The sequence below is a fragment of the Vibrio mediterranei genome, assembly GCF_013364395.1.
GTDB classification, from domain to species: domain Bacteria; phylum Pseudomonadota; class Gammaproteobacteria; order Enterobacterales; family Vibrionaceae; genus Vibrio; species Vibrio mediterranei.
Genome location: NZ_JABXGK010000008.1, coordinates 230686 through 461371, shown reverse-complemented (window position 1 = coordinate 461371; position 230686 = coordinate 230686). Strand labels below are relative to the sequence as shown.

General features: G+C 44.2%; 209 protein-coding genes and 2 pseudogenes (2 of these 211 running past the window's edge). 114 read left to right on the top strand and 97 right to left on the bottom strand.

Annotation, left to right across the window (positions count from 1 at the left end; genetic code table 11):
- The 7 genes from HOP38_RS19140 to HOP38_RS19110 form a co-directional block, all read left to right on the top strand.
- A protein-coding gene (locus tag HOP38_RS19140; protein ID WP_006069110.1) for a YfcC family protein crosses the window boundary here: on the top strand, positions 1-724 show its 3' portion. The gene continues 668 nt to the left of window position 1, outside the view; the window shows 724 of its 1392 coding nt (coding positions 669-1392); its start codon lies off the left edge, out of view; the stop codon is at positions 722-724.
- A gap of 46 nt (positions 725-770) precedes the next feature.
- Positions 771-1484: a DUF1028 domain-containing protein gene (locus HOP38_RS19135; RefSeq protein WP_198558721.1), complete on the top strand. Its 714-nt coding sequence runs from the start codon at positions 771-773 to the stop codon at positions 1482-1484.
- A 127-nt stretch (positions 1485-1611) separates the two neighbouring features.
- The gene (locus HOP38_RS19130) at positions 1612-2334 is read left to right on the top strand and encodes an amino acid ABC transporter ATP-binding protein (RefSeq protein WP_198558720.1); all 723 of its coding nucleotides are present in this window, start codon (positions 1612-1614) and stop codon (positions 2332-2334) included.
- Positions 2334-3128 carry an amino acid ABC transporter permease gene (locus HOP38_RS19125; protein WP_006069113.1) on the top strand — a complete coding sequence of 265 codons (795 nt, stop codon included), beginning with the start codon at positions 2334-2336 and terminating at the stop codon, positions 3126-3128. The genes HOP38_RS19130 and HOP38_RS19125 overlap by 1 nt, the downstream gene beginning before the upstream one ends.
- 81 nt (positions 3129-3209) lie before the next feature.
- Positions 3210-3980: a transporter substrate-binding domain-containing protein gene (locus tag HOP38_RS19120; protein WP_420883083.1), complete on the top strand. Its 771-nt coding sequence runs from the start codon at positions 3210-3212 to the stop codon at positions 3978-3980.
- Between the two features lie 8 nt (positions 3981-3988).
- Positions 3989-4891 (top strand): amino acid ABC transporter permease, encoded by a 903-nt coding sequence (locus HOP38_RS19115; protein WP_423250103.1) that lies wholly within the window; start codon positions 3989-3991, stop codon positions 4889-4891.
- A 467-nt stretch (positions 4892-5358) separates the two neighbouring features.
- Positions 5359-6381: a porin gene (locus tag HOP38_RS19110; protein ID WP_198558719.1), complete on the top strand. Its 1023-nt coding sequence runs from the start codon at positions 5359-5361 to the stop codon at positions 6379-6381.
- A 127-nt stretch (positions 6382-6508) separates the two neighbouring features.
- On the opposite strand, the gene cyoE is transcribed toward HOP38_RS19110, so the two are convergent.
- From cyoE to HOP38_RS19090, 4 genes are read right to left on the bottom strand one after another with little or no spacing between them, the layout of a single operon-like run.
- Positions 6509-7411 carry a heme o synthase gene (cyoE, locus tag HOP38_RS19105; RefSeq protein ID WP_198559357.1) on the bottom strand — a complete coding sequence of 301 codons (903 nt, stop codon included), beginning with the start codon at positions 7409-7411 and terminating at the stop codon, positions 6509-6511.
- Positions 7412-7422: 11 nt separating this feature from the next.
- A complete protein-coding gene (locus HOP38_RS19100; RefSeq protein WP_198558718.1) occupies positions 7423-8589 on the bottom strand; it encodes a COX15/CtaA family protein in 1167 nt (388 codons plus the stop codon).
- Positions 8590-8635: 46 nt separating this feature from the next.
- On the bottom strand, positions 8636-9208 hold the full coding sequence (locus HOP38_RS19095) for a hypothetical protein (protein ID WP_006069119.1): 573 nt from the start codon (positions 9206-9208) through the stop codon (positions 8636-8638).
- An 8-nt stretch (positions 9209-9216) separates the two neighbouring features.
- A complete protein-coding gene (locus tag HOP38_RS19090) occupies positions 9217-9978 on the bottom strand; it encodes an SURF1 family protein (RefSeq protein WP_164491505.1) in 762 nt (253 codons plus the stop codon).
- Between the two features lie 13 nt (positions 9979-9991).
- Between HOP38_RS19090 and HOP38_RS19085 the strand changes: the two genes are divergently transcribed.
- Positions 9992-10216 carry a DUF2909 family protein gene (locus tag HOP38_RS19085; RefSeq protein ID WP_081411502.1) on the top strand — a complete coding sequence of 75 codons (225 nt, stop codon included), beginning with the start codon at positions 9992-9994 and terminating at the stop codon, positions 10214-10216.
- Between the two features lie 21 nt (positions 10217-10237).
- Here HOP38_RS19085 and HOP38_RS19080 read toward each other — a convergent pair whose 3' ends face one another.
- Genes HOP38_RS19080 through coxB form a run of 4 tightly spaced genes read right to left on the bottom strand, consistent with a single transcriptional unit; the run spans position 10238 to position 14547 of the window.
- A complete protein-coding gene (locus HOP38_RS19080; RefSeq protein WP_006069122.1) occupies positions 10238-11119 on the bottom strand; it encodes a cytochrome c oxidase subunit 3 in 882 nt (293 codons plus the stop codon).
- Positions 11112-11720, bottom strand: coding sequence for a cytochrome c oxidase assembly protein (locus HOP38_RS19075; protein ID WP_198558717.1), 609 nt, complete (start codon positions 11718-11720; stop codon positions 11112-11114). The genes HOP38_RS19080 and HOP38_RS19075 overlap by 8 nt, the downstream gene beginning before the upstream one ends.
- A gap of 11 nt (positions 11721-11731) precedes the next feature.
- A complete protein-coding gene (gene ctaD / locus HOP38_RS19070) occupies positions 11732-13360 on the bottom strand; it encodes a cytochrome c oxidase subunit I (RefSeq protein WP_373455203.1) in 1629 nt (542 codons plus the stop codon).
- 14 nt (positions 13361-13374) lie between these two features.
- Positions 13375-14547: a cytochrome c oxidase subunit II gene (gene coxB / locus HOP38_RS19065; RefSeq protein WP_198558716.1), complete on the bottom strand. Its 1173-nt coding sequence runs from the start codon at positions 14545-14547 to the stop codon at positions 13375-13377.
- Between the two features lie 562 nt (positions 14548-15109).
- Between coxB and HOP38_RS19060 the strand changes: the two genes are divergently transcribed.
- Together HOP38_RS19060 and HOP38_RS19055 are read left to right on the top strand one after the other, a co-directional pair.
- Positions 15110-17191 carry a DUF4962 domain-containing protein gene (locus tag HOP38_RS19060; protein WP_006069127.1) on the top strand — a complete coding sequence of 694 codons (2082 nt, stop codon included), beginning with the start codon at positions 15110-15112 and terminating at the stop codon, positions 17189-17191.
- 225 nt (positions 17192-17416) lie between these two features.
- Entirely contained in the window at positions 17417-18289 is an 873-nt protein-coding gene (locus HOP38_RS19055) for a radical SAM protein (RefSeq protein ID WP_006069128.1), read from the top strand.
- 42 nt (positions 18290-18331) lie between these two features.
- Here the strand turns inward: HOP38_RS19055 and HOP38_RS19050 are convergent, their stop codons facing one another.
- Entirely contained in the window at positions 18332-19234 is a 903-nt protein-coding gene (locus HOP38_RS19050; RefSeq protein ID WP_031494167.1) for a LysR family transcriptional regulator, read from the bottom strand.
- A gap of 281 nt (positions 19235-19515) precedes the next feature.
- Here HOP38_RS19050 and HOP38_RS19045 point away from each other — a divergent pair, with 281 nt between their 5' ends.
- On the top strand, positions 19516-19821 hold the full coding sequence (locus HOP38_RS19045; protein ID WP_006069130.1) for a DUF1330 domain-containing protein: 306 nt from the start codon (positions 19516-19518) through the stop codon (positions 19819-19821).
- 87 nt (positions 19822-19908) lie between these two features.
- Here HOP38_RS19045 and HOP38_RS19040 read toward each other — a convergent pair whose 3' ends face one another.
- Entirely contained in the window at positions 19909-20523 is a 615-nt protein-coding gene (locus tag HOP38_RS19040) for a fumarylacetoacetate hydrolase family protein (protein WP_006069131.1), read from the bottom strand.
- A gap of 242 nt (positions 20524-20765) precedes the next feature.
- On the opposite strand from HOP38_RS19040, the gene hutC reads away from it, so the two are divergent.
- The 8 genes from hutC (at position 20766) to gbpA (ending at position 31181) form a co-directional block, all read left to right on the top strand.
- Positions 20766-21476, top strand: coding sequence for a histidine utilization repressor (hutC, locus tag HOP38_RS19035; protein WP_198558715.1), 711 nt, complete (start codon positions 20766-20768; stop codon positions 21474-21476).
- Positions 21477-21638: 162 nt separating this feature from the next.
- Positions 21639-22181 carry a porin family protein gene (locus HOP38_RS19030; protein WP_198558714.1) on the top strand — a complete coding sequence of 181 codons (543 nt, stop codon included), beginning with the start codon at positions 21639-21641 and terminating at the stop codon, positions 22179-22181.
- Positions 22182-22446: 265 nt separating this feature from the next.
- Entirely contained in the window at positions 22447-23679 is a 1233-nt protein-coding gene (hutI, locus tag HOP38_RS19025; RefSeq protein ID WP_198558713.1) for an imidazolonepropionase, read from the top strand.
- Complete coding sequence (gene hutG / locus HOP38_RS19020; RefSeq protein ID WP_198558712.1) at positions 23669-24664, top strand: formimidoylglutamase; 996 nt, start codon at positions 23669-23671, stop codon at positions 24662-24664. The genes hutI and hutG overlap by 11 nt, the downstream gene beginning before the upstream one ends.
- A gap of 94 nt (positions 24665-24758) precedes the next feature.
- Positions 24759-26450, top strand: a complete 1692-nt coding sequence (gene hutU, locus HOP38_RS19015) for a urocanate hydratase (protein WP_198558711.1) — start codon at positions 24759-24761, stop codon at positions 26448-26450.
- Between the two features lie 10 nt (positions 26451-26460).
- Positions 26461-27993 carry a histidine ammonia-lyase gene (gene hutH / locus HOP38_RS19010; protein ID WP_198558710.1) on the top strand — a complete coding sequence of 511 codons (1533 nt, stop codon included), beginning with the start codon at positions 26461-26463 and terminating at the stop codon, positions 27991-27993.
- Between the two features lie 208 nt (positions 27994-28201).
- On the top strand, positions 28202-29401 hold the full coding sequence (trpB, locus tag HOP38_RS19005; protein ID WP_242456586.1) for a tryptophan synthase subunit beta: 1200 nt from the start codon (positions 28202-28204) through the stop codon (positions 29399-29401).
- Positions 29402-29729: 328 nt separating this feature from the next.
- Positions 29730-31181 carry an N-acetylglucosamine-binding protein GbpA gene (gene gbpA / locus HOP38_RS19000; RefSeq protein WP_198558708.1) on the top strand — a complete coding sequence of 484 codons (1452 nt, stop codon included), beginning with the start codon at positions 29730-29732 and terminating at the stop codon, positions 31179-31181.
- 125 nt (positions 31182-31306) lie between these two features.
- On the opposite strand, the gene HOP38_RS18995 is transcribed toward gbpA, so the two are convergent.
- Positions 31307-32920, bottom strand: coding sequence for an NAD(P)/FAD-dependent oxidoreductase (locus tag HOP38_RS18995; RefSeq protein WP_006069140.1), 1614 nt, complete (start codon positions 32918-32920; stop codon positions 31307-31309).
- Positions 32921-33141: 221 nt separating this feature from the next.
- Between HOP38_RS18995 and fdxA the strand changes: the two genes are divergently transcribed.
- Complete coding sequence (fdxA, locus tag HOP38_RS18990) at positions 33142-33465, top strand: ferredoxin FdxA (protein WP_006069141.1); 324 nt, start codon at positions 33142-33144, stop codon at positions 33463-33465.
- An 80-nt stretch (positions 33466-33545) separates the two neighbouring features.
- Here fdxA and HOP38_RS18985 read toward each other — a convergent pair whose 3' ends face one another.
- Entirely contained in the window at positions 33546-34286 is a 741-nt protein-coding gene (locus tag HOP38_RS18985; RefSeq protein ID WP_198558707.1) for an RNA methyltransferase, read from the bottom strand.
- A 424-nt stretch (positions 34287-34710) separates the two neighbouring features.
- On the opposite strand from HOP38_RS18985, the gene codB reads away from it, so the two are divergent.
- From codB to HOP38_RS18960, 5 genes are all read left to right on the top strand, one after another.
- Positions 34711-35955, top strand: a complete 1245-nt coding sequence (gene codB, locus HOP38_RS18980; protein WP_006069143.1) for a cytosine permease — start codon at positions 34711-34713, stop codon at positions 35953-35955.
- A 19-nt stretch (positions 35956-35974) separates the two neighbouring features.
- Positions 35975-37252: a cytosine deaminase gene (locus HOP38_RS18975; RefSeq protein ID WP_198558706.1), complete on the top strand. Its 1278-nt coding sequence runs from the start codon at positions 35975-35977 to the stop codon at positions 37250-37252.
- A gap of 279 nt (positions 37253-37531) precedes the next feature.
- Positions 37532-37741 (top strand): cold-shock protein, encoded by a 210-nt coding sequence (locus tag HOP38_RS18970; RefSeq protein WP_006069145.1) that lies wholly within the window; start codon positions 37532-37534, stop codon positions 37739-37741.
- Between the two features lie 294 nt (positions 37742-38035).
- Entirely contained in the window at positions 38036-38575 is a 540-nt protein-coding gene (locus HOP38_RS18965; RefSeq protein ID WP_198558705.1) for an autotransporter domain-containing protein, read from the top strand.
- Between the two features lie 51 nt (positions 38576-38626).
- Positions 38627-39064, top strand: coding sequence for a hypothetical protein (locus HOP38_RS18960; protein WP_198558704.1), 438 nt, complete (start codon positions 38627-38629; stop codon positions 39062-39064).
- Positions 39065-39101: 37 nt separating this feature from the next.
- Here HOP38_RS18960 and HOP38_RS18955 read toward each other — a convergent pair whose 3' ends face one another.
- Together HOP38_RS18955 and exaC are read right to left on the bottom strand one after the other, a co-directional pair.
- Positions 39102-39878 (bottom strand): AAC(3) family N-acetyltransferase, encoded by a 777-nt coding sequence (locus HOP38_RS18955; RefSeq protein WP_198558703.1) that lies wholly within the window; start codon positions 39876-39878, stop codon positions 39102-39104.
- A 146-nt stretch (positions 39879-40024) separates the two neighbouring features.
- Positions 40025-41545, bottom strand: a complete 1521-nt coding sequence (exaC, locus tag HOP38_RS18950; RefSeq protein ID WP_006069149.1) for an acetaldehyde dehydrogenase ExaC — start codon at positions 41543-41545, stop codon at positions 40025-40027.
- Positions 41546-41800: 255 nt separating this feature from the next.
- Here exaC and HOP38_RS18945 point away from each other — a divergent pair, with 255 nt between their 5' ends.
- The 3 genes from HOP38_RS18945 (at position 41801) to speB (ending at position 46662) form a co-directional block, all read left to right on the top strand.
- The gene (locus tag HOP38_RS18945) at positions 41801-43585 is read left to right on the top strand and encodes a sigma-54-dependent Fis family transcriptional regulator (protein WP_198558702.1); all 1785 of its coding nucleotides are present in this window, start codon (positions 41801-41803) and stop codon (positions 43583-43585) included.
- A 239-nt stretch (positions 43586-43824) separates the two neighbouring features.
- A complete protein-coding gene (gene speA / locus HOP38_RS18940) occupies positions 43825-45735 on the top strand; it encodes a biosynthetic arginine decarboxylase (RefSeq protein ID WP_006069151.1) in 1911 nt (636 codons plus the stop codon).
- A complete protein-coding gene (gene speB, locus HOP38_RS18935) occupies positions 45736-46662 on the top strand; it encodes an agmatinase (RefSeq protein WP_198558701.1) in 927 nt (308 codons plus the stop codon).
- A gap of 39 nt (positions 46663-46701) precedes the next feature.
- Here speB and HOP38_RS18930 read toward each other — a convergent pair whose 3' ends face one another.
- Both HOP38_RS18930 and HOP38_RS18925 read right to left on the bottom strand, forming a co-directional pair.
- Positions 46702-48354, bottom strand: a complete 1653-nt coding sequence (locus tag HOP38_RS18930; RefSeq protein ID WP_198558700.1) for an SgrR family transcriptional regulator — start codon at positions 48352-48354, stop codon at positions 46702-46704.
- A 304-nt stretch (positions 48355-48658) separates the two neighbouring features.
- Positions 48659-49177, bottom strand: coding sequence for a DUF2058 domain-containing protein (locus tag HOP38_RS18925; protein ID WP_088878111.1), 519 nt, complete (start codon positions 49175-49177; stop codon positions 48659-48661).
- Positions 49178-49375: 198 nt separating this feature from the next.
- Here HOP38_RS18925 and HOP38_RS18920 point away from each other — a divergent pair, with 198 nt between their 5' ends.
- From HOP38_RS18920 to HOP38_RS18910, 3 genes are all read left to right on the top strand, one after another.
- Positions 49376-50152 carry a sulfite exporter TauE/SafE family protein gene (locus HOP38_RS18920; RefSeq protein ID WP_198558699.1) on the top strand — a complete coding sequence of 259 codons (777 nt, stop codon included), beginning with the start codon at positions 49376-49378 and terminating at the stop codon, positions 50150-50152.
- Positions 50153-50300: 148 nt separating this feature from the next.
- Entirely contained in the window at positions 50301-52037 is a 1737-nt protein-coding gene (gene ggt / locus HOP38_RS18915) for a gamma-glutamyltransferase (protein ID WP_198558698.1), read from the top strand.
- Between the two features lie 386 nt (positions 52038-52423).
- Entirely contained in the window at positions 52424-54064 is a 1641-nt protein-coding gene (locus tag HOP38_RS18910) for a diaminopimelate decarboxylase family protein (protein ID WP_124941817.1), read from the top strand.
- 56 nt (positions 54065-54120) lie between these two features.
- Here the strand turns inward: HOP38_RS18910 and HOP38_RS18905 are convergent, their stop codons facing one another.
- Together HOP38_RS18905 and HOP38_RS18900 are read right to left on the bottom strand one after the other, a co-directional pair.
- A complete protein-coding gene (locus tag HOP38_RS18905) occupies positions 54121-54711 on the bottom strand; it encodes an alpha-ketoglutarate-dependent dioxygenase AlkB family protein (RefSeq protein ID WP_198558697.1) in 591 nt (196 codons plus the stop codon).
- A 2-nt stretch (positions 54712-54713) separates the two neighbouring features.
- The gene (locus HOP38_RS18900; RefSeq protein WP_198558696.1) at positions 54714-55505 is read right to left on the bottom strand and encodes an MBL fold metallo-hydrolase; all 792 of its coding nucleotides are present in this window, start codon (positions 55503-55505) and stop codon (positions 54714-54716) included.
- Positions 55506-55608: 103 nt separating this feature from the next.
- On the opposite strand from HOP38_RS18900, the gene HOP38_RS18895 reads away from it, so the two are divergent.
- Complete coding sequence (locus tag HOP38_RS18895; protein ID WP_198558695.1) at positions 55609-56562, top strand: GlxA family transcriptional regulator; 954 nt, start codon at positions 55609-55611, stop codon at positions 56560-56562.
- 11 nt (positions 56563-56573) lie between these two features.
- On the opposite strand, the gene HOP38_RS18890 is transcribed toward HOP38_RS18895, so the two are convergent.
- Complete coding sequence (locus HOP38_RS18890) at positions 56574-57575, bottom strand: LacI family DNA-binding transcriptional regulator (protein ID WP_006069161.1); 1002 nt, start codon at positions 57573-57575, stop codon at positions 56574-56576.
- Between the two features lie 242 nt (positions 57576-57817).
- Between HOP38_RS18890 and HOP38_RS18885 the strand changes: the two genes are divergently transcribed.
- From HOP38_RS18885 to HOP38_RS18855, 7 genes are all read left to right on the top strand, one after another.
- Positions 57818-59578 (top strand): class I mannose-6-phosphate isomerase, encoded by a 1761-nt coding sequence (locus HOP38_RS18885; RefSeq protein WP_198558694.1) that lies wholly within the window; start codon positions 57818-57820, stop codon positions 59576-59578.
- Between the two features lie 2 nt (positions 59579-59580).
- Positions 59581-60009: a PTS sugar transporter subunit IIA gene (locus tag HOP38_RS18880; RefSeq protein ID WP_198558693.1), complete on the top strand. Its 429-nt coding sequence runs from the start codon at positions 59581-59583 to the stop codon at positions 60007-60009.
- Between the two features lie 11 nt (positions 60010-60020).
- On the top strand, positions 60021-60515 hold the full coding sequence (locus HOP38_RS18875; RefSeq protein WP_006069164.1) for a PTS sugar transporter subunit IIB: 495 nt from the start codon (positions 60021-60023) through the stop codon (positions 60513-60515).
- A gap of 80 nt (positions 60516-60595) precedes the next feature.
- Positions 60596-61399: a PTS mannose/fructose/sorbose/N-acetylgalactosamine transporter subunit IIC gene (locus HOP38_RS18870; RefSeq protein ID WP_006069165.1), complete on the top strand. Its 804-nt coding sequence runs from the start codon at positions 60596-60598 to the stop codon at positions 61397-61399.
- Positions 61399-62247, top strand: a complete 849-nt coding sequence (locus tag HOP38_RS18865; protein ID WP_006069166.1) for a PTS system mannose/fructose/sorbose family transporter subunit IID — start codon at positions 61399-61401, stop codon at positions 62245-62247. The genes HOP38_RS18870 and HOP38_RS18865 overlap by 1 nt, the downstream gene beginning before the upstream one ends.
- Before the next feature lie 51 nt (positions 62248-62298).
- Positions 62299-63420 carry an AGE family epimerase/isomerase gene (locus HOP38_RS18860; protein ID WP_198558692.1) on the top strand — a complete coding sequence of 374 codons (1122 nt, stop codon included), beginning with the start codon at positions 62299-62301 and terminating at the stop codon, positions 63418-63420.
- A gap of 1 nt (position 63421) precedes the next feature.
- Complete coding sequence (locus HOP38_RS18855; RefSeq protein WP_124941811.1) at positions 63422-63991, top strand: glucose-6-phosphate isomerase family protein; 570 nt, start codon at positions 63422-63424, stop codon at positions 63989-63991.
- Positions 63992-64028: 37 nt separating this feature from the next.
- Here HOP38_RS18855 and HOP38_RS18850 read toward each other — a convergent pair whose 3' ends face one another.
- Complete coding sequence (locus tag HOP38_RS18850) at positions 64029-64676, bottom strand: hypothetical protein (RefSeq protein ID WP_006069169.1); 648 nt, start codon at positions 64674-64676, stop codon at positions 64029-64031.
- A 151-nt stretch (positions 64677-64827) separates the two neighbouring features.
- Positions 64828-65829: a 2-hydroxyacid dehydrogenase gene (locus HOP38_RS18845; RefSeq protein ID WP_198558691.1), complete on the bottom strand. Its 1002-nt coding sequence runs from the start codon at positions 65827-65829 to the stop codon at positions 64828-64830.
- A 395-nt stretch (positions 65830-66224) separates the two neighbouring features.
- On the opposite strand from HOP38_RS18845, the gene HOP38_RS18840 reads away from it, so the two are divergent.
- Complete coding sequence (locus tag HOP38_RS18840; protein ID WP_240206435.1) at positions 66225-66869, top strand: flagellar brake protein; 645 nt, start codon at positions 66225-66227, stop codon at positions 66867-66869.
- A 46-nt stretch (positions 66870-66915) separates the two neighbouring features.
- Here HOP38_RS18840 and HOP38_RS18835 read toward each other — a convergent pair whose 3' ends face one another.
- From HOP38_RS18835 to HOP38_RS18820, 4 genes are all read right to left on the bottom strand, one after another.
- A complete protein-coding gene (locus HOP38_RS18835; RefSeq protein WP_198558690.1) occupies positions 66916-69276 on the bottom strand; it encodes a Lon protease family protein in 2361 nt (786 codons plus the stop codon).
- Between the two features lie 173 nt (positions 69277-69449).
- Positions 69450-69869, bottom strand: a complete 420-nt coding sequence (locus tag HOP38_RS18830) for a universal stress protein (RefSeq protein ID WP_006069193.1) — start codon at positions 69867-69869, stop codon at positions 69450-69452.
- A gap of 102 nt (positions 69870-69971) precedes the next feature.
- Positions 69972-70481 carry a YgjV family protein gene (locus tag HOP38_RS18825; RefSeq protein ID WP_171393728.1) on the bottom strand — a complete coding sequence of 170 codons (510 nt, stop codon included), beginning with the start codon at positions 70479-70481 and terminating at the stop codon, positions 69972-69974.
- Positions 70482-70577: 96 nt separating this feature from the next.
- Entirely contained in the window at positions 70578-71378 is an 801-nt protein-coding gene (locus HOP38_RS18820; protein ID WP_050798561.1) for a helix-turn-helix domain-containing protein, read from the bottom strand.
- A gap of 280 nt (positions 71379-71658) precedes the next feature.
- Between HOP38_RS18820 and HOP38_RS18815 the strand changes: the two genes are divergently transcribed.
- Together HOP38_RS18815 and HOP38_RS18810 are read left to right on the top strand one after the other, a co-directional pair.
- Positions 71659-72567 (top strand): hypothetical protein, encoded by a 909-nt coding sequence (locus HOP38_RS18815; protein ID WP_242456560.1) that lies wholly within the window; start codon positions 71659-71661, stop codon positions 72565-72567.
- An 8-nt stretch (positions 72568-72575) separates the two neighbouring features.
- Entirely contained in the window at positions 72576-73103 is a 528-nt protein-coding gene (locus HOP38_RS18810) for a GNAT family N-acetyltransferase (RefSeq protein ID WP_050798562.1), read from the top strand.
- Between the two features lie 28 nt (positions 73104-73131).
- Here HOP38_RS18810 and HOP38_RS18805 read toward each other — a convergent pair whose 3' ends face one another.
- Positions 73132-74061: an SRPBCC family protein gene (locus HOP38_RS18805; RefSeq protein ID WP_006069198.1), complete on the bottom strand. Its 930-nt coding sequence runs from the start codon at positions 74059-74061 to the stop codon at positions 73132-73134.
- 167 nt (positions 74062-74228) lie between these two features.
- On the opposite strand from HOP38_RS18805, the gene HOP38_RS18800 reads away from it, so the two are divergent.
- Positions 74229-74717, top strand: a complete 489-nt coding sequence (locus HOP38_RS18800; protein ID WP_198558689.1) for a fasciclin domain-containing protein — start codon at positions 74229-74231, stop codon at positions 74715-74717.
- 73 nt (positions 74718-74790) lie between these two features.
- Here HOP38_RS18800 and HOP38_RS18795 read toward each other — a convergent pair whose 3' ends face one another.
- The 3 genes from HOP38_RS18795 to HOP38_RS18785 form a co-directional block, all read right to left on the bottom strand.
- A complete protein-coding gene (locus HOP38_RS18795) occupies positions 74791-75366 on the bottom strand; it encodes a DUF4136 domain-containing protein (RefSeq protein ID WP_198558688.1) in 576 nt (191 codons plus the stop codon).
- Positions 75367-75455: 89 nt separating this feature from the next.
- On the bottom strand, positions 75456-76175 hold the full coding sequence (locus tag HOP38_RS18790; RefSeq protein WP_198558687.1) for a lipid-binding SYLF domain-containing protein: 720 nt from the start codon (positions 76173-76175) through the stop codon (positions 75456-75458).
- Between the two features lie 98 nt (positions 76176-76273).
- Positions 76274-76855: a class I SAM-dependent DNA methyltransferase gene (locus tag HOP38_RS18785; RefSeq protein WP_006069202.1), complete on the bottom strand. Its 582-nt coding sequence runs from the start codon at positions 76853-76855 to the stop codon at positions 76274-76276.
- A gap of 180 nt (positions 76856-77035) precedes the next feature.
- Here HOP38_RS18785 and HOP38_RS18780 point away from each other — a divergent pair, with 180 nt between their 5' ends.
- The gene (locus HOP38_RS18780; protein ID WP_038221630.1) at positions 77036-77914 is read left to right on the top strand and encodes a LysR family transcriptional regulator; all 879 of its coding nucleotides are present in this window, start codon (positions 77036-77038) and stop codon (positions 77912-77914) included.
- Between the two features lie 177 nt (positions 77915-78091).
- On the top strand, positions 78092-78772 hold the full coding sequence (locus HOP38_RS18775) for a cation efflux transmembrane domain-containing protein (protein ID WP_038226297.1): 681 nt from the start codon (positions 78092-78094) through the stop codon (positions 78770-78772).
- Between the two features lie 22 nt (positions 78773-78794).
- Here the strand turns inward: HOP38_RS18775 and yddG are convergent, their stop codons facing one another.
- Positions 78795-79709 carry an aromatic amino acid DMT transporter YddG gene (yddG, locus tag HOP38_RS18770; RefSeq protein ID WP_198558686.1) on the bottom strand — a complete coding sequence of 305 codons (915 nt, stop codon included), beginning with the start codon at positions 79707-79709 and terminating at the stop codon, positions 78795-78797.
- A 206-nt stretch (positions 79710-79915) separates the two neighbouring features.
- Here yddG and HOP38_RS18765 point away from each other — a divergent pair, with 206 nt between their 5' ends.
- Positions 79916-81448 (top strand): phospholipase D family protein, encoded by a 1533-nt coding sequence (locus HOP38_RS18765; protein ID WP_198558685.1) that lies wholly within the window; start codon positions 79916-79918, stop codon positions 81446-81448.
- Between the two features lie 62 nt (positions 81449-81510).
- Here the strand turns inward: HOP38_RS18765 and HOP38_RS18760 are convergent, their stop codons facing one another.
- From HOP38_RS18760 to HOP38_RS18730, 7 genes are all read right to left on the bottom strand, one after another.
- Positions 81511-81663, bottom strand: a complete 153-nt coding sequence (locus HOP38_RS18760) for a hypothetical protein (RefSeq protein WP_006069207.1) — start codon at positions 81661-81663, stop codon at positions 81511-81513.
- Positions 81664-81837: 174 nt separating this feature from the next.
- Complete coding sequence (locus tag HOP38_RS18755) at positions 81838-82989, bottom strand: arginase family protein (RefSeq protein WP_031494544.1); 1152 nt, start codon at positions 82987-82989, stop codon at positions 81838-81840.
- A gap of 155 nt (positions 82990-83144) precedes the next feature.
- Positions 83145-84308: a MalY/PatB family protein gene (locus tag HOP38_RS18750; RefSeq protein WP_198558684.1), complete on the bottom strand. Its 1164-nt coding sequence runs from the start codon at positions 84306-84308 to the stop codon at positions 83145-83147.
- 67 nt (positions 84309-84375) lie between these two features.
- Positions 84376-84795, bottom strand: a complete 420-nt coding sequence (locus tag HOP38_RS18745) for an N-acetyltransferase (RefSeq protein ID WP_038226292.1) — start codon at positions 84793-84795, stop codon at positions 84376-84378.
- Positions 84796-84799: 4 nt separating this feature from the next.
- Positions 84800-85255 (bottom strand): GNAT family N-acetyltransferase, encoded by a 456-nt coding sequence (locus HOP38_RS18740; RefSeq protein ID WP_198558683.1) that lies wholly within the window; start codon positions 85253-85255, stop codon positions 84800-84802.
- 66 nt (positions 85256-85321) lie between these two features.
- Positions 85322-86548, bottom strand: a complete 1227-nt coding sequence (gene lhgO / locus HOP38_RS18735) for an L-2-hydroxyglutarate oxidase (RefSeq protein WP_198558682.1) — start codon at positions 86546-86548, stop codon at positions 85322-85324.
- Positions 86549-86589: 41 nt separating this feature from the next.
- Entirely contained in the window at positions 86590-87159 is a 570-nt protein-coding gene (locus tag HOP38_RS18730) for a TetR/AcrR family transcriptional regulator (protein ID WP_038226290.1), read from the bottom strand.
- Positions 87160-87246: 87 nt separating this feature from the next.
- Here HOP38_RS18730 and HOP38_RS18725 point away from each other — a divergent pair, with 87 nt between their 5' ends.
- Positions 87247-87777, top strand: coding sequence for a dihydrofolate reductase family protein (locus HOP38_RS18725; protein ID WP_124941797.1), 531 nt, complete (start codon positions 87247-87249; stop codon positions 87775-87777).
- A gap of 49 nt (positions 87778-87826) precedes the next feature.
- Here the strand turns inward: HOP38_RS18725 and HOP38_RS18720 are convergent, their stop codons facing one another.
- Complete coding sequence (locus HOP38_RS18720; protein ID WP_006069215.1) at positions 87827-88711, bottom strand: LysR family transcriptional regulator; 885 nt, start codon at positions 88709-88711, stop codon at positions 87827-87829.
- A gap of 128 nt (positions 88712-88839) precedes the next feature.
- Between HOP38_RS18720 and HOP38_RS18715 the strand changes: the two genes are divergently transcribed.
- Positions 88840-89994, top strand: coding sequence for a dimethylarginine dimethylaminohydrolase family protein (locus tag HOP38_RS18715; protein WP_124941795.1), 1155 nt, complete (start codon positions 88840-88842; stop codon positions 89992-89994).
- 43 nt (positions 89995-90037) lie between these two features.
- Positions 90038-90172, top strand: a pseudogene (tatA, locus tag HOP38_RS18710) (twin-arginine translocase TatA/TatE family subunit); the annotation flags it as partial.
- 85 nt (positions 90173-90257) lie between these two features.
- On the opposite strand, the gene HOP38_RS18705 reads toward tatA, so the two are convergent.
- Positions 90258-90932 carry a fructose-6-phosphate aldolase gene (locus HOP38_RS18705; protein WP_198558681.1) on the bottom strand — a complete coding sequence of 225 codons (675 nt, stop codon included), beginning with the start codon at positions 90930-90932 and terminating at the stop codon, positions 90258-90260.
- Positions 90933-91095: 163 nt separating this feature from the next.
- On the opposite strand from HOP38_RS18705, the gene HOP38_RS18700 reads away from it, so the two are divergent.
- From HOP38_RS18700 to HOP38_RS18675, 6 genes are all read left to right on the top strand, one after another.
- Positions 91096-91995 carry a glycyl-radical enzyme activating protein gene (locus tag HOP38_RS18700; protein WP_198558680.1) on the top strand — a complete coding sequence of 300 codons (900 nt, stop codon included), beginning with the start codon at positions 91096-91098 and terminating at the stop codon, positions 91993-91995.
- A gap of 5 nt (positions 91996-92000) precedes the next feature.
- Positions 92001-94424, top strand: coding sequence for a formate C-acetyltransferase/glycerol dehydratase family glycyl radical enzyme (locus HOP38_RS18695; RefSeq protein ID WP_198559355.1), 2424 nt, complete (start codon positions 92001-92003; stop codon positions 94422-94424).
- Between the two features lie 95 nt (positions 94425-94519).
- Positions 94520-95260 carry a DeoR/GlpR family DNA-binding transcription regulator gene (locus HOP38_RS18690; protein ID WP_038226276.1) on the top strand — a complete coding sequence of 247 codons (741 nt, stop codon included), beginning with the start codon at positions 94520-94522 and terminating at the stop codon, positions 95258-95260.
- Between the two features lie 71 nt (positions 95261-95331).
- Positions 95332-96285 (top strand): LysR family transcriptional regulator, encoded by a 954-nt coding sequence (locus tag HOP38_RS18685; protein WP_198558679.1) that lies wholly within the window; start codon positions 95332-95334, stop codon positions 96283-96285.
- A gap of 152 nt (positions 96286-96437) precedes the next feature.
- On the top strand, positions 96438-97460 hold the full coding sequence (locus tag HOP38_RS18680) for a DUF1254 domain-containing protein (RefSeq protein WP_198558678.1): 1023 nt from the start codon (positions 96438-96440) through the stop codon (positions 97458-97460).
- 109 nt (positions 97461-97569) lie between these two features.
- Complete coding sequence (locus tag HOP38_RS18675; protein ID WP_124941789.1) at positions 97570-98556, top strand: helix-turn-helix domain-containing protein; 987 nt, start codon at positions 97570-97572, stop codon at positions 98554-98556.
- A 22-nt stretch (positions 98557-98578) separates the two neighbouring features.
- Here the strand turns inward: HOP38_RS18675 and HOP38_RS18670 are convergent, their stop codons facing one another.
- The 3 genes from HOP38_RS18670 to HOP38_RS18660 all read right to left on the bottom strand — a co-directional run bounded on the left by HOP38_RS18670 (position 98579) and on the right by HOP38_RS18660 (position 100668).
- A complete protein-coding gene (locus tag HOP38_RS18670; protein WP_124941788.1) occupies positions 98579-99043 on the bottom strand; it encodes an N-acetylmuramoyl-L-alanine amidase in 465 nt (154 codons plus the stop codon).
- Positions 99037-99666 (bottom strand): 3TM-type holin, encoded by a 630-nt coding sequence (locus tag HOP38_RS18665; RefSeq protein WP_198558677.1) that lies wholly within the window; start codon positions 99664-99666, stop codon positions 99037-99039. The genes HOP38_RS18670 and HOP38_RS18665 overlap by 7 nt, the downstream gene beginning before the upstream one ends.
- A 171-nt stretch (positions 99667-99837) precedes the next feature.
- Positions 99838-100668, bottom strand: a complete 831-nt coding sequence (locus tag HOP38_RS18660) for a hypothetical protein (protein ID WP_198558676.1) — start codon at positions 100666-100668, stop codon at positions 99838-99840.
- Positions 100669-100909: 241 nt separating this feature from the next.
- Here HOP38_RS18660 and HOP38_RS18655 point away from each other — a divergent pair, with 241 nt between their 5' ends.
- The 5 genes from HOP38_RS18655 to HOP38_RS18635 all read left to right on the top strand — a co-directional run bounded on the left by HOP38_RS18655 (position 100910) and on the right by HOP38_RS18635 (position 104046).
- Positions 100910-101122: a hypothetical protein gene (locus HOP38_RS18655; RefSeq protein WP_006069228.1), complete on the top strand. Its 213-nt coding sequence runs from the start codon at positions 100910-100912 to the stop codon at positions 101120-101122.
- Positions 101123-101279: 157 nt separating this feature from the next.
- Positions 101280-101765 carry a hypothetical protein gene (locus HOP38_RS18650; RefSeq protein ID WP_038221557.1) on the top strand — a complete coding sequence of 162 codons (486 nt, stop codon included), beginning with the start codon at positions 101280-101282 and terminating at the stop codon, positions 101763-101765.
- Between the two features lie 296 nt (positions 101766-102061).
- Positions 102062-102331, top strand: a complete 270-nt coding sequence (locus HOP38_RS18645; protein ID WP_006069230.1) for a PTS sugar transporter subunit IIB — start codon at positions 102062-102064, stop codon at positions 102329-102331.
- 12 nt (positions 102332-102343) lie between these two features.
- Positions 102344-103600 carry a PTS ascorbate transporter subunit IIC gene (locus HOP38_RS18640; RefSeq protein WP_006069231.1) on the top strand — a complete coding sequence of 419 codons (1257 nt, stop codon included), beginning with the start codon at positions 102344-102346 and terminating at the stop codon, positions 103598-103600.
- A complete protein-coding gene (locus HOP38_RS18635) occupies positions 103597-104046 on the top strand; it encodes a PTS sugar transporter subunit IIA (protein ID WP_164491503.1) in 450 nt (149 codons plus the stop codon). Before HOP38_RS18640 ends, HOP38_RS18635 begins: the two co-directional genes overlap by 4 nt.
- A 148-nt stretch (positions 104047-104194) precedes the next feature.
- Here the strand turns inward: HOP38_RS18635 and HOP38_RS18630 are convergent, their stop codons facing one another.
- The gene (locus tag HOP38_RS18630) at positions 104195-105124 is read right to left on the bottom strand and encodes a LysR family transcriptional regulator (protein WP_124941784.1); all 930 of its coding nucleotides are present in this window, start codon (positions 105122-105124) and stop codon (positions 104195-104197) included.
- A 165-nt stretch (positions 105125-105289) separates the two neighbouring features.
- Here HOP38_RS18630 and HOP38_RS18625 point away from each other — a divergent pair, with 165 nt between their 5' ends.
- Together HOP38_RS18625 and HOP38_RS18620 are read left to right on the top strand one after the other, a co-directional pair.
- Positions 105290-106324 (top strand): DUF1214 domain-containing protein, encoded by a 1035-nt coding sequence (locus HOP38_RS18625; protein ID WP_006069234.1) that lies wholly within the window; start codon positions 105290-105292, stop codon positions 106322-106324.
- Between the two features lie 261 nt (positions 106325-106585).
- Positions 106586-107098, top strand: coding sequence for a GNAT family N-acetyltransferase (locus HOP38_RS18620; RefSeq protein ID WP_006069235.1), 513 nt, complete (start codon positions 106586-106588; stop codon positions 107096-107098).
- Between the two features lie 65 nt (positions 107099-107163).
- Here HOP38_RS18620 and HOP38_RS18615 read toward each other — a convergent pair whose 3' ends face one another.
- Positions 107164-108147, bottom strand: coding sequence for a zinc ABC transporter substrate-binding protein (locus tag HOP38_RS18615; RefSeq protein ID WP_062455865.1), 984 nt, complete (start codon positions 108145-108147; stop codon positions 107164-107166).
- Between the two features lie 148 nt (positions 108148-108295).
- Here HOP38_RS18615 and HOP38_RS18610 point away from each other — a divergent pair, with 148 nt between their 5' ends.
- The 9 genes from HOP38_RS18610 (at position 108296) to HOP38_RS18570 (ending at position 115798) form a co-directional block, all read left to right on the top strand.
- The gene (locus HOP38_RS18610; RefSeq protein WP_198558675.1) at positions 108296-109027 is read left to right on the top strand and encodes an ATP-binding cassette domain-containing protein; all 732 of its coding nucleotides are present in this window, start codon (positions 108296-108298) and stop codon (positions 109025-109027) included.
- Positions 109017-109826: a metal ABC transporter permease gene (locus tag HOP38_RS18605; RefSeq protein ID WP_198558674.1), complete on the top strand. Its 810-nt coding sequence runs from the start codon at positions 109017-109019 to the stop codon at positions 109824-109826. Before HOP38_RS18610 ends, HOP38_RS18605 begins: the two co-directional genes overlap by 11 nt.
- Positions 109827-109832: 6 nt before the next feature.
- On the top strand, positions 109833-110501 hold the full coding sequence (locus HOP38_RS18600; protein ID WP_107305993.1) for a DUF1826 domain-containing protein: 669 nt from the start codon (positions 109833-109835) through the stop codon (positions 110499-110501).
- Positions 110502-110506: 5 nt separating this feature from the next.
- Positions 110507-110965, top strand: coding sequence for a Fur family transcriptional regulator (locus HOP38_RS18595; RefSeq protein WP_031493159.1), 459 nt, complete (start codon positions 110507-110509; stop codon positions 110963-110965).
- Between the two features lie 48 nt (positions 110966-111013).
- Entirely contained in the window at positions 111014-112348 is a 1335-nt protein-coding gene (locus HOP38_RS18590) for a dihydroorotase (RefSeq protein ID WP_198558673.1), read from the top strand.
- Between the two features lie 63 nt (positions 112349-112411).
- The gene (locus HOP38_RS18585; protein ID WP_006069242.1) at positions 112412-112972 is read left to right on the top strand and encodes an LbetaH domain-containing protein; all 561 of its coding nucleotides are present in this window, start codon (positions 112412-112414) and stop codon (positions 112970-112972) included.
- Positions 112962-113966, top strand: coding sequence for a CobW family GTP-binding protein (locus HOP38_RS18580; RefSeq protein ID WP_038226242.1), 1005 nt, complete (start codon positions 112962-112964; stop codon positions 113964-113966). Before HOP38_RS18585 ends, HOP38_RS18580 begins: the two co-directional genes overlap by 11 nt.
- A gap of 12 nt (positions 113967-113978) precedes the next feature.
- A complete protein-coding gene (locus HOP38_RS18575) occupies positions 113979-114653 on the top strand; it encodes a DUF1007 family protein (RefSeq protein WP_373455204.1) in 675 nt (224 codons plus the stop codon).
- Positions 114650-115798 (top strand): nickel/cobalt transporter, encoded by a 1149-nt coding sequence (locus tag HOP38_RS18570; protein WP_242456558.1) that lies wholly within the window; start codon positions 114650-114652, stop codon positions 115796-115798. The genes HOP38_RS18575 and HOP38_RS18570 overlap by 4 nt, the downstream gene beginning before the upstream one ends.
- A gap of 131 nt (positions 115799-115929) precedes the next feature.
- Here the strand turns inward: HOP38_RS18570 and HOP38_RS18565 are convergent, their stop codons facing one another.
- From HOP38_RS18565 to HOP38_RS18550, 4 genes are all read right to left on the bottom strand, one after another.
- Complete coding sequence (locus tag HOP38_RS18565; RefSeq protein WP_198558672.1) at positions 115930-116802, bottom strand: aspartoacylase; 873 nt, start codon at positions 116800-116802, stop codon at positions 115930-115932.
- A gap of 197 nt (positions 116803-116999) precedes the next feature.
- Positions 117000-118694 carry a phospho-sugar mutase gene (locus HOP38_RS18560; protein WP_198558671.1) on the bottom strand — a complete coding sequence of 565 codons (1695 nt, stop codon included), beginning with the start codon at positions 118692-118694 and terminating at the stop codon, positions 117000-117002.
- A gap of 194 nt (positions 118695-118888) precedes the next feature.
- Positions 118889-120505 carry an ABC transporter ATP-binding protein gene (locus HOP38_RS18555; RefSeq protein ID WP_198558670.1) on the bottom strand — a complete coding sequence of 539 codons (1617 nt, stop codon included), beginning with the start codon at positions 120503-120505 and terminating at the stop codon, positions 118889-118891.
- 22 nt (positions 120506-120527) lie between these two features.
- Positions 120528-121016, bottom strand: coding sequence for a hypothetical protein (locus HOP38_RS18550; RefSeq protein ID WP_198558669.1), 489 nt, complete (start codon positions 121014-121016; stop codon positions 120528-120530).
- Positions 121017-121210: 194 nt separating this feature from the next.
- On the opposite strand from HOP38_RS18550, the gene HOP38_RS18545 reads away from it, so the two are divergent.
- The 5 genes from HOP38_RS18545 to HOP38_RS18525 all read left to right on the top strand — a co-directional run bounded on the left by HOP38_RS18545 (position 121211) and on the right by HOP38_RS18525 (position 128938).
- Entirely contained in the window at positions 121211-122302 is a 1092-nt protein-coding gene (locus tag HOP38_RS18545; protein WP_171388848.1) for an alkene reductase, read from the top strand.
- Positions 122303-122487: 185 nt separating this feature from the next.
- The gene (locus HOP38_RS18540) at positions 122488-122769 is read left to right on the top strand and encodes a hypothetical protein (protein ID WP_038226228.1); all 282 of its coding nucleotides are present in this window, start codon (positions 122488-122490) and stop codon (positions 122767-122769) included.
- A gap of 637 nt (positions 122770-123406) precedes the next feature.
- Positions 123407-126427, top strand: a complete 3021-nt coding sequence (locus HOP38_RS18535) for an NADH-dependent flavin oxidoreductase (protein WP_198558668.1) — start codon at positions 123407-123409, stop codon at positions 126425-126427.
- 53 nt (positions 126428-126480) lie between these two features.
- Positions 126481-127425, top strand: coding sequence for an FAD:protein FMN transferase (locus HOP38_RS18530; RefSeq protein WP_198558667.1), 945 nt, complete (start codon positions 126481-126483; stop codon positions 127423-127425).
- Between the two features lie 112 nt (positions 127426-127537).
- Positions 127538-128938, top strand: coding sequence for an amidohydrolase (locus HOP38_RS18525; RefSeq protein WP_198558666.1), 1401 nt, complete (start codon positions 127538-127540; stop codon positions 128936-128938).
- Positions 128939-128996: 58 nt separating this feature from the next.
- Here HOP38_RS18525 and HOP38_RS18520 read toward each other — a convergent pair whose 3' ends face one another.
- The 3 genes from HOP38_RS18520 to melR all read right to left on the bottom strand — a co-directional run bounded on the left by HOP38_RS18520 (position 128997) and on the right by melR (position 130909).
- Positions 128997-129545, bottom strand: a complete 549-nt coding sequence (locus HOP38_RS18520; protein WP_198558665.1) for a disulfide bond formation protein B — start codon at positions 129543-129545, stop codon at positions 128997-128999.
- A 15-nt stretch (positions 129546-129560) separates the two neighbouring features.
- Complete coding sequence (locus HOP38_RS18515) at positions 129561-129716, bottom strand: DUF5993 family protein (protein ID WP_006069256.1); 156 nt, start codon at positions 129714-129716, stop codon at positions 129561-129563.
- A 188-nt stretch (positions 129717-129904) separates the two neighbouring features.
- Positions 129905-130909, bottom strand: a complete 1005-nt coding sequence (gene melR, locus HOP38_RS18510) for a transcriptional regulator MelR (RefSeq protein WP_198558664.1) — start codon at positions 130907-130909, stop codon at positions 129905-129907.
- Positions 130910-131236: 327 nt separating this feature from the next.
- Here melR and melA point away from each other — a divergent pair, with 327 nt between their 5' ends.
- The 3 genes from melA (at position 131237) to HOP38_RS18495 (ending at position 136397) form a co-directional block, all read left to right on the top strand.
- Positions 131237-132589, top strand: coding sequence for an alpha-glucosidase/alpha-galactosidase (gene melA / locus HOP38_RS18505; protein ID WP_198558663.1), 1353 nt, complete (start codon positions 131237-131239; stop codon positions 132587-132589).
- 70 nt (positions 132590-132659) lie between these two features.
- Positions 132660-134087, top strand: coding sequence for a melibiose:sodium transporter MelB (melB, locus tag HOP38_RS18500; RefSeq protein ID WP_198558662.1), 1428 nt, complete (start codon positions 132660-132662; stop codon positions 134085-134087).
- Between the two features lie 99 nt (positions 134088-134186).
- Positions 134187-136397 carry a glucosidase family protein gene (locus HOP38_RS18495; RefSeq protein ID WP_198558661.1) on the top strand — a complete coding sequence of 737 codons (2211 nt, stop codon included), beginning with the start codon at positions 134187-134189 and terminating at the stop codon, positions 136395-136397.
- A gap of 76 nt (positions 136398-136473) precedes the next feature.
- On the opposite strand, the gene HOP38_RS18490 is transcribed toward HOP38_RS18495, so the two are convergent.
- From HOP38_RS18490 to HOP38_RS18480, 3 genes are all read right to left on the bottom strand, one after another.
- Positions 136474-137913, bottom strand: coding sequence for a catalase (locus HOP38_RS18490; RefSeq protein ID WP_198558660.1), 1440 nt, complete (start codon positions 137911-137913; stop codon positions 136474-136476).
- Between the two features lie 397 nt (positions 137914-138310).
- Complete coding sequence (locus HOP38_RS18485) at positions 138311-139090, bottom strand: glycine betaine ABC transporter substrate-binding protein (RefSeq protein WP_198558659.1); 780 nt, start codon at positions 139088-139090, stop codon at positions 138311-138313.
- Between the two features lie 123 nt (positions 139091-139213).
- A complete protein-coding gene (locus HOP38_RS18480) occupies positions 139214-140107 on the bottom strand; it encodes a DMT family transporter (RefSeq protein ID WP_006069263.1) in 894 nt (297 codons plus the stop codon).
- 163 nt (positions 140108-140270) lie between these two features.
- Between HOP38_RS18480 and HOP38_RS18475 the strand changes: the two genes are divergently transcribed.
- On the top strand, positions 140271-140471 hold the full coding sequence (locus tag HOP38_RS18475) for a hypothetical protein (protein WP_006069264.1): 201 nt from the start codon (positions 140271-140273) through the stop codon (positions 140469-140471).
- A 201-nt stretch (positions 140472-140672) separates the two neighbouring features.
- On the opposite strand, the gene HOP38_RS18470 is transcribed toward HOP38_RS18475, so the two are convergent.
- Together HOP38_RS18470 and cfa are read right to left on the bottom strand one after the other, a co-directional pair.
- Complete coding sequence (locus HOP38_RS18470) at positions 140673-141158, bottom strand: MarR family winged helix-turn-helix transcriptional regulator (RefSeq protein WP_242456557.1); 486 nt, start codon at positions 141156-141158, stop codon at positions 140673-140675.
- Positions 141159-141339: 181 nt separating this feature from the next.
- Positions 141340-142488 carry a cyclopropane fatty acyl phospholipid synthase gene (cfa, locus tag HOP38_RS18465; RefSeq protein ID WP_198558658.1) on the bottom strand — a complete coding sequence of 383 codons (1149 nt, stop codon included), beginning with the start codon at positions 142486-142488 and terminating at the stop codon, positions 141340-141342.
- A gap of 374 nt (positions 142489-142862) precedes the next feature.
- Here cfa and HOP38_RS18460 point away from each other — a divergent pair, with 374 nt between their 5' ends.
- Both HOP38_RS18460 and HOP38_RS18455 read left to right on the top strand, forming a co-directional pair.
- Complete coding sequence (locus tag HOP38_RS18460) at positions 142863-144041, top strand: MFS transporter (protein WP_198558657.1); 1179 nt, start codon at positions 142863-142865, stop codon at positions 144039-144041.
- A 161-nt stretch (positions 144042-144202) separates the two neighbouring features.
- Positions 144203-145084 (top strand): DoxX family protein, encoded by an 882-nt coding sequence (locus HOP38_RS18455; protein ID WP_198558656.1) that lies wholly within the window; start codon positions 144203-144205, stop codon positions 145082-145084.
- Positions 145085-145149: 65 nt separating this feature from the next.
- On the opposite strand, the gene HOP38_RS18450 is transcribed toward HOP38_RS18455, so the two are convergent.
- The 7 genes from HOP38_RS18450 to HOP38_RS18420 all read right to left on the bottom strand — a co-directional run bounded on the left by HOP38_RS18450 (position 145150) and on the right by HOP38_RS18420 (position 151949).
- Positions 145150-145458, bottom strand: a complete 309-nt coding sequence (locus HOP38_RS18450; protein ID WP_198558655.1) for a hypothetical protein — start codon at positions 145456-145458, stop codon at positions 145150-145152.
- Between the two features lie 127 nt (positions 145459-145585).
- Positions 145586-146104: a GNAT family N-acetyltransferase gene (locus HOP38_RS18445; RefSeq protein WP_198558654.1), complete on the bottom strand. Its 519-nt coding sequence runs from the start codon at positions 146102-146104 to the stop codon at positions 145586-145588.
- 80 nt (positions 146105-146184) lie between these two features.
- Positions 146185-147084, bottom strand: coding sequence for an EamA family transporter (locus tag HOP38_RS18440; protein WP_198558653.1), 900 nt, complete (start codon positions 147082-147084; stop codon positions 146185-146187).
- A gap of 65 nt (positions 147085-147149) precedes the next feature.
- Entirely contained in the window at positions 147150-147854 is a 705-nt protein-coding gene (phnR, locus tag HOP38_RS18435) for a phosphonate utilization transcriptional regulator PhnR (protein WP_198558652.1), read from the bottom strand.
- Positions 147855-147881: 27 nt separating this feature from the next.
- On the bottom strand, positions 147882-149585 hold the full coding sequence (locus HOP38_RS18430) for a putative 2-aminoethylphosphonate ABC transporter permease subunit (RefSeq protein ID WP_198558651.1): 1704 nt from the start codon (positions 149583-149585) through the stop codon (positions 147882-147884).
- Between the two features lie 45 nt (positions 149586-149630).
- On the bottom strand, positions 149631-150737 hold the full coding sequence (locus HOP38_RS18425; RefSeq protein WP_006069274.1) for a putative 2-aminoethylphosphonate ABC transporter ATP-binding protein: 1107 nt from the start codon (positions 150735-150737) through the stop codon (positions 149631-149633).
- A gap of 201 nt (positions 150738-150938) precedes the next feature.
- Positions 150939-151949: a putative 2-aminoethylphosphonate ABC transporter substrate-binding protein gene (locus HOP38_RS18420; RefSeq protein ID WP_107306009.1), complete on the bottom strand. Its 1011-nt coding sequence runs from the start codon at positions 151947-151949 to the stop codon at positions 150939-150941.
- Positions 151950-152170: 221 nt separating this feature from the next.
- Here HOP38_RS18420 and phnW point away from each other — a divergent pair, with 221 nt between their 5' ends.
- Genes phnW through phnX form a run of 3 tightly spaced genes read left to right on the top strand, consistent with a single transcriptional unit; the run spans position 152171 to position 155458 of the window.
- On the top strand, positions 152171-153274 hold the full coding sequence (gene phnW / locus HOP38_RS18415; RefSeq protein ID WP_006069276.1) for a 2-aminoethylphosphonate--pyruvate transaminase: 1104 nt from the start codon (positions 152171-152173) through the stop codon (positions 153272-153274).
- Positions 153274-154647, top strand: coding sequence for an aspartate aminotransferase family protein (locus HOP38_RS18410; RefSeq protein WP_006069277.1), 1374 nt, complete (start codon positions 153274-153276; stop codon positions 154645-154647). Before phnW ends, HOP38_RS18410 begins: the two co-directional genes overlap by 1 nt.
- Positions 154640-155458 carry a phosphonoacetaldehyde hydrolase gene (gene phnX / locus HOP38_RS18405; protein ID WP_038226168.1) on the top strand — a complete coding sequence of 273 codons (819 nt, stop codon included), beginning with the start codon at positions 154640-154642 and terminating at the stop codon, positions 155456-155458. Before HOP38_RS18410 ends, phnX begins: the two co-directional genes overlap by 8 nt.
- Positions 155459-155553: 95 nt before the next feature.
- On the opposite strand, the gene HOP38_RS18400 is transcribed toward phnX, so the two are convergent.
- Positions 155554-156267, bottom strand: coding sequence for a GntR family transcriptional regulator (locus tag HOP38_RS18400; protein WP_006069279.1), 714 nt, complete (start codon positions 156265-156267; stop codon positions 155554-155556).
- 255 nt (positions 156268-156522) lie between these two features.
- Between HOP38_RS18400 and mngA the strand changes: the two genes are divergently transcribed.
- The 7 genes from mngA to HOP38_RS18365 all read left to right on the top strand — a co-directional run bounded on the left by mngA (position 156523) and on the right by HOP38_RS18365 (position 166180).
- A complete protein-coding gene (mngA, locus tag HOP38_RS18395) occupies positions 156523-158457 on the top strand; it encodes a PTS 2-O-a-mannosyl-D-glycerate transporter subunit IIABC (protein WP_124941760.1) in 1935 nt (644 codons plus the stop codon).
- Between the two features lie 127 nt (positions 158458-158584).
- Positions 158585-161224: a mannosylglycerate hydrolase gene (gene mngB / locus HOP38_RS18390; RefSeq protein WP_198558650.1), complete on the top strand. Its 2640-nt coding sequence runs from the start codon at positions 158585-158587 to the stop codon at positions 161222-161224.
- Positions 161225-161610: 386 nt separating this feature from the next.
- A complete protein-coding gene (locus HOP38_RS18385) occupies positions 161611-162621 on the top strand; it encodes a linear amide C-N hydrolase (RefSeq protein WP_198558649.1) in 1011 nt (336 codons plus the stop codon).
- Between the two features lie 178 nt (positions 162622-162799).
- Positions 162800-163582 (top strand): SDR family NAD(P)-dependent oxidoreductase, encoded by a 783-nt coding sequence (locus HOP38_RS18380; RefSeq protein WP_006069283.1) that lies wholly within the window; start codon positions 162800-162802, stop codon positions 163580-163582.
- Positions 163583-163616: 34 nt separating this feature from the next.
- The gene (locus HOP38_RS18375; protein ID WP_198558648.1) at positions 163617-164612 is read left to right on the top strand and encodes an AraC family transcriptional regulator; all 996 of its coding nucleotides are present in this window, start codon (positions 163617-163619) and stop codon (positions 164610-164612) included.
- Between the two features lie 112 nt (positions 164613-164724).
- The gene (locus HOP38_RS18370; RefSeq protein ID WP_198558647.1) at positions 164725-165102 is read left to right on the top strand and encodes a VOC family protein; all 378 of its coding nucleotides are present in this window, start codon (positions 164725-164727) and stop codon (positions 165100-165102) included.
- A 286-nt stretch (positions 165103-165388) separates the two neighbouring features.
- Positions 165389-166180 carry a nucleotidyltransferase domain-containing protein gene (locus tag HOP38_RS18365; protein ID WP_124941755.1) on the top strand — a complete coding sequence of 264 codons (792 nt, stop codon included), beginning with the start codon at positions 165389-165391 and terminating at the stop codon, positions 166178-166180.
- Between the two features lie 78 nt (positions 166181-166258).
- On the opposite strand, the gene HOP38_RS18360 is transcribed toward HOP38_RS18365, so the two are convergent.
- The 3 genes from HOP38_RS18360 to HOP38_RS18350 all read right to left on the bottom strand — a co-directional run bounded on the left by HOP38_RS18360 (position 166259) and on the right by HOP38_RS18350 (position 168195).
- Complete coding sequence (locus HOP38_RS18360) at positions 166259-166915, bottom strand: HAD family hydrolase (RefSeq protein WP_198558646.1); 657 nt, start codon at positions 166913-166915, stop codon at positions 166259-166261.
- Positions 166916-167025: 110 nt separating this feature from the next.
- The gene (locus HOP38_RS18355; protein WP_198558645.1) at positions 167026-167700 is read right to left on the bottom strand and encodes a hypothetical protein; all 675 of its coding nucleotides are present in this window, start codon (positions 167698-167700) and stop codon (positions 167026-167028) included.
- Between the two features lie 30 nt (positions 167701-167730).
- A complete protein-coding gene (locus HOP38_RS18350) occupies positions 167731-168195 on the bottom strand; it encodes a c-type cytochrome (protein WP_198558644.1) in 465 nt (154 codons plus the stop codon).
- A gap of 119 nt (positions 168196-168314) precedes the next feature.
- Between HOP38_RS18350 and HOP38_RS18345 the strand changes: the two genes are divergently transcribed.
- The 3 genes from HOP38_RS18345 (at position 168315) to HOP38_RS18335 (ending at position 169882) form a co-directional block, all read left to right on the top strand.
- Positions 168315-168953 carry a cytochrome b/b6 domain-containing protein gene (locus HOP38_RS18345; protein WP_198558643.1) on the top strand — a complete coding sequence of 213 codons (639 nt, stop codon included), beginning with the start codon at positions 168315-168317 and terminating at the stop codon, positions 168951-168953.
- 2 nt (positions 168954-168955) lie between these two features.
- Positions 168956-169384 carry a MarR family winged helix-turn-helix transcriptional regulator gene (locus HOP38_RS18340; RefSeq protein WP_006069291.1) on the top strand — a complete coding sequence of 143 codons (429 nt, stop codon included), beginning with the start codon at positions 168956-168958 and terminating at the stop codon, positions 169382-169384.
- A 207-nt stretch (positions 169385-169591) separates the two neighbouring features.
- Complete coding sequence (locus tag HOP38_RS18335; protein WP_198558642.1) at positions 169592-169882, top strand: putative quinol monooxygenase; 291 nt, start codon at positions 169592-169594, stop codon at positions 169880-169882.
- Positions 169883-170152: 270 nt separating this feature from the next.
- Here HOP38_RS18335 and HOP38_RS18330 read toward each other — a convergent pair whose 3' ends face one another.
- Together HOP38_RS18330 and HOP38_RS18325 are read right to left on the bottom strand one after the other, a co-directional pair.
- Positions 170153-170323, bottom strand: a complete 171-nt coding sequence (locus HOP38_RS18330; protein WP_006069293.1) for a hypothetical protein — start codon at positions 170321-170323, stop codon at positions 170153-170155.
- 203 nt (positions 170324-170526) lie between these two features.
- Positions 170527-170955: a VOC family protein gene (locus HOP38_RS18325; RefSeq protein ID WP_006069294.1), complete on the bottom strand. Its 429-nt coding sequence runs from the start codon at positions 170953-170955 to the stop codon at positions 170527-170529.
- Positions 170956-171173: 218 nt separating this feature from the next.
- Here HOP38_RS18325 and HOP38_RS18320 point away from each other — a divergent pair, with 218 nt between their 5' ends.
- Together HOP38_RS18320 and HOP38_RS18315 are read left to right on the top strand one after the other, a co-directional pair.
- Positions 171174-171713, top strand: coding sequence for a porin family protein (locus HOP38_RS18320; RefSeq protein WP_006069295.1), 540 nt, complete (start codon positions 171174-171176; stop codon positions 171711-171713).
- 98 nt (positions 171714-171811) lie between these two features.
- Positions 171812-172816 carry a LysR family transcriptional regulator gene (locus HOP38_RS18315; protein ID WP_081411507.1) on the top strand — a complete coding sequence of 335 codons (1005 nt, stop codon included), beginning with the start codon at positions 171812-171814 and terminating at the stop codon, positions 172814-172816.
- On the opposite strand, the gene HOP38_RS18310 is transcribed toward HOP38_RS18315, so the two are convergent.
- Complete coding sequence (locus HOP38_RS18310; protein ID WP_198558641.1) at positions 172791-173390, bottom strand: TetR/AcrR family transcriptional regulator; 600 nt, start codon at positions 173388-173390, stop codon at positions 172791-172793. The two genes, HOP38_RS18315 and HOP38_RS18310, sit on opposite strands and share 26 nt — an antisense overlap.
- A gap of 109 nt (positions 173391-173499) precedes the next feature.
- Here HOP38_RS18310 and HOP38_RS18305 point away from each other — a divergent pair, with 109 nt between their 5' ends.
- Both HOP38_RS18305 and HOP38_RS18300 read left to right on the top strand, forming a co-directional pair.
- Positions 173500-174588, top strand: coding sequence for an efflux RND transporter periplasmic adaptor subunit (locus tag HOP38_RS18305; RefSeq protein ID WP_423250100.1), 1089 nt, complete (start codon positions 173500-173502; stop codon positions 174586-174588).
- 8 nt (positions 174589-174596) lie between these two features.
- Entirely contained in the window at positions 174597-177692 is a 3096-nt protein-coding gene (locus tag HOP38_RS18300; RefSeq protein WP_198558640.1) for an efflux RND transporter permease subunit, read from the top strand.
- A gap of 79 nt (positions 177693-177771) precedes the next feature.
- Here the strand turns inward: HOP38_RS18300 and norW are convergent, their stop codons facing one another.
- The 4 genes from norW to HOP38_RS18280 form a co-directional block, all read right to left on the bottom strand.
- A complete protein-coding gene (norW, locus tag HOP38_RS18295; RefSeq protein ID WP_124941747.1) occupies positions 177772-178914 on the bottom strand; it encodes an NADH:flavorubredoxin reductase NorW in 1143 nt (380 codons plus the stop codon).
- The gene (gene norV, locus HOP38_RS18290; protein WP_198558639.1) at positions 178911-180368 is read right to left on the bottom strand and encodes an anaerobic nitric oxide reductase flavorubredoxin; all 1458 of its coding nucleotides are present in this window, start codon (positions 180366-180368) and stop codon (positions 178911-178913) included. Before norV ends, norW begins: the two co-directional genes overlap by 4 nt.
- A 283-nt stretch (positions 180369-180651) precedes the next feature.
- Positions 180652-180990: a TehB family protein gene (locus tag HOP38_RS18285; RefSeq protein ID WP_006069303.1), complete on the bottom strand. Its 339-nt coding sequence runs from the start codon at positions 180988-180990 to the stop codon at positions 180652-180654.
- Between the two features lie 29 nt (positions 180991-181019).
- The gene (locus HOP38_RS18280; RefSeq protein WP_164491498.1) at positions 181020-181166 is read right to left on the bottom strand and encodes a hypothetical protein; all 147 of its coding nucleotides are present in this window, start codon (positions 181164-181166) and stop codon (positions 181020-181022) included.
- Positions 181167-181416: 250 nt separating this feature from the next.
- On the opposite strand from HOP38_RS18280, the gene norR reads away from it, so the two are divergent.
- Positions 181417-182970: a nitric oxide reductase transcriptional regulator NorR gene (gene norR / locus HOP38_RS18275; RefSeq protein WP_198558638.1), complete on the top strand. Its 1554-nt coding sequence runs from the start codon at positions 181417-181419 to the stop codon at positions 182968-182970.
- Between the two features lie 211 nt (positions 182971-183181).
- Positions 183182-184666: a peptide MFS transporter gene (locus tag HOP38_RS18270; protein WP_198558637.1), complete on the top strand. Its 1485-nt coding sequence runs from the start codon at positions 183182-183184 to the stop codon at positions 184664-184666.
- Between the two features lies 1 nt (position 184667).
- Here the strand turns inward: HOP38_RS18270 and HOP38_RS18265 are convergent, their stop codons facing one another.
- From HOP38_RS18265 to yjjG, 6 genes are all read right to left on the bottom strand, one after another.
- A complete protein-coding gene (locus HOP38_RS18265; protein WP_240645452.1) occupies positions 184668-186707 on the bottom strand; it encodes a sensor domain-containing protein in 2040 nt (679 codons plus the stop codon).
- A 145-nt stretch (positions 186708-186852) separates the two neighbouring features.
- Positions 186853-189009 (bottom strand): cytochrome c, encoded by a 2157-nt coding sequence (locus HOP38_RS18260; RefSeq protein WP_198558636.1) that lies wholly within the window; start codon positions 189007-189009, stop codon positions 186853-186855.
- On the bottom strand, positions 189006-189617 hold the full coding sequence (locus HOP38_RS18255; RefSeq protein ID WP_006069308.1) for a cbb3-type cytochrome c oxidase subunit II: 612 nt from the start codon (positions 189615-189617) through the stop codon (positions 189006-189008). The genes HOP38_RS18260 and HOP38_RS18255 overlap by 4 nt, the downstream gene beginning before the upstream one ends.
- Before the next feature lies 1 nt (position 189618).
- Positions 189619-191028 (bottom strand): cytochrome-c oxidase, cbb3-type subunit I, encoded by a 1410-nt coding sequence (ccoN, locus tag HOP38_RS18250; protein WP_198558635.1) that lies wholly within the window; start codon positions 191026-191028, stop codon positions 189619-189621.
- 11 nt (positions 191029-191039) lie between these two features.
- A complete protein-coding gene (locus tag HOP38_RS18245) occupies positions 191040-191384 on the bottom strand; it encodes a c-type cytochrome (protein ID WP_006069310.1) in 345 nt (114 codons plus the stop codon).
- 278 nt (positions 191385-191662) lie between these two features.
- Positions 191663-192337 (bottom strand): pyrimidine 5'-nucleotidase, encoded by a 675-nt coding sequence (gene yjjG, locus HOP38_RS18240; RefSeq protein WP_006069311.1) that lies wholly within the window; start codon positions 192335-192337, stop codon positions 191663-191665.
- Positions 192338-192530: 193 nt separating this feature from the next.
- Between yjjG and HOP38_RS18235 the strand changes: the two genes are divergently transcribed.
- Positions 192531-192710, top strand: a complete 180-nt coding sequence (locus HOP38_RS18235) for a hypothetical protein (protein ID WP_081411508.1) — start codon at positions 192531-192533, stop codon at positions 192708-192710.
- A 13-nt stretch (positions 192711-192723) separates the two neighbouring features.
- Complete coding sequence (locus HOP38_RS18230; protein ID WP_006069312.1) at positions 192724-193932, top strand: MFS transporter; 1209 nt, start codon at positions 192724-192726, stop codon at positions 193930-193932.
- Between the two features lie 143 nt (positions 193933-194075).
- Here HOP38_RS18230 and pstB read toward each other — a convergent pair whose 3' ends face one another.
- From pstB to HOP38_RS18205, 5 genes are all read right to left on the bottom strand, one after another.
- A complete protein-coding gene (gene pstB / locus HOP38_RS18225) occupies positions 194076-194825 on the bottom strand; it encodes a phosphate ABC transporter ATP-binding protein PstB (protein ID WP_006069313.1) in 750 nt (249 codons plus the stop codon).
- A 99-nt stretch (positions 194826-194924) separates the two neighbouring features.
- Positions 194925-195788 (bottom strand): phosphate ABC transporter permease PstA, encoded by an 864-nt coding sequence (gene pstA, locus HOP38_RS18220; protein ID WP_006069314.1) that lies wholly within the window; start codon positions 195786-195788, stop codon positions 194925-194927.
- Between the two features lie 5 nt (positions 195789-195793).
- Positions 195794-196732 (bottom strand): phosphate ABC transporter permease subunit PstC, encoded by a 939-nt coding sequence (gene pstC, locus HOP38_RS18215; RefSeq protein WP_198558634.1) that lies wholly within the window; start codon positions 196730-196732, stop codon positions 195794-195796.
- Positions 196733-196829: 97 nt separating this feature from the next.
- The gene (locus HOP38_RS18210; protein ID WP_006069316.1) at positions 196830-197651 is read right to left on the bottom strand and encodes a phosphate ABC transporter substrate-binding protein; all 822 of its coding nucleotides are present in this window, start codon (positions 197649-197651) and stop codon (positions 196830-196832) included.
- A 298-nt stretch (positions 197652-197949) separates the two neighbouring features.
- Complete coding sequence (locus HOP38_RS18205) at positions 197950-199323, bottom strand: DEAD/DEAH box helicase (protein ID WP_198558633.1); 1374 nt, start codon at positions 199321-199323, stop codon at positions 197950-197952.
- Positions 199324-199691: 368 nt separating this feature from the next.
- On the opposite strand from HOP38_RS18205, the gene HOP38_RS18200 reads away from it, so the two are divergent.
- A complete protein-coding gene (locus HOP38_RS18200; RefSeq protein ID WP_006069318.1) occupies positions 199692-199940 on the top strand; it encodes an Lpp/OprI family alanine-zipper lipoprotein in 249 nt (82 codons plus the stop codon).
- A 680-nt stretch (positions 199941-200620) separates the two neighbouring features.
- On the opposite strand, the gene HOP38_RS26250 is transcribed toward HOP38_RS18200, so the two are convergent.
- Entirely contained in the window at positions 200621-200842 is a 222-nt protein-coding gene (locus HOP38_RS26250; protein ID WP_423250099.1) for a Rha family transcriptional regulator, read from the bottom strand.
- Between the two features lie 297 nt (positions 200843-201139).
- On the opposite strand from HOP38_RS26250, the gene HOP38_RS18195 reads away from it, so the two are divergent.
- The gene (locus HOP38_RS18195) at positions 201140-201838 is read left to right on the top strand and encodes an acyltransferase family protein (RefSeq protein ID WP_198558632.1); all 699 of its coding nucleotides are present in this window, start codon (positions 201140-201142) and stop codon (positions 201836-201838) included.
- A gap of 884 nt (positions 201839-202722) precedes the next feature.
- Here HOP38_RS18195 and HOP38_RS18190 read toward each other — a convergent pair.
- The 6 genes from HOP38_RS18190 to HOP38_RS18165 all read right to left on the bottom strand — a co-directional run bounded on the left by HOP38_RS18190 (position 202723) and on the right by HOP38_RS18165 (position 209084).
- Positions 202723-204363 carry a hypothetical protein gene (locus HOP38_RS18190; protein WP_198558631.1) on the bottom strand — a complete coding sequence of 547 codons (1641 nt, stop codon included), beginning with the start codon at positions 204361-204363 and terminating at the stop codon, positions 202723-202725.
- Complete coding sequence (locus HOP38_RS18185; RefSeq protein WP_198558630.1) at positions 204360-204776, bottom strand: baseplate complex protein; 417 nt, start codon at positions 204774-204776, stop codon at positions 204360-204362. The genes HOP38_RS18190 and HOP38_RS18185 overlap by 4 nt, the downstream gene beginning before the upstream one ends.
- Before the next feature lie 250 nt (positions 204777-205026).
- The gene (locus tag HOP38_RS18180) at positions 205027-205938 is read right to left on the bottom strand and encodes a L,D-transpeptidase family protein (RefSeq protein ID WP_198558629.1); all 912 of its coding nucleotides are present in this window, start codon (positions 205936-205938) and stop codon (positions 205027-205029) included.
- On the bottom strand, positions 205938-207341 hold the full coding sequence (phrB, locus tag HOP38_RS18175) for a deoxyribodipyrimidine photo-lyase (protein ID WP_198558628.1): 1404 nt from the start codon (positions 207339-207341) through the stop codon (positions 205938-205940). The genes HOP38_RS18180 and phrB overlap by 1 nt, the downstream gene beginning before the upstream one ends.
- Positions 207338-208144 carry a MerR family transcriptional regulator gene (locus tag HOP38_RS18170; protein ID WP_006069321.1) on the bottom strand — a complete coding sequence of 269 codons (807 nt, stop codon included), beginning with the start codon at positions 208142-208144 and terminating at the stop codon, positions 207338-207340. The genes phrB and HOP38_RS18170 overlap by 4 nt, the downstream gene beginning before the upstream one ends.
- Positions 208134-209084, bottom strand: a complete 951-nt coding sequence (locus HOP38_RS18165; protein ID WP_006069322.1) for a YbgA family protein — start codon at positions 209082-209084, stop codon at positions 208134-208136. Before HOP38_RS18165 ends, HOP38_RS18170 begins: the two co-directional genes overlap by 11 nt.
- A 325-nt stretch (positions 209085-209409) precedes the next feature.
- Between HOP38_RS18165 and deoD the strand changes: the two genes are divergently transcribed.
- Together deoD and HOP38_RS18155 are read left to right on the top strand one after the other, a co-directional pair.
- On the top strand, positions 209410-210120 hold the full coding sequence (gene deoD, locus HOP38_RS18160) for a purine-nucleoside phosphorylase (protein WP_006069323.1): 711 nt from the start codon (positions 209410-209412) through the stop codon (positions 210118-210120).
- A gap of 76 nt (positions 210121-210196) precedes the next feature.
- Positions 210197-211669, top strand: a complete 1473-nt coding sequence (locus tag HOP38_RS18155; RefSeq protein ID WP_038221642.1) for a lactate dehydrogenase — start codon at positions 210197-210199, stop codon at positions 211667-211669.
- Between the two features lie 41 nt (positions 211670-211710).
- Here HOP38_RS18155 and HOP38_RS18150 read toward each other — a convergent pair whose 3' ends face one another.
- Positions 211711-212601 (bottom strand): DMT family transporter, encoded by an 891-nt coding sequence (locus tag HOP38_RS18150; protein WP_198558627.1) that lies wholly within the window; start codon positions 212599-212601, stop codon positions 211711-211713.
- A gap of 112 nt (positions 212602-212713) precedes the next feature.
- Between HOP38_RS18150 and HOP38_RS18145 the strand changes: the two genes are divergently transcribed.
- From HOP38_RS18145 to HOP38_RS18130, 4 genes are all read left to right on the top strand, one after another.
- Entirely contained in the window at positions 212714-213088 is a 375-nt protein-coding gene (locus tag HOP38_RS18145; RefSeq protein WP_006069326.1) for a DUF3302 domain-containing protein, read from the top strand.
- A 3-nt stretch (positions 213089-213091) separates the two neighbouring features.
- Positions 213092-214222 (top strand): HlyD family secretion protein, encoded by a 1131-nt coding sequence (locus HOP38_RS18140; RefSeq protein WP_006069327.1) that lies wholly within the window; start codon positions 213092-213094, stop codon positions 214220-214222.
- Between the two features lie 220 nt (positions 214223-214442).
- Positions 214443-215537, top strand: coding sequence for a NapC/NirT family cytochrome c (locus HOP38_RS18135; RefSeq protein ID WP_198558626.1), 1095 nt, complete (start codon positions 214443-214445; stop codon positions 215535-215537).
- Between the two features lie 16 nt (positions 215538-215553).
- A complete protein-coding gene (locus tag HOP38_RS18130; RefSeq protein WP_124941738.1) occupies positions 215554-218001 on the top strand; it encodes a molybdopterin guanine dinucleotide-containing S/N-oxide reductase in 2448 nt (815 codons plus the stop codon).
- 72 nt (positions 218002-218073) lie between these two features.
- Here the strand turns inward: HOP38_RS18130 and pdxY are convergent, their stop codons facing one another.
- The gene (gene pdxY, locus HOP38_RS18125) at positions 218074-218931 is read right to left on the bottom strand and encodes a pyridoxal kinase PdxY (RefSeq protein WP_198558625.1); all 858 of its coding nucleotides are present in this window, start codon (positions 218929-218931) and stop codon (positions 218074-218076) included.
- Positions 218932-219155: 224 nt separating this feature from the next.
- Here pdxY and HOP38_RS18120 point away from each other — a divergent pair, with 224 nt between their 5' ends.
- Together HOP38_RS18120 and gltS are read left to right on the top strand one after the other, a co-directional pair.
- Complete coding sequence (locus HOP38_RS18120; RefSeq protein WP_006069331.1) at positions 219156-220430, top strand: mechanosensitive ion channel family protein; 1275 nt, start codon at positions 219156-219158, stop codon at positions 220428-220430.
- Positions 220431-220796: 366 nt separating this feature from the next.
- Complete coding sequence (gene gltS / locus HOP38_RS18115) at positions 220797-222023, top strand: sodium/glutamate symporter (protein WP_006069332.1); 1227 nt, start codon at positions 220797-220799, stop codon at positions 222021-222023.
- Between the two features lie 70 nt (positions 222024-222093).
- On the opposite strand, the gene HOP38_RS18110 is transcribed toward gltS, so the two are convergent.
- The 3 genes and pseudogenes from HOP38_RS18110 to HOP38_RS18100 all read right to left on the bottom strand — a co-directional run.
- Complete coding sequence (locus HOP38_RS18110) at positions 222094-222636, bottom strand: glutathione peroxidase (RefSeq protein WP_242456584.1); 543 nt, start codon at positions 222634-222636, stop codon at positions 222094-222096.
- A 198-nt stretch (positions 222637-222834) separates the two neighbouring features.
- Positions 222835-223761 (bottom strand): DnaJ C-terminal domain-containing protein, encoded by a 927-nt coding sequence (locus HOP38_RS18105; RefSeq protein WP_038226117.1) that lies wholly within the window; start codon positions 223759-223761, stop codon positions 222835-222837.
- A 142-nt stretch (positions 223762-223903) separates the two neighbouring features.
- Positions 223904-225079: pseudogene (locus tag HOP38_RS18100) on the bottom strand (Hsp70 family protein); the annotation flags it as partial.
- A gap of 689 nt (positions 225080-225768) precedes the next feature.
- Between HOP38_RS18100 and HOP38_RS18095 the strand changes: the two are divergent.
- Positions 225769-230686, top strand: the 5' portion of a protein-coding gene (locus tag HOP38_RS18095; protein ID WP_198558624.1) for a VCBS domain-containing protein. Its footprint extends 4670 nt past the window's final position; 4918 of the gene's 9588 nt are visible here — the first part of the coding sequence; it begins with the start codon at positions 225769-225771; its stop codon lies off the right edge, out of view.

Genomic DNA, 230686 nt, shown 5'->3' with positions numbered 1-230686 from the left:
TATCTGCAAGAAAGTCACCAAAATGGACTTTGTAGAACAAGATGACTCCGCCGGCCTTAAGAAAGATCTTAGCGAATACTCGATGAATCGGGAGAACAAGCTCACGCTTGCTGCTTTTGTTGCAGGCCTTGGTGTGATGCTTTACGGTGTTTTCGCCAATGGTTGGTACATCAATGAGATTGCAGGTTTATTCCTGCTCATGGCGATTGTTATCGGTATCATCAACAAAATGAATGCTAACCAAATCGTCAAGGAAATGATGGTTGGTGCATCAGGTGTAACCGCAGGTGCCTTGGTAATCGGTGTCGCGGCATCCATTCAGGTGATTCTAGATCAAGCACAGATCATCGACACCATCGTTAATGCACTTAGCTCTCTAATCCAAGATATGCCAATTGCGATCTCTGCGATCGTAGCCAGTGTCGTGCAAGGTATTATCAACTTGTTTGTTCCATCAGGTTCAGGGCAAGCAATGGTAACTATGCCGATTCTAATTCCTGTTGCTGATTTAGTAGGAATGAGTCGTCAGCTGATGATTACTGCATTCCAAGTTGGCGATGGTTTAACCAACCTAATTGTTCCAACATCGGGCGGTACTTTAGCTATGCTGGCATTGGGACGAGTTTCTTACGAGCAATGGCTTAAAGCCATTATGCCATTCATGCTTATGGTATACGGACTAAGCTGGGTCGCACTATTCATTGGCCAATTAATCGGCTACTAACTTCAATTATAAGTGGAGGCACTGCGCCTCCCATTTCCAGAAGACTATGACAATATCTCTATTACATTTTAATCCATTAACCGGAACCTCAGCGTCCATTACTGCGACAGGAGGTCCTTGCGTTGGCGGATATGTCAATCATTCTTGGCGCTCCGTTGGTGCATGTGCTACCCAAGGGTTATTTACCAATCCTTGGTATGCAGACTTTGCCAAAAACAAATTACAGCAAGGTACTTCCGCCAGAGATATTATCAACGAACTGACTGCGTTAGACTCAGGGCATAGTCAACGACAATGTCTTGTTATGGACCAAAACGGAGCATCCGCTGCGTTAGATGGCAGCGACAATATTGCTTACATTGGTCACCTTAGCTATCCAACTATTGCAGTGGCAGGCAATATGTTAGAGGGACATCAAGTCTTAGAGCAGTTCAGTCGAGTGTTTATTGAACAAACGGCCATAAACTCCCAAGCGGTATTGGAGCACATTGAGGCCCCTCAATATAAACCAGACTATGAAGCAACTTTGCCCGATGCGCTTATTAGCGCTTTAGAAGCGGCCTTATCAGCGGGCGGAGACAAACGAGGTACAGTTTCTGCTTCATTGCGTATTGAATTCGCGCATCTCGCACCGATCGACATCCGTGTAGATTGGGCAAAGGCTGACCTTATCGAAGAGCTTCGCTTTGTTCTGGATAAAGTACGAGAAAGCAGCTTTCAAGCGTTTTTATCTGAGCTCCCTCGACAAGTAGACCATTAAATCTTCTGGTGTCAGAAGTGTGACATCACTTCTGACACACTTATTATTCAACTAACTTCTCAAGCGCTTGTTATAGCTTAACGATATTGCTAATGTAGACGCATATAACAAAAACAATGGGTTCCAAGTGAACGCTGTCAGCTTTAACAACGTCGATAAATGGTTTGGAGAATTCCAAGCTCTCTCAGCAATTAACCTCGAAGTCCTCCAAGGTGAAATTGTCGTAATCTGCGGCCCTTCAGGCTCAGGAAAGTCCACATTAATCCGCTGCATTAACGGATTAGAGCAATACAATAATGGTGACATCCAAGTATTGGGGCAAGGTATCAACTCTAGTGGAATAAAGCCCGGACAAGTTGGTATGGTATTCCAGCACTTCAATTTATTTCCACACCTTACTGTGTTAGAAAATCTCACTCTATCGCCTATTCGCACACTCAAGCTATCTAAAAAAGAGGCCACATCTCGTGCACTCGAAATGCTTGAGCGCGTGAAAATCGCCGAGCAAGCGAACAAGTACCCTTCTCAACTGTCTGGTGGTCAGCAGCAAAGGGTAGCAATAGCGCGCTCTCTTTGTATGAAGCCTGACATATTGCTGTTCGATGAACCGACTTCAGCGCTCGATCCTGAGATGATCAGTGAAGTGCTCAATGTGATGGTTGAGTTGGCAGAAGAAGGGATGACCATGCTCTGTGTTACTCATGAAATGGGCTTCGCAAAACGTGTGGCAGACAGAGTAATCTTTATGGATGAAGGACAAATTCTAGAATCCGCTCCGCCGAGCCAGATTTTTGATAATCCGCAACACCCTAGAACAAAAGCCTTCTTAGATAAGATCTTAAATCACTGATGATATTAAAGATTATTAAGCCAGTTCTATCGGCATTGATACAGATCGCATTAGTCACTGTCGCGCTTGTTTGGCTGCTCGATAGCGGAGCCCAAGCGATGGGCTATCGCTGGCAGTGGGAACGCGTACCCGATTACCTCGCCTTTTATGAAGATGGACAGTGGTGGCCCGCTGAGCTGCTTGAAGGACTTGTCGTAACACTCAAAATCAGTGGACTAGCGCTCGTTTTCACCTTGTTGTTTGGACTCATTACTGCCTTACTTAAAACATCAAACTCAGTCGTTGGTCGTGGCATAGCTCATTGTTATGTCGAAGGGATTCGAAATACACCACTACTTGTTCAAATCTACCTGCTTTACTTTGTGTTTGGTCCAATTATAGGTCTTGATCGTTTTTCTACTGCCGTGTTCGCGCTGGCTTTATTTCAAGGTGCTTATACAGCTGAGATATTGCGAGCAGGCTTAAACAGCATCCCTAAAGGGCAATTTGAAGCCTGCCGTTCAGTAGGTTTGTCGCGATTCTACACCTATTACGATGTGATACTGCCTCAAGTCGTGAGACGCACTGTCCCTCCACTCACCAATGAAATCGTATCGCTAATAAAAAACTCATCCATCGTCAGCGTTATGGCTATTTTCGATTTAACCACAGAGGGTCGCAACATCGTTTCAGAAACGGCCATGCCTTTTGAAATTTGGTTTACCGTGGCCGCTATTTATTTAGTACTAACACTTACGTTATCCGCTTTATCCGCTTGGTTGGAGCATCGCTTAAACCAATCGCAATCGATTTAACTTAAATCGCAATCAAGGAGTCAGACTATGCAAGGAAAACTCAAAAACATAATTAGAGCCATCACTACCGCTGCTATCGGTATGGCGGTGTCTCTAGGTGTCGCTGCCAGTGACACTCCAAACCTGGACAAGATCAATGAACGAGGCACGTTACGCGTTGGTATGTCCACCTTTGTTCCATGGGCTATGCGTGACAAACAAGGTGATTTAATTGGTTTTGAAATCGATGTTGCTAAACGCCTCGCAGAGGACTCAGGCTGGAAAGTAGAATTTGTTCCCACTGCCTGGGACGGTATTATTCCGGCTCTATTGGCGCAAAAATTTGATGTGATCATCGGAGGTATGTCGATCACACCAGAGCGTTCTAAGAGTGTTCTCTTCACTACACCTTACTCTCATTCAGGGGTTCAAATTGCCGCGAGTAAGAAACTTGCAGAAGGCTTCTCGACCATTGAAGACTTCGATTCTCGTCGAGTTAAGATCGCAGCAAGACGAGGCGCCTATACGGTTCAAGTTGCTCGTGAAACCTTCCCTAAAGCCAAAGTCTTACAATTTGACGATGACGCCCAAGCGTTTCAAGAAGTACTTAACGGTAACGCGCATGCAGTGATCGCATCTAGCCCTAAGCCAGAGCATGAAGCAATTAAACACGCCAATGCCCTGTTTATTCCGTTTAGTGAGCGTTTATCAAAAGGTAACGAAGCATTTGCAGTGCGCTTGGGTGAAGAGGACAAAAAAGCATTCTTTGATCAGTGGATTCAGGCTCGTACCGATGATGGTTGGCTAAAAGATCGCTATGAATACTGGTTCTCTACTCTTGATTGGCAAGATCAAATCGCTGGCGGACAGTAAATATTATGATGAACACCGACTCAACAGGCCGTAAATATTGCGATAGTGCAATGAAAAAGAAGTGGCGCTTATCCACTTTGGATCTTGTTCTTATTACCGTGCTGGTTGTACTACTAGCGTGGTTCGGCTATCGCTCTTCCATTGGTATTAATTACCATTGGCGATGGTCTCAGGCTTTTGAGTTGGTGTTTACTCCCACTAGCAATGGTGGACTGCCCTACTTCGTTCAAGGCGCTATCTCGACATTACGCCTTAGTATTTGGGGTATGCTGTTGGCGCTTTCCCTAGGCACTCTACTTGGACTAGCGAAGCACTCAAATATGGTGTTTTTGCGGGTTCCGGCAAATATCTTTATTCAGCTAGTAAGGAATATTCCACCACTCGTATTCATATTTATTTTCTATTTCTTCATTTCCAATCAGCTAATTCCATTACTGGGGTTATCTGAATTACTTCGTGGTAGCAGTAGTGAAATCAGTGGCTGGCAATCCTTCTTATTCGGCCCCCAATCACTATGGGAGAACTTACTATCCGGCGTAATATGCATAGGTCTGCTTTCCTCAGCCTATGTCGCTGAAATTGTCAGAGCAGGGCTTAACGCTATACCAAAAGGTCAGTGGGAAGCTGGCCAATCATTAGGTTTGTCTACATGGCATCAATATCGTGATGTTATTGCCCCTCAAGTGCTTACTACTATAAGCCCCGCTTTAGCCGGTCAAACCATATCCTTAGTCAAAGACACCTCGATTGTTTCACTGATCTCGATACAAGAGATGACATTTGTTGGCACTGAAATCGCAAATTCATCTGGATTGATATTTGAGATCTGGTTAATCGTGGGTCTGTGCTACTTTTTGCTCTGCTTTTCATTATCGCTATTGTTCAAAAAGCTAGAAGTAACCCAGCGCTAACACTGCGCAAACCTAAGCACTACTTTCTGACAGAACATTCAAATTATGGCCGTAATAGTATGTTATGGTCATTTCTTATCCACACTCACATTATTAGTAACCGCCAATTATTTTAACCACGTCATACTTTTAGATATAAACATTATTATCTAACCACACAGTTTTATATAAACCTAGCGCCTTTATAATCCGACATAATATTACATTTAATACATAACATTACCCGAACTTACATAACACCCTCACAAGTACCGACATACCGTAACTCATAGTCTATTTTTAAATATAAATTAATTTATCCATAAAGATCATCGTCGGAAATATATTCTATTAGCCATTTACTGAAACTTTAATTCCATTTGTCTGCACTTATAGCTTTGTTAATAATCATTTAGCCTATTTATAGATACGACGAGCCAAGAGCGTATTAATAATAAAACTTATTAGAGACTAAATAGGGATTTAACATGAAGAAAGTTTCTCTTTTAACAGCGGCTATTATTGCAGGTTTATCAGCAACGGCAGCGAATGCAGCTGACGTATATAAAGGTGATAATCTGAACCTAGCAGTGGGCGGTCGAGCTGAAGCGCGTGCTGATTTTGACAACAGTAGCAATGGTAGAGCGGTTACCGACACTAGCCGTGCGCGTGTGAATGTTCTAGCAACAACAGAAATTGCCGACGGCGTTCAAGCTAAAGGTTTCTTTGAAGAAGAGTTCAACCGAGGAAGTATGACCGACGGTAAGGCAAGCGGCGACGGGTATGATAACCGCTACCTATATGTTGGCATTGCTGGCGAGAACAACGAACTCCAATATGGTAAAACGGATGGTTCTTTAGGTATCATTACTGACTACACTGATATTCTTGATGCGTTCGGCGGCGAAGCGGGTAACAAAACAGCTACTGCTGACCGTACGACAAACCAACTGTTGTATATCGGTACATTCGGGGATCTTAAAGTTAAAGCTAACGCTAGTGGCGGCGGCAGCGCTGATTCATTCAAGAAATACGGCAATGAACTATCAGGTACAGTAGACCAAGGTTATGGCGTCGCGGCACAGTACCAGTTAGGAGACTTGAGCTTTGGTGCTGGTTACGCTTACCAAAAAGACGAAAACGTCAGCGTGACGAAGAATACTAGTAATTTACAAATTTCACCAGATGCAACAAGCCAAAACGTTCTAGTTGGTGCGGGTTATCAGCTAAATGACCTATATCTTGGTGGTTTATATACTCAAGGTAAACTGCTAGACCAAGACTATAAAGGTTTTGAAGTAGCATCTAAATACGACCTAACAGACCGTATTCGTCTTGCAGCTGCGTTCCAACAAGTTAAGTTCGATATCGCTGACGAAACAGATCAAAACATCGCGGCAAGCGTACACTACAAATTTACTAATTACTTCACGACTTACGCAGGTATCTCACAAGACCTTAAAGGCGACAAAGATACAGCAGGACGTGTTGGCGCTATCGTCACGTTCTAATTCTAAACTGCACTTTTGTTAGATGGGATGGATTAACATGACCGAAGATCTTTCCTGGCAGCTAGTTTAAATCCAAACGCCCTATCAGCCATCACATTGTGATGGCTGTTTTTTTATTATTGAAGAATTAAATTGGTAGGTAGTGGTCCACCAGCAACACTACAAATAAAATCATCAAATGCATAATGGAGAATTTAAAAGTATCCATTGCTGTCTTTTCTGTTGCCGCATACTTTAATTTCCAAGCGTAATAGATGAAACCCGCACTCAAGAAGGTCGAACCAGCCAAATACACCAATCCAGTCATTCCGACCAAGGCGGGTAATAAGCACACCAATGCCAACAAAATGGTATAAAGCAAAATAGAAGTCTTAGTGTATTCAATCCCGTGAGTCACCGGAAGCATAGGAATATCGGCTTTCGCGTAATCATCTTTTCTATGAATCGCCAATGCCCAAAAATGAGGTGGCGTCCATATGAAGATAATCATTACCAGTAACCAAGCATTAGCGTGCAGCTCCCCTGTGACCGCGGTCCAACCTAACAACGGCGGCATCGCACCAGCAATACCTGCGATAACAATATTCTGTGGCGTCGCTCGCTTTAAATACAAGGTGTACACAACAGCGTAGCCAAGCAAGCTAGCGAATGTAAGCCAAGCTGTTAACCAGTTCACCCCCAAAGCTAATATTGCAAAACCTAATACGCCAATACTCAGTGCAAAAGTAAAGACTTTACCAACACTCAAGTCTCCTGATGGCAACGGACGTTTATGGGTTCTAGTCATGACAGCATCAATTCGACGGTCAATTAGATGGTTGAAAGCTGCTGCAGACCCAGCCATTAAAGCTATACCCCACAATCCCAGCACGGTCGCCTGAACAGGCAAGGCTCCCGGTATCGCCAAACACATCCCAACCAACGCTGTTAAGATCATTAATGCGACCACTTTCGGTTTGGTCAATGTTAAATACACACGCCAGTTGAGTCTTGGTTTAACGACGGAATCCACACGACTTGTCGCCGCCATTGTCAGTTTATTCATAGAGAACTCTCCTTGTCTCCAGATGCTTTCAGTCTCTCAACTTTATTCTCCGACTCAATAACTGTCAGTGTCGGCTTTTCTGATTGAGCGTACCGTATATTCCACATAATATAGTTAGCTTGAATTAGGCTTAATAGAAGTAGCGCAGCGCCCAGATTATGCATAACAGCTATTGGCAAAGGTAAATGGAACACCACATTGCTCACCCCAAGTGCAAGTTGAATCGCTAACAGTCCTAATAACAGTACTGCGACGTTGCGTACCACGCGTTGCTTATGTTTTAGCAAGCTCAGGCCTAATATCCCAACGAGCAAAGTCACCACAATCGCACCAAAACGATGACTCACATGGATGGTCATTCGTGCAGCATAGTCAAGTACGCCAAATTCGTAATTATCAAAGCCAGAATGAACCGGAGTGAAAGCGGTTTTAAAGTCGAGATAGCGCACCCATTCGCCTTCACAAATCGGCAAAGCGGTACACACCACAGCAGCGTAATTTGAAGATACCCAACCGCCGAGTATTATTTGTAAGATGGTTGCGGTAAGAGCCAAGCCAGCCAATATTTTGAGTCGACGACCAATTATCTTTGGCTCACCAGTCACGATATTAGCTTCAACCACTGTTGGCTGAAAGGTCGCACTTACCGCAGATTTAGATTTCGCTTTATTATCCTGCCGCGTCGCTATCACGTTCGGACGTAGTTTTAAATATGTGAAAAATAGTAAAGAAAACATCGTAAAGCCGCCTATCAGGTGACCCATGACTACAATTGGCATCAACTTAAGCGTCACCGTCCACATCCCCAATGCAGCCTGGAAGACAATCACTAAAGATAACGACAACGGCAAAGCCACTCCTAGTCGTGTACGCTCATATCTTAATGCCAGGTAGGTCATCGCGAACACAACCAGACCCAGAGATCCTGCCAAATAACGGTGTATCATTTCTAGCCAAGCTTTATGAGGCTCCACCGCTCGCTCGGGAAAAAGAGTATTAGCAACGGCAACATCAACGTTATTGCTCGGAACCGTAAGATGGCCATAACAACCTGGCCAGTCCGGACAACCTAAACCAGCATCAGCAAGGCGTGTATAGGCCCCCATTGCGATGACAACAACGGTCAGAACTAACGCCCCTTTCACCAAATCTATCAGTCTCATTGCAACTCCTTATGCCTTCAAAACTGGTGTGCTCAACCTTTCGCTTCTACCCTACTCGCGATAACTTGAGTAACTTTCTTAGATCGGATAACAACCCCTTGCTATGGGCGATTTGTTGTTCCTTGGTTGTGGGTTCAAAAAACATCACGACTTGACCTAACGTGTCGGTAATGACATACCCTTGTGATGGCACTAAAGCCGAGAAAGCATCGTTAACGGTCAACACGGTCACCGAATCCGGTAGTTCAGGCAGTACTTGTCCGGTCTGTACATAAACAACAGGTGTCACGCGCTCTTTATACTTTCCTAGCGCTAAGTATGTTTGTCCCATGACGTATAAGCGATTTAAGCATGCATCATCACATGTAGCAGGAAGCATAAAACCAAGCTGCCAACTCTCTCCTTGAAGAGGGTTCACCATTCCCAGTGACTCAAACGTTACTCGAGGCTCCAACAACCGACCATGATTGGTCACGCCAGACTCATACCAATGGTTACTCAGAATCGCCTTCGCGACGATAAACGGCAACGCAAAAAACAGAATCAACGCCAATAGCGTAAGTCGTCCTTTTAACACGGCTTTGGGCTTAAGCGAATGTGTCGTCATCCCTGTGCTCATAAACGCTCCTAATGTCTTGTTGAATGAGTTTTTCTGGCCCATCGATACACGGCAATACCTACTACGAAGGCAAATACCAATGCCATGGAGAACCACTGAAAAGCGTACCCATAGTGTTTGCTCGAGTTCATAGACAATGGTTTCCAAGGGTGAGCATAAGGCGTTGTTGAATCGATAGGCTGCAACGCCCATGCTTGTAGGGGCTTACCAGTAAGCTCTGCCAATGAACCTATATTTAAGTTCTGAATTCGAAATCTGGTAGAAATCGAAGAGGTAAAATCTTCAGGGTAGAGCTCATTACCTAAAGGGCTGTCCATCTTTTGATATAAACGCCCGGTTATCATCAGAGGTTGGGTTAAAGGCTCAACAACAGGCAATGACTGTCTTTGCTCCATTCCTTTAACGAAACCCAGTTCAAGAAGCAAAAAGCGTGACTGGTCATCGATAATAAGCTGAAACACCAAATAACCAACTTGTCCTTCAAAGGTCTGATTATCCAAATAAAAAAGCTCTGGCAGAGGTGTGACCTCAGCAAAGACGGTGACACCTATCCAATCAAGATAATTACTGTTCGATTGAGGCGTGTTTGAAAAATGGACAGAGCTCAAAGAAATCGGAGGCTGCTTGCTTCGCTGAGCCAACATCGACTCCATATGTGATTTGTCGTTACCTCGCTGTTGCTGCCACAAACCTAATTTGACCAAAGTAGAAAACACAACCACAGTTAATACAATGCCGACCCAGAATTTCACCGATTTGAACCAAGCCACGTGAGGAACCTCAATGTCACCGACACTATTGTTTAAGATTGTTTTAGTACTGCTGTTACTTTTCATCATCTTTAACTTAGCGCTTGCCTTAATTCGAATGGTGCGAGACGACCCTAATTCTGATAAACCCATGAGTCACTATCTGGGTCGCCGTGTCTTATTTTCTGCGATCGTTATTATTCTTTTGATCATCGCCCTTCAAAGTGGATTGCTTGCTCCTAACCCCCGTCCTTATTAAATCGGTTCTCTAAAACCTGAGTTAAAGTACATAAACAAAAACAAAGAGGCACAACCAAACCACATCAACAAAGTGCCAGTACCAACTGCCAGCCTGAAACGCGAAATGGTCTTTGGGAGTAAAATGATCTTTAGCGATTCGGAACAAGAGTACAATCAAGAAGATCGTACCTAAACACACATGTAGGCCATGGAATCCAGTCAGCATAAAGAAGGTATTGCCGTATATCCCAGATTGTAAGGTCAGCCCCATATCTTGATATGCATGCGCATATTCAACCGCTTGGTAATAGAGGAAAAACACCGCTAGTACGATAGTAATCTCAAGCCAGACGATAAGCGCCGTTCGTTTGTTTTTCTCCAAACTGACATGCGCCATATGCAGCGTAATCGAAGAAAGCAGCAATATGATCGTGTTCTTCAATGGCAATCCTTGCCATGGCATTGCCTGAGTCGTGTCACCTGCTGGCGTTGTCGTCAAAGGCCAAATTGCTTCAAAACCAGGCCACAGAACTTCGTGAGTCATCACATTGTTGTCTGCCCCGCCAAGCCAAGGGACGGAGATCATTCGTGCATAAAACAACGCCCCAAAAAAAGCGCCGAAGAACATCACTTCAGAAAAAATGAACCAGCTCATCCCTTGACGAAATGAACGCGTAATCTGATCTGAATACAAGCCTGACAATGATTCACTGACAACGTTGCTAAACCAACCTGACAGCATGTACAACAACACGACAAAGCCAAGCGCTAGAGTAACGTTACCAATGACACTACCCGCCCCACCAGTTTCTAAATGTTGAACCGTGAGTCCAGCACCAACCGCCACTAAAAACAGCGCGATTGCCCCCACGATTGGCCAACTACTCTGAGCTGGAACGTAATAAGATTGAGGTTTACTCATAGCTTAACTCCCTGTTAAGTGCGCTTTTGCTACCCTTACTGCGTTCAACGGCATCCTGCACGCTTGCATTGCTTGTGATGTTGTAGAGTGTGTACGACAAAGTCAGTGTGTGAATTGACTCGGGGATATCAGGTTCGATATAGAAAATTAGAGGCATCTCCGCTTCTCCATTAGCATCGAGAGGTTGATGGTTGAAGCAAAAGCACTCAATTTTATTAAAATAAGCAGCGCCAGTGCCCGGAGATACAGATGGCACTGCTTGCCCGATTAAAGATTGCGACGCATTGTTCTTTGCCAAATAAGCAGTTTGAATCACCTCACCGGGATGAACATCAAGGTAGATGGTTTTGGGCTTAAAGGTCCACGGCATATCAGGATTGATGTGCGCCATAAACTCAACACGAATCGTACGCGAGATGTCCGCCCTCATTCCGACGGGTTGCACCGCAGACACCGTATTGGTTTTACCATTGATACCCAATGCTTCACACATAATGTCGTACAACGGAACCAAAGCAAAACCGAACCCAAACATGCCGATAACAGCAACACTAAGCCACGTTACTAACTTTTTATTTGACTTACGGTTTTGCTCGCTCATAAGTCACCTCTCTAATCCACTTTGGGTGGAGTACTAAAGGTGTGATGCGGTGCTGGACTTGGGACTGTCCATTCTAGCCCTTCCGCTCTGTCCCAAGGTTTGGCTTCGGCCTTTTCTCCACCTTTAATGCACTTGATTACTAACCATAAGAAAATCAACTGCGACAAACCAAAGGCAAAACCGCCGATTGAGACGATCTGGTTTACATCCGCAAATTGAATTGCATAGTCAGGAATACGCCTTGGCATGCCCGCTAATCCTAAGAAGTGCATCGGGAAAAACAGCACATTAACCGAAATAACCGAGCACCAAAAATGCCACAAGCTAAGTTTGTGATCGTACATATGTCCTGTCCATTTGGGCAGCCAGTAATAAGCGGCCGCCATAATTGAGAACACAGCACCAGAGACCAATACATAGTGGAAGTGAGCCACGACAAAATAGGTATCGTGATACTGGAAGTCCGCCGGCACGATAGCTAGCATCAACCCAGAAAAACCACCGATGGTAAACAAGACAATGAAGGCGATGGCGAACAGCATGGGCGTTTCGAACGTTAACGCACCGCGCCACATAGTTGCTACCCAATTAAATACTTTCACACCCGTTGGCACAGCAATCAGCATAGTGCAGTACATGAAGAACAACTCTGCGAATACCGGCATCCCTGTAGTAAACATATGGTGCGCCCAAACCAAGAAAGACAACAGTGCGATACTGCACGTCGCATAAACCATAGAGTGGTAGCCAAACAGTTTCTTACCACTAAACGCTGGTACGATTGCAGAGACGATACCGAAAGAAGGTAAAATCATGATGTACACTTCTGGATGGCCAAAGAACCAGAAGATATGTTGGAACATCACAGGGTCGCCGCCACCCGCGGCATCAAAGAAACTGGTTCCAAAATACTTGTCTGTTAACACCATTGTCACAGCACCCGCTAACACTGGCATCACCGCAATAAGCAGGAAGGCTGTAATCAACCAAGTCCAAACAAAGAGTGGCATTTTCATCAACGTCATCCCAGGGGCGCGCATATTGAAAATGGTAACAATGACATTTATTGCCCCCATGATGGAGCTAATCCCCATAATATGTACCGAGAAAACAAACAATGCCGTACTATCGGGACCATAGGTTGTAGAAAGTGGTGCATAGAATGTCCAACCAAAATCAGGACCACCACCGGGCATGAAGAGAGATGACAATAGAATCAGGAAGGCGAACGGCAGAATCCAAAAGCTTAAGTTATTCATGCGCGGTAATGCCATATCTGGCGCACCGATCATCATAGGGATCATCCAGTTAGCCAACCCAGTAAATGCAGGCATTACTGCACCAAATACCATCACTAAGCCGTGAACTGTGGTCATCTGGTTAAAGAAATTTGGCTCTACAAGCTGTAAGCCCGGTTGGAATAGCTCTGCACGAATGACCATTGCCATCGCGCCGCCAGTAAGAAACATGGCGAAACTAAACCACAGGTACAATGTCCCGATATCTTTATGGTTAGTGGAGTATACCCATCTTGCCCAACCTGAAGGGGCGTGATCATGATGATCGTCTTCAATAACGGCCGTGCTTTCCGCACGACTCATCTCTGCATCCGTCGCTGTTGACGATTTAACTGTTTCCATAGGATCCGTTTTCATCATAACTCCTTGGAGCTGGTTTGCTCCCCATCTTGCGCTTTGAACGCATTGATATCAGAGGCTTGTACTGCATCTCCCGTATCATTACCCCAAGCATTTCGCTGGTACGTCACTACTGCTGCTATTTCTTTGTCTGTCAATTGGTTAGCAAACGACTGCATGGCTGTTCCATTTACCCCATCAACAATTTTGCTGATGTGAATCGACACATCTCCGGTCGTCGCAACTGCACTCCCCGCAATGGCTGGAAAAGCCCCCGTGATACCTTCACCGTTTGCTTGATGGCAGACAGCACAACGACCCGCATACACTTCTTCACCAATTGTCATCAGTTCATCAAGTGGAAGTGTGGCATCAAGAGATTTTGCTGCTTCCGCTGCTGCCAATGCCATTTCTTGTTTCTTTCCTGCTAACCATGCATCGTAATCACTCTGCTCCATGGCTTGAACGACGATCGGCATAAACCCATGAGCTTTACCACACAGTTCGGCACATTGACCGCGATAAACACCTGGCTCGTCAATCTTGGTCCATGCCTCATTAATAAAGCCTGGGATTGTGTCTTTCTTGACGGCAAAATCCGGCACCCACCAAGAGTGAATTACATCATCGGATGTCATTAAGAAGCGGATTTTTTGATTGATGGGTACGACGAGTGGATTGTCTACTTCTAGTAGGTAATGAGCACCTTTTTCTTCAATACCATCTATTTGCTTTTGAGATGTAGCCAACAAGGAGAAGAAATTAACATCTTCACCAAAGTACTCGTAGTGCCATTTCCACTGCGAGCCTGTAATTTTGATGGTGATATCGGATTGAGACGTATCTTCCATTGCCACCAAAGTTTTGGTTGCGGGAATCGCCATCGCAATCAATATGATAATCGGAATAACCGTCCAGACAATTTCAACTTTGGTGCTTTCGTGGAAGTTAGCGGCGACGGCGCCGCGAGATTTTCTGTGTTTGAAAATGGAGTAGAACATCACTCCGAATACAACAAATGCAATGGCACAACAGATGTAGAAAATCAGCATATGCAAGTCATAAACTTGGTTACTGATATCAGTAACGCCTTTAGTCAAGTTATAGCCGCTCGACTCGGCGATGAGAGGTTGGCTGATTAGCGCAGCAGCCACACCAATCCATAAGCGAATGGTCAGCAATCTCTTCAAAAGATTTCTCCTTTGCCTAGCCACGTTTGTCCTAACGTGGTTCCCCTATGACTTATACCAAGCACGTCTGAAGAGTGATCAAACAATTCAGGATGGTAAAGCCCGCAATCAAAACCCAACTAACTGTGATTCGACGACGTCTAACGAAGACCAACTAGGTTTTATCAACTCGAAAATGAGTTTCAAAAATAAAGCCAAACTGCACAAGTAAACAGTCATACACATGATAACCACTTACTTATTGAGTCCGGTATCAATAAAATACAACGCAAAACAATTTGTTATATTTTTGTTAACTAAAGGCTAGTTAGAGAATTAGAGATTCGCAAGGATAAAAATAAAAGGTCACTTTTTGTGATGGTGGTTTGTCGATTACCGTTTAAATTTTGACAAACTGGAAAACTGATGTCTCTAGAACAACGGAAGGCGTGGATTCTGTCATTGCTCACAAAATACGTAAAAAACCATGAACCGCTCGTAGAAGTATTTTATTATTGTATGACAATATGGCATATTATTTCTATTTCCTTTAGACATACTTCGTATATACAAGAGAGTTGGTATGAGTAACGACAAATCATTCGATGCAATCAAGGCCATGAAGCTGGAAAACGACACTTCTGCTGGTAACTTGGTTGACCTACTACCTATTGAAGTTCAGAAACGAGACTTTGACCTGTCCTTCCTAGATAACCTTGCAGAGGCTCGTCCTCGCCTACTCATCCAAGCCAATGAACTAGCCGAATTTAAATCAAGAGTTAAAAAAGATGAATCTCACTGCATGTTCGATGACTTCATGAATAACTCGACGGCCAAATTTTACGATACTGAACCTTATCCAGAACCTCAGCCTTACCCAGAAGAAACGGTTGGCAAAGCCTCTCTTTGGCGACCTTATTGGCGTCAAATGTACGTTGATTGCCAGATGGCGCTCAATGCGACACGTAATCTTGCGATCGCAGGCATTGTCAAAGACGATAAAGAACTTATTGGCAAAGCTAAAGCTTGGACGCTCCAACTCGCGTCCTATGATCCAGACGGTGTAACATCTCGCGGCTACAACGACGAAGCAGCCTTCCGCGTCATCGCAGCAATGGCTTGGGGCTATGACTGGCTACATGGTCACTTTACTGAAGAAGAACGTTCAATAGTACGTGAGGCATTAGTGACTCGTTTAGACGAAATTATGCATCACCTAAAGGTCACCGTTGACCTATTAAATAATCCATTGAACAGTCACGGCGTTCGTTCTATTTCTTCCGCTATTATCCCGACGTGTATTGCTCTCTATCACGACCATCCTAAAGCTGGTGAATATATTGCGTATGCGTTGGAGTACTATGCCGTCCATTATCCGCCATGGGGTGGTGAAGATGGTGGCTGGGCAGAAGGTCCAGATTATTGGAATACTCAAACAGCCTTCCTAGGTGAAGCATTCGATCTGTTAAAAGCCTACTGTGGTGTAGATATGTTCAATAAAACATTCTACGAAAACACAGGAGACTTCCCACTTTATTGCATGCCGGTTCACTCGAAACGAGCCAGCTTCTGCGACCAATCTTCTATCGGTGACTTCCCTGGGTTAAAACTTGCCTATAACATCAAGCATTATGCTGGAGTAAATCAAAAGCCTGAATACGTTTGGTATTACAACCAACTGAAAGGCCGTGATACTGAAGCACATACCAAGTTCTATAACTTTGGTTGGTGGGACTTTGGCTATGACGATCTCCGTTTTAATATTCTTTGGGATGCGCCTGAAGAAAAAGCGCCGTCAAACGATCCGTTGTTGAAAGTGTTCCCTATCACAGGCTGGGCAGCTTTCCACAACAAGATGACAGAGCGTGATAACCATATCCATATGGTCTTTAAATGTTCACCATTTGGTTCAATCAGCCATTCACACGGCGACCAAAATGCGTTTACTCTGCATGCCTTTGGTGAAACATTAGCGTCTATCACCGGCTACTATGGTGGCTTTGGCGTCGATATGCATACGAAGTGGCGTCGTCATACTTTTTCTAAGAACTTGCCCCTGTTTAATGGCAAAGGGCAGTACGGAGAGAACAAAAACACCAAATTTGAAGGTCACCAAGACCGCTTCTGTATCGAAGCAGGCGGTCAAATCACAGACTATGACACAGACTCTGACGTCAAATTTGTAGAGGGCGATGCAACCGAATCCTACAAGTTCTTTACACCAGATATCGAATCCTACAAACGTAAGATTTGGTTCGTGAAAGGCAAGCTCTTTGTCATCCAAGACAAAGCGAGCTTTGGCGAAGAGAAAGATCTCACTTGGCTAATGCATACCACGTTTAATACCGAGACAGCTCAAAAGTCATTTGCTATCCACGGTGACAAAGCACATCTAGATGTGAGCTTTATCAATCAGAGCGCTGAGAAAATTACGTCAGTGACCAACGTCGAAGGCTTTGGCGATGTGGACCCTTACGAGTTCCAAGATCTCGAGATCCACCGTCATGTAGAAGTAGAATTTTCTGCATCAAAACAACACGACATTCTTACGTTGCTTGTCCCTAATAAGAACAACGGGGAACAGGTGCAGGTATCACACAGCGTTTGCGGTAGTGAACTAACGCTCATTGTAGACGGTGATACGGTAGTCATCGATTTATCGTAATCCGTAAAAAAGGAACACAGCCCCTTTTAGCCACGCTTCAAGGGGCTTTTTTATCACTAACAGCTTTCGACTCTGGTTCATCCGAAACATCAATTTATATACATAATCTAAAAACTGATTATCTATAGCTATCAATTATCAACAGAATAGACACCTGATAATCTCCGCTCTGCAATAAACAACGCATCGAACGCACTGTTGGTGCTGTTCATTGGAGAAACATATATGCAATATGAAGGTAAAGTTTATCGGCCTTGGCCCGAAGCGCGCAGCATCTTGATTCAGACCACTCTAGGTTGCAGTATTAATACTTGCACTTTTTGTAGCATGTTTGACGACAAACGCTTCAAAGTTCGAGATCTTGACGCTGTTTTTAAGGATGTTGACGACGCTAGATTCATCTATCCTCATGTGGACTCTATTTTCTTAATCGACGGTAATGTTATGGCAGCGCGCACCGAGTACCTTGTTAAGTTACTGGATAAACTGCGCAACACGTTTCCCGAAGCCTCTAAGATTTCGATGTACAGCGGCTTAAATGACTTTAGAAGAAAGACGGTCTCAGAGCTTAAAGAGATCAAAGATGCAGGACTGGATATGTGTTATTCCGGCTTGGAATCTGGAGATCCTGTCGTGCTGGAGCGAATCAAGAAACGTATGACCGCACAACACGCGATCGAAGGAATGGCAAGGGCGAAAGAAGCCGGAATTGAGACGCTGCTCTCTTTCATTTTTGGATTAGGTGGTCGTGAGCGTTCGAAAGAACATATCGTAGCAACGACTGAGTTATTGAATATCACCAATCCAGAACAAATTGCGCCCATGGCACTCGCGATTCAACCGGGTACCATCATGGAGCAAGAAGTGCAACGTGGCGAGTTTATTATGCCAACTCAGTTGCAAGTACTGGAAGAAGAAAAATATTTGTTAGAAAACCTCAATATCGATACTTTCTATTGGGGTGATCACGGTAATAACCTTGTACCTCAAAAAGGTTTCTTACTTGACTCACGCGATCAGTTTTTGGCAAATATAGATCGAGCCATCGTGGCGAATCCTTTAGCAAAAGATAATATTATTCATACGTTTGCTTGGTAGGGGTCACGTGCTAGTGTGGCGGCCTACTTTAGACTGCCCACTTCATCGCTTCTCAAGTTCCCAATATGGCTGGCTTCCAAAATAGTCCGAGAAAAAGTCGATAAACGCTCGAACTTTTGGCGCTAGCAAGCGCGAACTTGGGTAGACCGCCCAAATAGCGGTTTCAGATATCAAAGGGTAGTCTTCTAGAATCGGAATCAACTCCCCTCGCTCTAGATACTCGTAGCAACACCATGCAGAGCTTACCGTTATTCCTAATCCATGCACACAAGCGTCTCTTACTGCTTCACCATTGTCGGCTTTAAACTCGCCTTTAGGCTTCACAGATACCGGACCATCGGGTGTCTCGAATGTCCAATTTTCAAAGCCAGTTAAACAGACAAAATTATGTTCAAGCAAGTCAGTAGGATGAGTTGGCTTGCCATGTTTAATGAGGTAACTAGGAGATGCACATACAATTCTAGTATCGCTGGTAAGTTTACGTGCCACTAATGTTGAATCTTTGAGGGCCGCATTCCTTATTGCAACATCAAATCCTCCTTCAACTAAGTCGATAATAGAGTCCGAGAGTCGGCAATCGATTTTTAACCCCGGATGTGCATCCATAAAAGCCTGCATGGCTGGAATCAAATGCATACGTCCAAAAGACGCCGGAGCAGAAACTCGTAGAACACCACTTGGTAGCCTATTCCCCGCTCCTACCGATGCTCTGGCTATTTCTATACTTTCCAATACCTCTTCCGCGTGCGGGAGAAAAGCTACTCCTTCTTCGGTTAGCGATACTTTTCGGGTTGTTCTATGAACCAACCTAACACCTAAAGCGCTCTCTAACTTACTGATATAGGAACTTGCTACGGCTGGCGACAAGCCTAGCTCTTGGCCAGCTTGACTAATATTGTGCGTTGCCGCAAGACGAACAAATAGTTTTAGATGCTCAACATTCATGATTTCCCTTATCTCAAAACATCAGTAGGCATACTCACTTAGTGAGTAAATTAAAACCTAGCGACGCACTTACACAACAATGACACTTCACCAATAGCATTCAATTTCTAAATAATAATGCAAATATTGGACGATTATAAACGTTATCTATAAAGTATTTCAGGAAAACAAGCATAGTTTGCAAGCAGCTATCACTCTAAAGTTAGTTCAATAGCAACGGACCTGCATCGAGATAAGGTTTGGTGATTTCAATAGTTAATGATCAATAGAAGGAAGGCGATATGTCTACGTATTATTCAGTTTTAGAAGTGACACCAACAAGTCAAGATTGGGTATCTGACTACATTGGTCCGGCAAATAAACTTGTCGCTAAATATGGGGGTAAATATCTGGCTCGAACTAATCACCATGAGCGTCTTGAAGGTGAACGAGAGGATCCTGCTCTGCGAATTATTATTGAGTGGCCTTCGCACCAGGCGGCCAAAGACTTTATGAATGATCCGGAATACCTTCCGCACCTTACCTCACGAACCAAAGGTTCAGTCAGTCATCACGCGCTTATCGAAGCCAAAGATGACTTAACATAAAATAAAAAGCCATCACGTTCGCAGTGATGGCTCAAAATATCAGCTAAAGAAACTTGATAGTGCAATAAAAATGTACCGTCTGCTAACCTAAATCGCCAGCCATTCCACCTCGACAATGGGTTTGCCTAGATACTTCACACGTCCTAAGAAACGATCACCAGAAACAATCTCGCCAACCCCTTGGGGCGTCCCGGTCATCACAATATCTCCATCTTGTAATTCAGTGTAAGAAGCCAGTTCTTGCAAAATCACAGCTGGTTTATACAACATTTGTTTGGTGCCACCTAGTTGCATTCGCATACTGTTGATAAACAACTCCACCTCAAGCTCACAGACATCCATATCTGATAATGGAATGAAACGGCTAAATTTGGCCGAGTTATCAAACGCTTTAGCTCTTTCCCAAGGCAGACCCTTCTGTTTCAACTTAGACTGTAAGCTTCGTTTGGTAAGATCTAATCCAAAGCCCACTGCGTAGAGTTGTCGGTTGCGGATAAGGAAGCAAATTTCTGCCTCGTAATGAAGAGGCTCATCAAGGTAAGAATAAAGCTCTGATGCGATACTAGAGTTTGGTTTGTTGAACACCACCATATCTTCAGGGATCTCATTCCCTAATTCATTGATGTGTTCGACGTAGTTACGGCCTACGCACAAGATCTTCGATGGGAAAAAAGAGTCATCTCCAACAAATACCGCTTTCATTGCCCTTCCTTGAATGACAGGTAAATTCAACACTAAGAACTGTGCATTTTAACGGATTTATAGTGACAGACTTATGATTTAGAGGAGTATTTTTCAAAGTTGAGGCAAGGATCGAGGTTTAAGTTGTTATCGTAGTTGCGCACCCAGCCCACAAATTTGATAGGAATTCATCTCACTCCTTGCATTTTAATTCAATTTCGACAACCATTTGTATATTCAATTTATCGAGTGACGAGTCGTTAATGTCCGCTGAGCCCCTGTATATTCAAATCAAACAATACATCGAACAGAAGATAGACCAAGGGCACTGGCCTGTTGGACAGCGTATCTCAACCGAAATGGAGCTCACCGAACAGTTTTCTGTCAGTCGAATGACCGTTAATAAAGCCATTAGGGATCTGGTGGGTGAAGGAAAATTAGAGCGACGACCAAGGCTTGGTACGTTCGTAAAAAAGCAGAGTGAAAAGGCTGAGAGTCCTCTACTTGATACACGGAACATCGCCAAAGAAGTCGCTTCTCGCGGTAAAACTTATTCGTGCGATGTCATTAAACACCTGGCAACCAAAGCCGACCAGAATATCGCCACCAAGCTAGGCGTTATGCTGGGGAGCTCGGTTTACTACAGTGAGATCTTACACAAAGAAAACGACCTTCCTATTCAGTTGGAATGTCGTTGGGTAAACGCAAAGTTTGCACCTGACTATTACAAACAAGATTTCTCGAAAATCACTCCAAACGAGTACTTGACGCTAAACTGCCCAATGACTGCAGTTGAGCATACCGTCGAAGCCATTATTTGTAATGATGAAATAGGTCAGAGACTCAAAATGACGACAAAGGAGCCTTGTTTATTGCTCCACAGAAGAACTTGGAGTGACGACCGCCTTATCAGTACAGCCCTGCTCTACCATCCCGGTAGCCGCTATCAGCTGAGCTCGAAAGTCACCCTTTAGTCACGTGTAATACTCTCGAATTAAACAAACTAAACAACTCACTAATTTGTAAGCTAACTAACTATAATACAACGAGTTAGCTTACGTTGGCTTACCCCAATACCTAGGTTCCAATGTTAGGATTTCTCGCATAATAACCACACAAACCAGTGAGAAATCAGAATGAAAAAAACAGTCTTAGCACTTTCTTTAGCCATCGCCGCTTTTTCTACGGCACCTTTAGCCAACGAAGGCTTCTACGTTGGTGCCTCTTATTCAAAAATGAGTTACGACGCAGCGTTTGTAAGCAGTAACGAAGTGACAAATGGCTACTCTGTGAAAGGCGGCTATGATTTTCCTTTGGGTAGCTTTTTTGTACTTGGTACAGAGCTAGAATATAAAAACCTTGGTTCAACCAAAGAGTCTTTCCTCAGTGATTATTACACCTTGTCGATGACCTCATACGGAATCAATGTCATCCCAAAACTTTATATGGGCGATCGTTTTTACGCGCTAGCAAAACTAGGTTTCCACAAAATTAATTCTGAAGTTGAAACTAACGTTTCGGTCAACGGTTCATCAGTCTCCGACACTGCATCCGTATACGGACTCGGTCTTGGCTACGACATCACGGAACACTTTGCGATTCAAGCTAGCTACGAAATTCACAACATTGCCGTCTACAATACCAAGTCTGCCAACCTTGGAGTGAAGTTTAACTTCTAATCTTCCCTATATCTGGCAAATTGTACTCACTTCAGTAGGTCACCGTATAGTGGCCTACTTCTGTTTAAGAACATGTATATCAGTCAGTTAAGCCATAGAGTTACCGCCGTTAAGGTTTAAAATCACCTAACCTGATCCTTCAATTTAATCATCTACTAAAACCTCAAATCTTAGACGCTTAGATCACATTTTGTACGATGCACTATTGATCAATTGTATATATTCGACTAAATATTTGTATATACAATAAAGCTCTGGATTGAACATGCACTTAATTCTTAAAAATGCCCGACTTGTTACTATGGAAGAAGGTTCAACTGGATACACTCCTACGGAGCCTTGTTACCTGCTTATTCGTAGTGGGTTAATTGTCGCTATAGGTGAAGACCTATCCACACTCTACGGCAATACGCCAAAAGAGTGGTCAGATTGTCCAGTACTCGATTGCGCTGGCAGTATTGTGACACCCGGATTGATTGATCCCCATACACACTTGGTTTTTGCTGGGAGTCGAGCACAAGAATTCGAAGCACGTTTAAACGGCGAATCGTACCAAGCTATCGCTCAGCGTGGTGGCGGTATTAACAGTACGGTTGCATCGACTCGTGCCGCCTCTGTGGACGAGCTAATTGAACTTGCCCTACCAAGATTGGACAGTTTGATTAAAAGTGGCTGTACAACTATCGAAGTGAAATCAGGTTACGGATTGACGCTAGAAGATGAAGCGAAGATGTTGGTGGCCGCCAAGTCGTTAGAAAACCATAGACGCGTCAGTATTACCACGACGTTACTCGCAGCACATACTGTCCCCCCTGAATATCAGGATAGAGCGGACGACTACATAAACTACGTGGTAAACGACATCATCCCTCACGTCGCAAAACACAACTTGGCAGATTCTGTAGACGTGTTTTGTGAATCCATAGGATTTACTCTAGAGCAAACTGAACGTGTTTTTGCCGCAGCTAAAGCGCATGGTCTTGCTGTCAAAGGGCACACCGAGCAGCTCAGTAATCTTGGCGGCAGTGTACTTGCCGCTCAATACAAAGCGCAGTCGGTCGACCATATCGAGTATCTGGACCAAGCGGGCGTAGAAGCTCTTGCCACTTCAGGGACCGTAGCAACACTTTTGCCCGGGGCATTTTACTTCTTAAGAGAAACACAGCTGCCACCCATTGAATGGCTGCGTGAGTTTAACGTGCCAATGGCAATCGGTAGCGACATTAATCCCGGAACCTCTCCATTTGCAGACTTACAGTTAATGATGAATATGGCTTGTACCTTATTCCGTCTAACGCCAGAAGAAGCGCTTCGTGGTGTGACATGCCATGCTGCGGCAGCAATTGGTCAGAAAGACACCATTGGACAAATCCGCAAAGGATTTAAAGCCAATTTAGCCATTTGGGATATCGACCATCCGAGCGAGCTTAGCTATCAGTATGGATTGAAAGGACTTAAACAACGTATCTTTGCTGGGAGTATCGAACATGTCGCCTAAAGCAATCAATACTCAGCACAGTTTTACTTGGTCTGGCCGTGACGACCTAGAAGATGGCGAGAAGCGTCTCAGAGTTCATCACGTCATTACACAGATTCATGAGCTAATGTCAGACACTTGTGGTGCTCAACTTCTAGGTTTTGAAACCGATGAGGGCGTGTCTAGAAACAAAGGCAGAGTTGGCGCTAAAACGGCACCTGATGCTATCCGTGGTGCCTTAAGCAATTTGGCTTGGCACTCAGAAACTAAGATTTTAGACCTAGGCAATTCAGGCTCACAAAACACATCTTTGGAACAAAATCAAAGTACAACGGCCAAAATCATTACCAATGCCCTCTCTCATGGACCTGTCGTTGTGCTCGGCGGTGGACATGAAATCGCTTGGTCATCTTTCTTAGGGCTATCAAACTATCTACGCCAAAGCGAACCCACTCCTAGAATCGGTATCATCAATTTCGACGCTCATTTCGATCTTCGAGAGTATCAATCTGAAACCGTGCCCTTAAAGCCGAGCTCTGGAACACCATTCTCGCAAATTGCTGACCACTGCCAATCAGAGCAACTCGCTTTCGAATACCTTTGTATCGGCATCAGTTCAACTTCCAATACACAAGCCTTATTTGATAAAGCGCAGCGCTTGAATGTTCGCTATATCGAAGACACAGAGCTACTGCTCACCCCCCACACACCAATGCTTGAGGAACTTGAACAGTTTATTGCCAGCGTCGACTACCTCTATCTCACAATCGATCTAGATGTGTTCAATGCAGCGCTTGCTCCGGGAGTCAGTGCTCCCGCTGCGATTGGTTTATCCATTGAACACTTCTATCCATTTTTTGACGCGATATTACAGCACAACAATAAGTTGCTGATGGCGGATATCGCTGAATATAACCCTACTTATGACATTGACAATCGCACCGCCAAACTCGCCGCTAGGCTCTGTTGGCAAGTGCTGACGGCAATGTCCAAGCAGCAAAAATAGACAATAGATAACAATTAACAACCAATTACGTGAAACACAGTGCGACGCCGCATAACGAACCAACTTGGCGTCCACCATTCAAAAGGAAAACAAGATGACTGATAGTAATAATGCTCGTCTAGATGCAACTCGCAAAATCAAGGCACCACATGGTACTGAGCTAAATGCCAAATCATGGCTGACAGAAGCACCACTGCGCATGCTGATGAACAATCTTGATGACGAAGTTGCTGAGCATCCTCAATCATTAGTGGTTTACGGCGGTATCGGCCGAGCGGCGCGCAATTGGGAGTGTTACGACAAGATCGTCGAAGTCCTGAAACGTCTTGAAGACGACCAAACACTTTTAGTCCAATCAGGCAAACCCGTCGGTGTTTTCCCGACACATAAAGACGCCCCACGCGTATTAATTGCCAATTCCAACCTTGTCCCACATTGGGCCAATTGGGAGCACTTCAACGAGCTGGATAAGCAGGGCCTAATGATGTACGGCCAAATGACGGCAGGCTCGTGGATTTACATTGGTTCTCAAGGCATCGTTCAAGGCACGTATGAAACCTTTGTGGCGATTGCCAAGCAACATTTTAATGGCGATGCCAATGGCAAGTGGATTCTAACAGGTGGTCTTGGCGGTATGGGCGGCGCTCAACCTCTCGCGGCGACTATGGCTGGCTTTTCAATGATTGCCGTAGAGTGTGACGAATCTCGTATCGATTATCGCCTCAATACTCGTTATGTCGATACCAAAGCGCATAGCCTAGATGAAGCATTGTCCATCATTAAGAACAGTGACAAACCAATTTCAGTGGGTCTACTAGGAAATGCCGCTGATATCTATGCAGAATTGGTAGAGAAAAACATCACGCCAGATGTTGTCACTGATCAAACCTCAGCACACGACCCTCTTAACGGCTACTTACCACAAGGCTGGACCATGGAACACGCTAAACAGCAACGTGAAAGCGATCCAACGGGCGTGGTGAAAGCGGCCAAAGCCTCGATGGCAGTGCAAGTTGAAGCCATTCTAACCATGCAACAACGCGGCTCGGTAGCAACCGACTACGGTAATAACATTCGTCAAATGGCGTTGGAAGAAGGAGTAGAAAACGCGTTTGATTTCCCAGGTTTTGTTCCTGCGTATATCCGTCCACTTTTCTGTGAAGGTATCGGACCTTTCCGTTGGGCTGCACTCTCTGGCGATCCTGAAGATATCTATAAAACAGACCAAAAAGTCAAAGAGCTGATTCCTGATAATCCACATCTGCATAACTGGCTCGATATGGCTCGTGAGCGTATCCAGTTCCAAGGTTTACCTGCTCGTATCTGCTGGGTCGGCCTGAAAGATCGTGAGCGTTTGGGTCAGGCTTTCAATGAAATGGTTAAGAATGGCGAACTAAAAGCACCTGTGGTTATTGGTCGTGATCATCTTGATTCAGGTTCAGTAGCCAGCCCGAACCGCGAAACCGAAGGCATGATGGACGGCTCAGACGCAGTGTCCGATTGGCCATTATTGAACGCCTTACTCAACACCTCAGGTGGTGCTACTTGGGTCTCTCTGCACCACGGCGGCGGTGTAGGAATGGGCTTCTCACAACACAGTGGAATGGTCATTTGCTGTGATGGTAGCGATGATGCTGCTCGACGTATTGCACGCGTTTTACACAATGACCCTGCAACTGGCGTAATGCGCCATGCCGATGCTGGGTACGACATTGCTAAACAATGTGCCAAAGAACAGGGCCTAGATCTGCCAATGCTGAATCAAAATGATGATAACCGAGCTTAAGGAGTACACCATGTTGAAATTAGTTCTTGAGCCAGGTCAGCTAACGTTAGGGCAACTACGCCAACTCAGCCGTTCTCCTGTGAGCTTATCTTTGCATCCTTCAGCGTTTGAAGACATTGATGCCAGCACTCGAATTGTAGAGCAAGTTATCGCCGAAGATCGTACGGTCTATGGCATCAATACTGGCTTTGGATTGTTAGCCAATACACGCATCGAGCCAGAAGATCTCGAGATCCTGCAAAAGAGTATCGTGTTGTCACACGCCGCCGGTATTGGTGAGCTAATGAGTGACGAAACTGTTCGTCTGATGATGGTGCTAAAGATCAACAGTCTTGCACGCGGCTATTCAGGCATTCGACTTAAAGTGATCCAAGCCTTGATTGAACTGGTTAATTCGCAAGTTTACCCATGCGTTCCTCAAAAAGGTTCTGTTGGTGCATCAGGTGACTTAGCCCCACTCGCTCACATGAGCACAATCATACTCGGTGAAGGTGAAGCGAGACATAACGGGAAAATCATTAGTGGTCTAGAGGCTTTGCAAATTGCTGGGCTTGAACCAATCACGCTAGCACCAAAAGAAGGGCTAGCACTACTAAACGGCACGCAAGCCTCGACGGCGTTTGCTTTAGAAGGTCTGTTCTTAGCGGAAGACCTGTTCGCATCAGCAACACTATGCGGCGCAATGTCAGTAGAAGCCGCACTGGGTAGTCGTCGTCCATTTGACCCACGCATCCATCGAGTAAGGGGACATCGTGCACAAATGGACGCCGCCTCGGCCTATCGCCACCTATTGGAAGGCAGTAGTGAGGTGGGTGATTCTCACCAGGGGTGTGAGAAGGTACAAGATCCGTATTCACTGCGTTGCCAGCCTCAGGTGATGGGGGCATGTCTACAACAGATTCGCAACGCAGCAGAATCGCTCCAAGTGGAAGCAAATTCTGTCTCTGACAACCCATTAGTGTTTGCTGATGACGGCGATATTATTTCCGGCGGTAATTTCCATGCTGAACCCGTCGCTATGGCGGCAGATGGCTTAGCGCTAGCGATTGCAGAAATTGGCAGCCTTTCAGAGCGTCGAATGGCATTGCTCATTGATAGTGCCCTGAGTAAGTTACCGCCTTTCCTCGTCGACAACGGCGGTGTTAACTCAGGCTTTATGATTGCGCAAGTGACTTCAGCCGCGTTAGCAAGCGAAAATAAAACCCTTGCTCACCCGGCCTCAGTTGACAGCTTGCCAACTTCGGCTAACCAAGAAGACCACGTTTCTATGGCAACTTTTGCGGCTCGTCGCTTAAAAGATATGTCAGAAAATACGCGTGGTATCTTGGCCGTGGAATACTTAGCGGCGGCACAAGGGTTGGACTTCAGGGCACCACTGAAGTCCTCACCACGAGTAGAGCAAGGTAAACAAATCTTGCGTGAGGCGGTGCCGTTCTACGATAAGGACCGCTACTTCGCCCCGGATATCGCAAAGGCAAATGAGATTATCAAGCTTGCACTTCATAACGCATTGATGCCTGAGAATATACTTCCAAGCCTCTGATTTTATGGATTTAAAAAAAGAGCCAGCATACTGCTGGCTCTTTTTTGTTGGACGCAAATATTTACCAATTAAATAACCGGACGACATGTTGGCAGTCACAAGTTTAAAATGAGCCTATGTGTACATGCATCAAATTGCGTTATAACAAATGTGCTTAATAAAAGAACAACGAGGCACAAAAGACATGGAAAATACGTTTAACCACCCTATGCCCAACGATGAGGGCTATTTTGGCGAATACGGCGGTAGTTTTATCCCTCCTCAGCTACAAGAAATCATGGATGAAATCAGCGCCGCTTACGACTCATGCCGCCAAGATCCAGATTTCAGAGCCGAGCTTGCACGCCTATATAAACACTTTGTAGGTCGCCCTAGTCCAATCTTCCACGCTCAAAATCTTTCTGATAAATACGGCGCACCTATTTATCTCAAACGGGAAGATTTAAACCACACCGGCGCACACAAGATTAATCACTGCTTGGGCGAAGCGCTGCTTGCTAAAAAGCTTGGTAAGAAAAAGCTCATCGCGGAAACTGGAGCGGGTCAGCACGGCGTTGCCCTTGCCACAGCGGCGGCTTTAGTAGGTCTAGAGTGTGATATCTATATGGGTGAAGTCGATATCGCAAAAGAGCACCCAAATGTAGTAAGAATGCGAATTCTAGGTGCTAATGTGATTCCTGCCACTCACGGTAGAAAAACGTTGAAGGAAGCGGTAGATGCTGCATTTGAAGCCTACTTAGCGGACCCGCACACTCAGTTATACGCCATTGGATCGGTTGTCGGTCCCCATCCATTCCCTGCAATGGTGCGAGACTTCCAATCGATTATCGGTAACGAAGCCCGCGTTCAGTTCCAAGAAATGACAGGTGAACTGCCCAATAATCTCGTAGCATGTGTTGGTGGAGGCTCTAATGCAATGGGTCTGTTTAGCGCGTTTTTGAATGTTGAAGAGGTTAAAATCCACGGGGTCGAACCATCAGGGCGCGATTTGCATACCGAAGGTGAACATGCTGCGACGCTAACACTTGGTGAGCCTGGCGTTATGCACGGATTCAAATCATACATGCTAAAAGACGGAGAAGGCGAGCCTCAAGAAGTATACTCAGTGGCAAGTGGTCTCGACTATCCATCGGTAGGACCCCAACACGCCTACCTCAAAGATACTGGCCGAGTGAGTTACGGCCATATTAATGATAAAGAAGCCATTGATGCTTTTTTCGAGCTATCTCGTTTGGAAGGCATTATTCCAGCCATTGAGTCGGCTCACGCCGTTGCTTACGCGCTGAAATTGGCAAAAGAGGGAGAAAAGGGGTCTATTCTTCTCAACTTATCTGGTAGAGGCGACAAAGATATCGATTTTGTTGTTGAGCATTATGGGCAAGACTTCGGTATTGAATCGCTGCTGTAGGCCGTAAAAGACCACAACATACCTTAAAGAGTTCTGCCTGACTAAGTCGCTTATCGGGCAGAATTAACATTCTCACTCATTGATAAATTCAACATTAAAACCAACGCTAGACCAATATTTTAGGATAATCATCTATAATATGTCATTTTAATGCCAGCCTCGCCGATTTATTGAGTTTGATTCCATAAATAAGGCAAACCATTCGCCACACTTATTTTTCCACTCTAAATTACTTTCCATCACTTGCCGGATGCAAGTGACCATAAGAATAAAGACTTCCACTTGCGTGTTAATACGCATTAGAAACTGATTAAGAGAAGGTATTGGTATGAAACAGACAAGAGTCTTGCTTTCAATGGCGGCACTTGGTTTAGTTGCTAGCCCGTTAGCATACAGCCACGGATACGTTTCAGCGGTTGAAAGCGGTGTTGCAGAAGCTCGTGCAACGTTATGTAAGTATCCAGCTGACACTGGAGAAAAGAACGTAAATTGTGGCTCCGTCCAGTGGGAACCCCAAAGTGTTGAAGGTCCTGAGGGCTTTCCTCAAGCTGGCCCTCCTGACGGCCAAATCGCGAGTGCAGGCCTAACACAGTTTTCTCCTCTTAACGAGCAGACGTCTGATCGTTGGGTAAAGCGCCCTATTCAATCAGGTATGCAGACTTTTGAGTGGACATTTACAGCCAATCACGTCACTAAAGATTGGAAGTATTACATTACCAAGCCGAACTGGAATCCGAACCAAGCCTTGACGAGAGATTCATTCGATCTGAATCCATTTTGTGTGGTAGAAGGCAATATGCAAAAGCCACCAAAATTAATGAGCCACCAGTGTAATGTCCCTGAACGGGAAGGCTATCAAATCGTACTAGCGGTGTGGGATGTGGGTGATACTGCCGCTGCTTTCTATAATGTTATTGACGTACAGTTTAATGGTGATAATCCTGGCATCCCTGGCTGGTCTCAAGCAGGTACAATCAATCCAACGATGGATTTGAAGGTTGGCGACTCCGTTTTCACTCGCGTCTTTGATTCTAACGGTGAGCTACCAAACCTTTCTACCAGTATTACCATTACTTCAGAGCAACAAGGACAGGCAAATCAGTGGTCTCACGCTCTCGCGACACAAATTAATCATGAGCACACTGATATCAAAGCCGGACAGCAAGATAGTAACGGCAATATCTCACCAGTTTATGGTAGCAACACCGTATATGTGGCAGATAATAGCGGCTTAGATCGCGTTGAAATTGGCTATGATATTGTGACACCTCCACCTTCAATTGGTGCAGACGTAACGGGACTGGAGCCAGAGTATCAAATCGGTGAAACACCAGTTGAACTGACACTGAATGTCGCGGCTACAGGTAACTTGGACGTGAGCATGAATGTTTACAACCACGCACAAGAATCTTTAGCGAGTCAGGAACTTAGCTTAGCGGATGGTGAAAACCAGAATGTAACCCTAACGCTCTCTAAATCTGAAGCTGGCCACCATATGTTAGTGACACGCGTAAGAGACGATAAAGGCAATCTTGTCGACCAAACGACGCAGGACTTTATGTTGGTAGAACAAACCGTCCCCGGCGACTATGACTTCGTTTTCCCTGATGGTCTGTCACAGTACACAGAAGGCACTAAAGTCCTCGCTAAAGATGGTCACATTTATCAGTGCAAACCATTCCCGAACTCCGGTTACTGTGTTCAATGGTCACCAACAGCAACGCAGTTTGAACCTGGCGTCGGTAGCCACTGGACATCGGCTTGGAACAAACTGAATTAATCTTACCTCTAAGGTAGCACATTCCCCTATGGGTGTTGCCTTTCTTGTTTTCACTCTTTTGAGTGGCCACTAAAAAAGCCCATTAACCTCTAGTTAATGGGCTTTATAATTCGTCGGTCCAGCGTTTAGTTTTGCTGTTCGCCAACCATAGACAGAGCAAGCGCTTCTGCCACTTTGATACCATCTATACCTGCCGACAGAATACCACCGGCGTAACCTGCACCTTCACCTGCGGGGAAGAAGCCTTTAAGATTAACACTTTGATAGTCTTTACCGCGTTTGATGCAAACAGGCGATGAAGTACGAGTTTCAACACCAGTTAACAGGCCATCTGCACCAGCGAAGCCTTTGATCTTTTTATCAAACGCAGGAATTGCTTCTCTGATTGCTTCAATAGCAAAATCAGGTAGTGCTTTAGAGAGATCGGTTAGCTTGATGCCCGGTGTGAATGACGGTTCTACCTCACCTAAAGCACTTGGGTCATTACCTTTTAAGAAGTCACCAATTTTCTGAGCTGGTGCATCGTAGTTTTCACCACCTAGCAGATAAGCATTACTCTCTAATTCACGTTGGAATCGAATACCTGCTAATGGATCACCTGGGTAGTCTTGATCAGGTGAAATACCGACTACAATTGCACTGTTAGCGTTGCGCTCAGCACGAGAGTATTGGCTCATTCCGTTAGTCACTACGCGACCTTCTTCAGAAGTCGCCGCAACAACGGTTCCGCCTGGACACATACAGAAACTATATACAGTACGACCATTTTTGCAGTGATGCACCAGTTTATAATCAGCCGCGCCAAGGATTGGGTTACCAGCATTAGGACCAAAACGTGCTTCATCAATCACTGATTGTCTGTGTTCAACACGGAAACCCACAGAGAAAGGTTTAGCTTCCATATAAACACCACGTTCATGCAGCATTTCAAACGTATCACGAGCACTGTGACCTACGGCTAGTACCACGTGGCGTGATTTGATTTCTTCGCCATTTGACAGTGTCAAGCCAGTGATTTGCCCGTCTTCCATGTGAATATCATCAACGCGAGTACTAAAACGAATTTCACCACCTAGTTCGATGATTTTCGCACGCATTTTCTCAATCATGGTCACAAGTTTAAACGTACCGATATGCGGCTTACTCACGTAAAGAATTTCTTCAGGTGCACCAGCAGCTACAAACTCTTCGATGACTTTACGACCATAGTGCTTTGGATCTTTGACTTGGCTATAGAGTTTGCCATCTGAGAACGTCCCCGCACCACCTTCACCAAACTGTACATTCGACTCTGGGTTCAGTGTACGCTTACGCCAAAAACCAAAAGTATCCTTGGTACGTTCACGAACTTCCTTACCACGTTCAACGATGATCGGATTAAAGCCCATTTGTGCCAACACAAGGCCAGCAAATAGACCGCAAGGGCCAAATCCAATAACGACTGGACGTTCAGTGTTACCAGCAGGAGCTTTAGCAACGAATTTGTACTCCATATCCGGAGTGACTTTGACGTGCGGATCATCGGTAAATTTCTCAAGCAGTAATGCTTCATTCTGCACTTCTACATCTAGAGTGTAGATAAGGAGAATCTTGGTCTTCTTGCGCGCATCATAGCCACGCTTGAACACATTGAATGACATCATCTGCTCAGCAGAAATGCCGAGTTTTTTAAGAATGGCAGCAGAGATTGCGCCTTCTTCATGGTCAAGAGGAAGTTTAATTTCAGTTAAACGTATCATGGAGGGGTCTCGCCTAGTCGGTGTCTTAGCCTAATCGGTCAACTTGGGGACCGATAAGCTCACAATGGCGCGCATTTTACGTTAACTTGTTTTGTCTGTCATACTTAATTCACTTTAGGCAGGAGTTAGATACACGAATAACCTGCTTCTAATATTGAATTTTGTTGGCGAATGAGTATTATCGCCCCTCCACAAATTTGGCAAATTAAGAGTTGATAACCATGGCTTTTGTCGTCACTGATAACTGTATCCAATGCAAATATACCGATTGTGTCGCGGTGTGCCCTGCTGACGCATTCTACGAAGGCCCAAACTTTATGGTCATTAGCCCTATCGACTGCATTGACTGTGGACTTTGTGTGCCTGAGTGTGACGCTCAAGCGATTTTCCAAGAAGACGAGCTGACGGAAGACCAACAAGTATTTATTGAGTTGAACGCTGAATTAGCAGAAGTCTGGCCCAATATCACCGAAGTCAAACCTGCTATGGATGAAGCAGAGAAATGGAATGGCGTGCCAAACAAGTTAGGTATGCTTGAAAAATAGCACCATAAACACCCCAAAAGGGCGCAATATCAATAAGATATTGCGCCCTTTTTAGTTCTAGTCGTATTCTGCAAAGGCCGTTAAACTTCACTATGTTGACGACGGAAGTTATCGAGAATAATCCCCGTTGCCATAGCTACATTCAGTGATTCGGCACCACCAAATGCTGGAATGGTAATTTTATCTGTCACATACTGTGCAGCGTCAGGGCGGACACCGTGAGACTCACTACCCATTAGCAAGATACCCTCTGGAGAAAAGGTCATCTTATGCACATTTTCGCCTTCTAAGAACGCTCCATATACCGGTAGTGACGCTTGCTCTAGGTAGCTAGGAAGATCCAAAAGCGTTACTTGAACACGCCCAAAGCTGCCCATCGTAGCTCGGATGGTCTTAGGATTATACGGATCTGCACAATCGGTACTGGCCACGATATGTTTGATGCCATACCAATCGGCGATTCGAATAATGGTGCCCAAATTACCCGGATCAGAGACCCCATCTAGGGCGATCATCATCCCCTTAGCCGCTGGTATTTCCGTTTGAGGGATCGCTACAACGGCCACTGCCGCATTGTTACTCACAAGAGAACTGGCTTTAGTCAGTTCCTCAAGTGATGCTTCGATACATTCAACACATTGCAGCGCTTCTCGATTGCTTGCTAAAAATTCACTGGTGGCAAAGACATGTTTTATCACCATGGATGTCTCCAATAGCTCTAACACGTTCTTCTCACCTTCTACGAGAAATAAGCCATGTGCTTTACGCTGTTTCTTTTGACTTAATGCACGAAGAAGTTTTAATTGGTTTTTGGAAATCATAGTCATACCCCAGATGAAAGCGCGGGCATTATATACTTAATTGAGAATCTGATGCGAGTAGCAAAACGTTGCCTAGCGCCATTTCTAAAACCTTGGCGTTTCTGAGAACATTGGGCAATAGCCATAAAGTTGCACTTATCGACGTTATGAACCAATTTGATAACAAAGTTTATAAAAACGCACACTAAAGAGCCTCAGCAAACGGTTGCCACCTGCCAATACAAAATAACTACAAAATAATCACCGTCATAAAAAAACACCTAACTAAATGATTTTATTATGCTAAATATCAATATCACTTGGCTAGCTGTAAAAATACGACAATTCGCCTCTTGACTCTCACATTTACATCACCATAATACGCGCCGTTTGCCTGAAATCTGGTAAATGGTGTATTTAAATTTAGATAATTGTGAGGTAAGAGATGTCTGCGGATAACAACTACAGTCTAGGTCCGGTTCCACAATCGGCTAGAAAGGGAGTCGCTTCATTAACCATGGTGATGTTAGGACTGACTTTCTTCTCCGCAAGTATGTGGACAGGTGGTTCACTCGGTACTGGCCTCTCCTTTAATGATTTCTTCCTCGCTGTTCTCATTGGTAACCTCATCCTCGGTATTTACACTTCTTTTCTTGGTTACATCGGCTCTTCCACTGGCCTCTCTACTCACCTCCTAGCTCGTTTCTCTTTTGGCTCTAAAGGCTCTTGGCTTCCTTCTGTCCTTCTTGGCGGCACTCAAGTAGGTTGGTTTGGAGTCGGTGTGGCTATGTTTGCCATCCCCGTACAAAAAGCAACAGGTATCGATACCAATACACTAATCATAGTAAGTGGCCTGCTCATGACAGCGACGGTTTACTTCGGTATTTCTGCGTTAATGGTTCTATCAGCCATCGCGGTACCTGCCATTGCTATTCTTGGCGGTTATTCAGTATTCACCGCCGTCGACAGTGTTGGCGGTATTGGCGAGCTTCAGAAAATTCAACCGGCGGAGCCTCTCGATTTCTCAATTGCACTGGCCATGGTAGTCGGGTCGTTCGTAAGTGCTGGTACACTTACTGCCGACTTTGTTCGCTTCGGTCGTAATCCAAAAGGCGCTGTATTCATTACAATGGTCGCTTTCTTTATCGGTAACTCTCTGATGTTCATCTTTGGTGCAGCAGGCGCATCGGTGACGGGACAATCTGATATCTCTGAAGTGATGATTGCTCAAGGTCTATTGCTTCCAGCCATTATCGTACTAGGTCTAAACATTTGGACAACTAACGACAACGCGCTTTACGCATCAGGTCTTGGTTTCTCGAATGTGACAGGCTTGCCAAGTAAGTATCTGTCTATGGCGAATGGTCTGGTTGGCACACTATGTGCGCTTTGGCTCTATAACAATTTTGTTGGTTGGTTAACCTTCCTATCGCTTGCTATCCCACCTATCGGCGGCGTAATCATCGCGGATTTCATTACAAACAGAAAACGTTACGCAAATTTTGAAACTGCGAAATTCCAAACTGTGAACTGGGCAGGTATCATTGCAGTAGGTCTTGGCGTAGCAGCAGGTAATTTTCTACCAGGTGTAGTACCAGTTAATGCTGTACTTGGCGGTGCCATCAGCTACGTAATATTAGACCGCCTTATCAACAAGAAAGCGGCGCAACTTAAACAAGCAGACGCTTAATAATTAGGAATTTGGTGTTATGTCATCTTTGCTCATTCAAAATGCTTCAATCAATATGAAAGAAGGTCTTTATGACCTTTTGATTGAAGACGGCGTTTTCAAGGCGATTGAACCTGCTGGCTCAAAAACGCTGACTGCGGACAAGCACATTGACGCGACCGGTCATATGGCGACAGCGCCATTTTGTGAACCTCACATTCATTTAGACACGACTCAAACTGCCGGAGAGCCTAGTTGGAACATCTCGGGAACCTTGTTTGAAGGGATTGAACGTTGGGCAGAACGCAAAGCACTTCTGTCTATTGAAGACGTTAAGCAGCGTGCTAAACAAACTTTAAAGTGGCAGATTGCCAACGGTATTCAGCACGTTCGTACTCACGTTGATGTGTCTGACCCAACACTAACCGCGCTTAAAGCGATGGTGGAAGTTCGTGAAGAAATGAAGCAGTGGGTTGATATCCAGATCGTTGCTTTTCCGCAGGAAGGTATTTTGTCTTACCCGAATGGCAAAGAGCTCCTTGAAGAAGCGGTACAGCTTGGTGCGGATGTTATCGGTGCGATTCCACATTTCGAATTTACTCGCGAGTACGGCGTTGAATCACTTCATTACGTCTTTGAATTGGCGCGTAAATACGACCGCTTGATTGACGTTCACTGTGATGAAATTGATGATGAACAATCTCGCTTTGTGGAAACTCTTGCGGCGCTCGCTCATAAATACGAAATGGGCGACAAAGTGACAGCAAGTCACACCACCGCAATGGGTTCTTATAACGGCGCGTACGCATCTCGCTTGTTCCGTCTACTGAAGATGTCAGGCATTAGCTTTGTCGCAAACCCGCTGGTTAACATTCACTTACAAGGTCGTTTCGACGATTACCCTAAGCGTCGCGGTGTAACACGAGTAAAAGAAATGTTGGCTGCAAACATCAACGTCTGTTTTGGGCATGATGATGTTTTTGATCCTTGGTACCCATTGGGTACTGCCAACATGCTTCAAGTCTTGCACATGGGGCTACATGTATGTCAGGTGATGGGCTACGATCAAATCAATCAGTCACTTGACTTGATCAGTACTAATTCAGCTAAAGCACTGAATATCCAAAACAAGCACGGTTTGGAAGTGGGCAAAGCAGGTAGCTTGCTATTGCTGCCAGCGGAAAATGGCTTTGACACTGTCCGTCGCCAAGTACCCGTCAGCTACTCTATTCGTAACGGTTCTATTATCGCTCAAACGAAGCCAGCCGAGACTCAAATCCACCTCAAGTCCTCTGAAAACGTTACGTTTAAACGCTAATCATCATCTCAATAGAGCAAGTCACGAATGGCTTGCTCTTTTTGTAACTAATTCATAAGAAATTCATTTAATCCTTTGCTAGGTGTGTTACACTGCTTGCGCTCTGGTGTTCAGAGTTATTTAAAGTAAGAGTAAAAGAGTACGAGAAGTATTGTCAGATAATTTCCCTTGCGGGTATTTGTCATTCGTTTTTCCCATTTACGGCTTGATTAAATAAACGGAAACACAAAGCGAGATCGCCGAAAGGCAAATTTTAATCTTAAAAGTAAGGGACATAACATGTCTAACACAAATACTGGCACAGTAAAATGGTTTAACGAAGAGAAAGGCTACGGCTTCATCGCTCAAGAGAACGGTCCAGACGTATTCGTTCACTTCCGCGCTATCTCTGGCGAAGGTTTCAAAACTCTAAAAGAAGGCCAAGCGGTTTCTTTTGGTGTTGAGCAAGGCCAAAAAGGTCCTCAAGCTGTTAACGTTATTCCTCAATAATAACGACAGTTAAAGAATTTCTAAAAGGCTTCGAGTAATCGAAGCCTTTTTTGTATCTGCAAACATAACTACCCACCTCTCTTTTCCAACGCTTTTCTAACACTGCTACATTAGGCTACTAAACTCATCATCTTTACGATATCTCCCGTCACTCACCGTGACATAAGCTGTCTCTCCGAGGCTCTAAATCAGGAGAGTCAGTCATCCAATCTTATGGATTTCCACGCAGGGATGCGATTTCGTCAGTTGGTATTTTCTAACTGTATTTTTGACAATTTTGGAATCGTAAAGACAATGAAAAAACTACTCGCATCTGCACTAATCGTGGCTTCTTCCTCAACTATCGCAGCAGGTATGGACGACGTTAATTTTAACATTTTGGCAGGGTACGACCGCAATGCACCTACTGTAGCGTTTGAAGTTGATTATTCAAACATTCTACTGGGTACTCAACTCCATGCGGAAAAAACACAATTTGTCACGGAAGCACCATCTGACAGCCAGTATAGCGCGGGTAAAACTGAGCAAAATAAATTCTCTATTTATGCCGGTTATCGCTTCAATAACGGACTGACGCTAAAAGCAGGTACAACAATCAGCAAACTTGAGTTTTCTGGTTTCGGTGGTAATGCCAAAGATGTGGAAGCTAAAATAGATGCAAAATCTTCGAAAGTACTGGCATTCGTCGGTGCTGGTTATGAGTTTGAAAACGGCTTCAACATGAATTTGCACAGCACTATTGGAAACAATGACAAAGTTGAATTGGGTAAATATGGTCACGCCAAAGTTGAAGATAAAGCCAACATCAGCTTCTTAGTCGGATACCGTTTCTAAAAGCCTTGTAACTAGAAGCTCATAGTAATGTCATCATTCGAAACAAGACATATGAAAACACTGAAATTAACAATGCTAGTCATTGGCGCTTCATTATTGTCAGGCTGTTCCGTCTACAACGCGGTGAAAGCAGGACAACTGCAAGCGGACTACGACCTAATCTTAAGAAATAGCGCCATTTATAATTCTGATAATGGCAGCCAATACAGTATCCCTGTACCTCATAATGAAAGCAGGAACAAAATGCTGGTTTGCTATAACCAAAGCGGTATCTTCAGTGCCTCCGATTCTGGGGAGTTACGAGAAGTGGCCAATGAATGGCTAAGCAAAAATAAGCCGGGAAAGCTCGCTGGCGACGAACTAAACCGTTCTGGCGTTTGGGATTCTAGAACCTGTTACGAGTTCGACATTGTAGATACTCAACCGATAGGTGCGTATCTCGATGAAGAAACAGGGGAAGTCGTTATCGTCGGTGAAAGTCACGGATAAGCAATATATAAGAGCCTAGATCTAGGCTCTTTATACTTTATTCATACCACGACTCTGGGATCGGGTCATCGTACAAAAAGACATCTTGGTTTCGCTTTAAGAACGCTTGCACTATATCTGCCATTCCTTTAGCACTGGCTAAAAACGATCTTGCCTCGCCAATAGTCCCCCAATGGCCGATACCTTGTCTAACAAATGGGCGCTCAAGCTTATCATAGTTTTCATGAATGCTACCAAACGGACTTTTATGGCGACGCAGAATCGTCTCAATAGCCTCATCACCTTTAATAATCGTGATGGCTTCTGACTCAGAATCGATACGGTTAGGAATCGCACTCCACTCCTCCACACCATGTATGTATGTGTTACGAGTTAAAGGACACCCTAGAAAGAGAATCTGCGCATCAACGTCATAGAGTTTTCCCCAAGCGCCATGTCGAGGGCATGGAGACGTCAATGTTTCTTCGCCAGCAATAAACTGCTCGGCATTTTTCCCCAACGCGGCCATAGAGTGAGTAGGATGGAGCGAACGAAGCACGCCCTCTCTTTGCCTAAACATCTCACCAAGGATACCGACGCAAGAGGGTTCTGTTTTAGGGTCGTAAATACCATTAGCAAGATTGTGCTTGTCCCAACTGTGCGTGGGTAGCAATAACAGCCCTTCCGACATAAACTCACTCAAAGCATCCAGTACTGTGTCAGCCCCTCCCTCAACGTCTCCTATGGCTTTCATGGAGGAATGTACAAGCAACGTTCCATTTGGATTGATGCCGATATCTTGGAAATCGCTAATTAATCTCTGTTTCGTGATCATTTTTTTGTTGGTTTTCGTTGTTTCGAAAGATACTGACAAAAACCGCAGTAAATAACCGTTAACCAGACGTGTATTTTGGCATATTTACAGAGATATGACGAAAAAAGCCGGAGCAAAAAACTCCGGCTTAGCCAAAACTAGAGAACTTAGAAGAAGCCTAACGGACTAGTCGAATAACTCACCAACAAATTCTTGGTGTTTTGATAATGGTCGAGAGCCAGTTTATGAGTTTCTCGTCCAATGCCCGACTTCTTGTAACCACCAAATGCAGCGTGTGCTGGATATGCATGGTAGCAGTTAACCCACACTCGTCCTGCTTGAATTTCACGTCCCATGCGATACGCTAAGTTGCCATTACGAGTCCAAACCCCTGCGCCTAGACCATACTCAGTATCGTTAGCAATTCGCAGGGCATCGGCTTCGTCTTTAAAGGTGGTAATCGCGATAACAGGGCCAAAAATCTCTTCTTGGAATACACGCATTTTGTTGTTACCTGCAAGCATGGTTGGCTGAATGTAATAGCCGTCTTGTAAGTCACCTTCTTGCTTGTTCATGTCGCCGCCAATGATCACTTTTGCACCTTCTTGACGACCTATTTCAAGGTAGCTCATGATCTTATCAAACTGCTCTTGTGACGCTTGAGCACCGACTTGCGTGGTCACATCCAGTGGATTTCCTTGCTTTATGGTTGCTGAGCGCTCCTCAAGCTTGGCGATAAATTTGTCATAAATAGACTCTTGAACCAATACTCGGGATGGGCAAGTACATACCTCACCTTGGTTAAAGAAAGCTAATAGTGTCCCCTCAATGCACTTATCTAAGAAGTCATCATCCTTATCAAAGATATCTTCGAAATACACATTCGGAGACTTACCTCCAAGTTCAACCGTCGAAGGTATCAAACTTTCCGCTGCGCATTTCAATATATGGTGGCCAATTTCCGTCGAACCAGTAAACGCTAGTTTATTAATACGCTCGCTAGTTGCTAACGCTTGACCGGCCTCGGCTCCATAACCGTTGACAATATTGACCACACCAGCAGGAATTAAGTGACCGATTTTTTCCATAAGCATTAAGATAGATGCTGGCGTTTGCTCCGCAGGCTTGAGTACCACGCAGCACCCTGCTGCTAATGCTGGTGCTAGCTTCCATGCTGCCATCAGCATTGGAAAGTTCCATGGAATGATTTGACCAACAACGCCCACAGGTTCTGGGAAATGGTAGCTTGCAGTGTTGGCATCAATATCCGCCGCAGATCCCTCCTGCGCACGAATACAACCAGCGAAATAACGGAAGTGATCCACGGCTAAAGGAAGGTCTGCTGCTAATGTTTCACGCACAGGTTTGCCATTTTCCCACGTCTCTGCGACAGCAAGTTCCTCAAGGTGTTGCTCTATCGTATCAGCGATTTTGAGCAGGACGTTTGCTCGCTCAGTCACACTGGTTTTGCCCCAAGCTTCGCGTGCAGCATGGGCAGCATCGAGGGCCAAACTAATATCATCGGCATCTGAGCGAGGGACTTCGCAAAACGCTTTACCATTAACTGGAGATGTATTTTCGAAATACTTGCCGTTTACTGGTGCTACCCACTCTCCACCAATATAGTTTTCATATCGTTGCTTGTAGTTAACTACTGCGTTTTCCGTTCCTGGCTGAGCGTAAATCATAGCTTATCCTTTTGTTATTTAATCGAATGTTAGCAGCGTCGTATGCAAAAAAGTCCTGCCTTATGTGTCATACGACATCGTGATAAACGCAACAATTACGCCAATCTAACAAAAGAGATGTTATAATTTTGTAAATTTATGATTAATATAATTTAAACGTAATTTGTATTTGTCCTTCTATTGTTGATGCTCAAATGGCCGTTGTTCCGTTATGTAGCATGATGTCACAGTGAACTGCTACAAAATGGAACACTCATGTTAATTAGCCATACAACTAACGAAAAGGCGTGGATCAAGGACTCTTGGAAACGCAGTATTCAAGCTGGTTTGAGTAGCCGCCATCTGCCCGAAGATCATCGACTTAGTAACGTCGAAGTTACTGAACGAATCGATAAGCATCAAACGTTAATAAATGTCATTGAAAAACAGGCATACCCACTTTTTTGTCAGATATTTTCTCGTACAGATAGCCGACTTATCTTAGCGGATACCAACGGGGCAATAGTAAAGACGTGGGGACAAAAGCGATTTCGCGAGAAACTCACGGAAATAGCACTCGATCAAGGAGTGCTTTGGGATGAGGGACTGAAAGGTACAAACGCGATAGGGACAGCCTTGGTAGAAAAACGTCCGGTCTCCATCATAGGTGGAGAACACTTTATTAGGCATCATCATTTCATTAGTTGTACTGCCAGCCCGATCTTTTCACCCGCCGGAGAACTCATTGCTATATTGGACGTGACCAGTGAATATCAAACCCATAACGATGCCACTAGGGTACTTATTCAGAACATGGTCCAAAACATAGAGAGCGAACTACTCAACTTTATTCCCGATGCAGCATTAAAAATACGCCTTGGTCATGATAGTTCTGTTCTTAATAGTGGTTGGCAAGGAATCGTTGTCACCGATAAAAATGGGCAAGTGCTGGCTCAAAATGCTATTGCCTCCAGTGTACTAGCTAATCAGCTTAAACCGGGTGATCCTATTGAGTCTGTTATTGGCTCACTGACACTTGATCGTATCCGTAAAACAGACCAGTTTTATTATCAAGTTGAGTCTGTTAAACCTCTGCGTCACCTTCCTAAGAGTAAATCAAAAGCCGAGTCTTCAAGCTGCCCATTACACCAAGGAGATAGTTGTGTTGAAAAAGCTTGGCAACAAGCTACAAAAGTCATGTCAAAACGTATCGGCTTGGTAATTTCAGGAGAAACCGGAACCGGAAAAAATGAATTTGTAAAAGCATTGCATAAACAAAGTTCACTTGCCGAAAGACCTCTTATTGCTATCAACTGTGGAGCGCTGCCAAAGGACCTTATTGAGTCCGAGTTATTTGGTTATGCTCCAGGAGCTTTTACAGGCGCTCACCCTAAGGGGTTCGAAGGTCGATTTAGGCAAGCCAATGGCGGTATTTTGTTTCTCGACGAAATTGCAGACCTTCCCCTTAACGCTCAATCTCGCCTCTTACATGTACTGCAAGAGAAAATTGTTGCACCCATTGGAGCCAATCGCAGCTATCCTATTGATGTCTACGTCATCGTTGCTAGCCACAAGAACCTGACTGATATGGTCGCTAAAGGGGAGTTCAGAGAAGATCTATGGTATCGACTTGAAGGACTGAGTATCACTTTACCAAGCGTTCGTGAAAGAGAAGACACTCAACAGCTGATTGAGTCAACGTTTACGCAGGAGTCCAATAAACAGCGTCTCTCAGATGACGTTATTGACCTCATGCTTAAGTATGATTGGCCGGGAAACCTTCGAGAAGTGCACTCTACCTGCCGTTTGATCGCCGCTCTATGTGATAATCCCATCGTCAATCTAGATGATCTTCCAGAAAACATAATCCGTAAGCTCACCACTACACGAACTGCTACTCTCGAACAAGATAACGACTTACAATCGACCATTGACAATAAGCTATTGAAAACTATCGAAGAAACAAACGGAAATGTGAGCTTGGCATCGCGAATATTAGGCGTGAGTAGAAACACTATTTATCGAAAATTGAGGAAGCTCGGGGTAGACAAAATTTCTTAATCGTTTCGAGAAAAACCTTTTGTTAGACATTAAACCCAATATATCCGTTAATGCGCACGACTCTTGAGTACCCTGCTCCACAACATTGGCACTCAAGAAGCTGTTCGTGACCATCATGGAAGATCATCACGAGGTTTGATTTTTCAGGTTAACGCTAATTCCCAATCATCAAATCGAGCGAAAATTCGAAAAAGAAAAAGATTAGTACCAGCCTGAGCGCATGATAAGTGAGACATGCCGTGACTAATACTTCCAAACTTGACCGCATCCGCGCCGACTACAACGTACAACACTGGAGCCAAAATTTCTTTGGCATCAATGACAGCGGCGATGTAACTGTTTCTCCTCGTAAAGACGGTCAACACCATGTTCCATTAACTCGTATTGCACAAGCACTTGAAGAAAAAGGCTTAACCTTGCCTGCCTTAGTGCGTTTTCCGCAAATCATCCATCAACGAGTTCATGGTATCTGCGACGCATTTAACCAAGCGATCAATGATTACGGATATAACAACGAATATCTATTGGTTTACCCAATTAAAGTGAACCAACAAAAAGACGTAGTAGAACAAATTCTTGCTAGCCAAGCAGAAGCAGAAACGAAACAGCTTGGTCTTGAAGCAGGAAGCAAACCTGAGTTAATGGCAGTACTGGCCATGGCTCAACGTGCGAGCTCAGTGATTGTTTGTAACGGCTACAAAGACAGAGAATACGTACGTCTTGCACTGATTGGCGAAAAGCTTGGCCACAAAGTGTTCATCGTTCTTGAGAAGCTATCCGAGCTGGATATCGTTCTTAAGGAAGCAAAAGCACTAAACGTTAAACCTCGTGTCGGTTTACGTATTCGCCTGGCATCACAAGGTGCAGGTAAGTGGCAAGCAAGCGGCGGTGAAAAGTCGAAATTTGGTTTGTCAGCGTCTCAAGTGCTACAAGTCGTTGAAAGATTGAAAGCTGAAGACCAGCTAGAAATGCTTCAGTTAGTTCACTTCCATCTAGGTTCGCAAATGGCCAACATCCGTGATGTACGCAATGGTGTGAACGAGGCTGCACGTTTCTACTGTGAGCTTCGCAAAATGTCAGTGCCTATTGCTTACTTCGACGTTGGGGGTGGCCTAGCCGTTGATTACGATGGTACACGTAGCCAATCAAGCAGTTCCATGAACTACGGCTTGGCGGAGTACGCTCGCAACATCGTAAGTACCGTAGGTGATGTGTGTGCTCTTTATGAAGAAAGCGCGCCAGTGATCATTTCAGAATCTGGTCGCTCACTCACTGCACACCACGCTGTATTGATTACCAATGTAATAGGTACGGAAAGCTATAATGTGGAAACGGTTGATGCACCGAGCGAAGACGCACCGCTGCTGCTGCAAAATATGTGGCAGAACTGGCAAAACCTAAGAGCGGGCACTGATGCACGTGCACTTATCGAGATTTACAACGATACTCAAAGTGACCTGAGCGAAGCTCAAACACTCTTCACTTCTGGTGTCGTGGATTTGCATCAGCGTGCTTGGGTTGAGCAGTTAAGCTTAAGCATTTATGGCGAGTTACATAAACAAATGGACAACAAGAATCGTTTCCACAGACCGATTCTTGACGAACTAAGCGAGCGTTTGGCTGACAAGTTCTTCGTGAACTTCTCCCTGTTCCAGTCGCTTCCTGACGCTTGGGGTATTGAACAAGTATTCCCTGTGTTGCCACTATCTGGTTTAGGAAGTGAAGAGCAGACTCGTGCTGTTATGTTAGACATCACATGTGACTCTGATGGTGCAGTTGACCAATATGTTGATGGTCAAGGTATTGAGTCAACACTACCAGTGCCAGCTTGGAACAAAGACCAACCATACTTAATGGGCTTTTTCCTAGTAGGCGCATACCAAGAGATCTTGGGTGATATGCATAACCTGTTTGGCGATACGCACAGCGCGGTAGTTAACGTCACTGATAATGGTGATTTCGAGTTTGCTGCTATCGACCTTGGCGATACCGTTGAAGATATGATGCGTTACGTGCACATTGACGTAGAAGCGATCAAAAACAATTACAAAGAGCTTGTTGAAAAACACATCGAAGCTGATGAACAGGCCTTAATTTTAGAAGAATTAGAATACGGCCTAACAGGCTATACCTATTTAGAGGATTTTTAAATGAATGATTTGTTTACTAAAACTGATTATTCACTGTATTCAAACGCGATGACGTTTGTTCGTCGTCCATACGTGAAAAATCCAGTTTCTGCTGACGCAGATGTGGTTGTCTTGGGTGTTCCACTCGACATGGCGACCTCTGGTCGCCCTGGCGCTCGTCTAGGGCCAGACGCCATTCGCCGTGCATCAGTCAATCTTGCGTGGGAAGGAAAGAAGTTTCCTTGGGATTTTAACGTATTCGACAAAACAAAAGTTATCGACTCTGGCGACCTAGTTTTCGACTGTGGTGACGCAGAAGATTTCACCTATCGCTTAGAAGCAGCGACTAGCGAAATTCTAAAGAGTGGTAAGACTATGCTCGCATTGGGTGGTGATCACTTCATCACACTGCCGATCTTACGCGCGTACGCTAAACATCACGGAGAAATGGCGCTAATCCATTTCGACGCACATACTGACACTTATGCTAATGGCAGTAGTTACGACCACGGTACCATGTTCTACCATGCGCCAAAAGAAGGGTTAATCTCAGCCAAGCATTCGATCCAAATAGGCATTCGTACTGAGTATGATTACGATGACCATGGTTTTAAAGTCATCAACGCAATGCAAGCGAATGACCAGAGTGTTGACGAAATTGTTAGCCAGATCCGTGAGACTATCGGTGACAAACCAGTGTATATCACGTTTGATATCGACTGCTTGGATCCCGCTTTCGCACCAGGAACGGGGACGCCAGTTTGCGGCGGACTAAACTCAGATAAAGTGCTTAAGATCATCCGCGCTTTGGCTGGTATCAACGTGGTAGGTATGGATGTGGTAGAAGTCTCACCTCCTTACGACCAAAGCGAACTGACTGCTCTCGCTGGTGCAACCATAGCGCTAGAGCTGCTTTATGTTTGGGCGAGTAGACCGACTCAAGATTAAACACAAAAAACAGCAAGGCTTAACGGCCTTGCTGTTTTTCTAATCCAACCACATTTTCGCCAGTGTCGGTACCCCCATTCCATTGATCTCGACCCCTGATAAGTTATGTGACGTCTTGAATATCATGTCATCTCGCCATAATGGGCAATAGTAGAACTGTTGGATAAGCCAGTTTTCAGCTTTGTGCATCTTTAATAGGAAGTCGTCACTAGTTTCACTCTCTTCTAGCCATTCATCTAGAAAGCGGGTCATATTTTTCTGGTTCTCCACAGAGAGACACCTTCGGAAAACATCAGAAGTTAAGAGCCACTCGTAGTACTGAAATGCTTGGTCCTCACTAAACACATAGCAGTCAAAAGAGATGTCAACGCTGTAATTATGTGCTTCGTCTTTATCTACCACGACCCAAGATTCAGATGCGACATCGATTTGCTCTAGCACTTTCAAAAGCAGGCTGCGATGTACGTGCCTGACTTCAATAACCACAGGTCTTCGAGGTAATGCAGATGTTGTCGTAAAGAAGTATAGTCCTTCCTTTTGATGACATCGCATTATGCTGTTTGCCTGACACATATTCACTTCAACCGCTCTGAATTGATTCACGATCCAATGTCGTTCTTCAGACGATAACATGTTGCTATGATGAATAAACTGAAGTACTAAACCACCATCTTGCTCAGCGACTTGGCTATCTTCATCATTGCTATGTGATAACTCTCTTAGTTCCTGAAAGTGGGCAGTTGTGGGAGAAGAATCCGCTTCCCAAAATTCGACTTGATCTATCAAGCCACCGAGTGCGAAATATCTGTGGTTTTTAGTAAAGCTCCAGTGAAAAGTCTTAAACGTACCAACAGAGTAAGGTCCCGTTCCGTTAGGAAAGGTAGGTTGTTCGGTATCAAAGATACCCGAATGGACGTCCGCTAAAAGATGAACAAATACAGGATCATGTTGACGTAGTTTTATGTGAACCCATTGTCCCTCAATAGTGATGCTCTCTAAATGCCTGAATAGTATTTTGTAGCTATGCTCACTAGTATGCCTGATTAGCAGATTGTCCTTCACTCTATCTGCCGTTAGTCTTTGATTATCATGAAAAAAGACGTCATTTCTTAATCGGAAGCTCAGTTGATTATCTTGATAGCTGAAATGGTGGGCAAGGTGCGGTATGACACGCTGAGTGACAGTATCAAATCTTAACAATGTATCAAATACGCCCTCAAGTAGCATGATAGAGCGAGACGAACGAGCATGCATCGGTCGCCATTCAGGAACTGGGAATGGAGTCGCATAGATCAACGTATTTTGCTTTCTTAGCTCACTTTCTGCATCTTGTAACCAATTAGAAAGGTTGGCTTTAAAGTCAATCTGGTAATCAAAGTGTTCCGCTAATTCAAACGCTGTTTGGACTTGTCCTGCACCAACTAAAGCTCTCAGCTGATTTAGGATAACTGCCTTAAAGTCAACAAGTAATGTAACTTTAGACAAGTTACCTCGCCCTCTACCTGCTTTCCAATCTAGCCACCCACGCTCCATCAAAGTGCCCATCAGCTTGCTGACATTACGTTCAGAACACGACAGATTTTCCGCTAGTTCTCCTATCGTAACAGGATGAATGGTTCCGACTGAATATAGCTGATTGAGCTGTTGGAGCCTTCTAAGTTGCGTTATCGAGTAAAAAGGTGAACTTCCCATAATCATCTCTTCATTCTTTGTTCGCCAATTAGTTTACATAATAACCACACACTCAACCCGGAGGTCAATATGTATCCTGTATATTATCCAACACACACTGTAAGGGCCGAACGCCAAGATTACCGCTATGCCGCCAAAGCGACCGAACCTAAGCTGCTGAGCATTTTATTTGTATTTCTTCAACTCATTCTTGTTCTGTAAGCGATTGGGGGAAAACCGATACCATGAGAGCAAACTCACATTTTGCAGATAGAAAAAAGCCTCGATACTGTTGCCAGCATCGAGGCTTCTAGAAAATACCTACTTACCACATCAAGTCATCAGGCACCACATACTGTGCATATGGATCATCCTCTTCAAGGACTTCCTCTTTCGATTCATTCTCGATGATAGTCTCTGAATCACGTTCCATGATCTTCTTGGCAACGATACTTGGAATAACGGTATAAGTGTCTTCTTGTCGTGCTATAGAAAGTATTCCTTTGCTAAGCTGATCTCGGACTTCTTGAGTCACATATATAGACTTCACAAGCGTGCCGTCAGTGAAATTGTATTTAATGTCACCGTCGCGCTGTTCAATGGCATTTAATGTGATTAATTGTTTAACTTGAGCCTTAATCTCTTTGCTCAACTTTTCTTCGTCACGTTGTTTGTTTAAAGCTTGATCTCGTTCTTTTTGAGCCGCTTTGTTCTCTTCAACAGCCGCTTTTGCTTCACGAGCTTGAACACGAGATTTTTTAGAGCCTTTTTTGGCTTTCTTCAGTTTTTTTTCGTTTACAAGACCAGCTTTCAACATCTGTTCTTGTAGGCTTAGTTTCGACATGGGATGTAGACCTGAATCAATTTACCTATTGCCTTAATGTTCCCAAGAAATTCGCGCGAGAGCAAGTGCTACGCTGCTATCTCAAAATAAAAATCCGTTACATCAAATCAGAGATCACGTTGGTATTTAAACACTTTGAGACTTACGTAGGATTGCTATATGTTATTGCTTAGAAAATAACAAAAAATTAACGATTTTATGCTGCTCGACATCACTCAATTAGCCACCTTATTTGTTGCCGGTATTCTCGGCGGTATTCTCAACTCCATTGCTGGAGGGGGAAGTTTTATTACTTTCCCTGCCCTACTTCTAGCTGGTGTCCCTCCAATCACTGCCAATGCCACCAACACATTCGCCGCATGTGCTGGCTATATAAGTGGCACCTACGCGTTCAGACGAGAAATTGTCAGAGACAGAGCAAACCTTGCCAAGATCATTGTACTAAGCCTTTTTGGTGGTATTACCGGTAGTTTCCTTTTGATCCAAGTCTCTGAGCAACAGTTTGTTACTGCGGTACCTTGGCTTCTTTTAGTCGCTACCTTGTTGTTCTTATTTGGCGACGTCATCAATAACCACCTCAAAAAGGTCAGCAGCCACGCTAAGCTTGGCTTGTTAATATCGCTGATGCTTTCATTGTTCCTAATAGGGGTAGGTGTATTTGGCGGATTCTTCAATGCGGGTTTAGGGGTTATCGGGCTGAGTTATTTAGCGGTAGCAGGCTATCGTGACATCAACCTAATGAACGGACTCAAACTGCTGATTTCAACCTGTGTGTCAGCTATTGCCATCGTACTTTTTATCTTCAATGGATTGATTGATTGGCAATCAGGTATTGCTGTCATGCTGGGCACGTTAACGGGCGGTTACTTTGCTGCTGATTTATCACGAAAAGTACCCCAATCTTACGTTCGTGGCTTTGTGGCGCTGAGCTCTATTGCCATCACCTGCTATTTTTTCTACGACACATACCTATAACCAGTAGAAATAATCAATATAGCTTATATAACCCTCTGACCTATCAATGACAAAGTGATGACCGGACGGTAATCAACCAGGTGTGTGGATATGTTACTGATACTTCCTACCCTTATTAGTAAATGTATCCAAAAACACCGAGGCCTTCATGTCAGTACGCTACGCGGTTCTATTATCGCTTGTTTCATCGGCGGCTTTTGCACAGCCAAACCCTTTCCCGACCATTCCCAATGATACTGGGAAAGAGTTTATGGTCAGTGCTACCAACCCTTACGTCACAAGCACTGGCTACACCGTTCTCAAGCAAGGTGGAAATGCTATTGATGCTATGGTGGCCATGCAAATGGTTATGTCGGTTGTTGAGCCGGACATGACTGGTATTGGCGGTGGTACCTTCGCCTTATATTACGACAATGAAACCAAAAACTTTACCGCCTACGATGGACGAGATGCCGCTCCAGCGAGTGCAACGCCCGACATGTTTCTCGATGACAACGGCAAGGCAATAAGCCGAAACGACATATTGGGACCTCGCTCCGTCGCAATACCAGGGACCCTTAAGCTCCTCTACGAAACACATCAAAAACATGGCAAGTTAGAGTGGGCACAGTTGGTCCAGCCAGCTATAGATTATGCTGAAAACGGCTACGCCATGAACAGCTATACCTATGACATTGTCGTGCGTGAAAGTGAACGTTTAATCAATGACCCAGAGATAAAAGCGCTGTACTGGAAAGGAGAGACGATTCGGCCAACAGGTACCAAAATGACCAACCCTAAAATGGCGAAAACACTTAAAATGATCGCCCAACAAGGAGATAGCTATCTCTATCAGGGTCCATTGGCAGAGCGTATTGTTGAGACAGTCAACGGACAGCTAAAAGACGGACAAGCCAAACTCACTCTAAAGGATTTTACCGATTATCGAATGAAGCAACGCGATATCGTCCGCTCAAATTACCGAGGCAATCAAATCGTCTCATTTGGTTACCCTGCTTCCGGCGGTGTCCTTGTTTCCCAGTCACTTGATATGCTCGAGAAGTATGATATCTCCAACATGACGTACACCAGTGCCGAACCTTGGCGACTAATGGTAGAAGCGATGAGACTCGCTAAGGAAGATCGTATAGCGTACGCAGGCGATCCTAGCTACGTTGATACGCCCGTCAAAGAACTGCTTGCGGAAGACTATATCGATGATCGTTATGAGCTCATTCCTGAACAAGGGGCAGGTAATAAGAAATCGATAAAACCAGGATTGCCTCCGGCTAAGACGCCAGCCAATCACGAGGGTTTTGAGAGTCAAGACACTGGACATATTTCTATCGTCGATGCACAGGGTAACGCGGTAGCCATGACGAGTACCGTCGGAACGGGAATGGGCTCCGGCGTTATGGTCGATGGCGTTTTACTTAATGCTCAGATGGCAAACTTCTCTTCAATTCCGAGTATCAAGGGTAAACCAGTTCAAAACTCTATCGAACCAGGTAAGCGACCACGTTCTGCCATCACGCCACTAATGATGATGGATGACAAAGGCCAGTTGCGTTTGGTGGTTGGCAGTCCGGGTAGTTCCCAGATTCCGGGGTATGTGCTAAAAACCATCGTTGGTATTGTTGATTGGAATCTTCCAGCTCAAGATGCTATCGACCTGCCCAACATTCAGTACGGGACAAAAATCGACCGTACCAAGCCATATAACCCCACAGGTCTATTGGTCGAAAAGCGCACCTTTGCAGAGTCTATGGTGCCGGAATTTGCCGAAATGGGCTACAAAGTTCACGTCATCCCTGTGGTAAGCGGGCTCAACGCAATTGAAATTAAGGATGGCGAGTTACATGGCGCCACTGATCGTCGCCGAGCCTCGACTTCGTTAGGTGATTAAACTTCTCTTTGACATAGTTTCACTCACTTAAAAGACAGAGCCTCATGACTATACTGAGGCTCCTGTTTTATAACTTAGTTAAACCTTCATACACAATAAATGAACTAAGTTGATAGAAACTATAAGAACTGCCTCAGGATTCAAAAAAGAAGGTTAACTCGAATCTTTACTTCCAACGATACTGAATAAGAAATATCCATCAGCGGTACTTTTTACAGTCCCACTACCTCTAGGTCCTCAGTGCTGTTTCTCCCTCTTCTCAAATTAAGTAGTGTAACTTCAGAGTAAGCTTTATTGACACTGAGTGACATGATGCTGTTTTAACCACTGGTTAATCTAAGCCTTAGTTAAATGAATCAAGACTTTACCTTTAACAGAGGCCAGACATGAAATATCAAGATCGTTTAGAAGAAACCGTGAACCATCTCGGCATGGTATTAGCAGAGCAAAAGCAGTTACTTGAAGAACACAAAGCAACCATGAACTACGCCGAGCGTCTTGAGAATATTCTCACTCCAACAGACACACTCACAACCAAGGGCGATGATCTGTTAATTGGAGGCTGCAAAGCAAACGATCTTATTGAACAGTATGGCAGCCCGCTATTTGTGCTGAGTGAAGATACACTGCGTGGTAACCTGCGTCGTGTTAAAGCAGCGTTTGGGAATTACTGGCCGAAACCTGTCAACGTTATGTTCGCAATCAAGTCGAATACTAACTTCGCGGTACGTGCTATTTGTAATGAAGAAGGTGTTGGCGGTGATTGCTTTGGTCCGGGTGAAGTAGAAGCGACTCATATTGCTGGAGCAGATCCGAAAACGATCGCTCTCAACGGCACCGTAAAGCCTGAGCTAGCAATTCGCAAAGCGATTGAGTACGGCTATGCCATTCACCTAGACTCTTATGAAGAAATCGAAATAGTTGAACGTATCGCCCGTGAAGTAAAACCTGAGGACAAAGTAAGAATTGCTGTTCGTCTCAAGGTTCTACCAGACGACTTCTTCGACAACTTCTCACCAGATGCCTACCCATTCCCTGACTTCAAAGGTGCAATGAAGTGGATCAAGTTTGGTTTGTTGCGTGAAGAAGCGAAGAAAATCGTTAACCGCGTAAAAGAGATCGATATATTTGAATTCTACGGCTTCCACACTCACCTAGGTCGTTTCTCTAAAGATCCAGCAGGCTGGGATGCGTTGTATCGCCAATATGCTAAAGATGTGATTGAAATTTCTCGTGCTTGTGATGTTCAACCATTCCAAGTCGACCTTGGCGGCGGTTGGCCACGTGAACGTGAGCCTGAATGTCGTAGCAAAGAGCACATGATGAACGCCAATACCATTGAAGACTACGCAAAAGTGGTTTGCGCGGGCATGTTGGACGAATTCAACCGTGCTGGTTTTGACATCCCTCAGTTGTGGTTAGAACCGGGCCGTTATATTGCAGGTAACATAGGTACGCTTCTCACGTCAGTTTATGTCGTTAAAGACGATCAAGAAATGGACTACACCTACACTATGGTGGATGCGTCTACTTACCTAGCGACCTTGGTGGAATCTCAGGAGTCTAAAAACCCTGTCCTTCCAGCAAATAAAATGACACAACCAGTGGTAGCAAAAACCACTGAGATTGCAGGGCCAATCTGCATCCCTTCAATCTGGGAAAGTGGAGCCACCATGCCTGAACTGCAACCAAAAGATGTACTGGCGATTATGGATGTAGGCCACTACGCTGAGTCTCAGGCCAGCCAATTTAACTCGTTACCGCGCCCGGCTACAGTACTGGTTAAGGATGGTCAATCTGAACTAATCAAGCGCGCAGAAACCGTAGAAGATGTGTTTGCAACTCAGATACTTCCAGAACGTTTTATCAAAGCAAAAGCGGAACTCGAAAAAGCCAGAACACCAGTGAAAAAGCCAGCACGTAAAGCTGCGACGAAGAAGCCAGCAGCCAAAACAGCTGCTAAAAAGCCCGCTGCCAAAAAGCCTGCGGCTCGCAGAGTGTCTCGTCGAAGCGCCGACAAAATATAGAGTAACGTAGAACGAAAAAGCTCCTCGCCACTGCTAGGAGCTTTTTTGCCTTAAGCTTATTTGGAGTAGATATGCCTAAACGTGAGATTAATCCTCGGTTCAACATGGCGGGCTGTTTTCGGTACCGTATGTAACCAATGGTGCTGTGTATCACCAGCCATCACTAATAGACTTCCACTGGGTAAATCTAGCGTTATCTTTTGCTTGGTTTCTCGATGTTTAAGCGCAAATCGGCGGGTGCCACCAAAGCTCAACGATGCGATCACTGGAGAGTTGCCAAGTTCTGGTTCGTTATCGCTATGCCAACCATTCGAGTCTTGTCCTGTTCGATACAGATTAGCTAAAACCGAATTAAACGGTGCTTCAGAAGCCAACTCACATCGCCGTCTTAAGTCTTCGAGATGCGGTGTCCAAGGTAGCGGATCCAACGTTAAATTGGAGTATTGATAACTCGCATCACCATACCATGCTTGCAACCTTGGTATCGTCACCCATTTACCAAACATCATGATCTTATCTTCACGCCATTGCAGCTCGCTGTTTAACAGACGAAACCACTCTAATGATTCGAACACGTCAATAAAATCAGGAATCCACAGTAGTTTGCCGCCCAGTACTTCAGTCCAACGTCCTTGTGTTAATTCCATAGTTAAAACTCAATAACTTCTCCGTCTTCGGGAATGAACACTTTATCTGATAGACCATGTTTTTCCAGTGATCGACGCAGCGTTTCTCGGTCAACTGGGCAGTGGTTTAGTGCTTCCATATGATTTGCGATAACTTTACCCGGAGACAATCGGATAAACTCCATTACCTCATTGGTAGGCATCAATAACGGTTGCCCCACATCCATTTGCGCTTGACCTGCTGCCACAACAGTAATGTCTGGCTTAAGCTCGTTAAGCGCTCTTTTTACATCCTCTGTCAACACAGTATCACCACTGATATAAATACTTGGTTCATTTGGAAGTCGTAAAAAGAACCCAAATCCATTTGCCATCACTTTATGGATCCAACCATGACCGTGCTGAGCAGGTACACCAACGATTTCTCCTCCTAGAAATGGTATTGGTTTCCATGCTTCGAGACCATTCGCTACCGTTATCCCATATTTTTCGAGATACGCTTTATCTTTGAGAGGAGTCGTAACAGGTACTTGATGATCAATTAAGAATTTTTCACCCGCGGGGTCTAAATGATCCCCATGCTGGAGAGGCTTAAAACCAAATGTCTGGCTGTGAGTAACAAGGGCTTGATTTACCTTATTAAGTATCGAATCCGCATTGGTTGGAAGATCAACGGTAGGGTTCTTTTCTGCTTTAAATCGAAACACAGAAAAAGGAGGCATTGACCCTTTTTCTCCAAGCATTGGGTCAATCAAAATGAAATTTTCGCCAGATTCAATAACAAACGTGGCGCTTCTTAAGTGATGAATTTTCATAGTTACCTCCTATCTGAATATAGGATAATTATGCAAAAGCCAAAGCGTGTGCAATACTGTCCTAAGAGACATCTATCGCTCATATCGGGTCACAACAAGTAAAATGAGTCAATACACAGTCGCCTTAGTGGCACTTAACAATATTAGTGCATTTCATCTGTCGGTACCTTGCTTGGTATTTCAAGATGTCTTTGTAGAACAGCAACCGCTTTTTGAGTTGATGATCTGCAGTGAAAATAGTAACCACATTTCACTCAGTACTGGATTTCAAGCTTCTGTCAGTCACGACTTGTCCGCGCTCGATAAAGCGGACATTATCATTGTCCCCAGCTGGCCTAATTCACTTCCCGAACCAAGTGAGACCTTACTAAAACGGTTACGAGTGAACTATCAACGAGGTGCCACCATCGTTGGTCTTTGTTTAGGCGCTTATGCCCTAGCAAAAGCTGGCTTATTAGATGGTAAACGCGCAACGACCCATTGGGGATTCCAACAGATTTTCATCGACGCTTTTCCGCGAGTCGATATAGATTGTGAGCCCCTTTTTATCGAACAGGATAGAATCATCACATCAGCCGGAACAGCAGCCTCGCTTGACTGCTGCTTGCATATTGTTCGCTCTTTGTGCGGGAGCGATATTGCATCAAACCTTGCTCGTATGATGGTGACAGCTCCGTTTCGGAGTGGTGGGCAACTACAGTACATTCCTAATCCGATCACCAAGCAACCTGACAAACCGACCAGCTTTGGCCACGTTATTGGTGAAATCGAGCAACACCTTGCCGAACATTATGATTTAGACAGTGTTGCACAGCGCTGCGCAATGAGTCGTCGCACATTTACACGACAATTTAAAGCGGCTTACGGCTGTACTTTTGGAGAATGGTTACTAAACAAAAGACTCGCTCTCAGCCAGCAACTACTAGAGTCAACCCACTATACAGTGGCGACCACTGCAGAACTTTCTGGGTTTGGCTCAGAAAGTGTGTTTCGTAAGCACTTCAAAGCAGCGTTTAACACCTCACCGAGCCAATGGCGCGCGACCTTCCAAGGTTAACGTACCTTATGTTAGCCACATGAGCTTCTGACCACCAACTTGGGCGGGAACACCACGCTTTTGTATGGCTGTTTGTCGCCCTCCATGCGAGACAGAATGATCTCTCCCGCCGCACGGCCAATTTCTCGTGCTGAGACAGAGATGGAAGTCAGCGCTGGATTGGTATCCGCGGATTCTGCTACGTCATCAAAACCCACAACCGCGATATCTTTGCCCACAGTTTTACCGAGATCTTTTATGGCTCGCATTACGCCAAAAGCAACAATGTCTTGGTAGCCAATAATAGCGGTAATTTCAGGGTGCTGATCCAGTAACTCCCTCGTTACCTTAGCACCCTCAGAACGACTCGCTGAACAGCTTCGAATGTATCGTTCATTGAACGGGATGCCATGTTCCATCAACTTCGACATATAACCCCCAAGACGATGGGAACGCGTCTTCGAGATCTCCAGTCCACCAACGAACGCAATATGCTTGTGACCTTTTTTGATAAGGTGCTCGGTTGCCAACTGCAAGCCCATAAAGTTATTGGTACCAACGAAATCAAATTGATCTTCTCCAATAGGTCGAACAGCCAACACTATTGGGAAACCACGACTTTGTACTGTCTCCAAGAAGTCCAAATTAGTTTCCATCGCAGGACACATTACTACACCACCAGCGTTCTGGCTCAACAATGAATCAATGAACTTGCTTTGACGCTCAACGCTCTCTTCAGCATTAGCGAGAAACAGTAGCGAATCTTGCTCTTCAAGATAATGGCTAAGTCCTGCGATCATTTCAGAGAAAAAAGGGTTGGTAATATCAGGTGTGACGAGCCCGACTAGATTACTACGCTTATGTCGCAAGTTAGCCGCTGCTTGATTGTAAACATAACCAAGCTCCTTAACCGCCTCTAAAACCCGCTCACGAGTAGTCGCCGAGATTCGTCCTTTGTTAGTCAATACCATGGACACAGTCGCGGTGGAAACACCGCAATGCTTAGCCACGTCCGCAATGGTTGCTTTGGCCATGTTGAACTCCAGTAAATGAAATTAGCACCAGTTATAGCGACTTTCTTTTCTGATTAAAACAAGGTTAATCGATTAACCTAATCAACTGTCATTTATCGTCATGATTATGTGATTAACTACAAAATTGCCTTGCCAATTATTGGTTAACAACTGCTAAATGAGTGGTTAAACATGTTAACCAGTTTGTTAGTTGATTAACTGAGTGATTAGACTGTAGTCAAATGATTAACTCAAGGTGATGTATGAAGTACCTATCTGGTCAATCCAATTATGACAAGTTTCCAAATGTAGAAGTGAAGGGCTTTGACCACGCTGCCGTTCGCGGTTGGGACAGTATCGTTGACACAATTGAACAACGTATTCAGGGCCAAGATAAACATATTTTGGTGATCGACACCTATCATGGTGTCAATCACAATGAACTCCTCGACCAGCTTGTTGCACCGCTCTCCCCAGCCCTTGTGGTGTCAATGGACGATGCGAAATACTCCGAAGAACACATCTTCGCCATGCTAGAACGCAACATTACCGATGATCGAGTATTTGGTGTCATTGCACCGCACAAGCTGGATGAGTTCTTTGACAGCGAAAAGCTACAAGGCTTGAAACAAACTGTTAGTAATGCTGATTCAGGTTTGATCGTTGTTATTGGTCATGGAGCTAGACTGGTCGCTGATGGTGATACCTTTGTTTACGCCGATTTAGCCCGTTGGGAAATTCAGCAACGCTTCCGCCGTGGAGAGCTTGGCAACTGGGGAGCAGATAACTACAACGAAGACGTCCTGCGTAAATACAAGCGTTCATTCTTTATTGAATGGCGTGTCTTCGACCGATATAAAACTAAGCTGCTGTCAGATGTGGATTTTCTATTAGACACCAACGCCGCTTTTGACCCTAAAATGGTCTCTGGCACAGCGTTCAACGCAGGCTTACAACAAGCAACAACTCAACCATTTAGGTTGGTACCTTTCTTTGACCCTGGAGTCTGGGGCGGTCAATGGATGAAAGAAGTCTGCGACCTAGATCAAGACAAGCCAAACTATGCATGGTGTTTTGACTGTGTTCCTGAAGAAAATAGCCTACTGCTTAAATACGGTGACGTTGTTGTCGAGATTCCATCGCAAGACTTGGTATTAACACAACCGCGCGCGCTCTTAGGCGACAGTGTCCATGCACGTTTTGGCGCAGAGTTCCCAATTCGGTTCGACTTCCTCGATACCATGCAAGGTCAACATCTAAGCCTGCAAGTACATCCGCTAACAGAATACATTCAGAACGAATTTGGGATGCACTATACCCAAGACGAGAGCTATTACATGTTAGACGCTGGAGAAAAAGCCAGTGTGTACCTTGGCACTAAGTCTGGCATCAACCCAGATGAAATGATGGATGATTTATATGCAGCGCAGCGCGGCGAAAAGTCATTCGATGATGAGCGCTTTATCAATCAATTCCCAGCGAAAAAGCACGACCATTTCTTAATCCCCGCGGGCACTATTCACTGCTCAGGCTCCGATTCTATGGTGCTTGAAATCAGTGCAACCCCATACATCTTCACTTTCAAACTGTGGGATTGGGATCGTCTAGGGCTTGATGGCCTACCACGACCAGTACATTTGGATCACGGTAAAGAAGTCATTCAATGGGAACGAAACACGGAATGGTGTCAGGAGCATCTAGTTAACGCCATTACGCCAATCGCAGAAGGTGAAGGCTGGAGAGAAGAAAAAACGGGCCTGCATGAGCGTGAGTTTATCGAGACCCGACGCCACTGGTTCAGCAAACCCGTTCTTCATAAAACTGAGGGAACCGTCAATGTTCTGAACTTAGTCGAAGGTAAAGAGGCAATTATCTTGAGTCCAGACAATAAATTTGAGCCATTTGTTGTTCATTATGCCGAAACCTTCGTTATCCCAGCTCACATAGACGCTTATGTCATCCAACCATATGGCGAAAGCGAAGGAAAAGAAATTGCCACTATTAAAGCGTTCGTAAGAGGTTAATCATGCTCCATTTTATCGTAGCCAGTCATGGCCCATTAGCCACTGCACTTATCAGCAGTGCCAACATGGTATTTGGCGAACTTAGTAACACGACTGCGATCAGTCTCACCGAAGAGGGAGGCATCGAGCAATTTAAACGAGATTTCCACCGTGAAATCACTGCGATAGCGCCCAATGTCGACGGCATTGTTGTGCTATGCGATTTGGAATGCGGCACGCCTTACAACGTTGCTTGCACTTACGCATTCAACCCAGATTTCAATCCAAAGGTTGAAGTCGTTACAGGGGTGAATTTCCCAACACTTTTAATGACGGCAGACTTTGTTGAAGAGATGGACGCTTCATACGTTGCAACGACCTTGCAGCAAGAAGCGCTAAAAACGGTTGTCGTTGCCAAGCCAGTAGAGCTGGCACAAGAAGACGATTTTTAAGGAGAAACACTATGGCTATTTCATTTGTGCGTATCGACGACCGCGTTATTCATGGACAGTTAATGACTCGTTGGGCGAAAGAACTTCCTTGTGATGGCATCGTAGCCATTGACGATGCTGTTGCAGCTGACCCATTGCTATCACAAGTCATGAAAGGCGCTGTAACCGACGTTAAAGTTTGGCTATTTGACACAGCGACCGCCGTCAGCAAGCTACCGAAGGTGATCGCCAGCGACAAGAAGTATTTCGTCATCGCGAAATCTCCAGTCACGCTGCGCCGTATTCGCGAAGCGGGTATTAGCCTTGAAAATCTCAATAACAAAATCAACGTTGGCCCAATGAGTGCTAGAGAAGGCACAACGACAATTGGCGGCAACCAATGCGTCAACCAAGAAGAAATCTCTGCATTTAACTACCTCTCAGAAGACGGTCACCACATCGACTTCAGATTGGTTCCTGATGCCAGTTCCTACACCTGGCAAGATGCACTGCAAAAACTGAAATAACAACAAGACAACCTCCACTTTTGACGTGACTTTTCGCGGCAAAAGTGGAGCGACTAATACGTGAGCTAAAGGATGACATTATGTTTATAGAAGCAGTATTTATCGGGATACTTTGCTATCTCGGTGCCCTCTCCACCCCCTGGTTACTTGGATTAACAGGTGGTTGGTACACCATCACTCGACCACTGGTGTCCGGTATGTTGGTGGGTATCATCTTAGGTGATATTCAAACTGGCATCATGGTTGGTGTGGCAGTACAAGCCGTTTACATCGCAATGGTAACACCTGGCGGCTCTATGCCAGCCGACCTTAATTTTGTCGCCTACCCTGCTGTCGCGCTGGGCATCATGTCAGGACAGGGCGTGGAAGTCGCTGTTGCTATCGCCGCGACTATCGGTATCGCTGGAACCATCATTTTCAACTTTATGATGGTCATTAACTCTTACTGGAACCATAAAGCGGACTTAGCCATAGAAGCCGGTGATGAGAAAGGCGTGTACATGAACTCCGCCATTTATCCGCAGGTCACCAACTTCTTAATGCGCTTTATTCCGACCTTTATTGCGGTTTACTTCGGTAACCAATACATCGAAGGGTTTATGGCTAGCCTCCCGGATATGGTGATTAACACTATGACGGTTCTAGGTGGCATCTTACCTGCTGTTGGTATCGCAATTCTGTTAAAGCAGATTATCAAAGAGTCTACGATGCTGATTTATTTCTTGGTCGGTTTCGTTGGCATCGTATTCCTAAACCTCAACATGGTGGGTTTGGTAATGATTGGCGCACTATTCGCTCTACTTCATTACAACTACAAACCAGAACCACAAACAGCTAACGCTGCGCCAGTTCAACAGGCTGATGATGACGAGGATGAATTCTAATGACTGTACAACACAACAAAATTGGTACTGAGATCGAACCAAAGGTCGCACTCGACAAAAAAGATCTTAAGAAATGCTGGCGTGCATGGATGATGTACAACCTATCATCGATGAGTTTTGAACGCTTGGAATCGTTTGGCTTCTGTCTCGGTATGATGCCTGCTTTGAAAAAGCTCTATCCGAATCAAGAAGACCGAAAAGAAGCGATGAAACGCCATGCTTCCTTCTACAACACCGAACCGCAGTTGGGCGCTATCATCAATGGGATGGCTGTGGGTATGGAAGAGAAGAAAGCCAACGGCGAGCCTATTGACGGTGAGACCATCAATACACTCAAAGTCGGTTTGATGGGACCAGTTGCCGGTATTGGCGATTCCATGATTCCGGGTATGTTAGTACCTATCTTACTCAGTATTGGTATGGCACTAGCCGCTGGCGGTAGCATGCTAGGCCCGATCTTCTACATCGTGGCATTCAACGCCATCGCTATCATCGGCTCTTACCAGCTGTTTATGAAAGGCTACAAGATGGGTGCAGGCTCCGTTGAGATGCTTGTAAGCCACCGTTCAACCAAGATCCGTGAAGCGTTGTCACTATTAGGTGTCTTCGTCATGGGCGGTGTTGCGGCCAGTTACGTCAACCTAGGCACTGGTCTTGAGTTTGCAACCAAAGACGGCGTCGACATTAACGTACAAATGATGCTCGATGGAATCTTCCCTAAACTACTACCATTAGTTGTCGTTTTAGGCACGTGGTTTGCGATGGCGAAAAAAGGCCTTAGCCCAGTAAAAGCAATGCTTTCATTAGTGGTTATCTCTTTCATCGGTGTCGCTATCGGTCTCTTCTAATTTTTCAATCCTTAGGGCGCTCATTGAGTGCCCTATTCTTTGGAGCAAACCATGGACTCCCTAACCTTTCAAATTGCTCGTTGCCAACACTGGCTCACCCAGCATGCCCTACCTCGGTGGCAAAAAGCACAATCCCATCAAAACGGGATTTTTGCCGAAGGCTTACTTTCCGACGGACAAGAGTTTAGTGACAGTTTACTAAGATTTCGCGTACAACCACGCCAGGTTTACGTCTTCGCGCATGCCACTGAGCTCAATCTAATCGACGGTCGCAACCAAGTTTTAGCGGCCATTGAACAAGGATTTGCACATTTTGGCTCACCATCATCCGGTTATCGTTTCGCACTTTGCAAAAGCAGTGAGAGTGAGGCGATTAACCTATATGAACAAGCTTTCGCCCTTCTTGGGTTTGCTTGGCATTACAAACTAGCAGCGGATGAGAGTGCACTAGCCTCAATGGAAGCCATTTATCAATACATCTCAACGCACCTTTGGGATACAGAACAAGGTGGTTTCTTTCTGACTGAAGGCAACGCGGTCAACAAAGGGCAAAACCCCCACATGCATTTGTTCGAAGCGTTAATGGTCAGCTATGAGCATACCGACAACCCCATTTGGCTAGAGCGAGCAACACAAATCTATCAGTTGTTCCAAGCTCATTTTATGCAAAATGACCATTTAGCCGAGTTCTTTCAGGCCGATTTCTCACTTGACGTGGAAACAGGTACCCATATTGACCCAGGTCATCATTATGAATGGATCTGGTTACTCAGCCATTATCAGAAACTGACTGGTGTTGAAGTCCAAAAGACCATCGACGTGTTGTTCCACTTTGCACAGCAATATGGACACAACGACAATGGTCTTGTTAGAGACGAGATATACGCCAACGGCAAGCCGTTGCGCTCAACATCACGCCTTTGGTGTCAAACCGAATACTTAAAAGCCTGTATTGCACTTTGGGAAAGAGATCCTAACGAAACTCGCAGAGCCGCAGTCAGTCAAGCAGTGGAGCACATCTTCGTTCATTACTTGAATCCAGCGTTGCCAGGGTTATGGGTCGATCAAGTAGATAGCACGGGTGAGCCGTTAAATGAACACTCTCCAGCGAGCAGTTTTTATCATCTATTTCTAGCCTTTTCTGAATTACTCAGAATCGCCAATAAGGATTAACATGCATTTATCTATTCCTCCTAGCATCAATTACTTAACTGGTCATATTGATGCAGAAAACGTCATCTGCAAAGAAACGACACTTGGCTCACTTGAAGGTGTATTTGCTGACGAAAGCCAACGTGCCGCAAGTGAACAGGACCAAATTATCTACCAAGTGGAAATGCTACCTGCCCAGCATGCAGAAGGAGAACTAAACTTTGGTGTTTCGCATATTGAGCCCGGTTCTGTAGGTGATGAGTTCCACATGACGAGAGGTCACATCCACCAACGTAAAGAGCAAGCAGAGTTCTATTTCGGCTCGCAGGGTGAGGGTTTATTACTCATGCAAACAGAACAAGGAGAGGTGTCGATTGAGAAAGTATTCCCGGGCAGCGTGCATCATATTCCAGGCTTTGTCGCCCACCGATTGATCAATACAGGTAACACGCGATTATCTGCGCTTGCTGTTTGGCCTGCTATCGCAGGACATAACTATGATTTTCTAAATGAGGTGGGGTTTAAAGTACGGGTACTAAAAAGTAATGACGGATACCAAATAGTTTCTGAAGAAGAGCAGCAAACCGTTTAACGATCGTGCAAATCCCTTGCACTCATCATTGTTGGTATTACACGTTATCTTCAACCACATAACCCGCATACTCGCGCCACTCAGGAATATCACGAGGGTCACCGAACTGACGGAAGAATCGGACTGAACTTTGTGGCGCTTTACAATCAAGTTGATCTTGGCAGAAATTCGTCAGCTTATAATGGCTTTGATATCCCTCTGCCCATGCATCATACGCAAGGTGTGATTGTTTCCAGAAAACGTGGTCAACTTGACCTTTTGTCGCAAGGAATGGGTAACTTGGCTTTACCTGCTGCGTAGCGTAGACCGCGTGCCCAATAAGATTGAGTAACTTAGAAATACAATCGGCACCAATGTCTTCGATAGTCAGCGTCTTAATTTTATCAATGTCGTCTCCAACGATAGAGGCAACACGATTAATAATGAACTCCATATCAATAAGTGGTTGAAGCTCATAAGCAAGCCAATTAAGACGTTCGCCTATTTCATCTAAATATTCCTGACGCGTAAACTGTCCTTCTCTTACTGCTTTCGCATACTGTGCAACATTAGGATTTTTACGAGCCAAATATTCCTGAAGTTCCGGATAGTCGGTCAATGAAGCATGGTTTTTTGAAAGGACTTCTAGCAGAGCTTCCTGGTTCACTAATAGCTTACCTAGCTCATTTTTGGCGTTTTCGTTCATTTTCAATCTCACTTATGATTCGTTGATTATCTTATGGCCGCAATCATACGTTTTCTATCTCTTTTCAGTCTAATTCTATAGCTTTAGTAAAGAGTAGTAATAGAAAAACAAAGCCCAGCATACACTGTTGCTGGGCTTAGGTATGCGAGCATTAACTAAGTTCGATGAGTTCGTTATTAGAAGATGAACCAGAGAAGAACGCTTGGATGTTGTTCAATGTGGTATCAGCGATATTGTCCAGCGCTTCATGGGTTAAGAAGGCTTGGTGGCCAGTAAATAGCACATTGTGACAGGCTGACAGGCGTCTAAATACGTCATCAACGATGACATCATTAGACTTATCTTGGAAGAACAGATCTTTTTCGTTGTCGTAAACATCCAGACCAAGTGAACCTATCTTGCCAGACTTCAGTGCTTCAATAGCCGCAGAGGAATCCAACAATTCGCCTCGGCTGGTATTAATGATCATAACCCCATCCTTCATCAAGCTAAACGCCTGCTCATTGAGTAGGTGGTAGTTGTCTTTCGTCATAGGGCAGTGCAGAGAAATAATATCACTGGTACGGAATAACTCTTCCTTACTACAGTAGGTTGCCCCTAATTCTAATGCTTGTGGGTTTTCGTAAGGATCGAAACACACCAACTTCATACCAAATCCTTTGAGGATTCGCATGGTTGCTACACCGATTTTTCCAGTGCCGACAATTCCTGCTGTTTTACCGTGGAGATTAAAACCCACTAAGCCGTCTAATGAGAAATTGGCGTCACGTGTGCGCTGATAAGCCTTATGAAAGCGACGGTTTAAACACATCATCAAACCTACGGCGTGCTCCGCCACTGCCTCTGGTGAGTACGCTGGAACACGAACTACCTGCAAACCTAACGCTTTTGCCGCGTCTAAATCCACTTTATCGAACCCAGCACAACGCATCGCAATAAGTTTTATCCCCTCTTGTTGGAGCTTAACCAGCACTTGCTCCGATAAGTCATCATTGACAAAAGCGCACACCACATCACACCCAGCTGCCATCTTGGCCGTTTTTTCGGTCAACCTGAAATCATGAAAATGCATTTCATTGCCAAAGCGTTGGTTCACCTTTGAAAATGAATCCTGGTCGTAAGATTTAGAACTGAAAAAAGCAATCGAAGTCATACTTACTCTCCCATCGATTATTGTATATCTGTTAGCATACGCCGACTTTTGAGCAATTACACATGACAAAAAGTATGGTTAAACTGTTGATGAATTAATAAGTTATGACTGTAACGTCTATAAAATTCATCCATTTTCCAATACATCTATCATTAGAATCGCCAACTTAGTTTTAAAATTGACAACCAAGTCAATATTTTGACTCTTCGATAAGTTTTTTGATTGCATATCACTGCTTGAGATCCTAGTATTTCGCGAACACCATTCCAAAAAAATAACAGGTGTGAAGTAACAAACGTCAGGAATAACAGGCAGTGACGCAAACAAATAAAAGAACACTCTCCAGCACAACTCAAAGAAGCACACAAACACTAAATAGTACGGATGCTTTAGCCATGATAGAGCATGGCGGGGATGTGACGCTTACGGTGACCACTCCCGTTGGCACCTCGTTTCGTAGTGCAACTAAATTCATTGGTGCTCACTCCGATCATCGCATTCTGTTAGAAATCCCCAATATCGATGAAAGTGACCTTAAGTACTTTTTTCAAGAAGGCTTTTGGTTAATCGTTCGTGCTATCTCTCAGCGCGGAGAAGGTGGGGTGGTTCAATTCCGTTCTCAACTGCTACATATAGTTGATGAGCCGCTATCACTGCTCATTTTATCGATTCCCCAATCCATGCAGGTGACCAACCTCCGCAAAGAGCCACGATATGAGGTCAATTTGGGTGCACGTCTTTATACTGGTGATACACAAGTTCGTTGTGAACTTCGTGACATGTCAAAAAGTGGATGTCGATTTATCTTACCAGCCTTAGGGAAGAGCTTGACTGTTGGACAGGAAGTCGCCCTCAAAGTAGCTTCGGGTGGAGACAAAGACCGCTTCTTTCCTGCGCTCTCAGGATTAATTTGTAATCAGCAAAAGTCTAGCCACTACACTGGTTACGGAATAAAGTTTGATGAAGAGGGCGAGAAAAACGCAAAAGAGTTGCTCTCTCATCTAAAATTCGATGGTACTAAACTCAAACTACGCGCATAAAAAAGCCAAGTGATAACACTTGGCTTTCCCTTTAATAATGGCCTAACTACTTTCTAAGTGCATTGAGCCTTGCTTGCGCGATGCCATAAACGGTATCTATAGGATAACTGCCTTCCAATGACGGTGTACCCGCCTCTTTCCCGGTAAACAGTTCTATCGCTTCTGTTACATGATCAATCGCCCAAATGTTAAATTCACCTTTATCAACCGCTTTCACAATATCAGGTCTTAGCATTAGGTTATGAACATTTGAGCGAGGGATAATGACACCTTGTTCAGAGGTTCTACCTTTAATGGCACAAACATCGAAGAAGCCTTCTATTTTCTCATTCACACCACCAATGGGTTGAGATTCACCGAACTGGTTCATCGACCCGGTGATAGCGATGTCTTGTCGATTTGCCTGTCCTGAAAACGCCGACACTACCGCACAAAACTCAGCCATACTCGCACTATCACCATCAACACCACCATACGACTGCTCAAAGGTGATGGTAGTGGTAAGCGGGACTTTAGCAGTCTTACCAAATACCGAAGACAAGTACGCCGTTAAGATCATTACCCCTTTGGAGTGAATACTGCCACCCAAATCCACGCTGCGTTCAATGTCGATAACATCACCATCGCCGTAAGAGGTCGTCGCGGTAATACGATTAGGTGCGCCAAACATGTGGTCGCTGGTTGTCAGAACCGAAAGCGCGTTCACTTGCCCAATGGCCGAACCTTGGGTATGAATTAGCGTTGTGCCATTCACAAACCCTTCCATCACGTTATCTTGTAAGCGATTGACTCTCATCTGTTGGTATTCCAACGCCTGTTCAACGTGCCCAGCTCGGATCAAATTGGATTTGGCATTACGAGCCACATAGTTTGATTCTCGCAATAGATTCGCTATGTGCGCTGAATGCAATGACAGTTTATTTTGATCACCTGATAAACGAGAGCTGTGCTCGATGATACGAGCTATCGCTTTACGGTCACAATGCAACATATTGTTGTCGTGAACGATACTGGAGATAAAGCGGGCATAATGTAGCTCGGAGTCCGCGCTGCGCGGCATCTCATCTTCGAAATCAGCGGTCACTTTAAACAACTCACTAAATTCCGGATCGTAGTGTTGCAACAATTGGTAGGTACGATAATCACCAAACAAGATGATCTTAACGTCAAGAGGAATTGGCTGCGGATCAAGCGAAACCGTACCGGTCAGAGTTACTTCTTTCTCTAATGAGGTAAAACTTAATTGTCGTGAACGCAAAGCACGCTTCAAACCATCCCAGACATAAGGCTGTTCTAGTACTTTTACCGCATCCATTAACAATACGCCGCCATTCGCACGATGCAAGCTGCCAGCTCGAATCAAGGAGAAATCGGTAAATACTGTGCCTTTGTAGGTCGCCGTCTCGATATAGCCGAATAACGAGTGATAATTCGGGTTTTCTTCCACAATGATAGGAAAGTCGGAACAAGACTGCTTAACAATCAAGTTTACCTTGTAGCGACGAGGGAACTTTTTATCAAGGGAGGCAGACGCGATTTCGCCCTGCTCACTGCCCTCCTCTAAGAAAATATCAACGTTTTCACAGATGTCCTTTTGCAACTCTGTAAAGTACTTCTTGATTTCAGTGTAACCGTTATACTCTTTCTTTAGCTTTTTAATCAGATGGCTGATAACACCAAGCGTCACTTCTTCATTAAGTTTTTGAATATTGTCGGTATAGGTTTCTTCCCAGTCGGTTAGCTCACGAGCCATTCCACGTAGGCTTACTTCCAACTCATCGATCGTTAAACCAAAGCGCTCCTGCTCATCATCCGGCAATTCTGCAAAACTCTCTTCTGTATGCAGTTCCTCTTCGTTCATTGCCACAAATTGGTAGTCACCTTGAGGCGTAATGGTCAGGCTAATACCTTTCTCTTTAGCCTCTTCACTGAGTTTTTGTAACTCTACTTGCTGTTTCTTAGCGAGATCATTTTTCAGCTTATCGGCACGACCAAAGTAAAGTTCATTGTCGAACGCCATAGGTATGGCTTTTACTAGCTTGAGGATAAGTTTTTCAACATCTTTTTTTAGCCTCTCGCCGACACCGCAAGGCAACTTCAAGACTTTAGGCGTTCGAGTATCGGCAAAGTTAGCCACATAACACCAGTCATAGAGGTCACTGCTGTCATGAGGATGGCGACTTAAATAACGTAAGATCATCGTACGTTTGCCAAGACCATTCTGGCCAATAGCGTAGATGTTGTAGCCTTTCTCTTTAATTGACATCGCAAACTCAACCGCTTTCTGAGCGCGTTCTTGTCCGACGATTTCATCAATTGGTGGAAGTTCTTTGGTGGATTTACAAGGCAGTTTTTCCAGTTCTGCTGCGTGGTATAGCTGTTTTGTTTCTAATCGTTGGATCGCCATAACCAGCTCCTTATCATTTCCTTCTTCACTTCAGTTTAGCCGAATTGGCTTTACAATTTAGTGACTTAGTAAGAAATTACGTTTAAGTGGTCAGTTTTTAGACAAAGCAGTAGCTTGTAGTAGAAGTGAAAAGTGCCAGAGTAAGGGTATACTCTGGCACGCAGACAAGATGTTTAGCCAATAAACAGTAAGTCCATGGAGTTGTGCTTTCGAAGTTCAGATTCAGCGCCGGAAATCGCAGAGAAAAAGCTGTGCTCTTTACCAAACACAACTAGGTTCGCGTTCAGTTCCTCAATCAGTTTAAGTAAGTGTTTCGTCACATTCCCTTCCGACATATGGATAGCACGAATGGGATAACTCGTTCCCTTGGCAAGCGCCATAAGCTCTTCAAACTTACGAAACTGTTCGGAGTCATGAAAAGACGCTAACTCGACTTCAAGATCATTGAAGCTGTTATTGCCGATTCCTGGCTCAACATAAACAACATGTAAGTCGGCGTTGTTTTGCTCTGCAATAACACCAGCTTTCACCAATAATCGGTGAGAGCGCTCGTCAGCTGGGTCAAGCGCTAGAAGAATAGTTTGATAAAGCATGGTTTCGTCCCGTTAAGATACCTACCTATAATTTCGGTCTTAACACGATAAAACTCAAGATATTAGTGAATTAATTCCAGCAAGCTAAGTTTACATATTCGCTCAAGTTTCTTTGCTAGGCTGACATTCCAGACGATATAAACGATACACGGTGGTCGACAACACGATGGCATTAAATGTGTCGTTTAGCATCCCACCATAAGAACCAACTATCACCGCGTTAACCAGCCAAATGAGTGTGCAAAGCAAAAACGCCAATCGCATTTTTAAACCATGCCCAAGAAATAGTGCCCAGCAACTCAACGATGACGCGAGCCAAGGTAGAAGATCCTTCGCCTCCGAGTAATAGGTGATGGTCATTACGGTTTGGATAGCCAAAAATAACCAAAACATAGGCGCGCCTTTAAACCTCAGAGAGACAAACGCACGCACTGAATTGATCAATAGATTAATTGCAGCAACTACTGCTCCCATAAAAAAATAATGGGTTGAAAACAACAAACAAGAACAACAAATGAGGGCTCGCATTCTATTATCGTTGACTGTACTCCCAGCTAACAGGTTGACGCCAAACGCCATAAAGCCTAATGCTTGTATTAGTTCACTGCTCACTTAGCTCTCGTTAATTATTTTCGGTAAAGCACCATTATGTCACTTGTCTTGAAACGGTATTGTGATTAACAGCTAGGCGTTATCCATTCCTTACATTTAAAACGGCCCAACTCCTTTTTGTTGCAAATAACGCAGACATCTGAAGTTACTATTGGTGTGCAGATTTGGTTCGGAAAGCGGGTTATTAAGCAGTTGAGTGCTGTGACCTCGATAGAAACTTACGTTGCCATTTTGTTCCGTTTTTTCCAAATAGATATCTCGCAAAAAACACTCAAGACTAGATGCATGAACCACCACATGAAGCTCGCAACCAATGCAAAGTTCTAGAAGAGTTTTTGTTAGACGAATACGAACATCTTCAGCCAGAGCCCCATAACTGGCAAGGGAAAATACCCCGTTTTCAATGGAGAAGATCGCATGCCCAATAATTGCGCCACCGTGCAATAGCCGCAGCACCTGAGGCCGCTGAATATTCATCTTATTCAAAACATGCTCAAGAGGTAACGAAAATATTTTTGAGTGGCCCTGAGAGATAAGTTGCTTGCTAGTGTCGTCCAACATGTCCCAATGCGTTACTACCTGTTTATCAACGGTAAAATTATAAAGGCACTGCTGGGCTAATAGATTATCTTTATTTTTAAGTGCTTTTGAAATAATCGCAGTTTCAGATTCTTCATAAACATAATCTTTAGAGAAAAAACTTGCGATACCAATTCGTCTTAATAGAGAAGGCTCAACATTACCTCTTTCCCAGTGACTAATCATACTCTGGCTAACATTCTGATATAGCTTATGAGAGGTAGACAATTGATCAGTTAACTCTGTTTGGGATAATTTACATTGCTTTCTGAAATAACGCATCGCCTCGGAAAATGTTTGGCGGCTAAACGAATTCATATAACCTCGAATCATTATTATTAGATTTATTAGTAATGGATAAAACTTACACTAAGCCGTAGTCATCAAACGAAGTTTACAGCTAGCTACTCAAGTCTTTTCTTATTCGTTTTGTTCGTCACCGTAATGCGTTGGTTAGCGAACCTTTACACCCAATAACCTTTCAACAGGAAGCAGACAAAAAAAACTTTACTACCCTAGCATTTAACCTATCGTTTACTCCTAAAATCACATCAGTTATGTTGTTTGTTATGCAAGATTGATGTAATGGGTTTAATACATGGAAAAGTTTATGGCGGCATCTAAGTTCGCCTTTTCGATTGCTTTGATTGTGATGGCAGCGTCCATCTATAACTTTACGCAGGAAGCGAGACAACTCAGACTCGAACTTCCTACGCTATTGGCACAAGTTGACTCGACCGCTCAGAAAATCACCCCGGTCATTCAAGAAATAAAAAATATTCAAGAAATTGTGCCTCAGATTCTGGCTCAAAGTGAAGAGTACCAGAGACTTATTCCAGAAGTTCTAAAACGAATCGATGATGTCAATCAGCAGGTTCCGGTTATTGTCAATGAGGTCGCTCAAGTGCGTGAAGCCATTCCACCCATTCTCGGTGAAACACAAAAATGGCACCAGTCTGTACCCGATATTTTGGCAGAGGTGGACAAAACCAATACAACGGTTCGTCAAACCAACCAGCAAATCGCGGCGACAAATAAACAAATTCCGCTCATTTTGTCTGAGAGTGCGGCTCTTAGAAAAGAAGTACCTGATATTCTTACGCAAGCAGAAGGCCTTGTTCAGCAAGCAGAGCAGGCAGGAAGAGAAGCGAGTAAAGGTGCAGTCTCCGGAGTCATTGGCGGTATTTTAAGCTCCCCTTTTCAATTGGTTGATAAAATAACCGAAGTGTCTGCTGATACGTTCGGGCTAAAAGAGAGCGACAGCTACACCAAGAAAGATAAAGAACTTCATAAAGAGGCAGTCGAAGCCTTAGTTAAGAATCCAATATCAGGCAAATCGAAGACATGGAGTAACCGTTCCTCCGGTAATTCGGGCGTTGTTAGTATTCAATCAATGAAGGACTCGAGTGAATCGCGCTGTTTCACCATACTGAGTCGACTCACCATTGCCTCTGGCCCAGATAAAGGCACACACAGCGTAACAACAGATAAATGTATAAAACTCTAGGAAGTATCGTGACAGACATTAAATACATACTTGATGACAACGTAGACGACACCATCAACCAACAGTTGATCGCTTTATTAAGTCGCTGTTTTACCAAGCCCAGCGATGAGCGTTTTAAGGTGCAACGCTACTACAATGAGATGCCACAACATCGTTGGTATATTAAGTCACCATCGGAAGACGCCATTATTGCTCATCTAGCGGTACATGAAAAAACAGTTCGTATAGGCTCACAGCAAGCCTTGATTGGCGGTGTTGCTGAGGTGTGCGTGCATCCGAATTATCGAGGTCATGGGTATGTGAAGTTGTTGTTGAAACAGGCTCATAACTGGATGGCGCAGCAAGGCTATGTCTATTCGGTATTATTTGGTAGAGATGAAGTGTATAGCTCTAGTGGCTATGAACGCGTCACTAACCTTTACTTAGTTGGAGAAGAAATTCCACCACGTGCAACTTCAGTCTCCGCCATGGTCACGCCACTTACAGATAAAAAGTGGCCGCACTTCAAAGTTGAACTCAAAGGTTTAGCGTTTTAGCTCTCGAAAAATCTCGGCATAGTTATGCTTAACGCTTAAACAAGATAACCTCTGTCACTAACTCGTTTGTGGTTACTTGTTCAGGATTATTGAGGTAACGCTCGATACCTAATGGCTTACGCTTCACTTTGACTTTATGATGCCGTGAAGCGTTCATTGCCATCGACCACGCATTGCCAAGGAATTGATACTCTCCAGTGTGCTTAACGACATATGTGTCACAAGCCTTTATCTGGCCACTTACAAATGGTTCTGGGACGCTCAATTGACGTTCTATTGGGACGCAGGTGATAAATTCGAAAAACTGAGTCTCCATTTTCATACTTTGATAATAACTAAAGGGTGCGCCGGTTGCTGTAAGCTGCTTTTCGTCGATGAGTACAGAAAGCTTTTCAATATGCTCTCGCATAATCGGACCTATTTCGTTTATCGTTCCACTCCCACGTAAGCCAATGTAATTTACGTTATCTTGTTGCCGCTCCCCAACTAGTAAAAGCTCAGAGTTGACTTGCCCGATTTCCAGTTTGGCTTTGAGCATTTTCAAGCCTCGATCATAATCCATACCTATCATGGTTTTGAAAAGACCTTTGAGAAAAAACAGATACCAGGGTACTTGACTTGACATCGTCCAGCGAACTTCGCTTCTTGCCCCCATTTGGACAGCTTGAAACGAAACGTGTGCCTCCGATTTGAACGGTTTGAAAAAGCGTAAATGCATCTCTAATTGATGTGACGTTCGCTTCATCAGAGTCATTTCGCCTGAGCCCACTAAGTCGCCATGCCAACTGTACCCGTCACCAATATTTCCCTGCTCTCCTCGATAATCTAACTTACACTCGCGCTCCATAATGAGCCAAGGTGACCATTCAGGCCAATTTCTGTAGTCCGCTAAAAACTCGATTACGTGATCTGCGGTGGACTCTATGTCGATTCGTTTCTCTACGGTGTAGTTCAACATGGTTAAGGAGATCCTATCTTTTTTATCAATAGTTTAGTCACGATTTATTCAATATGCGAACTCAGCAATTAAGAGGTTTAACAGAAACTTGAAACGGTTTTAGTGATCGATAGAAAACTCAACACGTAACAGAGCTCTGCCTATATGAACAAACAAGGAACGCTACTATGAAACACCTTATATCTCGTGTGACCACCTTTTTTTCTGTGCTTCTATTTTCGTTTTCGGCTAGTGCAGGACATCATGAAAAGGACATTGTCGACGTCGCCTCTGAGAACGGCTCGTTCACCACGCTCGTTGCTGCGGTTCAAGCCGCAGGATTGGTCGATACGCTCAAAGGCCCTGGTCCGTTCACAGTCTTCGCTCCAACAGACGAAGCCTTTGCTAAACTGCCGGCAGGTACTGTTGAAAGTTTGTTAAAACCAGAAAACAAAGACAAGTTAGTCGCGATACTCACTTATCATGTCGTTCCTGGTAAAGTGATGGCAGCTGACGTCATGGGACTCGACAAAGCAACTACCGTTCAAGGACAAGACATCATGATTACTAAGAAGGATGGAAAGGTAATGGTAGATAATGCAACGGTTGTGGCGACCGACGTGATGGCGAAGAATGGTGTAATTCACGTCATAGATACGGTAATCATGCCGAAATAAATCCTGAATACCTTTGAGTAGGTGATCATCACAACGACCACCTACTTTTTATTCCTCTCGACAAGGCAACGCCCTAATTAGCTCTAGAGGGAATTAAGTTAAGCATTGAAGTAATGATTTTTTCCATTTCATGTTGCTGACTTGGTTCATCAATACGACGCTCAGTAGGTCCTTGTGCCAACACTCGCCAACGTGGGAAATCGCCAACTGGGGCAAAAGCTGCGACATAGACACTGCCTTTCTCACCTTCCTCACCAGGTTTTGCCTGCACCTTAATACCGGTAGATATTTGGGTTGATTCAAAGATCTCTTGATCATTCATACCAGACTCCGTCGCGATCCCAAAATCCATGAACATATTAGGACGTTGAGAAGAAGAAACTTGAACATAACCCTTGTTGGCAAGCTCTTTATCAATAAGATCTTTAATAACTTTGAGATACTTTTCGCCATCAACATTATCCGATACTCTCGCCACTGCAGAGTCTGGTCTCCACGCGTAAGTCGCAACACCTTGAGTTGGCAGGAAAGAGAAATCGCCCGTGGTAGCGATACCATAGGACAAATTGGGCTGCGGTGAGATCGTAGTGGTTGTGCAACCAACAAGTGCCAATCCAGCAATCAGTAATAGGGATAGTTTATTCGTCATCTCGTCACTCTTCTATTAACCTTTCCGTTACAATACTAAATGACTCTAAAAAGAATGACACCGTTTTTCACACATTAGCGAAGAGCTTTCTACTCAAATACAGCGCGATAGGAGATACCTTCCAATCGCTTTCTGAGGCTTTGTGCCTTGCCTTGGCTATCATCAAAATTGGAGAGTATGTGCTCTAAATCAAAACCCTCACCATAGTAGGCCGTGTTAAGTTGATCATTTAAGGACAGTTGAAATGTATCGATACTGCCACCGAAATAGAGCCCCTTGTTTTCGGATACCATCATGGCACTGATTCCACTTGTTCCACCGATCACTTTACCACTAACACCTTTACCAATAGTCAGATCTGCCGTTCCTCCTAGTTTGAATGGTTCTTGTTGTAGTGTGGATAGCACATCATTTGAAAGTACAACACCAACGCCACTAATAGACTGGCCTCCGGCCAAAAGCCCAAACATAAAACTGTTAAAGTTGATAAAAACGGGCTGACTCCAATGGTGTGCTTGTCTAGTCATTAATATGCCCTGACCTCTTTGCATGCCTAGTAAAAAACCGCCTTGTCCACCGGAAGGGAAAATCACGATAGCTTTAGCGACACCAGTGAGATTTTTCACCGAGTCCCAATGAGATGTTGAGTCGAACTGGTCAATTTTCTCGGCAGAATCAACAATAATAGTGTGAGCTTGACGAAAAGATTGGTTATCTGATGATTCAATAGCATACGCCCTAGTCGGTAGCACCAAAGCTAACAGGGCAAAGGAAAGTAACATTGATAGAGTACGATGAGTTAACGACATATAAGCAAACCCAAGTAGAAATATGGATGAGAATTGTAGCAAAAAAAAGGTGACACCAATGGCATCACCTATTTAAAATTCAGATACATTAAATGTAATTACTTATGAGCGACTGCCATCAGCACTTTTCGCACACCTTTGCCAGTGTCGATTTCAAATGGTGTCGTGACGTCAACTTTATCAAAACCCGCATTAAGCAATGTGTCTTTTGCTCGTTTCAGTGTCAAACCATAATCTTGGTTGTCTGTCTCTGCCACCCAATCCCAATGAACAAATAAACCGTATTCATCAAGCAACGTGTAAATGATATTAACCGTCTCTTGAAGGTTATCTAAAAAACCGCATACCGAAGACGCGACGACAAGATCAAACTGATTACGAAATGCTGGATGCTGAGCAACCAAACCGCGAGTCAAAAGATCAACGACCGGCTCAACATTTTCCAAGCCTTTTTTGTCTAACTCTTCGATCATCGCTTCAGAGCCATCCAATGCCACAATCTCTTTCGTCTCAGGAGACATCAATTGGCTTAAAAGACCCGTTCCACAGCCAAAGTCTAATACCGATTTACGCTTAAGTGACGTGAGTTCAGTTAACTCTTTGAAGCAGGCTTGTGCAAAGGTTGCCGTCGCTTCGTTGTTTTCCCATGTCGCGGCGTACTCATCCCACTCGTTAGACATAGTTCACTCCATTATTTCTACTAGTACCACGATATCTCAGGCACCAAACTTTAATCCTTAATAACTAGGCATAGATTAAACCAGAACACCAATCAATTCCTAGTGTTATCTTCGTATTCTTTGGCACACATGCTATGATTTTTGTTCCGTTAAGTAACAGGTAGTTTCACCGCTATGTCGATAAATCTTTCTCAAATAGAGGCATTTTGTGCAGTGGCCGACACTGGTTCAGTCTCTGAGGCTGCAAGAGTCCTAGACTGCAACAGAACGAAACTTAGCATGGCAATCAAAGCACTAGAGAAAGATCTCGATACCGAACTGTTTGTGCGTACGGGCAACAACGTCTCTTTGTCTGAGACGGGTAAAGCGATCTACAAAGACTGTGAGAATTTACTGATTACTTCGGCGCGCATTCGTCAAACCTGTGCGCAAGTCTCTGGCGATTTTGCCACCGAGTTACGCATTGCCCATGATGACTCACTGCCAGACACCTTGTGGCGTGATTTCTCAATCCACTTAAATCAGCAGTTTCCTGCCATCTCTTTTAATGTGGTTCTAGTTTCTTCAGGAGACCTAGCAGACATTGTTGAGAAGAAACAGGTAGATTTCGCGTTTGGTGTTGATTTCGAGCGCGTTGAAAACCCTCGTTTGGCCTATCAGCCATTGGGTAAAATCCGCATGATGTCAGTATGTCGTTCAGATAATAAGCTTTCCAAGCTGCCTCGAGTCTCTGATGAAGTTCTACGCGACTCTATGCAGGTTTCCCTCGCTTACCTCAATCATCGCGATAACCCAGAACTATTGCCTTTCTCACTAAAGTACATTGGGTTTTCTAGCTTTGAATTTATGTTGAAAACGATCCTGTCCGAGGGAGCTTGGGGTGTACTGCCAGAGCCGCTGATAAGACAGCACCTAAGAGAGCAAGAACTCTCAGTCATCAAACACACTTATGGTCTAACACAAGAAGATTATTGCATGTTCACTTCAGCAGGTATGTCCGAACACCCCGCAATGATTTGGCTTGCAGACCAAGTCAGTGAATACTTGTTTGCTTTCTAAGCCAAGTACCATCAGTGAGCGTCAATATTCCTGCCACCAGAAAAGCGTTCTAATATATTGATTTTCATAAAATTAATTAACACCATTAGATTTTTAAGTCATGTTTAGCAAACTTTTGTTTGAAAGATAACCAGCCTAGCTCAACAATGGATACAGATTTTAAAGAAGGTAAATCGTATGTATCCCAATAATCCACATAATGAGTCAAAAACTCTGACAGTATCAGCCATTATTGCAACAGGCTTTGCTATCGCAGGACTTGTTGTCGGTGTGGTGATGGGCTCATTAGTTATCGCTTTTGATGGTGTGTACTCCTTAGTCAGCCTACTGTTAACTTTATTGTCGCTGGTTGCTGCGACACAGTTGAAAAAGCCAAACAGCGCGCTTGCCAAATACGGCCGCACGACAGTTGAAGGTACCGTGATCGCCATTAAAGCTTCTGTAATTCTACTGATTGTATTGGCGTCGTTGTATTCCGCAGTAACAGCAATGTTTGGTGGTGGCCGTCCAGTAGATACCTCTATTGCAACCATATTTGGACTGTTTAACGTTATCGGATGTGCGCTTTCATGGTGGTATATCGCTAAGAAAAACGTAGCACTTAACTCAAACCTTATTGATGCTGAAACAAAACAATGGCAAATGGACACCATGTTAAGTGTCGCTGTAATGACGGGCTTCATTGCAGCTTGGGTACTAGAGCAGTCCCCATTCGCTGCATACAGCGTCTATGCTGACCCAATGATGATGATTTTGATCTCAGCGTATTTTATTAAGGTGCCTGCCGTCATGTTAAAGGACGCATGTGAACAGCTTTCTAGCCCACAAAGTAAGCAAGTGTCAACGTCTAACGCTTAACTCAAATTCAATATAGCTTTAATTAAGCCGGAGCATTTTCATGCTCTGGCTTCTCTTTGGTGGCCCAATAACACACAAGTGACCCTATCGTTACTAATGCCACGCCTTGCCAAAATGAAGCGCCTAGAGCAACCGATAAATAGAATGAAGAGAAGATCGTCGAAAATACTGGCGTAAAGTAAGAGAAGGTCGCAAGAAGCACCATATTTCCGCCAATGATAGCTTGATTCCACAGTGCATAACCCGCTCCCATGACTACACCCGATATCAATAATGTTGATACAGATGAGAGCGTAAATGTCATTCCACTTTCAGAGCTGAATGCATATTGAATCCACAGGGTGATGGCTGTCGCGGCGAAAAATAATACTATGGCATTCTTCCCATTACTCATTTTCGGAGTGATATTACAGTAAAATGCCCAAATAAACGCCGCACTAAATGCCATAAAATAGGTAATCGGATTCGTCGCAATATTTGCTGCAAGTACAGACAACGCTAGACCAGAGTCCCCCGAAATACACCATGCGACGCCAACAAATGCCACCAATACACTTGGATACACCAGAGCACTGACTTTGCGTTTAGTCGATACAACGGCAAGCAATACCGTTAGGGCTGGCCACAGATAGTTGATCACCGCCATTTCCATCGCTTGATGACGGTCATTTGCCATTCCTAGCGCGAGAGCCAAGAAGATTTCGTAGCTTACAAAAAGTGCCCCACCTAGTAACAGATATTTACGATTGAAGTCTGGTAACTTAGGAACCCCCATCACCATAGTAAGTGAAATGGTACTCACAGTGTACAGCATTGCTGCCCCACCAATTGGCCCAAACAACTCGGCAATATTACGAGTCAATGCCATTAACGTGCTCCACAATAATATTGCAGCAACTCCAAACAGCGTGTATTTGTTTGAACCAAGTCCAGCCATAATCTCTCCTTAAATAATGGCAGTTAATTTTCTATAAACTGATATCAGCAATTGCTATGCAACTGAGCGGGTTTCTATTAACCTTAGATTAAGCAAGTGTGAAAAATATCAGTCAAAAGCCTGAGGATACAGTGCATTTGCCAATGGAAGTGGCTAAACTCGCTCTGCATTTTTAGGAAATCACAATTTAAAGTAACACTTTAACTATGCTCAATTTTTTGTCTATAAAAAACCTGTTTTCTGTTTTACTGATTATTGCCTTAAGCGGGTGTGTATCATCAAGCATTGATCCATCGAGGTACGAAAAATCCCCGTCCTACACAATCATCAACGACACACCCACACGCTTGGACGACTATTTCTCACGAGAAGTCGCCTCACACTCCTTGACCACTGAGACCGGATTCTATCCACTAGACAAAGGTCATGATGCACTGCTTGCTCGTCTAGCGATAATTGAAACCGCGCAATCTAGCATTGATGTTCAATATTATATTTTCCGTGATGATGAAGCGGGCAACTTAATTGCTTGGCGTCTGTTCGAAGCAGCTGAACGTGGCGTTAGAGTTAGGTTGTTACTGGATGACATGCAAAAGTACGATGACAGCGACCTAGTGCGCTTCAGCAGTCATCCGAATATTGAAGTACGCATGTTTAACCCGCATCACTTGCGATCCGCTCGTGGTATCGCAATGCTTAGTGACTTTGAGCGACTCAACCACCGAATGCACAATAAGTCGCTGACCGTAGATGGCGTGGTTTCCATTGTTGGTGGAAGAAACGTTGGTAACGAATACTATTCCATCGAATCAACGGTCGAGTTTGCCGATTTAGATCTACTTATGGTTGGGAAATCGGTTCGACAAGTAAATCGCCAATTTGATCTTTATTGGAATAGTGATTACAGCGTTCCTATTGAATGGATAACACCTCAGATGGAACACTACACCGACGCAGATGTAGATACTTGGGTTAAAAATCTAGGGTTAGAAGCGAAGTTCTCAGGCGGTATTTATGATTTTGCTAAGCTGCCTCTTTATACCGATCTCATCAATGGAACCATTGATTTGTATTGGGGTGAAAGTGACTTGTTATATGATCTGCCTAATAAACCGGACAGCAAACAGAGCACCCTAATCGATAGCCTAGGCGCCGTATTAGATGAAGGAGAAACCTCTTTAGTATTCATTTCACCCTACTTCGTTCCCACGGAGCGTGGTACCCAAGACTTGGTGAATGCCGTCAAGGATGGCCTAGAAGTCGTCATTATAACAAACTCACTGGCTTCCAATGATGTATTTGCCGTTCACGGGTGGTATGCCAAATACCGTAAAGATTTAGTGGAAGGCGGCGTGCAACTATGGGAAGTGAAATCCCATGCCGAAATCAAGAAGAATTGGAGCCTGACAGGGAGCAGCCGTTCAAGCCTGCACACTAAAGCCATGGTTATCGACAAAACCAAGATCTTTGTAGGCTCAATGAACTTAGACCCACGTTCCGCGCACTTGAATACGGAAATGGGCGTTGTTGTTGAACAGCCTGAATACGCACAAAAGGTCTATGATGAGATTATGCGAGAAATACCCACTACTGCGTATGAGATTGCCGTCAAGGATGGTGATGTGGTTTGGATAGATCATTCAACAGGTAAAACACTCACCTCTGAGCCTGATGCCAGTGTCTGGCGCAAAATGGGCGCGTGGTTCAGTGGCATACTACCCATTGAAGAGCAGCTCTAATGGATGGGATAAAAACTAAAAAAGGTAGCCTTGGCTACCTTTTTTCTCAATCTTGAAAGTGATTATGCTTTCTTAAGATCACGTGCTGGGTAAGTTAGAGACATGCCGTCTACTTTAACGTGAACGTAGTAGCCACCACTGCTCAAACCAGTAACAACCATCTGACCTAGATCGATACCTTTTGTTGCAACAACAACATCATCAATAGCAAACATTTTGAACCCTTAATTGGAAATAAGATTAACAGCAATCTTTCGGGCGCTATTGAAGCAAAGTTGATGCGTTTGAACTAATCTGATTTTTTGTCGTTTGGACAAGATTATTTTGTTGTGGCAGGAATAAAAAAACCACCGCTGCGGCGATGGTTTTTACTATTCATAATCAATATATTACAGTGACACTGAGCCGAATGCTTGATGCCAAACTGTGTGGCGATTCTCACCACCGTTTTCTTTCTTGCGCTCTTCAGCTAACCAGCATAGAAGTTCCCAACCAAAACCAGCAGCAATGATGCCATCTTTGTCAGTTGGATCCGTATCAGGCGTGTATTCTGCAATATCTGCTCCCACCAAACGTACTTTGCCTGATGCCTTTACTTTACGAATGATATCGTAAACTTGCAGGTGAGTAAGGCCGAACGGATCTGGGCTTGAGTTTGAACGACAGAATGCAGTATCCAGAGCATCAAGATCAAATGTAAAGTATACCGGACCACCGTCACCACAAAGCTCGATGATCTTATCCGCAACAGCGTCTACGCCTTGCTCGTAAACTTCATTGGTCGTGAAACCTGTAGTCCCGAATGCAATATGATTACCTTTTACTAATGCCGTTTGACGACCACGCATACCAATTTGTACCGTGCGCTCTGGGTCCGCTAGACCTTCAGAGTAAAGCTTTGGTAACCAGTGACCTGATGTGTAAGGGTAATCAAAGTCTGCACGTGTCGACAAGTCATAGTGTGCATCGAAGTGAATCACTCGCAAAGGACCATACTTCTCACCAAGCGCACGCATCGTTGGATATGGGATTGTGTGGTCACCACCAAAAATCAGTGGAGTACAGTCTTTTTCGACCACCATGTGGTGTAGAAGCTCGGTTAACTGCTCGACTTCTGCTTTTAGTTCAAATTGACCTAAGCTGTCCCAGTTACCATAGTCAGAAACGCGGCACCATTCGAATGGAATTTCACCGTTATCACCAACCGTTCCCATCCCCATTTTACTCAGGTGACGTAGACGCTGTGGTGCGAACTTGTGAGAAGAACCAGTTGGAGAGCATTTCTCAATACCCATTCCATAGATAACAACATCAGTGTTATCCAAATCTTGCGAGAACGGCGCTTGATAGAAGCCTAGGTAATCTTTATTGATGAAACTCATCTGCTCGATACCTTTGCCACCACCTTGCTCTTTAACACGAGCTAAGTAAGCCGCTACTTCAGGATCAAGGTTATCTGCTGCCGATACGTTTTCCCAAATATGTTTATATTTAGCAACTTTCTCTGGGTCAATTGCTGGCCACTTCTTAACATTAGACATGGTATTGCCTCTCATTTCTGTTGAACATCATCACTTTAGCGACTCTGTTATGGCAAAACCAGTAGCAAGGGGTATGTTACTTAAGTAACCCTGACACGTCGTCTGGTATCAGGGTTACCAATAGTAAGTCGCGCCACCATTTTAGTGATATCAGGCTAAGCGAATACTCGCTGTAGTCGCTCAATGGCTTCTACCACTCGCGCTCTCGGTGTTGCTAGATTAAATCGCAAAAACTGTTCACCGCCCGTACCGAATGACGAACCATGGTTCGCAGCAATTTTTGCCTCGCTCTGGACTTTTTCAATCACTTGATCAGGGGTTAAACCTGTACCTGAAAAGTCTACCCACGATAAATACGTCGCTTGCAAAGTCATAGATTGCAATCCATCAATAGCATTAATCGCTTCATCAAAGAGACGACGGTTTTCATCCAAGTATTCCACCAGCGCTTCCAACCATGCTTCACCCTGTTCATAAGCGGCCGTTGCCATCAGCATACCGATACGGTTAGGACCAACACCGGCAGCATTAAGAACACTCGTATACTGCGCTCGTAACGTTTCGTTTGGAATGATGGCGGCACCGGTCAAAGCGGAAGCGATGTTAAATGTCTTAGTTGTCGCCGCAAGGATGATCATATTCTGTTCATGTTTAGGGGCTGCAAGTGTTGCCACAATGTGCTTATTAGGAGGGAAAACCAGATCATGATGAATTTCATCCACTACTAATATCAAGTCATGCTGAGCACAAAACTCGGCCACCTCACGGATTTCATCCGCACTCCAAATACGGCCGCCGGGATTATGAGGAGAACACAAGATTACCATCTTTTCTCGGCCATTAAGATTAGCCGCTAAAGCTAGTAGATCCATTTTGTAGTGACCGTCTTCCTGTACTAGCGGACTCTCTACCACAACTCGTTTATTGGCATTGATAACGCGCGAAAAAGCATGGTAGACAGGAGTAAACAAAATAACGCCATCACCAGGCTTACTATACGCCTGAACGCAGAGTGCCGTACCTTGTACTAATCCTGCACAGGTTACTATCCACTCGGGCTGAACACTCCATTGGTGTCGTTTACTCATCCAAGTAATAACGGCATTTCTATAGCGATGGTCATCACCATAGTAACCATTAACCCCGTTATCCGCGGCTTCCATTAAAACCTGATTGACGGCAGGCGGCGCTTTAAAATCCATGTCAGCGACCCACATGGGTAACCCTTCATCAGGAGAAACACCAAAACTACTCTCCATCTCATCCCATTTGGCCGAATGGGTACCTCTACGCTCTACAATCTCATCGAAGTTAAACATTGCTTATTTCACCGTCCATTTCGTTGGAGAAACAGTTTAACTCGTTGATATTCAGGGAACCAGACAGTTAGCCCGACATTGTCAATTGAATGTGACCTGTGTGGGGGTCAAGGCTTTCATCAACAATGCTAAAACCACAACGATGATAAAAGCCTATTGCACGACAGTTGTGTTTATACACCGACAGGGATAACGCCTGGCTTTTCTCTCTGGCATCCGTTATTAAACGCATCCCAATGCCGTCGCCTTGTGCTTGTGGGTCAACAAACAAGGCCGCTAAATTAGAATTTACCAAAGAGTAAAACCCCAAAACCCGTCCGGCTCGCTCATATACAAAGGTATCTGAGTTCGGAAGGTATTTGTTACGCATATCGTCTACACGTTGGTGCCAGAATAGCGGCTCAACAAAATCATGCGCTTCTACTGACGCGCTGAGCCAAATCTTTAACACACTGTCTAAATCTTCTTCGCTAAACTCTCTGATCATTGACCTATTCCATATAGTATTTGAATCCGTAGTGACTTTTCTCGAAACCAAGACGCTCATAAAACTGATGGACACGTTCGCGAACTTGATTACTAACAAGTTGAACTATCTTGCACCCTTGATATCTAGATTGCTCAATAGCAAACTCAACCAGACTAGCCCCTACACCTTTTCCTTGAGCATGATTTGCGACAAACACGCCTTCAATATTAGCTCGTATTTCGCCGTTATAGGTAAATTGAGGAATAAAACTCAGTTGCAACGTCCCAACGACGTTGTCATCAATAGTAGCGACATACAGGAAATGATCCTTAGATGTCGCAAAATGGTCAAATATCCGATACATATCGTCAGTAATTTGCCCATCGCAAGCTTGCTTTAATTCAGGCTTATCATCCCAAAACAAAGGCAGGATTGAAGCCAGATCATCAGAGTGGGCAATACGGATTTCTATGGTCATAACACGTTCACTTATTCAAATTGAGAAAGGTATCGTTAAGTATGCAGACCATTCATGACTAAAGCTTTACAGCTTAAAATCAACAGTTTGCTGCGCTACCTTGTCACAAATATACTCTCCAATCGGTATGGCGGATGTCGCTGCCGGAGAAGGTGCGTTACAGACATGCAAGCTTCTAGAAGTTTGAGCAAATAAAAAGTCGTGCACTAACGACCCATCTGCTTTGACGGCCTGCGCACGAATTCCGGCGGGGTAAGGTTTAAGATCATCCAAGACAATCGACGGGCAGTACTTGTGCACTAACCCTAAGTATCCGGGCTTCCAAATGGAATTTTTGAACTCATATAACCCAGTAGTTAAATGCTGCAACGTAACTTTCCAGTAACCTGAAAATGTCAGCATTTGCCAACAGTCACGCCAACTAATGTTAAATGAGCCGTAACCTTCTCGTTTCCAACCTTGCACTGCATTAGGGCCAACAGTAATAGAGCCATCGATCATTTTTGTTAAGTGAACACCTAAAAAAGGTAACTCGGGATCGGGAATAGGATAGATAAGGTGGTTAACAACATCACGATGCTTATCAGCAAGCCGATAGTATTCACCGCGATAAGGAATGATTTGGAAGTCGGTTTTAATACCTATCATAGTGGCCATTCGATCCGCCATTAAACCTGCGCAAACCACTAGTTGTCGACATTTAAGAGTGTTCAAAACGCCGTTTTGCAAGCAGGTTAACGTCACATGGTCGTCATACTCCTGCATCGCTTTTACAGACGTTGATAGCTGCACTACACCACCCAATAGCGAAAATTGCTGTGCCATCACTTCGGTAACCTTTCGATAATCAACAATACTAGTTTCGGTCACTCGAATAGCTCCCAATCCCGATATATTGGGCTCTAACGCTGCTAACTGCTTTTGATCGATAAGTTCGACCTCGATTCCATTTTGTAGGCAGCGTTGATACAAACTCTGCATCCGTTGCATTTCTAGCTCAGAGGTCGCAACAAGTAGCTTGCCACAGTTTTCAACGGGTATTTGGTGTTGATGACAAAATTCTATCGTCGCTTTAAGACCACGCTTACAGAAATCCGCTTTTAAACTGCCGGGTTGATAGTAAACACCTGCGTGAACAACACCGCTATTGTGTCCGGTTTGATGCTGCGCCACATGCGATTCTTTTTCCACAACCAGAACAGAACTGTCAGGATAACGCTGCTTAAGCTGCCATGCGGTTGATACACCTACAATGCCACCACCAACCACAATAAAGTCGTACATGTCTCTCATCCTTGTGAAACTCGATATTGACTACCTTACTCCGCTGGCTGCTAGGAGGAAAGTGAAGGTGTCACAGCTTTTAAATACAGCGTTATTGACCCCTGATAAATGTCGTATTTCGCTTGCTGGTCAATCTCGGAAAACTGCATAGAGAATGCGAACCCATGCAAATAATCCGCAAGCAGACTCACTGCGTTTTGTTTCTCTGTCGTAGATAGATCAAGTTCCTCAATAACTTGATTGAACCGACTGATAAATACATTAGCGGGTCCTGCTGTTTTCATCTTGAACAGTGTTTCTAGCAAGCCCGGATATTGTCCCAATAGCTCAAGATAACTCCAACCTAGTTGCTGTAACTCCTGTTGCCATTCTCGTCCTTCCTCCGGCAGATATATCCCCTCAACCAAAGATACTGCTACAGCTTCTAGCAACTCATCCTTGTTTTTGAAGTAATAGTAGATGGCCATCGCATCTATATTCAGCTCAGTAGCTAGCCTTCTGATACTTGGGATCTTTCCATCCATTTGCATCAAGCGCTTTGCGTTTTCCACTATCACTTCTTTGCTCAGCGTGACATTACCTTTAGTTGGACGTCCCCTTTTTTTGGCCTTGACAGTCATAAAAGTTCCTAGCTAAACTAATATTAATTTCTACACTGTAGAATTATAGCAAAATGACCTTTAATATCAAATAGCGGAGTCTCAACAATGGCAAATATCGTATACATCGGAACCAGTCTAGACGGCTATATCGCAGACAAAAATAACGGTCTCGATTGGCTACATGATGTGCCAAACCCTGAGGGCTCAGATTTTGGTTTTGCGGAGTTTATGGACCGAGTTGATGGACTCGTCATGGGCAGAAACACTCTAGAAATCGTTCTGAGTTTTGGTATTGAGTGGCCCTACTCTAAGCCAGTATTTGTGTTAAGTAATACACTTACTAAAGTGCCTGAAGGCTATGAAGACAAAGTCTTTTTGGTGAAAGGTAAGCTAAGCGACATCGTTAGTGACTTGAACTCGAAAGGCTACAAAAACCTCTACATTGATGGCGGTAAGACGATTCAGAGTTTCTTAGCGGAAGATCTAATTGATGAGATGATAATCACCACCATTCCCGTTCTGCTTGGCGGAGGCATTCCATTGTTTGGCGAGCTCGATAAACCATTGAAGTTCCAACATGTCTCAGCAGAACGTTACGCTGATTGTATTGTTAAGAATCGATACGTTAAGGCTTAAGAATGACCACAGGTGCCAGAGTGATGATGCTCTGGTACCATTAACCACGTCAAAAATTCGCTATCTGTTTGATTTGGCCAACGAGCTGTTTTACGACTCGCCCCTGGTTCTTACTTGGTGCGCACCAAAGATCAATTCGGCACAGTATCTCGGTACAGGAAAACTCTGGATTAATAATGAGCAAGGATCCAACCTCTTGTCGTTGCTTTGCTAGAACCTTGGGAACAAATGCCCAGCCTAAACCTTGTTCCACCATATTCAATACATCCTCCTGATCCGTCATCACCCAGATTTCAGGAGATAAACGTCCTTGAAGTGATAGTGAAGGGTTTTCAATCATGCTTTCACAACAAATCTGACGACGGGTTAATAGAGCCTCGTTATCGACGATTGCAGTATCCGCTAAATCGCTATCCGGCGCACAAACACAGCACATTTCCATGAGTGCGATATCAAAAAACTCCAATGATTTTGGTTCAGCTGCCGTCGCGCATTGCAAAACGAGGTCCAGTTCATGAAGCTCAATTCGGGATTGTAAGTTGGCATTAGTATCTCTCACAATATGGATAGCGGTATTTGGAAAATCGCTTGCTAGTTTTTGCAGGCCAGACTCAATCATGCAGCTAGGTATTAATCTATCTATACCAATTGTCACTTTGTCTTCCACTTGCTGAGCATAGCTAGTGGCCGCACTCTCAATTCGCTCGATATGTCTAACTAGTAAAGTGCATTGCTGGTAAAGCCTTTCTCCTGCTGAGGTCAACCGGGGATACTTAGTCGAACGATCAAAGAGATCGATACCTAATTGGATTTCAAGGTTTGATATCGAAATGCTGATAGCCGCAGGCGTTTTGTTGAGTAATCTTGCCGCTGCGGAAAAGGAACCTTGCTCGGCTGCAGTCTTAAAGATAAACAACTGTTCAGTACTTAACATCCGTTCGCTCCCTAATATAAATGTCCGTTTTCACCCTACCATCTTTAAATTTTATTTAAACTAACTTATTTAACCTTTCACTATTTCATAAGTATTGTAGCTCCATCTAAACCAACAGGAGCAAACCAATGACAACTTCAATGACTCGCAGAAAGTTCTTTTCACTCACTGGCGCAGCAGCCGCAGTCACAGGCGCCGCTGTTGTCGCACCTAAGGCGTTAGCAAATGCGTTAAAGACCGATACCGTTGCTACAAAAAGTACAAGCCTTGCAGACACCGCGAAGCGTATTCATGTGACAAGCGAATATGGCAGGCTAAAAGAGGTGATCGTCGGACGCACCCCGAAGTTTGATGATAAATACTTTAACTATAGCGATGGCTACGAAAGAAATATGCCTTGGCTTAAACCAGAAACAGTGACATTCCTAAAAGAGAACCCAAATTCAACATGGGGAGATGTATACGGTGTTGAAGGCTATGAGAAACTCGTCAGCCAAGTTGAAGGATTTGTTTCAGCACTAGAACAACAAGGAGTGAAAGTTATTAGGCCAAAGGCCATTGAAGGCAAAAATGCGCATTATATTGACAGCACAATCGATCAAATATGGCCTAGAGATGTATTTTGTACAGTTGGCAACAACGTCATCGTCAGTTCCCTTCGTATGAGTTTTAAGCGCAAGCAGCAATATGCGTTCACCGGATTTTATTCCAACCTCATGAAACAAAAACAATGTAAATACCTCTCTGCACCACAGGCAGGACTGGATATTTTTACCAACGATGCCATTGCTAATGAACGAGCAAACTCGGAAAACATTTGCCTAGATGGCGGTGATTTCTTTGTAGACGGAAAAAACATCTATCTTGGCATTGGTGAAGGCTCCAACATGAATGGCTATGAATGGCTCGAATCAATGTACGGTGACGAATACACGATCACGCCTTTAATGCTTGATGAGAAAGCGTTACACCTCGATTGCGCACTATCATTACTAAGTCCTAACCTAGCATTGATTTGTCGAGATTGGATTAAATCCGATTTGCCTGAAAGCTTGGCTCACTACACCTTTATTGATGTTAATGAGAAAGAAGCCAGTTGGTTAGCGGCCAATGGGCTGCCTATTAGCCCAGATACGTGCATTATGGACAAAGCACATCAACGTGTAATCAATGAAGTTCGCAAGCACGGACACAATGTCATCGAGGTCGAATTTGATATGCCCTCAATGCTTGGTGGTGCGCTACGCTGTGCAAGCCAGCCTATATACCGTGAGTCTGTTTAAACGCATTTCAGGTATCTCACCAATATGAACACGGGAGACTATCATGGGTGGAATTAGTGTTTGGCAGCTCGCGATAATAGCCTTAATTATCGCGATATTATTTGGAACCAGAAAGCTGAGTACGATTGGCAGCGATGTAGGGAGCTCAATTAAAGACTTTAAGAAAGCACTAAGCGAAAGTCGTACTAGTGATCATAATCTAGATTAACCGCGACTCCGCTGGTCTGACACAGCACTTAGCCATGGAGGGCTAATTGGCTTTACTAGCTTTCAAATGAAAGCTTGTCACTAAACACTTCCAACCAATCTTTATCAAACTGTGCTACTGCTGGTTCAATGGCTGGATGCGAGAACATTTGCGCCGCCACATCAACTGGTAAAGTAATTGCACCAATTCCCAACTTCATCACATCCATCGCCTGCTGGACATTCTTGAAGCTTGCAGCGAGGATTTTTGTTGAAAGTCCATGTTTTTCGATCAGCAATTGAAGGTCACGAACCACTGCAACGCCATCACCATTCATAGCATCAATACGGTTAACGTAAGGCGCAAGATAATCGGCGCCACACAATGCAGCCATGAATCCTTGCTGCACCGTGTATATTGCTGTAGCTAGAACCTGAATACCCTCTTGTTTCATTAACTTAATAGCAGCTAACCCTGCCTCCGTAGCGGGAACTTTTATCACCATATCGTAAGGAAGTTCACTTAGCTTCTTTGCTTCCGCTAACATTGAATGAGGATCTTTACTCACCACTTGAGCGTGAAAACGCGCCGTATCACCCAATACTTCTGTCATATTAGCAAGTGTCGTCGTGAGCCCCACCTTAGATTTAGCGACAATCGTCGGGTTGGTGGTCACTCCCTTTAACGGGAAACATTGGTTAAAACGTGCGGTCTCGCTGACATCCGCCGTATCTAAGTAGAGTTCAATCATCTTCTATTCTCAAACCTTTATTTGAACATTATCAAGTTACCAACAATATAGATCTTGCCAATTTGATGGATCTTGATTTTGATCAAGACAATCTTCATATGAAGAGTTAAAGTTTCATTTAATGAAAGTATATAACTTCTTAAAATGAAAGATTGGATGGCACATGTATTTTAATATCCAAAGATTCTCTACTCATGATGGTGATGGTATTCGAAGCCTACTGTTTCTCAAAGGATGTAGCTTGGCTTGCCCCTGGTGCCAAAACCCAGAAAGTCGCAGTGCTAAGCATTCTGTGCTATTCGATAAACGCAGCTGTTTAAGTGACTGTCATCGCTGCTCGGACGCTTGCCCTTCAATTGAAGCTACACCAGAAGGCATCAAGATAAACAGAGATACCCTTGATGATTCACAAATCATTGCTTTGCGATATGTGTGCCCGACACAAGCGTTAACCGTGTGTGGAGAAGATGCTCAACAAAAAATGCTGTTCGATACCTTAATGAAGGATAAGCCGTTTTATGATCAAAGTAGTGGCGGGGTAACTTTCTCTGGTGGTGAACCATTAATGCAGTCGGATTTAGTGGCATCCTTAGCCAAGCAGCTCCAAGCAGAAGGTGTAAATACAGCTGTAGAAACGTGTATGCATGTACCGTGGAAAAACATTGAACAAACAGCGCCCTATATTGATTGCTGGCTAACCGATCTTAAACATACCAATGAAACAAAATTCTTGGACTGGGCACAGGGTTCACTGAAACGTATTAAGAGCAACTTCCACAAACTAGCGCCTATTGCAAAACGAATTATCATTCGTGTTCCAGTGGTCCCAGACTTTAATGACACCCCCGAAGAGCTCGAAGACATTATTGATTTTGCAGCTGATATCGAAAGCTGTACTGAACTACACCTGCTGCCCTATCACACACTAGGCATCAATAAATACCGTTTGTTGGACATGCCCTATTTATGCTCCGACAAACCACTCAACAACCCCGAGCTGCTTGAATACGCGCAACAGTACGCCAAGCAGTATCCACGTATCAACGTGATTGTAAGAGGCTAATGACTATGGAACTCAATTACTTACCTAAGCGTATTCAAGAACATAAGAAAGCTCTGGTTAATATTATTACGCCACCTATTTGTACCGAGCGTGCGCAAGCATACACCAAAGTCTACCAGCAGAATGAAGACAAGCCTGTTATCGTCCAACGTGCACTAGCACTGGAAGAACATTTAGCGACACGTACAATCTGGATCGATAATAATGAGCTAATTGTGGGTAACCAAGCCAGCAAACTGCGCGCGGCGCCAATCTTCCCTGAGTACACCGTACGTTGGATTGAAGCAGAGATTGATGAGCTTGCTGACCGACCAGGAGCAGGCTTTGCTGTCACAGAGCAAGACAAAGACATTATCCACGCCCTTACCCCATATTGGCGAGGTAAAACGGTACAGGATCGTTGCTATGGTCTATTCACCGATGAGCAGCAAGCCATCTTGGCAACGACCATTATCAAAGCCGAAGGTAATATGACATCCGGTGACGCTCACCTAGCAGTCGATAACGAGAAAATTCTCGCCATTGGTTTAGATGGGCTCATTACCGAGGTGGACGATCATCGTTTAAATAACGATATTTCCACTTATGAAGGACTTAAGAAAGAGCAGTTTTATAAGTCGGTCGATATTGTGTTACGTGCGATTCAGCAACACATTTTGCGTTTCTCGGAGTTGGCATTGAACATGGCGCAACAGGAGTCGGATACTCAACGCAAACTAGAGCTTGAAACCATTGCCGCAAACTGTGAACACATTGCTTATCATCCACCTTGCAACTTCTGGCAAGCATTACAGCTCTGCTACTTTGTGCAATTGATGCTGCAAATCGAATCAAACGGTCACTCGGTGTCATTTGGTCGTATGGACCAATATCTTAATGATTTCTACATCACCGATATCAACAATGGCTCCCTGCAACCTAGCTTCGCCACAGAGCTACTGCAAAGCTGTTGGTTAAAGCTGTTGGAAGTCAACAAAATACGCTCAGGGGCTCATTCTAAAGCCTCAGCAGGTTCTCCCCTTTATCAAAATGTGTGTATTGGCGGTCAAAAGCTTGATGAGAATGGAGTGCCAATGGATGCGGTCAACCCACTCTCTTGGGCAATTCTTGAGTCATGTGGTCAACTCCGCTCCACGCAGCCTAACTTGAGTGTTCGCTATCACGAAGGCCTGAATCAAGAGTTCTTAATGGGTTGTATCGAAGTCATTAAGTGTGGCTTTGGTATGCCAGCGTTTAACAACGATGAAATCGTTATTCCTGAGTTTATAAAACTAGGGGTCGAGCGAGAAGATGCCTACAACTATGCGTCGATTGGTTGTATTGAAACCGCGGTCCCTGGTAAGTGGGGTTATCGCTGCACCGGTATGAGCTTTATTAACTTTGCTCGAATCCTATTGGCCGCGTTAAATGAAGGTGTCGACGCCACGTCTGGAGAGTGCTTCTTACCTCACAGTAAGTCACTAGAGAAAAACAATTTCGCTAGTATGGATGAAGTGATGCACAGCTGGGCAGATCAAATCCGCTACTACACCAGAAAGTCGATTGAAATTGATACCGTTGTCGACTCTGTGCTGGAACAGCAGGCGCACGATATCTTTTGCTCATCGTTGGTTGATAACTGCTTACCAAGTGGCAAAACCGTTAAAGAAGGCGGTGCGAAGTATGATTGGATATCTGGATTACAAGTGGGAATTGCAAACTTAGGGAATAGCTTGGCAGCCATCAAGCATCTGGTGTTCGATGAGAAGCAGATCAGCCAGCCTGAATTGGCGAAAGCGCTGGCGGAGAACTTTGAAGGTTCACAACAAGAACAGTTGCGCCACCAGCTGATTAACTTTGCGCCTAAATATGGTAACGACGATGACGCTGTTGACCATCTACTAGCGCAAGCGTATCAAGTTTACATTGATGAACTTAAACAATTCGTTAATACCCGACATGGACGAGGCCCGATTGGCGGTGGGTACTATGCGGGGACCTCTAGTATCTCTGCTAACGTGCCATTCGGAGCCTCGACGATGGCAACGCCTGATGGCAGAAAAGCGTCAACTCCACTTGCTGAAGGAGCAAGCCCTTCGTCTGGCTCAGATCGTTTGGGACCAACGGCTGTATACAACTCAGTGGCCAAAATCCAAGCAAATCAGATTCTTGGAGGCGTGTTGTTGAATCAGAAACTCTCTCCTGCTGCTGTGCAGTCGGACAGCGATAAACTGAAGCTATCCATGTTGATTCGAACGTTCTTCAATCATCATAAGGGGTGGCACGTTCAATACAATATCGTATCGAGAGACACCTTATTGGCGGCCAAACGTAATCCTGAACAGTATCGCGATCTCGTGGTTCGCGTTGCAGGATACTCAGCGTTCTTTACTGCATTATCTCCAGACGCGCAGGATGACATCATCGCTCGTACCGAGCACGACTTATAACAAGTTTCAAATAACGACTTTCAAATGAAATTGAAACGAAAGAGGGCTATACTGGCCCTCTTCTTAATTGATGCATGCAAACACCCGGAGCCTCAATGAATTCCAGACAGTCTGAAATCTTAAACTTAGTGAACGACAGAACACGAGTGCAAGTCACCGACCTCTCTGAGCTCACTGGTGTTTCCGGTGTAACCATACGTCAAGACCTCAACTATCTAGAGCAAAACGGCTACTTAAAACGAGTTCATGGTGCCGCTGTTTCCTTGCAAAGTGATGACATCGACTCGCGCCTTGAAGTGCATTTCGATATAAAACAGCAGCTTGCCAACAAGGCTGCTGATCTTGTTGCCGCTAATGAAACGGTGCTTATCGAAGGCGGCAGTGCCAATGCGTTACTTGCTCGTACACTAGCAGAAAGAGGTGATGTCACCATCATCACTCCTTCGGCCTACATTGCGCATCTCGTTCGTCATACCTCAGCCAACATCATTTTGCTGGGCGGTGTTTACCAACATCAAGGTGAAAGTTTAGTTGGACCACTAACCAAGCTTTGCATTGAGAACATTCATTTTAGTACTGCGTTTTTAGGTATCGATGGCTTTGATATTGATACCGGCTTCACTAGTCGCGATATGATGCGTGCAGACATTGCCGATACCATCATCCAGAAGAAACGCCGCAATATCGTCTTAACCGATTCCAGCAAGTTCGGGCAGATCTTTCCGTCGTCGATTGGCGACACCAGCGAAATCTCCATTTTGTTGACTGATGACGCGGTACCAGAAAACATGGTTAAACATTTGCGGTCCAAGCACGTCGAGGTCATTATCGGCTAGCGATATTAATTCAAAGGCAATAGTATTAGTACTGATATGCTTTTGTGTAATAAATAGTGAGCAAGGAAGATATGAAGACTCTTGAGCAGGAACTATCAAGAATAGACTTAAATTTGCTGGTATCACTTAGCGTACTGATAAAAGAGCGCAATGTGTCACGAGCGGCTGAAAAGCTCTACCTCTCCCAACCAGCGATGAGTCGTACCCTTTCCCGGTTGAGAGCGCTTTTTGACGATCCTTTGTTTTACCGCGAATCCAATGGTCTGCAACCCACAACTAAAACCCTTGAACTAGAGCCTGAACTCGATCGAATCCTGCTATCCATTGATGCCTTACTTAATGGACTGAACTTCTCGCCCAGTCGATGTGAACGCGCCTTTAGAATTTCTGTACCACCGTTAATGAGCCGCTTTCTCACTGCTCCTTTAGCCAAAGCAATTAAAGAAGTCGCCCCTAACGCATCCCTTGAAGAATACCCCTCGTCTCTCGACCCTACTCAGCTCTTGAAAGACGGGCAAGTGGATTTTTCAATTCACGTTGAAGAAGTGGTACAAAGTGAGGAGTACCACTGTGAGAAGATTGGAAGCACTTACCCTGTTATCTATGGTTCGAATAGCCACCCATTGCTGGATAAACAGACTATAAGCATCAAAGATTGCTTAGAGTATCAATTTGTCGACCTATCTCTAGATGTGCGCTCTACTCAGCATTATCTCAACCCGATTGATATAGAGCTTGCCAATCAAGGGCTATCAAGAACCATCGCTTTAAAATCAGGACAACTCGCCACATTGATGGAATCACTTGAAGACACCGATAGATTAATGATTTCGAGCCACGCATTGGCCCAAACGTTTGAGAAGAGCTCCAACCTCAAGATCATCAAGCCGTTTAATGACAAGCCGTATTTAGTCAGTATCTATTTGATTGAACATCGCCGCACCTTGAGCAGTCCCGCTCATAAGTGGTTTAAAACATTGATGTTGGAAACGCTAGCAGAAAAGATATCGGTATCAGGCAGTTAATCAAGATATACGCTTCATGCATATCTGAAATAAAAAGGTATCATTAGTAATAATACCTATCTCTACATAGTCTTAACCTCATTCAAGAACGCGATTAAATACAAGGTTGAGTTAATCGTCACTTTGGTTAATTACTACCCTCGGAGATAGTTATGATACTCAAGAAAACGTTACTCGCCACTTCTGTCATCAGCTTAAGCTTTGTGCTCAGCGCCTGTGGAACCACCACTACTAATAATGACAGCAACGAATTCATCAAAGTAACCGAGCAAAACTACGCGTTTGCAGAGACAGCACGCAACTATCGCAATTGGGCAGCGCTCGGAGCTAACCAACACATCACTCATATGCGAAACCTACCACCACGTGGTAAAGCCGCCCCTACAGTGCAAATGAATGATGACACGCTTTACTCTGTAGCCATTGTTGAAGCGCAGAATGGCTTTGTCACATTCGATATCCCGCAAAGCGATGTCTATATGGCCGTTCAAGTAGTCAATGAGGGTGGCCATGGAGAACATTACGTCGTGGGTGAAGGTTCTTACACAACCAAAGTAGAAACAGACCATGCCTTTCTGATTTACCGCACTGGTACTGAGAAAGGCCTAGATGCAGCGAGAGCCGCTCAGGACAGAATTACGACTGACCAGTTGAAATTTGGTACTTATCAAGTCAAAAACTACGACTTCGACGAAGTAGAGGCATGGACTTCAAAGTTAACCGCTGAAACTCAGGGCAAAGTCTTCGTTTACACTTTTCCACGCTCATCGTCTGACATTACCGATCTTCATCAGTGGAACCTAGAAAATGCCAACGGCTGGGGAGGCTCTTCGCCTGAGGTCAACGTAGCTAACCTATATACTAACTCGGTCATGTTAAAGGCGAATCAGTGCCAGACAACAACATTCGAGAGTCCTGACTCCAAGTACTTTACATCCGTTACGCCATATGACAAAAACCGCTACCTAATCGATGGTGCCAATCATGTGTCATCAAATAACTGGCAGAAAAATGCGAATGGCTCCGTCACTGTCTCTTTCAACTGTGGGCAAGAGGCGATCAACAACATTGACACCAACGGCCAAAACTTCTCTTTTACCGTTCGCTATTACGGCGTGAACCAAAAAGTACTGGATGGGAAAATCACACCAGAGAAAACCGTAGTTAAGTCATGACCTTAACTCGATTTCTCAACTGATGATGCGCTCCTAGCGCATCTCATTCTATCCATCGACTTTATTTGCTGCGTCTTAATCGAATTCTAACCACCATGAAGGAGAGTTTATGATTCCCGTTGTTTATAGCGACTATGCCACGAGTATTTTATCTCAATTGCGCCGCAGCGGTGTTGATGTTCACGAGTTCGTATCTTCGGCTGGTCTACCGACCGAATATGAACAAGCGGAACCCACATTTCTTCCTTTGCAAGCCGTCTTTCGTCTGGTTCAACTTACGTATGATCAACTGGGTCCTGAATCTGGCACACAAGTAGTGCGTATTGCATTACGAGAACATATTGTCCCACAATTGCTATGTAACGTCGGTTCAGAAACCACTCTCGAAGACGCACTGAAACAGGTCATTCAAGCACTTCAAGTTCAGTTACCTCAATCGGACATTGAGTTGAAACTATTTGGCGATCATTTTCTATTTTCTCGCTACAAAGCAGTAAATACTGAAGATACCACTTTTGTCTGGTCCGAAGTGTTTAGTCTTTGGGCAATGATAGAAACCATTCAAGCGTTAACCAAAACAGATTGGATACCAACGCAAGTGCACTTACAGTCATTGTGTCATGACGACATTATCCAGTGTTTTCCAGCAACAATTCAGTTTGTTCAAGCTCGCACTGTTTGTGGCGTGGTCATTGAACATTCATTGGCGCAGTCAACTATCACAGTGACGAAAAGTGAGGTGGGGTTTCGTAAAGAAGAAGAGGAAAACAACGGGATTTATTACAACGCCATCAGTCATATATACAGCGCGCTTCGTCCGTATGTATTAGAAATTAAGTTTGACCTAGAGCGAGCCGCTCAAGTGATCAATGTTAGTAAACGCACACTTCAACGTCGACTTAAGGAGCAAGGCATCACTTTTCGACAACTAAGAGACAACCTAATTTTAGACATAGCTATGGAACAACTGCAACGCGGTGAAACAGTATCGCGCGTAGCAGTTAATATGGGCTTCTCAAGCATATCTCAGTTTTCGCGCGCTTTTAAGCGACTGACGGGCATCTCACCATCGCGCATCGCTATTCGTCCGTTTTAGGTGGTGACCACTTTATCCGCTCTCAACACACCTCAATTAATCGTCTGTAACAGCGCAGATTAGCTTGGAAACGAACCATATCTAAACCCGCACACTCTGGTTTGTTTCCATCAAGCTCACTATGTTGAACAATTCTTATCTCTCCAAACTGTCTCTCCAGTTGATAGACAATCGACAACGCTGCGTTCAACTGTTCATCGGTAAACACACCAGAGCGACCAATCAAGCATATCCCAACAGCTTGAGCGTTGTGCCCTTTCACATGAGCACCTACTTCAAAAGGAGAGACCAAGGAATCGCTATTCAACGCTCGTCCAGTTTCGATATGACCGTTATAGCAAGGATGATAAGATCTGGCGCTCAGCCAACCATTCAAAATCACGTAATGATATCCAATCCCTTGCCAGCCTCTCGCCAGATGCCATTTCGCAATGAGCGCAGCATTACCAAAATGAGAATCAGAACAATGCAACACTATGGTTACCACGTAATTTGCTCCTTCACTCTCTGTTCAAGGGTTTTAGCGGAGTTGTCAGTTTGTGCTTTTGAAGCACCGGTTACCAATCGCGTAACCGAATTAGAGATGCCGCGCTTTTCGGCACTTCTCCCTAATGCGTAGGCACCCGCTACTGTTCCCCACATATACAGAAATGCCGATAATATTGCCGTAGAGCTTTCAATAACGACCGAGCTCGCTTCAAGGTGCGAAAGTAACGCTACTCTCAACCCAAGCAGTTCTAGAAACACAAACAAAAGCCCCGCATAAATCACTGTTGGCCTTGCTCGCTTAGTGTAAAGATCGGATTGGTGAAGCTCGGCGACAATGACATCTTTCGAGGCACTGATTTCTCGTTGGTAGGTATCGTGGATTTGTTTTTCGCGCTCTGCGATTAGCTGTTCTAGTTGAACTTTAAAGCGCTGTTCATTTTGTGCTAACTGTGAAGTAATCGCCGCCATTTGTGCTTTAAACTTTGTGCGATTTTTCTGTGCTGAGACGCTGTCTCTGCTCTTTTCTTCATCCGTATAGAAGTAATCATCTACGGCAGATTCTACCTGCTCAACTATCGAAGCTGCATTACCAGTCACAAATCCCCAGATCTGACTCCACATGTTCAAGTTCTCCTTATTCCTTTACACATCAAAACGTTGGGTAGCGAAATTATAATGACAACTAGAACACTGACGTCGCGTGAAGTATGAGATTTTTCGACCGTATTCACGTGTGAGGATGAAATGTTACCTAGGACTAGGGACAATTAGTTGAGTAGCGCTGAAGAGTTACTAACGTACTTCGCTTTCTAGGCTAACCACCAACTGTTTTGCATCGACAGTAAGATAAAGCAGCGGTTTCATCAGAGTCTCATCTGACGATGACAGAGTTTGCATTGTGACCTGACTAATATCTCCCGTTGCCATTTTGATTAAATACGCTTTGTCATTCACAAAACTACTTTGATCGATAGATTGGAACTGAACAAAAATGAAATCTCGATTGAAGTCCTCATACAGTTTTACACAAGATGCGGCATCAGACTGACATTGAGGAGGCAAGTCCGCCAATGGTAAGCGATATTCATCCGTTACATTTCGGAGGATATGAATGTATTCACTTCGTCCAACGGGCTCTCCATAAAAATGACTGTCGTCATCGCATTTGATGTTGGTCAGTTCGCCCTTAGAATCGTGAGAAACGGTAAGCGATTTGTCTACGGTATGATGAGACAGCGTGTTTTCAGTTAATCCAGCGATTTCAAATCCTCTATGATTGAGCTCCATTAAGAGATAGGTTGCGTCGTTGCTTCCATAAAGCCCATCAGTATAAGTGTAGGTATAACGGCCATTTTGAGCTTGATACTCCGAAGCAGCTCCTCGTGAATACCCTTCACTCAGTGTCTTCATTGTCCCTGGCTGGCGTTCCTTTATAGTCAACTCAATGTTGTTAGGTTTACCGTAACGGTATGTCGTTAACCCTGTTTTATCAGTACAGAAACTAACAACCTTATCGTTACGAAGCTCGCATCCCGCTAACCAATTTTCTTCTTGGTGACACAAGGTACTTGCCTGACTTAACACTGGCACAAATGCAAGAAATGATATTAAACCAGATTTCAACCTATCTTCCTTTCTAAACTCCGCCCTTTCGTGGCGAGTCTAACATAGCTAATCGAACGAACTAAATGCCTACGTTAGGGAACGTTAACCACTCTCATCTGATGATTAAATGTGGTTACTACAATTTGAGAATACGAGATCATGAACACGACAAACGCTGTCCTCCTTGTGGCACAATAACGCCCTCATGCTTGAAACCATAGCGCCTCTCCTAAACTATCATTCTCAGCAGGAAAATCGGATGAACAAAGAGATGAAACTACTCGTGGTGGCAATAGTGATTGCTTTACTGAACATCATTTCCCACTTGTTACTTTCAAAATACTTCACCGACTTCCCTTGGCTAGAAATCTCCTTGGCGTCCATTCCTTTTATTATGATGCTTTTGTGTGTGTTCGCAGTTCGCTACGCAGCTAACGCCTTGAAGGAAAAACAGTCAACAGAAGATCGCTAGAGGATCTACGGCGGCATTTCATGGTTGCCTTTAAGTCCTTATGTTGCCCAACACCTTAACTAATATGGTGACTTGCCTAATACAAATATTTATATTGAAAAATCTAGGGTGTATACTTAGCTAAGTGAAATTAAAAAGTTTGTACACTGGAAACTAAATGTTAATAAAAAAAATGGACGCACCATTAGATATGCAAATAGGTGCGAGATTTGAAACTAAAAAGCATGGTTATGTTACTGTTGTGGAATACTACAATACACATACCGTCATTGTTGCGTTTGAAAATACCGGTAATATACGTTCAATTACAGCCGCTAAACTTCGAAGTGGTCAACTTACCGACCGTTCTGTTCCAGTTCAATCATCAATGGTTGGTGAAACTATTCAATCACCAAACCATGGTTTGTTAACTATTATTCAAGTTGAGTCAGATAACATTGTCGTATTGGAAAATGAACTCGGTGATGAAGTTCGCATGCTTTTACCTGCGGTACAGAAATTGAGAGATAAAGCCGAAGATACAGTCGAAGATTCCGATAAACCGCAGCTACCAACCTCATTAAGTGCTCTTACAAAAAGAAATAAAAAGACCAAGGACGTTAATAAGCTCCTTAAGAAAATGCTCACTGATTATGGTAAGTAATAACATCGTCCCCTACCAATTATAAACAAGTGAAAATCTATTCATATACACAGATCACATTATTTCTCTTGTGATGTTTCATCGCTACCATCCTATTAAATCCACAAATAACCCTTAAGTATTAGCGCTCAAGTTTTAATCGATATTACTCCACCAATACTGTGATCCAGATCATAAGGTCAACTTGATTTTGTGATTTGGATCCATGGCAACCCTCCTGTTTTTCGTTATGATGCACTCAATCCAATAGAGAGGTGAACGGCCTCCTTCTCAATAACTCTACAGAGAATGACGATATGAAAAAGATAATGGTTGTATGCGGAAACGGTCTTGGTACTTCATTAATGATGGAAATGGCAGTTAAAGAAGTAGCAGGAAAAATTGGTCTAGATGCAGAAGTTGATCATGAAGATCTATCATCAGCAGCATCAAGCAATGCTGATATTTGGGTAGCAGCTACTGATGTTGCAACGCAATTAGCAGACGCTGGTAAAGAGAATATTGTTAGCCTAGCGAATATTTTTGACAAAGCTTCAATTGAAGAGCAATTAAAAAAATTCATCTAAGGAAAAAGTATAATGGCTAACTTCTTCGAATTTATGCTGGGCTTATTAAAAGAGCCCGCAATCATGGTTGGTTTAATAGCTTTCATTGGCCTTATTGCACAGAAAGCTGATGTTTCAACCATTCTAAAAGGCACTATTAAAACCGTAATGGGTTTTCTAATTTTAGGTTTTGGTGCTGGCGCTTTAGTTGGCGCACTAAATAACTTCTCCACTGTATTTACAGAAGCATTTGGTGTAAGTGGTGTTATTCCAAATAACGAAGCAATTGTTGCTCTAGCACAAGAAGCATTCGGTTATGAAATGGCACTAATTATGTTCTTCGCATTTATCGTTAATATTCTTTTGGCTCGTTTCACACCGCTAAAATATATTTTCCTAACTGGTCACCACACTATGTTTATGTCTATGCTAGTTGCAGTTATTCTGTCAACAGCAGGTATTACAGGTGCGACTCTAGTTGCGATGGGTGCAATAATTGTTGGTTCTCTAATGGTCATTATGCCTGCTCTAGCTCAGAAATATACTGAGAAAGTTATGGGTACCGATCAATTAGCAATGGGTCACTTCTCAACACTGTCTTACATCGTTGCTGGCTTCATCGGTAGCAAATTTGGTAACCCAGAAAAATCAACTGAGCACATTAATGTTCCAAAGAGCCTTATGTTCTTGCGTGATACGCCTGTCGCTGTTGCAACAACTATGGCTGTGTTCTTTATGATTGCATCTATCTTTGCAGGCGGTGAGTTTGTAGAAGGTGTTTCAGGTGGTCAAAACTGGGTAGTATTCACCTTCATGCAATCTCTGACTTTCGCTGGTGGCGTGTACATCGTACTGCAAGGTGTGAAGATGCTGATTGCTGAAATTGTACCGGCATTTAAGGGTATCTCAGACAAACTTGTACCAGGCGCAAAACCTGCACTAGACTGTCCGATGGTATTCCCAGTAGCTCCTAACGCTGTACTTATTGGTTTCCTATCTTCTTTCTCAGCAGGTCTTGTAGCAATGGGTATCCAAGGCATGTTTGACTGGACCATTATCGTAGCAGGCGTTGTTCCTCACTTCTTCGTAGGTGGTGCGGCAGGTGTTTATGGTAACGCAACAGGTGGTCTTCGCGGTGCAGTACTAGGTGCATTCACTCAAGGTCTATGTATCTCGTTCCTACCAATGTTACTACTGCCAGTACTAGGCGGCCTAGGTCTTGAAGCAACGACGTTCGCTGACTTCGACTTCGGTGTAGTTGGTCTGATTCTAGGTTGGATTGTATCATGAGCATCATGAACCTAATTGGAGATAACGGCATCGTTATCTCTCACGAAACGAGCTTAAGCGTAGACGCGGCGTTAGACATCACATGTTCAAAGCTGATTGAACAAGGTAAGGTCGAGCCAAGTTATTTGGAAGCAATTAAGGTTAAGCACAAAGAAATTGGCGCTTACTATGTACTAGCTCCGAAAATCGCCATGCCACATGCTCGTCCAGAAGACGGCGTGAATGAGCAAGCGCTTCAAATCACGGTATTTAAGAATGGTGTTGACTTAGAATCAGAAGATAACGGCGACGTCTACTTCTCGGTCACATTGGCAGCGTTGGACTCTGATAGCCATATCCAAACTATCATGGCATTGGCAGAACTGTTCCAAAACGATGAAGACGTGGACGCCATCATCGCCGCGGATAATGAAGCCGCTATCGTGGAAATTCTTAAAAAGTACTAAGGGTTTAAAAGTTGCGTTAAGCATGCTATTAAATTTAAAGTAGCTAGATTGAAAAGACCTATTCATATAGGTCTTTTTTTGTACATTCAGTTCTAGACTGAAGATTGTCAGCAATATGAGCGCCTACTGGGAAGATAATGTGCGTTTTTCACACATTAAACGTAGAGAATCCCAATTGTATTTGGTCTATTAGCCATTGATGTTTCGGAGAATGTCTATTCCTTCTATGAAGATAGAGGCTAACGGGATAATTAACCAAATCTAGCATTTCAACAAATTCTATACTTTTTAGCTTGTCTGAATACTGCTCTACAATGTGTTTGGATGCCGGACAGAACATATTGGAGTGACAGAGCGTTTCTACGACAGCTTCAAGTGAACTCGAGGTAAACTCAGGCTCCAATTTCACTCCACACTGGCGCTCCGCTTCGTGGATAAAATGCCAGCGCTTACCACCTTCATCTAAATTCAGTTCTATCATTGCACAGCCGTAACCCGCCAACTCCTCAACTCTCGCCGTCTTGCTCGTGATAGGGTGATCTTTTCTAACAGCCATTACCAAAGGTTTGATCTTGAGTGGGAGTTCCATAATGTCTTTTGGAATATCGACCCTCGCATACTCAATACCTATATCTACATCCCCATGCCTGAGGTTACTTATAGTATTTTCTGAAAAACCATTGAAAGTCATGCTCGCTTGATGGGCGCTGGATTTAACCAAAGAAAAAAGCTTGGGTGCAAACCAACTGATAAAGTGTTGCCCTAAATCTATATTCACTCTTCCACTCAGCTTGGCTGGTTCAAACCCTTTTAAACTGCCAATATCGGAATAAAGTTGATTCAACAACGGCTCGACTCTTTCGTAGAGATGATCCGCCAAAGCCGTAGGTTCAAAGCCGGTAGGTACTTTAATAAACAACTCTCCTCCAAGCTCTTGTTTCAACTTATTGAGTTTGACACTTACCGCTGGAGCCGTGATAAACAGCCGCTCTGCAGCACGTTTTAAGTTGCGCTCTTTATAGGTAATCACAAACGCCTTTAAGAGGTTTAAATCTAAGTTCGTCAGAATATTACTCATAGTGTTAAATAAATCTAAAGATGATGCTAATTAATATTAAATATATCTAATCATGTCACCTTGGTAAATTATTTGTCATCAGGATGAATTAACAAGATCGAAGGACACTTTTAAAACCACACTCCAACCCATTTGGAGCAACGCGCAGACCAACACAGGCCAAGCATGAAAAAGACTCTTTTAGCAACCTTATTATCACTGACCTCATCAACCGTTTTCGCTTCGGAATTAGTAACCGTCACGGAAGAGAATTACTCAACTGCCATGTTTGATATGGCAATGAATGTTGAAGCGGGTAACGGTGCTCTTCAAGATTGGCATCATCATAGAGCACCCATTGCACTAGATGAGCAACCTGCACCGATGATGAATCGAGACACGCTATATTCATTCGTTATTGCAGATGCCCGCTCTGACATAAAGGTTACGATTCCAGAATTTGATGGACGTTATGTCTCTCTGCACGTCATGAATCACAATCATGACACCGCCTATGTCTTCTACGGGTCAGGTGAGCACATTATTAAAGCCACAGACACCAGTGACTACATTGCGTTTTATGCACGTACCCAAGTGAATGCCTCCCAAGCATCAGATATCGAAAAAGTAAATGATTTCCAAGATCAACTGCACTTTGAGTATGTAGACAGAGCTTTTGAACCAACACCATATAAAGTCACCGCTTGGGATATGGACACATTTAAACCTATACATCATAAATGGGTATCCATCGCTCAGTCACAGGGTATAGCCAATGCTATGGCAGATCTCCAGGCAGGTATCACGATAGATCAGGATGCACGAAATCGCGGTGTTGCCATCTCAACAGGTCTACTGCCTGATGCGCACGCAAGTTATAAGGTGGCCGAATATAACTTGGATAAAGACGCCTGCTACGTTGCTAATTACCCAAAACCAAAAATGGAAGATGAGGAGCTCGGATTTTTCTCAATCACCATCTACGACGATAAACAATATATCGCAACAGATGACTATTCCATTCTTGCAAATGAGGACATGGCGTTTAATCAAGATGGATCGTTTACGGTGTATTACGGCAACACCGAGACCAGATCATGTGGCGATGTAGATAACCTACTTCATATTCCGACGGACAATATTTCCATCAACATGCGAATCTACTTACCAAGTATGGAGCATATTGGGGCGTATACTCTGCCCGACCTGAAAGCAATTTAAGTCAAGCTAGATAACATTCGTCATGCAACCTCGCTAAGTCAGATGCACTTTGCCTTAGCGAGGTATCTCTCTAAAAGGTATCTATCTACAAATAGAGCCTTCGTAGAACTCGTCGTTATTCCCCCCTTTCCCAATCGAATAAGAATTTTAGAAATTGTCGTTGACCTGTCTATAACTTCACACTTTATAGTGACGACATCACATAAGCTAAGAACAGCGGCTTGATGCTTAAACAAGCGTGGCCAAATAGCAGGTAATTGCATGAAAATCAGAACAGAAACTCACGAAGATACTAAACAGATCCACTCAATAACATATCAAGCATTTGAGAACCACCCACATCACGAACCAGGTGCGAAACCAACAGAACATCTCATTGTCGACGGACTTCGTCGTGACAACGCACTTACTGTTTCTCTTGTGTGCGAAGCCAATAACGAGGTTATCGGTCATATTGCGTTTTCACCAATCCTAATAGATGGTGAAGCTTCAACTTGGGTTGGATTGGGTCCTGTATCTGTCATTCCAGAGCATCAAGGCAAAGGCATAGGCGGAGCGCTGATTCGAGAAGGGGAAGCTCAAATCAAACAACTCGGTTATCAAGGCATTGTGTTACTTGGAGACCCAAGTTATTACGGACGCTTTGGTTTCGAATCTCATCCAAACCTAACGTTTGCAGATGTCCCAGCAGAATACTTCTTGGTGAAAGGATTTGAGAATACTATCCCTAAAGGTGAAGTAACCTATCACAAGGCGTTCTTTGAAACGGCATAAGGCATAACAAACAGATAAACCTCTCTGCATATCACAATGCAGAGAGGTTATTCACTATTGTGAGTTTACTGTTGGCACTGTTGAAGGCTACCTAGCATCGCCAGCAACAGCTGACTATATTGGTCTTTACCTACTGCGATATCAGCACCGATAGGATCCATCACACCGATGGTAGTAACAGTAGAGTTTTCAAACACTGAATTTACCAGTTGCGGATTAAACTGAGGTTCCGTAAACACACAAGTCACTCCGAGCTCTTTTACCGTGTTGCGAATTTGAGTAATACGCGCAGGACTTGGCTTCGACGCGTCCGATACTGATATTGCTCCTGACGCTAACACTCCAAAACGTTGTTCGAAATACTGATAGGCATCGTGGAAAACAATGAATTTAATACCGCCCAGATTCTGGGTTTGCTGTTTTATCTCAGAAGTCAGTTGTTGTAAGCGAGAAATCGTTGCTTTTGCGTTCTGCTGATAAATCGATGCATGCTCACTATCAGCTTCAGAGAGTGTTTTAGCGATGACTTTAACCCAAACCTCGGCATTTTGAGGATCTAACCATACGTGTGGGTCATGGCCTTCATGATGGTGCTCATGATGCTCTTCTTGGTGTTTATCATGGTGGTCAGCATCGTGATGTTCATGTTCATCATGATGAGCCTCATCTCCATGGTGTTCATGCGCCTCAAATGTGGCACCCTCACGGAAGTCATACAAGGTTGTGCCATCCACTTCCATCATCTCAACTTTCTTTGCTGATCCAGCTAAGCTGGATAATGGTTTTTCGAGCCATGGGGTCAACCCCTCGCCAACCCAAAATACAACGTTCGCTTCTGAGAGAGCTTTAGCCTCTGATGGACGCAAATGGTATTCATGAGGTGATGACTCGGGACGAATCAATAAGTCAGGCTCACCAACGCCATCCATCACCTGAGACACTAACGAATGCAATGGAGCAATATCCACTGCCACATTAGGTACCTTAGCGTAAGCGTTTGAAGCTACGACCAAACCAACCACCATGCCTGATAAGGCTTTTTTAAACATTTTCTTCTCCCTGTTTTTTTAAGATATAAGATTGGCAACTACAATTGTTATGTTATAACATAACTTTTATTCCAGACGTCTTGCAAGCATCTTTTCTCTATGCACAGGTTTGCAAATCGTCGTTACTTAGTAAGTTGAGAGAAGGTGAATGTTGATTTCATCCCACGGGTTGTCAGTTAAATTTGGTAGCCATTTAATATTGGACAACATAAATATCTCGGTGAGTCAGGGGGAAATAGTCACGATTGTCGGCCCCAATGGGTCAGGTAAATCCACACTATTGAAGACCTTGATAGGCGCAATCTTCCCAATTAGCGGTCACATCGAGCGCAGTGAGAGTTTGAAGATCGGCTACGTGCCCCAGCGTTTACATATTGATGAAACCCTACCTATGACGGTATATCGCTTTCTAACGCTTCCTCTGCGTCATTCCAAATCAAGGATAAAACAAGCCTTGGAGCAAGCTGGTGTTGCTAACTTAGAAACACAGCAACTTCGGTCGCTATCAGGCGGGCAACTACAACGCGTCCTACTGGCTCGAGCACTTCTGGAGCAACCATCCCTACTGTTACTCGACGAGGCCACTCAAGGACTTGACCAGCGAGGTACTGTCGATTTCTACCAACAAATCGACGCGATCCGCAAACAAACAGGATGTGCTGTCATCATGGTCAGTCACGATCTTCACGTTGTTATGCGAAGAACAGATCGAGTGATCTGTTTAAACGGGCATGTGTGCTGTGAAGGTGTTCCAGAGAAGGTCAGTGCATCACCAGAGTACAAAGCACTATTCGGTTTGGATGATGAAGACGTGTTAGGTGTCTATCGACACCACTCTTCCCCAATCGCTCTCCAAGAAGGAAGACTCAATGTTGGATGATTTTCTCTGGCGAGCGGCCTTAGCAGGAATTGGCGTTACATTAGCCGCCGCGCCATTGGGCTGTTTTATTGTCTGGCGTCGCATGGCCTATTTTGGTGATGCTACCGCTCATGCCTCTATGCTGGGCGTTGCATTGTCACTAGCATTTTCGCTGCCTATTTTTCCTGGCGTGCTGATTATTGCGCTTCTGATGGCCATAACCGTCTCCACCTTCAGCGGCAGAGGCTACGCCATGGATACCTTACTCGGCGTCATGGCTCATTCGGCATTGGCAATCGGTCTGGTTGCTGTCTCATTTTTATCCGGGATTCGCCTTGATCTGATGGCCTATTTATTCGGCGATATTCTGGCAGTAAGCAAAACCGATTTATTGGTGATTTGGCTGGGTACGTTACTGGTTGTTGGACTGATTGGCTTTCGTTGGCCTGGATTACTGCTCTCCACCTTAAACAAAGATCTCGCGTTAGCAAGTGGCTATTCTCCCAAAAGGGAGCAACTGATTCTCACAATCGCACTCGCTGTCGTCGTTGCAGTCGCCATTAAAGTGGTGGGTGTCTTGCTGATTGTTGCCATGCTGATCATTCCTGCTGCCACCGCCCGCCCATTTAGCCGCACCCCCGAAATCATGGTCGTATTGGCGGCGGTTATTGGAAGCAGTTCCAGCATTGTAGGTCTGCGCACTTCTTATCTAATGGATACGCCTACCGGCCCAACGATCGTTTGTGTCGCCGCTGGGCTATTTCTTGTTTCAAGCTTGGTTTGGAAAGCTACCGTCAAACGTCAAGAGAATGGAGGCTAAGCACTTATGCATAACTACTTAACCAATACAGCCACAGATCTGGGAATATCCCCTCCACTGCCACTGAGCCTACAACCTAGCGCTCTGACGGGAATTTATCAGCCAGAACACAACATCGCGGTTTGGCATCGCTCACTCTCAACAGAAATGACACAAAGTATAGAGTTGCTGCTTCAAGAGCAGACATCTTTAGCGCTAGTGCAAACTGTCACACCCAGCAACACAGCACATTGGGTAAAGGAGAAGCTGGCTAGTCATGATTGCGCAGAGGCTTTAGGCGAAGACATTGCGCTTATCGTTGATATGTTCTGTTGTCTATTCGATTTAAAGGAGGCGGGCTTGCGTCTGACTCGTTTAGATAAACCCATGTGTCCTAAATTTCATGTCGATCATGTCCCCTGTCGACTCGTGACGACTTATCTTGGCAGTGCGACCCAATGGCTAAGTAATAATGACGTTGACCGCCGTAAACTCGGTGCAGGAAGTCATGGTAAGCCCGATCATCTGTCTGGTATTTATCCTAATGAAGCTAGTATCAATCAACTGTCTTCTGGTGACGTTGCGTTGTTAAAAGGCAGTGGATGGGAAGGTAACGAAGCGTTGGGGCTGGTTCATCGCTCACCTGAGGTTCTGCCAAATGAACGAAGGCTGTTACTCACATTAGATATGGTATAGCGATTATGGGTGACATTAACGACATTATTGAGCATGCCGAAAAGCGCTGTAAGATTCGCGGTAAACAACTGACATCTAAACGTAAATTGGTCCTAAAAGCACTAGTTCATGCTGATAAAGCGTTATCCGCCTATGACTTAGTTGATTATTGTAAGACACATTTTGACCAGAATATTCAAGCCATGTCGGTCTATCGTATTTTGGAGTTTCTTGAGAGCGAGCACTTTGCTCATAAGCTCAATGTTTCTAACAAATACATCTTTTGCTCTCACATTCTTTGCGAACATGAGCACGGCGTTCCTCAGTTCCTTATCTGTTCTCAATGCAACAAGATCAGTGAACAAATCATTGATCCTAATGTGGTATCCGGCCTCCAGTCACACGCCAAAAAGGAAGGCTTTACCGTGCTAAGTCCACAATTTGAGATCAGCGGCGTGTGCGACGAATGTGCGAGAAACGACTAATCACCACCATTTAATAGCCTATTTCACCCAAAGGAGTCCCTAATTCCCATGTCTGCCACGCTTATCAAGAACGCTCGCTTAGTCAATGAAGGAAGCATCATTGAGACGGATATTAGAATTGTTGGTCAGCGAATCGAGATGATTGCATCCAACATTAGCAGTAAACCAGGTGACACCATTGTCGATGCCCAAGGTGGCTACATCATTCCAGGGATGATTGATGATCAAGTCCACTTTCGCGAACCAGGTCTTACCCATAAAGGGACTATTGCAAGTGAATCCCGAGCGGCCGTAGCGGGTGGCATCACCAGCTATATGGAGATGCCAAATGTCAATCCAGCCACAACAACCATTGAAGCATTAGAGCACAAATTTAGCATTGCAGAGCAAACCTCTTTCGCCAACTACTCATTTTACTTGGGTGCCACCGAAGACAATCTTGCGCAGATAAAGCGGCTTGATCCTCAGAAACATTGTGGCGTGAAGGTCTTTATGGGTGCTTCAACTGGCAATCTATTAGTTGAAGATCCAGCTTCATTAGAGGCTATATTTCGCGACTCACCAGTGCTCATCGTCACTCACTGTGAGAGCGGTGCTGTAATAAAGCAGAACCTACAGAAGTTAGCACAAGACAAGTCGCCATTGACCATCGACGATCACCCAATACTCCGCGATGAAGACGCGTGTTTTGCTTCCTCATCCTACGCCGTCGAACTGGCGAAGATGTATCAAAGTCAGTTGCACGTCCTGCATATCACTACCGCAAAAGAACTGTCTTTGTTTGAGTCTGGTTCAATTAATAAAAAACATATCACCGCCGAAGCATGTGTTCATCACCTTTGGTTTAGCAACAAAGACTATGAGCGCCTTGGTAATCAAATTAAATGTAATCCTGCTATCAAATACCCAAATGACCGTAATGCCCTGCTTCAAGCTCTGAATACAGGAAAAATCGATATTATCGCTACCGATCATGCACCGCACACTTGGGCAGAAAAACATGTGCCGTACGAGCAAGCCCCAGCTGGACTGCCTTTGGTTCAGCACGCCCTACTCAGCTTACTCGATCAAGTGCATCAGGGTCATATGACTATGACGCAACTGGTTGAGAAAACGGCCCATAACCCAGCGGTCCGTTATGGTGTTCAGCAGCGCGGATTCGTTCGCGAAGGTTACTATGCCGATTTGGTTCTCATCGACCCAGATACGACGACCCTCGTTACTAACGACAATAGCCTGTACCACTGTGGCTGGTCGCCATTTAATGGACACTCTTTCTCTGCGCAAATCAACAAGACTTGGGTAAATGGTAATCTCGTCTATACCAATCAAAAAGTGGTTGAGCAACCCGTAGGAGCAATGAGATTGGTGTTCAATAAATAGCTCATACGACTTTTAATCATGCGATACAGCGCAATTTTCACTCACTATTGAACAAAGAACACTATGCTAAGAAGAAATCCCAATGGTCATATGCCGCAAGTCTCTGAAACGGCTTTCATCGATCCCACTGCAATTATCTGCGGCAAAGTTATTATCGAAGACAATGTTTTTATTGGTCCTTATGCCGTTATCCGTGCTGATGAAACCAACGAACAGGGCGATATGGAAGCGATAGTCATCAAAAGAGACACCAATATTCAAGACGGTGTCGTTATTCATTCCAAAGCTGGAGCTTCGGTAATCATCGGTGAGCGAACCTCAATTGCGCACCGCTCTATTGTTCACGGACCGTGTGAGGTCGGCAATGATGTATTTATCGGCTTTAATTCCGTTGTGTTTAATGCTGTCATAGGGGAAGGATGCGTGGTACGTCATAACTGTGTGATTGATGGGCTTGACCTCCCTCAGCACTTTCATGTCCCACCTATGACCAATATTGGTGCAGATTTTGATTTAAACAGCATTTCTAAAGTACCACCTGAATATTCAGCCTTTTCCGAGTCGGTGGTTTCAGCTAACCATACGCTTGTTCAAGGCTATAGGAGAATCGCTAATGAACTCTGACAATCAGCCTATAACTGGCGTTCCAACTAACATCATTACTGGTTTTCTCGGTGTTGGAAAAACATCGGCAATTCTTAGTCTGATGAAGGATAAGCCCAAAAATGAGCGTTGGGCCATATTAGTTAACGAGTTCGGAGAAATTGGTATCGACGGTAGTCTGGTACAAGGACAACACAAAGACAAGCAGCAAGTCTTCATTCGTGAAGTCCCAGGCGGATGTATGTGCTGCGCAGCCGGGTTACCCATGCAAATTGCATTAAACCAGTTATTGTCGGAAGCAAGACCCGATCGTCTTTTGATAGAACCTACTGGACTTGGTCACCCTAAAGAGGTGTTAGAAGTCCTTTCTACCGAACACTATCGCCAAGTGCTTTCATTACAAAAAACAGTCACGCTTGTCGATGCTCGTCGTTTGTCCGACTCTCGCTATACTCAACATGACACTTTCAACCAGCAAATATCGATAGCTGACACTATCGTGGGTAACAAGTTCGATCTCTACCAGCAAGGCGATTCTGAAAAATTGACAACCTACGTAGCGAAAGTAGGCCGACCAAATACAAAGGTGGTCTTTGCCGAACACGGTGCCATCCCCCTATCGGAGTTTGAAGGGGAGACAAGCATTCATCAACACCCACCTCATCACCACCACCATCATTCCCAAAGCAAGCCGCTAGTGTCTGAGCAAGACCTCCCAGAGAGTGGTTTTCTTAAAGCAGAAAATGAGGGGGAAGGCTTTCAAAGCGTGGGGTGGCGTTTTAGTCCCGATAAAGTATTTAACCGACAGAAACTCATTTTATTATTGGTTGAATTAGACGTTGAGCGCATGAAAGCAGTATTTATTACCGAAGATGGAATATTCGGTTACAACTTAACGTCTGATGGTTTAACAGAAGTCGTCCTCGACGATTATTTTGAAAGCCGAATCGAACTAATTTCAGATACTATTGATGATACGTTTGAAGAGCAGCTCTTAAGCTGTTTGCAGGAGTAATCATCTTTGACGATTTATGAACTAAAAAATAGAGCCCGCCAAAAGAGCAAGTATTTATTGGTAGGTTTAGTCGCAGCGTTATTCGTTAACGCTGCTGCGGCTCATCCTCATTCTTGGATTGAAATGAAAACACATATCAATGGCCAAGACGGTATCATCACAAGCTTAAGTATGGAGTGGTCTTTCGACGCAATAACCTCTATCTATATGCTTGATGGAGAAGATGTTTCTCCCGATAAAGAGCAGGAAACGTTGCATAATTTGTCGATGTCAGTCCTCAACAATATGAAAGATGAACATTACTTCACTCACTTTTACGATGGTGAGAAAACAGTAAAGTACGGACTAGCACGCAATGCAAAGATGACCCGTGATAAAGCAAAATTGGTGCTCAGCTTTGAGATTCCCTTTACCAAACCGCTGCCTGTTACTCGCGATTCATTAAAGCTATTAATATATGAGCCGAGTTATTATGTTGATATGGCTTGGCGATCCACTAATGATGTCGTCCTGTCACCAGAGCTAGCCCGCCAATGTCAGGTCAACATCATTGAGCCAAACCCGACTCCAGAGCAAATGAGTTATGCCATGTCTCTCCCTGCTGACGCGGATCCGGATAACACATTGGGTCACCTCTTTACACAAACTGCAAGTATCCATTGTGCCAATGTTTCCGACTCGCAATGACAAACTCAAAGCAAATTGAATCAAACGTTATGAAGCAAAACAAGAACAATGTAACACTCAACCACACCAAAGAAGCACACTTACATTATCGACGTATCTTTGTAGCGATAGTCGTCTCTATACTACTGGTTGTAAGCTTATATCTGTTATGGCAAACATGGCCGTCACTGGTCGTGATGAGCATTCAATGGCAGCGTGAGGTGAACGCACAACTTGCCGATTTGCTATACGATGCTCAAACACAACCTTTGATCGCTGGTGGCTACTTGATTGGCGCCAGTTTTCTTTATGGAATGCTCCATTCCATTGGTCCAGGTCACGGTAAAGTCATCGTGACCACTTATCTGGCGACCCACCCAACCAAAGTTAAAACTAGCTTAGTTTTAACCGTTATTTCTGCGTTGTGTCAGGCACTCGTTGCTATTGTACTCGTGAGCGTCCTCATTTGGGGTTTCAATGCCTCAATGCAGGCCGTCAACCGTGATGCCATGATTTTTGTTTCAATTAGCTTTGCGCTCGTTGCTTTATTGGGAGGCATTATTTGCTGGAAGGCCGCAGCGCAGATTTTTAAGCTCTCACGTTCTCACAACCTCAAGATCCGTAGTCTAGCTCCACTCTCTTCTCTAAACACGAAACAGAAAACAAAGCTTGAGGTAAATCCTGCCACCTACGCTATCAAGCCCTCACCTATAGTGGCCAAAGCAACAGGTATTCAACATCACCATTCCCATGGCGATAACTGCGGGTGTGGGCATCAGCATGTTGTTAGTGCACAGATGATCAACGAAGCTTCAACATGGAAAGAATACTTAGGCATTGTTGCATCCATAGGTGTTAGACCCTGCAGTGGCGCCATTATGGTCCTGCTTTTCGCAAACGTTGTTGGTTTATATTGGATGGGAGTAATCAGTGCGATTCTGATGGGACTAGGAACGGCTTTAACAACGTCACTGATTGCACTAATGACTCTGTCTGGCAAACATATACTTAAACGGTATCTAGTGGTGGCAAACAGTGAGCACTCCGTTAACTGGAAGCTAACTGGCAGTTATCTCAAGCTGGTTGGTGGCGTTATACTGATGATCATTGGCTTACTTTTCATGGGCGGGCAGGATTACGGAATGTCCCCTGTGTTGTCGAGCTGATCTAGAAAGCTCTAAATAGAAACTATTTAGAGCTTGTTTACTATGGTATGCCACCCGTATTGCCTATCCAGAACATATCTCAGCGGGTTTGTGGTCATCGCAGTAGTCGCTAGATAAGATAGAAGCCCATCCTATCGAACTGAAACCGTGTGTTTCTCAGCCAAAGCCATCACGATATTCGAGTCACTGTAGGCACTCTCATTTATAAAGTGTGGGTATACCTCATTGTCGCTCTCCCAATAAATATCATGACCACAGAGAGTGGCCAACAAAGGCTCTCCCTTCCTTAGTACTTCGAAATCTCGCCCACATAGCGTGGGATGTACGACAGCTTCACGCATACCGTCGTTTCCGACTGGTGCTTTGACCTCTTCGGTATAGTAAAAAGCGTCATAATCATTCAGCTCACCAAGTTGCTTCAGGTTGTGCTTTTCTATGTAATCCAAAACCACAGAACACATCGCTTTCATAAGCTCTAACGTACTGTATTTTAGCGAGCTATGAGCTTGACTCCCGACCTCTATCATGACGCCATATTCACTAGCAGTGCAAAGATAGGGCTGATCACTCCAAGATTTCCTGCTTTCAAATAAGATATTTGCCTTAGGTAGACGTTGCTTCACATATGCGCCCATCATTCGATAAAACGGGCTATCCGCAAGTAGAATCAAGGTCGCCCCCATATTACTTGTGGTGTTATGCAGATCAATGATCAGTTGATCACTTGTGTTTGCGTGATGTTCAATAAACTGATTGGCGACTTTCGATTCGTGCGAATTCGAACTCTCAACCTTATTAGATGCGGAGAATTCACGATTTAAGTCAGAATCAATATATCTAATGTTCTGTTTTTGAGCCTCTGGGTTAGCAATGATGGAAGAGGCAGAAAACGTCGAGCGATCAACGGCATAAAGACCTTCTTTAATTAACTTATGTAGATAAATCCCAGAAAGTTCATTGCCATGGGTCCCAGCCACAATCAGGACCTGCTTGAGTTTATCCATTTATCTAATACCTCCAATTAAAATTAATAACATTCCTAAACTAGGGCCGATTGCCTACTAAGTGTGTAAAGGTAAGTCAGGAATAATTGATATGTTATAACATATCAATAGAAATATAAAAAAGACTAGGTTTAGATAGGTCAAAAACACAAAAGAGCGGCTGACATGCCGCTCTCTTCTACTGCATTTTTTCTGAGTTATAGACTCCGTTGATGCGCTTCAATTAATGCTAACATTTTGGCTTCAGCCGATTGATTCGCTTGAGCGTAGTCCATCTCTGGTGGAAAATCGCTGATGACCTCATAATAGCATTTAAGCTTAGGCTCAGTGCCAGATGGACGCACAATGACTCGCGATTGATCCTCAAGCAAATAAATCAGCACATCACTTGCGGGTAAATCGATGGTTTCTGTCGTTCCATCGGCGAATTGTCGAACGGATGTATTTAGGTCTTCAATCACTTCAATGCGCTTGCCTGCAATCTCTGTCGGTGGGTTGCGACGAAGCTTCTCACCAATAGGTGGCGACTTAGGATCTAACGCAATACTGCGCTGGGCATTAAAGTAGAAGCCATGTTGACGATAAAGCTCTTCAAGCTTATCCCACAGCGTTTTTCCTTGCGCTTTGAGCTTACCGGTTAACTGTGAAAACGCCACAAGTGCAGAGAGCCCATCTTTATCCCACACTTTATTGCCAACCGTATACCCTAATGCCTCTTCATAAGCGAACAGGAAGGGATGGTCCACGCTCTCTTGAATCATTGCGACGTTGGTTAGCCATTTAAATCCCGTCAATGTTTGGTAATACTGAGCACTATGCGCCTTGGCAATACTTCTTAGTAGGCGCGACGAAACTATGGTATTCCCCACCAGCGCATTAGGTTGACCCGCCAACAAGTAATCACCAAATAATGACCCTACTTGATCTCCCGTCAGCATTTGGTACTCACCATCAGGACGTTTAACTGCAACTGCAAAACGATCAGCATCTGGATCGTTGGCACAGGCAATATCTGCACCTACAGACTTGCCGAGCGCCATCACCATATCCATTGCTCCAGCTTCTTCTGGATTTGGGAAGTTAACGGTTGGGAACGCACCGTCCGGTTCTCGCTGCTCAGTTACACTCGCCACTTGGTTAAAGCCTGCGTCTGCTAACAGTGTTTCTGCCATGTCAGCACCGACACCATGCATCGCAGTATAAACAATGGAAATATCCGTATTGCTATCCGGTGTTAGAAGTTCACTTTGGTTTATGGCCTTACGATAGGTTTGATAGTAATCCTCTTCTAACCAAATCAATAACCCCTGTTGTTTCGCTTGGTCTAAGGGTAACAACGTTAGAGGTTGAGTCGTAGCATCGTCAATCTGTGCCGCAATACCAGAGTCATGTGGAGGAATAATCTGCGCCCCGTTTTCCCAATAGACTTTAAATCCATTGTATTCTGGTGGATTATGACTGGCCGTCACCACAACGGCTGCTGCTGCATTCAATTCACGAACACCAAAGGCAACGATAGGCGTTGCTGCAACTTTATAGGTCAGATACACCTTGATACCAAGAGCTGTTAAAACGGACGCGGTATCGTGCGCAAACTGCTTGGAATCAGGGCGGCCATCATAACCAATCACTACACCTCGCGATGAAGCCTCGCTAACTTGCTCGAGAAGATAATGACCTAACCCAGTCGCAGTTTCTTGAATGACTAAACGATTCATACGATTTGGTCCAGCCCCCACTTTACCGCGTAAGCCAGCGGTACCGAATGCAAGGCGAGAGCTGAATCGATCTTTCAACTCTCGTTCATCGTTCGAGTCCACCAGCTGCTGCAATTCGTGTTTAGTAATTGGATCAGGATCGCGTGCTAACCATTGAGAAATTTGTTCAGTCATAGTGATGTTTCCTTAATTGAGGCAACCTGATGGAGAGGGATATCTTTCAGGTTCTCATTTGTCTATTAAATAATAGTAAATGACTCTCAATATCATTAAAGAGAGAGCAACCGATAAAATGAACTCCAATTTGATAACAAGCTAGAACAGTAATGATAGGTAAGCCAACACTTACCTACCAATAGACAGGGTGACTAAGTCTCTTCAGGCTCTATATCGAACGACGCATCAATCAACTTCTGGGTATAGTCGCTCTTTGGATGATAGAAGATTTCATCAGTGGTGCCTTGCTCCATAATCTCACCCTTTTGCATTACCAGAACACGGTCAGATAGCGCTTTAACCACGCTCAAATCATGGCTGATGAACAAGAAACCGATGTTATGTTTCTTCTGAATGTCTTTTAGAAGGTCTATAACGGTAAGCTGTACCGAGCGATCCAATGCAGAAGTAGGTTCATCAAGCAAGATAAATGATGGTTCAAGAATGAGTGCTCGGGCAATAGCAATACGTTGTCGCTGCCCGCCTGAAAACTCATGGGGATAACGGTTGATACTGTGAGGGTCAAGCCTAACTTCTTCTAAGGCAGTCCGTGCACGCTGCATGCGTTCGGCTTTTGACAAATTGGGATGATGAACCGTAAGGCCTTCTGTAATGATGTCGCCTACGGTCATTCGTGGCGAGAGCGACCCATAGGGATCTTGAAACACCATTTGAATGTCTTTTTTAAGGGCAAATCGAGCTTTAGCCGTCAGTTTGTCCACGTCTTGACCTTTGAACTTCACAGTCCCAGTGCATGGTAGCAACCCGATCAGTGCACGTCCTAAAGTCGATTTACCCGACCCTGACTCCCCTACAATACCCAAGGTTTCACCCTGCTTGAGCTGCAACGAAATCCCTTTAACCGCTTCAAAATACTGATTACGCTGTGGTATAAAGCTCGATTTAATCAAGAATTTCACTCGAATATCGTCAGCTTCTAGCAAAGTAGGGGCGGTTTCTTCTACTTCCTCTTTTTGTCCCTTAGGTACAGAATCGAGTAGCATCTTGGTGTAATCGTGCTGGGGTGATGAAAACAGCGCTTGGCATTCGCCTTGTTCGACAATATCCCCCTTACACATCACTATCACTCGGTCTGCCAAGTGTTTGACCACACCCAAGTCATGAGTAATAAACAGAATCGCTGTTCCAAGCTTGGCTTGGATTTCTTTGATGAGATTAAGTACTTCAGCTTGAACCGTTACATCGAGTGCAGTGGTTGGTTCATCAGCGATCAAAATGTCAGGCTCATTAATCAAGGCCATAGAAATCATAATGCGTTGCAGCTGGCCACCAGAAAACTCGTGAGGGTACTTAAAGTAAGCCGTTTCTGGTTCTGGCAAATGCACCAAATCAAACAGCTCCAAAACGCGTTTCTTGGCTTGTTGACCACTCACCTTTCTATGGCACATCAATGCTTCAGCGACTTGAATGCCCACCTTCATATAAGGGTTAAGTGAGGTCATTGGTTCTTGGAAGATCATTCCGATACGGTCACCACGAATCTTTTGCATCGCCTTATCATCCATTTTCAGTAGCGAGTGGCCGTTAAATGCGATGTTTGAATCCGCGTGAATAATCGCATTGTTGGGCAAAATCTGCATCAGCGCGTTGGTTGATACAGATTTACCGCTTCCTGATTCACCCACAATAGCTAATGTTTCACCCGCAAAAAGATCGAAGTTGACTTGTTTCACTGCATCAACAATACCGTCATTGGTGGTAAAGCTTACGGAAAGATCGCGGACAGTTAGAATAGGGTCTTGAGACATAATGCTTCCTTGCTCATTCGAATTAGTAATGTGAGTTTGGTGTCGGGTTGGTGTGTGGATTCAAGACCGCAATACTATGATGCGATCGGCTAAGCTCATTGAATTTTTGAGTCCACTCAGCACTGTGTTGAGAAGCGCAGAAGGCTTCCATATGGCTGAGCACAAGATCCGTACTCTCTTCAATCGCCGCATAAACGATCTTGATAAGTTGAGTTTGCTCTAGTGACAAAAATTGCAGTAATGCATAACAGCGATTGAGTGTCTCAAACGCTTGCTGTGGCTCACCAATACTATTGAGGATACTTGATTGATAGATAGAAGCGTCTCGTAATCCTGTCACCAAGAAAACGAACTGACATGGGCGAGTTTGTTTACATTCAAGTGCATGATAGACATGCGAAGGTAAGCTATCTAACACTTGTGAAAACAAGTGTTTTGCCTCAGGCCAACTGCCTTGTTTTAGTAATTTCTCTGCATTTACAAAACGAGACCAGCACTGTTGAAGTTCCATTGGGTGAGCCTTTTTAAAACGATAGTTGCCTATTAAAATTCAAACCAAATGCGAATGCAAGTAATTATCATTTAGCCAATTACTTCACTATTCGAAAATAATGAATACTAAATTCAAAATAAAGCCAATTATCAAATCTAATTAAATGAATACAATGAGCAGACAATAAACATCAGCCACTCAGGACATTCAACATGAGCAAGTTATTTGAGCAAACAGAGATTAAAGGTCTAGGACTTCAAAATCGTATCGCGATGGCACCAATGACTCGAGCACGCACTAGTCAGCCAGGCAATATTCCTAATGATATGATGGCTACCTACTACCAACAAAGAGCCACCGCTGGATTGATCATTTCCGAAGCGACGCAGATTTCCGATGACTCTCAAGGTTACTCTTTTACTCCAGGTGTTTATACCGATGAACAGGTGGCCGGCTGGAGCAAAGTGACGCAAGCTGTGCACAGTGAAGGCTCAAAAATGTTCTGCCAACTTTGGCATGTAGGCCGAGTGTCCCACCCGACGTTCCAAAACGGTGAAAAGCCAATGGCCCCCTCTGCTCTAGCACCAGTAGAAACTCAAGTATGGATTGCAGACGAAAACGGCAATGGCAACATGATAGATTGTGTCGAGCCACGCGAAATGACCAAAGACGACATTCAGCGTGTGGTTAACGATTTTGCCACCGCTGCAAAGCGTGCTGTAGAGGCCGGGTTTGATGGTGTCGAAATTCACGGTGGCAATGGCTACCTTATCGACCAGTTCCTTCGCACCAACTCCAATAAACGTACCGACGAGTATGGCGGTACACGCGAAAATCGTATTCGTTTCTTACTTGAGGTTGTGGATGCAGTTGTCAGCGCGATAGGTGCTCACAAAGTCGGCGTCCGATTAGCACCATTCATAACTTTTAAAGATATGAATTGCCCAGACATCGTACCGACCATTCTTGACGCAGCGACAGAATTACAACAACGTGATATCGCTTACTTACATTTATCTGAAGCGGATTGGGATGACGCGCCTGAAATTCCTGAAGCATTTCGTATCGAGCTTCGCAAACGTTTCGACAACTGCATCATTGTTGCCGGCGGTTACACTCAGCAAAATGCAGAGGCCGTACTAGCTAAAAACTATGCCGATATTGTCGCCTTTGGTCGCCCGTTTGTGTCTAACCCAGACTTGGTCTCTCGCTTACAACACGACAAACCACTAGCGGAACTCGATGGCGCTACTCTGTTTGGTGGCAATGACAAAGGTTATACCGATTATCCAACAATGCCATAACGCTCAGGCCCGCCTTTTGTGCGGGCTTTTTTGTCACCAAATTCCTACATCAATCCTGCTTTTCTTCTTTTTAATCATATATTAACCCGTCACAACCCTTCATTTGCACAAAATATGACCTCGCTCAAAAATATATGCATCATTAGGAGTATTTTAGGAACGTTCATATTTCAGGAGTGAAAAACATGACAGCTTCAAAAATGTTTGTAAGGGATTTTCTGGGATTACTATTAATCGTCTGCACTGTGCTTGCAGGATTGTGCGTTTTACTTTGCCTACTTGCATTGTTTGCATACGTAAACCACGAAACGATTCTCGCCTCTGACTTCTTCCACGAATCGTTCTACCTCATCGCTTTCTTTATTCCACCCTACTTCATAGCAAGACACATCAACCGTGCAGAGACAGTCACTGCCGTTGAGCAATATTTGTTGATGAAGAGTAAAAGCGAGCAACTTCCACACTAATACGCTTTAAGGGTAATCTTCAATTCATCCTGACCATTACCCTTATTCAACCGCAGTAGACGTATTCAGTTACGTACTTCACTGAGCAATTAGACGTTTCTTGTCGCTATCTTTCTCTGTTAACTACCGCCCTCAACACCATTAACTCGTCTGACGAATGATGCCCGGTAGTGGAATCTTATTTTCAGCTAAGCACCAATATCCAAAGCTTAAAAAGTTACATTAATGTCACCAGCTGCTCTTTGTCTCTATCACAAAGCTGAAAGCATTACCTGTTCAAACTGCGGTGAAAATAGGGCTATTACGTTGTTAGACTCGGTCAGCTTAACTAATGAATAAAATAAACCATTGTTATTAAAAGATTTATATAGTTATCCGCCCCTACCAAAAACAGAGCCAGCGCTTGTCGTAACAAATACATTTAATGCATCTAATACATAAACAATTCTTAAACATATGCACAATAAACATATATTGAATGCAAACCTTTCATTTTACTCATAAAAATTATCCATAGTATTTTTGAGGGAAAGTCATCTGATGATGTTTTTCTTATATGAAAAATACTTTGAGCAATGCATTCGGCTCTTGAGGAGTTTTTCATATAAGAATTAATCAGTATAAGGAATATTAACTAATGACAAAGTTAATCGAAGAGATAACGCTTGGGCTGTCCAAGGCCACGCTTAAAAACCGCATTGTCATGGCACCAATGACCATTCAATCTGCATTTTTTGATGGTGGAGTGACTCAAGAAATGGTGGATTACTATGCCTCTCGTTCTGGAGATGCAGGGGCTATTATCGTGGAAAGCGCATTTGTCGAAAATTACGGCCGTGCATTCCCTGGGGCTCTAGGTATCAACCACGACAGTAAAATTGCTGGCCTCGAAAAATTGGCAACGGCAATTAAAGCTAAAGGTTCGAAGGCTATTTTACAAATTTATCATGCTGGACGCATGGCAAATGGTGAATTCAATGGCGGCCACCAACCGATCTCTGCCAGTCCTGTTGCCGCTCTGCGCGATAACGCAGAGACCCCACTCGAGATGACCGAAGAGCAAATTGTTGGCATGATCGACCATTTTGGTGACGCAGTTAATCGTGCCATTCTTGCCGGCTTTGATGGCGTTGAAATCCATGGCGCAAACACTTACCTTATCCAACAATTCTTCTCTCCACATTCCAACCGACGCACTGATAAGTGGGGTGGTGATATTGAGAAACGCACCACATTCCCGCTCGCTATTTTAGAGAAGGCGAAGCAGGTAGCCACATCTCACCAAATGCCTGGGTTCATTATTGGCTACCGTTTTTCTCCTGAAGAGATTGAAGAGCCGGGAATCCGTTTTGAAGAGACCATGTTCCTTCTTGATAAACTCGCTCAAAGCGGCCTTGATTACTTCCATTTTTCAATGGGTAACTACGCTCGAAACTCTATTGTTAATCCAGAAGACAAAGAACCGCTTATCCGCAAATTCCATGCGTTGAAGTCTGAAGATGTTGCTAAAGTCCCAGTTATCGGTGTCGGTGGCATTGCTCAGCGTCAAGATGCGGATACTGCGCTTGAGTATGGTTATGACATGGTTAGTATTGGTAAAGGTTTCCTTGTCGAACCAACATGGGCAAAGAAAGCAATCAATGACGAAGTCTGCGCTGAATTTGCTGATATCGCTCAACAACAAGCATTAATGATCCCAACACCATTGTGGGAGATCATGGATTACATGATCATCGACAGCGCAGCCGAAGCATTAAAACACCAACGTATCAAAGAGCTTCAAAGCGTCGAGATCAAGTTCGAACCCGGCGAATACACAGCGTATGGTTATGGCCATAACGGTCAACTTCCAGTCACGGTCAGTTTCTCTGAAGATAGAATTCTTGATATCGCCGTGGATTCCTCAAAAGAGTCAGACGGTATCGCCAACCCGGCTTTTGAACGTATTCCTCAGCAAATACTCGATGGTCAAACACTGAATATCGATGTTATCTCCGGCGCTACTGTCAGTAGCCAAGCTGTTCTTGATGGTGTGTCCAATGCCGTGGATCTCGCAGGGGGTAATTCAGAGGCACTACGTTGTAAAGCACGCGAAGCAGTTGAGTGGTCAACAGAAGTCATCGAAGACACCGTAGATGTGGTGGTAGTCGGTGGTGGTGGCGCAGGTTTGAGCGCAGCGCTTACCGCATTAGATAATCATCAATCAGTGATAGTACTTGAGAAGTTCCCAGCGATCGGTGGTAACACAGTTCGTACTGGTGGTTGGGTTAACGCTGCAGAGCCAAAATGGCAAAAAGCATTCCCAGCTCTTGCCGGGGAAGCAGACTATCTAAAAGCACTTGCTGACACACCAGAGTCTGAGATTGCGCCAGAATATCTCGCGGACTTCCGCATGTTGAAAGATCAGTTAGCAAACTATTTCTTAGATGTAGACGCTGGTAACCACTATCTGTTCGACTCAACAGAACTGCACTTGATTCAGACTTATCTTGGCGGTAAACGCACTAACTTAGATGGTGAGTCAATCTACGGCCAATACGATCTTGTACATACACTGACTAGCCGAGCGATGGAATCGATCAACTGGCTAACAGAGAAAGGCATCGATTTTAACCGTGGTATGGTCGACATTGCGGTTGGTGCGCTATGGCGTCGTGCCCACAAACCAAATCGCCCTAAAGGTGTTGAGTTTGTTGAAAAACTGCAAAAGCACATTGTCGCTCAAGGTGGTCGTATTATCACTGATACACGTGCAGACGATCTGATTATTGAGAACGGTCAAGTCGTGGGTATTAATGCCACTCATTCAAACGGCACTAAATACAAACTAACCACGAAGCAAGGTGTAGTAATGGCATCTGGCGGATTTGGTGCCAACACTAAGATGCTTCAGAAGTACAATAACTACTGGAACGAAATCGCCGATGACATCAAGACAACTAACTCTCCAGCGCTTGTGGGTGATGGTATTGCCATTGGTGAAAACGCTGGAGCAGAATTAGTCGGTATGGAGTATATCCAGCTGATGCCAATTGGCGACCCTAAGTCAGGTGCATTGCTTACAGGCTTGATTGTTCCACCAGAAAACTTTGTCTTTGTTAATCAACAGGGCAAGCGCTTTGTCAACGAATGTGAAAGCCGTGATGTGCTGTCTAACTCATTCTTCGAAAATGGCGGTGTGATTTACATGATTGCGGATGAAGAGATTCGTAAAACAGCGGCAAACACAACCGACGAGACTATCGAACGAGAAATTGAAGAAGGTATTATCATTAAAGCTGACACAATTGAAGAGTTAGCACAGAAGATCAATGTTCCGACTGCCGAACTTAGCGAAACCATTCGCTTGTATAACTCCTACGTTGATAATGGACGTGACCCAGAGTTCCAAAAAGGTGCACTTGGTCTTAAGGTCGAGCAAGCGCCTTTCTACGCGACGCCTAGAAAACCATCTGTACACCATACGATGGGTGGTCTCAAGATCGACACTGACGCTCGTGTGTTAAATAAACAGGGAGCACCAATTCCTGGGCTATATGCCGCTGGTGAAGTAACGGGTGGCATTCACGCTGGTAACCGCCTCGGCGGTAACGCCTTAATTGATATATTCACTTACGGCCGAATCGCAGGTCAAAACGTTTCTATGAGAAACTCGTAAACAAAAGGGAAGCCTCTGGCTTCCCTATTTTTATTCCTGTTCGGAGACACATTATGCCTAGCTATAAAACTCGCTTTCAAATGATGGGGACCTTCATTGATCTTGTTATTCATCATCACAATGGCGGGCAGTTGCTAAAGGACTGTTATCTCCAACTCCAAGAATTCGCCCAGCGCTTTACCGTGAATCAGTCTCATTCGGAGCTGATGAACGTCAATCACAATGCAGGTATACGCCCGGTGCGTGTTAAAGCTGATTTATACGAACTGTTGAAAACTGCCACCGCAGTGAGCCTTGATAACGCCAATCCTTTTAACATCGCCATTGGGCCGTTAATCAAAACATGGCGTATTGGTTTTAAGGACGCGACCCTACCCTCCGATTCTGAGCTTGCATCAAAGCTTGAACTTGTGACCCCCTCACATATTGTGTTTGATGACATCTACCAAACGGTATTCTTAACCAAAGTAGGTATGCAGATTGATTTAGGCGCTATCGCCAAAGGCTATTTCGCTGACAGGATAAAGCAGTATTTAATTAGCAAAGAGGTAGAGTCCGGCTATATCAGCTTGGGAGGGAACGTCTTAACCATAGGGCATGCACCAGATAGCAAAGCAAAAGCATGGACGGTTGGCATTCAGGATCCATTTCGCCCAAGGGGCCAAGTTTGCCGAATCGTACCGCTTAACGACAAGTCCGTCGTCACATCTGGCATCAATGAACGCTTCTTTGAACACAAAGGGGAACGATATCATCATTTACTCGATGCACAGAGCGGCAAGCCCATCGTGACTGATATCGCGAGCGTGACGATTATTTCCAAGTTGTCTGTCGATGGTGAAATTTGGAGCACGGCAGGTTTCCTGAATTCGGTGGACGACGCATTAGCTTACTTGAATCAACAACAGCACGTTGAAGCCATCGTCATTTCCAATCAAGGTCACGTACATATCACTCACGGACTTGTCGACAACGGCCATACGATTCTCGAAAAGTGAGACTATTAGCCCAACTCATTCACCCTGCGCAACCTCACTCCAGCAAACGTTTGCAATTCATCTAGAACTCACTATTATTCGCGCTAATTAAAAACAATAATTAAGAGCTACTATGAATATCAAGCAAACGTTACTCGCCACGACGATCGCTGGCTTAAGTACTTTTTCACACGCTGCCCAAAAAGTCGATCTGATGATCACCGACGCTCACGTGCTTACAATGAACCAAGAGAAAACCGTGTACCAAAACGGCACTGTGGTTATCGACGACAACAAGATTGTCGCCGTAGGGAACGAAGCGCTAGCTGAACAATATATAGCCAAACAAACACTTGATGTTGATGGTGATATCGTGATGCCCGGCCTAATCAACACCCATACTCATGTATCAATGACCGTGTTCCGCTCTCTTGCCGATGATGTGCCAGATCGCTTACACCGCTACATTTTCCCGCTTGAAGCTAAATTGGTGTCTCGTGATATGGTTCGTATCGGGGCAAACCTTGGCAACGTTGAGATGGTGAAAGGTGGTGTTACCACGTACGCTGATATGTACTACTTTGAAGATGAAGTGGCAAAAACCGTCGATGAAATCGGTATGCGTGCAGTGTTGGGCGAAACCGTGATTAAATTCCCAGTAGCAGATGCTGCCAATGCTGATGAAGGCATCAAATACGCTTTGAACTTTATTGAAGAGTATAAAGACCACCCTCGTATTACCCCAGCGTTTGCCCCTCATGGTCCTTATACCAATACGACAGAAACACTACAGAAAATTGCTAAGCTATCACTGGAGCACGACGTGCCCGTCATGATCCATCTTGCTGAATCTCATCGAGAACAAGAGAAGATCGCAGAACGTTCCAATGGCATGTCTCCCGTTCAATACATGCACAGTATCGGCGCGCTCAATAAAAACCTTGTTGGTGCTCACATGATTTTGGTCGATGACGAAGACATCAAGTTGGTGAAAGAGTCTGATATGGGTGTGGCACACAATATGAGTGCAAATATCAAATCGGCGAAAGGTGTATCTCCGGCGCTCAAAATGTATGACCAAGGTGTACGTATTGGCTTAGGTACTGATGGCCCAATGTCTGGTAACACACTAAGTACTATTGACGAGTTCAATCAAGTGGCTAAGGTCCACAAGCTAGTCAACAAAGACCGAGCAGCGATGCCTCCAATCAAAGTTATCGACATGGCGACCATGGGCGCCGCACGTGCACTGCACATGGAAGATAAAATTGGCTCATTAGAGGCTGGTAAGTTGGCAGATATCATCGTCATTGATACCAAAGCGCCAAACATGGTTCCGGTTTACAACCCTTATTCGGCGTTAGTTTACTCAGCGAACTCCGCTAACGTTAAACACACTATCGTCGATGGTAAAATCATCATGAAAGACCGCGACATGCTAACCGTAGATGAAGATAAGATTCGAGAGGAAGCATTAGCGTTCACGGAAGTGGTTCGCAAGACCGTCGTTGAAGCTGGCGAAGTAGTTCAGTAGATATCTAATTCACCGTTAGAAAAACGCTTGGTATTAGCCAAGCGTTTTTGTTTGGAAGTTACCTGAAGCTATCGAGCAACCAATAGCTAACCGGATTATCCGGACATTGATACGGACCACATTCAATAAAGGTCGACAGCACATTAATAGCTACCGCCACGATAGCCAAAATACAGACGACTCGACCAAACATACTCATTTGGTAGTGGTCATCACTCCAGTCTTTATTCCAAAGTACCAATAACAATGCAACTCCCGCGATAGTCATAGCAAAAATCACAAAAGCCCACGTGTAATAGTGCATTCCCAAAATCGGGCTACCAAAACCCGGGGTTCCCGGAATGACATGCAGTGAAACCTGCCTAAGTGCTGTCGCCGCACCAAATAGAGCCCCCACTAAAATGACGCCATAATGACGCTGCTCCGTGCCAAACACAATATTGAGCAGGAATCCAAACATGACCATTACAAAACCAATCCGTTGCAATAAGCAAAGTGGGCATGGCAGTTCATTCCACGCCACCTGTAAAACTGATCCCATGAGCAAAACAAAGGTAATTCCAAGTAATCCAAGAATATTCAGCAAAGTGATGTGCTTCTGATTCATAAGTAGTCACCTCCGCTATAACAAAATCGATAACGTATCGGTTGCATGGTGATGAAACCAATATAGGCCCAGCACAACTGAGACTCCGAAAAATGCGTAACCCACCTCTTTCTTACCAATGAACGCGCTAACCATGGCGATCAAAAGCAATAAGAAAATTAAGCTCATCATAAGCGACTTACCTTATTGTTTTATAGAGTATTATCCTTCCGATAACATGAGTTTAAGTATAGAAAGAGTTGCATAGGTTGCAAAAAATGAGGTGTGGGAAATCTGCAGACTTAGATTGTACAAATCAATTGAATGCTCTTTATTAGGCTATTTCGCGCCCTTGTTAAAACATGGAAAAAGCTATCATACTAGCTCCCCAATACCGTCAGCGGTCTTTTCCCATCGCAGGCTCCTTTCTCAAGATCATATAATGGACTAGTACCGTGACTGCTCCAACGGTGGTCTTCTCTCGACAGCTTGCGATATTGTGTGGGCGTGACTCCGATATAGGTTTGGAATGTCTCGTAAAAGCGGCTACTTGAGTTAAAGCCGACGGTAAGTGAGATATCTAATATGGTTCGGTCTGTATCACTAAGCAAGGCTCGGGCATGGTTAATGCGCATGGCGGTGATGTACTGCTTAATGGTCATCTGCATGGTGCGTTGGAACACGTTCATTGCGTAGTTGGTATGCAAACCAATGTGTTCAGCGATATCTTTGATCGTCAGAGGTTGATTGTGGTGCGTTGCTATGTATTCCAACATCTGACTGACGTAAAACTGAGAGTGTTTAGATACCCCTTTAGGTGTTGACTTGTCCTGCTTATTAATAAGTAATTGCTGCCAACCATCAAGGCAAATCCGCTTTAACATCAAGCCAATTTCATCCACAGCAAGCTGCTGGCGACTTTCCGATGGATGGTTCATTTCTTCTGCCCAACGGGCAATTTCAAACTCACTAATCAGCGAACATGAGTTGGATTGAATTACGCTACCGTGAGTGATTTGATTGACGAGATCTCGGCTCAATGTCCAAGACATAAAGTGATGGATAGGTATATTTATGATTCCCATATTGTCGCTGTGACCCGGGTCAGTCAAGCGATGTGGCACCGATGCCCAGAACAATCCAATCGCACCGCTTTTTACAACAATGGGGCTGCCGTTAATGATGTACTCCACATCATCACCGAACGGAATATTAACTTCAATTTGGCCATGCCAATGGTATCCCGGCATCGAATGTGGCGGTCTCAATTCAATATCAATTTTCTCATACGACGAATAGAGCGACAGCGGACTGACCGATACCGTTTCTGATGAGTATTTGTCTTGGGTGACAACTTTCAGCGCATCTGGGTCATATTGTTTCATCTATCACTCCTTAGGAAATCGTACAAACCTGTTTTAGCAAATCGTGCAATTTAAAACTCTGAACAGGATCATATAGCCAAACTACCCCAATAAGTAAGATTCAAGTTATGTGATTAAAGTCAGTGCGTTACATGAAATGCGCTAGTATTTTCACAATCTTTATCCGCAAAAATGACAATATTGTCCCATTTCCTAAGATTTTTATTTGGCTCATTAGAAATATGAGAAAACAGGATACTCATTGTTATATCTGAGACGAATCTACTCTTGCCACAGGTGTACCTTAGCTTCATCGAAACAGAACTTTGAGAGATAAAGGATTCGACTATGAAAAGCCCCAAAATCACATTCATCGGTGCTGGCTCCACCATTTTTGTTAAGAACATCCTTGGTGACGTTTTCCACAAGCCCGCATTAAAACAAGCGCAGATTGCGCTGATGGATATTGATGAACTGCGTTTAGAAGAATCTCACCTTGTCGTGAGCAAACTTATGGAGTCCTCTGGTGCGACCGGTACCATCACTTGTCATCTAGACCAAAAAGAAGCACTCAAAGATGCTGACTTTGTGGTTATCGCATTCCAAATTGGCGGTTATGAGCCATGTACGGTGACAGACTTTGAAGTGTGTAAGCGTCATGGTTTAGAGCAAACCATCGCTGATACTTTAGGCCCTGGTGGAATCATGCGCTCGCTGCGCACCATTCCTCATCTATGGAGTGTGTGTGAAGACATGACAGAAGTTTGTCCAAACGCCACCATGCTTAACTACGTCAACCCAATGGCGATGAACACTTGGGCAATGTATGAAAAGTATCCGCATATTAAGCAGGTGGGCCTTTGTCATTCGGTGCAAGGCACGGCTGAAGAGATAGCTCGTGATTTGGACCTTGATTATGCTGACCTTCGCTACACCTGTGCAGGTATCAACCACATGGCTTATTACCTCACACTAGAGAAGAAAAATGAGCAAGGCGACTATGTTGATATCTACCCTGATCTACTCGAAGCTTTTGAAAGTGGGAAAGCGCCTAAGCCGGGTCTTCACCACAATGGACGCTGTACCAACCTCGTACGCTATGAAGTGTTCAAAAAGCTTGGCTACTTTGTCACTGAATCTTCAGAACATTTTTCTGAATACACGCCATATTTTATCAAACCAAATCGCCCTGATTTGATAGAACGTTATAAAGTGCCACTAGATGAATATCCGAAACGCTGTGTAGAACAAATTGCAGACTGGAAAAAAGACCTTCAAGAATTCAAAAACGCCGACCAAATTACGGTTCAAGAGTCACATGAATACGCCAGTACTATCATGAACTCAATTTGGACAGGAACTCCAAGCGTCATCTACGGCAACGTCAAGAACGAGGCATTGATCGACAACTTACCTCAGGGTTGCTGTGTAGAAGTTGCCTGCTTAGTTGACGCCAACGGTGTTCAACCAATCAAGGCGGGTCGATTACCAAATCATTTAGCCGCGTTGATGCAAACCAACATTAATGTTCAAACACTGTTAACTGAAGCGATTCTCACCGAAAACCGCGAACGCATCTACCACGCTGCCATGCTTGACCCTCATACCGCTGCCGTACTTGGGTTAGAGGAAATTTATGCACTGGTTGATGACCTCATCGACGCTCATGAAGGCTGGCTGCCTGAGTGGGTAAATCAGTAAATCAATACCAATAAAAACAATAACGTGAATATTTAACGCCTTCTCTCTGGGAAGGCGTAAGGAGTAACAAATGAGTATCTCAATGAATACCAAGCTGAGCTATGGCTTCGGCGCATTTGGCAAGGACTTCGCAATTACCATCGTCTATATGTATTTAATGTTCTACTACACCGACGTGGTAGGCATTTCCGCTGCAGCGGTGGGTACCATCTTCCTCGTTGCACGTATTTGGGATGCGGTCAACGACCCGATAATGGGCTGGATCGTTAACAATACCCGTAGTCGCTGGGGTAAATTCAAGCCTTGGATTTTGATTGGCACGCTTGCCAACTCTGTGGTCCTTCTAATGCTGTTTAGCGCACATTATATTGACGGTCCTTGGCTAATTGCTTATGCCGCTGTCACCTACATTTTATGGGGTATGACCTACACCTTAATGGACATCCCGTTCTGGTCTCTAGTACCAACTCTGACCTTAGACAAACGTGAGCGCGAAGAGCTTGTTCCTTACCCTCGATTCTTTGCAAGTCTTGCATGGATAGTCACCGCTGCCATTGCTATGCCGTTTGTGAACTATGTGGGTGGTGATGACAAAGGTTTTGGCTTCCAAATCTTTACGTTACTCTTAATCGCTTGTTTCCTTGTGTCAACTTACATCACTCTTCGTAACGTCAAAGAGCGCTACTCGACCGCTAATTTGAATGAAACACAACAAGAAGAAAAAGTATCGTTAAAACAGCTTCTTAAACTCATCTACAAAAATGATCAGTTAACGAGCGTGTTATGTATGGCGCTATCCTACAATCTAGCGACAAACATCATTACAGCGTTCGCGGTTTATTACTTTACCTACGTGGTCGGCAACGAAGCTCTATTCCCTTATTACATGGCTTATGCGGGGATTGCGAACCTCATTACCTTAGTACTGTTCCCGAAATTAGCACAAATGTTCTCACGTCGTGTTCTTTGGGCTTGTGCTTCTAGCTTCCCTATTTTAGGTAGCGCGGTACTTATTTATGTAGGCATGTACGACAAACAGAGCATTCTATTGATTTCAACGGCTGGTGTTCTACTCCAAATCGGTACTGCCTTGTTCTGGGTTCTGAATGTCATCATGGTGGCAGACACTGTCGATTACGGTGAGTACAAGCTAGGCTCTCGCTGTGAGAGTATCGCCTACTCAGTGCAGACATTAGTGGTAAAAGCAGGTTCAGCATTCGCCGCATTCTTCATCGGTATCGCGCTCACTGCTGTCGATTACGTGCCAAACGTAGAACAAAGTGCTGACACTGTCTTTGGCATGCAATGCATCATGGTTGGTTTACCTGCGTTCTTCTTTGCAATTGCATTGGTGGTCTATTTCCGCTTCTACAAGTTGAACGGAGCCTATCACCAACAAATTCAAGACCATCTCACAGAGAAATACGATCACATTACCAATGATGGTTCCGAAAAAGGTCAATCGACTAAACCTGCTGAGCCAGCACAAGCTCTATAACCCAATACAATAAAACCCATGCAGAAGTCCGGTCTGCATGGGTTCACTAACAATCGTCAAACATCGGCTAGATTTTCCATTTCCAATAAAGAGAACAGTATGAAACTTAAAGTCCTTGCATCCGCAATCACTTTTGCCCTCACACTATCTGGTGCGGCAATTGCACAACAGAACGACAACCTTATTGTGAACCCAACATTTGAAAACAAAGGGTTAGGCTGGAGCTATTGGTTTGCCAATATCAAAAACGACCAAACTCATGAAGGTGAATACCGAGGCCGTATTGCCCAAGGTCGAAACCACCACATAAGCCAAGAAATCACGATTCCTGAAAGTGGCTATTATGATTTATCTGCGTTTATCATCAGTCCAGGACAAGACGCCACTCTTGCTATTACCAACCTGTACGATGAAATCTTGGTACGAGATAAAGCTAAACAGAGCAAAAAATACAAACGTAACAAGCTCAAGCACATTCCTTTGGAGCAAGGTGAACAATTAAAGGTCTGGTTCTCGGGTTCTAAACGTGGTGGTGTTAGTGTCGACAGTGTTTCTTTGACTAAGAGTGACAAGAACAAAAAGCTGAACTTCAATCAGATCATCCAGTTCTCCGCTCTAGAGCAAGTGGGCGCAACAAACCTTAACAAGAAGTCTAAACAGATTGAGTTTTACGTCCCTTATGGTACCGACTTAACCCGTATCACCATTGATAATATTCTCGTTTCATCCACCAGCAATGTCTCATTAGAAAACGGAGACACGGTTGACTTTACTCAGCCTGTTCGTGCTGTCGTAACCGATCTAAAAGGTAATAAGCATCGCTGGACAATCAAAGCGATCGAAAAAGAGAAACAAGTTGTTGTCACCTCTTCCAACCAAAAGCTCCAAGAGTCGTTCGATTGGGCTATCGATAAAACCCGTCGCTTCGTTATGACTGGCCAGCATGATCTGGTCAACCGTGACGAATTCAACAACGATGGAGATGGCACCGCGGATTACATCCCATCCTATTGGGCGGGGTATTTTGATAGAACAGCCTTCTATTCTCGCGATTTTTTGCATCAGGCGAGCGGAGCAAAGATCGCTGGATTGGATATCGAAAACTTTTCCATGTTTAAGACCTTTGCCAAACACTCAACAGAATCCAGAAAGTGGTACACCTTGTGGGCTGTGAACTTTGATGGCACGCCTCATACTATTGATTACAAAGATGATAGTTGGTTTGTCCGCGAGGTTCCGGCTCAGTTTGAGTTCGTCGAAAAAGCATGGCAGCAGTATCAGTGGACTGGTGATAAGCGCTACATCGAAGATGAGGACCTATGGCGCTTTTACACTAAAGTGCTCACAGACTATATCGAATTACACGACGACCAAGATCCAAACGGAATCGCAGAAGGTTACGGTGGGATTTTTGAGGGGTCAGCAACCTACAACGAGCGCGGCGAGTTTCCAATTGAAGCCGGAGATGGTATTGGCTCACAATACCAAGCAACAGTGGCTTACTCCGCTATGTTAGAAGCTCGTGAAGAGTACAGTGAAGCTGCGGTTTGGCGTGAGAAAGCTCAGCAGCTCAAAACGTACTTTAACGAGGAATGGAGCATCGCCGACCCTGATAAACCACTCGACAACTACGTCAATATCGTTCAAAGAGATGGTTTTAGAATGAATGATTTTGGTAAGGAAAACAGTTGGTTTATGCCAATGAAGCGAATTACCGAACCCGGGGAGCGTAATAATCGTTATCTTGACTTTATCGCCAAAAACTTAGGAGATGGCATCGGTTCGACTCCAGAAGCTCCAAATAATATTGAGGCCTACACTTACATTCCAGAAACCTACTTCCCGTACAATCGTAATGAGGAGGCATGGAAGTGGATGCAATACATCATGGATATCAAAGATGAGCCACATGAACGTCCAACTCAAGGTACCAACGGTGATTACCCTGAAATCTCGTTTACCTTTATCTCCAACACAATCGAAGGCTTGATGGGCATTAAACCTGATGCAGCGAACCACAAAGTGGTTACCGCTTCCCATCTCACTCCAGACATTGGTTGGCTGGAAGTAACACAACTTCCAATGGGAGAACATGAGCTTACTGTCCGACACGATGGTTTAAGTAAGTCCACACTGACTAACGACTCAAATCATAACCTAGATTGGGAGGTGTGGTTCTATGGTAATTATCCAAGTTTAGTTGTCGATGGACAAACCGTTCGCAGTCAGCACAAACAAGTTAATGGTCAGCAAGTCAGCTATGTACTGGTCTCTGTAGCAGCGGGAGACACAAGCACCGTTCACAAGTAGCGCTCTGCTCGTTCATTGAACAAGGCTCAAAGAACAAGGCTCCTCGGATTCATGCCGTGGAGCCTTGATGTCATTGCTAGTTGTTACTCAACCCCAATATGCGCGCCAACCCTTCTCCATAAGCCGTATCCGCTTGAGAGGCGTTGTATACGTGACGCAACTTAATTGCTTCACTCACTCCCGACATAGCACGTGCCGTATTTGCGAACAGACGTTGTTGCTCATCCTCAGACATTAAGCGGAACAAATCGCCAGCTTGCTGGAATTGGTCAACATTGTTTCGATGATTGTAATGGTCTGCGTCCCCAGAGATTTTCAACGGTGGCTCTGAATAGTCTGGTTGCTCCGCCCATTCTCCGTATTGATTCGGTTCATAACCTATTGTTGCGCCCGAGTTAGCATCCACTCGCATCAACCCATCACGATGAGAGGAGTGCACAGGACAACGCGGTGCATTGACTGGGATTTGATGATGATTCACTCCAAGACGGTAGTTTTGTGCGTCACGATAAGCAAAGAGTCGACCTTGAAGCATTTTGTCTGGAGAGTAACCAATGCCAGGTACAACAGCGGCCGGGTTGAAAGCCGACTGTTCAACTTCAGCAAAGAAATTCTCAGGGTTACGGTTTAGCTCGAATTCACCAACTTCTATTAGTGGGTAATCAGCGTGAGTCCATACTTTGGTTAAATCAAACGGGTTAAAGTCCACCGATTCAGCTTCTTCCTCAGACATTACTTGAATGAACAAGGTCCATTTCGGGAAGTCACCACGCTCAATCGCATCGAATAGATCTCTTTGGTGGCTCTCTCTGTCTGCTCCAACGATAACTGCAGCTTGTTCGTCAGTCAGGTTCTTAATACCTTGCTGGGTTTTGAAGTGAAACTTAACCCAAAAGCGCTCATTATCAGAGTTAATCATGCTAAATGTATGTGAGCCAAAACCGTGCATATGGCGATAGCTCGCAGGTATCCCACGATCTCCCATAACGTAAGTGACTTGATGTAGAGCTTCCGGTAGAGAGGTCCAAAAATCCCAGTTGCTCTCGGCGTTATGCATATTCGTTTTCGGATCGCGTTTCACCACTCGGTTTAAATCTGGAAACTTCAGAGGATCGGCGAGGAAAAATACCGGTGTATTGTTACCCACTAAGTCCCAGTTTCCTTGTTCGGTATAAAACTTGAGTGCGAACCCGCGAATATCACGTTCAGCATCGGCAGCACCACGTTCTCCTGCAACGGTAGTAAACCGAGCAAACATCTCGGTTGTTTTACCTACTTCAGAAAACATCGCGGCTCTTGTGAACTTAGTGATGTCCTGAGTCACTTTGAAAGTACCATATGCGCCAGAACCCTTAGCATGCATACGCCTTTCTGGGATTACTTCTCTATTGAAATGGGAGAGTTTTTCCAAATACCAAGTGTCTTGAAGAAGCATTGGACCGCGCTCACCAGCTGTTAGCGCGTGATTATTATGAGCAACAGGGCAACCCGTTGCAGTGGTTAGTTTTTTAGTCATTGCTTATCCTTCCATTACTTCGCGAGTAGGTAACCTCTTACTACCGCTCAAATTAAATACAAGAACAGTAATTACCTTTTATTTAAGACGCCCAAAGTGGACCAAAAGGCGTTATCGACAGGTAGCAAGAGGTTTTATTTGCATTTTGTAGTTGTAAACACTAAGTAGGATACGCTCTATAATGAATAACATAATATCTAAAAAAGCGAATTCTCTTTTTTGCACAGGCGAATAATACAAAGAAGCAAACTAAATAGATGAGTCCATATAATAATTTCCATCACATGGAATAATTTTTTAAAATTTTCTTGCAAGCTCTCTTATTGAAATCTTGCTTACTAAGTTGAAAAAATCACTCATAAAGAGTGATTTTTGTCAGCAATTACGACAAAGCTATTTATCGATTATTTTCCAGCCAATGCTTAGTCACAATATCAATATCCAAACCTTCCCTACTCACTTTGTAGTCTAGCTCTGCGATAATCTCGTTAGAAAACTTCAAATCATCTAGCTGATTGATTTGCGCTGCCGTAAACCTATCTGCTACGTCTTCAGGTACGAGTAGTACAGCACGGTCAACAATACCGAGCAAACCTTTAGGGTCTTTTATCTCTCGAATGTCGTACTTGAAATGCAGGAACTGCGGTTTCCATAGTGGCACAACGAACCACTCATTGTTGGCGACTCGTTGCTCAAAGGTAGTAAAGCAGTCTTCCTCAGTCCCAGTGTGAAATTCGTACCCAGCTTCACTCAATCCATACTCTTCCATCATTTTAATTGAAAATCTGGTAATGCCGGCTCCAGGATTGATGCCCTGAATATCCTTTTGCATTTTGCCCAGTACATCTTGCTTGAGCAAATCCTTCACTTCCCGAACTGCTTCTTCAGGAACATAACTTGGCACTCCCCAATGCGCATAAGGTTCATAGTGCAAACCCAACTCAATCACGGGACGTTTTTGTTCAACATCCTGTTTGTAGATTCCATGGCTGGAAGGCAGCCAAGCAGAGGTTAGAATATCAACCTCTCCAGACTTAAGCTTTGCGAAATTTTCTTGGTGCGGAGAGTAGATTCGATTTACCTCAAATCCCATGTCAGTAAGCACATGAGATATAAGAGAGGCGGTAATTCTATGGAATGATAAATCTGTTACGCCTAAGTTTATTTTTTTATTCATTATTTCACCGTATAAATTTATTTATATTAAAAGTTCTGACTTGTTAGCGAATATTTTCTTTCAATAACATTCAATACACGCCGATTAAATCCCTATTAAAATGAAATTTGAAGAGATGGAAGATTAGTAATCAATTATGGTTTGTTCGGTTGGTAGCTTTTTCTTATATTCGAAAAACTGTGCCATTAGGTTGCTTAGAACCATTAAAGCCATCACTGATATTTGAACTTGACTAAATGAATCTCCCATTATTGTCGCTCCGAGAACCATCGCCAATATAGGATTGAAGGTTCCAAAAAAACTCAATTCATTAGTAGATATCATCGGAATTGTATAAATGTAAGCACCATACGCCAAAGAAGTGAGTCCTATCGTCAACCAGAACATCGCGGCCCACTGCTCACTACCAACCGGGATGGCTGCGACAAATGACCTACCGCTCCATACCATTTCCCAATATGCCATGGGGATCAACAGCAAGCCTCCAAAGATCAGTTTCCATGTGAGTAACTTCCACCAATGGATCTTTTTCATGACGTGCTTTGCTACTACGCTACCGCCTATCAGTGCCGTCATCGCACCAATAAGTAGCACCACCGCACTCACATTGACAGGAACAGTACTCGAAAAGAACAAATACGTTGCACAGGCTATAAGAATTAAGGCTGATAGCAATTGAATCAGAGACGGTTTTACTTGATGGAAGATACCCATTATAGCCAAACCAATCACAGGCAATGCGACCATTCCAACGCCCACCAAAGTGCTAGGAAGCTGCATCGCTGCAGCAAAGAGCAAACCAAAGAACAAAGCGATATTAAGAAACCCTATCAGTAGCAATGCAGGCAGTTCTGACGCCTTTGGTAAGGTTGGTTTAAGTAACAGCAGTATTATGCCCGCTGGTAATGCTCGCCACACCGCCAGCGCAAATGGTGACCAACCGACAAATTCAGAAGCCACTACGGCATAAGTGGTCCCCCACAACAGCGGAGCCAACATGGCTAGAAAGATTTTCATACTACGACTCTCATTTATGTTTAATTAAACATACTTTACATAAACAAAAATAGATAGTAAAGTGCCTTCAAGTCATCAAATGGGGTATGCGGGGTTAACGTGTGCCGTGTTATCAATCAGGTTCGAATGAGCCACATAAGGTCAGTAAGAGTTAGGAGTTACTATGAAAGCACTATCCATATTCAAAAAAGGCGCGAGCGTCGGGGTCACTAAGACTATTTTTTTGGCAATTGAAGTAGTCTCACTACTTGTGCTGGTTTTCCATGTAATCAGTTCGATCAGCAAGATTATGTATTACGGCGTAAAACTCAGCATTGCAAGACACCAATACCGTCAGTCGCATATGGGTAATCAACTCAAATAGTATGAATAGACAAGATTATGAATCTCAGCTGAGATTATTTTTAGATAAGACTAAGGCCCCATTTCATATCAGAAGCTTGACACATGAGATGGTGGCCTTAAATCAGGCAAGACAGCTTTTTAAGTCATGAAAGTGCATATACTTATAAGAGCCATCGCAAATACCCGTTGCGTGGTATCCAGTCTAAGGTGCTACCTAGATTCAGGCTCCCATCTTACTCATCAATACCATTAGTGTTTCTATCTCACTTGGCTCTAGGGATGAAAACTGACTGGACATTTGCTCGAAGAACTTTGGATACATTTGACGGACTAACTCCACGCCGTCTTCAGTGAGAGATATTTTTACGCTGCGCTTATCAAGCGTATCATGTCTTCTCTGAACCAAACCTTTCGCTTCCAGGCGATCAATTCGATTTGATAACGCGCCCGACGAAGGAAGCAAGGTCTGCTCTTTCAGTTCTTTCGCTGTCACTTCATAAACGTCACCCGCTCGATAAAGTGTTGCGATGACATCGAATTCAGACGTATTTAATCCATATTGCTTGCAAAACTCACAACGAACATGAGTAAACTGATTCGAAGCTAAAACAAATTGTGTCACTAACCTAACGGACGATTCAGATAGACCAGCGTCCGCACTCATCCACTGACTTACGATAGATTCTTCTTTTTCTCTATTAATCAAACGATTAACCTCGGTTAATATTGACGATGGTTATAGAGCATTACCCTAGCATATTTCGCCGTTTTTCGCTTTAACATCCGCTAGTCCACCAGCATTCCATTGACGATAAAATACCTAGAGTCCGCCAAACATCATTAATCACAAAACCGACACCTTGGTGTCGGTTTACTCAATAGAAAGGTTATTCAGAACGAACGCTAGCTGGTTTTGGCGTTCCAACTTTTGTCAGTACCATCTGCCACACGCTCAGTTCTCGACAACGAAATGCACCAGCACAACTCAATAGATAGTACTTCCACATACGGTAAAACCTCTCATTGTAGTTGAGGTCACCTTGCTGCCAAGCCTTGTCAAAATTACGATACCATGCACAAAGCGTATGATCATAATCCTCTCCAATATTATGCAGGTCTTCCATATTGAACTCTGGCTCCATCGCCGTCGCTAACTGAGCTAAAGAAGGAATTTCACCATTAGGGAAAATGTATTTATGGATCCACGGATCATTGGTTTCTGTCGATTCAAACGTACCAATAGAGTGAAGTAAAAAGACCCCATCTTGATTCAAAAAGTTATCTGCACATGTGAAAAAGTCTCGATAATTCGATGAACCAACGTGCTCTAACATACCCACAGAAACAACGCGATCGTATTTCGTTTCCGGTTCATAGAGTCGGTAATCTCGAAGAATGAAATTAACGGGAAGTTGTTTTTCCTCCACCATCTGAGTACCTAGCTTTGCTTGTTCTTCAGATAACGTTAAACCATCACAAACTACACCGTATTTTTCTGCGGCATAGATCATCAAACTCCCCCAACCACAGCCGATGTCCAAAACCCGCATACCTGGTTTTAAGCCTAGTTTTCTACAAATTAGATCCAACTTGGCCTCTTGAGCGTCATCTAGGTTATCTGCATTTTTCCAATATCCACAGGTATACGTCATACGTTTATCGAGCATAGCGCGGTATAAGTCGTTACCGATATCGTAATGAAATGAGACGTTGTGCTTGGAAATTGTCGTGCCTTGAGGGTTAAAAAACTTTTTGATTTTGTCTTTACCAATTTTGGCACCAAGTATCATTTTGGTCCTTAAATCTAAGTGCTTGTCGAGCTCAAACGCTAAGATCCTGTTTACCAATTCTGCGATGTCCTTACATTCCCACATCTTTTCCATATAGGATTCGCCCAAACCAAGCGAACCATCGGCTAATATTCGATCAAACATGGCAACATCATTGACCTGAATATCCCATGGTCTAGAGCCATTAATCTTGATGTCCGCGGAACTCAACATACTTTCGAAAATTGCGTATTCATTACCCTTCATGTGTTAACTCCAAAAGAATCACCTTGAAGCTTCACATTATTCCCAATATATATTTACGTAAACATAATTTATTTAAACACTTATCACTTCAGAAGAGTGTTTTTTTTGGCGACAGTTGGAGTGTTGTGACTAAGACGCTCAACACAGCTCGGATCAACGTGAGTGGAATGCCCTACCGCTACCCATACTCTTAACCGTTCTGCTGCCAAACAAAGAGATTTGATTAGATTGTTCAGTATTTACGAATAATGATTTCATTTTTTGGGTAATTCTAAAAACTAAAATGAATAAATATACTCTCACCATCACTTGAGAGACGAGCCACCTTACAACTAAGCGTGACTCATCCCAAACCGTTTTAGAGGAGAAAAACCATGAACAAAGAGAAGATGCCATTTCAAGTCTGGATACTAACACTCGCCGCCTTCGCTATCGGCACTGCAGAATTCATTATCGCAGGTATTTTGCCGCAAGTTGCCACATCGCTGTCGATTACTGAGGGTCAGGCAGGTTATTTAATCAGTGCATACGCACTTGCCATTGTGATTGGAGGACCAATCTTAACCATTTATCTCGCACGCTTTAATAAGAAAATGGTTCTTATCGGATTAATGGCATTATTTATAGTCGGTAACCTCATGTCAGCCTTTTCACCAAGTTATGACATCTTGTTCATCAGTCGCATTATTAGTGGCTTAGTACAAGGGCCTTTCTATGGTATTGGTGCCGTTGTAGCGACAAACCTCGTGTCTGAGAAAATGGCTGGTCGCGCTGTAGGACAAATGTTTGCAGGCCTAACTCTAGCGAATGTACTAGGCGTTCCCGGTGGTACTTGGATCGGTGTTGAGTTCGGCTGGCACACGACATTTATTGTGGTCGCTGCATTCGGTGTCGTAGCTCTATTCGCCATTCTTGCCGCTATCCATTCAACAGGTCACGGCGAAGCGAAAAATGTTAAAGCACAACTTGCTGCGTTCAAAAATCCCAAGCTTCTGATTAGCCTAGCGATTACCGCTGTGGTTTGGACTGGCTTCATGACACTTTATGGTTACATTGCCCCTATCGCTATGCATGTTGCTGGTTACGGTGAAAGTGCTGTGACATGGATTCTGGTCATTGTAGGTCTTGGCTTAATCATTGGTAACACGCTTGGTGGTCACTCATCAGACAAAGATTTAAACAAATCTTCTCTATTTTGGGCCATTGCAATGATTGCGTCTCTGGTACTTGTTGGTGTGTTTACCGACAACAAAATCCTATTCGTCGCTGCATCATTTATCTTCGGCATCGCATCATTCGCTAACGTTCCATCGATGCAATTGCGTGTAATGAACAACGGTGGTGACGGACAAGAACTGGCAGCAACAGCAAATATCTCAGCGTTTAATGTTGCTAATGCGTTCGGTGGTTTCCTTGGAGGTATGGTTCTTGATGGTCAGCTTGGTGCAGAAATGATTCCTTACGTGGGTGTTATCGTTCCAATCATCGGTGTGTTGTTGATTCTTAAAGCGAACCGCAACGAGAAGCAAGCACAACCAGTAGAAGCGCAATAGGCCTTTCTCCCCCTTGCCTTACCAACATTGCCGTGGCGTGTTAATGCGCCACGGCATACGCATTAGCAGTCCGACAAGCTCGGTATCATTCTGAAAAAGCCAAATTCGATATTCAGCAAAGTCAACATCACCTTTATTGGCTTTGCTTTGAGGAGAAAAAGATGAACACTTTTGATAAGACATTACGACTACTCACCCTCATTGCCGCCACTTTCACGGTAATACTCTCTGTCAAAGCCGTTGTGAACAACGGACTAGGTAGTTGGGTCTCAACCTCCACAGGTCTATTTATTGCCGTTCTTATCGCGTCCTTACTTAAAACTTACAACAAAGGACAGGTTAACTTTTTTGGTTTGATAGGCGCTTTGTTTGCACAACTCACATTAGGAAGAATATTTTCAACCATTCACCTTGAATCAATCGATATTTCAACATTGTCGTCACTTGACCCTCTGATGGTGGCAGAGACAGGCCCAGGTATCCCAGGCATTGAGCTAACCAGCACCCTGTTGTTCGTCTTATTGGCCCTACAACTTATCGCCCTTCCTTGGAGAACCAGACTGTCGCTAACTCAATCGACAATAGGAAAACCAGACCACTACGCTTGGGGCATGACATTGGTAAGAATATATGTAGGACTCATGTTTATTGCCCATTTCACTGGTCACTTGTTAGTCGGAGGTAATCCATTTGCCGTATTTACCGATTACTTTGGCAGCATTGGCCTACCCTTCCCTCAGGCCTTTGTCATTCTTGCAGGAATCATTGAGATATCCTTGGCGATTATGCTGTCCTTTGGCCTGTTCACACGCCTCGCAGGGTTTGGTTCGGCAGTCTATTTATTTGTATCTGTAGGCTTGGGCGGCCACTATTCAGTGGGGTATGTATGGGTACTACCCACGGGTGGCTGGGAATTCCCTGCAATGTGGATCTTCGTATCTGGGATATTCATGTTAGCAGGCGGAGGGAAATTGTCTGTTGATTACTTGCTTAGAAAAAAGCTGGGGCAAAACTCTATTAGTTTGCCGGAATATTTGGTTTAACCTATACCAAACTGAGTAACTAAAAAAGCGGGCAATCCTCATTGCCCGCTTTCAATCACATTTAGCTACTTCCTTGAAGGCTTTTCTATCTGATTGAGTACATCCGACACACTGAGAACACTCGCGTTAAAGATGAAAAACTGAGTGACTGCAGAATCACAAGCGCTTGATGTTGAAATGATAGCTGGTTGGCCTTTGAAACCGATACGGGATAGCTTTTGGCAGAGTTTCTCTGGCGCTTTATCGAATACTACATTAAGAAAGGGCAATAATACCTGACTGACTAATCCTTGTTCATTGAACACTTCCATTGCCTGACTAAGGTGATCCGTATCCGTGAATTCGATAATTTCTTCAATTTGTTCCAATTGCATGTACTACTCAATTCCATTTTTATCAGATGCTTAGCTCGAACGCCGAGTCTACACTATCTGATCGGTAGATAACATGTATTGGATCAAATTGACTCTTTTAGGGAACTTCCGATACTGTCGATCATAATCACTTTATGCTCAAGCGATATAAAGAAAGTGGGCTGTCGCTATTAGTGTGATGTAAGCCGATGTATTGAAATCCCAGCTCTTCGAGTAATCGTATGCTGGGTGAATTTTGGGGCAGTGATACCGCGTCAATCACTGAAAGTTGGAAAGCATCAATGGCAAAAGTCAGCAATTCGCTACAAGCCTCATGCGCATACCCTTTACCTTGATAGCTGGGCAAGAACGCGTAGCCGAAATCTGGGTAACTCAGGTCGGGTTTCTTTAAGAAACCACAGATTCCGATTGGTTTTGAACATGATTTGAGGCGCACAACATAATACCCAAAGCCCAATTCTTGATAGGCTCTGATGAAACCGTTGGTTAGATACTCTTGAGCTTGATCTGACGTACGAACATTGCGATCACCTATGTTTTTGAGCCATCCTTCACTGTTCATCAACTCAACAAAGAAGCCTGCATCATTACTGGTAATGTGATCAAGTTGAATTCGAGCTGTATCAAGCAGTGTTTCAAAAGTCATTGTATCTCTAAACTCATTCAATAATAGGAAGTCTCGTCGGTCAGTCGCCATCTGATTCGATAAACTCAGCATCAACTTCATTAAGTCAAAGCAACCACCAGCCCAATCAGTACTAGCGTAACCCCAATACCTCGAGTATACAGCCATTTCTCATTGAGAAACCAGATGCCCATCAGGAGCCCAAAGACGATACTCACCTGACGCATAGCAACCACATAACTAACGTTATCGACCATGGTCATTGCATACAGCACAATGCCATAGGTCAGTCCCATCATAATCCCAGCGATAGACGAACGATAACGATGCTGCCAAGTTAGCGCTAACTCACTGCGTTTATTAGTCGCTAATAACCAAGCTACCAAAACAAACGCAATCGCAGCAAACTGCACGCCTAGGTAGAAAATAGCTACTTGAACTTTGGTTAGTCCGCTAATTTCAAGCTGTAGCCATGTTAGTGCCTGCTTGTCGATGATGGAGTAAATAGTTGTGCCGATTGCGGCAATACATGACCAGAACACACCTAAATTTAAATAAGAGCCAAGCCTTAAGTCTTTGATGTGTCGCATTGGGATCAACAAACAACCCAATGTTAATACCACAAACCCTATCCACGCATTGGAGGACAGCGATTGGCCTATGAATACGGTCCCGACCCCAACCATCAGAACAGGTAAGGCTCGAGCGATAGGATAAATCACACCAATGTCACCGGCATCATAAGCCTTGATTAAACCAATCAGGTAGATAGCCTGCCCGATTCCACTTAGCGTGACCAGAAGCCAAAAGTAACCGTCAAAACTGTCAAAACCAATCACCGAAATGCACCAGATTATATACGGCGATAGTAAAATAAGTGGAGCAATAGACGCGCCTAAAGTAAACGAATACCCAGAGCCAGTATTCGATTTTCCAAGAATATTCCACCCCGCGTGGAGCAGTGCAGAAAAAATAACAAGAAGAGCGGCGTAGAGAGTCAAAGTGGGCACCAACAAACATGAAAGTCACCCCTCTCGAGACGTCAAGAGGGATGAGCAGAAGGGTATCAATCGAGCTGAGCAATAGATTCTATATTGATGGCATCGTGTCGCCAGTATTCAATATCGCAATCAATCAACTCACCGTGTTGGTTGTAATTGATGCGCTCAACCATCATAGCCGGAGTGCCAGACGTCGCACGTAATGCTTGCGCGATGTCGCCAAGAAGCGAAGTAGTGCTGACTCGGTATTTCACCTTACTGTAGGTGACGCCATACTCGTCGCGATAGATATCCGTCAAAGAGGAGTTTTCCATATCAAACTCTAACAAGTTCGCAAATGGTTCCGTCCGAATAAAGTTTGTCACGAACACGACTGGGCGATTTTCTAAATAACGAACGCGATCTACTCGATAAATATCGGAGAACGGCGGCAAATGTAAAAGCTCAGCTGCTTGCTTGGTGGCTAACATCGCTTTGGCTGACAACAGCTCGGTTTTTGGCGTTCGATTTTGACTTTTCGCCATATTGGTAAAGTTCAATGTTTGAGTAGGATCATAACGCAGTGGTTCTGGTGAGATAAACCAACCACGCCTATCTTCGCGATAAATACGACCTTCCGACTCAAGTAGTGACAAAGCTTCACGCAGCGTTACACGAGTCGTGTCAAAAGACTCTGCTAACTTTCTTTCTGCTGGCAATTTTTGTCTTGGTGTGAGCATTCCTGAGTCTATTTGCTCAACGATAGCGTCTTTAATTTTTACGTATTGCACACCGCATCCTTAATTCAATCATTGTTATTAGCGCTTGCGCCACGCTTGAGTTCGACCTTCAAACAGCTTTCCAGCAAACATATGGGTAAGTTTTGCCACCGCTGCCGATAGCATGATCATCACTGCCATTGCCGCAGCACTGCCCGTCTGCCCGGCATCGTCCATATTCAGCACCGCTACTGACGCCGGAATGGTGTTGGTTGAATACAAGAATACTACTGCCGATGTGGTTGTTAAAGCATTGATAAATAAATATATCGCTATATCTAATACCGCTGGTAAACAGCAAGGCAGCGAAACTTTGAAAAACAGCTTATATTGTGGGAGTTTAACCGAAGCAGCGGTGGCTTCAATCTCTGCCGGTAACTGCTTCAGAGCTGTCAAAGCTGTCATGTGTCCAACCGTGTAATAATGGACAATGGTATTAATCACCAGAAACGCCATTGTACCGTACATCACACCCAACGGGTTGTTGGCATCGTTAAAATAGAAGATATATCCCAAGCCGAGCACGAGTCCAGGTACCGCCATGGGAATCACACTCATCATTTGCATCGCTTGACGAACGGGAGCGAAGGCACGACCTTTTTCAATACAATAAGCACCGACAAAGATAACTACAGAACCAATAATCGCCGTCCACGTCGCCAGTTTCAGTGAATTAAAGTACGGACTCCACCCATAGGTGCTCATCTCAGCAAAGTTATAGTTATTTAGCGTCAGCGCCTTGTTCCAAGGCCAAAACGTCACGAGCGAGCCATAAACCGCCATACCAAGTACCGCTAGAACCGCGAGGGAAATAACCAGGCAATAAACGAAGCACACCGAATCTCGCAGTTTATTAGGGGACGGTTGATAAGGCACAGAACGACTGTCCAACATGCTCTTTTGCTTTTTTTGTACCCAGCGATCAACCGCAAAGGCCAATACCGCAGGAAGCAGAAGTAAGATACTGGTAACCGCCCCCATGGAGAAGTTTTGCTGCCCCACAACTTGCTTGAATATATCCGTAGCCAGAACGTTGTAACTGCCACCAATGACCTTAGGCACACCAAAGTCACACACGACCAGCGTAAAAACGACGATTAACGTACTGATCAAACCGTACTTTGCAGCAGGTAACGTCACCATAAAGAAGGTCTTGAACGGAGAGGTTTTAAGAGCTCGAGCCGCTTCGTAAAGCCTAGCATCTGAGGTGCGTAAAGAGGTGTTGAGAATCATCAAGGCGTGAGGGAATGTCCAAAATATCAAGCCTAGAGAAATGCCAACTAAGCCATAGACTGAATGCCCATGCAGCAACTCTTTTGCGACGCCCTGATTACCAAACAGAAAAATCAAACTGATAGCAGGCAGCAGAGAAGGCGCTAATATTGGAGCCGTGCCCATCAGTTGAAACACGCCTTTAAAGGGCATGCAAGAGCGCGTTAATGCGAACGCATACCCAAACGCCAAAACGCCCACTACAACGGTCACAATCAGACCAAGGGTAAAGGTATTGCTTAGTGAATACCATAAACTGTCGGTAGCAAAATAGGTGGCAAAGTTTTGTAGACCAACAAACTCACCGTCGCTGTTTTGGACACTCTTTTTCATCATGGCCCAAAGAGGCATCAAGATAAACAGTGTCATCGCCACAAAAAGGAACGTCAGAAGACCAAACAAAACAATATTGTCTTTGCTCATTGTTGAGCTCGCTTTTTGCGTTGCCAACTGTGCAATTCGTTGTTTCATAGACCCGCCTGTCGTCAAGGTTGAAGATGCTTGCATGTCTGTCCCTTAAGCCGCCGACTCTAACGTTGCACTTAGCGATGGATAGCCCAGCAAACCACTTTCAGAAAACGCAACATAGCGAATATCATTACGGCGCAGATTAAGTTCATTCGCCTGTTTCACGGGTACGTCCACATATAGAGCGTTGGCCATTGGTGCATGTTGCATTGCCACTTCGACGCGATAGTAAGACCCTTGAAATTCCTTGGATAACACTCTGACAGGAATAGCGTTCGAAGCGTGCTCGACAAAGTGTAGACTCTCCGGTCGCACGGCTAAATCAAATATATCGCCATGCTTTAGAGTCATATTGTCTAACGCAGGCAAACGCAGCATCGACTCAGCCACGCGCATAGTGTTAGCAGATGGCACCGATGCTTCGATAAAATTCATACTGCCAACAAAATCAGCGACAAATCGAGTCGCAGGTTGCTCATACACCTCTTGTGGCGTTCCAACCTGCTCAATCACACCGTGGTTCATCACCACAATGCGGTCTGCCATAGATAGCGCCTCTTCTTGGTCATGAGTCACCATAATGGTGGTGATACCAAGTTTGCGTTGCATCTGACAAATTTCATCTCGCAGGTGAGTACGCACTTTCGCATCCAATGCAGAGAGCGGCTCATCCAGAAGCAGCAGACCCGGAGACAACGCCAATGCACGAGCCAGAGCCACACGCTGTTGTTGACCACCTGATAGTTGGTTAGGAAACTTCTCTCCCGAGGTTGGCAAGCCGATCATTTCTAACCAGTGCTCTACTTTTTCAAGCGCCTCTTTGTTCGACATCCCTTGGTTCTTAAGACCGATAGCAATGTTCTCTTGTACCGTCAGATTTGGAAACAACGCGTATGACTGGAACACAATGCCAAAATCACGCTTCTCTGGTGGTAAAAACGTAATCGCCTCATCCGCTTGATGGATTTCTCCTGAGGTTGGAAGATCCAAACCCGCAATAGCGCGGAGCAACGTCGTTTTACCGCAGCCAGAAGGGCCGAGGAAACAGACGAACTCGCCTTTATTAATGGACAAGGAAATGTGCTTTAATGCCGTGAACTGACCAAATTGCTTCACCACATTGTTGATTTCTAGATAAGGTTTGGATACTGACATCGTTTACTCTCCAAATGGTATATACCAAATTTAAATCTGGTATATTTCATTGGGATGACAGTTTTGTAGCAGGTTGATTGCAGTTTAATGATTGGCTTTTCTGGTGTGATTGGAGAGCAGAAATGACAAGAGGAAGATCAATAACAATCTCCCTCAATAGCTTATAATCTACCAATTCCCAGTTATTTTATTTCTTTAAAATTAGGATTTAGGCTCTGACTTTCCATCAAACTTTTTCGACCATGTTTTTAAGATCTCAGCACGATCGGCACCCATTTTCGCAAAATCCATCTCAGCCATCGCACCTTCAACTTCAGGGTAGTTCGAGACCACTGCTTTCACGTCTTTATGAGCAACCACTGGGTAGGATTCAACGTAGAGTTCGTTCGCCGCTTTTGACACTGACCAGTCAACAACACGCTTCGCCGCCTCAGACTCTTTCACCAAACCCACAGCCTCTGATTCCCAACCAATGCCTTCAGGTGTGATAACCGCGAGAGGCGCGCCTTGATTCTTGAGCTTCGCACCACGCACAGCCATCGAAATACCGATTGCCACCTCACCCATCGCAGCTTGAACACAAGGCTTTGAACCAGAATGCGTGTAATGTGCCATGTTGTTATCGAGTTTTTTCATGTAATCCCATGCTTGGTCCTCACCCATGTTTTGTAGCCAAGCTGAGACTTGCATATAACCTGTTCCTGATGAAGCAGGATTAGGCATGGCAATATGACCTTTGTACTCTGGTTTGGTTAAATCTTCCCATGACTGTGGCTTAGGTAGGTTGAGTTGCTTTGCCACCGCTTCGTTAAAACACACAGCATTGAAAAATGCATCATTGCCAAACCAAGCTTGATTAGATTGTGGGTCATTCAAACTGGCATTCAGCTCATCTGCACCTTTTGGAGTATAAGGCTTAAGAATCCCCTCTTCTTTAAGCAATGCCATAGAAGAGCCTGCTAATCCCCACACAACTTCGGCATGCGGATTGTTTTTTTCAGCAAGAAGTTTGGCCGTCATGATGCCCGTTGAATCTCGAACCCATTTGATTTTTACATCAGGATTTTCTTTCTCAAACGCATTCTTATATTTCGCCAGAATGTCAGTTTCGAAAGCGGTATACACCGTGACTTCTGTTGCTGCTAGTGCATTTGTCGCTAGTAGAGAAACCAGTGTCGCTAGTGTTCCCTTCATCAAACGGTTTTTCATCATTCTCTCCAGTTAGATTTGGTCTGTACCAGTTTGTGCGTTAAACGTTAAATTCCGATTATGACGATTAAATGAACGAATAATGGCAGTTTGAAGAAACTTTGATTGGCAAGAAGAGCGAGTGTGAAAGTTTTATGAAACCTTAAGTTGTGCCGTTTACTTCCCCTAATTATCGCTGTTAGATTAACCAAAACAAATTGGTATAGTCCAAATAGAGAAATAACATGAAGAACGATTATTTGCTGTTAACTCCAGGTCCTTTGTCTACATCAGAAACGGTACGTCAAGCGATGCTTAAAGACTGGTGTACGTGGGACGATGAATACAATAAAGATGTCGTCGAAGTCATTCGTGCCAAGCTGACCAAGTTAGCGACTTCCCATCACGGTTATACCAGCGTTTTAATGCAAGGTAGTGGTACCGCATCGGTAGAGGCAACTATTGGCAGTGCCATCAGTAAAGACGGAAAGTTGCTTGTCATCGACAATGGCGCGTACGGTGCGCGTATCGCCCAGATCGCAAGCTATCTCAATATCGCAACCCAAGTAGTTGCTCCTGGCGAGGTTAACCAACCAAATATTGATGCTATTGATACGCTGCTCAAGCAAGATGACACGATTACTCACGTTGCCATCGTACACTGCGAAACTACGACAGGCATGCTGAACCCTATTAAGCAAATTGCATCGTTGGCAAAACAACATAGCAAAGTGGTCATTCTAGACGCGATGTCGAGCTTTGGTGGTATTCCAATGGATATTGGTGAGTTGGGTATCGACTTTATGATCAGCTCTGCCAACAAATGCATCCAAGGTGTTCCTGGCTTTGGGTTTGTTATTGCCAAACAAACAGAGCTTGAGAAATGTAAAGGTCAGGCCCGCTCTCTCAGTCTCGATCTTTATGACCAATGGCAATGTATGGAAGTTAACCACGGCAAGTGGCGCTTCACTTCGCCAACTCATACTGTGCGAGCCTTCTATCAAGCATTAATTGAACTGGAACAAGAAGGTGGGATTCCCGCTCGTCATCAACGTTACTTTACCAATCAGAAAAAGCTGGTTGAAGGCATGCGTTCGCTAGGCTTTCGCACACTTCTTAACGACGATTTGCACTCACCGATTATCACTTCATTCTACTCGCCAGAGCACAGTGATTATCAGTTCAAAGAGTTCTACGACCGTCTAAAACAGCAAGGGTTTGTAATTTACCCAGGCAAAGTTTCCAACGCGGACTGTTTCCGTATCGGTAACATTGGCGACGTACACCCTGAAGATATTGAGCGCCTTATCATTGCCATCAAAAAGGCAATGTACTGGGAGGTAGCATAATGCCAGAGCAAGCGACCCATTTACGCAGCGAGGGGGACGTGAATAATACGCCCGCTCGCCACGAGTGGAATCAGAACATTCAAGACCAAGCGACTCAAGCACTGCTTAAACGTGACTCGGATGTGTTTCTGCATCAATCAATGTCCACGCCTTGCTTGGATTCTTTAGAAGCAGCTGAAGGTATCTACATTCAAGATACCCGCGGTAAGCGCTATATGGATTTTCATGGCAACAATGTTCACCAACTCGGCTATGGTCATCCTCATGTGATTAAACGAGTGACCGAGCAGATGCACTCGTTACCGTTTTCGCCACGTCGCTTTACCAACGAAACGGCGGTGCAATGTGCAGAAAAACTAACGCAAATTTGCGGTGGAGATTTGAGGCGTGTGTTATTTGCGCCTGGAGGCACTTCCGTTGTTGGCATGGCACTTAAGTTAGCACGCTACATTACCGGCAGCCACAAAGTAGTTTCATTATGGGATTCTTTCCATGGTGCGTCACTGGACGCCATTTCTGTCGGAGGTGAAGCCTGCTTTCGTGAAGGTATGGGGCCTTTGATGGCAGGTGTTGAGCGTATTCCACCCGCCGTGTCCTACCGAGGTGCCTTGCCTTCTCAAGATGGCAGCGATGTACATTATGCAGATTATCTAGAATACGTTATCGAGAAAGAAGGCGGCATAGGTGCCTTTATTGCTGAAGGTGTTCGTAATACCGATGTTCAAGTGCCAAGTAAAGCCTACTGGCAACGTGTACGCGAAATATGTGACAAGCATAATGTGCTGTTGATTATCGACGACATCCCAAACGGTATGGGCCGAAGCGGTGAGTGGTTCACCTATCAAGCCTTTGATATCGAACCGGATATTTTATGCATTGGTAAAGGTTTCGGTGGTGGTTTGGTGCCTATCGCCGCCATGGTAACCAGAGAAAAATACAACACCGCTGCAGAGATTTCTCTGGGTCACTATACCCACGAGAAGAGTGCGCTTGGCTGCGCGGCGGCACTGGCTACCATGGAAGCCATTGAACAAGAGAATCTTTTAGAAAAAACACGTCGTGACAGTGAGTATGTCAAAACTCGCCTAGAAACGATGAAGCAACAGTATCCAGTCATTGGTGACGTACGCGGTATTGGTCTACTCTGGGGTGTGGAATTAGTGAAGAGTCATGTCACTAAAGCACGCGCATTCGATGAGGCAGAACAAGTTCTTTACCAATGTCTGAACCACGGACTGAGTTTTAAGGTGTCGCAAGGCAACGTTATTCAGCTTAGTCCCCCCCTCGTTATTACTCGTGAAGAGCTGACGACCGCACTCGATATTTTCGAGCAAGCAATCACTAAAGTATGTAAGGATTTCAACTATGTCTAATTCATCTCCAATTCAAGCCATTGTATTCGACTGGGCAGGAACTATCGTGGACTTTGGTTCATTTGCACCAACGAGTATTTTCGTGGAAGCATTTAAACAAGGTTTCGACTTCGATATTACGCTTGCCGAAGCTCGTGAGCCTATGGGCATTGGTAAATGGGACCACATTAAAGCGGTCGGCCAATTACCAGAAGTAAAAGTGCGCTGGGTTGCGCAATTCGGCAAAGAGATGAGTGACTCAGATGTAGACGCTATTTACGCTGCTTTCATGCCTTTGCAAAAAGCCAAAGTCGCCGATCATGCCGAGCCGATTCTTAATGCCGTTGAGGTGGTGAATTCATTCAAAGATAAAGGAATCAAGATTGGCTCTTGCTCTGGTTACCCAAGAGAGGTCATGGATGCACTTATTCCTGTCGCTGCGGACTATGGCTACAAGCCGGATTATGTGGTTGCCACAGATGATCTTCCTCAAGGTGGCCGCCCTGCACCATTTATGGCACTGAAAAACGTTATTGAGCTTGGTGTTGGCTGTGTTGGCGCTTGTGTGAAAGTCGATGACGCTGCGCCGGGCATCGAAGAAGGTCATAATGCGGGAATGTGGACCGTTGGCCTGCTGCTATCAGGCAACGAAGCAGGCTTAACGTTTGACGAATACCAATCAGCGGATCACGCCACTCTTAATGCAGCTCGTGAGCGCGCTCGCACGAAACTTGGCAAAGCATCACCGCACTACCTCATCGATACCATCGCCGACCTCCCAGACGTCGTAGCGGATATCGAAAAACGTCTTGCTGCTGGCGAACGTCCTTAACGAGGACACTTCGACAGTACAAGAAGCGCGCTAAGCTCCTTTGGCTTATCGAGCATTTGAACGCAAAACCCGCAGCTAGGCTGCGGGTTTTTGCGTTAATGTCGTTTAGCCACCAAGGTAAATTTATATTCACTAGATTTAAAGTAGTTACGACTATACTCGAACACCGTATCTCCGCGTAAATAACCTCTAGTTCGCTTCTCTATGATGGGCTGAGCTGGGTTAATTTGCAGTAGATCAGCAATATCTTCCGGTGGTAATACAGGAATGATCTCTTGTTCGCTGCGATCGATGACCAAGCCTTTTTGTTTCTCAATAAAATCGTACTTAGAGCCTTGCATGACCTGATAAGTCAGGTCTGGGAACATACTCGTTGGCATCCAAGTTTCTTCCACTGTGATTGGGTTATCGTCCAAAAAGCGAACGCGTTTAATGTAAAAGATACGTTCTCCTTCTGAGATCTCTAAATGTTCAGCCATAGTGATAGATGCGGCTTGAATCTCAAAGGCCAGTACATCACTGTGAGTCACACCTTGTAAGTGAGCCCATTTCTCAGCAAAACTGGTTTGTTGGTATATATCGTAATTAACACGGTTTTCTTTTACATATGTACCGCTACCTTGAATACTCTCTAGCTCCTGGTTCTCTACCAATAACTTGATAGCCTGCCTGACAGTCACCCGACTCACAGAAAACTCTTCACGCAACTGAGCTTCAGTGGGCAATGCTTCCCCCACTTTATATTCTCCACTACTAATTTTTTCGCGGATCGCATCGGCAATTCTGCGATACATCGGTAATCTCGCCATACTAACCTCTACTACCTGATTACGGCGTCAATTGAGTCGGAGCACTCAACATTAACTATATTTAACCAACATGATACGAATTGATAGACTAATGACAAGCAGTTGTTACTACAAAAAACTTAAATTTAAATACAACAACAATACATATTTCCAGATAAATGAGATCTTGATCATGGATCATTTGTATCAAATAGGTATTATTCACTCATTGTTGACAGGACAACAATAGATGAATGTAACAATGGGACAAAAGTTATGAACCTAACATCTCTTACCAACCCATCGCTGATAAACCTACAAACGACATTTGAAAGTCGTGATGCAGCGATTGAAGCCCTTGCCGAACAATTACACCAACAAGGCAAGTTGTACAATAAGGAAGAATATTTAAAGGCTGTATTCGAGCGTGAAGCTCAAGGCCCAACAGCGCTAGGTGAAGGCTTAGCGGTACCACATGGGAAAACTGACGCGGTGAAAGAAGCCGCTTTCGCAGTCGCCACCCTTTCAAAAGATCTCAAATGGCAAGGACTTGATGAAGATGAAGACGTTAATCTCATCTTCTTAATTGCGATTCCAAATGCAGAGGCAGGCTCAACACATATGCACCTGCTTACCGAACTGACCACTACACTGGTTGACGACGATGTGCGCCACGCGGTCCTCAATGCTACAACTTCAGAACAAATTCTGGATTTATTGACTGGGAAAGACAACACTGCCGAAGAACAAGACAACTTAGATACAAATGCACCAACCGTTGTTTGTGTAACCGCCTGCCCTGCTGGTATTGCTCATACCTACATGGCAGCCGAGTACCTTGAAAAGACAGGTAAAAAGCTAGGCTACAAGGTCTATGTTGAGAAACAAGGTGCGAACGGGATTGAAGACCGTTTGACTGCAGAACAGTTGAACAAAGCCACGGCTGTTGTGTTTGCAGCAGAAGTCGCAATCAAAGAAGTTGAACGCTTTAATGGTATCCCACGTGTTGAAGTGCCAGTGGCAGAGCCAATCAAACACGCAGAACGTATTCTGAACGACGCGATTGAAGCAGGTAAGAACAGTGCTGGTGCTGAGCGTACTATCGCAACAGACGATAAACCGAAAAAACTACCGCTGAAAACAGAGCTAAAACAAGCACTGCTCTCGGGTATCTCTTATGCCGTTCCTCTTATTGTGGCTGGCGGTACAGTTCTGGCAGTGGCCGTTCTTATTGCCCAAATTTTCGATCTGCAAGAATTGTATGCAACCGATGGTTCGTGGCTATGGATGTATCGTAAGCTTGGCGGCGGTCTGCTTGGCACCCTAATGGTTCCTGTACTTGCCGCTTACACCGCTTACTCGCTTGCTGATAAACCAGCGCTTGGTCCCGGTTTTGCTGCAGGTATCGCTGCCAACCTAATCGGTTCAGGCTTCTTAGGTGGCGTAGTTGGTGGTCTGATTGCGGGTTATGTAATGCGTTGGGTGAAAGAGAATGTTCGCCTTAGCCCTGCCTTCAACGGCTTCTTAACCTTCTACTTATATCCAGTTATTGGCACTTTGGTTGCAGGTTCATTAATGCTGTTTGTTATCGGTAAACCTGTTGCATGGCTTAACCAAGGCCTGACGGACTGGCTAAACGGCATGTCTGGCACAAACGCTCTACTTCTGGGCGCAGTGATCGGCTGTTTCGTGTCATTCGACTTAGGTGGTCCAGTAAACAAAGCGGCATATGCATTCTGTCTTGGTGCGATGGCGAATGGTGTTTACGGTCCATACGCTATCTTCGGCTCAGTGAAAATGGTCTCAGCTTTCACCGTAACAGCATCGACCATGCTTGCTCCGCGTCTATTCAAAGATTTCGAAATTGAAACCGGAAAATCAACCTGGTTACTTGGTCTAGCAGGTATCACTGAAGGTGCTATTCCGATGGCAATTGAAGATCCTATCCGTGTTATCGGCTCATTCCTACTCGGTTCCATCGTTACAGGTGCCATGATTGGTGCAGCAGGTATCGGTCTATCGACTCCAGGAGCAGGTATCTTCTCAATCTTCCTGCTGCACGATGCCGGTATTGGTAGCTTTATGGCAGCCGCAATATGGTTCGGCGCAGCCTTAATAGGTACCGCTATCTCAACCGTTACCTTACTAGCGTGGAGAGCGCATGCCGTAAAAAAGGGCAAATTTGAAGCTCAGGTAGCCACGCAAAACTAATCAAAATTATTAATCAATAAGCTGAAGGGCACAGATTCTCTGTGCCCTCAATCAGCAACTAGTAACGATCAATCCCTTGATATTAAAGAATTTAAACTCACTGCAAAGCAGTCCAAAGGTTAACACAATGACTACATCTCGCGTTCATATCACTCCTCACATGCACTGGGACCGTGAATGGTATTTCACCACCGAAGAATCTCGAATTCTACTGGTGAATAATATGGAAGAAATCATGCAACGTCTGGAAACAGACCCTGAGTACAAATACTACGTACTCGATGGCCAAACTGCCGTTATTGAAGATTACTTTGCCATCAAACCAGAAAACAAGCAGCGAGTAAAAGCGCTCGTTGAGGCAGGTAAGTTAATTGTTGGTCCTTGGTACTCGCAAACCGACACCATGCAAGTCTCTGGTGAGTCTATTGTACGCAACATGCTTTATGGATTACGCGACTGCCTTGCTCTTGGCGAACCAATGAAGATTGGTTATCTGCCAGACTCTTTCTCAATGAGCTCTCAATTGCCAATGATCTATAACGGTTTCGACATCGACACTGCCATGTTCTGGCGCGGCTGTTCTGAGCGCCACGGTACCGACAAAACCGAATTCTTGTGGCAATCAAACGACGGCTCAGAAGTCATGGCGCAGGTGCTGCCTCTTGGCTATGCGATTGGTAAATACCTACCACAAGACGAAGAAGGTCTGCGTGCGCGTCTCGATAAATACTTCCCCGTGCTTGAAAAGCCATCTGTGACCAAAGACATCCTATTGCCAAACGGTCACGATCAGATGCCAATCCAAAAAGACATCTTTGAGGTGATGGACAAGCTACGTGAAATCTACCCAGATCGTGAGTTCGTTATGAGCCGCTTTGAAGAGGTGTTTGATCGAATCCGCGAAGAGCGTGACAACCTAGATACCATCAAAGGTGAGTTTAACGACGGTAAGTACATGCGTGTTCACCGCACCATTTCTTCAACTCGCATGGACATCAAGCTTATCCACGCAGAGGTAGAAAACAAGATCGTTAATATCCTTGAGCCGCTCGCTTCCATCGCTTGGACTCTTGGGTTTGAATACCACCATGGTCTTATCGAAAAAATGTGGAAAGAGAGTATGAAGAACCATGCTCACGACTCTATTGGCTGCTGCTGCTCAGATAAAGTTCACGCTGAAATTTTAAACCGTTACATCCTAGCGGATGATATGGCGACCAACCTGATCAATTTCTACAAACGTAAGATTGTTGACCATATGCCTGCTCGTGAAGGATGTGACAAACTTGCGTTCTTTAACCTGTCACCATACGAGCGTGAAGAAGTGATCAATACAACCATCACCATTCGAGCTGACAAGTTCAACCTGTTTGATGATGAGGGCAACGCGGTCGAATACTTTATCCGAGAACAACGTGTTATCGACCCTGGCAAAATTGACCGCCAAATTGTTCACTATGGAAACTACGACCCATTTATTGAGTACGATATCCAGATTAAATATTCTGTACCGGCAATGGGGTACACGACGCTTCACATCCAAGGTAACCAAGACGGGGCACAAAAAGCGATTCATTCAAGCGCCGATATACTTGAAAATGAGTTCTACCAAATCACAGTCAACAACAACGGTACGTTGACTGTGCTGGATAAAGACACTCAGATGACGTTCGACCAAGTATTGCGTGTCGAGGATGGCTCTGACGATGGCGACGAGTACGATTACTCACCTTCTCGCCAAGAATGGCTGCTGTATTCCGACGAGTTTGATGTTGAAACCAGCATCAAACATGAAGGCTTCCAGTCTGTCGCAACGATCAAGACTCGCATGAACGTACCTGCAAACCTTGAAGAGCGCGAAGCGCGTTCAGGCCAAAACGGATTTGTTGATGTGGACTGCCAAGTGGTTCTAAAACAGGGCTCTCGCCGTATTGAAGTCCGCATGGAAATGGACAACCAAGCCGACGATCACCGTGTTCGAGTTCTCGTTCCAACACCATTCGTATCTGAAACTGTCGTTGCCGATAATCAGTTTGGTCTCATAACGCGCCCGACGAACGATCCTGCGATGGATGTTTGGGAGCAAGAAGGCTGGAAAGAAGCACCCGTACCCGTTTATCAATTGATGAACTTCGCAGCGGTTGAGAACAACACGGGCGGTGTGGCACTAATGAGCAATGGTCTGCGTGAATTCGAAGTCATTTCCAGTCAAGGTAACGCGCAACGTGATACTTTCGCGCTCACGCTATTCCGTGGTGTTGGGGTCCTTGGGAAGGAGAACCTTCTTCTTCGACCAGGCCGACCATCTGGTATCAAGATCCCAACACCAGATTCTCAAACTCGCGGCAAGATCGTGTGTGAGTTTGCGCTGTTTGGTTTTGCTGGCAACCACATAGATGCCAACATCATGGCAGAATCACGTGACAATGTAACGCCAATACAGTGCTACAACAAAATTCCTTATAACGCGATGAAGTTGAATGTGGGCGAGCAAAACAAACCGCTGACTTACTCCTTGCTCAATAAGAATCAAAAAGGGGCCGTTCTGAGTGTGCTTAAGAAAGCAGAAGATGAAGATGCATTGATTCTCCGAGTCTACAACCCATCAGAAACTGCAAGCATTGAAGACAATATCGCATTCAAAGAATCAGTTACCTCTTGGAGAGAGGTCAGTATGGACGAACGAATTCGAGATACTAACATTGAGATGCAATCCTTCGGATCGCTGAAACCGTGTCAGGCTAGAAGCTTCCAAATTAAGCTTTAAGCTAAGTTTGTGGTCAGCAAAAAGCATCGTGCTCCGCTTCTTTGCTGACTACTCCCTTTACCAATATCAAGGGAATGGTACTGTCTTTCGGTTATCACCATACCAGCGACGTACCTAGAGCCTGTTTAATTGAGACTTCACAGGCTCACTATTGGTAACTTATGGTCCTGATAAGTTCATAATCAAGCTCTTTGACCAACCCCGCTGCGAGGCGGGTTTTTTCATTAATCTCCTCCTAATTAGCCCCCCTACCAACGCTCCATCTATTGGTTATAACAATGGTTCCTATTTTGAATCCATTAGTTGCTCACTTTAGATTGTCATTCAAACCAAGTAGGTACTTCTTTAGGCAAGGATGTTATCTATCAAAGATTCGGAGCGAACAAATGAAAAAGTCAATTCTTACACTGTTACTAACCGCAACAACCAGTGGGGTAATTGTTGGTACCGCAGATGCATGCACCTATGCAACTTTTGAAGCTAATGATAAATCCTTTGTAGCTCGCACTATGGAATTGCCATTTGAAGCTCATGAGATGCTCACAGTCGTTCCAAGAGGGCATGAGTTCGCTGAGTTTACGGCTAAATATGGCTTTGTTGGGATGCAACATGGTCAAGAAGATATGGTGTCTTCAGGCATTAATGAGCATGGTGTTTCGGTTGAGGCACTAGCACTCGGAGCTGCGGATTATCTACCAGCAGGTAAGGGTGATATTTCACAGATCGCACTTGGGGCTTACATTCTTGGTAACGCACGTTCAACCGATGAAGCAGTCACGATACTTCATAATCTGAAAGTGCATCTTGGTAAAATGGCAGGGGTCGGCGCTATAGGGGTACATCTTGCAATCAACGATGGTGAGCGTAAGGTCGTAGTGGAACATACTCAAGGCGATGGCATAGCCGAGATTTACGAAAACGATCTCGGCGTCATGACCAATGATCCAGTCTATCCTGTTCAAGTAGAACTGGCGCAGATGATGCTTGATGGTAAAGGTTATGATGATGCAAAAGTACAGTTTGCAGAAGAGACCTTTAAAGGTTTTGACCGCTCACCCACTGGACGTTTCCAACAAATGGTGGCATTAAACGCGACTCAAGATAGCACCAGAATCGTTACTGACTTTGATGCAGTTAACCGTGCATGGTCAATGATCAATAGTGTTGATGTGGTGCAAGGGACCCTGTATTGGCGACACTTCGATCCCGAAAATCCACAAATGACCGGCTATTCGAATGTCACTGATATTAACAACAAAGACTATTACTTCCGTACCTACGACAACCAACAGATTCGCAAAGTCGATATCGATACTATTGATTTCGCCAACACTACTTACAAGCAGTTTGACATCTTCAGAACCATTGATGGCTATCAAGTTATTGATATTAATTAATTTATCATTCTATCTATAAACTGTTAGATGTGCGCAAACCTTGTGTGCATTTAACTTTGGCATGATCGGAATTCACAATGGCGTGATCTGATATGAGGTGGCACCATTTGTAGACCTATAATCTCTCCATCAAACAATGACACTTTCATCGTTAACCTAACACTGGGAGAGATTCATCATGGCGAACACAGCACTTATTACTGGCGCATCAAGTGGCATCGGACTTGAACTGGCTAAAGTCCACGCGCAAAAAGGTGGTGACTTAGTTTTAGTCGCTCGTTCTCAAGCGAAACTCGAAGCATTGAAAGCTGAGCTTGAAAGCCAATTTGGCATTAACGTTACCGTTCTACCCGCCGACTTAGCCAAGCTTGACTCTGCGCACTCGTTGTTTGCACAAACGGAAGCGGCTGGGATCCAAATCGATATACTGATTAATAATGCAGGCTTCGGTGGTCATGGTCATTTTCATGAACGTACTCTTGAAGATGAGCAAGCAATGATGCAAGTAAACATGGTTACCTTGACTAACCTCACCCACCTTTATTTAAAAGGCATGGTAGAACGAAACAAGGGTAAGATACTTAATGTTTCGTCCACAGCCTCTTTCATACCCGGTCCTTTGCAAGCCGTTTACTACGCAACAAAAGCATACGTGACCTCTTTTAGCCAAGCGGTCGCTGAAGAAGTAAAGGAACACAACATCTCCGTTACAGCCTTATGTCCAGGTGCAGTCGCGACAGGGTTTGTTGAAGCAGGAAATCTCGAAGGTGTGGATGTTTGGAAGAACGCGAAAACACCGCGTTCCGTTGCTGAGTGTGGCTATCAAGCAATGGAAAATGGCGAACTGATTGCATTCAATGAGCCAGGTTTGAAGTTCATGCTGAATTGGATTGTTCCTTTCCTTCCCCGTAAGATGGTACTGAAAATTTCGCGCAAAGCGATGGAGAAAAACCGCAAATAACATCACATTACCTCACCTAAATAGAAGTATTGAAATGAAGAGAGCCAATAAGTTCGTTATTCCACCAAACTGGAAACTGATGTTCAACGACCTAGATCTAAACATAGAGGAAGTACTTGCTTACGCGAAACTGCCCAAAGGGCTATTCGCACAAGAAAAAGTACAGCTTTCCCCGTCTCAATACTTCCAATTGTGGCATGGTGTTGATCTCGCAGCACACGGGCGAGATATGCCGTTAGAATTTGCCAAAGTGATGAGCCTGGAGTTCTTCGATGTCCCTATCTATGCCGCCATATGCACACCTAACCTTAATGCAGCAGCAAAACGTCTTCAGGAATACAAACCCCTTATTGGCCCAATGGTATTGGATATTGATACCAATGATGAATATACGGAGTTACTCATTAGCTGCTACGGATTTGAAGCGCCATTACCACTTTGCCTGAATCTCTCGGAGCTTATTTTCTTCACTCAACTAACGCGTCTAGCAACGCGCCAGAATATTGCACCACTGCGCGTTGAGCTCCCTGCACTTCCAGACAACTTGGATCAGTACGAAAGCTATTTTGGTTGCCCTATTACCCTAGGCAGCAACACCAGTATCCGTTTCAGCTCTAAAGATGCAAATACGCCATTTTTGACCCGTAATCAGTTGATGTTAAAGTGCTTTGATAGTGAGTTGCAAAAACAGCTCAGCGAAACCGTTGGCAAACAAAACGTTGTCGATCACGTGAAGAAAGTCCTGCTCGATGCACTACCTCAGGGGCAAAGCAGTATCGATTATGTTGCTCGTGAACTGGCCATGAGCAAACGAACATTGCAGCGCAAACTGTCCCATGAAAATCTGACTTTTCAAGAGTTACTTCAAGAGGTTCGGCAAAGCTTGGCGAAAGATTACCTCATTAAATCCGAGCTCCCTGTGAGTGAGATTTCTTTTTTATTAGGCTTCCAAGAATGCAACTCATTTATTCGGGCTTACACCTCTTGGAATGGGCTTTCACCGGCTCAACAACGTGAGCAGTTAATGTAACTACAAACCATCACGTGGCTTGATACGCAAACTGCAACATAACTTTGTCGATCTATTTTCAATCGATATTTGCTATAAGGTTTAATGGAAATAGCGGTAAAGGAGATTTATTTTGTATAGCCACGTATTTTTAGGCGCCAACGATATCCCAGCTTCCAAGGCGTTTTATGACTCAACTATGTCCGTTTTAGGATACGGTGAAGGGGTACTAGACGCAAAAGGGCGCTGTATGTATTTCAGTCCAACGGGGGTACTAGGTCTTACGACACCAATTGATGGTCAACTAGCATCTCACGGCAATGGCATGACTATCGGATTTCTTGCAACCTCGCCAGAACAGGTTGACATATGGCATGAGGTCGGAGTTAGAAATGGTGGGATCGCCTGTGAAGATCCACCTGGAATCAGAGATACCGATGAACGTAAACTCTATATGGCATACCTAAGAGATCCGGCTGGAAACAAGATTTCGGCGACCTGCTTCTTATAGTTTGAGCATTGCGTTTGATTTAAAGATCTTCTAAAGGAATGAAGTTTGTCATTCCTTTTTCACATCATAGCTAGCATAGCTTTTACAAAGTGCGTGTCGTTGATCAACACTTTGACCAACCCTTTTGCGAACCTCTGTGTCAGATAGTTCTATATTAGTCGGCACTTGAAACTAACAAGCATCCTAATAAAGCTTGATAGTAAGTCATAAGTTGATATCCTGTAATGCTGCATAAATTTTACCGCACCAGCAGTTGCACTCACCAACCTATCTTAGAAGGTAAAATATGAAGTTTCCGAAATCACTTCCTTCCGCTCATCGTGCACAACTTGAACAAATCGTCAGTGTACTCTCTCAGGATCCTCGATTTTGCGGCATTGGTTGCAGTGGCTCTTACGCGTCTGACACTATGGACCAATATAGCGACTTAGACTTTGTTATTGCTATCGAACCTAAATACTATCAAGAAGTTATGGCACAACGCTTCGATATACTAAGTCAATTTGACGATATGCTAGCAGCCTTTACCGGTGAACATGTGGGTGAACCCAGACTCATTGTGTCTGTATTCGGTGAATTGGAACTTGTTCACGTCGACTTCAAGTTTGTTTCACTACCTGATGCTGCAGTACGAGTCGATGATACTCAAGTTCTTTGGGAAAAAGACAGCATGTTGAGCGATGTGTTTGCCACTGCCAAACCAAGCTACCCTCAACCTGACCCACAATGGATCGAGGATCGCATCTGGATTTGGACGCATTATGCTGCAACGAAAATAGCTCGAGGTGAATATTTTGAAACGTTAGAGTTTCTCTCTTTTCTGCGTTTTCATGCTCTGTCCCCCCTTGCCCTCAAGCAAGCGGGTTTAACGCCATCTGGCGTACGTACCATAGAAAAAAGGCTACCAGAGTTTGCTAAGAAACTAGAAAAAACTGTAGCGTTACCAGAAAAGGAATCGTTGAAGTCTGCACTTGAACATTGCGTATTAATCTACCTAGAGCTGAGAGCAAACGAATCTATCGAAGTCAATGATAGAGCAAAATTAGCCTGTGTTGATTATCTAAAAAACATAAAGTGATGACAAATATAGAAAAGTAAGAGTTTCCGTGAGTTGCCTCTTAGCAACTCACATTTTTACATCTATTGGCTCGTTTTCTCATGCCACGGCATGACTATCAACCATTGTTATTACATCCTGCACCGACTCCACGACACAATCCGCAATTGAAAACGCAGGGTTATTTTCAAAAGGCATAGCAATGGTGGTTAGCTGCGCCGCAACAGCGGCTTTCACACCTGTTAGGCTGTCTTCTAATGCGAATGCCTGCTCCACTGGAACATCTAATCGCTGACAAACTTCCAAATAGACATCGGGAGCTGGTTTACCATTTGGTACGTCTTCTGCGCTTAACATCAAGTCAAAGCTGTCTTGTATACCTAGTTTTTCAGTCACCGCATGAATAATTGGATAAGCAGAAGAGCTGGCTAGAGCGAGGCGAAAGCCTCTTTGTTTTAAGTCTGAAATCAGTGTCGGAATACCCTCTATCGCCTCGCCTTCCTGTTCGACAAGTGCAACTACTCTTTGCATTATCTCTGATTCCAACACCTTAGCATCCACACTCAAGTTAAACATTTGAATCCATGTAGCAGCGATATCGTCAAGTCGTTTTCCCATAGTGTTTTCAATGCAGTCGTCAATCGTGGCGCTCGCTCCGTAATTAGCTAACACTTCAATCTGCGCCTTTCGCCAAAAAGGTTCTGACTCAATAAGTACGCCATCCATATCAAACACAAAAAGTGACTTTGTCGTCATGTCTTATCCTACTTCAATCTGAATAAACTCTATGGATAGTATAAGGTTATGCAGGCCAGTGGAATAGAAAGGTAGGCCGCAACCGAAACTTGATTGCAGCACTTTGTGTTTTACAATTTACTCATATCTAGCTTGTGACCCAGAGGCTCTACTTGCACGTCGGCGTAGCCCATTGTCACCGCCTCAAATTGCTTACTCATTTCCAAAGCATGTGCGGCATCTTTGGCAAGCACCGCCACCAAATAAGTGGGCCTGACAACACCACTCTCTAAATTCTGAGTATTGATGTACGACGAGGTTACCGTGCCAACTTGATTAAGTGCTATCACTCGCTGTAAATCAATGCCCAATACTCGGTCAATTTCCAAAGGCTCTACCCCAGACTTCCAAATGAAGGTGAGGCCAAAATTATTCGCTTTCGGTGTGTTGTCTAACCACTTTGATCCTAACAACTGAATGTGGTTTATTCTTACCAAATCTTGTTGGTACAAAGGTAAACTTGCTAGCTGGTCACGCACCGATTGCTCGCTTTCTGCTTCCATAACGAATTTTAGTAGCTGTGTTTTCTGTCCGCCTACTTGGCTATTTTCGACAAACATGTCTTTGATTTTTCCGTTATCCACCAGCTTCTTAAATGATGCTCGCTGTTCCGGCATCGTCTTAAGTACTTGTGCGATATCATCAGTGTTCCACTTCAACTCTACGCCATAATCGTACGCATAAGCAGAGCTAGCCCCTACAAGAAGTGCACCGATAACAAATAGATTTTTGATTATTTTTCTCATGACTTTACCTTCTAATTCAAATGATACTTCTTACCAACGTGAGCGATAGCTGCGGTGACAACTTTTACACGTAGATTCCGCAGCCTTTAGCCCCTTCTCGACTTCTGCAATAGATTGATTTTGCGCACCAAGCGCCACCTGCTGATAGCCTTGTTGCATCTGTTGCATTAATCGATTGAATTTTTCTGGCTTACTCCACACGCTTTCTTTCGCTTTACTTCCTTCTTGAGTCCCTAAAACAAAGGCACCGTTTAACGCATCACTGTTAGCCACAAGTTGCTCGCTCGCTTCTAACAAAGTCTGCCAGTCGGTATCACTACCATCGAGCGTTTTATTAACGGCCTTAGTTTGTGACTCAAGGGCTGTAAAGGCTTTTTGCCGAGCGTCTATGATGTCTAATGTTGCTGAGTCCGGAGCGGAATACGCTAGAGATGAAATACCTGTCGATAGTGCGAGCAAGAATACTAATTTGGTCGTCGAATGATGAGTGAACATATTTCCTCCACCTGCTTTGTATATTGTTGTTGACGCATTTAATTTACACAACAATTATTGCATACGCAACAGTTGCTGTGTAAATTAATGTCAACTGTTTAAGACTAGAGGATCAAATTATGCAAAAAGTTAAAGTTTGGGATCTTGCGACTCGACTCTACCACTGGATTCAAGCCCTTGTTTTTGCGGGACTAGTATTCACTGGCTTTAGTAATCAAGGGCCCCATATCCAATTGGGACTAGTTTTATTTACATTACTACTTTGGCGCGTGATATGGGGTTTTATTGGTAGTGAAAGTAGCCGATTCCGTTCTTTTCTTAAGCATCCAAAAGTAATTGTCCGATATACATTCGGTAAGGCAATCTCATATGTTGGGCATAACCCGCTAGGTGCAGTCATGGTTGTTGCAATGATCGGTACATTACTCATTCAGTGTGTTACCGGCATGCTTTTAGCTGGAATGTTTGATGGTTTGGAGAGTATCGGCATTTTTATTCCCGAGCCTCTTTATGACATTGCAGACACCACTCACGCATTATTCGCTGACATGTTACCAATCATGGTCGCGCTGCACGTTGGAGCTATTGTTATCTACAAACTACGTGGCAAAAGTCTGCTTATGTCTATGTTCACAGGGCAACAGATACTCAACGCAGATGCACTATCTCCTTCTTTATCGAGCAACTTTAAAGCGTTGTTAGTGCTAATCATCTCAATATTAGTTACGATGACAATAGTTGCTTTTTCAATGGTGTAAAAATGAAGACAGAATTCGAACGCCAAACCAGCTTTGGTTGGCTATTAAATGTTGTGGCAAATCATGCATCAAAAGAGTTTGATAAGAGATTGCGAGAAAAGGGACTGACGCTAGCGTTATGGCCAACTCTAATGTGTTTGTGGGAAAAGGAGGGCGTCACTCAACGAGAGATTGCGCAAATGTCCAAGGTAGAGAGCTCAACAACGACTAGAACACTCGACAAATTAGAAGCTCTAGAATTGGTCGAGCGACGTGCCGACCCAGAAAGTCGTCGCTCCTTCAGGATCTTTTTGACAGACAAAGGGAAAGCCCTTAAGGAAGAAGTCATTCACCTACCGGTCGAAGTCAATCAAGCGTTGCTAGCCGGGCTTGAAGATGAAGAACAAAGAACTTTGATTGCAACATTGCAGAAGTTGGTAGAGCGTATATGAGTCCATCTGCGCCGCTCACATCGCTTTAACTGAATTGTTTGAATACTTGTGAGTGCCGAAGCGGTTCGACTCCAGAAACACGTCGATTATCAATGATGGTTTGATAATCTTTCAAATCTCTCATTATTTTTGTTTTATTTAAGCCAAGATAAGATGTTGTTATCCAGTTATCACCAACCAAAAGATCCATTCTAACGAGGAAATACCATGGCAAAGCTGACTATCGTCGCTAACATCATTGCAAAACCTGATCAGATTGAACTTGTGAAATCAGAGCTTCTTAAACTCATTGATATCACACGTAAAGAACAAGGTTGTATCAACTACGACTTACACCAAGATAATGAAAACCCTGCGCACTTTGTATTTTACGAAAACTGGGAGTCGCGCGAGCTGTTAATGGCACACTTAGCCGCACCACATATTGCTCAATACAAAGCCGCAACCGACGGCGCCGTTGAGAGTTTTACGCTTAACGAAATGACTCAAGTTGGCTAATTGCCACCAAACTATTGGTCAAATAGTAGCGCCCTAATGACAAAAATCGCCCAAATTTGTAAGGCAAGGTATTCTAGTTTTATCCATAAATCCATAGTGTTATCGCAGTCCATTGTATGAACTTTTACGGTAACAAGGTATGTGAGGATTGACAGTGAAGAATTCTCAGAACAATGAATACAGCGTGAAGGTTATTAATAGTGCTGTTAGATGCCGGTCATTAGGGTAACCACTAAAGTACGCCCAAACGATGGTTTGGGCATACGTTTACTACTGTTTTTCAAAAGTTCCGGTGCTTTTGATCATCACATCTAGGAAGCCTGAAGCGTTGCTTTTATCAGAACCGGAGTTTTTCATCTGGTTTTGAGCACCTTTCAATCTCGCCATCAATTCTTGACGCTGTTTTTCTACATCACTAGTGATTTCTTTTTTATCAGTCATAACAGGTTCTCTTGTGTAGCATTGATAAGAACACGTTAGTTCAAGTTTTAAACTTCAACAAATGACAGCTATTCGTAGATCTAAACCTTCATCACTCCACCTATGAACAATTAGAATCAAAAAGTGGAAATTTCATTTATATCAATACATTAGCTAAGCCCCCATCGAATCCCCGACATATTGATAATACTCATAGGACATTATCAAATACTATAGTCATTTCGTTCCGAACTGTTGTTTGAGGAATATTCGACAAACTCAAACTGCATATTATGATCCTCCACGTAATAAGCACTACGACGATGGGGATGCTCTCCTCCCCAATGATCCAATTCATAACCTGCGATTTTTAGCCGTTCAACTGTTTCGTCAAGGTCATCTACGACGATTCCTATGTGTTTTACGCCTGTCCAATGGTTGTTCCAATCTGCTATTCGACCATCACCTCCCGATTGGACTGCGATGTAAGAGCGATCATCTCCGACATGAAACCACTCCACTTCCTTGCCATACCATTCTTCCATTTTTCCTTGACCTCTAATCCGCCAGTCTGGTAATGCTGCTAATAAAAACTCTATCGTTTTCCTAGGGTTAACTAGCGTAATGTTGGCATGCTCGATATATCCATTCATCGTATTATTCCTTCTGTTAGTGATTGGATCTTAGCGTAATTCCTCAAGTTAGCTTGAGGTCAAGGACTATTTAACAGTGGGGTCATAAGCAGGAGTTATCAGACTATTAATAACTGATGATTAGTGTCTTTTTAACCAATCATTACACTAGCCCTCATCGAAACAGAGCACGGAATGCAAACCACAAGCAGGATTGCTTTTACAATTAAGGGTTAGTAATGAAAAAGTTAGTTCTTGCCACCGCTATCGCAGCAATCTCAACTGGCGCATTTGCAAATACAGATTTTAGTGGTCATCGTGTTGGTATAGGTGCTTCAAGCCTAGAATTTAGTGACTCACTGGGAAGCTGGAATTTAGGCACAGGCGTCAAAGTTGAATACGGTTATGATTTCAACCAAATCTTTGGTATCAACGTGTCTTATGCTTGGAACCAGGATGATGTTTACGTTCCATTCTACGATGAAACATTGGATTACAAAGCTCGCACCTTAAAAATTGATACTGATATTGGTTACGCCTTTGACCTTGGTCAAGGGTGGATTAAACCTTACGGTGTAGTTGGTCTTGCTTTCCTAGGTGATGAAATCAATACATCGAACTATGGCAAAATAACGGGCAATGACTCAAGTGTCTATCTCGGTGCTGGCGTGCGTGGCCAACTTGACATGGGCTTATACGCAGATCTTCGCGTCGATCTACCAATGTATGGTGATCTTGACGCAGACTACCTATCATTTACGGTTGGTTACAAATTCTAACCTAATAGATAACAGGCAGTTAAACCACCTATACCAAGCCAATGTGATTCCACGTTGGCTTTTGACGTATTTCTAACATTGCAAGTGCTAACATTCCCATGTCATCCATAAAACCGAGTAATACAGTGCCGAAAGACCGTTTTGCCAATCTCGATCTTAATCTTCTTCGAGTGTTCAAGGTGCTTTACGAAGAGAAAAACATGCGTAAAGCGGCGGAACGTTTGTACGTATCTCAACCAGCTGTCAGTCAATCACTACAAAAATTGCGTCATCAATTTGATGACCCATTATTCGTTAAAGTGAAATCAGGCTTAGCTCCAACTCCATTTTCTGAGCAGCTATCGAGCTCGTTACTTCCTCTATTGTACGATATTGAAAATGTCGTCAATGATAGTGATGTCTTTGACCCGGCTCAGTTAGACCAAGACATTACCATTGCCCTCTCTTCGAGCTTTGTTTTCTCCATTTCTGGTGAATTGTATCGCTATTTTCGTGAACATGCTCCAGGCCTACGAATCCATATTGCATCGTGGAATGATCAAACAGTAACCGCTATCGAAAAGGGAGAAATACTACTAGGGATCAATGCTGAATTAACCGACAGCTACCCTTTCATGGAAAAGCGAACAATTGGTGAGATTAACGCTTGCTTACTCGTTAGAAAAGAGCACCCGATTACTAAGAAAAAGGTAACGGTTGAGTCTATGTCGAAGTATCCATTGGCACGACTAATCGTCAGTAACTACAGTAAATATACAAGCCCTACCGTTGAAATCTTCAAACGCCTGGGGTATCCACTAGAAGTGGGGTTTAGTTCCGAATACCCAGTTGCACTTATTGATGTTGTGCAGCAATCGGATATGTTTATGGGAACCACCAACTGCTTCCCGATACATAACTACCCAAATTTAGTCATGCTAAGTCCTGACCAAGTATTACCTGAAGCGCAGTATCCTGCATTGTCCTATTTTCACAGTCGCCACCAAAATAGTGCGCTAGTCAACTGGCTTAATGAGTCGATTATTCATATATTTCAGCAACGTAAAACCGAAAATGCCAATCACCACTTATCGTCGGTTAGCAACCCAATAGAAATAGCGTAACGCACTCTTCTATATATTGTTTGCGCTGTGCTTCAGTTTGCACTCCACTCTCACCTAAAAACGCCCAGTAAGCGGCTTTTCCATGGAACATCAGTAGAAGTTGCATCGCTGCATTTTCTGAGTCGTTGGGAAGAGAAATCGTACCTTTTTCATGATGACGTTGAAGATAATGGGCTAGAACATGAAGTGTTTTTTGAGGTCCAGATTGCAAATAGAGTGCAGATATTTGAGGGTGAGACTTCACCTGCCCTACTGCATTTCGAAACGTTTGCAGAACTTGCTCTTCAAGATGCATGTTCTGAAAGCGAACACCAAACTCCACCAAAGTAGGCTTGATCGGACTATCCAAACTTAACGCCGATTCATCAATCGCGCGCTGCTCACATCGATATTGAATGCAGGTTTCAAACAGCTGGTCTTTAGTTTTGAAATGAGAATAGACCGTTTGCTTTGAGACGTCAGCTAGTTTAGCGATCTGATCCATGCTCACCTTGTAGCCATGTTCGCAAAACAACTCACCCGCCGCTTTTAATATCTGTAGTCTCTTCTGTTCACTTTTTTGGATCATGCTCACAATACCAGTAGCAACCTTTGGAATAACTAATTTTTAACACAATCAAACTAGACAGTCTAGTTTGATTGTGATTATTCTATGACCAATAGGTTAGGTTTATAGGATGTCTATGATGCAAACAAAGCAATTACTAACAAAAGCATCAGCACTAGCAATTCTGATTTTGCTACAAGGTTGTCAAAAATCAGAGCAACCAGAGGTAGAGACGGTCGAGCCTTTGACTGTTTCCACCACTGAAATTACGTTAAGCCCTTCATACAAGGTTCAAAGGGAATACGTCGGTACAGTAAAAGCAGGTCAACAAGCTAATCTTGGCTTTGAGCTATCTGGCAAAGTGGATGCGTTATTTGTCGATGTGGGTGATGTCGTAGAAAAAGGCGAACCACTCATTAGACTCGATACGGATTTATTGGTCACCGAAGCTAACCAGTTAAGGGCACAAAATAATGAAGTGCGAGCCCAGCTAAAACTGGTTGAAGCCAATCTAAAACGTCAACAGTCTCTTAAGTCAAAAGGCTTCAGTGCGGAGGCCGAAATCGACGCCCTCACAAGCCAAGAAGGCGTATTGCAAGCCAATCTTGTGAGGCTACAAGCCGCGTGGAACGCAAATAAGCTAAAACAAGAAAAGTCGACCATCCTTGCCCCTTATTCAGGCGTTATTGCCAAGAGACATGTCTCTCTTGGGGATGTTGTCAACGTCGGAACACCAACCTTAGTACTGCTCGCCAGTGCCGGTAAAGAAGCCTTTATTGGTATTCCAGCTCAACAGCTTGAACGCGTCACCCAACTGACTTCTCCTGATGTGCGAGTCTCTAATGCTCATTATGGCGTCACACTTCTTAACCCAGGAGCGATGGTAGACACCAAGTCACGCAGCGTGTCACTGCGCTATCAGTTTCCTGAAGATGCTCATGTTTTGGAGGGAGAACTGGCTTATTTGGCATTCGAACAAACAATTGACGAACCAGGTTACTGGGTTCCACTCACTGCACTTATTGATGGCTTGCGAGGAGTGTGGAATGTTTATGTTATAGGCGCCGATAGTAAAGTAGAACGTCGCAGTGTGAACGTCTTATACGCCGATAGCCAACGTGCCTTTATCAATGGTTCACTTGCCAATGGCGAGTCTATCATTGCCAGTGGCCTGCACCGCGTTGTTCCGGGCCAACCCGTACAAATAAGCTCTCAATATCAATAGGTGGTGATATGAAAGCAGTTCAAATCATTACCAATACTCGGTTACTCATTTTAATGACTGCTCTGTTGATCGTTAGCGGTCTCGCCGCATTTTCGTCATTACCAAGAGCAGAAGATCCCATTATCACGAACCGTTTTGCCAATGTAACGACAAGCTTTCCGGGCGCAAGTGCTGAGCGAGTCGAAACCTTAGTTACTGAGGTAGTGGAAAACAAACTTAGGGAGCTTAGTGAAGTCAAACTACTAAGTTCAACATCTAGGCCAGGCATCTCTATTGTCACAATAGAGCTGAAGGATGAGATTACAGAGCCAGAGCCAGTCTGGTCCAAAGCAAGAGATAAACTGTCCGACATCACCCCTGTTTTGCCAACCGGTTCAGGCGCCCCTGATTTAGACAGTGACCACACCTACGCCTTTACCATCATTTCCGCGCTAACTTGGGACGGCCCTGGTGAAACCGATATTCTAACATTAGGTCGTTATGCTAAAGAGTTAGCTAAAAGACTCAGAACATTATCAGGCACTGAGTTTGTCGATGAATACGGCATGCCAAAAGAAGAGATTCAAGTTAACCTGCGGACTGCTGACACCGCGGCGTTTGGCCGCTCAAGTATCAACATCGGTGATAGCCTAACAGGCGCAGACGCGAAAAACTCTGCTGGCCAGCTAGTCAACCATTTCGCGCGCTTTGGGCTGGAAATTGAGTCAGAATTGGATTCGATAGAGCGAATTAAACAAGTGCCTTTGATCGTTGACGATAACGGTCATATTATTCGACTCGAAGATGTTGCCAGCGTCACTCGCAGCGCTAAGACACCTGAAAGTGAAATGGCACTCATTGATGGTGAACCCGGTGTTATTGTTGCAGCTCGAATGGTGCCTGAGTTACGTGTTGATCAATGGACCGCTAGAGCAATGAAGGTCATTGAACGTTTTCAGCAAGATTTACCCAGCAATATCAAGGTTAACATTCTCTTTGATCAACAAGGTTACACGACGACACGTTTGGTCGATCTGGGGCAAAGCTTGCTTATCGGTTTTAGTCTGATTCTGATTGTACTGTTTGTGACTTTAGGCGTAAGAGCAGCCGTGCTGGTCGCTATTGCGCTGCCCCTAACTTCAATGTTTACCCTGTCACTAATGAAAATGACGGGCATCCCTATTAACCAAATGTCGGTGACAGGACTTATCGTCGCATTGGGAATCATGGTGGATAACGCTGTGGTCATGGTGGACACCATCCAAAGCTATCGATTAAAAGGTCAGGCTCGCTTAGAGGCGACCATCAATGCACTGTCACATCTATGGGTGCCGTTGTTAGGTTCAACACTCACCACCATTCTCGCTTTTGCTCCAATTATTCTGATGCCCGGCGCTACCGGAGAATTTGTAGGCGCGATTGCGATCACTGTGTCCTTTTCTTTAGTGGGTTCTTATATCCTCTCACACACCGTCATTGCTGGGTTCGCGACTATGCTATTGCCTAGCCACGCGTCGGGAGACCATTGGTACAATACAGGGCTTCGCATTCCCGCTTTGACCCATGCTTTTGCTCGTTCAGTAAAACAGGCGATCAAACACCCTGCTATTTCTTTGCTACTTGTCTTAGCCGTCCCCATTACTGGCTATTGGAGTATCTCTCAACTGACTGAACAGTTCTTTCCACCTTCGGATCGAGACATGTTTGAGGTACAAGTATTTTTACCTCCACAAGCCAGTATTTACGCGACTGAGGCGTCTACGGAGCTTGTGGACAACATCATTCGTTCCTATGAAGGTGTAGAGCGAGTCGATTGGTTAGTTGGCGCTAACTTCCCATCGTTCTACTACAATTTACAAGCCACGCAAAACAACGCGCCGTACTTCTCACAAGCCATGGTTAAAATGGATTCATTCCAAACCGCTAATAAAGTCATTCCAGAGCTTCAGGAGAGGTTAAACAGAGAAATCCCTTCCGCTCAAATTTTGGTGAGAAAACTAGAACAAGGTCCTCCGTTTAAAGCACCAATAGAGTTACGAGTCTATGGTGAGAATCTCGATACGCTCAAATCTATAGGAGAGGATATCCGTCTCATTCTTGCCAATACGCCTCATGTCACACACACCAGAGAAACCCTGCAACCCGGTACACCAAAAGTTTGGTTAAAAGTGGATGAAGATACTGCCAAGCTCAATGGCATTACGCTCAACCAGTTTGCCAACATGTTGCAAGCGACGTTAGTCGGGCGAGAAACCGGTTCGGTCACAGAAGGTAGCGAGTCTATTCCTATTCGTGTACGTGTTGCTAATGAAGAGCGCGAAAACCTATCGCACCTTGGCAACTTACGTCTGCCTATTTCTTCCGATACGTATACCACAGGTGTCAGCGTATCGACACTGGCCGACCTTGAACTCACCACCAGCCGTGGCGCTATTACCAGACGCAATGGCGAGCGCGTTAATACCATTGAGGGCTATATCCAAGCGGGAGTGCTACCACAAACGGTACTTAATGAGTTCCAACAACGTTTGTCCCAATATACCTTACCAGCGGGTTATCATATCGATTTTGGTGGTGAGTCCGCAGAACGAGACCGCTCTGTAAGTCTGCTTATTTCGAATATTTCGGTTGTGGTGGTCTTGATGATTTTGGTCGTCGTCATGTCGTTCAATTCGTTTAGGTTAAGTACGATCATCTTTATGGTGGCGGGATTAGCTGGAGGATTAGGGCTGCTCTCTGTGTGGGTCTTCAACTATCCATTTGGCTTTACCGTCATCATAGCGATGCTGGGCATCATGGGACTGGCTATCAACGCGGCTATCGTAATTTTGGCGGAATTGAGATTAGATGAGAAAGCATCGTCAGGCGACATCGATGCTTCCGTCGATGCAGTTATGGCATGTACTCGCCATATTACCTCAACCACTATCACTACCGTTGGCGGATTTATGCCATTGATTATCGCAGGAGGAGGCTTCTGGCCACCGTTCGCCGTGGCTATCGCAGGTGGTACCGTCCTCACGACATTGATCTCTTTTTACTTTGTCCCTGTTGTTTATCGAATGATGGTTAAACCTCGCAAGCAGAGAAGCCTTAAGACAAAAGCAAAACAACAGGCGCTTTAAGCAGTGCTGAAAGAAACAAAAAACACTCACCTCAAAGACTGGGGTGAGTGTTGTTTTCTCTTAACAGCGGTCGTGAGTATTAGACCAACTCCCTTAATAATTTGAACGACTCAGGCGCTCGGCCTCGTGTCGCGATAAAACCTATCATGTCATCGTTGTCATTAAATGCGGTAGCTAAAATACCATTAGTACTAGCGTCGTAGTTCCAGCGAGTAACCTGTTTATCATGGACAACGCCAGCAAACTGAATTGGGTAGTTTGGCGTTTTTACCTTAGTCAGCATAGTTGGTAATGTCAGCTTTGTGGCGTCTCCCGTCAACGTTTTAGCAAGAGCACTCGCACTCATCACGATAGGTTGTAAAAACGCCCTTACTTCTCCTTGAATTTCAGCACAGTCACCTAGGGCGAAAATATTGGCAGTGGAAGTACAGAGGTAATCGTCAACGATAATACCCTTGTTCACTTCCAGTCCCATGTTTTTCGCTAATACCGTGTTGGCCCGAAGACCAGCACACACGAGTATTTCATCAACCATCAACTCTTGACCTTGATTCAAAGTAACAAGTTTTGCTTCTGGACCTTCATCAATATGAGTCACAAACGCATCGGTGATAACCTTAATGCTTTCTTGTTGCAATGCCTGCTTGAGTTTCAATTCGATGTAGTCAGGTAATTGGTTCTGCATTAATCTTGTAGCAGGTTCAACTAAGAAAACCTGCTTTCCAACACTCGCAAGATCCAGTGCCACTTCCACGCCAATTAACCCACCACCCAGTACTAATACACGAGATGCGTTTCGCCAACGTGTTTGATTTTTCTCATAGTCAATTAACGAATTATGAGTAAGGAAATCTTGGGATGCAGAGCCTTTAAAGACTGGAATAAAGGGACTCGCTCCCGTCGCTAAGACCAGTTTTGCAAAGCCTAGCGTTTCACCCTCCACTTCAAGAGTCTGCAGCTGAGGGTCTACATGCTCGACCCAAGTGTTGGTATATAGCGCAATACCATATTCTTGTGCGAACGGTGCTGCCCGCTTAGTGATGACCTGTTCAGCGGTTTGCATTTTGGTGAATACATGACTTAAATCTGGCTTGTTATAGTCATGTCCATCATCACCCGTCACTACAGCCACTGAGACTGAGTTGTCGATACGCCGCAATGACTTAACCAATTGATAGGCAGCAAAACCGCTCCCTACAATGACAATGTCGAACTGCTTCATGCCACGCCCTCTTTAATGTGAGGCGCAAATACGTCTTTCCCTAGGTTACATTCTGGACACAAGAAATAGTCAGGCACATCGTCCCAAGCCGTCCCTGGTTCAACACCTTGATTCGGTTCTCCTTGAATTGGGTCATATATCCAATTACACACCGTACAGATCATGCACTGGCAATCGGAATCATGGGATAACTCGGACGTAGCTTTACCCTCATCGCTCGACGCCGTATTGAATTCAATAGGAGTGACATTGAGATCGCTCAATGCCCACTGCTTGGCGACATTTTGCCCATAGGCTTTGCACTCTCTCATTGCTTTGCCATCGGGACGCCATTTAGTTTTAATACTCTCGGTTGTTTCAAAGCCTGCGTCTGTCAAGCGTGTATGAATACGGTCAACAGCACCACCGTTCCAACCATAGCTACCAAACGCAGCTGCTTTCTTTTCTTTGAACCTTAAACCTGTTATCTCTTCTAGCATGCCCGCAATTTTCGGCATCATCACATTATTCATGGTCGACGATCCTACGAGTACACCTTTCGAACGGAACACATTCGCCAGTATTTCATTCTTGTCTTGGCGCGAGACATTGAAGACTTTCACTGCGACGCCTGGATCCACATCGTGAATGCCTTGTGCGATGGCATCAGCCATCATTCGAGTGTTATTCGACATGGTGTCGTAGAAGATAGTGATGCGATCTTCTTGGTAGTTATCCGCCCATTGCAAATACTTCTCGATAATTTGAACAGGATTATCACGCCAGACGATACCGTGAGAGGTCGCAATCATCTCCACAGGAAGGTTAAAACTCAGCACTTCTTTGATTTTCGCCGTAACTAATGCGCTGAATGGCGTTAGGATATTTGAGTAGTAACGAAGGCACTGCTCAAACAGTTCCGCTTGGTCCACTTCATCATTGAATAGGCGTTCATCACAATAATGCTGACCAAACGCATCATTACTAAACAGCACCGCATCTCCGGTTAAATACGTCATCATACTGTCCGGCCAATGCAACATTGGCGCTTCGACAAAGACAAGTTGTTTGCCATTGCCAATATCAATAGTGTCTCCTGTCTTGACCGTTTTAAAGTTCCACTCAGGGTGATGATGGTGACCTACAATAGAGTCTATGGCGGCTTCTGTGCAGTAAATTGGCGTATTAGGGATTTTTTCCATCAACGCTGCAAGGGCACCGGAGTGATCTTCCTCTGCATGATTGATAACGATGAAGTCGATAGAATGCAAGTCGATCTCCATCTCTAAGTTTTGTAAAAACTGATAACTGAATCTATGGTCAACAGTGTCAATCAATACTGTCTTTTCTTCACGAATAAGGTAACTGTTGTAGCTCGTCCCTTTTGTCATTTTGTATTCTGTACCATGGAAGTCTTGAACTTCCCAATCGCGTTGTCCTACCCAATGAATATTGTTTTTTACGTGAATTGTCATGTTACTACCTTATACATAATCAACGTGGCATTTAATCTATCTCTTCTATTGCATTGAGCGTGCCAACCTCTCATATAAACATATCTCATTGTATTTAAAGAATATTAATTCTACCTGGCATGTAAATATTATCTTTATGACAATGCCTCATAATAATCATTAAGACTAAAAATTGTTTATATGACAAAACACAAGATAGAAAAAAGGCTCCTGTATGAGGAGCCAAGATGGCCTGGAGGCCTAATTCATTGATTTTTCGATCATCGTGTTTAGTGCATGATGATTACGACTTAGCGTGGAACATTTTTTGGCCTTGCTTATCACTCTCAGACCAGAAATTAATATTAAACTGAGCATCGTCACTTATTTCGATGCGATGCCAGTATTGTGGGGGGCTGGTAGCAAATTGTCCTGCATGAATGACAACTTTTGTTTCTGGCTCTACCGCATTTTCATCCGCAAACCCATAGTAGGTGACTGTACCTTCCATAACACATAACTGTCCAAACACACCCTTTGCAGTATTGTGATGGGTGAGTAACGCCTGTGGCACAGTGTCTGAGGTGAAAAATGGAGTAGAACGTTGAATGGTCCAATGTGAAGGAATTCTTAAATGGCTCATGGAAGTCTCCAATACTTTTATCAGTAAAATTAGAATGTTAGAAAACGTGATAGCAGTGTAGCTAGCCACGACGATGTTCGGTTTGAAACAGCTCTTGGTGTGACTTCAAGGCTGGTAATTTGATACCACTCTGCATTCGCCTCTTGCAAAGGACTGTCTAAGTGTAATTGTGTCATAACGACCTCACCTCTACGCTTAAATAATAATGATTATCTTTACTAATATTAAGCATATCGCGTGCCATGGAGACAGAAACAAGCACTATTTTTGCTAACTACCTGAATACATTTATGAATAAGGCTTATCAGATAACTAAACACTCATCTTTCATATCTTACTTTGTTTATTTGATAATACTTAAACTTGGTCATTATGATAAATAATTTGTTATAGTGACAAAATTAGCACTGGTAATGGAGCTTCGTTATGAGCCAATTTCGTTCGGCATGGTTGCAGATTGCCCTAGACATCACATCCGGTATTTCAGAACAAGATCGCTTTGATCGTTTACTTTCCACCATTCGCCAAGTTCTTCAGTGTGACGCAGCGGCACTACTCAAGTTTGATGGTAAGTCTTTTGTTCCCTTGGCTACTGATGGACTGAGTGCGGATGTATTAGGCCGCCGTTTTGAAATAGACAATCATCCTCGATTTGAAGCAATTGCGAGAGCAGGAGACATTGTTCGTTTCCCTGCAAACAGTGATCTCGCCGATCCCTATGATGGACTTATCCCAAACCATGAAGGCAATCTAGAAGTTCATTCTTGTGTCGGTCTCCCACTTTTACTACAAGATAATCTCATCGGGGCGATCACCATTGATGCTTTCAATCCAACTCAATTTGATACGACCGCAGACAAAGATCTTAGGATACTAAGTGCCTTAGCTGCCAACAGTCTTCATACCGCTTTGTTAGTAGAAAAGCTCGAGCGTTCTGGAGGAATTTCAGAGTCCTCCAGCTCTACTAAACTGGCCCGTCAGGATGCAGCAGATATTATTGGTCAGTCACGACCTATGGGTGCATTAAAACAAGAGATTTCAGCGGTTGCGGATACCGATCTGTCGGTATTGATTATTGGAGAAACAGGAACAGGTAAGGAGTTGGTGGCACAGTCTATCTATTCACAATCCTCTCGCAAGGACGAAGCTTTGGTTTATCTCAACTGTGCTGCACTGCCAGAGTCCGTCGCAGAAAGTGAGCTATTTGGGCACATCAAAGGCTCATTTACCGGCGCTATCAGCAATCGCAAGGGCAAGTTTGAATTGGCTAACAAGGGAACGTTGTTTTTGGATGAAATTGGTGAGTTGTCTCTCGGATTGCAAGCGAAGCTATTACGAGCGTTGCAATACGGGGATATTCAAAGAGTCGGCGACGATCGAAATATCAAAGTAGATGTCAGAATCATTGCCGCTACTAACCGTGTCATGCACGAAGAAGTGAAAGCAGGCCGCTTTCGAGCAGACCTTTACCATCGACTCAGCGTTTTCCCTATCTTTGTCCCTCCACTGAAAGAGCGCGAGGGGGATATTGTTTTATTATCTGGTTTTTTCGCCGAGCGATGCCAACACAAGCTAAAGGTATCTAGCATCAGTCTAAGCGATGGGGCAATTTCCAAATTACAGGCGTACGACTGGCCAGGGAATGTGCGGGAACTTGAACATGCTATTAACCGAGGCGCTGTCATTGCTAAAGCACAAAGTACCTCGTCGCATGTTTCTATATTAGCGCAACACATCACACTAGATGTTCAATCAGAGCAACACCAGCGTGAGAAGGAGCCGAACTTCTCTTCTTCTGGCCATACAACACGTACTTTGAGCACATCCGCCTCGCTCAAAGATGCTGTCGATGAGTTCCAAACTCAATATGTCCAAAAGGCCTTTTTGGATAATAATCAGAATCTAAGTGCCACGGCAAAACAATTAAGCGTTAACCCGGGAAATCTGCATCGTTTAATGAAGCGTCTTAATCTGAAATAGACTCAATTTATAGGCATCATCAAGGGCATCATCGTATGCCCTTTTCTTTTGCCTACAAGATATTCGATAACAATTTCTCACCCGAACGATTAGAAAATGTCGTGTGTAAAAGCCACACAATAGGAGTAGAGATCAACATGTAACAAATTTTGTCTGTTAACATTTATCTGGATATTTAAACCACTTCCTAATAAATACTAAGGATAAAATTATGTGGAATAAACTAAACAAATCCATGATGTTCTGCCAAATGATGTTTGGCCTTTCATTTTATGGGGTGATGGTCATTCTCACGAGGTTTTTTCTAGAAAATCTCGATTACAGTGAAGCGGACACTATGATGGTGGTGGGTGCGTTTTCATCAATCGGTCCTCTATTCGCTATCGCAGGTGGCTTTATTGCCGACAAATTCTTAGGCGCGTACCGCTCATTGACGATTGCTTATTTCGGATTTACCTGTGGTTACGTGTTGCTTGTCATTGGTGCATCTACTGTTAACATCCCTTTAAGTCTAGCTGGTATTGCTTTAGCGAGTTATGGACGTGGCTTAATGTCCCCTTCTTATCCTAGCCTTTACAAGCGTACGTTCAAAAGCCAAGAAGACTTTGAAAACGGATACCCAGTTAACTACTCAGTAAACAACATCGGTGCTTTACTAGGCCAATACCTATTCCCAATGTTCGTGCTCGTTATTGGTTTTTATGGCAGTTTCATGCTTTCTGGTATCTTGGCGTTCGCGGCGCTATTCACGTTGATGACGTTCCGTAAACAACTTCAGGGCGTCGGTGCAGATATCGACCAAGCATCTGTCTCTAACGCAAACTGGATTAAATTCGGTATTACTTCTATCGCCATGGTTGGAATGGTGTTCTTTATGTTCTCTAATATGGACATCGGCAAGAACATTGTTTACGCCATTGGTTTGGCGGCAATCGGCTATTTTATTTCTCTGATGTTCAAAGCAGAAAAAGCGGACGCGCTGCGTATGGGCACTATTTTAATCGTAACGGTTCTGACTACTGCATTCTTTGTCTACTATGGCCAAATGATGACATCGATGACCATGGTAACCATCAATACTATGCGTGGTGACCTGTTCGGTATCATTCCAATCGCACCAGAAGCATCAATGTCAATGAACCCATTATGGTGTATTGTTGCAGGCCCAGTGATAGCAGCAACCTTCTCAAGCTTAGAGAAGCGTAACATCCACTTCACTACAGCAACCAAAATTGGTTTCTCTTTCATTCTGACTGCCATTGCGTTTGGTATTCTGGCGCTAGCCGTGAAAAACATCGGCGAGAGCGTCATCATTCGACCTGAAATTTTCTTAGTTATCCACTTCTTCCAAGCCTTTGCAGAGGTGATTGTCGGTTCACTGGTTGTGGCATTTATTCTGTCTGTAGCACCGAAACATATTGAGAACTTCTCCGTGAGTTTATTCTCAGTGGCGATTGCACTATCTGGGATTGTGGGCGCAGTGTTCTCGACCTCTATCGCAGCGGAAAAAGGCCAAGAAATCACTCAAGAGTTTGTTAAGACAGTATATGGCGACTACTTCTCACTACTTACTATACTTGCGATAGTAATGGTAGCAGTAGCCTTCACTGCATCCATTGCTATTCGTAAGATGCTAGCAGCTGCTGATAAGCATCAGCCTCAAAACGAAGCCGAACTTACCGAAGCTGAAAGCTAAATCAAACAAAAAGCATAGCTAATTGGTCAGCGGTTACTGGTTTACTAAACACGTAGCCCTGACCATATTCACAACCATGAGAGCGCAAGTATTCAACTTGGTCCCCATTCTCAACACCTTCTGCCACGATTTTTAGAGAAAGCGTTTCCCCCATGACAATGATCGCCTGCACAATAGCGTTGCTGTCATTTTCATCAGGAACATCGCAAATAAACGAACGGTCGATCTTTAGTTTGCTGATCGGTAATCCTTTTAAATACGACAACGACGAATACCCGGTTCCAAAATCATCAAGCGAAATCTCAATCCCCAATTCTCTGATTTGGTTCAGAGTATCAACCGCAAGTTGATGATCAATAAGTAAAAAGCTTTCAGTGATTTCGATCTCCAATCGTTCAGCTGGAAAGTTGGTGTCTAACAGTTTTTGTTTGAGCTTGGTGACAAAGTTAGGATGTTGCAGCTGTAACCCAGAGACATTAACCGCAATTTTGCCGAACTCGATACCTTGGTCGAGCCAACGGCGTCCTTGTTCACATGCTTCACGAATTACCCAAGCACCAATTCGCTGTATTAGCCCCGTTTTCTCCGCAATAGGGATAAATTGAGCTGGTGCAATCACTCCTAATTCGGGATGATTCCAACGCAACAAAGCCTCTACGCCTATCAACGTGTTATTCGCTAGATCATATTGGGGCTGATAAACAAGAGACAATTGTTGCTTCTCGACTGCATCATGCAGCGCAGACTGCACACGTACATGAAGAACCGAACTGTAAGTTAAGTCTGGAGAATAAAACGCATAGCCATTGCGACCATTTTTCTTCGCTAAATACATGGCAGTGTCCGCGTTTTTGAGTAAGGTTTCGCTGTTTTGACCATCTTGCGGGTACAATGCCACACCAATGCTCCCAGACACTCGTAGCGATTCTTGCGAATCTAACTCAAAAGGACGATTAAACACACCAAGCGTTTCATCGATTGTGTCCAACAACTGCGCTTCACTGTCATAATCAGTCAGAATAATCACAAATTCATCGCCACCAATACGTCCGATGCTTGCTCTATGGTGAAGAACATCCGTCAATCTATCTGCTACTTGCGACAATAATCTATCGCCATACAAGTGCCCCTTACTATCGTTAATGTGCTTGAAGTGGTCCAAATCTAAAAATAGTGTGGCAAATTGCTCGCTATGGCGCTGACCACCTTCAATGCTTTGCTCTAATATACTCGTTAGGTGAGAACGATTCGGTAGATTGGTTAGAGGGTCGAAGAATGCCATTTTGCGCAGTTTTTCTTCATGCGCTTTCTGCTTTGAAATGTCCTCAAACACACAGATGTAATGCAAAAGCGAATTGCCATCGTCATTGATGGTACTAATCGTCGCCATTTGAGGATAAATGCTGCCGTCTTTTTTGCGGTTAATAAACTCGCCTTTCCAAAGACCCGTTTCTGAGAGTTGTTGCCAGAGGTTTTGGTAAAATTTATCGTCATGGTGACCCGATTGTAGGAATCTAGGGTTTTTACCGATCACTTCAATAGCTTGATAGCCCGTGACTTCTGAGAAAGCGCTGTTTACATCCAAAATCTTGCCATTTTGGTCGGTAATCATCATACCTTCTTGAAAGTTATTGAATATTTCTGATGTGATCGACAGTCTGACTTCGACTTGTTTACGACGGGTGACGTTTCTCGTCATACCTATGACACCAATTAGCTCGCCATCTGGTTGCTGAATTGGTGACTTGATGGTTTCTAGCCAGACATCATGACCATATGCGTCACGACTGGCGCACTCTTCCACCGTCTCTTGGGCACCAGAGTCTATGACTCTATCATCGGCTTTTTGGTAGTGCTCTGAGCGACTTTTCGAGAAGAGCTCAAAGTCAGTCTTACCAAAAATCTCCGAACGAGGAAGGTTCCATGCGGATTCTACGCTTTTGTTGACGGCGATGTACTTCCTATCCGAATCCTTCACCCACACATGATCGTCTAAAGCATCAATAAATTGTTGTAGGGATGGGATTTGTTTTGAAGACATGATGATATAACTCGAACCAAACGTGATGAAGTCGCCACCTAGATGACGTTTCAACACATCGTACTAAATACTGAACAAGTTTTATAGCAAACCGCTGTTTAATTAACCAAAATGTGCAGGCGATATATAAATCCAAATGCACATCTTAGTTTACATTGATGTTACCATCACGCTCATCATACATATCTGGGGTGACATGAAGACCGCCCGAATATCCGGCTTTTTCCAGCATTTCACGCACTTCTTTCACATCATTTGCAGTAACAACGTCTTCTCTAGCGCCTAAATATGACCTCACGAAGGTGATCAATTCTGCTAATCGTGTATCCGATAATACGTCCTCGAAACTTGCCATAGGCATAAAGTTTCTGTCCTTATCAATGTACGTTGGCTGAAGTCCGCGAATCGTTACTGCAATCGTGTTGAATGGATCACTGTGCATAATGATGCCGTTGTTAAATAGCGTTGGAGCAATAGGATCACGCCCCTTACCATCTTCCCCATGACATGCTCCACATGTTTGGTTGTAAGTGGTATAGATCTCCGCAGCGTAGGCCGCCTCATCAAAGCCCGTTGGTTGTAACTGCACCGCATTCTCATCAATGAAATTGTTAGTGTCGCCGCTCAACAGATAGTAAGACATGGACTCAATGTCTTCGCGAGTCATAAGACTCAGACTGTTTTTGATCACATCTGCCATACCTGCAAATGCCGTCCCTTTCGAGGAGTGACCGGTATGAAGGAAGTCTGTCAGACTTTGAATATCCCAACCGTCAACGTATAGCTCAGTAGCAGTAATATTTGGAGCATTCCAACCATCGATTAAATTGCCCTGGAAGATCCTGTCGTTTTCAAGCGCTTGAGCGATGTTCCTTGGTGTATGACATTCGGAACAGTGTCCTAATCCCGCCACCCAGTATTTGCCAAGCTGCCATTTATCTACATCATCTACTTTATCTTTAAGCTCATCAGGTACTTGGTAGTCAATTGGCGTTCTATCCGCAAATACAATGTCCCAACCAAGTAAACCAAGTCGGATATTTGAAGGAAACATCATCTTATTGGGATCGTTTTTGCGAGCAACCGACGCAATGGACTGCATGTATTCCCACAGATCGCGCATATCCTGCTCATTAACGTACTGGTAGGAGGTAAATGGCATCGCGGGATACAAGTAGCCATGTTGACCTTTGCCATCGACCAACGCTGCACGGAAGTCTTCGTAGTCGTAACTACCTATGCCTTCTGAAACGTGGGGTGTTATGTTGGTCGAATAAATAGTGCCGAAAGGTGTAACGAATGGCAGACCACCAGCAAACGGTTCTCCCCCTTCAGCACTATGGCAGGCGACGCAATCACCTGCATGTGCGAGATACTCCCCACGCTCCACTGAAGACGCATCTAGCTTGGCAAGTCGAGAATTGTTGTCCAACCGCGCTTTGGTTATGTATGCACCAATAGCCAGAATTTCGTTCTGAGAAAGCTGCTGTCCAAAGGCTGGCATAACATTGTTTAGGCCTGCACGAATGGTGTGCTGAATCTCCTCAATACTGCCACCATGTAACCAGATGTTGTCAGCGAGATCAGGCACGCCTTGTTCTATATTGGGAACACTGCCATCCCCATGACACGAAGCACAATTTTGTATAAACAGCTCTTTCCCTAATTGGACTTTGATTTCAGGCACGTCGGTATGACGTTGATTTAGAGAAGCTAAGTAATACGATATTTTGGAGATTTCATCCGGTCGCAATACATCAATCCACCCTGGCATTGCTCCATTTCGACCTAACTCTATAGAGTGGATAATTGCAGCATCCGATCCACCATACAGCCACTCATTATCGATAAGATTTGGAAAGTGTTTCGCACCTTGCGCATTGTCACGATGGCACGCAGCACAATGAGTCTGAAACAGCATACGTCCGGATTTCACTATATTTGGCTCATTCGCTAAGGCCAATAACGAGTCATCAGTAAGTCCGGAAAACTGCTGCGCTAGTGTGGTATTTGGACTACTCAGTTTATCGTTGGCTTGGTCGTAATCCATTAGCCCTTTCCAACTGCCGACTCCAGGATACAAGATCAGGTAACCAACAGAGATGGTAAATGCAACAAAATACGAAACAAACAACAATTTTGGTGGCGGCGCATCGTTCTCATCAATGCCATCAAAGGTATCTAATACTCTGTCTTTGTCAGCTTTGTGATTGTTGCGCCAGTACTTAACGACCACCAGCACCATTAGGATGAAAAATACAACAGTGCCGACAGCAGCCCAAAGGCTCCAAAAATGACTCATTGTCCATCCTCCTCTGCAGTGTCCACACCCAAACTTTGAAGGTAGTGAATCAGTGCTTCACCTTTTGTTTTTCCTCTCACTTGCAGTCGAGCGTTGGCAATTTCATCATCAGTATAGGGAACACCTAAGAATCTAAGGGTTTCCATTTTCTCTGTGATGTCATCTCCCGTCAGAACCTGTTCGAACAACCAAGGGTAAGCAGGCATAATGGAAGTTGGCACAACTCTACGAGGGTCTATTAGATGTATTAAGTGCCACTGGTCAGAGTATTTTCGCCCGAGATTAGTCAAATCAGGTCCCGTGCGCTTCGAGCCCCATAAGTTGGGAAACTCATAGATGTCATCTGGCTCTTGGTTAGCCCTGCCGTTTCGCTTCATTTCGGGCTCAAGCGGCCTCACCATTTGAGTGTGACAAACATGACATCCTTCGCTGATATAGATATCACGACCAGCCACTTGGATCGCCGTAAGCGGTTTCGCAGTGCTGTTCGCAACAAGCTCCGGTGTTCGCAATAAGTTTGGAAGCACCCATACTAAAATAGAGAACGACGCGACCACTATGGTAGAGACAATTAATATGAAGACTGACTTGGTAAAATCTGCACTCATGTTAAGCCTCCTTTGCGATTAACGACGTTGGCATTTTGACGGTCTTGTATATGTTTACAGCCATGAGCAGCAAACCAAGCACAAACAGCGCACCGCCAAAGAATCGAAGGAATAACCAAGGCGCTTTAAAGTTCATCGCCTGCACAAAGCTGTATACCAATTCACCATTATCGCTTTGTGCTAACCACATATAACCCTCACCTATACCTGCTACCCAAAGCGAAATGGCATAGATAGCGACACCAGCATGAGCAAGCCAGAAGTGCCACTTGATGAGACGCGGCGACCACAATTCTGTTTTCCCCCACAGTCGTGGAATGAAATAATAGAATACCGCTATACCCGACATTCCAACCCATCCAAGAGCCGCTGAGTGAACATGCCCTATAATCCACTCAGTGTTGTGTGCGACCATGTTGAACCAACGAATCGCGAGTAAGGGTCCCTCAAATGTCGCCAAGCAGTAGTAAAGAATGGCAGAGAAGAAGAACAGCATGATGTAGTCAGATTTGAGCTTTTGTTTGTTCTGAAGCAGGGTCATGGCACTGTTAAATGCGCCCCCCCAAGACGGTAACCAGAGGATCAACGACATCACTATACCGATGTTCTGGACCCACACAGGTACAGAAGAGTAGACCAAGTGGTGAGTGCCCGCCCAAGTGTAAAACCCGACCAAGCCCCAGAAATGAATAATCGACAAACGATAAGAGTAAATCGGACGTTCAGACACTTTTGGGATGAAATAGTAGTTCATGCCAATGATGCCGGCAGTCAGCAAGAAACCAACGGCATTATGTCCCCACCACCACTGTACGATGGCATCCTGCGCACCTGCGAAGACAGAATAGGATTTCATTAATGAGGCGGGCATAGCAAGGTTATTGACGATAAATATCATCGCGATAACAATAATGAATGCTGCAAAGAACCAGTTAGCAACGAAGATATGAGAAACTTTCCTTTTCGCTATGGTTCCAAAAAAGAGCACAGCATAAAGCACCCACACTAAAACAATGAGAATATCAATCGGCCACTCGAGCTCCGCATATTCTTTTGAAGTTGTATAACCAAGAGGCAATGAAATCAGTGCAAGCAACAACACTAATTGCCAACCCCAAAAGACCATCCAGGCAAGGCTCTTGTTGAAAATCTCACACTGCCCAGTTCGTTGAACAATGTAGAGCGAGGTCCCCATTAAGATATTGACCACGAAGCCGTAAATAACGCCTGAAGTATGAAGCGGTCTAAGTCGTCCAAACTGGAAATACTCGGAATCAAGGTTAAGCGCAGGCCAATAGAGCTGAGCTGCCAAGATAACGCCAATTGTCATGCCCGCCACAGCCCAAACCAACGAGGCGATGATGAAGTATCGAACAACTTTAGTGCTGTAGTTAGGAGATGTCGTATCCATAGAAGCTCTCCTTATTGTTTAGCATCATCAGAGCCAAGTTGAGAGTAATAATAGGCAATATCGGAGATGTCTTGTTCGCTCAAAGCATCAGCTTGCTGCTGCATAAGGACAGCGAGTCCCCCTGAACGTTCTCTAGTTTGATAACTGCGAAGCGAGGTCATGAGATACCCCATTTTTTGACCCCGAAGATTTGGATAGGATTCAATGCTGGATATGCCATCGGCGCCATGGCAGGTCATACAAACTTTTGCTTTCTGTTCTCCAACTTTGAAGCGTTCATCTGCATGAGTGAAAGGAGAAGCACTGAGTGCTCCGAGAAAACAAAGTAAGGGTATGGAAGAGACATATTTACCCATGACACAATTCCTTATGTGGCCTGTGTGATAAAGCTACTGCGTTACTTCAACTTTATTCGTCTATCTAAAATCTAGCCGATTCAGTACGTTGTTAGTGTTGAATGGCACTCGAGGGTGCCAAGAAACGTTGCTCTAGTAACTTCTACGCCTACTTGTACGGTATGGCGCAATAAATGGGGCAAACTTTAGTTGTCTCTAAAACATAGGAAGGGTAAAGCGGATATTCAAATATTGATAGGGATTAAATCGCCTTCGTAGTTGACGAAGGCGAATGGATTTTAGGCAAACAAGGTGTTTTTCAACTCAGCAAGAGACGTTACTTCGTAATGAGGTGCAATACCTTCTGGTCGCGGATGACCTTGTGTATTTAACCAACAGGTTTCAATACCAAAGTTAAGCCCACCGAGTACATCGGAATCAGGGTTATCACCAACCATCAGTATCTTTGATTTACTCGGGAGGCCCATTAATTGGTGGGCGTGCTGAAAGATACCATGGTCAGGCTTAGCCACACCTACTTCTTCCGAGATAACCACATGCTCGAAGTAGTCACTTAATCCAGTACGCTCAAGACGAATCGCTTGCAATTCCGTAAAACCGTTGGTGATGATGCCAAGTTTGGCTTGACCATTTAATGCATCGAGTAGCTCTTTCGCTCCCGGCAGCAAGGTACAAATATCAGCCATGGCTTCTAAAAATGCACTGTTCATTTCTAGCGGAGTGATACCAAGCTTAGTCGCCCAACCTTCAAAGCGAATATGTTTGAGTTGTTCTGCGGTGATTTTTCCGTCTTGGTAATCAACCCATAATGGTTTATTAACCAACTGATACTCTTCGTAATCATCACGAGAGAAGTTTACGCCAAAACGTTCAAACATTAGTTTCATACCACCAAAAGAATCAAAGTGGAACAAGGTTTCGTCGGCGTCAAACAAGATCCAATCGTACTTCATTTTTTGTTTTCCATTCTATTTACCGCGAGATTATATACCTAACTCAACTCACGGTGCATCTTGAGATTGTCACTCTCCGTGATAGACTTCGAATACATGCATGCTATGCATAGATTAATTCACAAAATGTCATTTGAGTCATTCAAACCAGATCATTACACTTCGCGCTCTTTTTAAACCACTATTGAGCGTCATGTTTTCACAATCCATTTTTGCTCAACTCGTGAGAATGTTGTTGCTATTGGTTATCACCTTAACCGCAGTGCACCACTCTCCTGTATTGCTGGACCTTATTGCAAAACAGGCAGTGCATACTGGGTGCCACCAACAGAATCCAACCGATCCTATGGATCATTCTCATCACCATCATTAGAGCGTAATTATTAATGAGTATTTTTCGTTTTCCCCCATTAGTTTGGTTGGGTATCGGCATCTTGATTGTCAGCTTGGGTATACGACAGTCATTCGGTATTTTCATGATGCCTATTTCCGAGCACTTCGAAACTGGGCGAGAGTTCTTTAGTTTTGCGATCGCATTGCAAAACCTTTTGTTTGGCCTTTTCCAACCCTTTGTCGGGATGGCTGCAGATAAATGGGGTTCAAAACGCATTATTCTAATCGGTGCTATCGCCTATGCATTAGGTCTCTATCTGACCTCAATAACGAATGAAGCCAGCGTTCTTTATCTATCACTAGGTGCGCTTGTTGGTCTAGGTTTGAGCGCGACAAGCTACGTCATCATTCTAGGAGCAGTCGCGAAAGTCGTGCCGGCGGAACACGCCGCAAAAGCATTTGGCTTAACTACAGCGGCCGGATCATTCGGTATGTTTGCCATGATCCCAGGTGCTCAATTAATGTTGGATGACATGGGTTGGCAAGGTGCATTACAAGGTTTTGCTGCGTTGTGCACTCTGATGGTTGCGTTTTCACTATTTATGAAATCCTCACGTCAAAATAACGCAGGTAAAACACCGATTGAAGACAACGAGCTAACGCTAAAACAAGCACTAAAAGAAGCATTTCATCACAAAGGTTATTGGTTAATTCATGCTGGCTTCTTTGTTTGTGGCTTTCATGTGATGTTTATTGCTACGCACTTGCCAAGTTATCTTGCCGATAAGAATCTGCCAGCAAACAGCGCAGCCCTTGCGCTCGCTTACGTCGGTATTTTCAATATCTTTGGTTCGTATTTTTGGGGGCTAATGGGTGACAAGTACAGTAAACGCCATGTTATGTCGATGCTGTATTTATTTAGAACAGTGGTAATTGCTGCTTTCGTTTCACTTCCCGTGACAGAGTACACAGCGGCGTGGTTTGGCGGTGCGATTGGCTTCTGCTGGCTTGGCACAGTACCACTTACTTCAGGTTTAGTTCGTCAGATTTTTGGTGCTCGCTATCTTTCTACTCTTTACGGCTTGGTGTTCTTCACGCACCAAGTGGGAAGCTTTTTAGGTGCATGGGCTGGCGGTCGAATTTACGATTACTATGGTTCTTACGAACCGATTTGGTGGTCGACAGTAGTCCTTGCCTTTGTGGCAGCACTGATTCACTTACCGATAAATGACAAGCCATTACGCGTCGCCGCTACCGCTTAGTTGAATAAAAAAAGCCCCTCTAACAAGAGGGGCAACAGTACCATCGCTTATAGTTATAGTGATATGCCAGTAAATTCGGGTCACTCGCTAATTGTTTGATTCAATGGAATCGCGCGATAACTGGAAATTGTGTTCAAATACGATTAACCGAAGTCGCCATTTACATAACCTTGAGTACGGTCATCCGCTGGGTTTGAGAAAATAATCGGTGTTTCATTATGCTCAACCAGTTCTCCCATTAGGAAAAATGCCGTGCGGTCTGAGATACGACGTGCTTGCTGCATTGAGTGGGTCACGATAACGATGGTGTAGTCTTTCTTAAGCTCTTCCATCAACTCTTCAATTTTATGTGTCGCAATAGGGTCAAGTGCCGACGTTGGTTCATCCATCAGAATGACATCTGGTTCCATTGCAATAGTACGTGCAATACACAGACGTTGCTGCTGACCACCAGATAAACCAAATGCATGTGACTTAAGGCGGTCTTTCACCTCATCCCAAAGTGCGGCACCGCGCAAAGAGCGCTCTACCACCATATCAATGTGCTTCTTATCTTTGATGCCTTGAGCACGCAGACCATACGCCACATTCTCGTAAATACTCATTGGGAATGGGTTTGGTTTCTGGAAAACCATACCGACTTTAATGCGAAGGTCAGCCACATCGATATTGCCATAGATGTCTGTACCATCCATTTCCAGCGAGCCAGTGATTTTCACACCTTCGATCAGATCGTTCATACGGTTTAGACAACGTAGTAACGTTGATTTGCCGCAGCCAGAAGGACCAATCAACGCCGTCACTTGGCGAGTTGGAATCGGTAGGTTGATCGATTTCAGTGCTTGGTTTTCACCGTAGAAAAGGTCTAGGTTTTCAATATTAAATTTGTTCATAGTCTTAATCTCTAAATTCTTTATCGTGCAATGTCGTCATGTTGGGAGTGGCGAGGCTCTTTATGTTCTGGCTTTGCCACTCGACGTCATTAATCTCTGTTAGTACGTTGCTGTATTGAAGCGGCTAGCGATAAGCTTAGTCAGCATATTGATAAGTAGTACAACTACAATCAATACCGTTGCTGTGCCATAAGCTTGATTCCACTCTTCTATTGTGAACAGTTCCGTTGTGAGTTTATAAAGGTGAACCGTTAGTGTACGACCTGAATCCATCAATGAATCAGGAATACGTGCCACCATACCAGCCGTTAGGAACACTGGAGCAGACTCACCAATTACACGACCAATACTAAGAATGACCGAAGTTAAGATACCTGGCATTGCGCTTGGCAAAATAAGGCGCCAGATAGTGTAGATTTTTGAAGAACCAAGAGCGTACGAACCTTCACGATAAGTTTGTGGTACGGCCATCAATGCTTCTTCTGTAGTACGGATAATAACTGGCAGGATCAAGATACTCAGTGTTAATGCACCGGAAAGAATCGAGAAGCCAAAACCAAGAATAACCACAAAGAACGTCATACCAAACAGACCGAAGATAATCGACGGAATGCCAGCCAACGATTCAGTACAGAATCGAATGACCTTCACTAACTTACTGCCAACTTTCGCATACTCCGTTAAGTAGATTGCGGTCATGATGCCTAGCGGTGCAGCTACCGCAATCGAGGCGATAACCATGTAAATGGTTGACACAATCATCGGGAAGATACCGTGCTCATCGCCAGTACGCGTATAGTTATCGGTAATAAAGCTCCAGCTTACGTGTTGAAGACCATTTGAAAGGATGTACCAAATAATCCAGAACAAGAAACCCACGGTAAGTGCAGCAGCGGCCCATACGAATGCATTCAGAACCGCGTCTTTATTTTGGCGCGCTTTTTTTAGTTTAACTGTATCCATAATGATTACTTCGCTTTCTCACGGTTCAGGTAAAGTAGTGCAGCGTTTAGCATCATGATAAACACTAATAACACTACGCCAGTCGCATACAATGCATTAGCGTGAACACCACTTGCGTAAGACATTTCGATCGCAATGTTTGCGGTTAGAGTACGCGCTGAGTCGAGGATACTTCCCGGCATCGCAGGCGCATTACCCATGACCATAATGATTGCCATAGTCTCACCAAGTGCGCGACCAATGCCTAGAATCACACCCGTCATAATGCCCGAGCGAGCAGCCGGTACAAGTAGTTTGAAAATGGTATAAATCTTTGAAGCACCAAGTGCTAGTGAACCTTCTTTATAGGTGCGAGGCACTGCACGAATCGAAGTTTCAGATACGGTAATTACCGTTGGAAGAATCATCACACCCAACACAATGATACCCGCAAGAATCGTATTACCCGCAGGAACATTAAAGATTTGCTGAATCAAAGGAACAATGATGACTAGACCGAAGAAACCGTAAACTACCGAAGGAATGCCTGCCAATAGTTCAACCGCAGGGCGGATAATGTCCGCCAAACGCTTCGGGGCAATTTCTGCGATAAAGATAGCCGTTAGTACACCTACTGGAACACCGACGACAACCGCACCGAGAGTAGAAACCACCGACGCTATAATCATAGTAGCAACACCGTAAAGTGCTGGTGGAAGCCAGTTTTGGCCTAAAACAATGCCAGAGACGCCCACTGCTTGGAAAGCAGGAAGACTTTCTTTGAAGATAAAGTAAGCAATAACCGCTAGCGATACGATACCGATGATTGCACTGGTAAGGAAAAGTCCATGGAAAATTCGTTCTTTCCAATCCACTCGTTTTTGAGCTTTAAGGCCGCTGCCACGAGTTACGGACTGAGTCGCTTCATTACTCATAAGCTTCTCACTATTTGTTGCGATGGTCATAATTAATTTCTACTCGTCGAAAGTTCGAGTTAGACATATAAAAGGCTCAGCCCTAAACGGTGGGCTGAGCAAGGTATTCAATATTTACTGGTAGAGATTAGTTTACTGAGATGTAACCTTTCTTCTCTACGATTGCTTGAGCTTCGTCAGTTAGCATCCAGTCAAGGAACTTCTGAGCTTCAGCAGATGGCTTACCTTGTTGGTAAAGCACTAGGAAAGGACGAGCTACTTTGTATGAGTCGTTCTTAACATTGTCTACAGTCGCTGGCGTACCATCGATTTCTAGAGCGTGTACAGAAGTATCAACCGTACCTAGAGAGATGTAGCCGATTGCGTATGGGTTGCTTGCTACCATAGTCTTTAGTGCACCGTTACCGTTAGCAACTTGAGCACGCTGAGAGATAGCCGTTACTTTCATGCCGTTGATTTTTTGCTTCAGGCTCATGATGTCTTCAAATGCGCCACGTGTACCAGAAGCTGTATCACGAGTGATAGCTACGATAGGCTTGTCTGCACCACCAACTTCTTTCCAGTTGCTGATTTCGCCTTTGTAGATTGCAGTTACTTGCTCAGACGTTAGACCTTTTAGGTCATTCGCTGGGTTAACAACAACTGCGATACCGTCGCGAGCAACAACTTCTTCTACTAACGTTGCTTGTTTTTCATCTTCTTTTAGTGCACGAGAAGACATACCCATGTCTGCTGAGCCATCTTTCGCTGCACGTACACCCGCAGAAGAACCTGGTCCTTGTACTTCAATGAAAACATTTGAGTTTGCTTTCATATATGTTTCAGAGAAAACTTCCATCAGTGGAGTTACGCTGCTAGAACCTACCGCAGAGATAGTTTCTTTAGCTGAAGCTGGAGTCACTGCTAGTGCGCCTAGTAGAGCGATTGCACCGATAACTGTCTTTTTCATCACAATTTCCTTTATTGGCTTGATTGCCGAGTTTCATTTGAACGCTGACAAGATTAGTGCCCGAATATGACAGTTGTGTTTCACTTAGTTGAAAGGTGTATGACAAATGACAAAAACGTTGAGAGGAGCAATTGGGATAAGATCACTAAAAAATCAGTAAGTTAGTGATAGATTTGACTGTAAAACCAAATATGACGACAAAATTATTTCGATTATATGACTGTCATATAACTGAGGCTTTCAGTTTGAATAGTATAAAAAAAGAGCCTTGATAAGGCTCTTTAGTAGAAATGATTGATTAAGCGTCTTCGGCTGGCTTCGGCTTTTTCTTAGGAATAAAGACCGAATCACCCACCGCAACATTTTTGTAGAACGTTTTGTCGCGTTGTGCCGGCTTCTTAGTCGTCGCTTTCTTCTGTTGAGGTTTACCTTTAGTAGCAGTCGCTTTTTTGTTAAACGCTGGCTTCTTAGGTCTAAAGCCTTTGAACTTACCTTTAAGCCCTTCTAGCTCAGAGAAAGTCAGGTCTTGTTGTAAGAAAGCTTCAACACGTTTAAAGCTATCCCAGTCTTTAGGACCCACGAGAGATACCGCATCGCCCTTGTTACCAGCACGACCTGTACGACCTACTCGGTGTACGTATTCTTCCGTATGTTTTGGCATATCAAAGTTAATTACGTGCGTTACGCTCGCAATATCGATGCCACGCGACGCCACATCGGTAGTCACTAGGATCTTAAATACATGACGCTCAAATTGACTCATAATCGCGTTGCGTTGAGTCTGATTAAGATTCCCACTTAATGCGACCGCTTTAAGCTTCTTCTCATTGAGCCATTTTGTAAGACGTTCCGTATCGATACGTGTCGCAGTAAAGATGATGACTTGCTTATATTCTGCTTGCTCAAGAATGCGTTCTAGAATCGCTTCTTTATGATCAAGGTGATCACATAGATAGAATTTCTGGGTAATGTCTTTGTGCTCTTCATTCGATACACCAATTGCAATTCGTTTTGGCACATCTAACATCTCAGCTGCAATATCATTTACTTCAGCATGGTCAAGTGTTGCTGAGAACATCAACGTTTGGCGACGACGGTGTTTAGCCGCGTTATGAATGCGACGTAGTTCTGGTGCAAAACCAAGATCTAGCATGCGGTCAGCTTCATCAAGAATGAGTGTATCTAAGCCATCAAGGAATAGAGAGCGGTGCTCAAGGTGGTCAGCTAAACGTCCTGGTGTCGCGACGATAAATTTTGGGTAACGACGCAGCGCTTTTACTTGATCGTTAAAGTTCTCACCACCTAAGATCAGTGTGGCATCATAAGATAGGCCACCAAGCATCGATTTTAGTTCGCCATAAACTTGCTTCGCCAATTCACGTGTTGGTGCAAGAATAACAGCACGAGGATCTCTTGCTGAGAACGCTTTGCTCTTGAGCGCTTTATGGAGCATCGGCAATACAAATGCCAAAGTCTTGCCAGAACCAGTCTTCGAAGATGCCAACAGATCCTTTCCAGCAATAGCTACTGGAATAGCTTGCTTTTGAATATCAGTCGCTTTCTTAAAGTCATAATGACTTAAGTTCTTCAGTAGTCGGTTATCAAGGCCAAGTTCTTTAAATTGCAATGCGTGTACTCCTAAAAGGTCGTGCAGATAAAAATGAGCGCGCATAATACCTGATAATTGTCATGGTAACCAGCAATGTCAGTAACCCAGAAATTTGCGTCCCCTTGCTTCATTGTAGGAGATGTCCCACTTAATATGGCCCAAATTCTGCTTTCATTAGATAAAATCTGACGATACAGTGACTTATCGTGTTCTCGCGTTATAATTTTGACAGAGATCACATTATCCTATGCCAAATTATTCTCATAATTAAGAAAGAGGAAGTTTAACCGCAAAATCGCGTAATTTTTTGGTTTTTCTGACTTTTAAATAATTTGCGTTCTTAAAATTAGGCACTAAACTCAAAAATAGCCTCAATGCGATGAATTAAGTAGCAGGGCTGTTTTAAATACTAAATCCTGAAGGAGCTTATAATGAAGAAAGTTTTAATTGCAGCAGCAGCGTCATCAGTTCTACTACTAGCTGGTTGTGCATCTGGTCCAGACGAAGCAACAACAGCAAAAATGGATGACCTAAGCAACCAAGTAAGCCAACTAAGCTCTGACGTGCAAGCACTGAAGAACGAAGTTCAAATGGGTAACAAAAACGCAATGGCTGCTCAAGAAGAAGCTGAGCGTGCAAACGAGCGTATCGACAACATCGCTCAGTCTTACACTAAGTAAGATAGATGCATATAAATAGCCATTTAAAATCAATAAGTTAAATAGCAACTAAACGATTTTTGGCGATAAAGTGGCGACACATTTTTGTGTCGCCACTTTTGTTTTTACGTATGCACTATCCGATCAGAAGAGTAACACAACAAATTCAGCCTAAGCCTACTTTGTCATGCTAAACCATTTCGGCTAGGGTGATTGATTATGTGGTCTTCTAGCTTGACCGTCTTGATTTAAATGCAAATCAATAGGGTATACGTTAGTAGTTGTAAAAATGGCAATAAATCGTCCACACCTCAAACTATTGCCGTTCTGTGGACACTAAAACGGGCACTTCGCTCCATACTTAATGTAAACCTCCTCTGTGTATTTCCTTCACCGCCGATACCTAATTCAAGCCTGGTGCAGAACTTCCTGCTTTTTGGTCGCACTTGGAACTTTAAATGGTAAGTTCAGTGAATTTCAGAACGGCAGCCTTAGTAAAGGGCAGGTATCCATCCGGTACCACAGAAGTTTGGAAAGCGGCTATGTGTGAGAAGTTGCTCAGGAACAGACGGACGAATTGTAGATTGCTTCTAAGTTGTTCTACCATTCTGTCAAGAGCGTGATGTAACCTTCTTTGACGGCTGTTGTTTTTTTCCGGTGAACCCCATAACAAGAAGCATAAAGCTGTTTTTAGTCATTTCTCACAGTGGCAATTTACGGTCAGAACTATTTCTATATCGACTCTCCGCAAAATTGCGGTGAGTGAACTCTTGGGAGCAATCAAGAGATTTTAGTTTACGTAATATATCATCATGCCGTTTGCCAAAAGCCTGAGAGACTAGTTTTGAAACAGTAACTAATTCTTCGGCATTTTCGAACACAAAATCTAATGAACCTAAAGTAATCGTTATTTGATTAGTCATTGCGGCCCTTTAGTGATTTGGTGTAAATCACCACTTTTAGTTCCTACATTCAGGGCGGTGAACTGAACAAGGTTTGTACTACCGCTCTACCGAAATGTTCTTGCCCGGTTCACCATAATTTAGATTCATTTTATCTATTTAATTTCCCCCTTTCCATAGAGAAAGCCCCAGAGGACGATTCGTAAACCGAGAACTTACAACCATGAATTATCTTAGAAAAATTAATGTCTAATATACTTATTCTACTTTCTCTGGTATTGTCCTGAGTTTTGTAGCATAACCTATTGGAACATTCTTTTGGACAAAAATAACAAATTGAAGTCTCTTGAAGCATTGAGAGGCATTGCTGCTCTTTTGGTTGCCATAGATCACTCCATACTTGACTATGGAGTGACTTTTAAAACTGTACCTAGTGAGCTAATTTATATCGCAAAATTTCTAGGTTCATTTTCCGTTGGTGTATTTTTCTTATTAAGTGGTTTTGTGATATTCTTAAACATTCACAAATCAACATGTACCAACTTTCTAATAAAAAGAGCATTTAGAATATACCCTGTCATTGCTATTTGCATATTGTTAGGATATCTTTCCAAACTTTCACTAGGAACGATCGAATTCAATATGGATTCGTTAAAAATATTATTACTTAATATTTCTTTATTTGGGAATTTTTTCATTTTTAATGAAACTAATATAAACCCAATAATATGGACACTGGCAATTGAAGTTAAGTTTTATCTGATAGCCGCACTGTTATTAAAAGTATACAAAGGTAGAGATTTAGAAAATAATCTCCATTTCCCAATATTAGCAGTTAGCGCTATATTTACTATTGCTTGCATATATATTAGACACATACCTATGAATTCCGCTACCGTAGATGTTGGTGTCGCACTCACAATTCTCCCATTTATGTTCATTGGAACTGTAACATGTTACTATTACAAGTCTAAGTTCAGCTACCGTACTTCCATGGTTTTGTCTATTTTCTACTGATAGCTATGAGTATGGCACCCTACCCTAACTATTACTCCTATGAGCTTGGCTTTCCTTCATATTTCTTGGCTACATGCGTTTTTATGTTAGCTATATTTAATGAAAAATTTTCCTTGTTACTTAATAAGAAAACGTTCCTTTTTTTAGGTGCAATTTCCTATCCACTATATAGTTGCCACCTAGTAATAATTGAAATTATGAGTCACAAACTACCGTATGGCGGTTTAATAGGGTTCACTTTTAGATGTGTGATAATAAGCCTTGGTTTGAGCTATATTATTCATAAGATTGTCGAAAAGCCAGCGCAAAATTGGTCCAAGCTACGTATACAAACATTATAGTTTAACGACAATTGTAAAAGGACATACACCTTAGTGTGATAAATTGAAATTAATTCCAAGGCCTGAAATTTTGTTTCAGGCCTTGTTGTATTTGGCTTTCTGACATTTTTAAGAGATATTTGATTTATGCAGTAGATCTTTCTATTTTCTGACAAAAAACATAATTAGTCTTATTTTTCAATGGGTTGGGGTACAAGTATAAATTTGTCAGATCTTTCTTTTTTCAATTAATTGGAGAAAGCTGAAATCATTGAAATTTTTCAAACTGTGATTGTAACCCTTTTTGATGCACCAAGCCCTTTGTTACATAAGGTTTGGCACTGGATTTTCCTGCTAGAATTTCGGAGGACAATAACTGTAAAAAAACTGACCGGAAAACCGCGCAGGCGGGTGAGGAGAGTGCGGATTTTGTCATCCGGTCGTTGTGTTTCGTAACTCTGCGGTCGTTGTTTCCCCGCAGTGGTGTTGTTCTGGTTTTGCTTTAATGTAGACATAAAGAAACGCAGCCGTTTGGCTGCGTTGATTGCTGGCGTTTTCTGTGGGCTAACTTGTTTGTGTAATTGGGTCGAGGCGCCCTTTAAGGTTGGAACTATCCGAGCCATGGACACTAATGGCACTCGCTTGAACTGGTGCTTTAGTTGTTGCCGGGCCAGCAACTACGCCACTATGCGTATGAGTCGCTAATGTGTCAGCAAGTTCTTTCACTACCTGCATAAGTTCAGACAGAAGAATCAAGACGTTCTCTTGCTTAGAGCCTAGCCACGTTTTTGGTGACTGCAGCCATTGGTGATCAACAGCAATACTTCGGCGAACTTTGCCGATAGTCTCCACCAATTCGCCAGCAGTTGCGGTTTGCATGTTGCCCAAACTGCCTAGCACAATGTCATCACCTGCTATTAGGTTAATTGCGCCTAGTGATTCAATAAGCTTTTTGCCGATCACTTCTTCAATGCTGTGCTCATCAACCAAAATATGGTGCTGACCAAACTCACCACGATAGCGTTCTGCTTGGTCTAGTCTTTCGAATGCTTTTTGGTTTTGCGTTTGGTCTGTTTGCTGGGTGGTGTTTCCTGCTGCATCAATTCGGTTGCTAACCTCTTCACGTTGCTGCTGCAGTTGTTCCCCCGGCTCTATTAACGGCAACGCATATTCGCGGCCATAAAAACCACGAATGATAGGTCTGTCATTCCTACCATATGCGAAAGCGATTTCAACCAATGTTCCCTCTAGGGGGTAAGATAGCAATCCAGATTCATGCCCACTCATATGAACAGGCAATGGAATCGAACGATAGACAGGTACATTAATGTCTGGGTTTAAGTTTTCATCGAGCACCTGAACATCTACCGCGAACCTTGGACGGAATGGGTCAGCAACCTGCCCGGCTGTCGCTGTGTCTCTTACCGCCTCAACACGGCCAAACTTAGGCAAATGAAAACCTGCTGCCAACTCTGGGAAGTTCTGCAGCGTTTCACGTTTCTTCGGTGATACTTCGGATTGTTCAGTTTTCCAATAAGCGGTCATTTCGTCTTGAATCAAATCAACTCGATTAACTCGCTTGTCGTTCATGACTCTGCCCGGCCTTAGCATAGGGAAAGGAACAAAGGTGACACTGTTACCACTTTGGCGACTGGTGAACTCTTGCGGTATCGGCATAGGTTTATTGTCGAAGTGACTATCTTGATACGAACCGAAGTACACGACCTGATCGGTATGTTGAAACCAAACACAATCAGGAATAGAAAACGCCTTGGCGATTTGCTCTAAGCACTGATAGCCAGTTCCTTGGGAAACAAAGTTTGGAATAGTGGTTTTGATGTAGTCAGCATCAGGCAGATTGAATTCAAGCCCTGTCATATCCGAAAGAACGCCGATCACCTGCTCTGCAGTTGGGTGCTCTAGGCTAACCGCCCAACGTTTTGACAAAATACCAGCCAGCTCTTTAACCGTAATCTTATGATAGCCATTTGCTGCAGGTTGAACTTTGTCGATATACCCCTCAAACCAAGGGGCAGTCTTGTTATCATAGCCAATATCTAAACGTACAGACGCAAACTGTTCTGGCTTTTCCTTGGTTTCAACTTCGAAAATCGCAACACTACCTAGTGATAGCTTTAGGCTTACCATGTTACTAACCAGTTTGACTTCTTCACTACTGATAAACAGGTGCTTTTCTAGCTTCATTGCGTTGCTTCCTCTGCGTTATTCAGTGCCTGTTTTAGTCGTGTATTTTCTCGTTGTTCTGGTTTGGTTTGATCTTTGGCACGTTGCTCTTTTTGCTCTGCCACACTGTTGTGCTCTCGCAGTTCAAAAGAGACATTCCAAGCCTGTAAGGTTTCATGCTCTCTCGCGTTTATACGGCCAGTGAATTTCACGTTGCGAATCTTGAGTGCTAACGCAATATCATTACCAATCCGATAAACCCTGCGTGTATTGGTTTCATCTTTGTCCGATGCAAGCGAATACAACTGAGTGAGCGTTTTTACACGTGTGAAAGGAACACGGCCACTAAAGGTCAGTTTCTTGCCTTTATCGCCTTGTTCTGCAGTATCGGTACCCGATGATTGGCCGCTCATGTCTTGGTCTTTTAACTCCATTTCCCACTTAGGGTTGTAGCCTTATCTTTCGTGAAAAGTGGCGACAAAATGGCGACAAATTTTCCTGATACTGGTCATTATTGGACTATATTGGTAAAAGTGCATACCCATAAGGCATTGATATATAAAGATAAGACTTGGTTTTACAGGATTGGTAGAATGGCTAAGCATTACACTAAGTAAGTAACAAGAATACTAAGAAAAACACCCGCTCGATGCGGGTGTTTTTTTATATCTGTAAATCGACCTGTTATTCTAAGTCATCCATAGCCGGTACGACTTCAATCGGCACACCATTTTGTGCTAACACCGCCGCGCGAGCAATTCGGTCATTAATACCGTACTCGTCAAGCCACCACGTCAACTCTTGTGGGATGTCCATTTCCTTTTTAGTTCCGTCACTGCGGGTCAAAGGTTCGTGTGCTTCAATAAACACGCTTCTGTCTGGCTCTAATGCGATCTTTATAGGCTCATCAATGATTCTTACTTGCATACCTACTTTCGCTTGGTGGAACAACCAATCAATGTCTTTTGGGTCCATTCGAATACAACCAGCGCTTACCCTCAGACCAATACCGAAGTCTTTGTTAGTACCATGGATCAAGTAAGAACCTGTCCCGTACGCGAGTCTCATCGCATAGTCTCCGAGTGGGTTTTCCGGACCAGCGGGAACGACTTTAGGTAGCTCGACACCTTTGGCTAAATACTCTTTACGAATTGAAGTAGGCGGCGTCCAAGTTGGAGCCTCTCTCAATTGGCTGATTTTCGTTGTCATTTCCGGTGTATCTTGACCAATTCGACCAATACCTACAGGAAAGATGTGAACCAGATTTTTGTCAGGTTCAAAATAGTACAACCTCAGCTCAGCCAAATTGATCACGATGCCTTTATAATCGACATGCGGCAAAATAGCCTGACTGGGAATAGTCAGAACGTAGCCTTCTTTGGGTAAGAAAGGATCCACACCCTTGTTTGCTGCCATTAGAGACAGAAAGCCAACATCATACTGCTTAGCAATATCAGACATGGTTTCCCCAGCCACCACACTGTGATACTGCAACGTTCCCACCATATTACTCCCGTCAGTCGGAAGGTTGTAGGTGGCGGCACTCAACCAGTGTGAAAAGCCCAAACAGGCGGCTAAAAGGGTTTTACGTAACATCAATGTTGGTCCTTTGCATCTTTATACAAAGCTAAGGTTATATCTCTTTGTATCTTATGATCAACTATCGGTTGCGGATAATCGACATTCTCGAACTCATTCCAAAGCCAAGGCTTGTGAATAAATTTGTTAGGGACCGAGTTAAGCTCAGGAATCCACGTTCTTATGAACTCGCCATTAGCATCGAATTTTTCCCCCTGACTTATTGGGTTAAAAATACGAAAATAGGGTTGCCCATCACAACCTGTAGATGCGCTCCATTGCCATCCACCATTGTTGGCAGCAAAGTCACCGTCAATGAGTTGTGTCATAAAGTACTGCTCCCCCAACCTCCAATCTATATGCAAATCTTTAGTTAAGAAACTGGCTACTACCATTCTCAATCGATTGTGCATCCACCCTTTGGTATTAAGCTGACGCATAGCGGCATCAACGATTGGATAACCTGTTTTTCCCTCGCACCATTGCTTGAAATGATCAAGCTTTCCTGTCCACTTCAGGTGTTTCTCCCATGATAAGTATCCGTGATGTTTACAAAGCTTGGGTTCGAAATAGATAAGGTGTTGGTAAAATTCTCGCCAGATCAGTTCACTCAACCATGTCTCGGCACCAGTTGATAACGAAGTGTTGGCTGCATCATACTTAAGCCTAGCAACACATTGGCGAGCCGATATTGCCCCAATGGCGAGATATGGACTTAACATACTTGTGCTGTCCAATGCAGGAAAGTCCCGCTCGGCTTGGTAGAGGTTCGCTTTGTCAGCAGAGAAGTCTCTCAGCTGCTGAATGATCTCATGGCTGTCTACAGACCATTCTGAGCTATCTCTCGTTGGATACGAAAATGAGGAACTGGAGTCGAACAAGAGGTTGGCAGGCGCCGTAACTAGTGCGGATAGCTGTGGCTTACGCACGATAAATTCACCAACGATTTTTAACCACGCTTTTTTAAAGGGAGTAAAAACCTTAAAGTAATCCCCTTTTTGATTGAGTACCGAACCGGGTTTTAAAATACACTTGTCATCAAACGCCCTTACACGCCATTCTGTCCCGGCTATCTCTGACAGTTCCTGGATTCGGTTAGCTTCATTAATCTCGTAATCACGGTTCAAAAATACCTCTTGCACATCAAATTGATGACAAATTTCGGCCAACCAAGTATTCGCAGCAGCATAATCTTGAGCTTCTTGGTAGATGAGAGGCACATTGATTTGTTTTAGCTCACTTTGCAAAACAGTCAGACGTCGCCAAATTAAATCAGCTTGAATGGGTGAGAGCGAATGACTTTTCCACTGTTCTGGGGTAGCAACAAACGCTGCAATAACAGGGGTTTCACCATCTATTGCTTCTATTAACGCCGTATTGTCTGTGACGCGTAGGTCTCGATTGAATAGAACTAGCCTCATGATTCGGCTCCTTTGCGCACGTCTATTAAATGGGCAATAACTGGGGAAACTTGAATATTGTGACCATCTCTTTGTAGTGCATCCACAATGGTATCTAGCTGCTTATCAGGTAATGACTTTTGTGCAAAGACATAGACTGCTTGATACTGCACCACATCCGTGAACAGTGTACTCATCTCCTCCACCCCATCTAAAAAAACAACACTCTCACCCTGTTCTACCAACTGAGCGTAGTAAAGCCACGCAAATATGTTTCCTGTTTCATCCAAACTCACCATTAACTTATTTAATCGGTGACCACGTTTACTCTCTGAGTTAACCATTAAGCTCAGATGCTTAATAAACATCGTTTTGAACAAAGCAAGCTGCAAAGAGCGGGGGCCAAGCTTTAAGAAGTGGATAGCACCCAAAATGGGAATAACGAATTTCGATTCTACAATTGTCAATGGATACTCCTTGAGTACCATCGCGATCAAGCGATCGGTTTTTCCCCCGTCTAGCCCAGCTAAACTATCCAATGTCTCTGACACTTCTTCCAATTGATTAGCGTCTTCCACTGCACTCGAAACTACTTCAGATTCCAATAAAGACTTTACCTTGCCGATAGAAACGCCCTTATTTAACCAACTCTGGATGGTTTTAATCTTTTCGAGGTCATCCGCGGTGTATACCCTATGGCCCTTTTCAGTGCGAAGCGGCTGAACCAAATTGTAACGACGCTGCCATGCTCGTAATGTCACAGGTTTAATACCAGTCAAATCTGCTATTTCTCTGATGGCATATCGTTTTTCATTACAGCCCATATCGTAAACGCATCTCTTCTGGATGTGGTTGAAGGAAGATTTGACTTGCCAAGTAATCATCTGGGTAAGCATTCAAGTAGTGTTTCAACAACGTTAGAGGCGCTAAGATGGGTAATAGTCCAACACGATAGTCATCAATGACCTTCGCAAGTTCCGCTTTTTCATCTTTGTTGAGGGAACGTTTAAAATAGCCTTGAATATGCATCAATACATTGGTGACATTCTTTCTACTGGCTCTATTTCTGAGAGCCTCCATCAAGCCGTTGCGGTAAGCTGTGTAAAATTCACTTGGTGTATACTCGCTTTGCTTGGCAACAAGTCGTCCAAGAGATTTATAAGCACTAGGTTCGTGAGCCATCAACGTAAGCTTGTATCGAGAGTGAAATGCAACGATTTTTCCAGGAGTCGGGTTGCCCTCCATTGAGCGATAGAAGTCTTTCAAGCTGTATACGCGAGATATAAAATTCTCTTTTAACACAGGATCGTTCAATCGTCCGTCTTCTTCCACTGGTAGCCATGGCATTTGTTCCATCAGGTGCTTGGTATATAAGCCGACTCCATCAGTGGATGCGTGACCTTTGCTGTAGACTTTCACGCGCTCCATCCCGCAACTTGGGGATTTAGCGCAAACTATATAGCCGCACATCTCCGTATCTTTTATTTCGGAAACTTTCTCCCGAGAAAAGCGCATCATGCCTTCGGTGTGGTCTCGTGTGCTATCTTTCGTATCTACCAAAGCAATGCGCTCTTCATTCGTCATCAATCGAATGGTTGGTCGCGGCACTGGCAGGCCCATGCCTACCTCAGGACATACAGAAACAAAGTCAAAGTAGTCTGCCAATTCTTTGTTAACGTAACTGCTTTGCTTATGACCGGAGTCAAAACGAACTTTCTCTCCTAATAAACAAGAGCTAATACCCACTACGATTGTGTCTTCCATGTTGAACCCCTCGCTTCGCTAAACTGACTGGCTTTTCATTTGTGATTAAGTAAGTGATACAAAATTTTATCTTGTACAATTGTATGCATCGCACAGCAATTTGGTTCACTTCTCCACGAAAAATTTTCTCATCGAGTAGTTTTTTCAGAAAAAATCGATTGCCTAACCACTTTCAACAGATTTAGTTATCATTAACTGCCTTTTATATAATTACCGACAAAAATGTGATTAAAATCTCATAGAGCACCGATATATCGTTATAAAATCCCCATCAACGACGAACGACACGTTCAACAGAATTAGTTAAAACTTTAGGAGTGATACAATGGCTACCCCACACATTAATGCTAATCCAGGTGATTTCGCGGAAACTGTACTAATGCCAGGTGACCCACTTCGCGCGCAATATATCGCGGAAACTTTCCTTGAAGACGTTGTAAAAGTGTGTGACGTTCGCAACATGTTTGGCTTCACAGGTACTTACAAAGGCAAAAAAGTGTCTGTCATGGGCCACGGTATGGGTATCCCGTCATGCTGCATCTACGTTCATGAGCTAATCAAAGATTACGGCGTGAAAAATGTTATCCGCGTTGGTAGCTGTGGTGCTGTACGTGACGACGTTAACCTTATGGACGTTGTCATCGGCATGGGTGCATCAACGGATTCAAAAGTGAACCGTATCCGTTTTAACGATCATGACTTTGCTGCCATCGCAGACTACGGCCTACTTGAAGAAGCGGTAAAACAAGCGCGCTTACAAGAAGTACCAGTAAAAGTGGGTAACATTTTTTCTGCGGATCTTTTCTACACTCCAGAAGCAGACATTTTCGATAAAATGAAGCATCTGGGTATTCTTGGTGTAGATATGGAAGCAGCGGGTATTTACGGTGTAGCTGCTGACCTAGGAGCTAAAGCTCTGACTGTACTAACGGTATCTGACCATATTATCCGTGGTGAGAAACTAAGCTCAGAAGACCGTCAAAAATCATTTAATGACATGATGGTTGTAGCGCTAGAGACTGCAATCAACATTTAAAGAACAAAGCCAGCTCAATGCCTGAATGAGCTGGCTTTTCTTTGCCAAGGAATCGACCGAACCATAGGGGGTGAACGTGTCAGAAGGCAGACTGCCGTTAGCCGCAAATGGATTACAGCTCAATTTTTGTAAAACATTGGCGTGTGACAATTTTGGACGAAGTGATGCAAACCTCTATATCCTGCAGCACAGTAATCCTAAACGGCCAGCGATGGTATGCCGAGAGTGTGGCGCGTTTCCCCCCCTACTTAATAACCAAGAAGTTCTTAACGAACTCGATCGCTTAAGCCAACATCACCATGACGGCCTTCCCTCTTGTAAGGACGCTCAATGTGAAAATTATGGCCTGTCCGTTCATACCCATAAAGATCGTTACCACGCTTTTGGCTTTAGCGGTGATCGTCAACGTTACCGCTGTAAATCCTGTCAGGGCACTTTTGTCGATCGTTGGTCTGGAACCAACAAAAAGCTCTCCTTTCAAGAGACACTCTTAGGTTTATTGTTCACTGGCTACTCGGTAAGAGAAATCTGTCGAAAGCTCGAAATCAACCCTAAGACTTTCTATGATCATATTGATCAAATCGCCAGTCGATGCCGACGCAAGCTTGCTGATATTGATGCGAGATGGATTAATCACGCTGATGAATACCAACTAACATCCAACTATCGGACGCTTCAGCCACTTAGTAACAATGGCGTGTTCTGGTTCGCAACCTGTGACGCTAACTCGGGTTACGTATTGTGTCAGCATACCAATTACTCTGTTGATGCCACGCCAACAAGCTTTACCGATCACAACGCTTTTCAAGTTGACTGCCAAATTGTTCCTTCCGACTACAGTGCAGAAAACAATAGCGAAGTAAATATACCTACCGATGATTTAAAAAGTCGTATCGATGTTAAGTATCAGAACATTCTGGCGCGAAGCAATGTCGAAGATCCTCTCGGTAATTTCGCTGCGTTTAATTATCCGGCCGTCGGAGCGCTGATACGCGCACCTTATACCTCTTATGCGCATTACTTACATATTTTACAGTCGTTAACCGATAGCAAGCGAGTTTCGATTTATATGCCGCAAGATCCGGTATTGCGCTCTGCCGCTCTTACGATTTGCTTGCCTCGTATTCAAGCCGGCACTGTCGATCTTATGTATGTTGAGCAAGATGAAAATTGGGCTGATTCTGAACCATCAGAGATGATCGACGTTGTTCTGATGGGGTGGTGGCGCGACCGCTGGGCAGTGACTCAACAACCTTCCGGTGCGAGTAAAGGAATATGTTATTTAGCCGGGAGTAATCCAAATGTTCCTTATTGGTTGAAATCAGCTTCGACCAAACAGATCGATTTTTACCAAGACCGATTCCAATTGCTGTTCGAAAGCTTTATCAACGAACCAAGAAGAAAGCTAAGACCTGCCGGAATTCATCCGCTATTGGATATCTTCAGAGCGTGGCACAACCTTTGTTACCAAGACAAATCTGGTCAAACTGCGGCGCAACGTTTAGGGGTTACCGACTCGCCTATGACACTAAAATGCCTGCTTAGTTAGTAGGCATTTCGATATTATTTTCTGTTTATCCCTGCATTTGATTACAAGAAAAACAGGGAGATTCCTCCCAACGCACATAATGTCCCGAGTACACTGCGTTTAGTCACGCGTTCCCCACGAATCGCATAAATGATTAGGATAAACAACGGGCTGGTCGCAATCAGTGTTTGGGCAATAGCAGGGTTGGCGTACTTTAAGGCTACCTGCTGTAACCACAATGCTAAGAATGTTCCTACAAATATAGCGGCAAGCAACCAGGTCCAATTCTTTTTCGACATATCTCGGCTTTGAATAAGAATCGTCGAAAATGGCTTTTTCTCGACAAAGGGAATGATGGCGGCAACCGCCATGACACCAATGACTAATCGAATGAGTGCACCTAGCAACGGAGGGAGATCCCCTTGCACCAGAGCAAAGTGGGAGATCACCACCCCAGAAGCCTGACAGACACTGGCGACGAGTCCATACCCAACACCCTGAAGATTAAGAGCCGAACCGTCACTTTCGTTAGGTTGGAACACAACTGCTGTCACCGCGATAGTAGTAATGATAACGCCTAACCAGCTTTGCAGTTGCAGTGCTGCGCCTAGAAATATAAGTGCGAGAACTCCTGACAAAGGCGGTGCCAAAGATTCCAGCAACAGAGTTTTATTAGCACCGATTCTTTTTAAAGCTGCAAAGTAGGCACTGTCTCCAATGGCTATACCAATAACGCCTGAGATACCTAAAACCCATAGATATTTAGGTTCGATCGCGACCTCAGGCATTGGAGTAAATGGCAGAACAATCAACATCATCAATGACGCGATTGATCCTTTAATGATATTAAGTTGTAACGCAGTAAAGTGATGTGAAAACTGGCTGTAAATCCACGTTGCAATCGCCCAAACCATCGCAGCACCTACCGCAGCTGCTTCTCCAATAAATCCCACTTTCTATCCTTTTAATTACCGCACAGTGTTGTTTAATACATAAATATAACAGATACTTAACTTACCGAATGAACACATTGTTCTCTTCATTACTTGTTAGCAAGGATGCATTATGTTTCTTGATTATTTTGCTCTAGGCCTTCTTGTCTTCGTTGCTCTGGTTATTTTTTATGGAATTATCGTCATTCACGACATTCCTTATGAAATAGCAAAAGAGCGTGACCATCCTCATCAGGATGCCATACATGTCGCTGGTTGGGTAAGCTTATTTACGCTTCACGCAATATGGCCATTTCTTTGGATTTGGGCAACCTTATGGCGTAGTGAACGCGGTTGGGGTTTTCATAAATTAGAAGAAGAGCAACACGATCTTCATCACCGACTCGAACGTCTTATCGATCAAGTTTCCGAACTTGAGCAAGAAGTCACTTATCTTAAAGGCAAGCAATCTAACGCTGCCGTTCAACAACAAGCAGAGGAGAAGTAATCCATGGATTTATTACTTATACTCACTTATGCAGCGCTATGTATTGCCATTTTTAAGATCTTTAAGATTCCTTTGAACAAATGGACAGTGCCTACTGCAGTGCTCGGTGGCGTGGTACTAATCGGTACTCTTATTCTTTTGATGAACTATAACCATCCATTTAGTCAAATCGGTGGACAGTTTTACAGTACTACTCCCATTGTTTCTAGCGTGCGTGGTAAAGTCATTGAAGTCGATGTCGAAGCGAACCAACAGCTTGAGAAAGGCGATGTGTTGTTCCGTATTGATCCAATTCCATTTGAAGCGGAAGTGATTCGTGCAAAAGCCGCGCTTGCAGACGCGGAGCAAGATGTACTTCAACTAGAAAGCGCGTACAAAGCGGCCCAATCTGACACAATCAAAGCTCTAGCCGAGCGCGATAAAGCTGAACGAGAATATGCTCGTTACCAAAAAGGCTTTAAAAAAGGTGCTTTTACGGCGCAACAAGTCGATACTCGCTTGCAAACCTTCAAAGCAAATCAAGCCGCTTTGGAAGCCGCTCAGGCGAAGGAAGAAAGTGCACGTTTAGCGTTTGAGTCGCAAATTTACGGTGAAAACACTACCGTTGCTCAGCTTAAAGCCCAATTGATACAAGCTGAATTCAACCTTCAAGAAACTGTGGTTCGTGCCCCAACAGATGGCTTTGTAACACAGTTGGCTCTTCGCCCTGGCATGATGGCTGTTCCGCTTCCACTCGCTCCTTTGATGACATTTGTCCATACCGAAGAAAATTTCTACATTGGTGCATTTCGTCAAAACTCTTTGCAGCGACTTCAGCCTGGCTTCGAAGCTGAGTTCTTATTTAGAGCACTACCGGGCAAGGTGTTCAAAGGTAAAGTCGTCGAAGTCCTTCCTACAATTCCCGAAGGACAAATTAGCGCTAGCGGCACACTTAGAACCACTCAGAGTTTCAACACCATGGGACGTGCTATGGTGAAATTGGTGATCGAAGATGACATGAGTCAATATGTCCTGCCGACAGGTTCTAACGCAGAAATTGCTATTTATTCAGATAGTTTCACTCATGTTTCTATTATGCGTAAGGTTTTGATACGAATGAAAAGCTGGCAGAATTATCTGTATCTTGATCACTAAATAGATATTTGTATTAGAAACTAGGTACATATTCTCAAGGACACCATATGGTGTCCTTTTTTTGTACTCTAATTCCGACAGAGAAAAGTGAGCTTTAGCACAGTTATAAAAACCCACAAAATTAGTGCGCTTATCTATGATTCAAATCAAAACCAAACATACTACTAAAGGAGTAGCGTTATAAATAATCACGAAATGACACATTTATTAATAAATACTTATGAATTTAAAAAAACGATATATTTTGCTCATTACCTGTGTGGGAATATTAATTGGTTGGCTGAGTTTTGGCGGCACTGCTGCAATTATGCACAAAACATCCAGCACCGAATTTTGTCTTTCCTGCCATACGATGCAGATCCCTTATGAGGAATATCAAGGCTCCATCCACTTTACGAACGCAAAAGGTATTCGCGCAGAATGTTCAGACTGCCATATACCAAGTGACCCACTCGATTACGTCATCACTAAAATCCGTGCTTCAAAAGATATCTATCACGAGTTTGTAACCGGCAAAATTGATGATGAAGACAAATATGAAGCACATCGTATGGAGATGGCAGAAACTGTTTGGGCGCAATTGCGTGCGAATGACTCCGCCACCTGTCGCTCATGTCACTCATTTGATGCAATGGATACCTACGAGCAATCTGAAGATGCCGCAAAAATGCACGAGTACGGTATTGCTAACAATCAAACATGTATTGACTGCCACAAGGGCGTCGCTCACTTCGCGCCTGAACCGGAGCTTGATACTGAAGCTTATAACCGTGTCGTTGCGCAAACGGATAAAACACCATCAGATGCGACGACGGTTTACTCCGTAGGGCCTATAGCTCTGCAAGAACTCGGCACCATCAATCCCGCTGTAGAAATGTCCGTGGTTAAACACACTGACACTACTCGCACAGTGGCGCTGTCAGGCTACCAAATGAAAGGGGCAGAACAAGTCCTATATATGGGCAAAGGGCAGCGAAACATCATCGCAACACTTTCAGACGCGGGTCAACAAGCACTGAACGTTGGCGAGTTCGAAGCAGACGAGTATGGAAATGAATGGCGCACTGCCACCCTCACCACCGACATTACTGAACCAGTATTAGGCAGTCCGGATGCATTGTGGGGCTATGCCGAAGAGCTAGACAATGTTTACTGCTCGACTTGCCACGCAAAAATCCCAGCGAACCACTTTACGGTCAATGCATGGGGACCGGTTGCAAAAGGTATGGGTGATCGCACCGATATCTCAGCTCTTGATTTAGAAATTCTCACTAAGTTCTTCCAAAACCACGCAAAAGACGTGGCTGGTCACTAAAAATAAGGAAAGCGTTATGACAGATATTACACGTCGTGGATTCCTCAAAGGTTCAAGTATGGCAGCAGGTGCGCTCGCTTTTACTTCCTTGACTCCCCTATCCGTTTCAGCAGCATCAAAACGAGGCTCAGGTGTTCTAACCGCAGGCCGCATGGGACCGATGCTTTGTGAAGTGGTTGATGGAAAGCTGATTTCCACTAAGAATGCGCTTGCTCAAACGGTACCAAATAGCTTGCAAACTACAGGTCCAGATCAGGTATACACTAAAGCTCGTATCAAATATCCAATGGTGCGCAAGGGGTATCTCGAAAACCCTGAAGCACCAGCAGGCGAACGTGGCAAAGACGAGTATGTTCGCGTGTCATGGGACGATGCCTACAAGCTGATTCACGAGCAGCATATGCGAATTCGTAAAGCTAATGGCGCAGAATCGGTATTTGCTGGTTCGTACGGTTGGCGTTCATCTGGTGTACTTCACAAAGCGCAAACTCTACTACAACGTTATATGAGTTTGGCAGGTGGCTACTCAGGTCACCTAGGTGATTACTCTACTGGTGCCGCGCAAGTTATCATGCCTCACGTTATGGGCTCGATTGAGGTGTATGAGCAGCAAACTACACACCCAATGGTGCTAGAAAACAGTGACGTCGTTGTGCTTTGGGGTATGAACCCACTAAACACCCTTAAGATCGCTTGGAGTTCAACGGACTGCTCTGGTTTGGAGTTCTTCCACCAGCTTAAGAAGTCTGGCAAAACCATTATCGCTATCGACCCAATGCGCTCTGAAACCATTGATTTCTTCGAAGACAAAGTCCAATGGATCGCGCCTCGCCCAATGACAGACGTTGCTATGCTCATGGGTATCGCACACACCTTGGTTAAGAAAGGTAAGCACGATAAAGCCTTCCTAGATAAGTACACCACTGGTTATGACCAATTCGAAGCTTACTTGTTAGGCAAAGAAGACGGTGTAGAGAAAACTTCAGAGTGGGCAGCGGATATCACAGGTGTTCCAGCTAAACAAATTGAGTTGCTTGCTGACATCTTCAGCGACAATCGCACCATGCTTATGGCTGGTTGGGGTATTCAGCGTCAACAATTTGGCGAGCAGCGTCACTGGATGATTGCTACATTGGCGGCAATGTTAGGTCAAATTGGTCTCCCTGGCGGTGGCTTTGGTTTCTCTTACCATTACTCAAACGGTGGTAACCCAACACGAGACGCTGGCGTTCTGCCTGCAATTTCTGCGTCTATTGGCGGTGGTTCGTCTGCGGGTAATGACTGGGCCATTTCAGGCGCAGTCAATTCATTCCCAGTTGCTCGAATTGTTGAAGCCTTAGAAAACCCTGGAAAAGCGTACCAACACAACGGTCATGAAAAAACCTTCCCGGACATTAAGATGATCTGGTGGGCTGGCGGTGCAAACTTTACCCACCACCAAGATACCAACCGTTTGATCAAAGCGTGGCAAAAACCTGAGCTCATTGTTATCTCAGAGATCTACTGGACCGCAGCAGCTAAACACGCTGACATCGTACTGCCTATCACCACCTCATTCGAACGTAATGATATGACGATGACGGGTGACTACAGTAACCAGCATCTCGTACCGATGAAAAAAGTCGTAGAGCCTCAAGGTGAAGCACGTAATGACTTCGACGTGTTTGCTGATATGTCTGAGCTTATCAAAGCAGGTGGTCGCGATGTCTACACCGAAGGCAAATCTGAAATGGATTGGCTAAAAGGTTTCTATGAAGCGGCTCAAAAAGGCGGTCGTGCTGCACGCGTTCGTATGCCTAACTTTGGTAAGTTCTGGGATACTAATGAACTGATCGAAATGAAGTTCAATAAGAAAGCGGCTGGATTTGTTCGCCACGCTGACTTTAGAAAAGATCCAGTGATGAACCCGCTTGGCACGCCAAGTGGCAAAATTGAGATCTATTCGAAAACCATTGAAGGCTATGGCTACGAAGATTGTCCAGCGCACCCGACTTGGATGGAGCCAACCGAGTTCTTCGGCTCAGCTAAAGATGGCGAGCTACAGCTAATGACAGCGCACGCTGCTCACCGCCTACACAGTCAATTTAACTACGCTAAGCTTCGTGAAGAGTATGCAATCGCTAACCGCGAGCCGATTTCAATTAACACTGAAGATGCGAAGAAGTATGGTATCAAGTCTGGCGACCTGGTTCGTGCATACAATGACCGTGGCCAAGTACTAGTTGGAGCGCTGGTTACCGATGGCATCAAACAAGGTTCTGTTTGTATCCATGAGGGTGGCTGGCCTGACCTTGATCCTGAAACTGGCATGTGCCGAAATGGTGGTGCGAACGTGCTGACTAGCGATATTCCAACTTCACGTCTTGCTAACGGATGTGCAGCGAACTCTTCATTAGTCCGTATCGAGAAGTACACTGGCAAAGTACCGGGATTAATGGCATTCACTCCGCCAAAGAATGCGTAATGTAATTTGGTAAGCAAAACGGGAAACCTAAAGGTTTCCCGTTTTTTCATTGTATAAATATCACGTCAGTCGTTATTTAACCTGAACAATCGTAAACTGCTCTTCAGGCGCCACGATCTCTTCCTGAGCTGCAATAGTTTGTAGTTCCCATTCTTGACGGTTTTGCGTCTCTTTTAAAATGGCATAGCTGGCATTATTCGTGTGAGCAAAAGCTTGCTCGGCCGTCCAGCCCTTTAATAATCCAGCTGTGAATAACGCCGAGATCAAATCACCAACACCAACCGGTTGTTTTGTAAATGTCAGATGTGGACGTTGAGCAATAAAGCAGCCTTCTTGCGTTGCCAACATCATGGTAAATTTATCGTTAGAAATACTATGTAGGTGCTTCACCAGTACCATCTTAGGTCCCAATGTCAGTGCTTTCTGGCACGCCGCTACGGCATCTTCTAATGATTCAATATCCATCTGGGTGAACTGGCTGAGTTCAAACTGATTAGGAACGATAACGTCTGCCATTGGCATAACGTCATTAACTAAATACTCGGTGGTTCCTTGAGGGACAATACAACCTTTCTCCGGGTCACCCATCACTGGGTCACAGACATAAATAGCATCCGGGTTTCGCTGCTTCACTTTAGCGACGGCATCCTTAACTGCAAGACACTGCTCTGCACTACCTTGGTAACCAGACAACACCGCATTGCAGTCCTTTAGCTGACCAATATTGTCGATACCAGCGATAAGCTCTGAAATGTCTTCTGCCGAAAATGCTTTCCCTGTCCAACCTTGTTGATACTGAGTGTGGTTTGAAAACTGCACGGTGTGAATTGGCCAAACTTCAAAACCCATTCTCTGAAGTGGAAAAACCGCAGAGCTGTTACCTGCGTGACCGTAAACCACATGCGATTGAATAGAGATAACACCTTTCATTGGAACTCCTGCACATTATTGTTCTGATTTAATTCATTGTATTTTCAATATGAGCGCCATCTTGTCAGCAAACAAGAGAAAGGTAATAAATTTCTTATCAGATATTCATAAGTTTCTTTAAACTGTATTGGAAACAAAAGCGTACACTTGTTTCTTCGTCTACGCTTTTTACATAGAATTGCTCCAAAAACGGTCTAACAATATTAAAAACCAAGGACTTTAGTTTGATTGAACACCACTTTCGCGACTTTGTTGCAGATAAATTAAACATCTATATGTCGACAGGCGAGCTCGATGGCGGAACGATGACACTCGTGTTAATCGTTATAAGCTTAGCCATTGCGCTGATATGTTTTATGGTTGCCCATCATGTGTTTGTACGTTTCTTTAATCATATTCTGCTCAAAACCAATAAGCCTCTGGCGGAATGCGTCACTAATAATCGTGTATTCGAAAAACTCTCTATTCTTACACCACTGTTAGTACTAAACATATTCATACCCATTGCCATCAGTCACTATGACATTCTATCGACAGTGATTGATCGAATCTTAGCCATTTTGATTTTGCTTGTGATTCTCTGGATGGTGTATTGCTTCTTAGATGCGGTGAACGATCTGGCAACTTACAAAGGCATCACGCGTCGCATGCCTATAAAGAGTTTTGTCCAACTGATTAAGCTGTTTACCTTCTTTATAGGCGTCATTGTTACTATTTCAATATTGGCCAATGAAGCGCCCGTAATCTTGTTCTCAGGGCTTGGGGTGGCGACTGGTTTTGTCATGCTGGTCTTCAAAGACACTATATTGGGGTTTGTAGCCGGTATTCAGCTTTCAGCTAACAGAATGGTGAGCCTCAATGACTGGATACAAATGGACTCTTATGGCGCGAACGGTACTGTAGAAGAGATCTCGCTCACTACCATTAAGGTTCGCAACTTCGATAATACTGTCAGCATGCTACCTGCCTATGCATTAGTGCAAAATGCTTTCATTAACTGGCAAGGAATGTCTGACTCTGGAGGGCGTAGAATTACTCGTTCAGTCAATTTAGATGTAACATCGATTCGGTTTGTTTCCAAAGAAGAAGTTGAAGAACTCACCAAACTTCGTTTATTGAGACAGTATATTTTTGAGAAGTCTAAAGAGATGGACGACTACAATCAGAGCTTGGAGCAAGATGACCTAGAAGCGAATCAACGCAAGTTCACCAACATCGGACTGTTTCGAGCTTATTTGAATGCCTACTTGCACGCGAACAAAGACATTCATCAGTATATGTTGATTATGGTCAGACAACTTCAACCAACACCAGAAGGGATACCGCTACAGATCTACGGTTTCACCAACACCACCGATTGGGGACTCTATGAAGGCATTCAATCTGATCTTTTCGATCATATCTATGCCATCATGCCACTATTCGGACTGCGACCATTTCAACAGCTTACTAGCCATGATTTCACTGCCAGTAATAGCTCACACTCTTCAAAAATCTAACTTCAATTCTCTGGCCTGAGGCGTAACACGCCTCAGCATCAGCCAATAAAACTTTTATAAATCCCATATTATTTCGCATATAAGCCATTAAATTTTCTATCTAAATATATTGTTTATCGATTGGTAACTAGCTCATTATTTCGGCACTAATCACGCCTGTTATGCTTCCCTTCCAACAATAGTATTGGTAGTAAACACCTGCCTTTTGAGACGTTGCTTACTCGTAAGGTTGCCAAGTCGAATACAATTAGATTCGACTTTTTTAGCGTCATAGTTTGCCCAATCACATTATAAGACGACGCTACAGGACGAAAGCAGTCGTTACACTCTCAGCCTCAAGGATGGTATAGACAATCGAAGTTAACTATGCACAACACTATTACCATTGATCCATTACAGTCGTTTTTGATCGCGATTGTTGTCCTGTTCGTCGGTAACTTTCTTAAAAAAAGAGTCGCCTTTCTCGACAAATACAATATCCCAGAGCCAATCATAGGCGGTCTTATTGCTGCTGTCTTAATCACGATTCCGCACTTAAATGGTATTGCGATTGAATTTTCACTGCCGTTAAAAGATACCTTTATGATGCTGTTTTTCAGCACAGTGGGTTTGACAGCTAGTTACAAACAGCTTGCTAAAGGTGGTTTTAAAGTCTTTTTGTTTCTGTTTGTCGCAACGGTCTACATCATTATTCAAAATGGTGTAGGTGTAGCGCTAGCATCAGCGCTTGGCTTGAATCCACTTATGGGATTAATCGCTGGTTCAATCACGCTTTCTGGTGGGCATGGCACTGGCGCAGCATGGGCGGGCACATTTACCGAGCAATATGGCATTCAGAATACACTTGAGCTTGCTATGGCTTCCGCCACATTTGGTCTTATCATTGGTGGCATCATCGGTGGTCCAGTTGGGAACCGACTAGCAACCAAGAACAAGCTAAGTTCAGAGTTTGGCGTAAAGCATGATATTCACGCCTCACACCCAGAACTTATGACATACGACGAGGCTCAGCAAGACAAAGTCACCTCTAAAAGTATCGTTGAAGTGATTGGTCTGCTTATGATTTGCGTCGTAGGTGCTAAAACCCTCGGACCAATGATTAAGTCGCTTGGCATTCGCTGGCTTATGATCCCTGACTTTGTCTACGCACTCTTTATTGGGGTCATCATCACCAATCTATTTGAGGCAACAGGGATTAAACGTATCAATATGGAAACGGTTCATATATTAGGAACAACTTCTCTCAACTTCTTCTTGTCGATGGCCCTGATGAGTTTACAGCTTTGGGAGATATACAATCTCGCGGTACCGTTCCTGATAATTCTCACGGTTCAAACTATCGTAATGGCATTATTTGCGTATTTCGTGACGTTTCGAGTGATGGGAAAGAACTATGATGCTGCAGTTATCGCCAGTGGACATTGCGGTTTTGGGATGGGAGCTACACCGACTGCCGTGATGAATATGGGCTCAACAGTAAGCCGTTTTGGGCCATCACCAATGGCTTTCATGGTCGTACCTATTGTAGGCGCTTTCTTTATCGACTTAACCAACCTAATTATCATTCAAAGCTACATCTTCTTTATTGGTTGATACCGCTCACGATAGGCCCAGAGCTTGGATAATCATCTTTGGCTCTTGGGTCTCTTCTATGTCGAACCGTCTACAACTGTTTTTCTATCATTTGGGTGATTTTAGTGTCAGTAGGAGAAATACCTGAAGAGAATACACCAACCACCGCACCATTTTTGTCGATAAGATACTTGTAGAAATTCCACTTTGGGGAAACCCCGCTCTGCTTAGCTATTTCGGAAAACACCGGGTTGGCTTGCTGTCCTTTCACTGAACTGCGCGCCATCATTGGAAATGTGACGCCAAAATCGAGAAAGCAGACTTTCGCGGTATTCTCTTCGCTGCCACGATCTTGGTTGAAGTCGTTCGATGGGAAACCAACAACACTAAAGCCCTGGTCCTTAAATTGATTATGTAGCTGTTCTAATTGCTCAAACTGTCCGGTAAAGCCACATTGACTCGCGGTATTAACCACCAATAGTACTTTGCCCTGAAACTGCTCGCACAGATTGACATCATTCGTCGAGTTTAAGGCTCTTTGAGTTGAATTGAGTATCGTAGGACAAGAGGCTGCCAATGTCTCTTTCGCTAGTAAGCCAAATAGTAGTCCTAAGACCAATGCTTTTAAAACCATGCTCATACTCACCTCCCTTAGACAATGATTTGTTTACGGGTAAGAATAAGAATAGTTCATCGGCAACGATGCTCAAGAATTGAAATAATCACTTATTTGATGCATAAAAATTCAGCCACATAAAGTGGCTGAATTCTAATACGTTACATTGTAATGCGTTGGCTTTAAGGCGGGCTTAGTTCATTTTACTTTAAAAGACTAAAGCGTTGCTCTGAATTGTTCTAACAACTCACGCTGTGCATCGGTCAGATTGGTTGGTGTTTCAACTTGAATCTTCACCAATAGATCGCCCGTTTCACCTTTACGATTTGTTATGCCTTTGCCAGTCATCTTGAACTTGCGCCCAGTTTGCGTACCCGCAGGGATTTTAAGCTTAAAGCGACTGTCTAGCACATTCACTTCTACTTCCCCCCCCAGAGCTGCAGTGACCATATCAACCTTGGTATTGCAGATAAGGTCATTACCATCGCGATCTAAAAACGCATGTGACCTGGTTGCAATAACGAGTAGTAAATCACCCGCAGGCCCACCATTGACACCTAATCCACCTTTACCTGAGTAGCGAATCTTTTCGCCATCTTTGATACCGGCAGGGATCTTTACATTGATCTTTTTCTGTTCACCATTGATTGGCAATTCGACCGTTTTTTCAGCCCCTTGAACCGCATCAATAAAGTCGACCGTCAGAGTATATTCTTGGTCTTGCCCTTTTTGAGCGCGCGGACGCCCACGACCACCTCGAGCTTGTGAGAAGATATCCTCAAAGCCACCAAAGCCGCCGCCACCGAAGCTACCTCCGCCAAAACCGCCACCTCGTTGACGGAATGCGTCACCGAAGATGTCTTCGAACCCACCGCCGCCATGACCACCGTGACCGCCATGTCCACCAAAGCCGCCACCTTCAAATGCCGCATGACCAAATTGGTCGTACTGACTACGTTTTTCTTTGTCCGTTAGAATTTCATAAGCTTCTTTTACTTCTTTGAAATTCGCTTCTGCTGTCGCATCTCCGGGATTTTTATCGGGGTGATATTTCATCGCCAACTTCTTGTAGGCTTTTTTAATATCTTTCTCTGAGGCTCCCTTGGAGACACCTAGCACGCTGTAATAATCTCGTTTTGACATGCTAAAACCTCACTCAATTTCTCACTCAAACGGAAAAAAGGGCGTATGAGTTCCCTCTTACGCCCTGAATACCGATAAGTTTATGTATTTATGAACATAACTCAACTTTTAATTGCTCGAAAACAATTATCTGTCGGTGGCGTTACTTCACTTCTTCGAAGTCAGCTTCAACCACATCGTCATCAACATTTGATTTAGCTTGAGCCTCACCATTTGCCGCTTGAGCTTTCTGTTGAGCGATTTCCATTAGCTTTTGAGCCGCAGCCATTAGCGCTTGTACTTTCGCGTCGATCGCTTCTTTGTCTTCACCCTTGCGAGCTTCTTCAAGCTCAGTGATCGCTGCTTCGATCTTCTCTTTCTCTTCTGCAGGTAGCGCTTCACCAGCTTCTTCTACTTGCTTACGAGTACTATGAATCACTTGGTCAGCTTGGTTACGTGCCGTTGCTAGCTCTTCGAACTTCTTGTCCGCTTCTTTGTTAGCTTCTGCTTCTTGAACCATTTTCTCAATGTCTGCATCGCTCAGGCCACCTGAAGCTTGGATAGTGATCTTCTGCTCTTTGCCAGTCGATTTATCTTTCGCAGAAACATTCAAGATACCATTGGCATCAATATCGAACGTCACTTCAATCTGTGGCAATCCACGTGGCGCAGGCTGAATACCCTCTAGATTGAATTGACCTAGAGACTTGTTGTACATCGCTTGCTTACGCTCACCTTGAACAACGTGAATAGTCACCGCACTTTGGTTATCTTCTGCGGTTGAGAATACTTGATTCGCTTTAGTTGGAATCGTCGTGTTTTTCTCAACAAGCTTAGTCATGACGCCGCCCATAGTCTCGATACCTAGAGACAAAGGAGTAACGTCTAGCAGAAGTACGTCTTTAACATCACCAGCTAGTACACCACCTTGAACTGCAGCACCCATTGCTACTGCTTCATCTGGGTTCACGTCACGGCGAGCTTCTTTACCGAAGAACTCAGCCACTTTCGCTTGAACCATAGGCATACGCGTTTGGCCACCAACAAGAATGATATCGTTGATATCACCAACAGTTAACTCGGCATCCGCAAGTGCGGTTTTCAATGGCTCAATTGAACGCATCACGAGATCTTCAACTAGAGATTCTAGTTTCGCACGAGTCACTTTTACGTTCATGTGCTTAGGACCCGTTGCGTCAGCTGTTACATACGGTAGGTTCACATCAGTTTGAGAAGTAGAAGAAAGCTCGATCTTCGCTTTTTCTGCTGCTTCTTTAACACGCTGCATTGCTAGTGGATCGTTTTTAAGATCAATACCTTGCTCTTTCTTAAACTCATCAASSRRMKRKKWSWKWRSAMGMYKKKMMMAKYMYYMWYMMSSRWRSYRWSKRYCASCMWWMRTTKMAWGMMMKYMRWARGTTTGYTSGYSYTSKRMYTSAWSMRKSYCAWKRWKASRRWKRYMRWRTKWWMYMMSRYMMASSWMMKRCWMMSSGWMSSTKSRSTSMSSAYSWTKYWKRYSYWGAYSSWMAGYWRRWGYTKSYKSTGKWSRWTSRYKRMWGWYMYKWYKRMMWWCTWGTSSTGCRAKAMGRYSRKCAWYKKWSSTTKMYKSWMGMTRWSMMYMSKWMWRRKAMGCARGMACTKWRAKAASRSSRMMMKWWASWYSYTMRCYWWRSRRWYMWWSYGMMSKWTKMKTYWKKTKCKKWRRKMMYYSARMMGRTRMYYRWSRMKMYRMCRKKTRYYRRYSWTYWRCYWMYMYYYACKYMWMRCMGTWSTCYSSCWKMWMSMKTTWSTRARGCWKGRYWTMSRKATYMYGSTGWWMYKSTKCSTSKWMMRRAYGWCGMMMSWKKRRMSKYWKWWKRKMMWRWWGYKKRYKCWSWKRGYWYGYWRMYRYWTKACRTYKWGMAKGKTRAYMKMSWWKMKKKWMRCMKKSTKKWKWWGCSRKAWSSKMKRYGGWYSTKYRCKCWSMWYMAKMATTYWSRRYWAMSYSWRGYTYKKMRMSAWSKRSAGACAAAAGACGTCAACTTTACAGTGACAGTTCGCGATGAGCACGGTGCTATTAATAATGAAGTGGTGACCATTTCTATCAAAGGTACCAATGACAAACCAACCTTTGTTGACTCGAGTGAGCTATCGGGCAATGTTATAGAATCAGGGCATTTGGACAATGGAACGGCTGTTCCAGGAACTCCATCTGCGTCTGGTCAGTTGCATGCAGAAGATATTGATGCAGATGCTAAGTTAACCTTCTCTGTTGAAAATGGAGCAACGGGTTATGGCAATTTAGTGGTTCAACCAAATGGCCAATGGACATTTGCACTAGATAATAACTCCTCGCTAACTCAGGCGCTAAGAGAAAATGAAACCAAAGAGTTGTCTTTTACCGTAAAAGTCACAGATGAATTTGGCGCGACTGATACTGAAGTCGTCAAAATTACCATCACAGGTACTAATGATAAACCAACGATAACCCAATCAAGTGATCTGTCTGGCGATGTAAAAGAAGCAGGACATCAAGATGATGGCACGCCAGTTACTGGTACTGCAGAGGTTGAAGGCACGCTGATTGGTGCTGACGTAGATGCTGGCTCAAGCCTCACTTTCTCAATTGACGATGGTAGCAGTGACTATGGCACATTGGTTGTCGACGATGATGGTGACTGGAAGTTTACTCTAGATAATACGTCTTCTCAGGTGCAGTCTTTGAAAGAAGGTCAGAGCCACGATGTTACTTTCACTGTGAAAGTACGGGATGAATTAGGCGCGATTAACACTGAAACCGTCACCATTACAGTTAAGGGCACGAATGACCAACCGACATTTACTAGTTCTAGTGTTCTTAATGGGGCTGTCACAGAGGCCGGACACTTAGATGACGGAACGGTTGTTGCGGGTGTCGCCGTTGCTGCTGGTACATTGACTGCGACAGATGTTGATGCGGATGCTCAGCTTAAGTTCTCAGTGGATAATGGAAGCAATGATTATGGTGAATTGGTTGTTCAGGAAAATGGCCAATGGAAGTTTACATTAGACAACAACTCTGTACATACACAAGCCCTGAGAGAAAATGAAACTAAAGAGCTTTCATTTACGGTTAAGGTCACTGATGAGTTTGGTGCAGTAAATACCGAAGTCGTCAAAATCAATATTACAGGGACCAATGATCAACCACAGATCACTAGCGCTAGCAATCTGACCGGCACTGTAATTGAGGCCGGAAATAATGATGACGGTACGATTGTTTCCGGAGTCACTCAAGCGACAGGTACGTTGGTTGGCTCTGATGCAGATGCCGGCAGTAATCTAACGTACTACGTCAATGACGGTAGTAGTGACTTTGGTAACTTAGTTGTTTTACCAGATGGCCAATGGACCTTTACATTAGATAATAACTCTCCCGAAACTCAGGCGCTCAAAGAGGGACAAACTCAGGATATTCACTTTACCGTTACGGTAAGAGATGAGTTGGGTGCGCTAAATACTGAAGTCATTACTATTTCGGTAAAAGGTACTAACGATCAACCCACGTTCACCAATGCAAGTGACTTAAGTGGTTCGGTGGTCGAGGCCGGAAATTTAGATGACGGAACTTCTGTAGCTGGTACACGAATTGCCACTGGTACATTACACGGTACTGATATCGATGCCGATGCACAGTTGACTTTCTCTGTCGACAACGGTTCAACACCATACGGAAACCTTGTAGTTCAACCTGATGGTCAGTGGAAGTTCGTATTGAAGAATGGTTCGAAAGAAACCCAAGCTTTAAGAGAAGGTGAAACTAAAGAACTTACGTTCAATGTTAAAGTGACCGATGAGTTCGGAGCAGTGAGTACAGAAGTCGTATCCATTGATATTACGGGTACCAATGACGCACCGAAAATTAAAATCAATGGCAATACTAACTTAGTCGAAGATGGTGTTGAATCTCGCTCGGGAGCTTTGAAAGATGGAGACCCTGATGCTAACGATGACCATACTTGGGAAATTACTGATAGTAACGGTGGTGTTGGTGAGTACGGTACTCTGACTATTTTTGAGAATGCCAATGGTGTCACCAAATGGCGATACGATCTTGAAGCGTCCAGCGCTCAAAGTGGTAAAGTGCAAGCATTGGCTCATGGTGAAGTAGTCACGGAAACATTTACCATCAAAGTGACCGATGAGTTTGGTGCCGTTAACGAAAAAACCATCACTCTAAATATCACGGGGACCAACGATCAGCCAGTCATTAATGGAGACTTTGTAGGTAGTGTTACCGAAGATGATTTCCCTAACAATGACCCCTCTCAGCCTATCAAATTTGTCGGCCAGCTTGATCCAGGAGATGTCGATACCAATGACACACATTCATGGTCTTTGAATACCGGGAAAGGACAGTTCGGTAACATTTCTATCGATCCAGTGACTGGTGAATGGACTTACACCCTCAATAATAGCAACCCGTCTGTGCAAGCATTGAGACCGGGAGATACACCGCTAACGGAAACCTTCACCGTCACGGTTAAAGACAGCTCAGGTCAATCCAATGGTTCTGATACTCAAACCATTACTATCAATATTTCTGGAACGAATGATGCTCCAGAACTTGCGGGCACTACAACTGGTAGTGTTATCGAAGACACTCCAGGACGTGAAGTGGCGACGGGTAACCTTGCCGTATCTGACATTGATTCTACTGATACTCATTCTTGGCAGGTTCAGGGTGAGAACCCAGTCAATGGAAAAGCGACGGGCACCTACGGTCAGCTGTCGGTTGATGATAATGGTAAGTGGACTTATGAGCTCGACAGTGACTCACTGGCTACTCGCTCAATACCACCAGGCATGACGGTAACAGATACTTTCCAAGTTGTTGTAACGGACGCTGGCGGTTTAACAGACACGATTACTGTTACGGTATCCGTTGCGGGCACCAACAGTGAACCAGAAATTGTTGTTAAACCTGAATATACCGTTATAGAAGATGGAGCCGCTCTGAGTGGAACGATCATTGCGGGTATTCCGACCCAAGATCAACTAGATAACAATGTTATCGGTGGTGGTGATCCAGATCAGGGTGAAATCGTCTCTTGGAGTGTATTGCAAAGTGGTCAATACGGTACTTTCAGTATTGATGAAGCCACAGGCACATGGACTTATGTGCTGAACAATAACCACCCAGATGTGGACTCGCTTGATAAGGGAGACATATTACCTGGTGGTGACACTGTTCAGGTTCGGGTTAGAGATAAGTATGGTGTTGAGTCGATTCAAGAAATCAAGATTGTTATCGAAGGTGAAAATGACGCACCGAACATCACTGGCGCTCAAAATAAGGTTATTTTTGAAGATGCTATAGAAGCGGGTCAATATACAACATCGGGTCAATTAAGTTCTGGTGATGTTGATGCGGACGATGTTCATCAATGGGAAATCAGTGATTCGAACAACGGTCGTGGTGAATATGGCACGCTTACAATGGACTCGAATGGTAAGTGGACGTTTACCTATGACCAACAAAGCAAGCTTTCTGAAATCCGAGCATTGAAACCTGGGCAGATTGTTACCGATGTTTTTGAAGTGAAAGTAACTGATAGTCAAGGCGCTACTTCTGTTGAAACCGTTACGATTCAAATTGAAGGCCAGAATGACGCACCAGTTGTCACAGGAGACGTGTCCGCTACTTATGTAGAGGACAATGGAACAGATGATACCAGCGATGACTCTACACCAATTGAGGGACAATTAGTTCTTACTGATTATGACAATGACGATAAAGCCGAAGTGGTTATTACTTCAGGACAAAGTCACAACGTCTATAATGGTTTAAGTGGTGAGCTCACAATCGATAAAGATGGTAAATGGTCATTTGTACCAAAAAATGATGTTTTACAATCGCTTGCCGAGGGTGAAACCGAGACTGAAGTCTTTACCATTTTGGTGACAGATAGAAATGGTGCAACAGTTACCCAAGATATTACGATTACGATTGAAGGCCGAAATGATGTACCAGTTATTTCTGGTGAATCAACAGGTACCGTAGTGGAAGATGGCACGGCAGCACAGTTTGGTATCGATCTTACGCGAACTGATGGTCAATTGTCTGCCGTTGATGTAGACAACAACAGTTCTATTGTAAGTTGGTCAATAGAAAGTAGTGGTGCATCGGGCAGCGCTCCTTCGGGTGTTGGCACGTATGGGACCTTGACTCTTGGCAATGACGGTAAATGGACTTACGTTCTTGATAATTCATTACCTGCGACGCAAGCATTGATTGCGGGTGAAACGGTACAAGAAAAATTCTATGTTGTTGCGACGGATAACGACGGCGGTGTTTCAAACCGTCAAGAAATCGTAATTGATGTTATAGGTCAACAAGATCCAGGTGATGGTTCTGGCAGCGGCGGTATCATTCCTGTTGATGTCTCCGAACTAGAAGTCACGGAAGATCAACAATTGGTTGATAGAGACTCTTTCATTTTCCCTATCCCACAAGGTGCGAACTTTATACCCGTAAACGGTGGTGTTTATGGGCAGCTTGTTAGAACGGCAACTGGCGGTTGGAAATATGAATTGGACAACGATTCTGTGCTTGTTCAAGGCCTTGATGAAGGTGAGACAGCAACTGAGTCATGGCGAATTGTTGTTGGTCCGTTCTACATAGACGTCAATGTCACGATTAATGGTTCTGCGGATAAACCAGAAATTACTTACAACACGGACATTACAAAACCTCAAGATGACACAGTATTGCTCGGAGAAGCGCACGAAGATGTGACAGATTCTATATCGGGTGTACTGGGTGTAGATGATGCTGATCTAGGTGATTCTCACGTATGGGCAGTAGAAGATATACAGGGTGAATATGGTACGTTAACCATCGACCCTGATACTGGTAAATGGACGTACGTACTGGATCCATCAAAAGAGCTTCCTGCCGAAAAAGAGGTGTTTGATACATTCTACG

Coding starts and splice junctions, on each gene's coding strand:
- HOP38_RS19135 (WP_198558721.1), top strand. CDS start 771: ATGACAATATCTCTATTACATTTTAATCCATTAACCGGAACCTCAGCG.
- HOP38_RS19125 (WP_006069113.1), top strand. CDS start 2,334: ATGATATTAAAGATTATTAAGCCAGTTCTATCGGCATTGATACAGATC.
- HOP38_RS19120 (WP_420883083.1), top strand. CDS start 3,210: ATGGCGGTGTCTCTAGGTGTCGCTGCCAGTGACACTCCAAACCTGGAC.
- HOP38_RS19115 (WP_423250103.1), top strand. CDS start 3,989: ATGAACACCGACTCAACAGGCCGTAAATATTGCGATAGTGCAATGAAA.
- HOP38_RS19110 (WP_198558719.1), top strand. CDS start 5,359: ATGAAGAAAGTTTCTCTTTTAACAGCGGCTATTATTGCAGGTTTATCA.
- cyoE (WP_198559357.1), bottom strand. CDS start 7,411: ATGGCGGCGACAAGTCGTGTGGATTCCGTCGTTAAACCAAGACTCAAC.
- HOP38_RS19100 (WP_198558718.1), bottom strand. CDS start 8,589: ATGAGACTGATAGATTTGGTGAAAGGGGCGTTAGTTCTGACCGTTGTT.
- HOP38_RS19095 (WP_006069119.1), bottom strand. CDS start 9,208: ATGAGCACAGGGATGACGACACATTCGCTTAAGCCCAAAGCCGTGTTA.
- HOP38_RS19085 (WP_081411502.1), top strand. CDS start 9,992: ATGTCACCGACACTATTGTTTAAGATTGTTTTAGTACTGCTGTTACTT.
- HOP38_RS19080 (WP_006069122.1), bottom strand. CDS start 11,119: ATGAGTAAACCTCAATCTTATTACGTTCCAGCTCAGAGTAGTTGGCCA.
- HOP38_RS19075 (WP_198558717.1), bottom strand. CDS start 11,720: ATGAGCGAGCAAAACCGTAAGTCAAATAAAAAGTTAGTAACGTGGCTT.
- ctaD (WP_373455203.1), bottom strand. CDS start 13,360: ATGGAAACAGTTAAATCGTCAACAGCGACGGATGCAGAGATGAGTCGT.
- HOP38_RS19060 (WP_006069127.1), top strand. CDS start 15,110: ATGAGTAACGACAAATCATTCGATGCAATCAAGGCCATGAAGCTGGAA.
- HOP38_RS19055 (WP_006069128.1), top strand. CDS start 17,417: ATGCAATATGAAGGTAAAGTTTATCGGCCTTGGCCCGAAGCGCGCAGC.
- HOP38_RS19050 (WP_031494167.1), bottom strand. CDS start 19,234: ATGAATGTTGAGCATCTAAAACTATTTGTTCGTCTTGCGGCAACGCAC.
- HOP38_RS19045 (WP_006069130.1), top strand. CDS start 19,516: ATGTCTACGTATTATTCAGTTTTAGAAGTGACACCAACAAGTCAAGAT.
- HOP38_RS19040 (WP_006069131.1), bottom strand. CDS start 20,523: ATGAAAGCGGTATTTGTTGGAGATGACTCTTTTTTCCCATCGAAGATC.
- hutC (WP_198558715.1), top strand. CDS start 20,766: ATGTCCGCTGAGCCCCTGTATATTCAAATCAAACAATACATCGAACAG.
- HOP38_RS19030 (WP_198558714.1), top strand. CDS start 21,639: ATGAAAAAAACAGTCTTAGCACTTTCTTTAGCCATCGCCGCTTTTTCT.
- hutI (WP_198558713.1), top strand. CDS start 22,447: ATGCACTTAATTCTTAAAAATGCCCGACTTGTTACTATGGAAGAAGGT.
- hutG (WP_198558712.1), top strand. CDS start 23,669: ATGTCGCCTAAAGCAATCAATACTCAGCACAGTTTTACTTGGTCTGGC.
- hutU (WP_198558711.1), top strand. CDS start 24,759: ATGACTGATAGTAATAATGCTCGTCTAGATGCAACTCGCAAAATCAAG.
- hutH (WP_198558710.1), top strand. CDS start 26,461: ATGTTGAAATTAGTTCTTGAGCCAGGTCAGCTAACGTTAGGGCAACTA.
- trpB (WP_242456586.1), top strand. CDS start 28,202: ATGCCCAACGATGAGGGCTATTTTGGCGAATACGGCGGTAGTTTTATC.
- gbpA (WP_198558708.1), top strand. CDS start 29,730: ATGAAACAGACAAGAGTCTTGCTTTCAATGGCGGCACTTGGTTTAGTT.
- HOP38_RS18995 (WP_006069140.1), bottom strand. CDS start 32,920: ATGATACGTTTAACTGAAATTAAACTTCCTCTTGACCATGAAGAAGGC.
- fdxA (WP_006069141.1), top strand. CDS start 33,142: ATGGCTTTTGTCGTCACTGATAACTGTATCCAATGCAAATATACCGAT.
- HOP38_RS18985 (WP_198558707.1), bottom strand. CDS start 34,286: ATGATTTCCAAAAACCAATTAAAACTTCTTCGTGCATTAAGTCAAAAG.
- codB (WP_006069143.1), top strand. CDS start 34,711: ATGTCTGCGGATAACAACTACAGTCTAGGTCCGGTTCCACAATCGGCT.
- HOP38_RS18975 (WP_198558706.1), top strand. CDS start 35,975: ATGTCATCTTTGCTCATTCAAAATGCTTCAATCAATATGAAAGAAGGT.
- HOP38_RS18970 (WP_006069145.1), top strand. CDS start 37,532: ATGTCTAACACAAATACTGGCACAGTAAAATGGTTTAACGAAGAGAAA.
- HOP38_RS18965 (WP_198558705.1), top strand. CDS start 38,036: ATGAAAAAACTACTCGCATCTGCACTAATCGTGGCTTCTTCCTCAACT.
- HOP38_RS18960 (WP_198558704.1), top strand. CDS start 38,627: ATGAAAACACTGAAATTAACAATGCTAGTCATTGGCGCTTCATTATTG.
- HOP38_RS18955 (WP_198558703.1), bottom strand. CDS start 39,878: ATGATCACGAAACAGAGATTAATTAGCGATTTCCAAGATATCGGCATC.
- exaC (WP_006069149.1), bottom strand. CDS start 41,545: ATGATTTACGCTCAGCCAGGAACGGAAAACGCAGTAGTTAACTACAAG.
- HOP38_RS18945 (WP_198558702.1), top strand. CDS start 41,801: ATGTTAATTAGCCATACAACTAACGAAAAGGCGTGGATCAAGGACTCT.
- speB (WP_198558701.1), top strand. CDS start 45,736: ATGAATGATTTGTTTACTAAAACTGATTATTCACTGTATTCAAACGCG.
- HOP38_RS18930 (WP_198558700.1), bottom strand. CDS start 48,354: ATGGGAAGTTCACCTTTTTACTCGATAACGCAACTTAGAAGGCTCCAA.
- HOP38_RS18925 (WP_088878111.1), bottom strand. CDS start 49,177: ATGTCGAAACTAAGCCTACAAGAACAGATGTTGAAAGCTGGTCTTGTA.
- HOP38_RS18920 (WP_198558699.1), top strand. CDS start 49,376: ATGCTGCTCGACATCACTCAATTAGCCACCTTATTTGTTGCCGGTATT.
- ggt (WP_198558698.1), top strand. CDS start 50,301: ATGTCAGTACGCTACGCGGTTCTATTATCGCTTGTTTCATCGGCGGCT.
- HOP38_RS18910 (WP_124941817.1), top strand. CDS start 52,424: ATGAAATATCAAGATCGTTTAGAAGAAACCGTGAACCATCTCGGCATG.
- HOP38_RS18905 (WP_198558697.1), bottom strand. CDS start 54,711: ATGGAATTAACACAAGGACGTTGGACTGAAGTACTGGGCGGCAAACTA.
- HOP38_RS18900 (WP_198558696.1), bottom strand. CDS start 55,505: ATGAAAATTCATCACTTAAGAAGCGCCACGTTTGTTATTGAATCTGGC.
- HOP38_RS18895 (WP_198558695.1), top strand. CDS start 55,609: ATGAGTCAATACACAGTCGCCTTAGTGGCACTTAACAATATTAGTGCA.
- HOP38_RS18890 (WP_006069161.1), bottom strand. CDS start 57,575: ATGGCCAAAGCAACCATTGCGGACGTGGCTAAGCATTGCGGTGTTTCC.
- HOP38_RS18885 (WP_198558694.1), top strand. CDS start 57,818: ATGAAGTACCTATCTGGTCAATCCAATTATGACAAGTTTCCAAATGTA.
- HOP38_RS18880 (WP_198558693.1), top strand. CDS start 59,581: ATGCTCCATTTTATCGTAGCCAGTCATGGCCCATTAGCCACTGCACTT.
- HOP38_RS18875 (WP_006069164.1), top strand. CDS start 60,021: ATGGCTATTTCATTTGTGCGTATCGACGACCGCGTTATTCATGGACAG.
- HOP38_RS18870 (WP_006069165.1), top strand. CDS start 60,596: ATGTTTATAGAAGCAGTATTTATCGGGATACTTTGCTATCTCGGTGCC.
- HOP38_RS18865 (WP_006069166.1), top strand. CDS start 61,399: ATGACTGTACAACACAACAAAATTGGTACTGAGATCGAACCAAAGGTC.
- HOP38_RS18860 (WP_198558692.1), top strand. CDS start 62,299: ATGGACTCCCTAACCTTTCAAATTGCTCGTTGCCAACACTGGCTCACC.
- HOP38_RS18855 (WP_124941811.1), top strand. CDS start 63,422: ATGCATTTATCTATTCCTCCTAGCATCAATTACTTAACTGGTCATATT.
- HOP38_RS18850 (WP_006069169.1), bottom strand. CDS start 64,676: ATGAACGAAAACGCCAAAAATGAGCTAGGTAAGCTATTAGTGAACCAG.
- HOP38_RS18845 (WP_198558691.1), bottom strand. CDS start 65,829: ATGACTTCGATTGCTTTTTTCAGTTCTAAATCTTACGACCAGGATTCA.
- HOP38_RS18840 (WP_240206435.1), top strand. CDS start 66,225: ATGATAGAGCATGGCGGGGATGTGACGCTTACGGTGACCACTCCCGTT.
- HOP38_RS18835 (WP_198558690.1), bottom strand. CDS start 69,276: ATGGCGATCCAACGATTAGAAACAAAACAGCTATACCACGCAGCAGAA.
- HOP38_RS18830 (WP_006069193.1), bottom strand. CDS start 69,869: ATGCTTTATCAAACTATTCTTCTAGCGCTTGACCCAGCTGACGAGCGC.
- HOP38_RS18820 (WP_050798561.1), bottom strand. CDS start 71,378: ATGAATTCGTTTAGCCGCCAAACATTTTCCGAGGCGATGCGTTATTTC.
- HOP38_RS18815 (WP_242456560.1), top strand. CDS start 71,659: ATGGAAAAGTTTATGGCGGCATCTAAGTTCGCCTTTTCGATTGCTTTG.
- HOP38_RS18805 (WP_006069198.1), bottom strand. CDS start 74,061: ATGTTGAACTACACCGTAGAGAAACGAATCGACATAGAGTCCACCGCA.
- HOP38_RS18800 (WP_198558689.1), top strand. CDS start 74,229: ATGAAACACCTTATATCTCGTGTGACCACCTTTTTTTCTGTGCTTCTA.
- HOP38_RS18795 (WP_198558688.1), bottom strand. CDS start 75,366: ATGACGAATAAACTATCCCTATTACTGATTGCTGGATTGGCACTTGTT.
- HOP38_RS18790 (WP_198558687.1), bottom strand. CDS start 76,175: ATGTCGTTAACTCATCGTACTCTATCAATGTTACTTTCCTTTGCCCTG.
- HOP38_RS18785 (WP_006069202.1), bottom strand. CDS start 76,855: ATGTCTAACGAGTGGGATGAGTACGCCGCGACATGGGAAAACAACGAA.
- HOP38_RS18775 (WP_038226297.1), top strand. CDS start 78,092: ATGTATCCCAATAATCCACATAATGAGTCAAAAACTCTGACAGTATCA.
- yddG (WP_198558686.1), bottom strand. CDS start 79,709: ATGGCTGGACTTGGTTCAAACAAATACACGCTGTTTGGAGTTGCTGCA.
- HOP38_RS18765 (WP_198558685.1), top strand. CDS start 79,916: ATGCTCAATTTTTTGTCTATAAAAAACCTGTTTTCTGTTTTACTGATT.
- HOP38_RS18760 (WP_006069207.1), bottom strand. CDS start 81,663: ATGTTTGCTATTGATGATGTTGTTGTTGCAACAAAAGGTATCGATCTA.
- HOP38_RS18755 (WP_031494544.1), bottom strand. CDS start 82,989: ATGTCTAATGTTAAGAAGTGGCCAGCAATTGACCCAGAGAAAGTTGCT.
- HOP38_RS18750 (WP_198558684.1), bottom strand. CDS start 84,308: ATGTTTAACTTCGATGAGATTGTAGAGCGTAGAGGTACCCATTCGGCC.
- HOP38_RS18745 (WP_038226292.1), bottom strand. CDS start 84,795: ATGATCAGAGAGTTTAGCGAAGAAGATTTAGACAGTGTGTTAAAGATT.
- HOP38_RS18740 (WP_198558683.1), bottom strand. CDS start 85,255: ATGACCATAGAAATCCGTATTGCCCACTCTGATGATCTGGCTTCAATC.
- lhgO (WP_198558682.1), bottom strand. CDS start 86,548: ATGAGAGACATGTACGACTTTATTGTGGTTGGTGGTGGCATTGTAGGT.
- HOP38_RS18730 (WP_038226290.1), bottom strand. CDS start 87,159: ATGACTGTCAAGGCCAAAAAAAGGGGACGTCCAACTAAAGGTAATGTC.
- HOP38_RS18725 (WP_124941797.1), top strand. CDS start 87,247: ATGGCAAATATCGTATACATCGGAACCAGTCTAGACGGCTATATCGCA.
- HOP38_RS18720 (WP_006069215.1), bottom strand. CDS start 88,711: ATGTTAAGTACTGAACAGTTGTTTATCTTTAAGACTGCAGCCGAGCAA.
- HOP38_RS18715 (WP_124941795.1), top strand. CDS start 88,840: ATGACAACTTCAATGACTCGCAGAAAGTTCTTTTCACTCACTGGCGCA.
- HOP38_RS18705 (WP_198558681.1), bottom strand. CDS start 90,932: ATGATTGAACTCTACTTAGATACGGCGGATGTCAGCGAGACCGCACGT.
- HOP38_RS18700 (WP_198558680.1), top strand. CDS start 91,096: ATGTATTTTAATATCCAAAGATTCTCTACTCATGATGGTGATGGTATT.
- HOP38_RS18695 (WP_198559355.1), top strand. CDS start 92,001: ATGGAACTCAATTACTTACCTAAGCGTATTCAAGAACATAAGAAAGCT.
- HOP38_RS18690 (WP_038226276.1), top strand. CDS start 94,520: ATGAATTCCAGACAGTCTGAAATCTTAAACTTAGTGAACGACAGAACA.
- HOP38_RS18685 (WP_198558679.1), top strand. CDS start 95,332: ATGAAGACTCTTGAGCAGGAACTATCAAGAATAGACTTAAATTTGCTG.
- HOP38_RS18680 (WP_198558678.1), top strand. CDS start 96,438: ATGATACTCAAGAAAACGTTACTCGCCACTTCTGTCATCAGCTTAAGC.
- HOP38_RS18675 (WP_124941789.1), top strand. CDS start 97,570: ATGATTCCCGTTGTTTATAGCGACTATGCCACGAGTATTTTATCTCAA.
- HOP38_RS18665 (WP_198558677.1), bottom strand. CDS start 99,666: ATGTGGAGTCAGATCTGGGGATTTGTGACTGGTAATGCAGCTTCGATA.
- HOP38_RS18655 (WP_006069228.1), top strand. CDS start 100,910: ATGAACAAAGAGATGAAACTACTCGTGGTGGCAATAGTGATTGCTTTA.
- HOP38_RS18650 (WP_038221557.1), top strand. CDS start 101,280: ATGTTAATAAAAAAAATGGACGCACCATTAGATATGCAAATAGGTGCG.
- HOP38_RS18645 (WP_006069230.1), top strand. CDS start 102,062: ATGAAAAAGATAATGGTTGTATGCGGAAACGGTCTTGGTACTTCATTA.
- HOP38_RS18640 (WP_006069231.1), top strand. CDS start 102,344: ATGGCTAACTTCTTCGAATTTATGCTGGGCTTATTAAAAGAGCCCGCA.
- HOP38_RS18635 (WP_164491503.1), top strand. CDS start 103,597: ATGAGCATCATGAACCTAATTGGAGATAACGGCATCGTTATCTCTCAC.
- HOP38_RS18630 (WP_124941784.1), bottom strand. CDS start 105,124: ATGAGTAATATTCTGACGAACTTAGATTTAAACCTCTTAAAGGCGTTT.
- HOP38_RS18625 (WP_006069234.1), top strand. CDS start 105,290: ATGAAAAAGACTCTTTTAGCAACCTTATTATCACTGACCTCATCAACC.
- HOP38_RS18620 (WP_006069235.1), top strand. CDS start 106,586: ATGAAAATCAGAACAGAAACTCACGAAGATACTAAACAGATCCACTCA.
- HOP38_RS18615 (WP_062455865.1), bottom strand. CDS start 108,147: ATGTTTAAAAAAGCCTTATCAGGCATGGTGGTTGGTTTGGTCGTAGCT.
- HOP38_RS18610 (WP_198558675.1), top strand. CDS start 108,296: ATGTTGATTTCATCCCACGGGTTGTCAGTTAAATTTGGTAGCCATTTA.
- HOP38_RS18605 (WP_198558674.1), top strand. CDS start 109,017: ATGTTGGATGATTTTCTCTGGCGAGCGGCCTTAGCAGGAATTGGCGTT.
- HOP38_RS18600 (WP_107305993.1), top strand. CDS start 109,833: ATGCATAACTACTTAACCAATACAGCCACAGATCTGGGAATATCCCCT.
- HOP38_RS18595 (WP_031493159.1), top strand. CDS start 110,507: ATGGGTGACATTAACGACATTATTGAGCATGCCGAAAAGCGCTGTAAG.
- HOP38_RS18590 (WP_198558673.1), top strand. CDS start 111,014: ATGTCTGCCACGCTTATCAAGAACGCTCGCTTAGTCAATGAAGGAAGC.
- HOP38_RS18585 (WP_006069242.1), top strand. CDS start 112,412: ATGCTAAGAAGAAATCCCAATGGTCATATGCCGCAAGTCTCTGAAACG.
- HOP38_RS18580 (WP_038226242.1), top strand. CDS start 112,962: ATGAACTCTGACAATCAGCCTATAACTGGCGTTCCAACTAACATCATT.
- HOP38_RS18570 (WP_242456558.1), top strand. CDS start 114,650: ATGACAAACTCAAAGCAAATTGAATCAAACGTTATGAAGCAAAACAAG.
- HOP38_RS18565 (WP_198558672.1), bottom strand. CDS start 116,802: ATGGATAAACTCAAGCAGGTCCTGATTGTGGCTGGGACCCATGGCAAT.
- HOP38_RS18560 (WP_198558671.1), bottom strand. CDS start 118,694: ATGACTGAACAAATTTCTCAATGGTTAGCACGCGATCCTGATCCAATT.
- HOP38_RS18555 (WP_198558670.1), bottom strand. CDS start 120,505: ATGTCTCAAGACCCTATTCTAACTGTCCGCGATCTTTCCGTAAGCTTT.
- HOP38_RS18550 (WP_198558669.1), bottom strand. CDS start 121,016: ATGGAACTTCAACAGTGCTGGTCTCGTTTTGTAAATGCAGAGAAATTA.
- HOP38_RS18545 (WP_171388848.1), top strand. CDS start 121,211: ATGAGCAAGTTATTTGAGCAAACAGAGATTAAAGGTCTAGGACTTCAA.
- HOP38_RS18540 (WP_038226228.1), top strand. CDS start 122,488: ATGACAGCTTCAAAAATGTTTGTAAGGGATTTTCTGGGATTACTATTA.
- HOP38_RS18535 (WP_198558668.1), top strand. CDS start 123,407: ATGACAAAGTTAATCGAAGAGATAACGCTTGGGCTGTCCAAGGCCACG.
- HOP38_RS18530 (WP_198558667.1), top strand. CDS start 126,481: ATGCCTAGCTATAAAACTCGCTTTCAAATGATGGGGACCTTCATTGAT.
- HOP38_RS18525 (WP_198558666.1), top strand. CDS start 127,538: ATGAATATCAAGCAAACGTTACTCGCCACGACGATCGCTGGCTTAAGT.
- HOP38_RS18520 (WP_198558665.1), bottom strand. CDS start 129,545: ATGAATCAGAAGCACATCACTTTGCTGAATATTCTTGGATTACTTGGA.
- HOP38_RS18515 (WP_006069256.1), bottom strand. CDS start 129,716: ATGATGAGCTTAATTTTCTTATTGCTTTTGATCGCCATGGTTAGCGCG.
- melR (WP_198558664.1), bottom strand. CDS start 130,909: ATGAAACAATATGACCCAGATGCGCTGAAAGTTGTCACCCAAGACAAA.
- melA (WP_198558663.1), top strand. CDS start 131,237: ATGAAAAGCCCCAAAATCACATTCATCGGTGCTGGCTCCACCATTTTT.
- melB (WP_198558662.1), top strand. CDS start 132,660: ATGAGTATCTCAATGAATACCAAGCTGAGCTATGGCTTCGGCGCATTT.
- HOP38_RS18495 (WP_198558661.1), top strand. CDS start 134,187: ATGAAACTTAAAGTCCTTGCATCCGCAATCACTTTTGCCCTCACACTA.
- HOP38_RS18490 (WP_198558660.1), bottom strand. CDS start 137,913: ATGACTAAAAAACTAACCACTGCAACGGGTTGCCCTGTTGCTCATAAT.
- HOP38_RS18485 (WP_198558659.1), bottom strand. CDS start 139,090: ATGAATAAAAAAATAAACTTAGGCGTAACAGATTTATCATTCCATAGA.
- HOP38_RS18480 (WP_006069263.1), bottom strand. CDS start 140,107: ATGAAAATCTTTCTAGCCATGTTGGCTCCGCTGTTGTGGGGGACCACT.
- HOP38_RS18475 (WP_006069264.1), top strand. CDS start 140,271: ATGAAAGCACTATCCATATTCAAAAAAGGCGCGAGCGTCGGGGTCACT.
- cfa (WP_198558658.1), bottom strand. CDS start 142,488: ATGAAGGGTAATGAATACGCAATTTTCGAAAGTATGTTGAGTTCCGCG.
- HOP38_RS18460 (WP_198558657.1), top strand. CDS start 142,863: ATGAACAAAGAGAAGATGCCATTTCAAGTCTGGATACTAACACTCGCC.
- HOP38_RS18455 (WP_198558656.1), top strand. CDS start 144,203: ATGAACACTTTTGATAAGACATTACGACTACTCACCCTCATTGCCGCC.
- HOP38_RS18450 (WP_198558655.1), bottom strand. CDS start 145,458: ATGCAATTGGAACAAATTGAAGAAATTATCGAATTCACGGATACGGAT.
- HOP38_RS18445 (WP_198558654.1), bottom strand. CDS start 146,104: ATGACTTTTGAAACACTGCTTGATACAGCTCGAATTCAACTTGATCAC.
- HOP38_RS18430 (WP_198558651.1), bottom strand. CDS start 149,585: ATGAAACAACGAATTGCACAGTTGGCAACGCAAAAAGCGAGCTCAACA.
- HOP38_RS18425 (WP_006069274.1), bottom strand. CDS start 150,737: ATGTCAGTATCCAAACCTTATCTAGAAATCAACAATGTGGTGAAGCAA.
- HOP38_RS18420 (WP_107306009.1), bottom strand. CDS start 151,949: ATGATGAAAAACCGTTTGATGAAGGGAACACTAGCGACACTGGTTTCT.
- phnW (WP_006069276.1), top strand. CDS start 152,171: ATGAAGAACGATTATTTGCTGTTAACTCCAGGTCCTTTGTCTACATCA.
- HOP38_RS18410 (WP_006069277.1), top strand. CDS start 153,274: ATGCCAGAGCAAGCGACCCATTTACGCAGCGAGGGGGACGTGAATAAT.
- phnX (WP_038226168.1), top strand. CDS start 154,640: ATGTCTAATTCATCTCCAATTCAAGCCATTGTATTCGACTGGGCAGGA.
- HOP38_RS18400 (WP_006069279.1), bottom strand. CDS start 156,267: ATGGCGAGATTACCGATGTATCGCAGAATTGCCGATGCGATCCGCGAA.
- mngA (WP_124941760.1), top strand. CDS start 156,523: ATGAACCTAACATCTCTTACCAACCCATCGCTGATAAACCTACAAACG.
- mngB (WP_198558650.1), top strand. CDS start 158,585: ATGACTACATCTCGCGTTCATATCACTCCTCACATGCACTGGGACCGT.
- HOP38_RS18385 (WP_198558649.1), top strand. CDS start 161,611: ATGAAAAAGTCAATTCTTACACTGTTACTAACCGCAACAACCAGTGGG.
- HOP38_RS18380 (WP_006069283.1), top strand. CDS start 162,800: ATGGCGAACACAGCACTTATTACTGGCGCATCAAGTGGCATCGGACTT.
- HOP38_RS18375 (WP_198558648.1), top strand. CDS start 163,617: ATGAAGAGAGCCAATAAGTTCGTTATTCCACCAAACTGGAAACTGATG.
- HOP38_RS18365 (WP_124941755.1), top strand. CDS start 165,389: ATGAAGTTTCCGAAATCACTTCCTTCCGCTCATCGTGCACAACTTGAA.
- HOP38_RS18360 (WP_198558646.1), bottom strand. CDS start 166,915: ATGACGACAAAGTCACTTTTTGTGTTTGATATGGATGGCGTACTTATT.
- HOP38_RS18355 (WP_198558645.1), bottom strand. CDS start 167,700: ATGAGAAAAATAATCAAAAATCTATTTGTTATCGGTGCACTTCTTGTA.
- HOP38_RS18350 (WP_198558644.1), bottom strand. CDS start 168,195: ATGTTCACTCATCATTCGACGACCAAATTAGTATTCTTGCTCGCACTA.
- HOP38_RS18345 (WP_198558643.1), top strand. CDS start 168,315: ATGCAAAAAGTTAAAGTTTGGGATCTTGCGACTCGACTCTACCACTGG.
- HOP38_RS18340 (WP_006069291.1), top strand. CDS start 168,956: ATGAAGACAGAATTCGAACGCCAAACCAGCTTTGGTTGGCTATTAAAT.
- HOP38_RS18335 (WP_198558642.1), top strand. CDS start 169,592: ATGGCAAAGCTGACTATCGTCGCTAACATCATTGCAAAACCTGATCAG.
- HOP38_RS18330 (WP_006069293.1), bottom strand. CDS start 170,323: ATGACTGATAAAAAAGAAATCACTAGTGATGTAGAAAAACAGCGTCAA.
- HOP38_RS18325 (WP_006069294.1), bottom strand. CDS start 170,955: ATGAATGGATATATCGAGCATGCCAACATTACGCTAGTTAACCCTAGG.
- HOP38_RS18320 (WP_006069295.1), top strand. CDS start 171,174: ATGAAAAAGTTAGTTCTTGCCACCGCTATCGCAGCAATCTCAACTGGC.
- HOP38_RS18315 (WP_081411507.1), top strand. CDS start 171,812: ATGTCATCCATAAAACCGAGTAATACAGTGCCGAAAGACCGTTTTGCC.
- HOP38_RS18305 (WP_423250100.1), top strand. CDS start 173,500: ATGATGCAAACAAAGCAATTACTAACAAAAGCATCAGCACTAGCAATT.
- HOP38_RS18300 (WP_198558640.1), top strand. CDS start 174,597: ATGAAAGCAGTTCAAATCATTACCAATACTCGGTTACTCATTTTAATG.
- norW (WP_124941747.1), bottom strand. CDS start 178,914: ATGAAGCAGTTCGACATTGTCATTGTAGGGAGCGGTTTTGCTGCCTAT.
- norV (WP_198558639.1), bottom strand. CDS start 180,368: ATGACAATTCACGTAAAAAACAATATTCATTGGGTAGGACAACGCGAT.
- HOP38_RS18285 (WP_006069303.1), bottom strand. CDS start 180,990: ATGAGCCATTTAAGAATTCCTTCACATTGGACCATTCAACGTTCTACT.
- HOP38_RS18280 (WP_164491498.1), bottom strand. CDS start 181,166: ATGACACAATTACACTTAGACAGTCCTTTGCAAGAGGCGAATGCAGAG.
- norR (WP_198558638.1), top strand. CDS start 181,417: ATGAGCCAATTTCGTTCGGCATGGTTGCAGATTGCCCTAGACATCACA.
- HOP38_RS18270 (WP_198558637.1), top strand. CDS start 183,182: ATGTGGAATAAACTAAACAAATCCATGATGTTCTGCCAAATGATGTTT.
- HOP38_RS18265 (WP_240645452.1), bottom strand. CDS start 186,707: ATGTCTTCAAAACAAATCCCATCCCTACAACAATTTATTGATGCTTTA.
- HOP38_RS18260 (WP_198558636.1), bottom strand. CDS start 189,009: ATGAGTCATTTTTGGAGCCTTTGGGCTGCTGTCGGCACTGTTGTATTT.
- HOP38_RS18255 (WP_006069308.1), bottom strand. CDS start 189,617: ATGAGTGCAGATTTTACCAAGTCAGTCTTCATATTAATTGTCTCTACC.
- ccoN (WP_198558635.1), bottom strand. CDS start 191,028: ATGGATACGACATCTCCTAACTACAGCACTAAAGTTGTTCGATACTTC.
- HOP38_RS18245 (WP_006069310.1), bottom strand. CDS start 191,384: ATGGGTAAATATGTCTCTTCCATACCCTTACTTTGTTTTCTCGGAGCA.
- yjjG (WP_006069311.1), bottom strand. CDS start 192,337: ATGAAGTACGATTGGATCTTGTTTGACGCCGACGAAACCTTGTTCCAC.
- HOP38_RS18235 (WP_081411508.1), top strand. CDS start 192,531: ATGTTTTCACAATCCATTTTTGCTCAACTCGTGAGAATGTTGTTGCTA.
- HOP38_RS18230 (WP_006069312.1), top strand. CDS start 192,724: ATGAGTATTTTTCGTTTTCCCCCATTAGTTTGGTTGGGTATCGGCATC.
- pstB (WP_006069313.1), bottom strand. CDS start 194,825: ATGAACAAATTTAATATTGAAAACCTAGACCTTTTCTACGGTGAAAAC.
- pstA (WP_006069314.1), bottom strand. CDS start 195,788: ATGGATACAGTTAAACTAAAAAAAGCGCGCCAAAATAAAGACGCGGTT.
- pstC (WP_198558634.1), bottom strand. CDS start 196,732: ATGACCATCGCAACAAATAGTGAGAAGCTTATGAGTAATGAAGCGACT.
- HOP38_RS18210 (WP_006069316.1), bottom strand. CDS start 197,651: ATGAAAAAGACAGTTATCGGTGCAATCGCTCTACTAGGCGCACTAGCA.
- HOP38_RS18205 (WP_198558633.1), bottom strand. CDS start 199,323: ATGCGCGCTCATTTTTATCTGCACGACCTTTTAGGAGTACACGCATTG.
- HOP38_RS18200 (WP_006069318.1), top strand. CDS start 199,692: ATGAAGAAAGTTTTAATTGCAGCAGCAGCGTCATCAGTTCTACTACTA.
- HOP38_RS26250 (WP_423250099.1), bottom strand. CDS start 200,842: ATGACTAATCAAATAACGATTACTTTAGGTTCATTAGATTTTGTGTTC.
- HOP38_RS18190 (WP_198558631.1), bottom strand. CDS start 204,363: ATGAAGCTAGAAAAGCACCTGTTTATCAGTAGTGAAGAAGTCAAACTG.
- HOP38_RS18185 (WP_198558630.1), bottom strand. CDS start 204,776: ATGGAGTTAAAAGACCAAGACATGAGCGGCCAATCATCGGGTACCGAT.
- HOP38_RS18180 (WP_198558629.1), bottom strand. CDS start 205,938: ATGTTACGTAAAACCCTTTTAGCCGCCTGTTTGGGCTTTTCACACTGG.
- phrB (WP_198558628.1), bottom strand. CDS start 207,341: ATGAGGCTAGTTCTATTCAATCGAGACCTACGCGTCACAGACAATACG.
- HOP38_RS18170 (WP_006069321.1), bottom strand. CDS start 208,144: ATGGGCTGTAATGAAAAACGATATGCCATCAGAGAAATAGCAGATTTG.
- HOP38_RS18165 (WP_006069322.1), bottom strand. CDS start 209,084: ATGGAAGACACAATCGTAGTGGGTATTAGCTCTTGTTTATTAGGAGAG.
- deoD (WP_006069323.1), top strand. CDS start 209,410: ATGGCTACCCCACACATTAATGCTAATCCAGGTGATTTCGCGGAAACT.
- HOP38_RS18145 (WP_006069326.1), top strand. CDS start 212,714: ATGTTTCTTGATTATTTTGCTCTAGGCCTTCTTGTCTTCGTTGCTCTG.
- HOP38_RS18140 (WP_006069327.1), top strand. CDS start 213,092: ATGGATTTATTACTTATACTCACTTATGCAGCGCTATGTATTGCCATT.
- HOP38_RS18135 (WP_198558626.1), top strand. CDS start 214,443: ATGAATTTAAAAAAACGATATATTTTGCTCATTACCTGTGTGGGAATA.
- HOP38_RS18130 (WP_124941738.1), top strand. CDS start 215,554: ATGACAGATATTACACGTCGTGGATTCCTCAAAGGTTCAAGTATGGCA.
- pdxY (WP_198558625.1), bottom strand. CDS start 218,931: ATGAAAGGTGTTATCTCTATTCAATCGCATGTGGTTTACGGTCACGCA.
- gltS (WP_006069332.1), top strand. CDS start 220,797: ATGCACAACACTATTACCATTGATCCATTACAGTCGTTTTTGATCGCG.
- HOP38_RS18110 (WP_242456584.1), bottom strand. CDS start 222,636: ATGGTTTTAAAAGCATTGGTCTTAGGACTACTATTTGGCTTACTAGCG.
- HOP38_RS18105 (WP_038226117.1), bottom strand. CDS start 223,761: ATGTCAAAACGAGATTATTACAGCGTGCTAGGTGTCTCCAAGGGAGCC.